A 223,453-nucleotide genomic window follows, 5' to 3' on the forward strand; every position below is an offset into this window, starting at 1 on the left:
TGGGCGCCGCCCCGCGCGAGCATCTTCGCGCCGTACTTTTCGAAGGCGATCTTCGAAGCAGCGACGTATTCCTTGTAGGCCTCGGCGTCCCGCACCTCGACATGCGCGATCCAGTATCCCTTGGGCATGGTGTCCTCCCGATAAAGCTCAGGCCGATGCCATCTCGGCCAGGATTGCCTGCGCTGCCGCCCGCCGGTCGGCAGCCTGCACGATGGGCCTCGCCACCACGAGATGGCTTGCACCGGCGCTGAGCGCCGCCGCAGGTGTCATAACGCGCTTCTGGTCGCCGTGATCCGCGCCGGCTGACCGAATGCCGGGCGTGACGACGGCAAGCTCCGGACCGACGATCCCGCGCACGGCTGCAGCCTCGTCCGCTGAACAGACCACGCCGCCCATGCCGGCCTCCAGCGCCTGCGCGGCGCGGCGCGAAACCAGCGTGCGAGGATCATACTCGTAGCCCGCTTCCACAAGATCAGCCTGGTCCATCGACGTCAGCACCGTCACGGCGAGCAGGGTCAGGCCGGAACCTCGCGCCGCCCCGACGGCCGCGCGCATCGCTTTCGGATAGGCGTGCAGCGTCAGCATCGACACGCCCATTTTCGCGATGTTCTCGACGCCTTTCGCGACCGTGTTGTCGATGTCGAGCAGCTTCATGTCGAGGAACACATTCGTGCCGCCCGCGGCGAGTTCGCGCGCGAAATCGAGGCCACCCGCAAAGGCGAGCTGGTAGCCAATCTTGTAGAAGGACACGACGCCTTCGAGATCGCGCACCACCTTCTGCGCCTCCGCCAGCGTAGGCACGTCCAACCCGACGATCAATCTGTCCTTCACATCGCTCTCCATCACGGCTCGACACGCGTCGACAGCATGGCCGCGCGCTCGATCAATGTACGGCACACCGTCTCCATCTGGTGGCGCAGCCTCTCCTCGCGGAACTGACCGTCCTCGTCGAAGGCTTCCGACGCGCGCGCGACCGAACATTGCGGCGTGATCACCTCGACCTGGCAGGCCATCAGCACGGCGCGCAGGTGATAGAGCCCGCGCATGCCGGCGAAACTGCCGTCCGACGACGAACACAGCGCCGCTATCCTGCCGTCGAACGGCTTGAAGGGACGGCCCTGGTCGCGGCGTACGCGGCTGACCCAGTCGATGGCGTTCTTCAAAAGCGGCGGGATCGACGCGTTGTATTCAGGGCTGGCGATCAGGAAGCCGTCATGCGAGGCAATCTGGCGGGCGAGCTTCACCGCATTTTCCGGAACGCCTTTTTCCTTCTCCAGATCCTGATCCACGAGCGGCAGCGGATAGTCGCCAAGCGAGATGCGGGTGACGTCGGCGCCCTGCAACGCCAGTTCCTTCATCGCCGCGTCGGCGGTGTGGATGCTGTACGCTCCGGTGCGGAGCGACCCGGCGAAGACGAGGATTTTGGGAGTGAGGGCCACGGCTTGTTTCCTGCCCGCAGCTATAGCGGAAGTCAGGCTGGGATCAACACCGGAAAACGAGCGGCTCAGTTTCGCGGCGCGCGGCGGTAGATCCAGAGTTGCGTCGGCGGGATGTTGCGCAGCACGAAATGGAAATGCTCGACGGTGTAGTCGCCGAGCCCGGGCGGTATGGGAGATTTCGGCCCGTAGGTCAGCTGGACCACCGGGCGGCCATACGGGATGCGCTTCAGCAGATTGTCCAGATAAGCGATGCGGCGACCGACGGGGAAGTTGAGCAGGGGAACGCCAGAGACGACGCTGTCGAAGGTCAGCACGCTTGACTCGCCGAGTGTCTTGTCGAGATCGAAGCCGTCTCCCTCGATGACGTTCACGCCGGGATAGTTGCGCCTGAGGTGGACAACGAAATCGTGCGAGTATTCCACCGTGTAGAGGTTTTCCGGCTTCACGCCGTGGCGCAGGATTGCCGTCGTGATGACGCCCGTGCCCGGGCCGACTTCAAGCACCGGCAGGCCCGACCCGGTATCGATGATGGACGCCATGCGCCGCGCGGTGACCGAACTCGTGGGGATGATGGAACCGACCGCCTTCGGCTTGTCGATCCAGCCCTTGAAGAACTTCAGCTCGTCGTCGAATTTGCGAGCGATCTTTCGCAGTCCCGAAGCGGCCATCAAGGTCTCCATCAGTCGGTTGAGGCAGACATAGCAGTCCCCTGCGTCAGCGCAAGCAGGGACGTCGCGTTCGCGGCAGAAATTGTCGCTATAGGATCAAAGGCCTGCGTCAGCGCTCGCCGAAAGACTCGAAAAAGTCCTTCATGCGCGAGAAGAAGCCGCTCGATTGCGGCGAGTTCTCGGTCGAGGACAGCTTCTCGAACTCTTCCAGCAATTCGCGCTGGCGCTTGGACAGGCTCTGCGGCGTCTCGACGGCGGTCTGGATATAGAGGTCGCCGACCTGTGGCTGGCGCAGCACCGGCATACCTTTGCCCTTGAGCCGGAACTGGCGGCCGTTCTGGGTGCCCTCGGGCACCTTTACGCGGGTCTGCGTCCCGTCGAGCGTCGCGACCTCGAACGCGCCGCCAAGGGCGGCGGTGGTCATCGAGATAGGCACCTTGCAATAGAGGTCGGCGCCGTCGCGCTGGAAGAACTCGTGCGGCTTGACCGACAGGAAGATGTAGAGGTCGCCGGAGGGCCCGCCGCGCAAGCCCGCTTCGCCTTCGTTGGCGAGGCGGATGCGTGTGCCGTCCTCGATGCCAGCGGGAATGTTCACCGACAGCGAGCGCTCCTCGACCACGCGGCCCTGGCCCGAGCATTTCGGGCAAGGATCCTTGATCGTCTGCCCACGACCCTGGCAGGACGGGCAGGTGCGCTCGATAGAGAAGAAGCCCTGCGTCGCGCGGACCTTGCCGTGGCCGCCACAGGTGGTGCAGGTGACAGGCTGGGTTCCGGGCTTTGCGCCACTGCCCGAGCATTCGTCACAGGAGACGGACGCCGGAACATGGATCTGCGCCGTCTTGCCGAGAAAGGCTTCCTCGAGGCTGATTTCCATATTGTAGCGCAGGTCGGCCCCGCGCTCGCGACCGCCCGAGGAACGGCGACGGCCGCCGCCCATCATGTCGCCGAAGATGTCCTCGAAGATGTCGGCGAAGCCGCCCGCGCCGAAGCCATTGCCGCCGCCATTCATGCCGGCGCCGTTCTCGAACGCGGCGTGGCCGAAGCGGTCGTAGGCGGCGCGCTTCTGCGGATCCTTCAGGCACTCATAGGCTTCGTTGATTTCCTTGAAGCGGACTTCGCAAGACTGGTCGCCGGGATTGCGATCCGGGTGGAACTGCATGGCGAGCTTGCGGAACGCGGTCTTGAGGACCTTGTCGTCGGCGCTTCTTTCGACGCCGAGCGTCTCGTAGAAATCAGCTTTCATGTCGTCCCGCTATCCGGAAGTATCGGGGCCTGCTGTTCATGCCGAACCCCTCTCGGTCCTTGTGCATCGTTCGGCGTCATCCTGCAAATGACTGGCCTCGATTTAGGAAGCCTTACCCGGCGATGCCAGAGCAGCTACGCAACACAAGGAGTTTTTCGCTTCACCTTGCAAGAAGGCCCGGCGTCGCCACCGGGCCTTGCTGAATTTTTTTGGAAGGACGATCAGGCCGACTTCTTCTTGTCGTCGTTCTCGTCGATCTCCTCGAAGTCGGCGTCGACCACGTCGCCTTCCTTCGCCGCGTCGGCCTTGGCGTCGGCTTCGGCTGCTTCCTTCTGCGAAGCCTCGTACATGGCCTGGCCAAGCTTCATCGAAACTTCCGCGAGCGTCTGCGTGGCCGCGTTGATCGCATCCACGTCCTCGCCCTCGGTCGCCGTCTTCAGCGCGGCGATGGCGTCGGCGATCGCCGTACGGTCGGCTTCGGCGACCTTGTCGCCATAGTCCTTGAGCGACTTCTCGCTCGAGTGGACGAGGCTCTCGGCCTGGTTGCGAGCTTCGACCAGCGCGCGACGCTTCTTGTCGTTCTCCGCGTTGGCCTCGGCGTCCTTCACCATCTTCTCGATGTCGGCATCGCTCAGACCACCGGAAGCCTGGATCCGGATCTGGTGCTCCTTGCCGGTGCCCTTGTCCTTGGCCGAGACGTTGACGATGCCGTTGGCGTCGATATCGAACGTGACCTCGATCTGCGGTACGCCGCGCGGCGCCGGCGGAATGCCGACCAGGTCGAACTGGCCGAGCGCCTTGTTGTCGGCGGCCATCTCGCGCTCACCCTGGAAGACCCGGATGGTCACAGCCGACTGCGAATCCTCGGCAGTCGAGAAGGTCTGGCTCTTCTTGGTCGGGATGGTCGTGTTACGCTCGATGAGGCGCGTGAACACGCCGCCCAGCGTCTCGATGCCGAGCGACAGCGGGGTCACGTCGAGCAGCAGCACGTCCTTGACGTCACCCTGCAGCACGCCGGCCTGGATGGCGGCGCCGAGCGCGACGACTTCGTCCGGGTTGACGCCCTTGTGCGGGTCCTTGCCGAAGAACTGCTTCACGATCTCCTGGATCTTCGGCATGCGGGTCATGCCGCCGACCAGGACAACCTCGTCGATCTCGCCAGCCTTGAGCCCGGCATCCTTGAGCGCGGCCTTGACCGGCTCGACCGTGCGCTGGACGAGGTCGTCAACCAGCTGCTCGAACTTGGCGCGCGTGAGCTTCAGCGTCAGGTGCTTCGGACCGGTCTGGTCCGCCGTGATGAAGGGCAGGTTGATTTCGGTCTGCGCCGAAGACGACAGCTCGATCTTGGCCTTTTCCGCAGCTTCCTTGAGACGCTGCAGGGCAAGCTTGTCGTTCTTCAGGTCGATGCCCTGTTCCTTCTTGAATTCGGCCGCCAGATACTCGACGAGGCGCATGTCGAAATCCTCGCCGCCCAGGAAGGTGTCGCCGTTGGTCGACTTCACCTCGAACACGCCGTCCCCGATCTCGAGGACCGAAATGTCGAAGGTGCCGCCGCCAAGGTCATAGACGGCGATGGTCTTGCCGTCGCGCTTGTCGAGGCCATAGGCGAGCGCGGCTGCCGTCGGCTCGTTGATGATACGCAGCACCTCAAGTCCGGCGATCTTGCCGGCGTCCTTTGTGGCCTGACGCTGGGCGTCGTTGAAATAGGCGGGAACGGTGATGACGGCCTGCTCGACCTTTTCGCCGAGATAGGCTTCCGCCGTCTCCTTCATCTTCTGCAGGATCATGGCCGAGATCTGGCTGGGCGACTGCTTCTTGCCGCCGGCCTCGACCCAGGCGTCGCCATTGTCGCCCTTGACGATCTTGTAAGGGACGAGGTCCTTGTCCTTGGCGGTGACAGGATCGTCGAAGCGGCGGCCGATGAGGCGCTTGACCGCGAAGATGGTGCTTTCAGGATTGGTGACCGCCTGGCGCTTTGCCGGCTGGCCGACCAGACGTTCTCCGTCGCCAGTAAAGGCGACGATGGAAGGGGTGGTGCGCGCGCCTTCCGCGTTCTCGATTACCTTGGCGTCCTTGCCATCCATGACGGCGACGCAGGAATTGGTCGTTCCGAGGTCGATACCGATTACTTTAGCCATTTTTCTAATCTCTCCTTCAAGCAGGCCGTCGGGACCCTATCAGGCGTTCCGGGGACGGCCCCCGTACACTGGAAATTCCGCGCCGGACCGACCGGTTTTCGGCCGGTTCGCGCGGTTGCGGCGTATATAAGAAGAGGCGTTTTGCAGCGCAAGTCAGGTTCACGCCAAATGGCGTGAATGATTGCGATCCAGCTTCAGCGGCGAAGGATCAGGCTTGCGGACCGCGTTGCTCGTCCTGCCGGCCCTCAAGGTCCGGTTGCGACAGCTGCGACCGCTCGAACAGCAGCAGGATAACGATCGCGATCAGGAAGGGAATGATCAGGTAGAACGCCCTGAACACCAGCAGCGCCGCCAGCACGTCGGCAGGCTCCATATCCGGCAGCGCCATGATGAAGACCAGTTCCAGCACGCCGACGCCGCCCGGCGCATGCGAGAGAAGCGCGACTGAAAACGAGATCAGAAAAATGCCGAGGATGATGAAATAGCCGGGATTTCCGGCTTCCGGCAGCGCGAAATAGACGATGCCGGCCGCCGCCAGCAGTTCCACCGGCCCTATGACGAGTTGCCGCGCCACGATCGGCAGGCGCGGATACTGCAAGGTCAGCGAACCGATCTTCAGCGGCCTGAGGCCAAGCCAACTGCCGACGACATAGAAGGCGATCAGCGCCAGCAGAAGGTACCCGGTGCCGATAGACAGCCCCTCGGGCACGACATCGCCGAGGCGCTCGGTGATCTCCGGCTCGATCACCAGCACCAGGCCGGTCAGCAAGACGACGCCGAGCGCGAAAGTAAAGGAACAGAAGGCGACGAGGATGCCGATTTCCTGCGGGGTCAGCCCGCGCGACGAGTAGGCGCGGTAGCGCACCACAGCGCCGGAGAACACCGATGCGCCGATCGTGTGCGACAGCGCATAGGTGGTGAAGGAGCAGAGCGTGATGAAAAGCCACGACACGTGGCGTCCGAGATGGAGCAAGGCGATGCGGTCGTAGCCGGCGAGCGCCGCGTAGGCGACGAGCGTGCACAGCGCTGAGAGGAACCAGTCCCCTGGGGGGATAGCACCGAAACTGTCGGCAAGGTCGGCTATCGAAAGCCCGCGTAGTTCCTTGTAGAGGAGCCAGCCCGAAAAGACGATGGCGAACAGGCCGACCACCGGCCAGATATATTTCTTAAGCTTCATTCGTTTCCTGGCGTCATACCGACGTCGCGGTTTCGATCATCCTGCCTCCGGGACTGGCGCCGCCCTCGACCAGCTACATAGGGCGCGAATCTCCGCATATATGCTGGCTATATAAAAATGTACCGGAATTCGACGTCGAGGTGACGATTCGACGTAGATGTGAAGACACCTCGCCGGGGGAGCGCGAAACAGGCCGGGGTCTTCAGCCGAGCCGAGTCATGACCGACACATGCATGCGTGTCCTCGTCCTGAAGCCAATCCTCTCGTAGAGCGCGATCGCAGCCGTGTTGGACGCATATGTGTGTAAAAAGGGCTGCTCGCCCGAGGCGGAGACCTGTGCGGCCGCGAAACGCGTCATGAGCTTTCCGAGGCCAAGTCCGCGAAAATCCGGATGCGTGCAGACGCCGCTGACCTCAGTCATGCCTGCGACCTTCAGCCGTTCACCCGACATGGCAACCAGCCGGCCCTGATCTCTGATGCCCCAGAAGTCGCCGAGCGCCAGCGCACGCATGGTGAAGGGGCCCGGCTTGGTCAGCATGGCCAACTCCAGCATGTCGGCCGCATCGGCATCGCCGAGCCTGCGAATCCGATCGTCCTCGACGGCTGCAACGGGTCCGTCGGCAACCATCTGCACGCCTTCCGTGACGACCGAAACGACAAAGCCTTGCGGCGGGACAATCTCGTCCGCCTGCAGGAATACCTGCGTGTCGCCGGGCGCCGCCAGGGCAGCCAACGCCTGCATGCTCTCCGGGCCGTCGTCGCGGCCACAGGCGAAGGGATGGATGTCCGGGGCGTAGCGCAGGGCCAGCGCGTTGCCTTCGGCGAAGGCGGCGTGACGAGCTGCCAGAGCACTCCAGATGGGACGGTCGAGAGGATGTCTCATGGACGTTTACCTGGTTTTTTCACGCGCCTGTGGAGGGGCTTTTCGGAAAGCCCGTCCTCGATGGCAGCGAGTTGATCGAGCAGCGGACCGTTCAGGCCCTCACAGAGATCGGCGACCGCGGCGCGGATGAGCGGCCAGACATGCGCCTTGCCTTCGGCGACGAAGCTCTTCCCCACAGGTGTAAGGGAGACGATCCGCCGCCGCTGGTCGCCGCTGGAGGTTCGGGTTTCCAGAAGTCCGAGGCGCACCAGCTGGTTGACCGCACGCGTGGCGCCGGGCTGGGTGATGCCGACAGCTTCGGCGAGTTCGCCGATGCCCAGGGGGCCGAGATGATCGATCGCCGCGAGGAAAGGGTACTGGCTTGACTGTACGTCTGCGCCCGCTCCTTCGGTGATCTTCTGGGCGTCTGCCTGAAGTCGTTCGCCGATACGCTTCAGCCGCGTGCCGAGCGTCAGATAGCCGAAGCCGCGAACGATATCCTCAACCACCCACACGCCTCCATTACATAATTAGTTATATAATTAGATATGAGAGTGCGCAAGCAGCGTTGCCGTTAGTCCTCCGGATCAGTGGATTCCTTAATGCGGCGCGAAGAGCCGTGGCCGAGGCAGCCACTACACCTTTTCCCAGCCGCCTGAATCGCCGGCGCGGAAGATCGCGTCGATCACCTTCTGGTTCTTGACCGAGTTTTCCAGCGTGAAAACAGGATCCTTGCCGCCCCGGGCGGCGCGCGCGAAGGCCTCGACCTGCAGGCGGTATTGTGCGGCTCCGGGGAAGCGGAACAGCGTCTCTTCCGTGTGTTCCCGATTATGAAGCGAGACGCGGTGATGATCGTAAAGCCCGGCGTTGAAGGGACCGTGCACCTCAATGAAACCCTTGTCGCCGTGGAACACCATGAGCTGGCGAGCTGCAAGTTGCGTCGACAGGTAGAAGGACAGTTCGAAGTCGCCGAAATTGGCGCGGATCGTGGAATAGATGTCCGTCTTGAACTTCTTGTCGCGCTCGATCGTGGCCTGAACGCGCTTCGGCTCCTTGCCTGTCACGAAACGCGTCGAGACGGTTGGATAGACGCCGATATCGGGGAGTGCGCCGCCGCCCAGCTCAAGGATGTTGCGCATGTTGCCGGGGTCGGTGTTGAAGTAGGTGAAGGCGCCCTGCACATATTTCAGGGTGCCGATCGCGCCGGACTGAACGAGGTCACGTACCTTCAGCCATTGCGGGTGGTACGTCACCATGAACGCTTCGCAGACCAGCACCTTATGCCTGTCACGCAGCTTGATCAGCTTGCCGATGTCCTTGGCGTCGAGCGCCAGCGGCTTCTCCACCAGCACATGCTTGCCTGCCTTGATCGCCTTCTCCGTCCACTCGACATGCTGCGACGTCGGCAGCGGAATGTAGACACCGTCGATCGCCTCGGAAGCGAGCATCTCCTCATAGGACCCAAAGGCATGATGCGCGCCGAAGCGCTGGGCTAGAGCATAGGCCTTTTTCTTGTCCCGGCTGGCAATGGCCGCGAGCACGCCGTTGTCGGCGTCGACGATCGCGGGGATCAACTGCTCGCGCGCGATCTTTGCCGTCGAAAGAATACCCCAGCGAAACATGTTCATCCCCTATTTGTCAGACATATGAGCTGGGGAACCTAACGGCATGCCCGGCAAAAGAAAAGCCGGCGCGGCCCTCCATCCTCTCCGTTTGGCAATTCGGCCTGCCAGGGTGTAGGGGATCGCGCGAACGCACGACGTGGAACGGACAGCATGGCAAACGACGACGAGGACTATGTGTATGACGAGGCTACCGGCGAATGGCGGCCCGCTTCGGAAATGGCTGCCGTGGCCGCCGCCGCGGTTGAGGTCCGCGACGCCGCCGGCAACGTGCTCGCCGACGGGGATTCCGTCGTTCTGGTGAAGGACCTGAAGGTCAAGGGCGCGGGCCAGACGCTGAAGCAGGGTACTGTGATCAGATCGATCCGCCTGACCGACAACCCCGAAGAGATCGACTGCCGGCACGACGCCATCAAGGGCCTCGTGCTGCGCACAGAGTTCGTGCGCAAGCGCTGAACACCTGAGGGCCATCAGCCCCTCAACACGAAATCACCAAGGGGCGATCAGCCCCGCAGCACGCCCCCGGTCTGATTCCTGACGTTCTCGACGATGCGGCCGGCCAGCGCCTCGAAATCCTGGTCGGTCAGCGTCTTCTCGACCGGCTGGATAGACACTTCGATGGCGATCGACTTCTTGCCCTCGCCGAGCGACGGTCCCTCGAAAATGTCGAAGACCGAGACGCCGGTGACGAGCTTCCTGTCGGCGGCGAGCGCCGCTTTCGTCAGCGCGCCGGCCTCGACCGTCTTGTCAACGACGAAGGCGAAGTCGCGGGTCACGCGCTGGAAGGCGGAGAGGTCGAGCTTCGGCTTGGTGCGCGTCGGCTTGGCCTTGGGCTCGGGCACGGCATCGACGAATATCTCGAAGCCGGCGAGTGGTCCCGACACGTCGAGCGCTTCCAGCGTCTTCGGGTGGAACTCGCCGAAATGGCCGAGCACGACTTTCGGACCGAGCTTGATGACGCCGGAGCGGCCGGGATGATACCAGCCCGGTGCGCCTGTCTCGACCTGCAGCCGGTCCACCGGCGCGCCGACGGCCTCAAGTGCCGCGATCGCATCGGCCTTCGCGTCGAACACGCCGACGGTTCCGGCATTGCCGGCCCAGTCGCGGCCCGAACCTTCGAGCTTCGCCGTGCCGCGACGGACGCCGGCAGCAACGCGGCGCTGCTTGTCCGGCGCGTCGCCCTCATAGGTGCCCGAAACCTCGAACAGCGCCACGTCGCTGATTCCACGGTCGGCATTGCGCTGCGCCGCCGCGATCAGGCCGGGCAGCAGTGACGGCCGCATGTCGGACATGTCCGCCGCGATCGGGTTTGCGAGCTTGAGTTCGCGCTGTCCGCCGCCGAACAGCTCGGCGTGCTTCGCCGGGATGAACGACCATGTGACAGCCTCCATCATGCCCCGCGCGGCAAGCGCCCGCTTGGCCGCGCGGGTGCGGATTTGGAGCGTCGTCAGAATTTTTCCGTTGACCGCGTCATGTGCGCCCAGCGGCTGCGGCGCGATCCTGTCGACGCCATGGATGCGCATCACTTCCTCGACGAGGTCCGCCTTGCCGTCGACATCCGGCCGCCATGACGGCACCGCGACATCGACCGGGTCGCCGTCGCCCTTCGGCTCGAAGCCGAGGCGATTCAGGATCGCGAGACTCTCGGTCTTCGGCACCTCGATGCCGGTCAGGCGCTTCACCTCCGCATGCGGGAAGGAGACGATCTTCGGCGTGTGGCAGGTATAGCCGACAACCTGCGTTTCGCCCGCATGGCCGCCGCAAAGCTCCAGCACCATCTTCGTTGCGAGCTCGACGCCGGGGATCATGAATTCAGGATCGACGCCGCGCTCAAAGCGATAGCGCGCATCGGTGATGATGCCGAGTTCGCGGCCGGTGCGCGCGACGTTCAGCGGCTCCCACAGCGCCGACTCGATCAGCACGTCGGTGGTGTTTTCGTCACAGCCGGAATGCTCGCCGCCCATGATGCCGGCGATGGATTCCACGCCGTTGTCGTCGGCGATGACGCACATTTCCGGCGTCAGCTCATATTCGCGCCCGTCGAGCGCCAGCACCTTCTCGCCATCCTTGGCGCGGCGCACGACGAGGTTGCCCCTCACCTTGGACGCATCGAAGACGTGCAGCGGTCGGCCACGATCGAAGGTGACGTAGTTGGTGATGTCGACCAGCGCGTTGATGGGGCGCAGGCCGATCGCGATCAGGCGCTGCTGCATCCACTTTGGCGAGGGGCCGTTCTTGACGCCCTTGACCAGCCTGAGCGCGAAGCCGGGGCAGAGCTCGGGCGCCTCGATCGACACCTTGACCGGACAGGCGCCCTGGCCGGAGACCGGCGCGACCGCTCCGTCCTTCAGCTTGCCCAGTCCTGCCGCGGCGAGGTCGCGCGCGATGCCGTAGATGCTGGTCGCGTCGGGCCGGTTCGGTGTCAGGTTGATGTCGATCACGGGATCGTCGAGCTTCGCCCATGTCGCGAAGCTCGTCCCGACCGGCGCGTCCTCCGGCAGGTCAATGATGCCATTGTGCTCGTCGGAAAGCTCAAGCTCGCGTTCCGAGCACATCATGCCGTGACTCTCGACACCGCGTATCTTGCCGACTGACAGAGTCACATCGATGCCGGGAACATAGGTGCCGGGCGCCGCAAAGGCGCCGACGAGGCCCGCCCGCGCATTGGGAGCGCCGCACACGACCTGCACCGGCTTGCCGTCGCCCGTATCGACCGACAGCACGCGCAGCCGGTCAGCGTCGGGATGCTGCACAGCCGTCAGCACTTTCGCGATGACGAACGGCTTCAGTCCGGCCTTGTCATCGACATGCTCGACCTCAAGCCCGATCGACGTCAGCCGCTCGACGATCTGATCAAGCGTCGCGTCGGTTTCGAGGTGATCCTTGAGCCAGGAAAGGGTGAGTTTCATTGTCTCTTTCCTTCGCAGATCAGCTTGAAAGCCCGCCGAACAGCGTCGGCATGTCGAGCGGGCGGAAGCCGTAGTGCTGCAGCCAGCGTACGTCGGCGTCGAAGAAGGCGCGCAGGTCGGGCATGCCGTATTTCAGCATGGCGATGCGATCGATGCCCATGCCCCAGGCAAAGCCCTGATACTCGTCGGGATCGAGCCCGCCGTGGCGAAGCACGTTCGGATGGACCATGCCGCAGCCGAGGATCTCCATCCAGTCGTCGCCTTCGCCGAAACGCACCTCGCCCGGCCGCGAGCGGTCGCACTGGATGTCGACCTCGAGGCTTGGCTCGGTGAAGGGGAAGAAGCTCGGCCGAAAGCGCATCTTGACCTGGGGCACCTCAAAGAACGCCTTGCAGAATTCCTCCAGCACCCACTTCATGTTGGCGACATTGGCCGACTTGTCGATCACCAGCCCCTCGACCTGATGGAACATCGGCGAGTGGGTGGCGTCGGAATCCTGCCGGTAGGTCTTGCCGGGGATGACGATGCGGATCGGCGGCTTCTGTGTCTCCATGGTCCGGATCTGGACGGGCGAGGTGTGCGTGCGCAGCACCTTGCGTTCGCCCTTGGCGTCCGGCTGGAAGAAGAAGGTGTCGTGCATCTCGCGGGCCGGATGCCCTTCGGGGAAGTTCAGCGCGGTGAAGTTGTAGTAGTCCGTCTCGATATCCGGACCTTCGGCGATGGCGAAGCCGAGATCGCCGAAGATCGCCGCGATCTCGTCGATGACCTGGCTGATCGGGTGGATGCGGCCGCGCTCGGCAGGGGACTGGCGCACGGGCAGCGTCACGTCGACCTTCTCAGCCGCGAGCCGCGCGGTGATCGCCGCGTCCTTCAGCTCGGTCTTGCGCCCGGCGAGCGCCTCGGTGACACGGTTCTTGAGGCCGTTGATGGCCGGACCTCTGGTCTGCCGCTCCTCTGGCGACATAGAGCCCAGAGTCTTCAGAAGTTCCGACACCGAGCCCTTCTTCCCAAGCGCCGAGACGCGCACGGCCTCGATCGCCTGCTCGTCTCCGGCGGACGCGATGTCGGCCATCAGGGAATTTTCCAGTGTTTCCATATCGCTCATGTGTGGACCCTGAGATAGGCAAAGAAAAACCCGCGCCAGCCCTGCCGGCGCGGGTTTCCCAAATCAGAAAATCGAAAGCTTGGGAAGCGCGGCGGCCTTAGGCTACTGCGGCTTCAAAAGCGTTCGGGGTGGTGTTCTTCAGATATTCCAGCGCGCCCTTGGCCTTGCCGACGAGAGCGGCGAAAGCCTGCGGCTCGTGGATGGCGAGGTCGGAGAGCACCTTGCGGTCGATCTCGATGCCGGCCTTGTTCAGACCGTCGATGAAGCGGCCGTAGGTCAGGCCGTGCTCGCGAACGGCGGCGTTGATGCGCTGGACCCAGAGGGCGCGGAAGTTGCGCTTGCGGGCCTTGCGGTCGCGATAGGCATACTGCAGCGACTTGTCGACTGCCGCCTTTGCGGTGCGGATGGTGTTCTTGCGACGGCCGTAGAAGCCCTTGGCGGCTTTCAGGACCTTCTTGTGCTTGGCGTGGGCGGTAACGCCTCTCTTTACGCGTGCCATGTCATGATCTCCTTAAATTTGTCCAGCCGGCTCAGATGCCGCCGCCGTTAGGCAGGAAGTTCTTGACGACCTTCACGCCGTCGGGCTTGGCGAGGACCATGGTCCCGCGCGCATCGCGAATGAACTTGTTGGAACGCTTGATCATGCCGTGGCGCTTGCCGGCGGCAGCCGACAGCACTTTGCCCGTGCCTGTGATCTTGAACCGCTTCTTGGCGGCCGATTTGGTCTTCATCTTGGGCATTTTGCTACTCCTTGACGGGGCTGTTCGCCCCTGTTGTTCTTTCCGGGCGACCAAAGCCCGGAAGCATGAAAACCGCCACGGCATGCCCTGCCGGACGGTTATGGACGCGGCTCTATACTCGCAGATGCGCCGAAGCGCAACTCCTCGCTCGCCTTCAATCTGATCTTCAATACAGCCAGAAGAGGACCGGGATGACCCCGGTCTCCTGACCGATCTCGATCGCCTCGAAGAAGGGTATGGCCAGAAGGAACACAAGCCCGTCGAGGAAAGTGGTCTTGAATGTGCGTGACGTGAACGTCACGGAGGCCTCGTCGCGGAAGATAAACGGATTGGGGAAGAAACGCGGCACCCGCCTTGTGTAGTCGACATACGCCTGCCCGAGATTGGCTTTCAGGTAGCGTTCTTCCCGCAGCGCCACGACATGGAAGGCTATCGCGCACAGCACCATCAATGCGACCGTGACCACAAAGCTGCCCGTCTGAGCGCCGACGCCTGCCGCAGCTATTGTGGAAAAGAAATAGAGCGGGTTACGCATGATCGAATAGGGGCCGGACGACACCACCTCGGCCGATTTGCGGCCGCCGATATAGAGTATCGACCACAGCCGCCCGCCTATTCCGAGCAGGATCAGCGCCAGTCCATGCGACTCGATCGCTTCATGATTGAACTCGCTCTGCAGCGACCCGCTGAAGACCAGCAGGAGGCAGACGACACCAATGATCAGCGCAAGAACAAGACGACGGCTGGCTTGATAGGCAGCCATCGCTTTTTCATCTTCAGTACCCAAGGCCGCCTCGCGATCATTGACCCGTCCGGCAGCAGCCTTGGAAGCGGACCGTGGCTATTTCGGGGCCAGAACCATCATCATCTGGCGGCCTTCGAGCTTCGGCTCTGCCTCGACCTTGGCGATGGTGGCGGTTTCCTCCCGGACCTTGTTCAGGAGTTCCATGCCGAGTTCCATATGCGCCATCTCGCGGCCGCGGAACCGCAGCGTGAGCTTGACCTTGTCGCCCTCGTCGAAGAATCGGCGCACAGCCTTCATCTTCGTCTCGTAGTCATGGGTGTCGATGTTGGGGCGCATCTTGATCTCTTTGATCTCGATGACCTTCTGGTGCTTGCGCGCCTCGGCCGCCTTCTTCTGGTTGGCGTATTTGAGCTTGCCGAGATCGAGGATCTTGGTGACCGGCGGGCTGGCATTGGGGGAAATCTCGACAAGATCGAGCCCCGCTTCCTCGGCGGCGAGCAGTGCATCGTTGATGGAGACTTCGCCGCGGTTGGTGCCGTCGGCATCTATGAGCTGGACCCGGGGAACCCGGATGTCGCGGTTCGAGCGCGGGCCGTCCTTGGTCGGGGCCGCTGCCTTGAAAGGTCTGCGAATGGTAGTCTTCTCCTCGAATAGTTGACGTGTCAGTCCGTGCGGGCCACGCCTATGTCGTGCCCCGGCTGTTCAAGTCAATAGCATGTCGCGGAGAATAAATCACCTGTATCGCCGGGTTTGTCGGCCTTTTCCCGTGCCGTCGTGACGTCTGATCACTTTGCGGCGGTGCGCGCCTGTGGCAAGAGCCCTCGTCGGAAATCGGATAGCAGCATGGCAGCCTCGGAATTCACAGGGTCTCCCGCGTTCATGGACGTATCGGGAACGCCAATCGCCTTTCGCCGCGTTGAGGGCGTGGCGCCGGGTATCGTCTGGCTTGGCGGCTATCGCTCCGACATGCTGGGCACCAAGGCCGAAACTCTCTCGGACTGGGCGGCCGCGAAGGGCCATGCCTTCCTGCGCTTCGACTATTCGGGCCACGGCGAGTCGGGTGGCGTTTTCGCCGAAGGCACGATCTCGAAATGGATTGGCGAGAGCCTTGCCGCGTTCCGGGCGCTGACAGAGGGGCAGCAGATTCTCGTTGGATCCTCCATGGGCGGCTGGATCGCGCTTCGCCTGATCCAGGAGCTGCGCAAGGCGGGCGAGGGCGGACGGGTGGCGGGACTCGTGCTTCTTGCGCCCGCGCCGGACTTCACCTCCGAGCTCATCGAGCCGGAACTGACGAAGAAGCAGCAACGGGACCTCGTGCAAAAAGGCTACTTTGAGGAGAAGTCGCAATATTCGCCCGAGCCGAACATCTATACGCGCGCGCTCATCGAGGACGGCCGCAGCAATCGGGTCATGACCGGCCCGATAGACACCCATTGCCCGGTCCACGTGCTGCAGGGCATGGCCGATCCCGACGTGCCGCATACGCACGCGCTGAAGCTGGTGAGCATGCTGCCCGCGGACGATGTGACGTTGTCCCTGATACCGGACGGCGACCATAGGCTCTCGCGGCCACAGGACCTGGCGCTTCTTGTGCGTGCCGTGGAAGGGATGGTCGCGCAGGCATCTCCCGCGCCGGATCGCAGCCTGGCCTAGTCGCTGTGGCCTGATTTGCCGGCCTCGGTGCGATCGAGTTCGGCGAGCAGATTTGTGAATCGCTCCGGCATCGCGTTATCGACGCGGAAGGCGGGAATGTTCCGCACAAAGCGTGTGGTTGCCGCCGATCCGAACTGTTTCCGGATCTCCTGCCGCAGCGAATTCACGTCATCGTTTTCGTTACCTGACATCGTTCTGTACCTTTCGGCACGGGAAACCCGTCTCCATTCGAATGGTTCCCACCACAGTCCAGTCGGGGCGAACAAGGTAAAATTTGATTTAAAGTCTTCTGGACTCGACAGCGTTTGGCCCGTGTTTGGACAGACGCGCCCTTCGGCCTTGATTTTTGCGCTCCGAACATCGATATGCGGCGCAACTTCCGAAATTGATGGATCCCGTTATGAGCGATCACGCAAAAGACGAACGCGCGCCCGACGAGAACCAGTCCGAGGCGACGATAGAAAGGGCTGAAGGCTCGGTCGACGGCGACTACGAGGCTGTCGTCCGGCTGTTGAAGGAAAACGAGGACCTCAAGGACCGCGCGTTGCGTGCTGCGGCCGAGATGGAGAACCTGCGCCGCCGCACCACCCGCGACGTGCACGATGCCCGTTCCTACGCCATCGCCAACTTCGCCCGCGACATGCTGTCGGTCTCCGACAATCTGCGCCGGGCGCTCGATGCCATCCCGGCTGACGTGGCGGCGGCCGGCGACGCCGGATTCAAGGCGCTGATCGAGGGCGTCGAGATCACCGAGCGGGCGATGCTGGCCGCGCTGGAGCGCCACGGCGTCAAGAAGCTGCAGCCCGAAGGCGAAAAATTCGACCCGAATTTCCACCAGGCGATGTTCGAGGTTCCCAACCCCGACATCCCTGCCAACACGGTTGTGCAGGTGGTTCAGCCCGGCTACTCGATCGGCGACCGCGTCCTGCGTCCCGCCATGGTGGGCGTCGCCAAGGGCGGTCCGAAGCAGGCGAGCGAAGCACCCGCCGAACCCGGCCCCGTCGACGGCCAGGCCGAAACCGACGCCTGATCCCAGCTTTTCGGGCTGGCGAAAACGGGAATCGCGGCTAGGCTGGCGGCCGGGGGCCATCATGACCGGAAGCGCGCAATCCAACCGTCGGTGGTCTGTCGGATGAATGCAATCTCGCTGCTCGACTATGCCGGCGTGGCGGTTTTCGCGGCCACCGGCGCGCTGGCCGCCTCGCGCAAGCAGCTCGACATCATCGGGTTCCTGTTCCTCGCCGGGGTCACCGGCATCGGTGGCGGCACGGTCCGGGACGTCATTCTCGACGTGCCCGTCTTCTGGGTCGTGGATCATACCTATGTGCTGGTCTGCGCGGCGGTGGGCATCCTCGTCTTCTTCACCGCGCACAGGCTGGAATCGCGCTACCGGTGGCTTCTGTGGCTCGATGCGGTCGGCATGTCGGCGTACGCGGCGCTGGGAGCCTACAAGGGCCTGGCCGCCACCGGTTCGCCGGTCGTCGCCATCGTCATGGGCATGCTGACGGCGACATTGGGCGGCATCCTGCGCGACCTGCTGGCCGGCGAACCTTCGGTGCTGCTGCGGCCGGAAATCTACGTGACCGCCGCTCTGGCTGCGGCTGCGGTCTTTACCGCTGCCGATCTCACCGGCCTGCATGAAGCGGTGTCCTCGGTCCTGGCGTTCTCGATAGCCTTCGCCATCCGGGGTGGGGCGCTGCGCTTCGGCTGGTCGTTCCCGACCTACAAGGGTCGTCCGGGCAGGCGTCCGGAAGACATTCCCTGACGGGGACCGGGCGCTTTGCAGATCAGGCTGCGGCCCGGGCTGCTTCGCAGGTGTAATAGTTGATGTAGCGCGCGTCGATCGCCTTGACCGGCAGGACGATCAGCACATCGACAGTATCGAACTGATGATCGACGACACAGCCGTCGCCGATCCTCGCACCGATGCGCAGGTAGCCCTTGATCAGAGGCGGCAGTGCATAGAGCGCCGATCGCAGGTCCAGCGCATCCTGCGCGACCAGATCCATCCGGTGGTAGCGCTCCGGTACGGCGCGCGCGTCCCATTCCGGTTCCGCGCGGCAATTGTAGCCGAGAAAGGATAAGGACTGGGCGTGGATTGCGGGGTCGGCGCCCTGGAAGGAGGCGCATCCGGTCATCACGTCGATGCGATGATGGCTGACATAGGACCAGATACCCTGCCAGAGCACCTCGATCGTCCGCTTGGCGCGATATTCAGGAAGCACGCAGGAGCGACCGAGCTCAACGAAGCGCAGTTCCGAATGACGCGCCATGAGCTTGGTCAGGTCGAACTCGTCCTGCGAATAGAAGCCGCCCGCGTCCGCGGCGACTTCCTGCCGAAGCAGGCGGTAGGTACCAACAATGCGGCGATGATCCGGGCCGGGCAGGGAGCTATCGAAGACGAGCAGGTGGTCACACACGTCGTCGAAGCGATCGGCGTCGCGACCTTCGATGCCGTCGAACCCGTCCTGCCGGGCTCCGAGTTCGTCGTAGAACACGCGGTACCTGACCTCCTGCGCGGCAGCGATCTCAGCGGGGTTGCGGGCGAGGCGGACCTCGAGAGATCCGAGACGCCCGAGCGGGACGTCCAGCCTGGGTTTGCTCGCAAAGTCGAGGGCGGGCATTGGCAGCACGGCGGGACGAGCGGCAGGATCCGGCAAAGTTGCCTGCACGGGTGATTCTCCTTCGAGCCATTCCTCTCGGCGGGATACGCACGAACTGCAACAGGCTTGTGACAGTAGCGTGATCGAAGGAGGCCGGCAATGCTTTGCCGGGTTGGCAGATGCTGAGCCGGCTGAGGATGGCGAGGACTTCGCGTCTGCGATCTACGCCGCCGCGCGTTCTTCCACGGTGCGCACCAGCGCTTCCGGATCGAGCGGCTTGGTGACGAAGCCGCTGGCGCCATGGGCAAGCACGGCGTGGCGCGTCTTTTCCTGGCTGTCTGCGGACAGAACCATGATCGGCACCGGCGGCAGCCCGACCTCTTCCTCGTAGCGGCGGATCGCAGCAATGGCGTCGAGGCCGTCCATGACCGGCATATGGAGGTCCATGAGCACCAGGTCGTAGCGGCGCTTGCGCCCGCTGCCGGTTACGGCTTCCACCGCCGCCTTTCCGTTGCCCACGATATCGACCCGGTGTCCCGCCTTGAGAAGCGTCGCCCGCGCCAGCATCGCGTTGATGTCGTTGTCCTCGGCCACGAGGATGGCGAGCCCCGGCAGGCGATTGTTGGCGCGCGGCACGCCGACGACCAGCGGCTGCCCAATGACAGGCCTGATCACGGGCTGCGGGACGTTCAGGGCGGCCAGAAGCACCTTCAACAGAGTTTCGCCGCGCACCGGGCGTGCCAGGAAGGTCGAGTAGCCGTTGGCGCGGAATTCGCCCAATAGCCCACGGTCGGTCGGGGCAATCATCGTGACCGCATCGGCGGTCGCGAAGCCGGCCTGGCGCAACCGGCCAAGCACGCGGCCGTCGCCCTTCTCGATCGCCGCATCGACCAGCAGCGACGTGCAGCCTTCGGCGTGCGCCGCCGCCTGCGCGACGGTCGAGGCAATCTCTACCGCCCCGCCATGGGCACGGACGGTCATGGCAATGGCCTCGGCCTCGACGGCGTTCATGGAGAGAATGACGACCTTGCGCCCGGTGAGAACCGGACCGTGCATCTGCGGGCCGTCCGTCGCTTCCGTGGCCGGGATTTCAAAGAAGAAATCCGATCCCTTTCCCGGCTGGCTGGTCAGCGATATCGTTCCGCCCATCGAACCGACGAGACGCTTCGATATGGCCAGCCCGAGGCCGGCACCGCCATGCGTTCTGGTCGAGGAGCCGTCGGCCTGCTCGAATTCCTCGAAGATGCGTTCGGTATCTTCCGGCCGGAGCCCCGGTCCGGTGTCCGCGACGGAAAAGCGGAGCCTGGTCGCACCCTCGTCGCCGGTTTTCGTAATCGTCAGCAGCACGCCGCCGGCGTCGGTGAACTTGATCGCATTGCCGAGCAGGTTGAGCAGGACCTGCCGAATGCGGCCCGGGTCGGATGTGATCATCTGCGGAACGTCAGGCGCGACATGGCATCCAAGCCCGATGTCCTTGGCGAAGGCCTTGGCGGCGAGCAGTTCGATGACGTTGTCGGCGATCTCGCGCGGCGACATCGGCTGCGGCTCGGCATCGAATCGGCCGGCCTCGATCTTGGTGAAGTCGAGCAGGTCCTCGATAAGGGCCAGCAGGGCTGAGGCCGAGGTCGAGACCGCGCCGACATAGGTCTGCTGTTCGGGCGACAGTTCTGTATCGGCCAGCAGCTTGGCCATGCCCATGATGCCGTTCATCGGCGTACGGATTTCGTGGCTGACGGTTGCCAGGAAGCGCGATTTCGCCTGGCTCGCATACTCGGCGCGCTCGCGCGCGTTGATCAGCGCCGTCTCGGCGCGTTTGCGCGAGGTGATGTCGCGCGCGATGGCCCGGTGGGAGACGTGATTGCCGGTCTCGTCGCGCACGGAAAGCTCGATCCAGGAGAACCAGCGGGTGCCGTTGTGCGAGCGGACCGCGACGTCCGTCGAACTAAGGCATTCGCCATTGGCGAAGGCTGCGTCGGGCACGATGCCGACATCGACGCCGAGCTGGGTAAGCGTCTGGCCGACGAGGTCACGCTGGTCGATGCCAACGAGTTCGGCAAAGACCTTGTTGGCATAGACGATGCCGCCCTCGCGGTCGCGGTGCACGACAAGGTCCCCCAGCGCGTCGATCAGGCCCCGGAAGCGTTCCTCGCTTTCCTGCAGCTCCCACATGCGGTCGGCGAGCGTCTCGACCTCGGCGCGGCTGCGCGCGGCGTTTTCGGCGAGCACAGCCCTCGCCCTGCGTTCCGCGCGGACGGCCCGCGCCACGACGAAAAGGCAGGCGAGCCCGACGACGGCGAGCGCAACCACAAAGAAATTGGGCGCGCCGATCAGGCGCGCGACACCGGCCATCAGGACAATGGCGACGACGGTGGCGAAGGAGATCGGTCGCGGCGTCCGCTCGGGCAGGTCGGGGGCCAGCGGCGGCGCGTTGACATGCGTGCGTGCTGACAGGCTCGCGGATGCACCCGCAACCTGACCTTTCACGCTCGCTTTCTCAACCTGTCCTGCACCTGCGACCATGCCGCCGTCTATGGCAGATACAGATTAGAGAAGCTTTCGGTCGATAGTTTGCATTTTAGCGATCTATGCCGGATTCGCTGCCGGTCCGCTGCCGCCGCCAGCCGAGGAACTCCTCCAGCAGCACGATGATCGCGCCGATCGTGATGAAAACGTCGGCGAGATTGAAGACCGCGAACGACCAGACCGGCGTGTGGAAATAGATGTAGTCGATGACGTGACCATAAACGACCCGGTCGATCAAGTTGCCGATGGCGCCGCCGATAATCAGCGCAAAGCCGAGCCTCGCGAACCATTGTTCCGGGGTGGAGCGGCTGGCGAGATAGAGCACGAAGACGATTACAGCGAGCGACACCACGACCAGCAGCGTGTCGTTGAAGGACGAGAACATCGAGAAGGCGACGCCGGTATTGTAGGTGCGGTAGAGCGCCAGGAAAGGCAGCACCTCGACCATCTCCTGAAGCACCAGGCGCGTCTCGACCAGATACTTGATCCACTGGTCGAGCGCGACGAGGCCAGCGACAAGGGCTACGTAGAAGGGGAGTGTTCTCAAGATCGCGCCTCGTGGTCGAGCGTCAGGGCATGGCGGCGCACCTCGAACAGCATCACGCCGGTCGCAACCGCAAGGTTGAGCGAATCCGCGCGTCCCGCCTGCGGGATGCGCAACAGCCTGTCGCAGGCCGTCGCAAGCTCGTCGGTCAGGCCCTGCTGTTCATTGCCCATCAGGAGCACGACCGGCTTGCCGCGAAAATCGACGGAACGATAGTCGACAGCGCCCTTCAGATGGGTTCCGGCCACGATCCCATGAAAACCTTTCCGCCAAGCCAGGAACGCATCCTGAGAAGCCTTCGCGACGGGCACGGCGAAGATGGACCCCATGGTCGCGCGCACGGTTTCGAGCGAGAACGGATCGGTGGTGTCGCCGACCAGGATGAGGCCCTTCGCGCCAACGGCGTCGGCCGTGCGGATGACCGTGCCGAGATTTCCGGGGTCGCGTACGCGGTCGAGCGCCACCCAGACGTCGCCGGCTGCGGGGCGGATGTCTTTCAACTGCGCAAGACGTTGCGCAAAGATGCCGACGACCGCCTGAGGATTATCACGGCGGGTGATGGCGGTGAGAACCTTCTCCGTTACTTCGAGGACGGTGCCGCCCGCTGCGACGGTGCGGGCTGCGACCTTCTCGACGGCCGCATTGCCACGCGCGTTCTTGGCGAATACGAGCGTCTTGATCGACCAGCCGAGATCGAGCGCGTCGATGACGAGTTTCAGTCCCTCGGCCATGAAGGCTTGCTGTTCGTCGCGGAACTTCTTCAGCGACAGCGCCTTGATGTCCTTGACGATGGGGTTGGCGAGGCTCGTGACCTCCTTCACCTGTCCCGGCGCGCCGCCCGCGCGTTGCCCACTCATATGGCGAGCCACCGCGAAAAAAGCGACGTCGAAAGCGCGCGGCCGGCGGCCTTTTCGCGGATGATGAGCTCGCCCGATTCCACCGTTCCGCCCATGCCAGCTAAACTGTCGCGCATCAGCGCGTGTATAGCGAAGAAAGACGAGCGGATCGAATAGGCGGTGAGCACGACGGCGAGCGGTTTCGGCGTCAGGATTTGCCGGCAAAGGTCCGTCAGCTTCGGCAGGTCCTCGAACAATTGCCAGACCTCACCCTTCGGCCCCCTGCCATAGGCGGGCGGGTCGAAGAGGATGATGTCGTAGTGGCTGCCGCGCCGGGCCTCGCGCTCGGCGAACTTCATGGCATCCTCGCAGATCCAGCGGATCGGCTTTTGGCCGAGACCGGCCATCTCCTGGTTCTCGCGCGCCCAGCCGATCGCCTTCTTCGAGGCGTCGACATGGGTCACTTCCGCCCCGACGCGCGCGGCGACCAGCGACGCCAGACCGGTATAGCCGAAAAGGTTCAGCACCTTCACGGGACGCTTGGCGCGTTCGATCAGGCCAGCCATGTGGTCCCAGTGCGACGCCTGCTCCGGAAACACGCCGACATGGCGAAAGGACGTGAAGCGGCCGAGATAGTGGATGCCGTCATGCTTCATCGGCCATGTCTCGCCGAGCGGCGTTTTCGGGAAGCGCCAGCGGCCCATGCCCTCCTCGTCGGTGTCGCCCGTGAAGATCGCGTCAACGCGGTTCCAGTCGTTTTCGGGCAGCGCTCGCCGCCAGATCGCCTGCCCCTCGGGGCGAACGATGCGATAAGGGCCATACTGTTCCAGCTTCTCGCCGTCGCCGCTGTCGAGCAGGGCATAGTCGGCGTTCGGCGCGACTTCGAGGATGAGCGGCAGTTTTTCCGCCGGCAAGGTACCGGGACGGCGGGGAAGATGTTCCGCCACGGTCTGCGACGGTTCACTCGGAGCCTTCGCCAGCTTCTCCGCAGGGCGCTGCCCGGCATGAGCGCGCGGCGGCGAGGCGCTTGGGCGCGGTCGGTCGTCGCGGCGCTTGTCGCGCGAGTGTTTCAACCTGTCAGGCTCCGGATCGGACTGCCGCGCTTCTGCCATAGCGGGCCGGCATGAGCAAGTTCGGTTGCCCGCCCCGGCGCGCTCGGCTACCTTGGAGCGATGGGTTTGGTGGCAAGATTTTCTCCAGCGCTGTTCGCATGGCTGGTGTTGGCCGGATTGCAGTTTGCGATCTCGCCAGCTGGCGCGGGCGTGGTGGTGCTTGGCGAGAAGGAACAGGCCGAGCAGCAGAAGGCCGTCGAGGAAGAGGCGCAGGCCGCCGAACTGGAACGCGTCGAAAGGCTCGCCGCCTTCGAAACCATGAAGGCGGAACTGGCAAAGCTTCCCTCGGTTGCGAGCGTGACCGCTTCCTCGGGAAAGCGCCATGCCTTTGTGGTCGGCAATGATGACTACGAGGCGATCTCGAAGCTCTTCAAGGCAGTCGGCGATGCGACCTCTGTAAGTGCCGCGCTGAAGCAGCTCGGCTTCCAGGTGACCACGCAGAAGAACCTGGGGCGCGATGACTTTGATGACGCGCTAGAGGCGTTCTACGAAACGCTGCAGGAAGGCGACGTCGCGGTGTTCTATTATTCCGGGCACGGCATCGCGGTGGACGGCGCCAACTACCTGCTGCCGGTCGACATGCCCGAGGTCGACCCGGACGACGAGCGCAAGATCAGGCGCGAGGGCATCGACGCCAACGAGGTGGTGCAGACGCTCGCCGCTCGCGGCGTCCAGTTGGCGCTGGTCGTGCTCGACGCTTGCCGCGACGATCCGTTCGCGCGCGATGGCACGAGGAGCGCGGCGAGCCTCCGGGGGCTTGCTCCCATCACACCGAACAAGGGTGTCTTCGTCATCTATTCCGCCGGTATAGGCGAAAAGGCCCTCGACCGCCTCAGCGATGCGGACCCCGATCCCAATTCGATCTTCACGCGCAAGTTCATGCCGATCCTGGAGACACCCGGCCTGCCGCTGGTGGACATCGCCAAGCGAACGCAGGTCGAAGTGCGTGAACTGGCCCAGCAGGCGCGGCACAAGCAGGCCCCAGCCTATTACGATCAGGTGATCGGCCAGTACTATTTTCAGCCGCCCCGGCCGAAACTTTACGGAATAACGATCGGCATCGACAAATATGCAGGCATTTCGCTACGCGGTGCGGTGAACGACGCCGAGCGCATCGCGCGCTCGCTTGAGTCGCTCGGCGCGGAAAAGGTCGTGCGCATGTTTGACCATGACGCGCGCCTGCCCTTCATCGAATATGTCTGGCGCGACATGGTCGAGGATGCCAGCCCCGGCGACACCATCGTCTTTTCCTACGCCGGGTCGAGCGCGCAGGTTCCAACCACTTCGAAGGAAGACGAGCCAGACGGGCTCGACGAGGTGCTGCTGCTGGCGGAAGTGGACATGCGGCAGGCGAAAGAGGGCTTGATCGATGAGGAGCGATCCGGTTCGCTCATCTACGACAACAAGCTGACCGAGTGGATGAAGATGGCGTCCGACAAGAACGTCAATGTCGTCCTCCTGGTCGATGGCTGCCATGGCGGCGGACTGCTGGACCGGGAGTTCGCGAACGTTTCCTTTGTCGGCGCAAGCGCTGAAGACGAACTGGTCATGGAATACAAGGTCGACGGCCGCAGCCACGGCCTGGCCAGCGTCGCCTTTGCGCAGGGCGTCGAGGGCGCTGCGGACTACAATGGTGACGGGTTCGTGGCGCAACGCGAACTGTTCCACTACGTCTCCGACAGCGTCTTTCGAAACGCCAAACGGAAGCAGACGCCGGAATTCCTGCCGGCGGTAAAGGGCTTGCCGACAGTGCAGGCCGTGTCGGCAAGCTCATCATCGAATTCCGCCACCGACCTGCCGCTCTTCAAGCTTCCGGCCGATCTTGCAGGCAAGGTGGAAGCGAGCCTGGCGGCGCCGTTCCCGAATGAACCGAGCCGATAGGGCTCTACCTGGATTTGTCGAATACGGCGACGGCAGCGGCGAGATCCTCGAGCGCTGCGCCGACCGACTTGAACAGGGTGATTTCGTTTTCGCTGCCGCGCCCGCTTTTCTCCCCCCGGGCGAGCTCATGAAGGTCGGCGATGATCGCGTCGGGCTTCAGCACGCCGGAGGCGATAGGCTGCACGATGTCGCCGGCTTCCTTCGTGGCGCCTGCGCGTGTGTCGACATAGACACGGGCGCGTGTGATCGCGTCATCATCGCTCTCGCGCATGGTGGGCGTAAACGCGCCAACGAGATCGACATGCGCCCCCGGCTTCAGCAAGGCGCCCTTCACCAAAGGCGTCGTTGTGATCGTCGCGCAGGAGACAATGTCGGCCCAGCCGAGTGCGGCATCGAGGTCGTCGGCAACCGTCGCCCGACGTCCCTCAGCAGCAAGTTCCGCCACGATCTTCTCGGCGTTGGCCCTGGTCCGATTCCAGATGCGGATTTCCTCGATCGCTCGGACAGCGGAATGGGCGCGCGCGAGAAACGGAGACAGCGCGCCTGCGCCGACGACAAGCAGCTTCGACGCATCCTTGCGGGCGAGATAGTCGGCGGCCAATGCCGAGGCGGCGGCGGTGCGCCATTGAGTGAGACGCTGGCCGTCTATCAGCGCCTTCGGTTCGCCGGTGACGCCGTCGAGAAGCAGGTATATGCCCATCACGGCCGGCTTGCCGATCGCATTGTTGTCAGGCGAGACCGTGACGACCTTGACCCCGATATAGCCGTCGCCCGACGCGGCCGTGGAAAAATCCGTCCATGCCGGCATCAGCAGCAGCGTCGATGCGGCACCTTGCGGACGCTCCACGGAATGGTGATGACGTACTGGCTGTACGGCGCCCGCCCTGAAGGCTTCTCGAAGAGTTTCGACGAGGCTTTCGAAGGTCAGCGCGCGATCGACGTCGTCTGCCGAAATGTTTAGCATCGATCCCGCCGTCGCTACGGGCGTGGCAGCAGCGGCGCGGTGGCCGGCGGCGTGCGGCTGATGGCAGCCTGCTTCAAGGCTTCGGCCTCCTGCCCCCGCTGGCGCGCCAGCTTGCGATAGTGGCCCTGCCGGACCCATGTTGCGAGGCTGCCGAGGATGAGGCCAATCGCGGTTGCGGCGAACAGCAGTGCGAAGAGCGGCATCTGCCATGTCAGGGCGGGATTCCCAGGATTGAAGGGATCGAGCGTGAACGGCACAGCGGCACGGTTGGCTACCGCCAGCGCCACCAGCACAATGGCGATGGGCACGAGGATCACGATCAGAACAAAGCGGTTGAGCATCCTGCGATTAATCCCGGCGGATTTCACTTCCCGCCATTCAGCCTTTCGCGCAATTCCTTGCCGGTCTTGAAGAAAGGCACCCACTTTTCCTCGACCTCGACCGACTCGCCGGTGCGCGGGTTGCGGCCCGTCCGGGCAGGCCGGTTCTTGACCGAGAACGCGCCAAACCCGCGCAGCTCGACCCGGTTCCCTTCCGCCAGCGCGTCCGTGATCTCGTCGAAGATCGAGCTGACGATGTTCTCGACGTCCCGCAGGAAAAGATGCGGGTTGCGTGAAGCGATAATCTGCACAAGTTCGGATTTGATCATGAGCGCGTCCCCGCCACTATCCGTTGCAATACAGTATGCGGATGATTTTATTGTTCTTTTCAGTCACTTAAAATGGCACGGTCAGGTTGCCAGACTGACAGCAGACCGTCAAGGAACAAGCGTTCGCCGCCGAGTTCCTTCAGCAGTGCGACCCCTGTCTCCGGCAACCCCACCAGCCGGCCGAGCATCGCGGACGCCGCTTCCGACGTCATGAACCAGCTCGAATTCTTCGCCTTCCATTCGATGACTTCGAGGTCGCCGTCAACGCCTTTGGTCTCCAACCAGCCGACTGCCTGGTCCTCTCCGCCCAGTTCGTCGACGAGCTTGTTCTGCAGCGCCTGGCGTCCGGTGAAGACCGATCCGTCGGCCACCGCGATGACCTCGGCGCGCGTCATCGGCCGGCGCTCGTCGACCAGCCCGACAAACCAGTCATAGCTGTCCATGATCATCGAGCGGATCATGGCGCGTTCCTCGTCGGTCGTCGGATTGAAGGGCGACGGCTCGGCCTTGAGCGGCGACGACTTCACCTCTTCCAGCTTGACGCCGATCTTGTCCATCAGGCCGGTCACGTCGGGGAACTGCACAAGCACGCCGATCGAGCCGACGATGGAGGACTGGCGCGCGACGATATGGTCGGCGGCGCTGGCGATCATGTAGCCGGCCGATGCGGCCAGCGTCCCCACCTGAGCGACCACCGGCTTGTCGGCGGCGAGCTTGCGCACCGCCTCGAAGATAGCCTCGCCGCCGGCTGTCGTGCCGCCGGGTGAATCGATCGACAGGATGACGCCCCTGACCGACGGTGACTTGCGCACCTCATCCAGGCGCTCCAGCAACTCGTCGTCCTCGGTGATGGTGCCCTCGATACGGATCTTGGCGATATGCGCGGTGCCGGTGCCGGCGAGGTCGCCGCGCGCCAGCCAGACGGAAGCGGCGAGCAGCGCGATTGCGGCCACCGCCAGCGTCGCCACGCGCCAGAACGTCAGCTTGCGCCGCAATCGGCGTCGGTCGATCAGGTCGTCGGCGCGCGTCGCCATGGATGAGCTCTCCTGAACCGGATGGAATTGTCGCGTTTTAGAACAAGGCTGGTTTCGTCGCTACCCGGTTTCTCCCTCGACAGGCGCGACAAGGCGCGCAAACAGGGTTTCGAGGCCAGATTGGTTCTGGTCAAACTTCCCAAAATAACCATATTGGGGTGCAAATCGCGTTTGTGTAAGATTTCGTGATGAGGGTTCCTATATCTGCGGAACCATCGGCACGGCCGAGCGGTCGGCATGGCGGGTTCAACGATTTCTTTGGGGTTATCCGGCGATATCGCCGGAGGATATTGCATTCTCTGAACCGAAAGGCGGCGCGTTGGCGCAGGCAGGCGAAGCGACGTATGGCGACGTAGGGTTCGAGCTCCCCGACTGGGGTGCGGGTTCGCGCGCCGAGGCGTTTCGCCGCGCCCAGAGGCATTCGCGTCTCGTCCGGTTGCTGAAAGTGATGCTGCCGGGCCTGGCCGCGCTGATGACCGGCGGGCTGATCGCCTATTCCGTGCTGACCATTCCCGACCAGGCGACCATCGCGACGGCCGGCCCGGGCCCCGCCGAGGGCAAGCTGGTCATGGACGCGCCGCGGCTGGAAGGGTTTACCGGTGATGGGCGCTCCTATTCTGTCGATGCCGCCCGCGCCACCCAGGACTATGACCAGCAGGACATCGTCGACCTCGAGGGCATCGATGCGAAGATGCCGATCGAGAACGGCAATTGGGCCCGTGTCGAGACCTCGAACGGTACCTATGACAGGCTCGCGAACACGCTGGACGTGCCGACGGACATCGTCGTCACCACGACGGATGGCCTGGTCGCAAGGCTGAAATCGGCCTTCCTGGACATCAACAACGGAACCTTGAAAACCACCAGCCCGATCGATATCCAGTCCTACGGATCGAGGATAACGGCCGACTCCATGCAGGTTCTGGACAATGGCAAGCGTGCCATCTTCGAGAACCGGGTCAAGGTCCATATCGATCTGGGCCGGCTCAAGGAAGCTCAGGCTGCAAGAGGAGAAGCGAATGCGTCGAATTAAATATATGGCGGCGCTGTCCTTCGCCGCTCTTGCCCTGGCCTGTGCCCAGGCGTCCGCGCAAAGCGCCGTCGAAAGCCGGCTCACCGGCCTGCGTCTCAACGGCAACGAGCCCATCGAAATCGAAAGCGACAAGCTCGAGGTTCGGGAGACCGAGAACAAGGCGATCTTCACCGGTAATGTCGCCGTCACGCAGGGGCCGACGGTTCTCAAATCCGGAACCATGACCGTGTTCTATGCCAAGGACGGGGGCTCCGCAGCCACCGGTTCCTCCAACATCGACCGCCTCGAAGTCGACGGCAAGGTCTATGTGAAGTCCGACAAGCAGGTCGCGACCGGCGACAGCGGCGTCTTCGACATGAAGTCCGAGGTGCTGACGCTCTCGGGCAAGGAAGTCGTGCTCTCGGAAGGCAGCAACGTGCTGCGGGGCTGCAAGCTCACAGTGCAGATGAAGACCGGCCGGGCCCAGGTCGACGGCTGCTCGAAGGGCGGCCGCGTGCAGATGAAGCTCGATCCGTCGTCCAGGCAGTAATGGCCGGAAAGTCCTCGCTGATGTCGCGCCTGTTCGGAGGGCGCCAGGTGGCCGCGCCTGCCGTCAAGCGCAGCGAGTCCATGGTTTTCAAGGGCACGCTGATCGCCAAGGGCCTGACGAAGAGCTACAAGAGCCGCCGCGTGGTCAACGGCGTTTCGCTCGGCGTCAGGGCCGGCGAGGCAGTTGGCCTGCTTGGTCCCAACGGCGCGGGCAAGACAACCTGTTTCTACATGGTCACCGGCCTGGTGCCCGTCGACCAGGGCACGATCGAGATCGACGGTTTTGACGTGACCTCGATGCCGATGTATCGCCGCGCGCGGCTTGGCATCGGCTACCTGCCGCAGGAATCGTCGATCTTTCGCGGCCTGACGGTCGAGCAGAACATCCGCGCCATCGTCGAGGTCGTCGAGAAAAGCCGAAAGCAGCGCGAGCACGACATCGATGCGCTTCTGGACGAGTTTCACATAGCGCATCTGCGCAAATCGCCATCGCTGGCGCTCTCCGGCGGCGAGCGGCGGCGTCTCGAAATCGCGCGCGCGCTTGCCAGCCGGCCAAGCTACATGCTGCTCGACGAGCCGTTCGCCGGCATCGACCCGATCGCGGTGTCCGACATCCAGCAACTGGTCCGGCATCTCACGGCGCGCGGCATCGGCGTGCTGGTCACCGATCACAATGTGCGTGAAACGCTTGGCCTCATCGACCGCGCCTATATCCTCCATGGCGGTGAGGTCCTGACCCACGGCCAGGCCGACGAAATCGTTGCGAATCCTGACGTTCGGCGGCTTTATCTGGGCGAAAGCTTCACGCTTTAGCACGCCTCCCGCACGCCGTTCGCGTCGCTCTAAACCCTCCGGTAAGCCCGGCATGCTATCCCTTGGCGCTTGACAAGCAAAAGCCGGGCCACTTTCTATGGGTTGTTCGCGGCGGGGTCAGAGGGCGGCGGACGCGTAGCGGGGGGTTGAGTTTCGTCGATGGGATTGAGCGCCAAACTTCAGCTGAGGCAGTCGCAGTCGCTGGTGATGACGCCGCAGCTGATGCAGTCGATCAGGCTGCTGCAGCTAACCCATATGGAACTCGAGCGCTTCGTCGACGAGGAAATCGAACGGAACCCGCTGCTTGACCGCGCGGAGCCGCGTGACGATGCTGCCTCGGACCAGCTTCAGAAGCAGGAAGGCCTTGCCGAGGCGGCCTCAGAGGGCGACTGGTTCGAGACCGAGCATGGCTGGTCGGCCGAAGCGATGTCGGCGAAGCTGGACAGTTCGCTTGAAAACATTTTTCCCGATGACCCCGGCCGGGCCGAGCGGCTGGGTCCGGGCCTGTCTGCGCAGTGGAAGTCGGCGGCTGGACCGAACGGCGGCTCGTTCGAAGGCTTTGATATGGACGACATGGCGGCCGCACCGGTCAGCCTGCGCGACCATGTCGCCGAACAGATCGCCTTTGCCTTCTCCGATCCGGCTGCGCGCCTGATCGCGCATGAACTCGCCGAGCACCTCGACGATGACGGCTATCTCCGCGCCGACCTTGCCGAAATCGGCGAAAGGCTTGGGTCCAGCGTGAGCGAGGTCTCCAATGTGCTGTGCGTCTGCCAATCTTTCGAACCCATCGGCCTGTTTGCCCGAGACCTCGCCGAGTGCCTCGCGATGCAACTGGCGCAGCGGGACAGGCTCGACCCGGCTATGCGTGCGTTGCTCGACAACCTCGAACTCCTTGCCCGCCGCGACTTTGTGTCGCTGAGACGCATCTGCGGTGTCGAGGAAGACGACTTGCTCGACATGCTTGCCGAAATCCGGGCGCTCGATCCACGACCGGGTACGCGTTTCGTGGGCGGAAACACCGATGCGATCGTGGCGGATGTCGAGGTTCGTCCCGCCGGCGACGGCAGCTGGGCTGTCGAACTCAATCCCGAGACCCTGCCGAGGGTTCTGGTCGACAACATATACTTCTCGCAGGTGGTCGGCCGCGCCAAGGACCAGACCGAGAAGGACTTTCTCTCAGAATGCCTTCAAAACGCCAACTGGCTGACGCGAAGCCTCGACCAGCGTGCCAAGACCATCCTGAAAGTCGCATCGGAGATCGTCCGGCAGCAGGACGCATTCCTTGCCCACGGCGTCAGGCATTTGCGGCCGCTCAACCTGCGCACCGTCGCCGACGCTATCGGCATGCATGAATCCACGGTCAGCCGGGTGACCGCCAACAAGTACATGCTGACACCGCGCGGCGTGTTCGAGCTGCGCTATTTCTTCACGGTGTCGATAGCGGCTTCAGGCGGCGGCGAAGCGCATTCGTCGGAAGCGGTGCGCGACCGCATCCGTGAGATGATCGAAGGTGAAAAACCGGCAGATGTCCTGTCGGACGATGCGATTGTGGATATGTTGAAGAAGAACGGCGTCGAAATCGCCCGGCGTACCGTCGCGAAGTACCGGGAAAGCATGAATATTCCCTCGTCCGTCCAGCGCCGTCGCGAAAAGCGCGCAAGGGTTTCAGCGGGCCGCTGAACGGACATCTGACGCAGCGGCGCGCGCCGGTTGATTGACATTCATTATTGAAGTGACTAGAAGCCCGCCCGCATGGAACGGCCGTTGGTCTGGGCCGTTGAGTTACCGTCTGGAGACGGCTTGTGATCAACCACAAAGTTCGGACTGGAAAACGGCCCTGAGGCCGCCGCGGAGCTTGTGCCCAAATGTGACGGGTATAAACTCCGGGCATCCAGAGTCTGAACAGGGAAGGTCTATGACAAGATGAGCCTGCGGATATCGGGAAAACATATGGAGATCGGCGAGGCGTTCCGCTCCCGCATCAAGGGTCGGATCGACGAGATGGTCGAGAAGTATTTCGACGGCGGTTTTTCGGGACACGTGACAGTCGAGAAATCCGGCCCGCGCTTCTCTGCCGACTGCGTCATCTTCCTTGATACCGGAATGGGACTTCAGGCGACTGGCCAGGCCTACGACCCGCAGGCTGCGTTCGAGATCGCCTCGGATCGTATCGAGACCCGTTTGCGCCGTTACAAGCGCAAGCTGCGCTCCTACGACGCCGCACCCTCTAGCCGGGAGGAGGATATCTCCTACCGGATCATGGCGCCTGCGGCCGAAGAGGTTGAGGAGATCCCGGAAGACTTCGCTCCGGCAATCGTTGCTGAATCGACCGTCTCGCTGAAGACGATGTCGGTCGCCAACGCGATCGTCGAACTCGACGTGAAGGACAGCCCGGTTTTCGTGTTCCGCAATGCCGGTAACGATCAAGTCAACATCGTGTATCGCCGCGCCGACGGCAATATCGGCTGGATCGACCCGTCCAAAGCCATGACGGCCTAGACAGAGGCATCGCCCGGTCCGCGCAATTTGCGTCGGTGCCGTGGCGAAGCACAAGGATTTGTTGGAATGGATCTTAGCGATCTCATCGAAGTGCCGGCTGTCATGCCGGCGGTGAAGGCAAACTCAAAGAAGCAGCTTTTGCAGCTTCTGTCGGAGCGCGCTGCCTCCATCACCGGAATTCCCGAGCGCGAAATTTTCGACACGGTGTTCCAGCGCGAGCGGCTTGGCTCGACCGGCGTCGGCAATGGCATTGCCATTCCACACGGCAAGCTGTCCGGCGTGAAGAACATCACAGGTGTGTTCGCGAGGCTGGAAACGCCGGTCGACTTCGAAGCCCTGGACGACGAACCGGTCGACCTCGTCTTCCTTCTTCTGGCGCCCGAGGGCGCAGGCGCCGACCATCTCAAGGCGCTGTCGCGTATCGCGCGCGTCCTGCGCGACGGCGACACTGTATCGAAGGTGCGGGGCACCCGCGACGCTTCCGCGATCCATGCCTTGTTGTCGGAGACGCCTGGCTACAAGGCAGCCTGAGAGCGACAAGGCAGTCTGAGAGCGACAAGGCAGTCTGGGGGGCGACTGTCGATTGCTTGAAAAAGGCGGCTCTGAGCCGCCTTTTCTGTTGCGATTAGTGGATGCTGACCGGCGTCAGGTCGTTCTCAAACGCACCGGCGATAGCGCGATCCTTGGCGTCGGAGATTAGGATCGGCTGCCCATTCGCGGCAAAAAGCGCCCAAAGCCTGGTGTTCGGGGCGATTTCCGGCAGGCCGGGAAACTTGCCGTTCAACTCTTCGCCACCCATTTCGCGCAGGTAAGCCACGGTTCCCTCACCCAGATGGGCCAGATCGTTTTCGCTGAACGTGGGAATCTCATTTCTGCTGGTCATGTCAGCCTCCTTCACGCGGGGCGTCCCTGATGGACCAACCCGCAATAGAGCCAAAGGTTCCGGTTCATCACCGGTAGTGTCGCGGCGGATCCTTCTTTAATCCTTAACCGCGATATCGATTTTTCGGACGAGCTTCTCGGGTTCGGGCCGGTCGAGATCGATCGAGAGCAGGCCGTTCCTGAGTTCCGCGCCAGTCACCCGCATGCCGTCGGCAAGCACGAAACAGCGCTGAAATTGCCGGGCGGCGATGCCGCGATGCAGGTATTCCCGCTCCGTCTCGTCGGTCTGGCGACCGCGAACAACGAGCTGGTTTTCCTCGGTGGTGACCTCGAGATCGCACTCCGCAAAGCCTGCCACCGCAAGCGTGATGCGCAGTTTTTCGGCCGCGCCGTCAGCACCCCGCAGACGCTCAATATTGTAGGGAGGATAGGAGTCGCCGGTCTTCGCCAGACGCTCCAGCGTCTTTTCCATGGCGTCGAACCCAAGCAACAGCGGGCTCGAAAACGGCGTCATTCTACTCATGTAACAGTGTCCTCTACGAGCGACATAATGGAGAAAAACCCGGATGGCATTTTTCTCGCTGGTGCTGATATGGTCCGCGCCGCCACCGAGTTCAAGAGTGGCCATTTGCATCGTCCGGGGACAAGAAATACATGCCTGAAATCAGAAAAATAATCATCGACACGGATCCCGGTCAGGACGACGCGGTCGCCATCATGACCGCACTGGCCAGCCCGGAACTCGACGTTCTGGGTTTGACCGTCGTTGCAGGCAACGTGCCCCTGGCGCTGACGGAGAAGAACGCACGCAAGATCTGCGAGTTGTCCGGCCGGCCTGACATGAAGGTCTTCGCCGGCGCGATCCGGCCCATGGTACGCGATCTCGTGACTGCGGAGAACGTCCATGGCAAGACGGGCCTCAACGGCCCTGTCCTTCCCGACCCCACGATGCCGCTTCAGGACCAGTATGCTGTCGACTTCATCGTCGAGACGCTGATGCGGGAGAAGAGCGGTTCGGTCACGATCTGCGCTCTCGGACCGCTGACCAACATCGGCCTTGCGCTGGTGCGCGAGCCGAGGATCGCGCCCCGCATCCGCGAAATCGTCCTGATGGGCGGCGGACTGTTCGAGGGCGGAAATTTGACACCTGCGGCCGAGTTCAACATCTATGTCGATCCTCATGCCGCCGACGTGGTGTTGCGGTCCGGCGTCCCCATCGTCATCGTCCCGCTGGACTGCACACACAAGGTGCTGACCACCGCGAAGCGCATAGCGGCGTTCCGTGACCTCGGCACGGCTCCCGGCATCGCGGTGGCGGAGATGCTCGAATTCTTCGAGCGTTTCGACGAGGCAAAGTACGGCACCGACGGCGGCCCGCTGCACGACCCCTGCGTCATCGCCTACCTGCTCGAGCCCGCGCTTTTCTCGGGCCGGCACATCAACGTTGAAGTCGAAACCGTTTCCGAACTGACGCTCGGGATGACCGTTGCCGACTGGTGGGGCGTCACAAACAGGCCGAAGAACGCGAACTATCTGCTCGAGGTCGACGACCAGGGCGTCTTCGACCTCCTCGTCGAACGGATCGGTCGACTTTAGTCCCGAACGTCGGCTGGCTCAGGCGCGTGATCGTTCCGTCGTGCCAGCCGACAAACGGACGCGCACCGCCAATAAATCAATGCTATAGGCGTTTTCAGAGGCCGCCGGAGGAAGGGCGGAAGAGGAAACGCGCCGATGACGAGAACCGATATAGCGCAGCGTGTGTACAACCACACCTGGAAGCTGGATCCGATCGTGCGCAGCCTGCTCGACACGGATTTCTACAAGCTGCTGATGCTGCAGATGATCTGGGGCATGTACCCGAAGGTCAACGCCACATTCTCGCTGATCAACCGCAAGACATCGGTGCGGCTTGCCGACGAGATCGACGAGCATGAGCTCCGCGACCAGCTCGATCACGCGCGCACGCTGCGCTTTTCCAAGAAGGAGATGATCTGGCTGGCCGGCAACAATTTTTATGGCCGCAAGCAGATATTCGAGCCGGAATTCCTCGCCTGGCTGGAGAATTTCCAGCTCCCGGAATACGAACTGAGAAAGCGCGACGGCCAGTACGAACTCGAGTTTCCCGGACCATGGATGTACACGACACTATGGGAGATACCGGCGCTCGCCATCATCAACGAACTGCGCTCGCGCGCTGCGATAAAGAGCTTCGGCCCGTTCGGGCTCGACGTGCTCTACGCCCGCGCGAAGGCGAAGATGTGGGACAAGACGGAACGCCTGCGTGCGATTCCGGGCATCCGGATATCGGATTTCGGCACGCGCCGCCGCCACTCCTTCCTGTGGCAGCGCTGGTGCGTCGAGGCGCTCAAGGAAGGCATCGGCGAGGCCTTCACCGGCACCTCCAACGTCCTGCTTGGCATGGACACAGACCTGGAGGCGCTGGGTACCAACGCGCATGAATTGCCTATGGTGCTGGCAGCACTTGCCAGCACCGAGAAGGAACTGCGCGCCGCCCCCTACAAGGTGTTGCAAGACTGGCAGCGCTATTATGGCGGCAACCTGCTCATTGTGCTGCCGGACGCATTCGGCACCGCCGCCTTCCTGCGCGACGCGCCGGATTGGGTGGCGGGCTGGACCGGCTTCCGTCCCGACAGCGCGCCGCCGATCGAGGGCGGCGAGCGCATCCTGGCGTGGTGGCGCGAGAAGGGCGTCGATCCACGCAAGAAGCTGCTGATCTTCTCGGACGGTTTGGACGTCGACACGATCATCGACACCTACAATCACTTCAAGGGCAAGGTGCGCATGTCCTTCGGCTGGGGCACCAACCTCACCAACGATTTCGAGGACTGCGCACCGGAACAGACCGACGGCCTAAAGGCCATCTCGCTGGTCTGCAAGGTGACCGAGGCCAATGGAAAGCCTGCCGTCAAGCTCTCGGACAATCCCGCCAAGGCGACCGGCGACCGCAAGGCGATCGAGCGCTATCTGCGGGTGTTCGGCGAGGAAGACCGCGTCGAACAGCTTGTGAAGGTGTGAGGCCACGCATTCGGTCAGATGGTTGATCGTCCAGGCACCGCAGCACCCCCCTCTGGGCGCTGGCCTTGGCCGGCAGGCCTGCTTCTATCCCTCATCCCCACTTCCGCCCTCGCTCATGCCTCGGATCGCGGCCATGTCCTTCTGCTGCCGACCGGCCACTACATCATCGGCGGCGCTCTCGCCGTGGCGGCGAGCTTCCTCGTCCTGCTATTGGTTCGACCCGAAACACTGGAGCGGCTGGCCGCTGGGAGATTGACCATCGGTCCTGCGCCCGACGCGCTTCGCCTGCCGCTCAGCCTGCTGTCCTTTCTGGTCCTTGCGATCCTCGTCCTTGCAGGGGTGTTCGGCAGCCGCGATCCGCTGTCCAACCCGCTGTCACTAACGATCTGGACGCTGCTCTGGGTGGGGCTGACGCTGCTGCAGGGTTTGCTCGGCAATCTCTGGTCCTGGATCAACCCGTGGTACGGCCCGCATCGCATTGCCTCGGCCTTACTGGGAAAGTCAGTCGATGCGCCACCACTTCGGCTGCCGGCATGGGCGGGCCTCTGGCCGGCGGTGGTGCTGTTTCTCGGCTTCGCCTGGTTCGAGCTGATCGATCCCGCACCCGAAGATCCGTTGCGGCTGGCTTGGGCGGTTGGAGGCTACTGGCTGTTCAACTTTGCGATGATGCTCCTCTTCGGGTTCGAGGCGTGGGCCGGGCGGTGCGAGTTCCTGTCCGTCTTCTTCGGGATGGTCGCGCGCTTCGGCGTTGTTGGGAGAGAGGACGATGAAAAAGTTTCGCTTCGGCTGCCGAGCGCCCGTTTGCTGCAAACCCCTGCGCTGGCGCTGAGCAGTACGGTCTTCCTGCTTTTCACGCTGGCGTCGGTTTCGTTCGACGGCCTGTCGAGAACCTTCTTCTGGTTTGCGCTGAACGGGTTGAACCCGCTGGAATTTCCGGGCCGAACCGCGCTGATCGCGATCAACGGCGTGGGCCTCGCCATCGCCTGCGTGCTGCTCGCCCTTGTGTTCTTTGCCTGCGTTTTTCTGGGCGAGAAGCTCGCCGGCACCCGGAGGCATTTCGCTGTTACTGCCGGAACCTTCGTCTGGTCGATCGTGCCGATCGCGCTCGCCTATCACTTCTCGCACTATCTGACTGTCCTGCTGGTCAACAGCCAGTATGCGCTGGTCGCCTTCTCCGATCCTTTTTCGCTTGGCTGGGACCTGTTCGGCACCGCCCATATGCCGGTGAGGGCCGCGGTGGCCGCTGGCTCGGACTCCGCCTGGGTGATCTGGAACGCGCAGGCCGCAGCCATCGTCGGCGGACACGTGCTGGCGGTCCTGGTGGCGCATATGCTGGCGTACCGCCTCCACGGAACGGCGCGCGCCGCTACCCTCAGTCAGTTACCGCTTACCATCCTGATGATCGCCTACACCGTGCTCGGGCTCTGGTTGCTGTCGACGCCGACGGCTGCATGAGTGATCGTTCGGCACGCGCGATCCCTGCGATGCAGCATCTCTGTTGCCAGCATTTCGGATTGGTGATTTAGTTTTTGCACACACGATTTCTCGCCGCCGCCATGGGCAGGCGGACGGCGGTTTCCGGCACCGACAAACAACAAGACAGGGGAACCCGCATGACCGATTCCAGCTCGATATTCGGCAGGAAGATTTCTCGCCGCAACACACTGAAGGGCCTTGGTGTCGCGGCCGCCGGCATCGCCGCGGGCCCGGGCTTCGTGCGATACGCGCAGGCACAGAGTTCCGCGCCGATCAAGATCGGCTTCCAGGCGCACAAGACCGGCATCGGGGCTGCCTACGGTCGCTGGTATGAAAAGACGACCAACGCCGCCATCAAGGCGATTAACGATGCTGGCGGTATCAACGGCCGTCCTGTCGAGGTGATCATCGAGGACGACGGCACCGACCCCGGCCGGGGCGCGGAAATCGTCGCCAAGTTCGCCACCCAGTATGGCTGCGACGTCGCCTACGGCACCCTGTTCTCGCACGTCGTCATCGGCTCGGCTCCGGCCGCCGGCGAACACAAGCTGCCCTACTTCGTCGTCTCCGAAGGCCACCACGTCGCTTCGACGACGCTGAACCGCTGGGTCTTCCAGCCGGGCATCACCGACGTGAAGAGCCAGATCCAGTCGATGGCGCCGTGGATCGCGGCCAACGCAGGCAAGAAGGTCACGCAGATATTCCCCGATTTCGCCTTCGGCTACGATCACCGCGACTTCCTGCCGCCGGCGCTGAAGGCGCAGGGCGCGGACGTGGTCGCGCAGATCGCCATCCCGCCGACGGAAAGCAGCTTCACCAAATACTTCCCGCAGATTCCCTCCGACACCGACGTGATCTACCACGTCATGGTCGGCCCGGCCGTGCTGACTTTCGTCAAGGAACTGGGTGAGTTCTACGGCTCCAGCAAGCCGCAGCTCTTCGGCTTTATCGACAGCCTGGAGGCGGTGGACATTAACAGCCCCGGCCTTGAGTTCCTCGATGGCACCCATTTCTGGGAAGGCTCGCCGCGCTACGCCCAGCCCGACGACACCGATGCCCAGAAGGTCTATCGCGCCGCCGTCGGCATCGACGACAACGGAGCGTCGGTGGACGATCCCAAGGACGTCTCGACGGCCGCCCACATGTTCGGCTGCTGGGAGACGCTTTACGTCATCAAGAAGGCCATGGAGGATGCCGGCTACCAGGGACCGGCTGATAAGGCAAAGCTCGTCGAGGCTACGGAGGCGCTGACGGAGTTCGCCGAGGGACCCGAGCATCCGCAAGGTCCAAAAGTGTTCAACGGCAAAATCCACCAGGTTTTTGGCATCCAGAACATCTCCAAGGTCGAGGACGGCAAGCTCAAGGTCGTGCACAAGACCTCGATCGAGGACGGTCTCTACGAGCCCGAGGGCGACTACACGACCCAGCCACTATAAGGATTGCTTGATGACAGGTACTGAAGACGTATATACGTTTTCAGTACCTCGCTGGGAGTGCGCCATGGCCAAGGAAGCCGTCTTCACGATGAAGCTCGAGCGGGAGCTTAGGGATGCGTTCATGGCTGCGGCCAAGGATGCCGACCGTCCTGCGTCGCAGATCGTACGCGAGTTCATGCGGGACTATGTCGAGCAGGATCGTGAGTATCTCGCCTGGCTTCAGCGCAAGGTGGACAATGCGCGTGCCGACATAGCCGCCGGTCGCGTCCATAGCCACGAAGAGGTAGAAGCAGAGATGGATAAACTCTTCGCAGATCTGGAACAGAAACGTCGTGGGGCAGATGCGGCTTGAAATTGGTATGGACAACCCGTGCCAAAAATGACCTTCGTGAAATCCTCTCCTATGTCTGGGTTGACAATCCTGCCGCGTCGCGAAAGCTCCGCAGCCGTATCGAGACCTCGGTCAAGCATCTGGGCGCTCATCCTTTTTCCGGTCGGCCAGGTGCAATTGTTGGCACGCGCGAAGCCGTGCCTCACCCAAGCTACCGATTGGTCTATCAGGTGACGGACGACTCCGTGTTCATCCTCCGGATCGTCCACACCTCCCGCCAGTGGCCACCCGTCGAGGACGAAAGCTGAATGGCGTTCGGCCCGCATCTCCTTCTTGCGACGCTTGAGGGGCTTGTCACTTCCGCGGTGCTGGCCCTCATGGCGCTTGGACTGTCGCTGGTCTTCGGCGTCATGCGCGTGGTCAACGTCGCGCATGGCGAGTTCTACATGCTGGGCGCGGTGCTCGCCTGGTCCGTCGCCTCGGCCTTTGGCGGACATCCAGCGATAGGCTTCCTCGCCGCGCTGGTCATTTCGCCGCTGATCGTCGGCGCGGTGGCGCTGGTTGCCGACCGCCTCGTCCTCAAGCGCCTTGACTACAATCCGGAAGCCACCATCGTCGCGACGATCGGGCTGCTGTACATCATCCAGCAGGCCGCGCTGACCTTCTACGGAGCGGATGCGCGACCGGTACAGGCGCCTTTCAACTATCGCATTTCGTTGCCGTGGTTCGGTTATTCCGGCTACAAGCTGGCGGTGATCGCCGCTTCGGTGGCGCTGCTGCTCGTCACATGGTTCGTGCTGTCGCGCACCAGGATCGGCCTGATGATGCGGGCGACGCAGTATGACAGCGAGACAGCACAGGCCTTCGGCATTCCGGTCGAACGTGTCTATGCCGGCGTCTTCGCTGTGGGCGCGATGCTGGCTGCGATCGCTGCGGTGCTGATCGTGCCGACCAGCCAAGCGCATTATCTCATGGGCCGCGACCCGCTGCTGCTCTCGTTCATCGTCGTCATCATAGGCGGGCTGGGCAGCCTGCGCGGAACAGTGGTGGCAGCACTCCTGATCGGCGTGTCGGACGGCATCATCTCGGTCTTCTTCTCGCCGACCCTAGCCAAGATCATCGCCACCCTTGTGGTCGCCATGGTGCTCGTCTTCCGGCCGCAAGGCCTCTTCGGGACGACGCCGCGATGAACGGGGGCACCGGCAAGGCGATCGCGCTGCATGTCGCCGTCATCGCGGCTCTGTTTGCGCTGAATTTCGTCCTGCCTGCCTACCATCACGGCGTTCTGGCGCGGGTGATGGTGCTTGCCGTCTTCGCCATGGGCTACAATCTGCTGTTCGGCTATGCCGGCCTGCTCAGTCTTGGCCATGCAATGTTTTTCGCTGCGGGGCTCTACGGAGCCGGCCTGCCGATGGTGCATTTCGGTTGGGGTGTTCCGGCGGCCTTCGCGGCCGGGCTCGTGGCGGGCATACTTCTGTCGCTCGTCATCGGCCTGCTTGCGCTACGCACCAAGGGCGTGGCGTTCATGATCGTCACCATGATGTTCGCGCAGGTCGGTTATCTGCTTGTCTATTATTTCGGGTCGTGGACACGCGGCGACGAAGGCCTCGTCATCCAGCAGCAGGCGCGCGCACTTCATTTCGGCGCCACCCGCCTCGATCTAACCGAGCCTGTCACGCGCTACATGACGGCGCTCGCGCTGTTTTCCATCGTGCTCGTCGCCACGCTCATCGTCGTTCGCTCGTCCTTCGGGCGCGTGCTTATCGCGATCCGCGAAAACGAGGAACGCACGCGGATGCTCGGCTATGACACCTTTGCCAACAAGCTCGCCGCCATGGTCGCCTCCGGCGCGATCTGCGCGGCGGCGGGTGCCGCCTATGTCATCCTGTTCGGCTATGTCGGTTCGACCTTCGCCTCCATCCAGTATTCCATCCTGCCGCTGCTCTGGGTGTTGCTCGGCGGCGCGGCCACCACGCTCGGTCCGCTGGTCGGCACGGTGCTGATGTTCTATCTGATCGACGGTTCGGGTGACCTCCTGAAGACCTATGCGCCGGGCTGGAACATCAGCCATCTGGGCATCGTCGGCGTCGCGCTGATCCTGCTCGTGCTGTTCTTTCCGAAAGGCATACTCGGCACGATCCGTGACCGCTGGGCGAGGTGGCTGCCATGACGCCGCTTCTGACCGTCAAGGGGCTGAGCCGGCACTTCGGTGGGCTGAAGGCCGTCGACAATGTCGACTTCGCGGTGATGCAGGGCGAGATCCGCGCCATCATCGGCCCCAACGGCGCGGGCAAGACCACTTTTGTCAGCCTCATCTGCGGCAGGATCGAGCCGACGTCGGGCATGATCGTGTTCGACGGCAACGACGTCACCAACCTGCCGCCGCACGAACGCGTCCGGCGCGGCATCGCCTATACGTTCCAGATCACCAGCGTCTTCGCCAACCTGACCGCCTATGACAATGTCGCGCTGCCGGTACAGCGCACGCTGGCCGATGGACGCGGGCATGGCGCGGTGCATGCGGATGTCATGTCCGCGCTGGAACGCGTCGGGCTGGCCGGGCGCGAGGACGCTATCGCCGGCACACTTTCCTACGGCCACCAGCGCCTGCTGGAACTCGCGATGGGGCTGGCGCTGAAGCCTCGCCTGTTGATCCTCGACGAGCCGACGCAGGGCCTGTCAGACGGCGAGATCGAGAATTTCATCGGGCTTGTCCGCGAGATCGCACGCGACGCGACAGTGCTGCTGATCGAGCACAACATGCCCGTTGTGATGGAACTTGCCGACCGTATCACGGTGTTGAACGCAGGAAGCATCCTGGCTGAGGGCACGCCGGACCAGATCCGCGCCAATGCCGAAGTGCAGCATGCCTATCTCGGCACGCCGGAAGAGGAGGATGCGGATGGCTGACGCGCTGACCATTTCCGGCCTCGACTGCCTCTATGGCGAGACGCAGGTTCTCTTCGGGCTCGGGCTGACGCTCAGGCAGGGGGAGGTGCACTGCCTGCTCGGCCGAAATGGCGCCGGGAAGACGACGACGCTCAAGGCCATCATGGGACTGGCGCCGGCACGATCCGGATCGATCCGCCTCGGCGATATCGAACTGACCGGCCTGCCTCCGCATGAAGTGCCGAGGGCCGGCGTCGCCTATGTGCCGCAGGGTCGTCGGCTTTTCGCCGAGATGACGGTTGCCGAGAACATCGAGATCGGCCTGATGACACGCCACATGGGCATGGATGTGCGCGAAGCGGTGCTCGATCTTTTCCCGGTGCTGCGCGAACGCCTGAGGCAACGCTCCGGCACGCTGTCCGGCGGCGAGCAGCAGCAGCTTGCCATGGCGCGCGCGCTCTGCATCGAGCCGCGCGTCCTGCTGCTGGACGAACCGACGGAAGGGCTGATGCCGTCGATGATCGCGAAGATCCGCCAGTCAGTCGCCGCACTTCGCGAGCGCGGCGTGTCCACGATTCTCGTCGAGCAACGCGTCGATGCCGTTCTGTCGGTCGCCGATCGCGTGTCCTTCATCGAGAACGGGCGCGTTCGCGAGACGGTCGAGGTCGACCGTCTGCGCGACGATCCGGAGATCGTGAAGCGATATGTCGGCGTCAGTTAGTGCATGACCCTGAACTGCGTTAACGAAACATGGGTCCCGTTTCAAAAGAAAATCGTGCACCAATTGAGCCGTCGCCCATCGACCTTGCGCACTAGGCTCGGACGCTTTCGTCCTAGCGCTGCGGCACGGTGAAGAGCATCCAGCCGTCGCGTCGCGCCACTTCCTTGCCACCTGTCTCGAAGGCGAAGAGCCTCGAGTCGGTTCCGGGCGGACAAGCGACCAGATCGAATCCACCTCCCAGGAACTGGTTGGTGAACGCGCTTTCTCCGGCACGTCGGCATAGATCTTCGGGGGTCCGGAAGCCGGGTCCGAACAAGGGAATGTCGGCAGGCGGAACGGGTCCGGCGCTCGGCGGCGGAGGCGGCGGTGGCGGCGCGGGAGACTGCCCTATCACAATCGGCCGCGGGTGAAGGTAGTTCGCCGAGACCCAGGCAGGTATGTTGTTGAAAACCGTCTGGCACCATCTGATCGGGTCGGTGCACCCGTGAACCTGAAGCCACGTGTCCTTCGGTATGTTGCCGATGATCGCATGTTGCGTGCCCGGACCGGAGCGCATGTTGAGGTTGGTCGTCGTCTGGGCAGACTGTGGAACCTGGGCGCCGGCAGAAACCGTCAGCCCAAGAAACAGGGCAAGTGCAACCGAACAAAACCTCACGAACACGACTTCTTCCTTATCGACGGTCAGCAACATCTGATGTTTCGAGTCTAGACCGAGGGCTGATGGCAGGCAAGGCAGGAAGATCATACGTGCGTTTTGCTACAGCTCCATGAATTTCGTTCCGTCGTATACCTCCAAGACACAGGAGGTATATTCGACACCAATGACCGGGTGCTTCGGATCGGCGTTTTTCAAAAAATTCAGGAGCGCATCTACTAAGCAGATGCCCACTTGTCTTCAGGCACTTTTATTCGAGACAAGGCCGAAAGCTGTGCTCCGATTCCAACTACCGTTCCGACCAGCCAGACAATCCACGGTAGCCAGTGGTTGCCAATCATCCGCCAGGCCTCGCCGGTTCCAAGGGCCGCAGGCTCGACCTGGTTGACCAGAACGAATGCGCCTGCGAGCGCGATCGAGGTACCGGCCGAAGCGGTGGCGACAATCATCAGGTAGACTGGATAGTTGATCGCAAGGGCGAATGCGATGAAGCCGAAGGCAACCACCATTCCGAAGAGGAAGATGAGCCAGTCGGCGCTGACGCCGAATGTTCCAAGCAGAGCTGCTCCGAGGACAAATCCGGCTGCACCGGCGCTAAGCAGAACGCCGACATACCAGTAGAAGTATGACAGCAGCGCGAAACCGAAACCGAACACGAAGCCCGTAGCAATTCCAAGTGTCGTGGCAAGGAAGCCGTCGCCAAACAGCGCTGTTATGAGGGCAGCTCCGAGAATGAAGCCCACCATGAACCCCCATATGGGAAGAAGGATGACAAAGAGGCGAAGTCCCGCCAAAGCCACCAGCGCGCCGAACACCAGCGCAGCGGATCCTATGAGGAAGGTCATGTTGGCATCCTTGTTGGGAATATTCCTTGGCAACATTGCATGGATCACGGCCTTGGCCTAGCCGTCGATTAGCGTGACGCCTGCCGCCTTCATCTCCGAGGTCATCGTCGCGATCGACCCGCCGAGGTCGATACCGCGGCAGGCGTCGAGCCTGATCTTCGTGACGAAGCCCCGACCGACCGAATCCAGCGCTGAATAGGCGACGCAGAAGTCCGTCGCGAGGCCGGCGATGGTCACGGTCCGGATGCCGCGCTCGCGCAGATAGCCGGCAAGGCCGGTCTGGGTCTTGTGGTCGTTCTCGAAGAACGCCGAATAGCTGTCGATGGCGGGGCGGAAGCCTTTGCGGATGATCAGCTCGGCCTTGTCGTGCACGAAGTCCGGATGGAACGCCGCGCCGTGCGTTCCCTGCACGCAATGGTCCGGCCACAGCGTCTGCGGACCGTAGGGCATCTGCATCGTCTCGAAGGGATTGCGGCCGGGGTGGCTCGACGCGAAACTCGAATGATGCGCCGGGTGCCAGTCCTGCGTCAGGATCACATGTTCGAAGTCGTGAACGAGCTTGTTGATGATGGGCACGATCTCATGGCCGCCCTCGACCGCCAACGCTCCCCCGGGACAGAAATCGTTCTGCAGATCGACGACGATCAATGCCTCGGAACCCATCAACTTCTCCTTGCCCACAGCAAAACCGGTTGCCGAAATTCGACTGTCGCCGCGCCGCCGTCAACGGTTTTCTCCAGCATCGCTTTGACATTGAACGGCTCGCTGATATCATTTGCATACGAATGAATTTCTCGGGCCGCAAGCAGGCCATGAGAAGCCGCGAGGCATTGCGTGATCCGTTACGCGAAACCCAGGGATGTCGATGAGGCGCTGGCGCTGCTTGGCGAGGCGTCGTGGAAAATCCTAGCCGGCGGCACGGATTTCTATCCCGCGCTCGGCAACCGGCCGCTGACCGACAATGTGCTCGACATCAACGCGCTCGACGACCTGCGCGGTATCGCCGAAACGGAAACGCATCTCGTCATCGGTGCTCGCACGACCTGGGCCGATGTCACCAAGCACAGGCTGCCGCCCTCCTTCGACATGCTGAAGCAGTCGGCTCGCGAGGTCGGCTCGCCGCAGATCCAGAATGTCGCGACGATCGCGGGGAATCTCTGCAACGCTTCGCCCGCCGCCGACGGCGTGCCGCCGCTCTTGGTGCTCGATGCAGAGGTGGAGCTGCGTTCGCTTTCCGGCAGCCGCGTGCTTCCGCTCTCCGGCTTCATCCTCGGCAACAGGCGGATCGCGTCTCGGCCGGACGAGATGGTGACCGCCATTCTTGTTCCCAAGGCATCGCTGGGCGGCACATCCTCGTTTCAAAAACTCGGCGCGCGGCGCTATCTCGTCATCTCGATTGCCATGGCCGCAGCGCGCGTGGTCACCGACGCGCACGGAAGGATCGAGACCGCCGTGATCGCGGTCGGGGCATGTTCGGCGGTCGCGCAGCGCTTGGCCGGACTGGAAACGGTACTGGTCGGATTGCGGAGCGCAACCGAGATCGAGAGCGCGGTCATGGCTGCACCGCTCGATGAGCTTTCGCCGATCGACGACGTGCGCGGCACCGCCGACTATCGCCGCGCGGCCGCGCGCGAAATTGCGGTGCGCGCGATCCTTGGCGCACTCGGTTTGGGCGAGGCGGAGGCGGCCGCATGAACGTGCACGGCCACGCCATCACCTTCGAGGTCAACGGCGCGCCGGCAACCGTCTCGGTGCATCCGGTGACGCGGCTTTCGTCGGTCCTGCGCGACGAACTCCGGCTGACGGGAACGAAGGTCGGCTGTGACGCCGGCGACTGCGGCGCATGCACCGTCCTGCTCGACGGCGAACCGGCCTGCGCGTGCCTTGTGCCCATGGCCTCGATCGAGGGCCGTTCCGTGCAAACGGTGGAGGGGCTTGCCAATGGCCGGCTGTCGGCGCTGCAGGCGTCCTTCCTTAGACATGGCGCGGCGCAATGCGGCATCTGCACACCGGGTCTCCTGGTGACGGCGACTGCGTTGCTGGCAAAAAACCCGCGTCCGTCCGAGACCGAGGTGAAGGATGCCCTGGGCGGTGTTCTCTGCCGCTGCACGGGCTATCGCAAGATCATCACGGCGGTCGCCGAAGCGTGGAAGCATGATGGTGACCTTGCTCCTAAATTGCCTGAACCTGGCAAGGCCGTTGGCGCCTCACCTGTCCGGCTGGATGGCATACCGAAGGTGACAGGCGAGGAAAAATTTGGCGCGGACAGTTTCCCCGTTGATGCGTTGTCTGTCCTCGTCCTGCGGTCGCCGCATCATCATGCGCATTTCAGTTTCGGCGATCTCGATGGGTGGCGGCGCGGTAATCCTGGTGTGGTCGCGATATTCACCGCCGCCGACATCCCGGGCCGCAACCGCTTCGGGGCAATTCCGTCCTTTGCCGACCAGCCAGCGCTTGCAGAGGGCATGGTGCGTTTCCGGGGTGAGGCGGTGGCGCTGGTAGCGGCTGAGCGAACAGCCGTTCCCGCCCTCGACTTGGCGTCGTTTCCGATTTCGTGGACTGAAGAGCCGCCTGCGCTGTCGCCACGCGAAGCTCAAAGGCCGGATGCCGTGCTGCTGCATGCTGGTCGGCCCGGAAACCTTCTCGCCAGCGGCATCGTGGAACATGGCGACCCGGACTCGGCGCTGCGCGACGCGGCGCATGTCGTTTCAGGTGCATTCGAGACCTCCTGCGTCGAACATGCCTATATCGAGCCCGAAGCCGGCTTTGCGCGCATGGATGGTTACACGCTGGTGATCTCCGCCTGCACACAGGCGCCGCACATGGACCGCGAGGACACTTCGCTCGTGCTCGGGCTGCCGCTCGAGAAGGTGCGCATCACACCGACGGCGACCGGAGGGGGCTTCGGCTCGAAGATCGACGTGTCGTTGCAGCCGCTGATCGGTCTGGTGGCGCTCAAGACGGGCCGGCCGGCTGCGCTTGCCTACACGCGCACTGAATCGATGACATCGACCACGAAGCGCCACCCGGCTTCAATGCAGGCCACCATCGGCGCGGACGCTGACGGGCGCATCGTCGGCATGGTCTTCGATGGCGAATTCAACACCGGCCCCTACGCCAGTTTTGGGCCGACAGTCGCCAACCGCGTTCCCGTTCACGCCTCGGGCCCCTATCGCACGCCAAACTATCGCGCCGAAGGCCGCGCCATTCACACCAACGGTCCAAACGGCGGAGCCTTCCGGGGCTTCGGCGTGCCGCAGGCGACGATCATGCAGGAGACACTGTACGACGAGCTTGCTGAAAAGCTCGGCATGGACCGGCTGGCGTTCCGCCTCAAGAACGCATTGCGTGATGGCGATGCCACCGTGACCGGCCAGTGGCTGGAGAGCGGCGTGGGGATCGTCGCGTGCCTGGAAGCCTTGCGACCGCACTGGTCGCGCGCGTTGGCCGACGCCGAGGCGTTCAACGCAACCCACACCAATCGCAAGCGTGGCGTCGGCATCGCGTCCTGCTGGTATGGCTGCGGCAACACCTCCATCGCCAATCCCTCGACCATCAAGGCCGGTGTCACTGGCGACGGCCGTGTCGTGCTGCATCAGGGCGCGGTGGACATCGGCCAGGGCGCGAACACGGTCATCGCACAGATATTCGCCGACACGCTCGGCGTGTCGCTCGCCGACATCACTCTGGTCGGAGCGGACACGGCGGTGACGCCCGACGCCGGCAAGACCTCCGCCTCGCGCCAGACCTACATCTCCGGCAAGGCGGCCGAGAAGGCGGCGCGCTCGCTGCGCGAACAGATATTGCGTTTCGCCAATGTCTCGCCCGGCGCGAGCCTGTCGTTCGAGGCAGGCGCGGTGGCGGTTCGCGAAGGCGACGCGGCACGACGCATCGAACTGGAAGGTATCGAAGCTGATCGCGAGGGCTACGTGTTTTCGGCGCGAGAAAGCTACGATCCGCCGACAGAGGCGCTGGACGAAAAGGGGCAGGGCAAACCCTACGCGGTCTATGGCTACGGCGCGCAGATTGCCGAGCTGGAGGTCGACATGAAGCTCGGCACGGTGAAACTCATCAAGATCACCGCCGCGCACGATGTCGGCCGCGCCATCAACCCGCTGCTGGTCGAAGGCCAGATCGAAGGCGGCATCGCGCAGGGCATCGGCCTTGCGTTGATGGAGGAATACATCGCGGGCCGCAACGAGAACCTGCACGACTACCTGATCCCGACCATCGGCGACGTGCCGGAGATCGAATCCATCATCATCGAGGTGCCGGACCCGGAGGGACCATTCGGCGCCAAGGGCCTCGGCGAACACGTGCTGATCCCCACCGCGCCGGCGATCCTCAACGCCATCCGCCATGCCACGGGCGTGCTGGTGAAAAAGGTGCCGGCAACGCCGACGCGCGTGCTCGAGGCGATCAGGGCGCGGGAGGCGGCTCCATGAGCGAACTGGCCGAGCGCTTCGAGACCCATGCGGCTGGCGAGAAGCAGGTCGCCGAAAAGATTCGCTGCGATGCCTGTCCGGTCATGTGCTACATCGCCGACGGTCGTTCGGGTGCCTGCGACCGCTACGGAAATTCCGGCGGCAGGATCGTGCGGCTGGACCCGCTGACCATCCTGGAACAGGGCGGCGCGGCGGTCGCTTTCGACGCAGGTCGCGCTGCCGACGGCGGGCTCGTCAACACCGGCCGGCGCTTCGTCACCGCCATCGGGGCGGGAACCACCTATCCCGACTACAAGCCAGCGCCCTTCATCGTCAGCCAGGAGGTGGAGGGCGTCGACCTCGTCACCGTCGTTACAGAGGGCATTTTCTCCTACTGCGGCGTCAAGGTGAAGATAGATACCGACCGCCAAATCGGCGCCGAGGCCGCGACGGTGCGGGCGAAGGGCGAGGCGATCGGCCATGTGACGACGGGCGAATACGGTTCGCAGATGCTGTCGCTTGGCGGCGTCCACCACCTGACCGGAGGTTCGAAGTCAGAGGGCCGCGTTACCTGCGACGCGCTGCTCAATCTCTGCAACAAGAAACCGGTCGAGCTGACTATCGACGGCGGCGCGAGCATCGTCGTGCAGGCGGGCAAGCCGCCGGTCATCGACGGCAAGCTCGAGAACCGCATGCGCGTCGGCTGCGGCTCGGCCACCATCGGCATGTTCGCCGCACAGTGGCGCGGGCTGGTGGACGAGGTGGTGGTGGTCGATGACCACATCACCGGAGTCGTGTCCGAGCATCAGGCCGGCAAGGTGCTCGGCTGGGAAGACACGGGGATAAAGATCGTCGGGCGTCGCTCGACGCCGGGCCGCTACTTCAAGGTCTCGGAACCCGGCCTCGGCTGGGGTGGCACGACGATTTCCGATCCTCGCTCCATCCTCGGCGAATGGAACGCCAAGAAAGGCGCGCGGCCGGGCCTGTCGCTGCTGATGGTCTCGACCACCGGCGAGCAGTTCGCCTACTACGAACTGGACGACGAACTGAAGCCGGTCGAAAAACCGTTTCCCGAACGCCTGAGGAAATCCGTCGACCTGATCGAGGAGAATTGCGAGCCGGCGCTTTGCACCGTGCTGTTCGTCGGCGGTGCGGGCGGCTCGTTGCGCGCCGGCGTGGTCGAGAACCCGGTGCGCCTGACGCGCTCCGTGCAGGAACTGCAAACCTATGTGACGGTCGGCGGCGCGCCTGTCTATGTCTGGCCGGGCGGCGGCATCACGCTGATGGTCGATGTGACGCGCGTGCCCGACAACGCCTTCGGCTACGTGCCGACGCCGGCGCTGGTCGCGCCAATCGAGTTCACGTTGCGCCGCGACGACTACGTCGCGCTTGGCGGTCACGTCGATCACATTCGGAGCGTGGAGGACGTGCTCGCCCATGGCGGCGAATACCTCAACCCGCGCCACGAGATCGACGCCTCTTCAGACAACCCATGGCCGCCGCTGGCGCAGCTTCATCTTCGGGATGGAAAGGCATGATCGGCCCGCAGGTCCATATGCTGCCGGACGGACGCCGGCTGCATCTCAACCATGGTCCGATTGACCTGATCGTCGAGGCGTTCGGCGCGGCTGGTGAGGTTAAGGCTGCGTACCAACAGGCGACCTCGCGGTTTCAGACGATCCTTCCGGAACTGGCCGAGGAATTGCCGGCGTTGCGCCGTGCGGCGTCTTCGCGCCCGCGCCGTTTTGCCGGGGTAACCGCGCTTCGCATGGAAGCGGCTGTGTCGCCTCTGGCAGCGGAGAACTTCATCACGCCGATGGCTGCCGTGGCCGGTTCGGTAGCCGACGAAATTCTGGCCACAATGCTGGAAGGCCGGGCGCTTGACCGGGCCTATGTGAACAATGGCGGCGACAGCGCGCTTTTCCTTGCGCCCGGCCAGTCGATGCGGCTGGCGATCGCCGGAGCGGGCCACGGCTTTGCCGACCGCATTGTCATTCGGGGGGAGGATGCCGTGCGCGGCGTTGCAACCAGCGGCTGGCGCGGGCGCTCATTCTCGCTCGGCATCGCCGATGCGGTTACGGTGCTGGCCCGCACGGGCGCGGAGGCGGACGCCGCCGCGACGATCATCGCCAACGCCGTGGATCTGCCGGGACACCGCGCGATCCGTCGCGAGAGGGCGAACGTGCTCGCGCCCGACAGCGACCTTGGCGAGCGATTGGTGACGGTCGAGGTAGGCGGGTTGTCTGCAGGTGAGGTCGCCGCAGCGCTTGATGCGGGGCTGACGGTGGCAGGGCGGTTGCGGACGAGTGGTTTGATCGAGGACGCCGTACTTTTCCTCAAGTCCGAGAGCCGGCTTTGCGGCGCTGCGTTTGGAGATGGGGAAGAGCTGCGACGCGTAAGGCGGAAACCTCTCCACAAGCTTGAAAATATCCGGGAAGAGACACATGCCTGAATTCACGATCCGCAAGATCGCAATCCTCAACGAGGAGAGCCTGCATGACGGCGGCCCTGCGCCGGACCAACCCCGCCGGCGGGCGGCTGCCTGGGCGATCGTGCGCAATCCCTTTGCCGGCGGCTATTCGGCCGAGCTTCAGACCGCGATGGACGATCTGAAGCCGCTGGGCCAGCTCCTGACCGAAAGGCTGATCGCGGCATTGGGCGGCAACACCTCGCTCATCGACGGCTACGGCAAGGGCGCTATCGTCGGCACGGCGGGCGAGTTGGAGCACGGTGCGCTCTGGCATGTGCCGGGTGGATACGCCATGCGCGAGCGGCTTGACGCATCGAAGGCGATCGTGCCGTCGGCGATGAAGCTCGGTGCGTTCGGCGCGAGCCTCGACGTACCGCTTGGCCACGCCAACGCGGCCTATGTGCGCAGCCATTTCGACGCCATAACCGTTTCCGACCCGCAGGGACCTCGCCCGGACGAAATCCTGTTTGCGCTTGCCATGTCGATCGGCGGACGCGTGCACTCGCGCATGGGCGGGCTGGAAGCGTGGCAGGTGAAGGGGGAGGACGGGCTGCGATGACGAGGCCAGATCGATGACGGGGATGGATCAGTGACCGGCGAACGCAATCTGAGACTTGTCGAGGACGATACGCCCGAGGGCTACCGCCTGCAAGAACAGGTCGGCTTCGTGCTACGCAAGGCCCACCAACGTCATGTCGCCATCTTCGCGGACAGGATCGGCGACCTGACGCCGCCGCAATTCGCCGCGCTGGCGAAACTCGCCGATGTCGGCGAGACGTCGCAGAACCAGCTCGGCAGCCTGATCGCCATGGACGCGGCGACCGTCAAGGGCGTCATCGACCGTCTCAAGTCGCGTGGGCTGGTGGCCCTCACGCGGCACGACGTGGACAAGCGGCGGTTGATGGTCAGCCTGACGGAGGATGGTCGCAGGACGGTGGAGCGTCTGGTGCCACTCGCTGAAGACATCACCACCGAGACCCTGCGCCCGCTTTCCCCTAAGGAAGCGGCTACTTTGCTACGGCTCCTGTCGCGCATCGCCTGACGGTGCGTAGGGTCGGCGCGCCGAAATAGTCGGAATCTTGCCTCAAAAAACTCCCATCCGGCGGTCAGTTGTTGAGCCGGGGGGCTTCATGACGCCAATGAGGCCCGAAAAGAATGATCGAAACCAAACCCCATAATGCGTTCTGGCGCTCGCTTCACACACAGGGTCACGATTCGGCGCTGCTGTCGCCGGCGCTCGGCTGGAACCTGACCGGCATGGCCTCTTTCTGGCACAGGTCGGGACCCGTCGCCGTCAACTATACGGTCGAGGTCGACGAGGCTTTTGTCACCCGCCGCGGCAGCGTCCGCGGCTTCGTGGGGAGACGGCGGTTCTATCACTCGATAGAGCGCAAGCCCGATGGCTGGAAGCTCGACGGAAAGCCGCAAGGCCTCACCGGGTTGGCTGACCTCGACCTCGGTTTTACGCCCGCCACCAATGTGCTCCAACTCCAGCGCCTGCAGCTGGAAGTCGGCGAACGCGCCGAATTCTCGGTGGCGTGGTTCGACATCGGCAAGCAGGCGCTGGTCGAATTGCCGCAGGTCTACGAGCGTATCGATACAGACCGCTACGCGTATCAGTCGCCGACCACCGGCTACGCGGACGAACTCATGATCGACCCTGTCACCGGCTTCGTGCGCGACTATCCGTCGCTCTGGTCGATGGAGGCGGTCGATGAGCTACCGGGGGAGTTGCTCGACGAGGGTGATCTCGAGGACGCGCTGAGCATCTTCTCGACATCCTCGGCCGCATAGTAGCCCATCGCCAGGTCGTGGCGGACCAGCGCGGGATCCCGGTCGTGCGGGTTCCCGTAGCCGCCACCGCCCGGCGTGCGGACACGAACCCGATCGCCGGCCTTCAGCGGGATATCCTGTTCCTTGGAGAGATGTTTCGGCACATGCGGCTCGCCGTCGCGAAAGACGGTCACCTCGTTGACCGCGCCGTCAGCGCCGCCGAGCACGCCCTGCGGGCCGAAACGGCCGTGATCCATGACGAAGGACGCGCGCGCCTCGCCGCGCAGCAGTTCCACTTCGTAGGCCAGCCCGAAGCCGCCGCGATGTTTGCCTGCACCGCCCGACCCTTCGCGCAAGGCATAGTGCCGGTAGAGCACCGGAAAGGCCTGTTCCATGATCTCGACCGGCGGCGACTTCGAGATGCCGATGGTTGAGCAGCCGTTGGTCAGGCCGTCCTCACGCGCGTTGCCGCCATAACCGCCGCCGGAAATCTGGTACATGACGAAATCGCGCCCGCGCGCCGGGTCGTGTCCGCCGAGCGCGAAATTGCCGCTGGAGCCGGCCGGCGCAGCCGTCACCTTGTCCGGCAGCGCTTGCACCATCGCCGCAAACACAGCTTCGGCGATGCGCTGCGAGACCTCCGCCGCGCACCCTGACACGGGGCGAGGATAGCGCGCATCGAGGAACGTGCCTTCGGGCCTGACCACGGTCAGCGGCTCGAACGCGCCCGCGCTGATCGGCACATCGGGAAAGATATGGCGCATGGCGAGATAGACCGACGACAGCGTGGTCGCGAGAACGCTGTTCATCGGCCCGGCACATGGTTTCGATGAGCCGGCAAAGTCGAAAGTGAGACCGTCGCCCTTCTTCTCGACCGCGAGCGCGATCGTCAGCGGTTCGTCCACAACCCCGTCCGAATCGACGAAGGCCGTTGAGTGATAGACACCGTCCGGAATGACGGCGATGCCAGCGCGCATCTGTTCGGCGGCGCGCTTGCGCAACTCGGCGATAGCCTCGGTCACTGTTTCGTCGCCGTATCGGTCGAGGATCGCGAACAGCCGCTCCTGCCCGACCAGCAGTGCCGCGGCCTGGGCGCGGATATCGCCGATGCGCTGGTCCGCCACACGGATATTCGACGTGATGATGGCGTAGATTTCCGGGTCCAGCTTTCCCTTCTTGAACAGCTTCACCGGCGGCAGGCGCAGGCCTTCTTGTTCGACCGCCGTCGCCGATGCTGAAAAGCCACCCGGCACCGCGCCGCCGATGTCGGGCCAGTGCCCAGTGTTCGAGAGCCAGCAAAATATCCTGCCGGCCCTGTAGACTGGCATGGCGAAACGCACGTCCATCAGATGCGTGCCGCCGAGATAAGGGTCGTTGACGATGTAGATGTCGCCCTCTTCCGGCGGCAGGCAGCGGCCATCGGCGATCATCTCGATGATTGTCTTCGTGGAATATTGCATGACGCCGACGAATACCGGCAGGCCCTGGCTTCCCTGCGCGATCAGCGAGCCGTCGATGGCCGAATAGATGCCATCGGAGCGGTCGTTGGCCTCGGCGATGACAGGCGAAAAGGCAGCGCGCGAAAAGGTGAGGTCCATCTCGTCGCAGGTCTGCTGCAGCGCCGCCTGGATGACGGAGAGGGTGATGGCGTCGAGAGTCATCTTTCTTCTCCCCGCTTGCGGGGAGAAGGTGTCACGAAGTGACGGATGAGGGGCAGAAGTAAACCTGGCCGAACGAAATGTCGCCCCTCATCTGCCTGCCGGCATCTTCTTCCCGTGAACGGGGAGAAGAAAGACTGCGCCGATGTCCCTCTCATCTCCCCACCCCGATCAGAATATTCCCATCCGTATCGCTCCTCGCCACGTCACCCGGTTCCAGCACCGTCGTCGCGTCCATCTGCTCGATGATCGCAGGTCCATGCACAATCGCGTCGAGCGGCAGCTTCTCGCGGCGATAAACCGGCGTGTCGATCCAGTCGCCGTCGAACCAGACTGGCCGTACTTCTCGGCGCGCTTCATCGAGTGTCGACGTGCGCCCGGCAGGATCGATCAGCCGGCTAAGGTCGACCGCAGGACGCACGCCGACAACGGATGTGTTAAGGTTGACGAGATTGGCACGGATCTCCGGAAGCTCCACCCGAAAACGGGCGAAATAGGCCTTTTCGAACAATTCCTGCAATTGCGCGCGCGACACTTCTGCCGAGGGCAGCGGCACATTGAGGATATGCGTCTGGCCGACGAACTGCATGTCTGCGGAGTGGATGGTGCGGATCGTTTCCGGCTCGGCCGCCTCCTTGGCGATCAGCGTTTGCCCCTCCTCGCGATGCCGCTCCAGCACTTGGCGCACGCGCGCTTCGTCGAGCAGTGGCACGGGCTGGTTGATCGTGTTGACGAAGTCGTGCCGCAGATCTGCGACCACGCACCCCAGCGCATTGGTGATGCCCGGCCGCGCCGGCACCAGAACGGTGGGCAGGCCGAGTTCGCGCGCCAGTGCCGAGGCGTGCAGCGGTCCCGCGCCACCGAAGGCGAACAGTGCGAAATCGCGCGGGTCGTAGCCCCGGCTCACCGACACCATGCGGATCGCGCCGGCCATCTTCAAATTGCCTAGCCTCAGCACCGCTCCCGCCGCCGCGATCGCGTCGAGCCCCGCCGCGCGGCCGATCTTCGCCTCGAAGATGTCCCGCACCTTTTTGACCGTCACCGGCGCATCGACGGCCAGCAGGCGTTTCGGGTCCAGCCGGCCGAGCAGCAGGTTCGCGTCGGTGATGGTCGGCTCCGTGCCGCCGCGACCGTAGCAGATCGGGCCGGGCGTCGCGCCAGCGCTTTCGGGTCCGACCTGGATCAGCCCGGAGGCATCGACACGCGCAATCGAACCGCCGCCCGCGCCCACCGTATGGACTGCCACCATCGGCACATGGATCGGCATGGCGTATTCGATCTCGGTCTCGTTGGAGACCGCAGGCTCGGCGTTCAGGATCAACGCGACGTCGGTCGACGTGCCGCCCATGTCGTAGGTGACCAGATTTTTGTAGCCGGCGCGCCTGCCTGTGTAGGCAGCGGCGATGACACCTGACGCCGGCCCGGACATCACCGTCTTGGCGGCTTCGCGGGCGACGAAGCGCGCCGAGATCATGCCGCCATTGCCGTTCATGATCAGGAAGTCGCGGGCATAGCCCATTTTCGCGAGTTCGGTGCGCAACCGCTCGACATAGCGCTCAAGGATCGGCTGCACCGATGCGTTGACCGAAGCGGTGACGCCGCGCTCGAATTCGCGCGCCTCCGACAGCAGTGAATGGCCGGTGGTGATGTAGCCGTTCGGCCAGAGCGAGGCGGCGATCTCGGCGGCACGCCGTTCGTGTGAAGGGTTGGCATAGGAATGCAGGAAGTGGATCACCAGCGCCTCGCAGCCGGCGTCGAGCAGGTGACGGACGACAGCCCTGACCTCATCTTCGTCGAGCGGCGTGCGGACAGCGCCACCAGCCTCGACCCGCTCGGTGACCTCCAGCCGCAGGTTGCGCGGGATGACCGGCACGAATGTTCCGGTCATGCCATAGGGCTGCGGCCGGGTGCGGCGCCCGAGTTCGATGATGTCGCGGAAGCCGCGTGTGGTAATCATGCCCGTGCGGGCGAGCCGACGCTCCAGCACCGCGTTGGTGGTCGTGGTCGTGCCGTGCACGATCAGGTCGATGTCTGCGGCATCGATATTCGCCGCAGCAAGCGCGCTGACGACGCCGAACGACTGGTTGTCGACGGTGGTCGGCACCTTGGCGATGCGAACGCCGCCGGAGGCGCGACCGTCGATCAGGATGAGGTCGGTGAAAGTACCGCCGACATCGATGCCGGCGACGACGCTTCCCGCCTGGCCTGCCTGATTATTCTCAGTCATGCACGAAATCCGAAATGTCGAATCTCGAAAACGCCGGCATGTTGGAAGCCTGTTCCGCGCTGCAATCTTGACCAGATATTCGTTTGTATACTAATAAATTTCCCAAACAAGGCATCACCATTCCAGCCTGTCGCCCGACACTCCGGATGCCTCCCGTTCGGAGCGTAGTGGGCGTCATGCCGTTGAAAGGGTCGAGAATGCAGCAGACCGCAACCGCCGTGAAGGACGACGCCGAACGCGTCGCTTTTCCGATTCCGGCAAATGTCTTCGCCGAAAAAGTCGTGTCGGTAAAGCACTACACCGACCGGCTGTTTTCCTTCCGTGTGACGCGCCCCCAGGCCTTCCGCTTCCGCTCCGGCGAGTTCGTCATGATCGGGCTGCCCAATGCCGAGAAGCCTGTGTTCCGCGCCTATTCGATCGCCAGCCCCGCCTGGGACGAGGAGATCGAGTTCTTCTCGATCAAGGTACCGGAGGGGCCGCTGACCTCGCATCTGCAGAAGGTGCAGCCCGGCGATACCGTACTGCTGCGCCAGAAGACGACCGGCACGCTGGTCGTCGATGCACTGACCCCGGCCAAGCGCCTGTTCATGATCTCGACCGGCACCGGCATCGCGCCATTTGCCAGCCTCGTGCGCGATCCCGACACCTACGAGAAGTTCGACCAGATCATCCTCACCCATACCTGCCGCGACCATGCCGAGCTTGCCTATGGCGTCGAGCTGTTCGAAGCGCTTGCCGCAGACCCACTGATCGGCGAACTGGTGCAGGACCGTGTGACGCTCTATTCGACCACGACGCGCGAGATCACGCCCCAGATGGGCCGCATCACGCGGCTGATCGAGACTGGTCGTTTCTACGAGGATCTTGGCATCGCGCCGCTCTCGCCCGACACCGACCGCGTCATGATCTGCGGCTCGATGCATATGCTGAAGGACGTCAAGGAACTGGTCGAAAGTCTCGGCTTCAAGGAAGGCTCGCTCGCCCATCCGGCCGATTTCGTCGTCGAACGCGCCTTCGTCGGCTGATTTTTCGCCCGCCGGGTTCCGTGGCGGGCGATTTCCACTTGTCGTACAGCCCTGCACCTGCAAAAAGATGCGCGGATCATACCGTACCCGCTGGTACGGTAGACTCTGGCGGTAGAATTCATTTGTCGGACTTTTCCGACCTGTCCTCCGCCGAACGTGACCATGCCTGCCGCACCTGAAAACCGGCCGGCCCTCAGGAGGGAATGTCCTTGAAACTGCTGCGTTATGGAAAGCCGGGCAAGGAACGTCCGGGCGTGCTCGATGCGGATGGAAAGATCCGCGACCTGTCGGAGCATGTGGCAGATGTCGCAGGCGCCGCGCTCGCGCCCGCCGCGCTGAAGAAGCTGTCGAAGATCGATCCCAAGACCCTGCCGCTGGTTCGCGGCAATCCGCGCCTGGGACCCTGCGTCGCCGGCACCGGCAAATTCATCTGCATCGGCCTGAACTATGCAGACCACGCAGCCGAGTCCAACCTGCCCGTTCCTTCTGAGCCGGTCATCTTCATGAAGGCCTCCTCGGCGATCGTCGGCCCCGATGACGACGTGCTCATCCCGCGCGGCTCGAAGAAGACCGACTGGGAAGTCGAGCTCGGCGTCGTGATCGGCAAGAAGACGAAATACGTGTCCGAGGCCGAGGCGCTCGACTATGTCGCCGGCTACTGCGTTTCCCACGATGTGTCGGAGCGTGCGTTCCAGACCGAACGTCAGGGCCAGTGGACCAAGGGCAAGAGCTGCGACACCTTCGGACCGATCGGCCCATGGCTGGTCACCAAGGACGAGGTTGCCGATCCGCAGAACCTCAAGATGTGGCTCAAGGTTAACGGCAAGACGAGGCAGGACGGCTCGACCAAGACGATGGTCTATGGCGTCGCTCACCTCGTGTCCTACCTGTCGCAGTTCATGTCCCTGCTGCCCGGCGATATTATCTCGACCGGCACGCCTCCCGGCGTCGGCATGGGCATGAAGCCGCCGAAGTTCCTGAAGGCCGGCGACGTGGTCGAGCTCGGCATCGAGGGTCTCGGCACGCAGAAGCAGACCTTCGTCCAGGACAAGTAATCCGCCACGAAATAGCAACGCCGCCGATCCATCCAGGGTCGGCGGCGTTTTGATTCAAGGTGAGGCGGTGTCCGGGTCGAGCGTGAAAAGCTCCTGCGCGCGGCCAACGCCGCGAAGCGCGTAGCGCCCGACGGAGACGAGCCGGTCGCGTTCGAGTGGCGGCAGCGCGTCGCGGAAATCCAGCGAGAACAGTACGTCGCGGTCGGCTGATCGGCACATCGAGGCGATGCGGCTGGTTTCGTTGACAGCCTGTCCGACGACGGTGAAGTCGAGCCGGTCCTTGCTGCCGATATTGCCGTAGAAGACATCGCCGGTGTGCAGTCCGAGATAGATGGATGATACCGGCTGCCCCGAGGCGACGCGGCGCAGGTTGAGCTCGGCATGCCGCCGGCGCATGTCGGTCTCGGCACGCAGCGCGGCAGCGCAGGCTTCGGCGGGACCGTCGGCGGTGAAGATCGCCAGCACGCCGTCCGCCATAAGCTTCAGAACGTCGCCACCCGCGCCATGCACAGCGGTGATGACGATCTCGGCGTAGTCGTTCAGGAACGGTATGAGCTGGTCGCTGTCGATGCTTTCCGACAGCTTGGTGTATCCTTGCATGTCGGAGAACCATATGGCGGCGTTGATCCGCTCGGCCTCTCCGCGCGTGACGCGTCCCTCCAGCACGCGGCGGCCGGGATCCCGGCCGAGATAGGCTTCCGCGAGAGACTGGGCGACGCGGGCTAGCGACGTGGATTTGATTGCCAGTCCAAGCACAGGCACCAGCCGGCGCAGCGTGGCGATATCGTCATCCGTGAAACCACCCGGCCGTGTCGTCGTCCAGCGCGACATGAAACAGTCCATCTCGCCGATCGCCGCTTCCTTGTCGAAACGCTGGATCATGGCAAGCCAGTCCGTCTGGCCCTCGTCGCGAAGCTCCGCCATCACGGGGAAGGTCTGTTCTCCCTGTTCGTCGAGGCGCTGACGCAACTCGTCTTCCCCGGTCTGCAGCAGATGGTAGAACGGGCTGTTCTTCCAGCTTTCCGCGGCGTAGCCGCCAAGGCTCATGGGCGCATAGGGAGATACCGGCGTTTCAACGGGTTTGTCGCTGCTCCAGGAGAAGACCCGCCCCTCATAAACGGGATGCAGCGTATCAATGATGGCCAGCCCGCGCGCGATTTCGAGGCCGGCATCGACGCAGCGCTCGCAGAATCCATTCAGAAGGGTGATCTCGTCATCGCCCGCCAGCCCTCGTCTTACAGTCCAGTCCGCGATTGCGGATATGCCGGCTTCGTCCATGCTGTTCCCCGCTCGTCGGAATCCCTCACGCCAAGATGTGAGGCAGGGCCACGGCTTTTCAAGCGGCCGCCTGTCGCTCCGGCGCGGGGCGTCACCCTATCTTGCAGCCTTTGGCTGGTCGTCGAGGGATTTCTGGAGTTCGGCCGCCGCATCCTGCGGCGTCTCGGTGCCGTTGACGACAGCGGTCGCCTTCAGCCTCGTTTCGTCCGCGAGGCTGGGTGTGCCGCGCGACAGGACCGCATCCGTCGAGCGAAAAGTCGATTTGCAGCGGCTTCGCCAGGACGCGAACGTCGCGGCCAGCGGATCGTCGATCGCCTTCGGCGTCTGGATCAGGCCGACGAAGCCCGGCAGGGCATCGGCATAGATCGACGCGAATTCCGGCGACGCCACCCAGGCTAGGAAGGTTCTGGCCGCCTCGGCATGTGCGCTTTTCGGGTTGAGGCCGATCCCGATGTCGGGATGGTCGGAGATATAGCAGCCATCGCCGGCATTTCTGACCGGCGGCGGGAACGCGCCGAGCCTGAACCGGGCCTGCGCGTTGAAGCCAGAAATCTCCCACGAGCCCGCAGGGTAAATCGCGGCGCGGCCGGATGCGAATAGCTTCTGGCTGTCTGCATAAGACCGCTTCTCGAAGTCCGTGCCGAGATAGTCCTTCCACCGGGCAAGCGTCGCCAGTGGCTCCATCCACTGCGCGTCGGTCAGCTTCTGCTTGCCGGCGACGAGTGCCGTGCGGCCATCCTCGCCACGCCAATAGGCCGGGCCGATGTTCTGGTAGCCGAGTATGCCGGCTTCCCATCCATCCTTCGTGCCCATGGCCAGCGGCGTGTAGGTTCCGTCGGCCCTGATCTTGTCGAGCGCGGCGAAGAACTCCGCTTCGGTGGTGGGTGCCGCGATGCCCAGTTGCTCGAAGGCATCCGCATTGTAGAGGAAACCGTGGATGACCGAGGCGATCGGCACGCAGAACGTGGTCTTGCCGTCGTTCGTCGACCATGCCGATCGGGCGAAGGCGGAAAAAGCGTCTAATCCCGGCAGGTCGTTCAACGGGGCCAGATAGCCCTTGTTGTAAAGGTCCAGCGAGGCGTCGAACGGCCGGCATGCCATCAGGTCGCCAGCCTTGCCCGCCCCGAGCCGAGCGGCCAGTTCGGCGTCGTAGGTCTCTCCCCCGGTCGGCGAGAAAACGACCTTGATGCCTGGCGTGCGGGCCTCGAAGGCGGGGATGATCCTGTCCTGCCAGACCGACAGGTCATCGTCGCGCCAGCTTTCGATGACGATCGTCTTCTCTTCGGCGGCAGCTGCGACCGTGCCGAGCAGAAGGATGACCAATGCTGCGCGCGTCATCTGCAAATCGGGCAGTCCTCTCAATTTCACGTTCAGCTGCGACCCCATATCGGCGAATCGCGACCGCGCCAAATAAAGCTTGGCAAATTGGCTTCTTGTTGGCATCACCTGCGCGGGAATACGGAGGTCGGTCCTTGAATTTTCTGCTTGGCGTCGATGGTGGCGGAACCGGCTGCAGGGCAGCGATTGCCACCGCTTCCGGCGAGATCGTCGGCCGTGGCAAGAGCGGTCCCGCCAACATCCGCACTGACCTGACCGGCGCGCGCGACAACATCGTGGCGGCGGCACGGGAAGCCGCAACGGCGGCCGGTCTCGATCCCGATGTGATCGGCGGGGTTCGCGCCATTCTCGGCCTTGCCGGCGCGAATGTCGGCGACTATGGGAGCCAGCTTGAAGCCATCCTTCCCTTCGCCAACAGCCGCGTCGTAACCGATGCATTGATCGCGCTGGAAGGGGCCGTCGGTGATGGCGGCGACGGGGCCATCGCCATTGTCGGCACGGGCACCGCCTATCTCGTGCGCCGTGACGGTGTGGAGCGCGCCCTTGGTGGCTGGGGCTTCCAGGTCGGGGATCAGGGCGCTGGCAGCCGCATCGGGCGGGAGGCGCTGGAAGAGGCGCTGCTGGCCTATGACGGGGTACGGCCTGCCTCGCCCCTCACTGGTTGGATCCTCGCTTCCTTCAGGAACGATCCCAATGCCGTCGTCGAATTCTCGCTCGGCGCGAAGCCGGGCGACTACGGAAATTTCGCGCCGAAGGTTCTCGAACACGCGGCCAAAGGCGACGTGGTCGCTGGGGAGATTCTCGCCCGCGCAGTCGCCGCGGTCGAAGCGTCGCTCGCCGCACTCGGGCTCGACGGGAACACGCCGCTAAGCCTCCTTGGCGGACTCTCGCAATTCTACGCCGAAAACCTTTCACAGCCTTTCCGGGCACTTGTCAGGCCGCCGCGCACCGACGCGCTGGGGGGCGCGGTATCGATGGCGGTGCGCACGTTCGGCACTACGGAGTAACAAAATGCCTGAGACGCCCACGCATATGCGCAACGAGATCCTCGAGATTCCGGCTGCGGCGGCGCGCCTGATCGAGGCATCCGACGGCGCGCTCGCTTTGGCTGGCAGGCAGCTCCGGGACCTGTCACCAAAGGTCATCGCCACGGTGGCGCGCGGTTCGTCTGATCACGCTGCGTCCTTTCTGAAATACGCCACTGAGCTGACCACAGGTGTGCCGGTCGCCTCGCTCGGGCCCTCGATCGCTTCGATCTATCGCGCGAAACTGAAGCTCGAGGGCGCCGCCTGCCTGACGATCTCGCAGTCGGGCAAGAGCCCTGACATCGTCGCCATGGCGGAGGCGGCAAAATCAGGCGGCGCGCTCACCATCGCTCTCACCAACACGGCCGGCTCGCCGCTCGCCAACGCTTCCGACCACGCTATCGACATCCTGGCCGGCGTCGAAAAAAGTGTCGCGGCGACCAAGAGCTTCGTGAATTCGGCCGTCGCCGGCCTGCTGCTGCTGGCGCACTGGACGGGCGATACAACGTTGCTCGCCGCGCTGCGCGGCCTGCCCGAACATTTGCGCAAGGCGATCGATTGCGATTGGATGGGCATTGCGGACGCCCTGACCGGAGAGACCTCGCTCTTCATCCTGGGGCGCGGCCCCTCTGCCGCGATTGCCAACGAGGCGGCACTGAAGTTCAAGGAAACCTGCGGCATGCATGCGGAGGCCTATAGCGCGGCCGAGGTGATGCATGGCCCGATGGCGCTGGTCGGACCCGGCTTCCCGGTCGTGGCGCTCGCCGCGCGCGACGCTTCCGAACCGGCGACGGCTGAAGCCGCTGACCTCCTGGCCGGCAAGGGCGCATCGGTCTTTGTGACGTCCGCACAGGCGAGGAAGGCAAGCGTGCTGCCGTTTGCCCCGACCGGCCATCCGATCACCGACCCTCTGCCGCTGGTCGTGTCTTTCTATGCCTTCGTCGAGGCTTTCGCGCGAAAGCTAGGCCTCGATCCCGACCAGCCAAGAAACCTGCGCAAGGTGACGGAGACCGTATGAACGACCTTCTCGCCCTCGCCGCCAACCGCATCTTCGATGGCGAAGGCTGGCACGACGATGCCGCCCTTCTCGTCCGTGGCGATACGGTAGAAGGCATCGTGTCGCGCGACCGCCTCCCGCCGGGCGTCGAACTTTGCGACACCGCTGCGGAAATCCTCGCGCCCGGATTCGTCGATCTCCAGGTCAACGGCGGCGGCGGTGTTCTGCTGAACGATCATCCGACCGTCGAGGGGATCGAAACGATCTGCCGAGCGCATGCGCGTTTCGGCACGACCGCGCTGCTGCCGACGCTGATCACCGACCTGCCGGACGTCACGGCCGCGACCATAGCCGCCGGCATCGAAGCCGGCAAACAAAATGTTCCTGGTTTTGCCGGCCTGCATCTCGAAGGCCCGCATCTGGCGCTCACCAGGAAGGGCGCGCACGACCCACAACTGATCCGCGCGATGACCGAGGCCGATCTCGCCGCGCTGGTCGACGCCAGGCGGGAACTGCCGACGCTGCTCTGCACCGTCGCGCCTGAATCGGTTACGCCACAGCAGGTCGCCGCACTGGCCGCCGCCGGCATTTCCGTCAGCCTTGGCCACACCGACACGAGCTATGCCACGGCCATCGCCTATGTCGATGCCGGCGCGACCCTTGCGACGCATATCTTCAATGCCATGAGCCAGCTCACCAACCGCGAGCCGGGTCTGGTCGGCGCCGCGCTCGATGACGGCCGGCTCTTCGCGGGACTCATCGCCGACGGCTACCACGTCGATCCGGCGAGCATCGGCGTCGCGGTGCGCGCCAAGCGCGGGCCGGGACGGATCGCTCTGGTGACCGACGCAATGTCCACCATCGGCACGACCATGACCGAGTTCACCCTCAATGGCCGGACGATCTATCGGAAGGACGGACGCCTGACGCTCGCCGACGGTACGCTGGCCGGCGCCGACCTCGACATGATCTCGGCGGTGCGCTTCATGCATGAGCGCATCGGCGTCGAGCTAGGCGAGGCCCTGCGCATGGCCTCGCTCTATCCCGCGCAGGCGATGGGCCGCGCCGATCGGCTCGGCACTTTCGCCAGGGGTGCGGCGGCCGATGTCGTGGCCCTCTCGCACAAGCTGAACGTCGCAGGCGTCTGGATCGGCGGCCGCAAGATTTCTCCGGTGTCCTGACAAGAGAGCCCCGCCGGCTTGCGCCGGCGGGGCTCGTCTTCTATGCGGCGATCCTACTGGATCTGCAGCTTCTGCTGCTGCTGTCTCTGCGGGTCGATCAGTTGCAGATCGCGGTTGATCTGCAGCCTGCGGCAGTTCGGCGGCGAGCCGATGAAGCCGGGCGGACAGGTCTCCTGCCGGATCTTCACGCAACGCCCGTTACGCATCACGGTGCCGCGCGGGCATTCCACCTCGATGACGACGCAGCGGCCATTGCGCAGCTCAGTCCCTCTTGGGCACTCGACCTGCCGGCGGCGGCATTCGCCATCGACGAGCCGCGTTCCGCGCGGGCAGACGCAGCGTCCGTCCTCGGTGCGGATCTGACCCGGCAGCAGCTTGCACTGCGGCGGCGGATCCTTGCGGCACTGACCCCTTACGAGGCTGGTGCCGCGCGGGCAGACGCACTTGCCGTCCTTCGTCCGGATCTGGCCCGGCAGCAGCTCGCACTGCGGCGGCGGGTTCTTCCGGCATGCGCCACGTACCAGGCTGGTGCCGCGCGGACAGACGCAGTCGCCGGCCTGGGTCCGGATCTGACCCGGCAGCAATTCGCACTGCTGCGGCAGGTTCTTCCGGCATTCCCCACGGATCAGGCTGGTGCCACGCGGGCAGACGCATTCACCGGCCTGGGTCCGGATCTGGCCCGGCTTCAGGATGCACCGGTCCACCGGGGGCGGTGGGGGCGGAGGCGGTTCGCCGCCGACCGTCCGGCACTGGCCGTTGCGGAAGCGCGTACCCTCCGGACACACGCAACGCCCGTCCGCGTTCATCACGAAGCCCTTGGAGCACTGCTCCGCCACCGGCCTGCCGATGGTGAAGGTGTGGCAGGCAGAAGGGCCCGTACCCGGTCGGCCGGTGGTTTCGGGTCCTTCCAGCACGCCGTCCGGATCTTCGGCCACAGGCACGTCAGGTGGGATGACACCGACGCAGTTGCGGGCAGGAACCGGCTCGCGGATATTGGCGAGCGGCCCTTCAGGGATGACCACGGTCACCTGATGAACGCGCTGTTCGCCCGCACCAAGCGTGATGTTGGCGATGCACGACATGGGCAGCGTGGTCGGCTCCGGCTCGCAGCCGAAGGGCGGCGAGATTTCACTGATCACAACGCCTTCCAGCCGGCCGATGCCGTCGACGCCGATCGCGTCGCCAATGCGCATCGGGCCGTTGAAATCAGCCGTACCCGCATTGGTGATGGTGATCTCGAAGGTGCAGGGCTGGCCCGCCCGGCATTCCTTGTCGCCGGTCTTCTCGACGCGGATATCAGGCCTTTTCGGCTCGCGGCCCGGAATGCGCATTTCGGCACAAGCCCGGTTGTTCTCGAGGTTTGCTTCGCCCTCGATGCCGTTCACCTCGGCGCAGTTGCGGATCAGGTCGCCCTGATAGTCCGGTCCCACGACCGCCCGCACCCCGATCGGGATGAACGCGCCGGGCGCGAGATTGACACCCGGGTGATCGCACTGGAACCGCCCACCTGATATCGGCGCACAGGTCCAGGGCGGCGTCGGCCCGAAGGTCGACGATGCCGGTACGCCCGTCGGATACTCGTCGATGACGGTCAGCGGGCCGACATAGGGTTCGGTGCCATTGTTGAAGACCCGGATGTTGAAGGTGCAAACGCCATCGGCGCTGCATACTCGCGAACGCGGATCCTTGGTGATGCGCAGGTCGGTCCGCTTCTCTACCGGCGGTTCGCAGCGGGGGTCGCCGCGACGGCAGATCTGGATGGTGGCGCAGGCCCTGTCGTTACCCGTAGAGCCGAAGACTTCCGGCTGGTCGCTCGCCGTATAGTCATACTCCGCGCAGTTGCGGATGTTGCGACCGTTCCAGCCGGGTCCCGGTGCGAAGCCGAGCTTCAACTCGACCCATTCGCCCGGGTCCAGCGTGGTGGCCGGGTGCGAACACATCATCGGGCTTGCCATGGGCACGCAGGCCCATGGTGCGTTGGGACCAGAGACGACGGCGGCACTTCCGGGTGCCGTTACCTCCTCCAGCACGATCGGCCCGTTATAGGGCGCGTCGCCGACATTGGTGACGCGGATGGTGAAGTCGCAGCCGCCCTCCAGCGTACAGCGAGCGACGTCCGCGCGCTTCTCGACCTGGATGTCCGGTTCCTTGTTGTCAGGCGGGCACCTCAGGTCTTCCGGGATCTCGATGTCGATCACCTGCGAGCAGCAGAGGCCGACACCTTCTTCCGGCCCGGCATAGGTCTCGATGCCGGTGACGATGAGATGCACGGTGTCGCCAGGCAGCGCGCCTGTTATCGTCCAGTTCAGCACCCCGCCACCGATTGGCGCGAGCTGCATCGCCGGGGCCACCGTGACGCCGGGGGTCGTGGTGCGTAGCTGCACCCACTTGCCGCCGAGCTCGGAGCCGACGGGCATGTGGTAGATGAACGCACCGCCGCCGGGCACGCAATCGACCGTGCCGGTCTCCGTCTTGAAGCAGGCTTCGCCGGGAGGGGGAGGTGGTGGCGCACGGTCGCAACGGGAAACGTCGATCGTGATCTTCGTCGGCTCGCCAGTCTTGAAGTCGAGGTCATCAGGCAAGGCCGGATCGTGCGAAGGGATTTCCACGGATGAGCCGCCGACCAGTGTTATGTTGACGAAGCCCTGGTTGGAGACCTGCGCCGGAGCGGGGAACGCCGCATGATCGATCTTCGCCGTGATGACGATGTCGATGTAGCGACGATCGGGTTCGCCGGATCCGTCGAGATCGCTGGTCGACAGGCGGAAGTCCTCGAGCTTCACCGTGTCGCTGGGATTGGTCGTGGTGGAGACGATGGGCGCGGGGAGCGCGCCGCCGCCCGGGCCGGTGCCGTCGCCGGTCACCTGCGCGTCGACGATCTCAAGACCCGCCGGCAGCGTGTCTCGGAAGTCCATCCTGACATTAGGCATCTCGGCGATGAATGCAGGATCGAGGAACTTCGCCGGATCTCCCTGCGCGCCGAAACGCAAGGTGTATTGCACATAGTCGCAGTTCAGTTGGCGGCCGACTTTGGTGAAGAAGGGTTCGGCCTCGCCGCGACCGGGATGTGTCGGACGGCGTTCCAGCGTCAGGCCTTCGCCGGTCTGTGCCGAAGCCGGGGCGGATTGCATGGCGGCGAGCGCGAGCCCGGCCGCCATCAGCCAGCGCGCGGTGCGCGCGGCATATGACAGGGGTTGCATGATCGTCTCCATGAGCGTTGTTTTGCTGCCGGTGGCGAGCGAGGAAGAAGTGTGTGTCATCTCTCCCTCCCTCACGGTTCGCAGCTTACGGGCGGCGTAGCGAGCGGTACGACCACCTTGCAGCAGGGGTAGTAGCCACCCGCGTCGGCGTCGGACTGCCTGTAGAAGCAGAGGCCGACATCGACCCGGTCGCCGGGGAAGAAACCGCTCATGCCGATCGTGAAGGGCGCGCCCGGAGCCTTGGTCTGCTGTAGCGGGGACACGCTTACGCCCGGCGTACGGGAATCGGCCTTGACGCTGTCGCCGCCGATACCCGCCACGTCACGCACATAGACATCTGCCTCCAGTCCCGCCGGGGTGCAGAAATAATTCACTGCCTCGACATCGAGACAGGGCGGCAGATTGCCGGGCGGGGGGAATTCCGGTGGCCAGAATGGCGGCAGGAAACCGCCCGGATAGGGGATGCGCTCATAGTAGCCGGCGCGGCCCTCGCAGGGACGCCAGATCTCCACGTCGCCGACATGGCCCTCGACCTCGGCGTCTTCGAAGAAGCCGTCGAAATCGACGAACCACGAGCCGAAAGGCGGTTCGTTCTGCGGCCTGACCAGCATCGTGGAATTGATCTGCACGCCGTGGACCGCAAGCGGCCCGCCGGCGGCCAGCTGTTCTTCGAGCGCCGGGTTGTCGCGCAGCTTATCGCCGGTCGCGACCAGCGTCGCTGCGCAGGCGTTGGTGTTGAAATACCCCTGCGCGTCGTAGCCATATTGCAGGTCGATGCCACCGGTCGACTGGCGGTGCCCCGCCGGGAAACCGATCGCGTATTCCTGCGGCACGGGCACCCAGATCGATTCCGTCGCCGGGTCGTCGGGGCTCTCGCGCCAATAGCGCAACACCTCGCCGTCGCCGCTGTCGGCGAATTGCGAATAGTCGTAGCGGTTCTCGATATCGCCGCGCTGGGCGAGATACATGAAGCCCTGGTTGTCGAAAGCGATGTCGGTGACGGGCAGGTCCTCTTCAGCATCGACCGTCAACTCCCAGCGCGGATCGCCTGCAAAGGAGCCGTTGCGCGCGATGCCGACCGACCAGATCTCGGCCTCTTCGCCGACAGCGTAGTAAAGACGGCCGCCGTGGACCTGAACGGCCCAGACGCTGCGTTCGTCCTGCGTGAAGCCCCAGCTGTCAGGATCTTCGCTGTCAAAGGCAGCGCCTTGGATGTCCATGACCGCGCCATCGTCCGCGACGGCCTCGAGCCCCCGCGCGGGCCGGCCTGTCACGCCGTGGTCGAATGTGTCGATCAGCGCGCCATCCGCCGAAATGCGGTGGATCAGGCCGCTGTCGAGATCGGAAGCGAAGAACTGACGGGACGCCCTGTCGAAGGCGACGTCGGCGATACCCGGCCCCGAATTGTCCTCGATGGTGGCGAACAGCGAGACTTCGCCGGTCAGCCCGTCGATCTTCCAGATCGCGCCGGGCGAGCCGCCATTGTCCTCGGCGAACTGGCCGTCCATGAAGGTCGCGCCGGCCTTGCCGCGGCGTTCGCGCTCCGGCCTGCCATCGTCGTCCGCGTCGGGGGTGACGATGCGTATGCCGTGCAGAGAGGTCGCGCCGGCATAGAGGTTGGGCACGCCGGACGGTGTCCCGTCGCGCACGCCGTCGTCATAGGTCAGCGCGAAGACCTGACCGATCTGCCCGGCCAGCACCTCGAACGGCAGCGGCGTGTTGACGAGCTGTCCTGAGGGCGGACCGCCAAGCGCCGACACGTCGAAGATGCGCAGCGTGGCGCGTTCGGTGTCGATGAACGTTTCGTCGACCGGGTCCACGCCGGGCGGCAGCCCCTCGTCGAAACCGGGGATGATCGTTCCGGAAAAGCCGGTTACGGCCATCGATCCCGGATTGATGATCTGCGTTTGCTGCGCGGATGCCGGCCCTGAAAGCCCTGCCGCGAGCGCCAAAGCGACAAGCGCCGCACCGGCAGCAAGCCGGCCGCTTCGTCCACCGATTCTTGGATTGCAGGCAAGCAAACGCAGAACACCATGGCTGCGCAGCATGGGGCCTCTCCTCCGGTTCGAGTGGAGAGAAACAGCCGAACGGGACACACGGCGGGGAGCCGAATGCGTCGTTCCGGCAGGTTCTCCCCCAATAGTCTTTTCGCGGTCCCTTGTTTCGAGAATATGTCGGGCCTTACCCTGGGTCAATCGGTTCACGGCATCCGTGGCGCCCGGACCTGAGTGGTCCGTTCGGCGGATGCCGGATGATCTCCCAGACCCCGACAATCGATGTCCGGTCATGGATCGTTTCCTTTCCTTCGGGCCGCTGGATTGCGGCGCCGTGTCGTCAGTCGCGATGGAAAGGGAAAAGGTTCATTCTGCGGAATCCGAACGTCAGAAGAGAGGCTCACACCAATGCTGTCTCCTGCATTTCGGGACTACAACTTCGTGCGCGTTCATGTTTTTCTGCGCATGACCCGGCGCTGATCGAAGCTAAGGAAGCTGGAAAAGCCAACGGTGCTTGGCCCTTACAAGAAAGCGTCCGCTATTTGATGAAAGAGCACGTCAAGGTTTTTGAACGACAAGATGGCTCGGCGCGCGTTGTTATCTCGGTGCACACGGTATCGCCACGACTGTTCAGCTTCACAGAAGAAATCTGGAAAGTTGATGACGACCACCCGCTGGGGCCAGATGCCTACTGGTCCTCGACCTACGAATCCGGACTATACGACACAGCAGAAGCCGCTGAGGTTGAAGCCAGTTCGATGTTCCCCTGGATCGCAAGCCAAATCTCGAACTGACCGCCTCTTGGCGAGCGACGGGCTTGCCACAATTCCTGTCGACGCCATGTCGGGCTTGGCCTACCTCAGTCGTCATTATCCCGAGGAGAATTGGAATGCTTTACGCCGTACTCTGCTATGCCGCCGAAGACGCCGTCACCTCCTGGAGCAAGGAGCAGGACGAGGCCGTGATGGGCAGGCTGGCGGTCATCCAGCAGAAATATGCCGAAGCAGGCCGGCTTGGTCCCGTGGCGCGTCTGCTGCCGACGACGGCGGCGACCACCGTGCGCAAGGTGCGCGGAGAATCCGTTGTTCTTGATGGACCCTTCGCGGAAACGAAGGAACAGTTGCTCGGCTTCTACACGGTCGAATGCAGCGATCTTGAGGAAGCGGTCGGCTTCGCGCGCGAAATTTCCGATGCCAATCCTGCCGGCGGCAGCTACGAGATCAGGCCGGTCGGCGTGCTCAATCCTATCCCGGCGACCATCAAACACCCGACATGACCGACATCTCCTGGATAGATCCCCTTCTCGCCGCAGCGCGACCACAGGCGGTGGCGGCGCTGCTGCGCTATTTCCGCGATCTCGACATGGCGGAGGAGGCCTTCCAGGACGCGTGCCTGCGCGCGCTGACCAACTGGCCGAAGAACGGCCCGCCGCGCGACCCGACCGCTTGGCTGATCTTCGTCGGCCGCAACGCCGCCATCGATGCGGTGCGAAAGCGCTCGAAGCAGCAGCCGTTGCCAGATGAGGAGCATTTGTCCGACCTCAGCGATGCGGAAGCCGCAATCGCCGAACGCCTCGACGGCGCCGACTATCGCGACGACATCCTGCGGCTGCTGTTCATCTGCTGCCATCCCGACCTGCCGGCGACCCAGCAGATCGCGCTGGCGCTGCGCATCGTGTCCGGGCTCTCGGTCAGGCAGATCGCGCGAGCCTTTCTTGTCGGCGAAAGCGCGATGGAGCAGCGCATCACCCGCGCCAAGGCGAAGGTTGCCGCCGCCGCCGTCCCGTTCGAGGCGCCTGGTCCCGTCGAGCGCGCCGAGCGGCTGGGTTCCGTCGCAGCGATGGTCTATCTCGTCTTCAACGAGGGCTATTCGGCAAGCGGCGGCGATGCCTCGATGCGCGTTCCGCTGTGCGACGAGGCGATCAGGCTGGCGCGGCTTCTGCTCCGCCTCTTCCCGGCCGAGCCTGAGATCATGGGCCTGACCGCGCTTCTGCTGTTGCAGCACGCCCGCTCGCAGGCGCGTTTCGAAGCGGACGGCTCGGTCATCCTCCTTGAGGATCAGGATCGCTCGAAGTGGAGCGCCAAGATGATCGCCGAGGGGCTGGCGCTTGTCGACAAGGCGATACGCCATCGGCAGCCGGGCGCGTATCAGGTGCAGGCCGCCATCGCTGCCCTGCATGCACGTGCGACGCGCGCCGAGGACACCGACTGGAAGCAGATCGCGTTTCTCTATGGCGCGCTGGAAGCCATGCAGCCCTCGCCCGTCATCACGCTGAACCGTGCCGTTGCCGTCTCCAAGGCCGACGGGCCGGAAGCCGCGCTGGTGATGATCGAGCCTCTCGGCGACAAGCTGTCAGGCTATTTCCACTATTTCGGCGTCAGGGGCGCGCTGCTGCTGCAGCTCGGTCGCAACGACGAGGCGCGCGATGCCTTCTGCAAGGCGATCTCGCTCGCCAATTCACCTGCCGAGGCGGCTCACATCCGCCTTCACCTCGACCGCCTGTCAGAGGCGACGCCCGGCAGAAAATCCGCCTCCTGACAGAATCTGCCATTTTTTCCGCTTCGATGTCGGAGTCCGCTTCGCTACCTCGTCCTTGAGGCATGGACCACAGGTTCGAGGAGAGAGAGATGAACATCCACGCCGCTATCAACAGCAGCTTCCCCACCGAGCGCGAGCTCGTCATCGAGCGCATTTTCGATGCGCCACGCGAAAAGGTCTATCGCGCCTGGACGGAGCCCAAGCTGGTCAAGCAGTGGTTCGTGCCGCGGCCCTGGACTATTTCGGGAGCGGCGCTCGACGTCCGGCCCGGCGGCCAGAGCCAGATCGTCATGCGCGATCCCGACGGCAACGATCATCCGAACGAGGGCATCTACCTGGAGGTTGTTCCGAACCAGAAGCTGGTTTTCACGGATGCCTTCACCGACGCCTGGGTTCCCTCCCAGAAGCCCTTTATGCTGGCGATCGTCACCTTCGAGTATGTCGGCAAGGATGGCGGCACCCGATACACCGCGCGTGTCCGCCACTGGTCTTCAGAGGATCGCGAGGCGCACGAAAAGATGGGCTTTCACGAGGGCTGGGGCCAGTGCGCCGACCAGCTTGCCGAACTTCTGAAGACGATCTGAGGAGGATCGACCAATGGTGGAAACCACGAGGATACCCGGCGTCATCGCCTACTTCACCGTCAGCGACAGCAAGGCCGCGACGGCCTTCTACGAAAAGGCGTTTGGCGCGAAGCTGGTCGACCGTCGCGAAGGCGACGACGGCCGCTCCATGCACGTCCATGTCGAGATCAATGGTGGGGCGATGTTCTTCAACGACCCGTTTCCCGAACATGGCGTGATTGCAGAGCCGGCAAAGAACGTAACGCTGCACATCGTGGTGGATGATGCCGACGCCTTGTGGAAGCGCGCGGTAGCCGCCGGCGGAGAGGTCACGATGCCGCTGGAAGTCGCCTTCTGGGGCGACAAATACGGCCAGCTCAAGGATCCGTTCGGCGTCACCTGGGGCATTGTCGGCCCGGCGTGACTCCCGGCTGGAGGTATGGCGCATGCCACGATATCTCGTCGCGATCCATCGCCCCGACGACTATGACGGGGCTGTCGAGGGCCATGCGATGGCACGCGACATTGACGCGCTCAACGAAGAAATGATCGCGGCCGGCGTCAGGCTTTTCGTCTGCGGTCTCCAACCGCCGCAAAAGGCGGTGTCGCTTCGCCGGCAGCCGTATGGCGAAGTGCTCATTTCGAACGGACCGTATCTGCCGGGAGGCGAGCATGTAGGCGGCTTCTGGATTCTGGAAACCGCGACCATTGATGAGGCCACGGAATGGGGCCGCAAGGCCGCGATTGCTTGCCGCGCGTCGGTCGATGTCCGTCCGCTGCATTAAAAGGCAGCGCTTGCCTTATTCGCCCAGCGCCAGAACCGGTCCGGGCTGGGCAAGGCTTTGCCGGCTGGCGGCGGGCGCACCGCCGATGAGGGCGACAAGCGAGCGTGCCAGCTCGCGCCCCGCGAGCCGGACGTTTTCGTTGACGACGTAGATCTCCGGCCGGAACAGGTGCAGCAGGCGGGCAGACTGCTTCGAAACGATATCGACGTCCCGCCCGACCTTCAGCCCGGCATCCTCGATCCCGGCCACGAGCGCGAAGGTCGCTCCGCCTGCGCCGCTGACGATGCCGTCGGGCGGGTTCGGCCTCTGCATCAGTTGCAGTGACCGGGCGCGGATCTGGTCGATCGAGTGATCGACCGTCACCGTGTTGAACGGTACTTCCGCGAAACCGATCTCGGCCATCGTGTCGAGGAATCCGTTCCGCATGTGGTGGTAGTAGGAGAGCGAAGAGGGCGGCGCGAGGAGAGCCAGCCGTTTGCGGCCGAGTTCTGCCAGTTTCCTGACAGCGTCGCGGGCGAAGGCGTAGTTGTCGAAATCGTGGAACGCGTGCTCGACACCGATCTCCGTGCGGCCGTGCGTCACGAAGGGGAAGCCGTGCTCGAGCAGGTAGCGCACCCGCTTGTCGTCGGGCTCGGTGCGCGAAATGATGACGCCGTCGGCAGACCCCGTCTCGACCACGTAGCGCACCGGCTCGAGCGGGTCGTTGTTGCGTGAATACGGCGTGACGATGAGGTGGTACGGCGTCTGCGCAAGCTGCTCGGAGATGCCGTAGATCATGTCCGATACGAAGCCGCCGATCTGCTCCTCGGTGTTGAGGACAAGGCTGATGACGTTCGTCTTTCCAGTCCTCAGACGCACGCCGGCGCGGTTTGGCCGGTAGCCCACCTGTCGCGCCACGAGTTGCACGCGCCGGCGCGTTTCCTCGCCGATTTCCGGCGCGTCCTTCAGTGCGCGCGAAACCGTCGTGACGCCAAGCCCGGTCATGAACGCGATGGTCTTCAGCGTCGGCCGGCCTGCGCCGCCCGGATGGGCGCCGCCTCTTTCCTCGTCCTCCATGTCGTGATGCTCGTCCATGACCCCCGCCTACAGATTGCGCGTTGGCGACGCAACGGCAAGCGCTCCATTCTGGAAGCAAACTGGGTGAATTTCAATCTGAAACGTTACAGATTGGTCAGGCCTGCTGACAGGAATATGCCTGGTTGCCCGCTAGGCCGCGTGAAGGCCATTTCTTCATTTTTGCAGCGCGGGATGTTTGGAATCAGTCGGTTAGCCCCCCAAAGAACCCCGAATTGCGGCGCCGCATCAAAGAAACGAAGGATCTGCCGCGTTGGGGCAGGCTTACGGAATAAATTCCGAAAGCGAAAAAATTGCAGGTCTCACCCAAAAGAGGCATTGCGCGATCAGCCTCGCTTTCATATCCTGCCAATCTGTAACGTTTCAGATCTCGGGAGGAACTTCATGCGTTATAAGCTTTTGACCGCCGCATTCGCCGCTGCCGTCGCATTACCCTGCGCGGCTCCGGCCGGCGCCACCGACCTCGAGGTTGCCCATTGGTGGACGTCGGGCGGTGAGGCTGCTGCGGTCGCCGAGTTCGCCAAGGCCTTCGACGCCACCGGAAACAAGTGGGTCGACGCAGCGATCGCCGGTGGCGGTAACACCGCGCGTCCGATCATGGTCAGTCGCATCACCGGAGGCGATCCGATGGCCGCGTTCCAGTTCAACACCGGTCGTCAGGCCGAGGAACTGATCGAGGCAGGGTTGCTGCGCGACCTGACCGATGTCGCGACGAAGGAGAACTGGTCGCAGGTCATCCGCCCGGCCAGCCTGCTCGAAGGCTGCACGGTCGACGGCAAGGTCTATTGCGTGGTGGTCAACATCCACTCGTGGCAGTGGCTCTGGCTCTCGCACAAGGCGTTCGAGGATGCCGGCGTTCCGGTCCCGAAAACCTGGGACGAGTTCGTCGCCGCCGCTCCGGCGCTCGAGGCGGCCGGCAAGATCCCGCTCGCCATCGGCGGCCAGCCCTGGCAGACCACCGGCGCTTTCAACGTGCTGATCCCGGCCATCGCCGGCAAGGACGTCTTCCTGAAAGTCTATCAGGAGCATGATGCCGAGGCTGCGGCTGGTCCCGAAATCGCCAAGGTGTTCAAGGCCGCCGACAACGCGCGCAAGATGTCGGCGAAATCGAACGTGCAGGACTGGAATCAGGCGACCAACCTCGTCATCACCGGCCAGGCCGGCGGCCAGATCATGGGCGACTGGGCGCAGGGCGAGTTCCAGGTTGCCGGCCAGGTGGCCGGCAAGGACTACACCTGCCTGCCAGGCCTCGGCGTCAACGAACTGATCTCCACTGGCGGCGATTCCTTCTACTTCCCCAAGCTCGACGATCCCGAGAAGACCGCGGCCCAGGAGGTCCTCGCCTCGACCATGCTCAGCCCCGAGACCCAGGTTGCCTTCAATCTGAAGAAGGGCTCCGTGCCGGTGCGCGGCGACGTCGATGTGACGGCTGCCAACGACTGCATGAAGAAGGGCTTGGAAATTCTCGCCTCGGGAAATATCATCCCAGATACCAACCAGCTCAACACAGAGGACACCAACAACCAGCTCAACGACCTGTTCGTTGAGTTCTTCAAGACGCCGACGCTGACACCGGAAGAAGCACAGAAGCGCTTCGCCGCGATCATCGCCGCAGCGGACTGACTTTCTGGCAAAGCGCCCCCAGACGCCTGGCATATCCCCAACGGCCGGCGTCTGGGTTTTTTTCCCGCGCAACTGGTAGTCGTCCATGTCTCGTCCGAACCAGCTCTTCCGCAATCTGAGTGCGAAGATCGCGTCGATCCCCATGATCCTGACGGCGGTCGTCATCTTCGTTGGCGGCACCGCATGGACGATCGTGCATTCATTCACCAACTCCCGGCTGCTCCCGCGCCTCAACTTCGTGGGGCTGGCCCAGTATGAACGGCTGTGGACGACGCCGCGCTGGCTGATCTCGATCGAGAACCTGCTGATCTACGGCAGCCTGTCGCTGATCTTCTCGCTGCTGGTGGGCTTCATCCTCGCAGCCCTGCTCGACCAGAAGATCCGCTTCGAGGATACGTTCCGCACCATCTTCCTCTATCCCTTCGCGCTCTCCTTCGTCGTCACCGGCCTCGTCTGGCAGTGGCTGCTCAATCCGGATTTCGGCGTCCAGCATGTCGTCCGCTCGATGGGCTGGGAGTCGTTCACCTTCAACCCGCTCTATGACAAGGACCTGGTCATCTACGGTATCCTCTTCGCCGGTCTCTGGCAGGGCACTGGCCTTGTCATGTGCCTGATGCTGGCCGGTCTGCGCGGCATCGACGAGGACATCTGGAAAGCAGCGCGCGTCGACGGCATTCCCATGTGGAAGACGTATCTGTTCATCGTGATCCCGATGATGCGGCCTGTGTTCGTCACGACGCTCGTCATCATCGCCAGCGGCGTCGTGCGCGTCTACGACCTCGTCGTCGCACAGACCAGCGGCGGCCCGGCGCTCGCCTCTGAGGTGCCGGCGAAATACGTCTATGACTACATGTTTGCAGCACAAAATCTTGGCCAGGGCTTCGCCGCCTCGACCATGATGCTGCTCACAGTGGCGATCATCATCGTGCCATGGGCCTATCTCGAATTCGGGCGGAGGCGCTGACGCCGATGTCCAACCCCGCCACCCTTGCCATCACCGTCGCAGGCACCAGCGCGATCGCCGACGAACTTTCGGGGCCGCGCGGGCCGAAGCCGCGGGTTACCTTCTCGCGACGCAACATCTTCATCTACGGCGTCCTCATCGTCGCGGCGATCTACTACCTCATCCCGCTTTACGTGATGATCGTCACATCGCTGAAGGGAATGCCCGAGATCCGTCTCGGCAATATCTTCTCGCCGCCGGTCGAGATCACCTTCGAGCCGTGGGTGAAAGCATGGGCGACAGCGTGCACGGGTCTGAATTGCGATGGGCTCTCCAGAGGTTTCTGGAATTCCGTGCGCATCACCGTCCCTTCGGTGATCGTTTCGATCGCCATTGCATCGATCAACGGCTACGCCCTTGCCAACTGGCGGTTCAAGGGCGCCGAGATATTCTTCACGATCCTCATCGTCGGCGCGTTCATCCCCTACCAGGTGATGATCTATCCGATCGTCATCGTGCTGCGCGAGATGGGTCTGTACGGCTCGCTCACCGGGCTGATCATCGTGCACTCCATCTTCGGCATGCCCATCCTGACGCTCCTCTTCCGCAACTATTTCACTGCGCTTCCCGAAGAACTCTTCAAGGCCGCACGCGTCGATGGCGCGGGCTTCTGGGGCATCTATTTCCGCATCATGCTGCCGATGAGCCTGCCGATCTTCGTCGTCGCCATCATCCTGCAGGTGACCGGCATCTGGAACGACTTCCTGTTCGGCGTCGTCTACACCAAGCCCGACACCTATCCGATGACCGTCCAGCTCAACAACATCGTCAACTCCGTGCAGGGCGTGAAGGAATACAACGTCAACATGGCGGCGACCCTCATCACCGGACTCGTGCCGCTGGTCATCTACTTCGTCTCCGGAAAACTGTTCGTGCGCGGCATCGCCGCCGGCGCGGTCAAGGGTTAGGGCAACGACATATGCCGAGCGTCGCGATCAAGAACCTGTCGCTGAATTTCGGGGCCGTACCGGTGCTGAGGGATCTCGATCTCGACATCGAGGAAGGCGAGTTCCTCGTCCTGCTCGGCCCGTCCGGCTGCGGCAAGTCCACGCTGCTCAACTGCATCGCCGGCCTGCTCGACGTCTCCGAAGGCCAGATCTTCATCAAGGGCAAGAACGTCACCTGGGAAGAACCAAAGGACCGCGGCATCGGCATGGTCTTCCAGTCCTATGCGCTCTATCCGCAGATGAGCGTCAGGGGGAACCTGACCTTCGGCCTGAGGAATGCAGGCGTGCCGAAGGACGAGATCGAGCGGCGCATCGCGCGCACCTCGGAAATCCTGCAGATCGAGCCGCTGCTCGACCGCAAGCCTTCGCAGCTTTCCGGCGGCCAGCGCCAGCGCGTCGCCATCGGCCGGGCGCTGGTGCGCGACGTGGATGTCTTCCTCTTCGACGAGCCGCTGTCCAACCTCGACGCCAAGCTGCGCGCCGAGCTTCGCGTCGAGATCAAGCGGCTGCACCAGAAACTCGCCAACACCATGATCTACGTCACCCACGACCAGATCGAGGCAATGACGCTCGCCGACCGCATCGCCGTCATGCGCGGCGGCCTGATCCAGCAGCTCGACCGGCCGCAGGAGATCTACAAGCGCCCGGTCAACCGCTATGTCGCCGGCTTCATCGGCTCGCCCGGCATGAATTTTCTCGACGGCGAGATCGTCACCCGCGACGGCGAACCTCGCTTCATCGCCAATGGCGTAGACATCCCACTCGCGCGCTACGCCTTCCAGAACCCTCGCCAAGGGCCCGCCGTATTCGGCATTCGGCCGGAACATGTGATGGCCAATTCCGGCGAGGACTGGCCCTTTTCCGACAGCGTGCCCGTCGAGATCGTCGATCCCATGGGCTCGGATACGCTCGTCTGGAGCAAACTTGGTAGCCAGACGCTCACGATTCGTGTTTCTTCCGAACGCTCCCCGAATGTCGGCGACACGATAGCGGTCGGATTCGACCCGATGAACGCGTCCTTGTTCGACGCCACGTCGGGAGACCGGCTTTAGGAACGAATTGCCGGGCGTCCCAAGGCCCGGATGTCAGAAAGGAAATATCCGTGAACTGGTCCATGCAACTCTACAGTGCCCGCAACTTCCAGCCCTGGGACAAGGTGCTGAAGAGTCTCGGCGACGCCGGCTACAAGGAAGTCGAGGGTTATGGCGGCGTCTATGACGATCTCGCCGGCCTGAAGACGGAACTCGACAAAAACGGGCTTTCCATGCCGACCGGTCATTTTTCCATCGACATGCTGGAGACTGATTTCGACGGTGTGCGCAAGATCGCAGACGCGCTCGGCATCCGCACCATGATCTGCCCCTACCTCAACGCCGAGGCGCGGCCCGAGGCGACCGCTGCCGGCTGGCGCGGCTTCGGCGAGCGGCTGGCGAAAGTCGGCGCCCGCGCCAAGAAGGACGGCTACGGCTTCGCCTGGCACAACCACGATTTCGAATTCAAGGCGCTCGACGACGGCTCGGTTCCGCAGGAGCACATCCTTGCTGCCGCGCCCGAAGTTGGCTGGGAGATGGACGTCGCCTGGGTGGTGCGCGGCGGCGCAGACCCGCTGCCCTGGATCGACCGTCACGGCAGCCGCATCGTCTCCGTCCACGTCAAGGACATCGCGAAGGCGGGCGAGGGGCTGGACGAGGATGGCTGGTCGGATGTCGGCCACGGCACGATCGACTGGGCATCGCTGCTCAAGACGCTGCGCGCGAAGACGTCCGCAAAGCACTACGTCATGGAGCAGGACAACCCGAACGACTTCGAGCGCTTCGCCCGCCGCTCGATCGCATCCGTCAAATCCTACTGATCGCCATACCAGGAGCAATCTCAATGGCACGCAAGCTTGGTGTCGGCATCGTCGGATGCGGCAACATCTCCACCACCTATTTCAACTTCGCGCCGCTTTTCAAAGGCATCGAGGTCAGGGCCTGCGCCGATATCAACCCGGCCGCCGCAAAGGCGAGGGCGAAGGAATACGGCGTTCGCGCCGAAAGCGTCGACGAGCTGTTTGCCGACGATGAGGTCGATATCGTCGTCAACCTGACCATCCCGGCAGTTCACTACGACGTATCGCGTCAGGCCCTCGACGCCGGCAAGCACGTATATTCGGAAAAGCCCTTCGTGCTGTCGGTCGCGGAAGGTCTCGACCTGAAAAAGCGGGCGGCGAAAAAGGGCGTCCGGATCGGCTCCGCGCCGGACACCTTCCTCGGCGGCTCGCATCAGTTCGTCCGCCATCTCATCGACGAGGGCGCGCTCGGCACGATCACCGGTGGCACCTGCCACGTCATGAGCCGGGGCATGGAGCACTGGCATCCCAATCCGGACTTCTTCTTCCAGCCGGGCGCGGGTCCGATCCTCGATCTCGGCCCGTACTACATCACCAACCTGATCCAGCTCATCGGACCGGTGAAAAGCGTGGCGGCGCTGACCTCGATCCCGCGCAAGCAGCGCGTCATCGCCAACGGTCCGCGCAACGGCGAGAAGATCCCGGTCGATACGCCGACCACAATCCACGCGCTCCTGCAGTTCGAAAGCGGGGCGATCGTCGCGCTCGGCACAAGCTGGGATGTCTGGGGCCACGGCCACTCTCCGATGGAGCTCTACGGCGAGGCCGGCACTGTCTACGTTCCCGACCCCAACTTCTTCGGTGGCGACGTGCGCTACACGCAAGGGGCGAAGGACATGAAGAAGCAGCCGGCGTGGAAGCACCCCTTCGGCGTGCCGAACCAGCAGCACTCCGTCGGCATGATGGCCAACTACCGCACCGCCGGCCTGTCGGACATGGCGCTCGCCATCCAGTCGGGCGTTCCGCATCGCTGCTCGCTCGAACTTGCGCTGCACACGGTCGAGGTCATGACCGCGATCCTGAAGTCCGGCGAAACCGGCAAGTTCGTCGAAATGCGTACGACCTGCGAACGCCCCGCCGCGCTCGGCCCGAAGGAAGCACGAGCGCTGCTGGCGAAGGTGTGAGTGATTGGCGGTAAGGGGCGCTTCGACGTCCCCTACCGCACCCAGCCCGTCACATAGATGACAATGATCAGATAAGTCAGCCCGTGCAGGAGCTGGTCGAAGCCGATCGCGTTCCAGAAGCGGGCGCCGACGCGCCAGTCGAGACGCTTGACCGTCTGCTCCTTGCCCCAGTCGATGTGGTAGTGCGCGATGAATTCGACCACCAGAACGGTCAGGATCACCGATGGCGGCGGCATCACCGCCAGCAGCGCCACCAGCGTGCCGCACACATGGATGCCTGAGTGGACCAGCCCGCCGCGTGCGCCGTAAATGCCTTTCTGGCCGATCTGCCAAGGCGTCTGCAGCACGAAATCGCACACGAAGTGCTTCAGCAGCAGCAAGGCAAAAAGAGTTATCGCGGCAGTCGTCATTCCGGTCTCGGTCGCTCCTCTGGCCAATAGTAGCCAGCCCTCTCAAGTCATTACAGCACGGAGGGCGTTAATCAGCCAATACTAAGACATGTGCATTGAGGCATTGCGTGGGATCAAACGAGGCACCATTTTCCGGCCGAGATGAGTTCCAGTGAAAATTTTGCCGCAAGGCTGGCGTTTCGCAGTTCCACCGCCGACCAGCCCCCGCTCGGCCAGCAGCTGGCGACGCTGCGTCACCTGAAGCGCTTCTTCGCGCAGGTCTGGCGTACAAGCCCGCAACTCACGGTCGCAAGCATCGCGCTCAGGTTGCTTTCGGCGATCCAGCCACTGCTTCTGCTTTATGTCGGCAAGCTCATCATCGACGAGGTCGTGCTGCAGGCGGGCCAGCCCACGCCCGGACCCGCCTTCTCGGATTGGATCGCCAGCGGCCGCCTCACGCTCGTCGGCGAGCTTCTGCTGCTGGAATTCGCGCTCGTCGTCACGGGCGACCTGCTGTCGCGTGCGGTTTCGCTGGTCGACGGCATCCTCTCCGAGCTGCACTCCAACACCGTGAGCATGGAGCTGATGCGCCATGCCGCGGGGCTAGACCTCCGGCACTTCGAATCCAGCGAATACCAGGACCGGCTGGAGCGCGCCCGCCGACAGGCCGCCGGCCGCAATGCGCTGCTGGCCCAGATTTTCGGGCAGGGGCAGTCGATCGTCACCATCGTTACGCTCGCGGCCGGCCTCTTCTTCTATGCGCCGTGGCTGATCCTGTTGCTGTTCGTCTCGCTCATCCCGGCTGTCCTCAGCGAGGTAAAGTTCAACACCCGCTCTTACCTGCTGAACAGGATGCGCTCGCCCGAGCGGCGTGAACTCGAATATCTGCGCTATATCGGCGCCAGCGCCGAGACGGCGAAAGAGATCAAGCTTTTCGGCTTGGGCTCCTTTCTCGTCGGTCGCTTCAGGCGGCTTGCCGACGCAATCATGCGCGACAACCGGCGGCTGGCGACCCAGCGCGCCATCTGGGGCGGCGTATTCGCGGCGCTGTCGAGCATCGCCTATTACGGCGCATATGCCTACATCGTCTGGCGCACGATCGGCGGCCAGTTCACGCTCGGCGACCTGGCTTTTCTCTCGGGCTCCTTCCTGCGTCTGAACGCCCTGTTCAGCCAGCTTCTCATCGGCGTCACGCAGATCGCGGGCCAGTCGCTTTATCTCGACGACCTGTTCTCGTTCTTCGACATCAGGCCAACCATCGCGCTGTCGCCGAACCCGAAGCCGTTCCCTTTGCCAATCCGAGAGGGTATCGTCTTCGAAAATGTCGGCTTCCGCTATCCCGATACCGAGCGCTGGGCGGTGCGCGGCCTGAGCTTCGAGATGAAGGCCGGCGAGGCGGTAGCACTGGTCGGCGAGAACGGCGCCGGCAAGACCACCATCGTCAAGCTGCTCACCCGCCTCTACGATCCCGACGAGGGACGAATCCAGATCGACGGCGTCGACCTGCGCGACTTCGACATCGAAGATTTGCGCACCCATATCGGCGTCATCTTCCAGGACTTCATCCGCTATTCCTTCACGGCCGCCGAGAACATCGGCGTCGGCCGCATCGAGGCGGGGCCGGACCGGCCGCGCATCGAGGCATCCGCCGAGCAGAGCCTCGCCGCGCCAGTGATCGAAAAACTACCGCTCGCCTACGACCAGCCGCTAGGAAAACTCTTCGCCAATGGCCGCGATCTCTCCGGTGGCGAATGGCAGAAGGTGGCGATCGCCCGCGCCTACATGCGGGACGCGGAACTCATCATCTTGGACGAGCCGACCGCCGCGCTAGACGCCAAGGCGGAAGCGGAAGTGTTCGAGCGCTTCAAGCGTCTGGCACGCGGCAAGACCGCCGTGCTGATCTCGCACCGCTTCTCGACGGTGCGCATGGCCGATCGTATCCTGGTGCTGTCCGGCGGCGCGATCATCGAGGCCGGCTCGCATGAAGAACTGATCGCGCGGCGCGGCGTCTATGCGGAGCTGTTCGAATTGCAGGCGGCGGGCTATCGCTGAACCCAGCGCAGGAGGAGGCGCGGTATGGAGAAGTTCAACGGCGGCTGCCTGTGCGGAAATGTCCGGATCGAGGCATCCGGGCGGCCATACCGGGTCGGCATCTGCCACTGCATGGACTGCCGCAAGCATCACGGCGCGCTTTTCCACGCCTCCGCGATCTTCCCGCAGGACGCTGTCACGATCGAAGGCCAGACAGGCAACTATGCCGGGCGGCACTTCTGCACCCGCTGCGGCTCGTCGGTATTCTCGCGCAGTGCCGACGAGATCGAGATAAACCTCGGCTCGCTTGACGCTCCAAACCAGTTGCAGCCGACCTATGAACTATGGACTGTCCGTCGCGAGTCCTGGCTGCCGCCGTTTCCCTTGAAGCGCCGCTACGAGCGCGACCGCGACGAGACGAGCCGCTTCGAGGAGTAGGCAGCCGTCATCGCGACAGGCTCACGTCGATGTCGCCCGTGTGTTCCTCAGCGCTTCGAGCAGCAGCCTCTGCATCATCTCAAGCAGCGCATCGGTCGCGTTGCGCACGCGCTTCATCGCTTGCTCGGCGTCGGCCTGCACATAAGGGGTGGCGGAAGCCGCATCGGCCAGCGCGCGCCGTGCCTGCCGCAACTCGCGCAGCGCCGCGAAGGTGACGGGACGGTTCACGCGCAGCAGCCGGCGGAACTCGGCGCGCACCTCCTCCGGATAGGTTCGCACAAGCGCTTCGGCCATGGCCCCTGGACCGCCCACACCCAGCCTGTGCTGTTTCACCACGTAGCCCGCCAGGAAGAAATTCGCGAGCACGGAGAGGGCAAGCGCCGCGACAAGGACGATCTGCAACCAGGAGCGGCGCGTCATAGCTGTTCCTCCCCATCGCCCGAATCGAGTTCGTCGAACACGCCGCCTCCGTCACCGCCGAGCGTCAGTGCCAGCAGCGCGTCGTCAAGCCCCTCCGGCGTGTCGTTCGCCGCCATATAGCCGCCAAGGGCAGCCAACAGCAGCAGCGCGGCGAAACCCGACGCGGCGGCGGGCATCGGCCACACACGCGCGAAGCCGCCGAACGCGCCCGGCTTCCGCTCCACGTTGATCGTCGCAAGCACTTTGCGCGTCAGGGTGATGTCGTCGGTCGGAGACCCGACGGCTTCAAGCACCAGCCGGTCCAGCGCGTCGTCCGCATCGACCGTGTCGGCGGCGTCTCGGCGCATGGCCTCCTGCCGGTAAGGCGCCGGCCAGAGCGACACATCCGCGCCGAAGCGCCGCTGCAATTGCTCGAATTCCTGTTCGTTCATGACACACTCCCTGGCCGATTCTGACTCTTGTTTTCCGCCGACGCCATATGGTCGCGCAGCGCGCGGCGGCCGCGCACAAGCAACTGTTCCGCCGAGCCGACGCTTGTCCCCATCACCTCGGCGATCTCCGACACGTCCATGTCGGCGACCGAGCGCAGCAGCAGGGCCATGCGCTGCCGCTCGGGCAGCGCGGCCAAGCCATCGCGCACGATCGCGAGTTCCTGTCTCGCCCCGATGCGCTGTTCCGCCGCCGGCTCCTCGACGGCGATCTCCTCGGCCGTAGCGTCCAGCCCAAGGAAGGCGCGGAAGCTGCGTCGCCTGCGCATGTCGATGCAGCGGTTGGCCGCGATGCGATAAAGCCAGGTCGACGCGCGGCCCTTCGCCGGATCGAACCGCGCCGCATGTTTCCAGACAGCGACGAAGACGTCCTGCACCACATCCTCGGCATCGCTCATGCTTCCGAGCAGCCGGGCCGCGAAGAGGCGCAGGCCACGGCCGTGGCGGTCGATGACCTTCGCCAGCGCCGCTTGGTCGCCGGAGGCCACGCGCACGAGAAGGCGGTCATCGTCGTGACCGACCGTACCCGCTGCCGACGCCCCCGCCCCGCTCAAGCTGGTCCTACCTCCGCCAGAAGCGGCGCACGCCGACGACGCTGTTGCCTTCCGGTCCGGTTATAGCGCCGGCGGAGCGGACGCGATACGGACCGCGCGCCGAATAGCGCTCGCCTGACCAGGTCTTGCCTTCCGGGCCCGTTGCGGAAAAGCTGCGCTTGCAACGGTCCACGACGCCGTCGAAGCAGGTGGAGCTGGATGAATACGTACCGCCATTCGGCCCGCTGCGGCTTGTCTCGCCAGCGTACACGCGGCCATCGCGCGTCACCTCGCGGGTCAGTTCGCCGCCACGGGCGGTAGGGCGCTTCCACTGCTCGGCGGCGGCGGGTGCGAGCGCCAGCAGCATCATGTTCACCGCCGCAATCGAGGAACGAAGGATATGGGTCACCGAAGTCTCCATGACTTGAGGAAAGTGCGAATTCAAGAGGGGTCAATGCGCAACGGTCAGCCCGCCTTGCCGACCCTTCCGAACAGTGTTCGCAGGGCGTCGATCTCGTCCGCAGTGACGACGCCGTCGCCGTTGCGGTCGGCCAGATCGAATATGACCGTCCGCGACTGGAATTCGTCGGCGGACACTTTTCTGTCGCCGTCCTTGTCCATGCGTTGCCATTGCATGGAAAGGCGGGTCTCCATCATCGTCGCGCGATCGATGATGGCCTGTCGCGCACGGTCGACCTCCGCCTCGTCGACGAGCCCATCCCCATTCCGGTCGAGCCGGGCGAAGAGTCTCTTGCGCGCCTGTTCGGACTCTTCCCTGGTGATCTTGCCATCCTTGTCGGCATCAAGGCGGGCCAAGAACTTCTGTGATTTAGCGGGCTCCCGTTCAGTCGGTTGAGCGATGGCGGTGCTACCCGTCACTGCGAGAACCAGCGTGGCAAGCGCCACGGACGCGGTTTTCATGATCGTGCTCCTTTCAAACACCGGCCGTCGCGGCCGTATGCAGGTCAATACGAGCAGGCCTCGAAACTCCTACGCGGCGGGCCGGGAATTTTGCCCGAGCGACGCCGCCTGATTTTTTCGCCGGGCCGCGTAGGAGCCCGGAAAGCCCGTCGTAGAAGCCGACAAAGGGACAAAGTCGAAAGGAGAGCTTCATGAGACCTGCAAGCTTGCTGCTTGCCGTCGTCGGGTTGTGCGTAACGGCGGCAGGCGGCGCGCACGCCTCGGATGTCGAGGGCGTACGCGCCAAATTCCGCGAGATCGACACGAACGGCGATCATTCGATCCAGTTCAGTGAGATCGAGGCCGCGCGGGCGAAGATTTTCGACAGGATGGACGCCAATGGCAGCGGCGTTCTGGATCAGGCCGAGATCGACACAGTCAGGAAGGTCGCCGCCGCGCAAGGCAAGAAATCGGGCAATCCCGGCTTCCTCGCAGCCTTCGATGCGAGCAGGCGCATGACGCTGATGGACACGAATGGCGACGGCGCGATCTCGCGCGTCGAGTTCGCCGGCTTCATCCCTCCGGAAATGCGCAGCGCCGACAGCGACGGTGACAACGCGCTTTCCATCAAGGAAATGCGTTCGCTCAAGCGCGCGCGGGATGCCGCGCAAGCTCAATAAGACACGAGGAAAAGAACATGAAAATTCGCTTCATCCTCATGGCGGCTGCCATGGCTTTCGCAACGACCGCACCGGCGTTGGCGGTGCCGCTTCCGCGGCCAACCGTCAGCCCGGACTTGTCCGCAACCGCCGAACCCGTCGCCCATCGCCACGGCTTCTATCGCGTCAGGGGCGTGTACTATTACAACGGCCATCGCGGCGTCGTCGTCGCCCGGCCCGGCTATCGATACTACAGAGGCTACTGGTTCCCTGCCGCGGCGTTCGCGGTGGGAGCGGCGGCCGGCGCGGCGGTTGTGACAACCCCCGCCCCCTCTCGCCGGCTGGCCGCCGCGCATGTCGCATGGTGCTACGAGACCTACCGGTCCTATCGCTCATACGACAACACCTATCAGCCCTACGAGGGACCGCGCCGCCAGTGCTGGTCGCCCTATAGCTAAGCGGTCAGGAGACGAGCTTCAGGCCGACGATGCCGGCTACGATGAGACAGATGCAGGCGAGCCGGGCGACTGTTGCCGGCTCGCCGAGCAGATAGACCCCGAGGATTGCCGTTCCGACCGCGCCGATGCCTGTCCACACGGCATAGGCCGTGCCGACCGGCAGCGTCTTCAGCGCGACACCCAGGAGCCCGATGCTGGCCAGAAAAGCGGCCGCCGTCCAGATCGTCGGAACGAGCTTGGTGAAACCTTCGGTGTATTTCAGGCCGATGGCCCAGCCGATCTCGAACAGACCTGCGATGAAAAGATAGACCCAGCTCATGGAAGAAGACTCCTCTGTGCGGAAGGGTCGTCCCTTCGTTGATGGGCAAAACGCCCGAGGCCGTCCTCGAGCGCTTCTCTACGCGATCCGCGCACTCAGGTGAAGGACCACCCGGTCAAGCCTGCCATGCCCCCGGCGCATCGATCGTCACGCCATACTCCGCGCCGGAGTCCAGCAGCGTGTGCCAGAGGCTTTCCGCGAAGGTCGCGAAGACTAGCAGGTGGAACACCGCCGCGCCGTCGCGATCCGTGCTGCGCCAGAGATTGACGGAGGTGTGGTCGATCGAGGTCGCCGCCGCGGCCCATTGCGGGAAAACCGCCGGGTGCAGATCAAGAGAACAGACCTTTGCCAGCATGTCGCGCGAGCGTTGGCCGGAAATACGCAGCAGCGACCGGCCGTCGGATTGCTCGGACAAGGAAGCCATCCCGGCAAAGGTGAGCCGCGCCCGTTCAAGACCATCGCCGCGCGGCGACAGCACGAGGAACTGGTCAGGGCCTGACCAGACCAGAAGCGCACCCTGCGCCACGACAGCATGCGGCTTGGCTGGCGCCGATGCTCCATACGCTTCCTTGCAGGCCTGGTCGGTCGCGCTCCATTGGCCGCGCCGCGCCATCACCTGCACCAGTTCAAAGCCCGTCTGCTCGGCCATCGTCAGGCCGGCATCGTGCTCTTTCACGCCGTGACGGCCAGCCGCATAGATGCGCGACAGCGGCGTCGTCTCAGCCCAGGACAGTTCAACCGACAGTTCAACCACGCTGGCGTCCTCCCTCCGGATCGTAGAAGACTGGGTTGCAAATCTCGACTTCGTAGTCCTCGCGGCGCACCGGATCGTGCGCCATGGCGATCTCGCCGTGCCGCTCGCGGCCGTGCTTTACGAGGCCGAGCCCGATCCACTGGTCCATGAAAGGCGAGAAGCAGACGGAGGTGACATAGCCGTCGTCCGTCTCTGGCCCGGGCGTCGCGCCCTTCGGAATGATGTGCGCGCCGGAACGAAGGCGGCGCGCCTTGTCGACAGGCTTGATGCCCACCACGACCTGTCGGTCGTCGGCGACGAGCGCCTCGCGGCCTGCCATGGTCCGACCGATGAAGTCCTTCTTGGTCGACATCATCTTGCCGAGCCCAAGATCGGCTGCGGTCGTCGTTCCATTGAGTTCGGGGCCGGCGACATGGCCCTTCTCGATACGCATCACGCCGAGCGCCTCGGTACCGTAAGGCGTCACGCCGTACTTTTCGCCTGCACTCATCAGGTTGCGCACCAGCGCATCGCCGAACCGCGCCGGCACCGAAATCTCGAACGCCATCTCACCGGAGAAGGAGATGCGGAACAGCCGCGCCTTCACGCCGCCGCGCAACATCACCTCACGTGTGCCCATGAAGGGGAAGCCTTCGTTCGACAGGTCTTCGGAGGGGGCGACGATGTCCCGCAGCAGGTCGCGCGTCTTCGGCCCGGCGATGGAGAACTGCGCCCACTGGTCCGACACGGAGGTAAGCTGCACGTCGAGTTCCGGGAACAGCACCTGCCGGCAGAACTCCAGGTGTTGCATCACCTGTCCCGCTTTCGCGGTGGTGGTCGTGAGGAAGTAGTGGTCCTCGGCCAGCCGCGACGTCGTGCCGTCGTCATAGACGATGCCGTCCTCACGCAGCATGATGCCGTAGCGCGCCTTGCCGACCGCGAGGTTGGAGAAGGTGTTGATGTAGACGCGATCGAGGAAGGTTCCGGCGTCCGGCCCGTGCACGTCGATCTTGCCGAGCGTTGAGACATCGCAGAAGCCGACGCCCGAGCGCACGGCCTTCACTTCGCGCGTGACCGAAACCAGCCAGTCCTTCTCGCGCTTGATCGGATACCATTGAGCGCGTTTCCAGAGACCGGTGTCGACAAACACCGCGCCGCGCTCGGCGGCCCAATGATGCGATGGCGTCAGCCGGGTCGAGTGGAAGTTTTCGTCGCGATGGTGGCCGGCCAACGCACCGATGGCGATCGGCACATAGGGCGGGCGATAGATGGTGGTGCCCGTCTCCGGGATCGAACGGCCGGTCAGCTCCGCCATGATGGCGAGGCCCTGCACATTCGAGTTCTTGCCCTGATCGGTTGCCATGCCGAGCGTGGTGTAGCGCTTCAGGTGTTCGACCGACTGGAAGCCCTCGCGCGCGGCGAGCGCGATGTCGGAGGCCGTCACGTCGTTCTGGAAATCGACGAAGGCCTTGTGCTTGCTGTTGACGGTCCAGAGCGGCTTCAGCGAATAGGCTGCATCCTCGTCGGACACGGGCGTGTTGCCGGCGCTCTTGCTGAAGCCAAGATCACCGGCCGCCGCAGCGCCCGACGAATGTCCCTCCATCAGGCATGCCGCGAGCGAGAATTCGCCGTTGGCGGATCCCGCCGCGACCATGCCGGGAGGCGCGCCATCCGGCACGAAGGCGGCGATGTCGTCGCGCCATTTAGGCCGGCCGCGATGCTGCGAGGTCAGCCCGACGGCTGGATTCCAGCCGCCCGAGACGGCAAGCGCGTCGGCTTCCAGAGTGGCTTTCGCCCCGCCGGCCAGTGCCGCAACGATTTTTGCGACGCCTGTTTTGCCGCCTTCGACATGGTCGACCATGCCGTTGAGGACCGCGAAGCCATGCTTGGCGGCAAGCGCGCGCTGTTCGGCCGACACCTCCGCACGCGCATCGACGATGCCTGCGATGGTCACGCCAGCCGCCAGTGCGGCCTCGACCGTCTTCCAGCCGTCGTCATTGTTGGTGAAGAGCGCCAGCCGCTTCGCCGGCGTCGCCGCGTAGCGGTTGATGTAGGTGCGCACCGCCGAAGAAAGCATCACGCCGGGCGTGTCGTTGCCGCCGAAAACGATCGGCCGCTCCAGCGCGCCTGCTGCGACGATCGTGCGCTTCGCCACGATGCGCCAGAGGCGTTGGCGCGGCTGGTGCTCAGGCGGCACCGGCAGGTGGTCGCTCACCCGTTCCAGCGCCGCATGCACGCCCTGGTCGAAGGCTCCGGTCAACGTCGTGCGCGTCATGATGCGCACTTCGGGCATGGACTCGAGCTCGGCGACTGCCTTGGCGACCCACTCGTTTGCCGGCAAACCGTCGATCGTGCCGCCGTCGGAAAGCAGCCGCCCGCCTAGCACGGAATCCTCTTCGCAAAGGATTACCCGCGCACCGGCGCGACCTGCCGCGAGCGCGGCCGCAAGGCCCGTCGGCCCGCTGCCGGCGATCAACACGTCGCAATGAGCCCACGCCTTCTCGTAGTGGTCGGGGTCGCTCTTGTCGGCAGCGCGTCCGAGGCCTGCCGCGCGGCGGATCAGCGGCTCGTAGAGCTTTTCCCACAGCGCCGAAGGCCACATGAAGGTCTTGTAGTAGAAGCCCGCGACGAAGATCGGCGACGCCAGCTGGTTGATCGAAAGGAAGTCGAAGTTGAGCGACGGCCAGCGGTTCTGGCTGGTCGAAACCAACCCGTCATAAAGCTCGATCGTGGTTGCGCGCGTGTTCGGCTCGCGGCGTGCGCCTGTGCGCAGTTCCACCAGCGCGTTCGGCTCCTCTGAACCAGCGGTCAGGATGCCACGCGGGCGATGATACTTGAACGAGCGCGCGACCAGTTTCACCCCGTTGGCGACAAGCGCCGAGGCCAGCGTGTCGCCTGCGAAACCGTCCATCGACTTGCCGTCGAAGCTGAACAATAGCCTCTTGTCGCGATCGATGAGGCCGCCTGTCGCGAGGCGATGCGTCTGCCCGGCCGCGCTCATGACGCCACCTTTTGGGCACCCGCGCCGGCGACCGGCTCGACGGAGAAGATCTCGTGCGTCACCGTGTTGCGCCGGACCTTGAGCCAGGAGCGACAGCCGCCGCCGTGATACCAAAGCTCCTCCATCTCCCCGGCGACGTTGTCGCGCAGGTAGACGTAGTCATAGAACGCATCCTGGCCGGCGTCCGGCGCGGGTCGCTTCGGCTTGGCGTCGCCCAGATAGGAGAACTCGCCGTTCTCGCGCGGGCCACAGAAGGGGCAGGTTATACGCATCGTTCTTTTACCGCCCTCAGTGCAGGTTCGGTTGGGCGCCCTGGCCCTTTTCGTCGATCATCGCGCCGCGCTGGAAGCGGTCGAGCCGGAAGCGCGCGCCCTCCCGGTGCAGTTCGTCGCGCGCGATCAGGTGCGCGAAGACGAAGCCCGAGCCGGGCGTCGCCTTGAAGCCGCCATAGCACCAGCCAGCATTCAGATAGAGGCCGTCGACAGGCGTCTTGTCGATGATCGGCGAGCCATCCATCGACATGTCCATGATGCCGCCCCACTGGCGCAGCAGGCGCACGCGGCCGATGACCGGCATCAGCGCCATGCCGCCCTCGCAGACATCCTCAACGACCGGCAGGTTGCCGCGCTGGGCGTAGGAGTTGTAGCCATCGATGTCGCCGCCGAAGACCAGCCCGCCCTTGTCGGACTGGCTGACGTAGAAATGACCCGCGCCGAAGGTGATGACGCCGGGGATCAGCGGCTTGATGCCTTCGGACACGAAGGCCTGCAGCACGTGGCTTTCGATGGGCAGGCGCAGGCCGGCCATCGCCGCGACGCGCGAGGAATTGCCGGCCACCGCAATGCCCACCTTGCCCGCGCCGATCGTGCCGCGTGATGTCTCGACGCCCGTCACCTTGCCATTCGCGTCGCGCGTGAAGCCGGTGACCTCGCAGTTCTGGATGATGTCAACGCCGAGCTTGTCGGCCGCATGCGCATACCCCCACACCACGGCGTCGTGTCGTGCCGTGCCACCGCGCGGCTGCAACAGCCCGCCCTGGATCGGGAAGCGCGAATTGTCGAAGTTGAGGAACGGCGCGAGCTTCCTGACGCCCGCCTGGTCGAGCAGTTCGGAGTCGATGCCGTTGATGCGCATGGCGTTGCCGCGCCGCGCATAGGCGTCGCGCTGTGCGTCCGAATGGTAGAGGTTCAGCACGCCGCGCTGGCTGACCATCGCGTTGTAGTTGAGGTCACGCTCCATCGTCTCCCACAGCTTCATCGACATCTCGTAGAAGCCGATATTGCCGGGCAGCATGTAGTTGGAGCGGATGATGGTCGTGTTGCGGCCGGCATTGCCCGAGCCGATCCAGCCCTTCTCCAGCACGGCGACATTGCGGATGCCATGCTCGTGGGCGAGGTGGTAGGCGGTGGCGAGCCCATGGCCGCCGCCACCGACGATCACGACGTCATACTGTTTCTGCGGTTCCGGGTCGCGCCACGTGCGCGGCCAGTTCTTGTGGCCGGAGAGGGCCGCGCGGGCGAGCGAGAAGATCGAGTATTTCATAGTTATGCTTCGAACTCGCCCTTTTGCCGTTGTTTTTGCCCGTCAGATGTCGAGCGTGTGGTCCCGTTCCCACTGGGTGAAGTGGGAAGCATAGGAATTCCATTCCTGCTGCTTCAGCTTTAGATAGGCCGCCGAGAATTCGTCGCCAAGCGCCGCCTTCAGCGATTTGTCCTTGTCGAATTCGCGCAGCGCGTCGAGCAGGTTCAGCGGCAGCTTCGGCGCGCCCTTCACCGTGTGGCCGTCCTTGTACATGTCGATGTCGTAGCGCTTGCCCGGATCGGCCTTGGAGCGGATGCCGTCGAGGCCGGCCGCGATGATCACCGCCTGCATCAAATAGGGGTTCGCCGCGCCGTCCGGCAGGCGCAGTTCGAAGCGACCGGGGCCGGGCACGCGCACCATGTGCGTGCGGTTGTTGCCGGTCCACGTCACCGAGTTCGGTGCCCAGGTCGCGCCGGAGATGGTGCGCGGCGCGTTGATACGCTTGTAGGAATTCACCGTCGGGTTGGTGATGGCAGCAAGCGCGGAGGCATGTTTCATGATGCCACCGAGGAAGTTCTTGCCCTTGGCCGACAGGCCGAGTTCCATCTTGGGGTCGGCGAAGACGTTGACCTTGCCGGCCTTGTCCCACACCGAGATATGCGCATGGCAGCCATTGCCGGTCAGGCCGGGGAAGGGCTTCGGCATGAAGGTCGCGCGCAGGCCGTGCTTCTCGGCGATCGACTTGACCATGAACTTGAAGAACGAGTGCTTGTCGGCGGTCGGGATGACGTCGTCGAAGGCCCAGTTCATCTCGAACTGCCCGTTGGCGTCCTCGTGGTCGTTCTGGTACGGGCCCCAGCCCAGCGCCAGCATGTGGTCGCAGATTTCGGCGATCACGTCATAGCGGCGCATCACCGCCTGCTGGTCGTAGCATGACTTCGATGCGGTGTCGGCCGGATCGGAAATCTGGGTGCCGTCGGGGGTGATCAGGAAGAACTCGGCCTCGACGCCGGTCTTGACGCGCATGCCCTCGGCGGCGGCTTCCGCCACGAGGCGGCGCAGCGTGTCGCGCGGCGCCTGGCTGACGGGCTGGTCTTCCATCACGCAATTGGCCGCTACCCATGCCACTTCCGGCTTCCAGGGGAGCTGGATGACCGACTCCGGATCCGGCACCGCCAGCATGTCGGGATGCGCCGGGGTCAGGTCGAGCCATGTCGCAAAGCCGGCAAAGCCTGCACCATCCTTCTGCATGTCTGATATCGCCTGCGCCGGCACCAGCTTGGCGCGCTGTCCGCCAAACAGGTCGGTGTAGGAGATCAGGAAATATTTGACGCCGTTCTTCTTGGCGAAGGCTGCGAGATCAGTTGCCAATGGAGTTCCCCATTACGTGTTTTGAAAAGCCGTTCCCGTGGCTATTGTTATGCAGAAAAGCGGCTCCGTTAGAAGCCGCCTTTTCCAGGTATCCAGCTCGTGCCGGCCAGCGGCACCTGCGCCATCGCCGCCGCTTCGACGGTCAGCGCGCAAAGGTCCTCGGGTTCAAGGTTGTGCACGTCGTTCTTGCCGCAGGCGCGGGCGATGGTCTGCGTCTCCAGCGTCATCACCTTGAGATAATTCGCCAGACGGCGCCCAGCCGCAACCGGATCGACGCGCTTCATCAACTCGGGATCCTGCGTAGTGATGCCGGCCGGGTCCTTGCCCTCGTGCCAGTCGTCATAGGCGCCGGCCGTGGTGCCGAGTTCGTTGTATTCGGCCTCCCAGCGCGGGTCGTTGTCGCCCAGCGCCACGAGTGCCGCCGTTCCGATCGACACGGCGTCGGCACCGAGCGCCAAGGCCTTGGCGACGTCTGCACCGTTGCGGATGCCGCCCGAGACGATGAGCTGCACCTTACGGTGCATGCCGAGGTCTTGCAGCGCCTGCACCGCAGGGCGGATACAGGCGAGCGTCGGCTGGCCGACATGCTCGATGAACACTTCCTGCGTCGCCGCCGTGCCGCCCTGCATGCCGTCGAGCACCACCACGTCCGCGCCGGCCTTCACAGCCAGCGCCGTGTCGTAATAAGGGCGCGCGCCGCCAACCTTGATGTAGATCGGCTTTTCCCAGTTGGTGATCTCGCGGATTTCGAGGATCTTGATCTCCAGATCGTCCGGGCCGGTCCAGTCGGGGTGACGGCAGGCTGAGCGCTGGTCGATGCCTTTCGGCAGATTGCGCATGTTGGCGACGCGGTCGGAAATCTTCTGGCCGAGCAGCATGCCGCCGCCGCCGGGCTTGGCGCCCTGACCGACGACGATCTCGATGGCGTCGGCGCGGCGCAGGTCGCGGGGGTTCATGCCGTAGCGCGACGGCAGATACTGGTAGACGAGCTGCTTGGAATGGCCGCGCTCTTCCTCGGTCATGCCGCCGTCGCCGGTGGTGGTCGAGGTGCCGGCTGCGGTCGCGCCGCGTCCCAGCGCTTCCTTGGCCGGACCCGACAGCGAGCCGAAGCTCATGCCGGCGATGGTGATCGGGATCTTCAGCTCGATCGGCTTCTTGGCGAAGCGCGTGCCGAGCACGACCGACGTGTCGCAACGTTCGCGATAGCCTTCCAGCGGGTAGCGCGAGATTGATGCGCCGAGGAACAGCAGGTCGTCGAAATGCGGCAGCTTGCGCTTCGCGCCCGCGCCGCGGATGTCATAGATGCCGGTCGCAGCGGCGCGGCGGATTTCCGACAGCGTGTAATCGTCGAAGGTCGCGGACTTGCGCGGCGTGGTCGGCGGGTTCTTGTATGTCATGCTTGCCCCTCGTCCGCTTTAGTACGCGTCGGCGTTGTCGATGTTGAAATTGTAGAGCGTGCGAGCCGAGCCGTAGCGCGTGAATTCTTCCGGCTTCACGCCCTTCACGCCCGCCGAGTCGAGAAGCTTCTGCAGCCGCTCGATATGCTTCGGGTGCATCTTCTTCTTCACGCAGTCCGCGCCCAGGCTCTTCACCTTGCCGCGCACGTAGAGCTTTGCCTCATAGATGGAGTCGCCCAGCGCATCGCCGGCGTCGCCAAGCACGACGAGATTGCCCGACTGCGCCATGAAGGCCGACATGTGGCCGATATTGCCATGCACGACGATGTCGACGCCCTTCATCGAGATGCCGCAGCGCGACGACGCGTTGCCCTCGATCACCAGCAGCCCGCCGCGCGCGGTCGCGCCGGCATACTGGCTGGCGTCGCCCTTTACCACGATCGAGCCCGACATCATGTTCTCGCCGACGCCGGGGCCGGCCGAACCGTGCACCGTGATCGCGCCGCCATCGTTCATGCCGCCGCAGTAATAGCCGACCGAGCCGCGCACATCGACGGCAACCGGCTTGTCGACGCCGACGGCGACCGCATGACTGCCCTTCGGGTTGACCACCTCCCAGGAGGTTTCGTTCGAGCCGGGCTGGATGTCGTGAAGCGCCTGATTGAGTTCGCGCAGCGAAGACTTGGACAAATCGACGGTTGGCATCAGTGCTCCCAGAAATAGACTTTTGCGGGCTCGGGCTCCCAGACCTTGGCATTCTCGATGCCCGGCAGGTTGGCGAGCGCGCGATATTCCGAACCGAAGGCGACATACTGGTCGGTCTCGGCCATGACGGCAGGTTTGCAGGCGATCGGGTCGCGAACGACGCCGAAGCCGTTCTTGGTGCCGACGACGAAGGTGAAGAAGCCGTCGAGGTCGGTCAGCGTCTTCTCCAGCGCCTGGCCGAGATTGTCGCCATGCGCCATCTTGTTGGAAATGAAGGCAGCCGCGACCTCGGTGTCGTTCTCGGTCTCGAAGCTCATGCCGTCGTGCTTCAGTTCGCGACGCATGTTGTTGTGGTTCGACAGCGAGCCGTTGTGGACGAGGCACTCGTCCGGGCCGGTCGAGAAGGGGTGCGCGCCCATCGTGGTGACGGCGCTTTCGGTCGCCATGCGGGTGTGGCCGATGCCGTGCGTGCCCGACATCTTGGTCAGGTCGAAACGCTTCACGACATCAGCCGGCAGGCCGACTTCCTTGAAAATCTCGATGACTTCGCCAACGCCCATGATGCGCACGGCCGGCCGCAACTCGAGGATCGCTTCGCGTGCTTCCGCCACCTTGTCGGTCGGCACCTCGATCACGGCATGGGTCGACTTGACGACGACGTCAGGCTTGCCGCCGATCTTCTCGGCCAGCGCCTTGCCCAGACCGGCGAAATCCGTCTCCGGATCGGCCGACTGGATGGTGATCTTGCTCTTCTTGCTTTCGCCCGAGCCGTAGATGGCAATGCCGGCGCTGTCAGGCCCGCGATCCGTCATGGTGATGAGCATTTCGGACAGCATCGCGCCGAGCTTCGGCTCCAGCGATTTGTCTTTCAGGAAAAGGCCGACAATTCCGCACATGGACTTGCCCTTTCTAGGTGGGGGATATCTTCTTCGATTTTTCTAGCGAATAGGCCAAACGATTTCAACTGGTATGAAAAAAATATTCCTGCTGTTTAATCGACGGATATCCCGCGTTCAAGCGCCCGACGCCCCTGCGCCAACGGTCGCGCGGCGAAATGCCTCCTGCCTGATCCTGGCAAGGCGATAGGCATCGGTGATGGAAAGCGCCCAGACGAACAGTCCGCCGGCATGCCGTCCGATGAACGACTGATCCGGGGTCGTTGTGGTGTAGGTAACGACCATCAGAAGTATGGCGAACAGCACGAAGCAGAGGCCGCGCTGGACCTGTCCGATTGCCACATGGCCCGCACCGGGCAGCAGGATCGCCAGCAATAGCACGAGACGCGGGTTGAGCGGTTGCTGCGCAATAGTGATCGACGGCTCGTTCATGCGATGGTCCCAGATTGTGCCGGTTCGAGAGCTTCATCGAGCAGGCGCAGTTCCGCCAGCGCGTTACGCACGATGTCGGGCGATACCTGCGCCACCGGAAAGCGCATCTGCCGGTAGAGGATATGCGCGCCGCGATCGCCCTCTGCGATCTGCCGCACCAGCCCTGTACCGCGCGGCGTGATGACGGCCTCCTTCAGCGCAGGATCTGCAAAGAGTGTGTGGAACAGGCTGCTGGTGCGCCGTAGCGCCGCCTCGGTCACGTCCTTTCCGCGCATCAGCAGCGGAAAGTCTGCCTTGAACGATGGAGTGACGGTGTCCGGCAGGCCAAGCACGCGCGAGTAGAATTCGGTGCCGACTGGCCTCGCCAGCACACCGATCGAAGGGCGCGACGCCTGCCCGTCGGTCAGCATGGTCAGCTTGAGCCAGAGTTGTGGAACGCGACGAGGGACGAGACTGTCCGGCACGATCTCCAGGCTGACGCGGTTGCCGTTGTTCGTGCCTACCAGCCTCGGATAGCCGTCGCCGCCGACCTTTATGCTTGGATTGTCAAACAGCGCGCTTGCTTGGTCGAGCAGAACGGCGCGCCGTTTGAGGTCTTCGCGCATTTCCTTGCGGGCGAGCGCCGCGATCGTCGCGACGCCCGCGATGCAGAACAGCAGGAGAGCCATGCCTCCGGCGGAGAGCGGCAAACCGGCCAGTCCGAACGCCGTCTGCATGGGAGTCCCTCGCGTCCCGCCTCAATAGCCCTGCGGCCGTGGCCAGGGCATGGTGAACTGGTCGCCACGCTTGACGAAACGATAGCGCCAGAAATGGAACCACAGAGACGCGATGATGTAGAAGCAGAGCATCGCGATGAGCTGCGTTCCGTAGCCCAGGAACACGGCGAAGTAGGTTGCCGCGCACAGAACGAGCAGAATGAGCGCCGGCAGCGGATGCCACGGATGCACATAGCCACGCTTGATCGTGCCCAGCGGCCACTTCTTGCGGAACATCACCATGTTGAAGGTCATGAAGGTGTAGCCGAGAAGGCCGGACAGGATCGAGAAGGTGATCACCTGATCGAGCGGTGCGCCGAGCGCGAAGATCAGGGCGATCGGCACCAGGAACACGATCGAGCGGTATGGCGTCCTGAAGCGCGGATGCACCGCCCCGAACCACTCCGGCAGATAGTGGTCGCGTCCCATCGAGAACCATGCGCGGGACGCATCGTTGATGCAGCCGTTGGCCGAGGCTGTCGTGGCGAACACCGTGCCGATGAACAGCAGCACCATCAGCCCCGAATTGCCGGTCACACGCGCGGCGTCAAACAGCGGCGTGCCGGCGCTGCCGAGATATTCCCACGGGATCAGGCCCGAGCAGACATACCAGGTCAACGTCGCCGCGATCACCAGCGTCATGATGCCGGCCATCGTGCCGAAAGGCAGCGAGCGCGCCGGCGAGCGGACCTCTTCGGCCGCCTGACAGGTGCCCTCGATGCCGAGATAGTACCAGAGGCCGAAATGCAGTGCCGCGACGATGCCGAGCCAGCCATAGGGCAGCGGCTCGTTGGTGACCGCCGAGAAGTCGAGCGGAACCGCCGAGGCGCCGAACTGCACCGAAAGGAACAGGACGATGATCGCGACGAAGGCAAAGGCCGTGATCACGAGGTTGAACGACAGCGATGCCAGCACGCCGCGATAGTTCAGCCAGGCGAGCGCCAGGATGGTCAGGATGATGAACGGCTTCTGGTTCAGCCCCGAATGGCCGAGCATGCCGGCCACCGTGTCGAGCAGGAAGCCGATGGTGATGGCGTTCGCTGCCTCCAGCATCGTGTAGGCCATGACGAGGAAGAGGCCGACATTGAAGGCCATCAATGGCCCGACGATGTGCTTGGCCTGCGCATATTGGCCGCCGGCGGCAGCCACCGTCGACGTCACTTCGGAATCGATCATCGCAACGCAGGTGTAGAGGAGCCCCGCCACCCAGCAGGCGACGAGGCCGGCGATCATCCCGCCTTTTCCGACGGAGAAGTTCCATCCCATATATTCGCCGACAAGCACGATGCCGACGCCAAGCGCCCATACGTGAGCCGGGCCGAGTACGCGCAGGAGGCCGAGCCTCTCCGGCGCTTCAGTTGCAGAAACATTGCTCATGACGGGGCCCTCAAAGCTCGTGACGTTCTTGCGTCAGCTCGAGCTCACCCTCTCGAGATGACGTGAGAAGTTCGTTGTCGTAGGTCGTGTCGATCTTGATCATGTCCATGATCATGATCGCGGCGATCACGGCTGACAGCGCCCAGGCCGCGTATTCCAGATAGTTCCAGATATCCATAACCCGCTCCTACCGGTTGCCATCTTTGCCGAAGCGCTCGTCGATCACCTCGCGGTACTCCTTGTCGGAGAGCCTGACGACGAGGATGAAGTAGCCGACGACGGCGACCACCATCACGATCAGCGCAGTCCAGCTGAACGTGTAGTCGAAGCGGGCGGTGATGATTTCGTTGGCGGAGGCCGCGTCGGGAAAACCGAGTGCCGCCCATTGCTGCTGCTCGGCCGCGTTCTGGCCAAGCGCCTCCCAGGTCGGGTTTTCGATCGGAGCGGGGGTCTTCGCCGCGCCGGCGAGCCCCATGTAAAGCGGCAGATAGAGTGCGCCCACCGTCAGGACGAGCAGAACGAAGACGTCGATAACCTGCCCCGCGAGACTTTGTTTCGGAGGTTTGTATGCCATGTCCGGATCCTCCTAGAGGCGCTTGCGGCGACGCATCTCGTCGAGATGCATGATGTCGAGGCCGTAGATGAAAGATTTGTCGTCGCCGTAGTGGCGCAGCATGGCCACGATGGCCGCGGTATTGAACGCCAGGACCAGTAGCGCGGCGATGCCGAGCACGATCCTGATTCCGCCTTCGCTGATCAGCGGCCAGATGGTGAACAGCGTGAACAGGATGGTGACCCAAAGCCCTATCACGAAGGCCAGTGCACCCCTGCGGTCACGTCCATGCATTTGGTCGATGCGCGTCTCGAGCGAACGCGCATCGGACCCTTCCCCGAGTCTCGCTTCCATAGTCCCTCCCAAGGCAATTTGATTGTTATGAAAACAACTTGCCTGCGAGGAATGTCCGCCTGTTCTAGGCCTGCGTCAAGCTGTCGCGCGTGCTGCATTGCATCAATTCGATGCAATTGCACAGGATTCGAGCATGCCGTGCTTTTTCAACAGTCAGAACGAATTTCGCTTGGGCCGCGTGGCCTGGTATCCTGCCACCGTGCGACGAGGAGGCTGCCAAGCAAAATATTTGCCTGTCAGGAAAACATTTTGCACGCCAGTATTGCACTGGCCGGGAAAATCGAGTCAGTATTTCGCCAAGCGACGAGAGCCATGGGAACGGTTCCGCCGCACCAATGAAAGTGAACCACTGGGGAGAGCCACATGACCCGTTCCTGGAGATTTTCGACGCTGATCGACCGCCACAAGGCGCTCGGCTCCAACCTCGAGGACTGGAGCGGCATGGGCACCGCCTGGAGCTATTCCGGCGACCCGAACGCGGAATACGAAGCGATCCGCACCAAGGCCGGGCTGATGGACGTGTCGGGCCTCAAGAAGGTCCACATCACGGGCGCGCACGCGCAGCACCTGATCGACATCACCACCACGCGCGACCCGGAAAAGATTTATCCCGGCAAGTCGGCCTATGCCTGCATGCTGAACGAGGCTGGCAAGTTCACCGACGACTGCATCATCTACCGTATCAGCCCGAACTCCTGGATGGTCGTGCACGGCTCCGGCACCGGCCATGAGGAACTCACCCGCGCGGCACAGGGCAAGGACGTGTCGCTGCGCTTCGACGACAATTTGCACGACCTCTCGCTGCAGGGGCCGCTCGCCGTCGACTATCTCGCCAAGCACGTGCCCGGCATCCGCGACCTGCCCTACTTCCATCACATGCAGACGCAGCTCTTCGGCTTCCCGGTGATGATCTCGCGCACCGGCTACACCGGCGAGCGCGGCTACGAAATCTTCTGCCGCGGGCAGGACGCCGTCGCCATCTGGGACCGCATCCTGGAGGAAGGCAAGTCGATGGGCATCATCCCCTGCCGCTTCACCACGCTCGACATGCTGCGCGTCGAGAGCTACCTGCTCTTCTATCCCTACGACAATTCGCAGAAGTACCCGTTCGAGGATGAAGGCCCCGGCGATACACTGTGGGAACTCGGTCTCGACTTCACCGTCAGCCCCGGGAAGACCGGCTTCCGTGGCGCCGAGGAGCACTACCGCCTCAAGGGCAAGGAGCGCTTCAAGATTTTCGGCGTCCTGCTTGAGGGAACCGAGCCGGCGGACGAGGGCGCGCCTGTCCATGCGGGCGGCACCCAGGTCGGCGTTGTCACCTGCGCCATGTATTCGCCGCTGGTCAAGAAATCGATGGGCATCGCCCGGCTCAGCGTCGACACGGCGGTGCAGGGCACGCCCCTTGAAATCCACAACCGCAGCGGCATCATAAAGGCCACCGCCCAGCCGCTTCCCTTCGACGATCCGAAGAAGGCCAAGCGCACCGCGAAAGGCTGACGCCGAACCGAAACGGGAGGACGCTTACGATAATAGGGAAAGGCCGGAAGTGCCGATTGAACCGACAATCAAGAGCAGGCCCGTCTACGGCACGCTCTCGCCCCAGAAGGGCACCGAACATCTGCTGATCGCCGACGCCGAAGGGGCGCAGGCGATCCTCGACCTCGCGAAGTCCGCGCCGGAGGGTTTCTTCTCCGCCGCAGAGATCGTCTACATCCCGCGTGCCGAGGGCGAGACATACGTCGCCGCCCTGAAGGCGTTGAAGCCCGCACGTTTCTATGACGGCCCGTCCATCGCCGCCGCGCTGCCGCGCCTGCGCCAGACCTTCGCCACCGCCCATATGGGCCTGCGAGTCTACCTCGCCGGCACCGAAGGCCTGATCGGCCAGGCGATGCTCGCCGCCACCGAAGCCGGAATCGACTACTCCTCCATCCAGACGGAGCATCGCGGCTCGCTGGCGCGCCGTGTCCAGTGCGTCCACTGCAAGGGCGTCACCGAGGACGTCACCACGCAGCCCGTCACCTGCGCCCATTGCGGCCTGACGCTTTTCGTGCGCGACCACTATTCGCGTCGCCTCGCCGCCTTCCAGGGCGTCTGCATCAACGCGGAGGACCGCAGCGAGCAGGTGCCTGTCGAGGAGGTATTCCGATGAGCGCCGGCACGACCAAGCTCGACGTTACCGTGGCCGACGTCGTCCCCGTCAACGATCTCGTCACGCGCTTCCACTTCCGCCCCACCGCCGGTGGCCTGCTGCCGACCTTCTCCGGCGGCGCGCATGTCGTGGTCGAGATGCGCGAGGAGGGCAAGCCGCCGCGCCTGAACCCCTATTCGCTGATGTCCTCGCCGCTCGACACCTCGGAATACACCATCTCGGTGCGCCGCGACGACCAGGGACGCGGCGGCTCGCTCTTCATGCACCGCAACGTCAGGCCGGGCGACCGCATGGTGGTCTCCTATCCGGTCAACCTCTTCTCGCTCGACCTGCGCGCGAAAAAGCACCTGATGATCGCGGGCGGCATCGGCATCACGCCCTTCGTCGCGCAGACCGCGCAACTCGCGGCCGAGGGGGGCAATTTCGAGCTGCATTATGCCTGCCGCACCGCCTCGCTCTTCACCTATGGCGACCTCCTGCAGGAGCGTTACGGCAAGCGCATCCACCTCTATCATGACGATCGCGGCGAGAAGATCGCGCTCGACCGCCTGCTGACGTCGCAGCCGCTCGGCACGCACCTCTATGTCTGCGGCCCGGCACCGATGATCGACTGGGTGCGCGGCCGCGCCGCCGAGCTCGGCTGGCCGTCCGAGAACGTGCACTACGAGCACTTCTCCGCGCCGCAGCCGGGCAAGCCCTTCGACGTCACGCTCGCTGTCTCCGGCAAGACTATCCATGTCGGTGAACAGCAGAGCCTGCTGGAGGCCATCGAGGCCGCCGGCGTCGACCCGCCCTATCTCTGCCGCGGCGGCGTCTGCGGCCAGTGCGAGACCAACGTCATCTCCTATGACGGAAAATTCCTGCACAACGACCACTGGCTTTCGGAGGAAGAGCACGCCTCGGGCAAGAAGATCATGCCCTGCGTCTCGCGCTTCGAGGGCCGTTCCCTCGTCCTTGAACGGTAAGGAGACTCTTACAGATGGGCATCCAGTTCAGGAAGGAAACCTTCCGCGACGACTTCTCGTTCAGGAACTCGCCGGAGCATGTCAGGCGCTTCCCGTTCCCGTTCCACGAGGACTCCTACATGTACGCGGTCAACATCGAGCCGCATAAGTCGGGACCGAAGGGCAGCGTGCTGGAGTTCCCGTTCGACGTCGACGAGCACTACGTCTCCGAGATGGAGGACCGCGCGCTGGTGCTGGCGGAGGACCCGCTGCGCTGCCAGTCGCTGCCGCACATGACGCTCGCCGGCTGGGACCTGCTCGAGCTGCTCATGGTCTCCATGGCCGAGAGCTATCCCGAGCATTTCACCCTGACCCGCGACGGCGACAACTGGCACTGGATCAACCGGCCGCTCGGCATCGACGACAAATTCGTCTTCGGCGACACCTCGACGCTGCCCTACGGCCCGATGGAATACATCACGCGCCAGAGCCAGGGCGACTACTGCATCCTCGACCAGCGCGACGGCAACCTCTGGATGGACGCCGGCATCGTCACCACGCAGGCCGACTGGTCGCTCGATTTCGACATCGGCATGAACTTCTTCGAGTGGCACGCGCCCGTGCCGCTGGCGCATGAGAAGGGCATCTTCACCCGCGCGCTGAAATTCCTGCTCAACGTGCAGCAGGGCCAGCCGGCGCGCCGCCTCAACTGGACGATGACCATCAACCCGCGCCTCGACACCAGCCCGGAGAATTATCACAAATGGGGTCCGGACCGCACCACCGTCACGCCGGAAAACGTAGGCGACAAGGTGCATCTGCGCGTCGAGCTGCAGACCTTCTGGCGGCTGCCGCGCTCCAACGCGCTGGTCTTCCCGATCCGTTGTTACCTCATCAAGATGGACGAGCTCGCCACGTCGCCGAAATGGGCCAAGCGCCTGCATCGCGTCATCCGCGACCTCCCCGAGGAACTCGCCACCTACAAGGGCCTCACCCGCTATCGCCCGACGCTGGTGGAATGGCTGTCGAAATATGACGACGGCGGCGTTACCTCGCCGGGCTTCGGGCCGGACTGAGATCGGCCCGGAATCGGCGACTGATCCTAGTCCCCGAAGTCCACCACCTGGTTGTTCAGCGGCAGCTGGTCGCGATGGTCGCCGGCCAGCCTGCTTGCGTCGATCCTGACCGGGCTTCCCTTCTCGAACGTGTCCTCGGTCACCTCGGCGACGCCTGGGCTCGAAAACCGCGTCAACACGAACGGCAGTCCGTTTGCGTCGAGCGGCGAGGGTCCGTCCATCAGGTGGAAGTGCAGGTGCGGCCCGGTCGTGTTGCCGGTGTTGCCGAGCAGGCCGATCACCTCGCCCGCCTTCACCTTGTCGCCGAGCTTCACCTTCAGCGATCCGCGCTGCATGTGCGCGTAGAAGGCGTATGCGCCGCCGCCGATATCGATCGCCAGCATGTTGCCGCCGATGTTCTCGGTGGTGATGCCCTTGATCGTTCCGGGCGTCTGCTCGTCGGCCTCGTCATAGACGTTCACCACGACGCCGTCGGCGACGGAATGGACCTCCGCGCCATAATAGGGATAGCTTGCGAGCTTTGACACGTCGCCGTCGAACACCCGGTCGCCCGTGTCCATCTGGATCCAGTCGATGGCGAAGCGTTCCGGCACGCGCAGCAGCCCGTTCACGGCCATCACGCCGCCGCGATGCGAGGTCAGGCTGTCGCAGCATCCGTTCACCGCCAGCCAGCCCTTGCCCCTCAGCGGCGGCTCGATCACGCGCGCGCCTGCCCCGATCCCGGTTGCAGCGCCGGTGAAGGTCACGGTTTCCGGCACCGGCTCGCCGGCCGGGAACGCGGCCGGCTTGCCGTCAGCGCCCGCGATCTTGCGGCTCACCGTCACGCGCGCCAGCACCTCCTTGGGCAAGGCCGCGTCGGCCGCGAAGTTCACGTCCATGAACACCACGGCCGATCCGCCCGGCGGAAGCTGTTGCGCGCCGCCGGAATAGGTCTGTATCATCGCGGCGAGCGCGTCGCCTTCCAGCGACCACAGGCTGGAGCCGGAGGCGTCGACGGCCTCCACCTTGTCGAGCGTCATGAACAGCCGGCTGGCGTTCACCACCAGCAATTCGTAGGCCAGGTGCACGCGCCCGTCGGCGCCCGCCACCGGGTTCGGCGCCGAGATCGGCTGCACCGAGGTGGAGCTCAGCACCTCGTCCGCCTTCAGCGACTGCGCCAGCGCAGCCCCCGCGCATGACGCTTCGAGCGCAACCGCCGCGACCAGCCCCGCCAGCATCGACCGCAACCGCATCTGCCCCTCCCGCCCACGCCCGGACACCGCGCCCGGACGCCAATCCCGGACGCCCGAAATTCCGCCCGTCGGCCGGTGTCTGTCAAGGGCGCAAGGCGGCTGTCGAAACGCGCCTGCAGCCCCTCAGCCGCCCCGCCCCGGCCAAGCCTTCTGGATGGCGGCGAAGAAAAACGCCGTCGTCAGGCCGAACACGATCAGCCCGTTCACCGCCTCGATCGTGCCGAGCAGCATCCATTGCCGTTCCAGATAGACGTCCGCATGGCCGTAGCTGGTCATCGCGCCGAAGGAATAGAGCACGGCCGTGTTGTAATCCGGCAGCGCGCCGAGCCACACATAGAGCCACGCCCAGGCAAGCCCCTCCAGCCCGTGCAGCGTCGCGGCGGCGATCGCCAGCAGTCCGACGCCTGCGATGAAGCGGAAATGCGTGTTGCGCATCGACGCCACCTCCGGCACCAGCGCCCGCGTGATCAGCATGAACGCAGCGACATGGAACACCATCACCGCCACCGCCAGCGGCAGGCCATATTCCCAGTCGGCAGTCCACGACATGTTTTTCCTCCGGTCCCCGCCCGGCCGGTGCGCGTGTTGTCAGCGGAAGGCGGGTGGTGACCGATGGCAAAACGCGCGGCGGATGGCAAGGTGGGGAGCGCACCTAGGCTGGGTAAGCGCATCCACCCCACACCTTCGTCATCCTAGGGCAAGCGAAGCGCGACCCTAGGATCCATGCCGTGACCGAGCGGCAGCACGACAACCGCTCGGGGCCCCGATCCTTGCCCTCGGCCCTCACGGCATGGATCCTCGGGTCAAGCCCGAGGATGACGAAGCGGGGGTAGGCTCTGTCCGGATAATCACCTCGGCAGCACCCCTCACCACCCAGTACCACGAAACAGCTCAAACCACTCCGGATTGGCCTTCTCGATAAGCTCGATCTTCCATTGTCGAGGCCAGCGTTTCAGCGACTTCTCGCGCTGGATGGCATCACGAATGTCGAAATGCTCCTCGTACCAGACGAGCCGCTGAACACCGTAGCGCGCGGTAAACTGTGAGCCCTTGCCGTCCTTGTGCTCGGGCATGCGCCGGCCGAGCGAGTTGGTCACGCCGATATAGATGGTGCCGCGCTTCTGGCTGGCGGTCATGTAGACGTAGCCGGTCATGCATCGACGGTATGAGAGAGGCGCAGAGGCAGCAAGGTCTGCAATGTTGCGTGCTTCGCGGATGGCACGGCATGGATCCTATGGTCTTCGCGACGGCCTTCGGCCTGCTTCGCCATAGGATGACGAATGCGCGGGGTTCTAGCGCTGTGGCAGCTTCCCGTGTGGATACACCCTCCGCCCAACCCCTTGATTTCATTCGCCCTATCAAAAAAATCCGCCCCGATTTATCCACACCCCTGCCACCTCCCGCATAATCCTCCGCATCGCTCTCGCGGGAACCGGGTCCGGACCGGGGATCAGGGAGGGCGACGGCGCCGGATCGGTCGCGCCGGAGCTGATGTCGGGCAGGCGGGCAACCGCCAGATATCATGCTCCATCGGTAGCGCGGCTGGGTGATGAGCCCCCAGGTCCGGGCCCTTGCGGAGACCAGCGGCAGCGGCCGTGTCCTCCCCCGGGGCAAGAACGCCGGACGGGCGGCCGCAAGGTCGCATGTAAACTACAAGATGAGCGATCGAACGGCCGCCCGTCTTCCCACCTCCCGCCACCGGGAGCGCTCTTTGACAAAGGCCAGACTGCGAAAGCAGGGCGTGGCAACGGGAAAGTGTGCGCCGACTTTGGCGATTGGCGGTTCCTCGCCCCTGCGAAGCGGGGGAGAGGTGGATCGGTCCGTAGGACCGAGACGGTGATGGGGAGCGATGGTCGCCATTTGAGCCCGACCGGGACATGAAGGCGCTAACACCCCCTCTCCGTCCCCTTCGCGGACACCTCTCCCGCGCTTCGCAGGGGCGAGGAACGCCACCAATCGACTCCATCCCCGTCCCGTGGCACAAGGAAACTCCCTGATCCGGAGCCTTGCGCATGCCAGACGAGATCATCCTGCGCCGCTGGACCGGCAAGGTCGCGACGGAGCGCGCCGCGGAGTATGCGAAATACATGGCCGAGACGGGCGCCGAGGAGATCGAGACGGCCGATGGCAATCTCGGCCACCAGATCACGCTGCGCGACCTCGGCAACGGCGCCACCGAGATCACCGCCCTGTCCTGGTGGCGGGACATGGACGCCGTGCGCGCCTTTGCCGGCGACGATTGTGAGCGCGCACGCTATTTCACGGTGGACGAGATCTACCTGATCGAGAAACCCGACACGGTCGAGCACCACGTGGTCGTCGCGCACGAATATACGTTCCGCATCGGTTGATAAGGCCGGGCTTACCTAAAACGCAAACGTAGGATCCGGTGTTGACAGGAACTGTCCGAGTGCAAAAATCGGAAAATCCGGTGAACCTTTCGCCTGATACGCGCGACTGAGCCTGCAGGAGCCCCATGGTTGGCACGACCGCAGCATCCGGCCAGCAGTCCGACAGCGAACTCGTTGAGCGGGTCGCGCATGGCGATCGCGCCGCCGTAAGGCTCCTGTTCATGCGCCACCACGCCCGGGTTTACCGGTTCGTCGCGCGCCAGACGGGATCGGATATGATGGCTGACGACATCGCGAATGAGGTTTTCCTGGAATTGTGGCGGCAGGCCCCGGCCTTCGAGGGCAGCTCCGAGGTTTCCACATGGCTGCTCGGTATCGCTCGTTTCAAGGCGCTGTCAGCGCTGCGACGCAAGAAGGAAGAGACGATCGACGATGACGCGGCCGCCGCCATTCCCGATACAGCCGACACGCCGGAAGTCGCCCTGTTGAAGGACGACAAGGCGGTCGCGCTGCGCCGGATGATCAACGCGCTGCCGGAGGAACACCGCACCGTCATCGACCTTGCCTACTACCACGCGAAGTCGGTCGCCGACATCGGCGAGATACTGTCGATCCCGGTCGCGACGGTGAAGACCCGCATGTTCTATGCCCGCAGGAAACTCGGCGAAGCGCTCCAGGCCGCCGGCTTCGAAAGGGGATGGCCATGACATCGGAGGACAGGATGACCAGCCGCGACGAGCTGGAAGCGCTGCTGCCCTTCTACCTGAACGGCACGCTGGACGAGGTCGATCTCGCGGCCATCGAGGAATGGCTGGCGACCGATCCGGAAGCCGTCGCCGCGCTGGAAGCCGCCGAGCTCGAGTTTGCCGGCACGGCCGAAGCCAATGAGGCGATCCGGCCGCCGGCCGAAGCGCTGGCGCGCTTTTCCGCGGCGCTCGATGCCGAAGCAGGGCAGACGGCTGCTGTCGACGTGCCTTCCATCCTGGCCCGCTTCTGGGCGGGTTTCTGGGCCATCCCCGCAAGCGTTGCCTGGGCAACGGCTGCGGCGGCGGTTGCGCTCGTGCTGGTGCAGACCATCCTTGGACCATACGAACGTTCCGGGCCGGTCGAGATCGCCGGCAGCGGGCAGAACGACATGCCGTTCGTGCTGGTCACCTTCAAGCCGGAGGCGACCCTTGCCGACGTGTCCGCCTTCCTGTCCGAACAAGGCGCGACCATAGTTTCCGGTCCGGCGCCCGGCGGCATCTACAAGATAGGCATCCCGGCCAAGACCGCCGCCGAGTACGACCGCATCGCCGGCCTTATTGCTGCCCAGCCCTTCGCGGACACTGTGCTGACCGGGAGGAAGCCGGGCAATGGCAGCTAGCACGACGCTTATCTTCAGGACGATCCTTCTGGCGGCGGGCCTCCTCGCCGCCGTGCCCGTTCTCGCGCAGACCAACGATCCGAACCTCACGGACGAGGATATCGAATGCCTGCGCCAGCAGGCGGCGGGTCACGACTGCGCGCCCGCACCGAACGAACCCGCCGCAAATGACCCAACCTCCAGCGAACCTGAGCAGGAGCCTGCACCCGACGCCGGCGGGGCGGGACAGCCGGCTGAGCCAACCGCCCCGGCACCGGAAGATAAAACGCCGGCCAACAAGACCAGTGGCGATGCTGCTCTCCCGGGCGCGGTTGCCCTGCCCGAACTGATCGTCGATCTGTTTCCGAATCCGACGCCCGGCGTGGAGCCAGAACCGCCGGCTGTGACCGCCGACACGGCGTCGCCCGCCGCCTCACCACCGCTAACCGACGCGCCCGGCGCTTCGCCCCCTATTGCCGCGCCCGTTGCGGTGCAGGGCGCATTCGTTCCCGACGAGGTGCTGGTCACCGTAGAAGGTGGCGCGGCCGTTGCCGCCGACATAGCGTCCGCCTTCGGGCTGGAAATTCGTTCGCAGCGCACGTCGACGCTGCTGGGCTCGACCGTCGTGCGCTACGGTATTCCGGACGGACGCCCGGTCGGCGTGGTCCTCGCCCAGCTAGCCAGCGACGGCCGCGCGACGCGCCGGGTGCCCAACAGCGTCTTCACGCTTCAACAGGCCTCCAGCGTCGTCGGCTATGCCTTCCAGCGCATCGCCCTTTCGCCCGACAGCGCCAGCGGCGAAAATGTCCGCGTCGGCGTCATAGACACGGCGATCGACGAGACGCATCCAGCCATCCGCGAGGCAATAGCAGGCGAATTCGATGCGATGCCCGGCACCGAAGTCACCACGCGCGACCATGCCACCTCGGTCGCCGGACTGATCGCCGGCACGGGCGGGTTCCGCGGCATGGCGCCGGGCGCGAAAATCTACCATGCGCGCGCCTTCGAAGGCGGTCGATCGACCATGGACTTCATCCTCTCCGCGCTCGACTGGGCGGCTGAGCAGGAGGTCCGCATCATCAACATGAGCTTCGTCGGGCCGAAAAACGAGCTGCTGCAGGAAGCCTGCGATGCGGCGCGGTCCCGCGACATCGTGCTGGTGGCAGCCGCCGGGAACAATGGGCCGAAGGCGCCCTTCGGCTACCCCGCAGCCTATCCGGGCGTCATCGCGGTCACCGCGACCGACGACAAGGACGCGCTCATGCCGCAAGCCAATCGCGGCGGCTACATCTTCGTCTCCGCGCCGGGCGTGAACGTTCTGGCGCCTGCCGGCGGCGGCACCGACCTCGTCACCGGCACATCGTTCGCTGCAGCCGTCGTTTCCGGCGCCATCGCTAACCTCATCCGCGCCGCGCCGGATCGTTCGGCCGACTGGATCGAGGCCGCGCTCTCTACGACTGCCAAGGATCTCGGGAACGCGGGCCGCGATTCCGATTTCGGCTATGGCCTGATCGATGCTTCAGCCGCGAATTCGATGGGCAACGAATAGCCGGCTAATTTTTGGCTGTCGCTATCGAGGCTCGGACGACCAGATCGACGGGCCAGACCTCTCCCCGCGGCTCTGTCTCCTGCCGGGAAATCCTCGCCGCCAACCGTTCCGCCACGCGCTCTCCGGCCGCGCGGATCGAGGATCGCGTCGTGGTCAGCGGTACGGAGAAATTCTCCGGCTTCAGCCACGGGAACACGTCGTCATGGGCGATCAGCGATACGTCGCCGGGAATACTCAGCCCAAGATCGCGGATCGCGCGAACGACACCGAGCGCCATGATCAGCGAGGAACACAGGATAGCCGTCGGCGGCTCGCTTCCGCGCAGCAGGCTGTTTGCGGCCCGAAAGCCGTTCTCCTCCGTCATCGCCAGCGACCGGATGCGCTCCGGCGGCAGGGAAAGGCCACTAGCCAGCAGCGCCTTGCGCGCACCCCGCTCGCGAAAGATCGCGAAGGTTTGGCTGGTATCGCCATTGATCAGCGCGATCCTCTTGTGGCCGAGTTGCAGCAGCAACCGCGCGGCGTCATGAAAAGCTGCCTCATTGTCGATGTCGATATGGGCGTAGTCGAAATCCAGCCCCTCGCTTCGTCCATGCACGATGAAGGGCAGGCCGAGCTGGTTCAGCAGCACGATGCGTCGATCCGCCGGGCGCGGCGACGAAACGTAGACTGCATCGACCTGCTTGTTGGCCACCACGCGGCGATAGGTCGTTTCTTCGTCGTCCGCCGTCGTGGGCGAGAGAACCAGGTCGAGTTCGTGGCCGCGCGCGTAGTCGCCGAGACCGGACAGAAATTCGACGAAATGCGGATCGATGTCGACAGAAGCCCCGGTGGGCATCACATAGCCGATCATGCCGGCCTTGCCGGTCGCGAGCCGCCTTGCGCTCGGGTTGGGTCGGTAGCCGTGGCGCTTGGCTGCGTCGGCCACCCTGCGACGCGTCTCCTCGCTCACTTCGGGATAACCGTTCAGCGCACGGCTAACCGTGGTCTGGGACAGCGCAAGCATATGGGACAGCTGTTTGAGGTTCACGGCAGGTCGATCGTCCAAAGCGCTTTCAAGTCAAATCGGAAAATCCCTCTCGGAGGGACCTTTAGACCCTACCAAGGATCTTTTCCTAGCGAAACAAAAACACGTCGAAATGTACTCAGAATCCTTACTGCGCTGCAGCAATAGTGCATGCCCGACACCTTTCTCATACCAAAAGGCGCTTGACACATTTCCGGTTCGGTGTCGTTATATCGGCAGCCAAAGCGCTTTGGCTTGCCACTTTGGTCGGTTGCGACCGACCTGATCCTGAGGCAAGCTAGAAGCAGGTCGCGGACGGAATGGAGGTTCCGTCGCCGGTATCTGTTCACAGGGAGGAATGCCTATGAAGAAGACCCTTTTACTGGGCGCGGCACTCGCAGCGCTTGCCTTCACGATCCCCGCATCATCCGCTGAACTCAAGTTCGCTCCGGGCGAGGATGCAAAGTTCAACTGGCAGAATTTCGAAGACCTCAAGAAGGTCGACCTCAAGGGCGAGACTCTGACCATTTTTGGTCCGTGGCGCGGTGAGGACGAGGCGTTGGTCCGTTCGGTCCTCGACTATTTCACCGAGGCAACCGGCGCGACGATCAACTATTCGTCGTCCGAGAACTACGAACAGCAAATTGTCATCGACACGCAGGCCGGCAGCCCGCCCAACATCGCGATCCTGCCGCAGCCCGGTCTCCTGCAGGACCTCGCCTCGAAGGGGCTGCTCGTTCCGCTGGGCGACGATGTCGCAACCTTCGTCAAGGACAATTATGGCGCCGGCCAGTCCTGGGTCGATCTTGGCACCTACAAGGACAAGGACGGCACGGAAAAGTTCTTCGCCTTTCCCTACAAGGCCGACCTGAAGTCGCTTGTCTGGTACGTGCCCGAGAATTTCGAGGAAGCCGGCTATGAAGTGCCGAAGACCTGGGAGGAGTTGCAGGCGCTGACCGACCAGATCGTCGCCGACGGCGGCACTCCATGGTGTATCGGGCTCGGTTCGGGCGGCGCCACCGGCTGGCCGGCGACCGACTGGGTCGAGGACATCATGCTGCGCACCGCGCTGCCCGAGACCTACGACAAGTGGACCACCAACGAGATTCCCTTCAACGATCCGGCCGTCGTTAACGCGCTGACCATCTTCGCCAACATCGCCACCAACGACAAATATGTCGACGGCGGCAAGGCGGCGGTCGCCGCGACGGACTTCCGTGACAGCCCGAAGGGCCTCTTCGGCCTGCCGCCGAAGTGCTACCTGCACCGCCAGGCGTCATTCATCTCGTCCTTCTTCCCGGAAGGCACGGTGCTGGGCGAAGATGCCGACTTCTTCTACCTGCCGCCCTTCGCCTCCAAGCCGGAACTCGGCACGCCGGTGCTCGGCGCTGGCACGCTCGTCGCCATCACCAAGGACTCCAAGGCCGCGCGCGAATTCATCAAGTTCCTCGAAATGCCGCTCGCCCACGAGATCTGGATGGCGCAGTCCGGCCTGCTGTCGCCGCTCAAGACGGTGAATCAGGACGCCTATGCCAACGCTGCGTTGAAGAAGCAGGGCGAGATCCTCGTCAACGCATCGACCTTCCGCTTCGACGGCTCCGACCTGATGCCGGGCAAGATCGGCGCGGGTGCCTTCTGGACCGGCATGATCGATCTCGTCGGCGGCAAATCCCCCGAGGCGGTCGCGACCGACATCCAGAAAAGCTGGGACGCCATCAAGTAAAGACTGCATGCGGGTTGCCTTTCCGGCATCCAGCGCCTCATCCGATTTCGACCCGGGCCTTCCGGCCCGGGTCAAGACTGCAAGACGCCTGCCCGAACGGCGCGTGCGCCGTGGCCAGGCGCGGCAACAGGGGAGGATAAAGTGGCTTCTCAGATACTTTCGGCCATCATCACGATCATCATCGGCGTCGGCGGGGCCATCGCCTATTTCTGGGGCGCGAACAAACTTCTCGACCTGATCTTTCCGTCGCGCGGCGTGACCGGAATGGCCGCCGTGAACAATCTGCGTCGGCAGGGCCTGATCCGCCCCTGGCTTTTCATCGGCCCCGCGCTGCTGATCCTGGTCGTCTACCTGATCTATCCCGTCGTCCAGACGCTCTACCTCTCCTTCCATGACCGCGCGGGCGAAAACTTCGTCGGCCTTGCCAACTATTCGTGGGCCTTCGGCGACCGCGAGTTCCGCAACTCCATCTTCAACAACATCCTCTGGCTGGCCGTCGTGCCCGCCGCCTGCACCTTCCTCGGCCTCGTCATTGCCGTGCTCACCGACAAGATCTGGTGGGGAACGATCGCCAAGAGCCTGATCTTCCTGCCGCTCGCCATCTCCTTCGTCGGCGCCAGCGTGATCTGGAAATTCATCTACGAGTATCGCGGCGACGGGCAGGTTCAGATCGGCCTGCTCAACGCCATCGTGCAGTGGTTGGGCGGGTCGCCGCAGGTCTGGATATCGCTGCCCTTCTGGAACAACTTCTTCCTGATGGTCATCCTGATCTGGATCCAGACCGGCTTTGCCATGGTGATCCTGTCGGCCGCGCTGCGTGGCATTCCGGAAGAGACGATCGAGGCCGCCGTGATCGACGGAGCCAATCCGTTCCAGATATTCTGGCGGATCATGATCCCGCAGATATGGGGCACGATCGCCGTCGTGTGGACGACCATCACCATCCTGGTGCTCAAGGTCTTTGACATCGTGCTGACCATGACCAACGGCCAGTGGAACAGCCAGGTGCTCGCCAATCTCATGTTCGACTGGATGTTCCGCGGCGGCGGCGATTTCGGGCGTGGCGCAACCATCGCCATCATCATCATGATCGCCGTGCTGCCGATCATGATCTGGAACATCCGGCAGGCCAACAAAGAGGGAGGGCGCTGAGATGGCCAACGCACGCGGTAAATCCTTCCTCGGCAAGTTCGGCGTCCATCTCGCCGTTCTCGTCTTCGTCATCATCTGGACGATCCCGACGCTCGGGATCCTCGTCTCGTCGCTGCGCGACAAGGACCAGATCATCGCGTCCGGCTGGTGGAACGCATTCGCCAGTTCAACACAGACGGAGGCCGGACGCCTGCCTGCGCCGGAAAGCCAGGTCGAGAAGGACGGCAAGTTCGTCATCGAGGGCAACATCTTCGGTGACGCACCGGCACGCGAGGTCAGCGCCTTCGGCCTGCGCTCCGCAGCACCGACGCAATATACCGTCGGCGAGACGGCCGATCTCGGCGATGGCGTGACGCTGCAGATCAACGCGGACGGCAGCTTCGTCATGACGTCGCCCGTGGCTTTCGAAGGCACGCGCGGCCAACGCATCTATTATGCCTCGTCCGCGCCGCCCCGCTTCACGACTGAGAATTACGAGACGGTGCTGTTTTCCGAAGGCATCGGTCGATCCTTCATAAACTCGCTGACGGTGACCGTCCCGGCCACCATCATTCCGATCATGATCGCGGCCTTCGCCGCCTATGCGCTCGCGTGGATGCGCTTTCCCGGCCGCGCGCTCATCATCGCCACCATCATCGGCCTTCTCGTCGTGCCGCTGCAGATGACGCTGATCCCGCTCCTCCAGCTCTACAACGGCGTCGCGCTCTTCTTCGGCGTGCCGTCCAAGACCTATCTCGGCATCTGGCTGGCGCATACCGGCTTCGGCCTGCCCTTCGCCATCTATCTGCTGCGAAGCTACATGGCTGGCCTGCCCAAGGAACTGATGGAATCGGCGCGCATCGACGGCGCCAGCGACTTCGAGATCTTCCTCAAGATCGTGCTGCCGCTGTCCTTCCCTGTGCTGGCGTCCTTCGCCATCTTCCAGTTCCTCTGGGTCTGGAACGACCTGCTCGTCGCCATGGTCTTCCTCAAGACCGATGCGAGCGAACTGGTCCTCACGGCCAAGCTCAACGCGCTGCTCGGCTCGCGCGGCGGCGACTGGGAAATCCTCACCACGTCGGCCTTCGTCACTATCCTCGTGCCGCTCGCCGTGTTCTTCTCGCTACAGCGCTATTTCGTCCGCGGCCTGCTCGCGGGCTCCGTGAAAGGAGGCTGACCTCTTGTCGGCAATACGTGAAATGAAGGTTCAGCCGGAACTTGCTCCCGACCGCGACTGGTGGCGCGGCGCGGTGATCTACCAGATCTATCCGCGCAGCTATCAGGACTCGAACGGGGATGGTGTCGGCGATCTGAAGGGCATCATTCAGCGACTGCCCTACATCGCCTCGCTCGGCGTCGATGCGATCTGGATTTCGCCCTTCTTCAAGTCGCCGATGAAGGATTTTGGCTATGACGTCTCCGACTATCGCGACGTCGATCCGATGTTCGGAACGCTCGCCGATTTCGATGCGCTGATTGCCGAGGCGCACAGGCTCGGCCTGCGCGTGATGATCGACGAGGTGATCTCGCATACGGCAGACATCCACCCGTGGTTCGCGGAAAGCCGGTCGAGCAAGGACAATCCGAAGGCGGACTGGTATGTCTGGGCGGACGCGAAGCCGGACGGCACGCCGCCCAACAACTGGCTGGCGATCTTCGGTGGCTCGGCATGGCAGTGGGACACGCGCCGCCAGCAATATTATCTGCATAATTTCCTGGCCGAGCAGCCGGACCTGAACTTCCACAACCCGCAAGTGCAGGATGCCCTGCTCGACGTCACGCGCTTCTGGCTGGAGCGCGGCGTCGACGGTTTCCGTCTCGACACGATCAACTTCTACTTCCACTCGCAGGGGCTGGAGAACAATCCGGCGCTGCCGCCGGAAGAGCGCAACGACCAGACCGCGCCGTCGGTCAACCCGTACAATTATCAGGACCATATCTACGACAAGAGCCGGCCCGAGAACCTCGCCTTCCTCGAGCGATTCCGTGCGCTTCTCGACGAATATCCGGCGACTGCGGCCGTTGGCGAAGTCGGCGACTCGCAGCGGGGCCTCGAAGTCGTCGCCGCCTACACGGCGGGCGATCACCGGGTGCAGATGTGCTACGCCTTCGACTTCCTCGCGCCCGAGAAGATCGGCGCATCGAAGGCGCGGTCCGTGCTGGAGGCCTTCGGCCGGGTGGCCAGCGACGGCTGGTCATGCTGGGCCTTCTCGAACCATGACGTGGTGCGCCACGCCACGCGCTGGGCGGCAAGCGAGCCCAATCCGCTCGCCTATCTCAAGGTCGTCTCCGCGCTTCTCATGTCTCTGCGCGGTTCCGTCTGTCTCTATCAGGGCGAGGAGCTCGGCCTGACCGAGGCGACGATTTCCTACGAAGACTTGCAGGACCCCTACGGCATTCGTTTCTGGCCTGAATTCAAAGGACGCGACGGCTGTCGCACGCCGATGGTTTGGGACGGCGGCAAGGCCAATGGCGGTTTCTCCGATGTAAGACCCTGGCTGCCGGTGGCGACAGAGCACCTCCCTCTGGCTGTCAACCGGCAGCAGGGCAACCCGGAATCCCTGCTCGAACATTACAGGCGCTTCCTTGCCTTCCGCCGGAACTACCCGGCGCTGGTGAAGGGCGACATCGAGTTTCTGGCCGTCGAAGGCGACGCGCTTGCCTTCGCGCGGAGCGAGGGCAACGAGCGCATCGTCTGCGCCTTCAACCTCGGATCGGACCCTGCGACCATCGACCTCGGCGCGGGCAAGGGCGGGCAGCCGATCGGCGGTCACGGCTTCTCTGCCAGCGCCGACGGCGGCAGGATAGAATTCCAGGGTTATGGAGCATGGTTCGGCCGGCTGGACTAGTTCGGCCGGCCGGAATACAAGGACAAGGAAACGTCAGGAGCAGACCATGGCAGATCTCACGCTGAGGCAGATCAAGAAGTCCTACGGCGCCATCCACATCCTTCACGGCATCGACCTGGACATCAAGTCGGGCGAGTTCATCGTTTTCGTAGGTCCGTCCGGCTGCGGAAAGTCGACTCTCCTGCGCACCATCGCCGGCCTTGAGGAGATCACGTCGGGCGAACTCAAGATCGCCGGCGACGTCGTCAACGACGTGCCTCCGTCGAAGCGCGGCATCGCCATGGTGTTTCAGTCCTATGCGCTCTATCCGCACATGACCGTCTACGACAACATGGCCTTCGGCATGAAGATCGCGGGCGAAAGCAAGTCCGAGATCGACCGCCGCGTTAAGCAGGCGGCGGACATCCTGCAGCTCACCAAATATCTCGACCGCCTGCCCAAGGCGATGTCGGGCGGCCAGCGCCAGCGTGTCGCCATCGGCCGCGCCATCGTGCGCAACCCGAAGGTCTTCCTGTTCGACGAGCCGCTTTCCAACCTCGACGCCGCCCTGCGCGTCGCCACCCGCATCGAGATCGCCAAGCTCAAGGAATCGATGCCTAACACGACGATGATCTACGTCACGCACGACCAGGTCGAGGCGATGACGCTGGCCGACCGCATCGTCGTGCTGAAGGATGGACGCGTGGAACAGGTCGGCACGCCGATGGAGCTTTATCACCATCCGGGCAATCTGTTCGTCGCGCAGTTCATCGGCTCGCCTGCCATGAATATCGTGCCGGCGACGGTCGAGAAGGCCGGCTCCACGACATCGATCGCGATCACGGGCGGCCTCAAGGCCGAGGTTCCTGTCGCGACACCTGCCGATGCCGCAGGCGCATCGATCAGCTTCGGCGTCCGGCCGGAGGATCTGCGCGTTGCCACCGGCGGGAGCGTGCTGTTCGAGGGCAAGGTCGACTACATCGAGCAGCTCGGCGAGGTTCAGCTCGTCTATCTCGACATCGGCCGCGCGGACGCGCCGCTGGTCGTCAAGCTGCCGGGCAACACGCCGCTGAAGCGCGGCGAGGTGCTGAAGGTGGATGCCGATCCCGCCACGCTGCACATCTTCAACGCCGAAGGCCGTTCCTTTGCGCGCGTCGCGACGCCGGCAATCGCTGCATAGGAAAAGCTTCGCCTAGGCCGCGCCCGCCTGCTGCCTTAAGGCGACTGACTCGCCAACGTCGCCGACAAGAAAAACTTCGACCGGCTCGCCGCGCCCCCGCAGCCGGTGCAGGCCGGCGGAGGTTACCTCGAAACGCTCGTCGAGGCGAGAAGCCGTTTCGGCCGAGATGGCGATCGCCGTCTCTTCCTGCGGGGCGAGTTCCTTGCCCATCCCCTCCAGCCTCTGGCTGACATTCACCGTGTCGCCGATGATCGTATAGTTCACCCGGTCGGACGCGCCGATGTTGCCTACGACGACCGGCCCGGTATGGATGCCTATCCGAACACGCAGAGCCGGGCGGCCTTCCGCCGCCGCGGCCTTGTTGTCGGCCGCGATATCGTGGCGTATCTGGATGGCGGCGCGTACCGCTGCCGCCGCATGGCCTTTCAGCCGGTCCGGCGCGCCGAAGAACGCCATCATCCCGTCACCCAGGAACTTGTCCACCGTGCCGCCATGGGCATCGATGGCGCGGCACAGCAAAGCGAAATGGCGGTTGAGCAGGTCGGAAGCGACCGTGACGTCCAGCTCTTCCGAGAGCGTCGTGAAGCCCACGATGTCCGTGAACATCACGGTGACAATGGCCTCATGCGGCTCCGCAACGCCGATCTCGCCCGAGCGCACCAGCTTGGCGACGAGCGAGCGCGGGATATAGGTCGAGAAGGCCCGCAGCCCGACCAGCATGGCGTTGAAGGCCAGCGCCTGTTCGTCCAGTTCCTTAACCCGGCTGCGCGGCAGTGGCTCGACATCGTCCAGATCGAAATTGGCAACTCGGGTGGCCTGTCCGGCGATCTGTCCGATCGGGCGCGATAGACGCCTTCCCAATAGGATCGCGACGATGACAGCGGCTGCCATCGCGCCAAGCCCGAGCATGGCGGATCCGACCACGCGCTCGACTTCGCGTCCGATCTCGCTGCCCTGAAAGTAGGCTCCGATCGTCCAGGGTTCGGCTCCGTAGCCCGATATCTGGCGGGTAATGGCTACGTAGCCGTCGCCATTCCACCAGTTTCTGTCTTCTCCATCGACATTGATCTCGGAAAGCTCCACGTCCCGCGTTCGTCCATTGCCAAACTGGTCGCCGGCTTGGCGGCTCGGATAGGCTGCCAGAACCGGATCGCCATAGGCGGAAAGCGGCATCAAGGGCCGGATCCCGTCCGAGCCGACCGGCCGGTCGGCCAGCCGCTGGTCGGCGATGATGCGGTCCTCGCCATCCAGGATAAAGGCGTGCGTGCCGAACCGCGAGGAGAGGTCACGCGTGATCTCGGACAGCTTGTGCAGTTCGACCGCCGCGATGACCCAGCCCTGCGCCACACCGTCGCGCACGAGCGGCATCGACACATTGGCAAACAGGCCGTGTTCATTGGTGACGAACGAGCCCCAGACCAACCCTTCGGATTTGCTGCGCTCCGCGAGCGCTGCTCGCATTTGCGGCGTCTTCTCGGCCTCAGCCAGAAGCGGCTCGATACGGCCATCGGCTTGGCGCGCGACACCGCGGCACACAACGTCTGGCGTACAGATCAGCATCGCGGTGGCCGGTCGCGCCCCCGCCAGCGCGCCCGAGAGGGCCGCTGTCATCCTGTTGTCGTCTATCTCGAACTCGCTATCCGCATAGAGCCGGGACACGCCGTTGACCGCGCCTTCGGCCTGCCCCATCTCCGCGCGCAGCGAATCCTCCATTGCGTCGACGAGCAAGGTCGACTGCGCGCCCAACAGGTCGAGCGTATTGCGGACATTCGCCCAAACCGTCAGCGCCAGCACGCCGCCGATCGATAGGAGCACCAGGGCGCCGAAGCTCAGCGCCATGATCGCCGCGACGGGAATGCGCCGCCGTTGTTTTTCGGCGGACCGGACGAAACGCACGGGTTCGGTCGATGACTCCATGCCGGCAAATGTCCCTACGAATCGGCCAAATGCAAGGCCGTGGGTACTTCAGCCGGCTTCGGCGGTTCGCTCAGCCCGCGCAGCCTGAAGCCGGGAAACGACGAACGCCATCACGAAGACGACAGACAGGAGCAGCACGATGGTTGGAGCCGGCGCGCTGTCGATGAAGAAGGACAGATAGACGCCGAGGAACGAGCCCGCCATCGCAATTAACAATGACAGCATGAGCATGGCACTGAACCGCCGCGTCAGCAGGAAGGCGATCGCGCCCGGGGCGATCAGCATGGCGATCGACAGGATGATGCCGACTGCCTGCAGCGCACCGACGATGGTGAGCGAAATCAGCGCCAACAGTCCGTAGTGCAGCAGGTTGACGCGAAGCCCGATGGCGCGCGCCTGCGCCGGGTCGAACGCGTGCAGCAGGAAGTCCTTCCACTTGATGGCGATGATGCCGGCCGTCAGCGCGGCGATCGCCGCCGCCTGCGCGATGTCGCCCAACGACACGCCGAGCATGTCGCCGAACAGGATGTGGTCGAAATGCACGTCGGACTGGATCTTCACGTAGAGGACGAGTCCCAGCCCGAACATGCCGGAAAAGACGATGCCCATCACGGTGTCCTGCTTGATGCGGCTGTTGTCCTTCAGGAAGCCGGTGGCGACGGCGCAGAACATGCCGGCCACGAATGCGCCGATGGCATAGGGGAAGCCCACGATGTAGGCGATCACCACGCCCGGGAAGACGCCGTGGCTGATCGCGTCGCCCATCAGCGACCAGCCCTTCAGCACCATGAAGCAGGACAGCAGCGCCATCGGCACGGCGACCAGTGTCGAGATCACCAGCGCATTGACCATGAAGTCGAACTGGAAGGGCTCTAGCAGCATGTCAATCATGCTCCGCCCTCCAGCGCCTGTGCCTCCAGCGCCTGTGCCGCCCGCCGCCGTGCCGCCAGCATGCCGTGCTTGGGTGCGAAGAAGAACGCAATCAGGAAGATCACGGTCTGCAACACGACGATGATGCCGCCCGTAGCCCCGTCGAGGAAGTAGCTCGCATAGGCGCCGACGAAGCTGGTGACCGAGCCGATCAGCACCGCAATCACGAGTAGGCGCGGAAACCGGTCGGTCAGCAGGTAGGCCGTCGCGCCCGGCGTCACCACAAGGCAGATGACGAGGAACGCACCGACCGTCTGCAGCGCTGCGACCGTCGATGCCGACAGCAACATGAAGAACATGATCTTGAGAGCGGTCGGCTTGAGGCCGATCGATCGCGCGTGGCTTTCGTCGAAGAAGACGACCATCAGGTCCTTCCACTTCACCAGCAGGATCGCCAGCGACACGAAGCCGATGATGGCGAGTTGCAGCGTGTCGCCGGGCGTGATCGCCAGGATGTTGCCTAGTACGATGGTCTGGATGTTGACCGAGGTCGGCGAGATCGAGATCATGAACAGGCCAAGCCCGAAGAAGGCCGAGAAGATCAAGCCGATGATTGCATCTTCCTTCAGCTTGGTGCGCTGGTTGAGGAACAGCATGGCAGCGGCCGCAAGACCGCCCGAGAAGAAGGCGCCGATGGCGAACGGCAGGCCAAGCATGTAGGCGCCCGCCACGCCGGGCACGATCGAATGCGAGAGCGCGTCGCCGATCAGCGACCAGCCTTTCAGCATCAGATAGCAGGACAGGAAGGCGCAGACCCCGCCGACCAGCGCCGATACCCACATGGCGTTGACCATGTAGCCGTAGGAAAAGGGCTCCAGCCAGAAGCTCACTTGCGCTCCCCGCTGGACTTCTGCTCCATCTTGCCCTTCTCGCCATAGAAGACCAGCGGCCGCTCGTCGTCGGTGAAGACGGAAACACGCCGGCGGTCGTCGTCATCATGCAGATGCTCGCCGCCCAGCACGAAATGGCGCAGGACACCGCCGAAGGTCTTTTCCAGGTTCGCCTGCGTGAAGGTTTCCGCCGTTGGCCCGTACGCCAGCACCGTTCCCTTGATGAAGATGGTGCGGTCGCAGAATTCCGGCACCGAGCCGAGATTGTGCGTCGACACCAGCATCACCCGGCCCTCGTCGCGAAGCTCGCGCAGCAGGCCGATGATCTGGTCCTCGGTCTTCACGTCGACGCCGGTGAAGGGTTCGTCCAGCAGGATGACGCGGCCGTCCTGTGCAAGCGCGCGGGCGAGGAAGACGCGCTTCTTCTGGCCACCTGAAAGCTCGCCGATCTGGCGCTTGCGGAACTCCGTCATGTTGACGCGGGCCAGCGCTTCATCGACGGCCGCGCGATCGGCAGCTTTTGGCCTGCGCATCATGCCCATATGGCCGTAGCGGCCCATCATCACGACGTCTTCGACCAACACAGGAAAATTCCAGTCGACCTCCTCTGCCTGCGGCACATAGGCGACGAGGTTCTTGCGCAAGGCGTCGGCGACCGGCAGGCCGAGCACGCGAATGTCGCCTCTGGCGAGACGCACAAAGCCCATGATCGCCTTGAATAGCGTCGACTTGCCCGATCCATTGACGCCGACAAGTGCTGCGATGGTGCCGGTGGGAATCTGGAAGCTGGCGTCACGTAGGGCCGTGAAGCCGTTGCGGTAGGTGACTGTCGCCTCCCTCACGGAGATACCGGCTCCAGAGTCGGAAACTGCGCTGCCCTGCCTGGCGGGTTGGACATTCATCGGCGTGAATTCACTTTCAGGAGGAGGGCGCCAATCCCTTGGCGATCGTGTCGGAGGTAATCCGCAGCATGTCGATATAGGTCGGCACAGGGCCGTCGGCCTCCGTAAGCGAATCGACATACAGCACACCGCCATATTTCGCGCCGGTCTCCTGCGCGACCTGTTCGGCCGGTGCCGGCGAAATCGTGCTCTCGGAGAAGACGACGGGGATGTCATGTTCGCGCACGGCATCGATGACCTTGCGGACCTGCTGGGGCGTGCCCTGCTGGTCGGCGTTGATCGGCCAGAGATAGAGTTCCTTCAGGCCAAAATCGTGCGCGAGATAGGAAAACGCGCCCTCGCTCGTCACCAGCCAGCGCTTGTCTTCAGGGACCTTGTCGAGTTCCGCCTTGATCGGCGCGATCGTCGCCGTGATCTTTACCTTGTAGGCTTCCGCGTTGGCCTTGTAGGTCTCGGCGTTGGCCGGGTCGTGCTCCACGAAGGCATCGCGAATATTGTCGACATAGATCAGCGCCGCCGTTGGCGACATCCATGCATGCGGGTTCGGCTTGCCGGTGTAGGGACCCTCGGCGATGCCCATCGGCTCGATGCCTTCGGAGACGATGACGCCCGGGACATCCTTCAGGTTGCGGAAGAAGCGCTCGAACCAGAGTTCGAGGTTCATGCCGTTCCAGAGCACGAGTTGGGCCCCCTGTGCTCGCCTGATATCACCCGGAGTCGGCTGGTAGTTGTGGATCTCCGCGCCCGGCTTTGTGATGGATTCGACCACCGCCGCATCGCCCGCGACATTCTGCGCGATGTCGGCGATCACGGTGAAGGTGGTCACCGCCTTGAACTTCTCCTGCGCGGCGACCTGCCCTGCAGCGGTCATGGCGGCAGCAAACACAAGCGCGGCTATCAGTCGTGTCATGGCATTCTCATCGCTTTTTCAGGTTGGTCTCCTTCAAATAGCGGCTGGGCAACGATCTGTCAATGCAGTTGCAACTCGTTTGCAACTAGACTGCGAGCCGATCCGCCTGTCGCGGCCTTTGGTTTTGCAACTGACTGTCAACTGGCCTATAGGGGAAACATGGTCAAACGAACGCCGAAACGGATCGACTACGAGAAGGAACTGCGCCGGCAGGGTGTGCGGATCACGCGCCAGCGCAGCGTCATCCTCGCCATCCTGTCGGAGACGGAAGATCACCCGGACGCGCTCGAAATCTTTCGGCGAGCCTCCGCGGAAGACCCCTCCATCTCGCTCTCGACCGTCTATCGCACGATGAAGCTGCTCGGCGACATGGGAGCGATCCACCGCCACGCCTTCGAGGGCGGGCCTTCGCGGTTCGAACACGCCGGCGGCGATCATCATGACCACCTGATCGACATAGAAACCGGCGACGTGATCGAGTTCAAGTCGGACCGGATCGAGCAGCTGCAGGACGAGATCGCGAAATCGCTGGGCTACGACATCGTGCACCACCGGCTCGAACTCTATGGCCGCAAGCGCCGCGCGGGCTAAGGGTTTTCACGAGATCACCGCATAGGTTGACGAAGCTTCATACGCGGGTCAAACATCCCGGCGAAATTACATCGAATTGCCGGCCCGTACCGGCGCTCAATCAAGGGATGGAAACAATGGCGGACGCCGAAATCGGACTGATCGGCCTTGGCGTTATGGGCTCGAACCTTGCCCTCAACATCGCCGAGAAGGGCAACAGGATCGCGGTGTTCAACCGCACGGTGGCCAAAACGCATCAGTTCAAGGCAGAAGCCGGCCCGCTTAGCGACATGATCGTTCCCTGCGAGACGATCGAAGACCTCGCCGCCGCGATCCGTCCGCCGCGTCCGGTCATCATCATGGTTCAGGCAGGCGCCGCCGTCGACGAGCAGATCGCGCATCTGCGCGGCGTTCTGTCGGCCAACGACATCATAATCGATGCCGGCAACGCCAATTTCCGCGACACGATGCGCCGCTTCAAGGAATTGGACGGCTCCGGCCTCACCTTCATCGGCATGGGCGTGTCGGGTGGAGAGGAGGGCGCGCGCCACGGCCCGTCGATCATGGTGGGCGGCACCGAGGCCTCATGGAAGCGCGTCGAAAAGGTACTGACCTCGATTGCCGCGAAATACGACGGAGAAGCCTGCGCGGCATGGCTGGGCACCGATGGAGCCGGCCATTTCGTCAAGACGATCCACAACGGCATCGAATATGCCGACATGCAGATGATCGCCGAGATTTACGGCATCCTTCGCGACGGGCTGGGAATGGGTGCGAAGGAGATCGGATCGGTCTTCGCTAAGTGGAACGAGGGCCGGCTCGATTCCTACCTGATCGAGATCACCGCCAAGGTGCTCGCGGCCGACGATCCGAAGACCGGCAAGCCTATGGTCGACATGATCCTCGACCGCGCCGGCCAGAAGGGCACCGGCAAATGGTCGGTCATCGAGGCGCAGCAGCTCGGCATCCCGGCAACCGCCATCGAGGCGGCCGTCGCCGCGCGCGTGCTCTCGTCGCTGAAGGATGAGCGCGTCGCCGCTGAGAAGGTTTATGGCGCCGGCGGCGTAAGCAAATTCACGGGCAAAAAGGACGAAGTGCTCGCCGATCTCGAATCCGCGCTCTTCGCCGGCAAGATCGCCGCCTATGCGCAGGGCTTCGCCGTCATGGCCGCGGCCTCGAAGGAATTCGGCTGGAACCTGCCGATGCCGACCATCGCAAAAATCTGGCGCGCCGGCTGCATCATCCGCTCCCAGTTCCTCGGCACGCTCGCAACGGCCTTCTCCGGCGGCCCCGTCACCAACCTGCTGATTGCTCCCGCCTTCGTCGCGATGATGAAGGAAGCGCATTCGGGCCTTCGCCGCATCGTGGCGCGCTCGGCCGAGGCCGGCCTGCCGACACCGGCGCTGTCCTCGGCGCTCGGCTATTTCGACAGCTACCGGCTCGGGCGCGGAACGTCGAACGTCATCCAGGCGCAGCGAGACTTCTTCGGCGCCCATGGTTTCGAGCGCATCGACGAGGCGGGCGCGCATCACGGCCCATGGGGCAGCGGCGCGGCCTGACGCACGCACGGCACAAATAAGGAGGCTCCTATGAGCTGGCATCCGGCCGACAATCGCTACGACGCGATGATTTACAATCGTTGCGGGAATTCGGGACTGAAGCTGCCGGCGATCTCGCTCGGCCTCTGGCACAATTTCGGCGACGACACGCCGCATCAGGTGAAGCGCGAGATCTGCCACAAGGCATTCGACCTCGGCATCACGCATTTCGATCTCGCCAACAATTACGGCCCGCCGCCCGGCTCCGCCGAGTTGGCGTTCGGCGACATCTTGCGCAAGGACTTCGACGGCTTCCGCGACGAACTGGTGATCTCCACCAAGGCCGGCTACGGCATGTGGCCCGGTCCTTATGGCGAATGGGGCAGCCGCAAATATCTGCTCTCCAGCCTCGACCAGAGCCTGAAGCGCATGGGTCTCGACTATGTCGACATCTTCTATTCGCACCGCTACGACCCGGACACGCCGCTTGAGGAGACGATGGGCGCGCTGGATTCAGCGGTACGCGCCGGCAAGGCGCTCTATGTCGGCATCTCTTCCTACAATTCGCAGCGCACGCGCGAGGCCGCGTCTATCCTGCGTTCGCTCGGCACGCCCTTCATCATCCACCAGCCAAGCTATTCGATGATCAACCGCTGGATCGAGGAAGATGGCCTTCTCGACACGTTGGATGGGCTCGGCGTCGGCTCGATCGTCTTTTCGCCGCTGGCGCAGGGCATGCTGACCGCGAAATATCTCGGCGGCGTGCCCGTGGGCAGCCGCGCGACGCAGGGCAAGTCGCTGCGCGAGAGCTTCCTGTCGGACGGGACGCTGGCCAACATCAAGGCATTGAACGCGATCGCTGAAAAGCGCGGCCAGACGCTGGCGCAGATGGCGCTCGCGTGGGTGCTGCGGGGCGGTCGCGTCACTACGGCGCTGATCGGCGCCAGCAAGCCGGGCCAGGTCGAGGACTGCGTCGGTGCGTTGAAGAACCTCGACTTCAGCGCCGCTGAGCTTGCCGAGATCGACCGCTACGCCAAGGACGCCAACATCAATCTCTGGGCGAAATCTGCCGAGCGCGAAGGCCCCGCTCGAAAGTAAAGAAAGCAATGATCCGCAACCCCATCCTGCCCGGTTTCAATCCAGACCCGTCCATCTGCAGGGTGGGGCACGACTACTATATCGCGACGTCCACCTTCGAATGGTATCCCGGCGTCCAGATCCACCATTCGACCGATCTCGTGAACTGGCGGCTGGTCCAGCGTCCGCTCGACCGGGCAAGCCAGCTCGACATGCGCGGCAACCCGGATTCCGGCGGGGTGTGGGCGCCTTGCCTGTCCTACGCCGACGGCCTGTTCTGGCTGGTCTATACTGACGTGAAACGCCTCGACGGCAACTTCAAGGACACGCACAACTACATCGTCACCGCGCCTGCCATCGAAGGTCCGTGGTCGGATCCGGTCTATGTCAACTCGTCCGGCTTCGATCCGTCCCTCTTCCATGACGATGACGGGAAAAAATGGTTCCTCAACATGCTCTGGAGCCACGTCTCGCATGGCGTCGGCGGCCAGCCGAAGACGCCTTCCTTCGCGGGCATCCTGCTGCAGGAATACGACCCGGTTGCCGGAACGCTCGTCGGACCGGTGAAGAACATCTTCAAGGGCACGTCACTCGGGCTGGTCGAGGGCCCGCATGTTTTCAAGCGCAACGGCTGGTACTATTTGACGACGGCCGAGGGCGGTACCGGCTACAGCCATGCTGTCACCATGGCGCGCGCGCGCCGCATCGACGGGCCGTACGAACTGCACCCCGACGCGCACATAATCACGTCGAAGGACGCGGCCGATGCGCCGCTGCCTCGTGCCGGCCACGGCCAGATCGTCGAAACGCCGGACGGAGAATTCTATCACACGCATCTTTGCTCGCGACCGCTTCCCGGACTGCGGCGCTCGCCGCTCGGGCGCGAGACCGCCATCCAGAAATGCGTCTGGGGCGAGGATGGCTGGCTGCGCATGGCGCATGGAAGCGTCGTCCCGCTGGTCGACGTGGAAGCGCCCGCAGAGGCAGTGCCGCCCGCGAACGACCCCGAGATGCGATACGATTTCGATACTGCCAGCCTGCCGCTCGACTTCCAGTGGCTGCGCACGCCCTTCCCCGAGCGCATCTTCTCGCTGACGGAACGGCCGGGCCATCTGCGCCTCATCGGCAGGGAGTCGCTAGGCAGTTTCTTCGAGCAGGCCGTTGTCGCACGACGCCAGCAGGATTTTTCGTTCCGCGCGGAAACCGAACTCGACTTTTCGCCTGAGACGTTCCAGCAGGCCGCTGGCCTGACGCTCTATTACAACCGGCACAAGCTCCATTTCCTCGCCGTCACCCATGACGAAAAACTTGGCCGCGTTCTCACGATCATGAGCTGTCTCGGCGATTGGCCCGACGCCCGGCTTACCTTTCCCCTGCCGGAGCCGATCCCGCTCGGCGAAGGACCCATCGGGCTGGCGGCCGATGTCGATCACGCCGAGCTTCGTTTCAGCTACCGGCAAGGCCAGGACTGGAAGCCGGTCGGCCCAACGCTGGACGCCAGCATCGTCTCGGACGAAGCCGGTCGCGGCGAACATGGCTCCTTCACCGGCGCGTTCGTCGGTATGGTCGCCTTCGACACAAGCGGCGCGGCGAAACCGGCCGACTTCGACTATTTCCTCTATCGCCCTGCCTGAAAAAAACGACGGCCGGAACGATGTCAGGCCGTCGTGATCTTCGCTGACTGATTTTATCGTTTACTGCGCCGTCTTTTCGGCGATCCAGTCCTTGTAGTTGGAGATGCGCGTGTAGACGCCATAGGCGTTGGCGTGGCCGCAGGCCGCTGACGCATCCATCGGACCTTCACCCCAGCTGACGACGCCGACCTGGACGACGCCGTCGGGGCCTTCCACGAACAACGGCCCGCCGCTGTCGCCGTTGCAGGCATCCCGCACACCGCTTGTGGTGCCGGCGCAGATCATGTTGTCGGTCAGCTTGTCTGCCATCGTCTCGACCATCGACTTGGTCGCGGTCGTGATGCCCGTTTCGGAATAGTGCATGCGCGGGGCGAAGTTGCGCAGGATCATCTCGAGATCGCGCGCATAGATCGCGCGGATGCCCGCGTTGCAGGCCGCGTTCGGCTGCAGTTCGAGTTCGGCCTCCATCAGGTTGACCGGGAAGCTGCCATTGTCCATGCGGCCCCAGCCGGTGACACGCACCTTGCCCGCATCCTCGCCGCGAGCCTCGATCAGCTTCACGGTCGGCGCGGTGGCGGGCTCCGCGAGCTTGATCAGCGCGATGTCGTTATCGAGCGTCATCTCGCTGTAGCCGTCATGTCGCACGACTTCCGCGACGGCGTAGCGCTTGCCCTCGGTGAGGGCCGTCGCCTCGGTCAGGATCGTCACCGAGTCCGCGGGAATCGTCATGCCGCCATCGGTCACGCAATGCGCGGCGGTCAGCACCCATTGCGGCGCGATCAGGCTGCCGCCGCAGAACTGCGCGTTTGCCTGCGAGATCGGGCTGTCATCCAGCATCTGGCTGGACAGCAGCGCCACCTGGAACGGCCATTCGCCGGGATCGGCCTCGTTGCCGCCGAAGACGCGGTCGCCCGAGTCTCCTTTCACTTTCGCCTGTTCGGCCCGGGCAGCCGTCACGCGGCTCATTGGCGACAGTTCGGGCCGCGCCTCCTGCGCCGACACCGTTCCGGGCGCGGCACTGTACAGCAGGGCTATCGCCGCGAGCGGCGCCAGATTCTTCATGCCGATCAAAATGACCTCCTGAGACTTTCGTTCGCGCGAAGGCCGAAATCCAAACCCCTTTGCCCGGCCCCACGCCTGTTCATCATAGCCCCTCACGGGCCAAGAGACAGCGATTTGTCATTTCCAATCTTGGATTAATTTGGGCACCATGCGGCATTGTCGAGGCAGGACGGCGGGGTTTCGGCGGCGGAGACGAATCGCTCTTCCTTCATCACGATCTCGACAAAGTTTACGTTAAGTGATGCGGCCCTTGCTGACTTTTGGGAGAGTCTCACAGTGACCAAACTTGCTAAGAACATCGCCATGCTTGCGCTGGCGTCGACCGCCATGTGGGCGGTTCCCGCCATGGCCCAGATGGGCCAAGCCAGCCCCGGCAATGGCGAGCAGCCGCGCGCGGCGCCGGGCGTCGAAATCGAGCTTGGCGCGGCCAAGCCGATGTCGCCACCGAAGATCGAGGACGGCGAGGCCTCGCGCGCCGCGCCGCTGGACGAGAACAAGGCGGTCGAATCGTTCGGCGTCCTGACCCGTTCGGCCGACGGCAATGTGACGCGCGCCGCGCCGAGCGACGAGCTGAAGAACCTCGTGATCGAGGAGATCAAGCGCGAGGCCGAAAAGGGCACGCGCAATCTCGACAAGTCAGGCGATCCGGCGTTCGAGAACGAGGGCGAGGCCGGGCGGCAGATCTTCGGGCCGGACGACCGCGTCCAGATCCAGAACACCAAGGTCTATCCGTTCCGGGTGTTCGGCTATATCCAGGCGCAATCGAAGAGCGGCACGGGTAGCTGCTCCGGCACGCTGATCGGTCCGCGCACGGTTCTGACGGCGGCGCACTGCGTCTACAGCGTCGATGACCAGGAGTGGCTGACCGACGTCGTTTTTGCTCCCGGGCTGAACGGCTTCGAGGACGCACCCTATGGCGCCTTCCCGGCGGAGTCGATGTCGATCCTCGAAGGCTTCGTCACCAACTATCAGGGTTTCTACGGCTCGGTCGTGCCGTGGGATCTCGGCATCATCACGCTAAAGGATCCTGTCGGCGACAATCTCGGCTGGCTGGGCTACGCCAATTATGACGAGCTCGGCGATTTCACCGCCAACATCGTCGGCTATCCCGGCGACAAGACGCCGCCGGCGCTGATGTGGCGCGCGACCTGCGACGTGGTGGCGGAAAATGTCGGCATCGAGAACTTCGCCTATGACTGCGACACCTATCCGGGCTCCAGCGGCAGCGCGGTCTATGCCTATGACGAAGGGCTGAAGCAACGCGTCGTCGTCGGGGTCAACGTCGCCGAAAGCCAGCAGTTCAATACTGCCGTGCGCCTCAACCCGGCGTACGTTGCCTGGGTCAATGGCCTCTGGAAGTAATCCGGGCCCGGACGCGCCTCGCCTCAGCGCGGGGCGCGTTTTGCCAGTATGCGCTGCAACGTGCGGCGATGCATATTCAGCCGCCGCGCCGTCTCCGAGACGTTTCTTTCGCACATTTCGTAGACCCGCTGGATATGCTCCCAGCGAACACGATCGGCCGACATCGGATTTTCCGGCGGCGCGGCGCGCTCACCCGTGGTGCGCGTCAGCGCGGCATAGATGTCGTCGGCGTCGGCCGGCTTCGACAGATAATCGACCGCGCCGAGCTTCACCGCCGTCACCGCTGTCGCGATGTTGCCATAGCCGGTCAGGATCACTGTGCGGGCATCGTCGCGCCCCTCGCGAATCGCGGCCACCACGTCAAGCCCGTTACCGTCGCCGAGCCGCATGTCCACCACCGCATAGGCCGGCGGGTTTGCCCGGGCCTTGGCGACAGCCTCCTCGACGCTTTCGGCGGTGTCGACCACGAAGCCCCGACCTTCCATGGCGCGCGCCAGGCGGGTGACGAAGGGCTTGTCGTCGTCCACCAGCAGAAGCGACGCGTCGCCTTCGATCTGGCCCGCGTCGGTGGATTCGGCGTTCATAATTTTATCCCGTCTTTCTTCTTTCGCTCTCAAATAAGTCCAGCGGGCCGGCTTGTCCAATTTTCGCCGCGATTTGGTCCGGCTTTCCGGCCTCAGGCCGTGTCGAACATGCGTTCCGGCTCCTGCGCCGAGGCGAGGAAAGCCGCGCGGTGCCATGAAATCTCGACGATGGCTCCCTCGCCCGGCTTGCTCGAATTGCTGAACACCAGCGCGGCGCCCGAGCGCTCCAGCAGGGTCTTGGCGATGAACAACCCGAGGCCGAGACCTCCGCCGCGCTCCACGCCTTGCCGCGTCGACATATACGGTTCGCCAATGCGGCCGACGATGTCGGGTGGGAAGCCGGGACCATCGTCCACAATGGCGAAGGCGACCTCGTTGTCGTTCCAGCGCCAGCGGATGACGACCCGCTCCTTGGCGAAGTCCACCGCGTTCTCGACGAGGTTGCCGAGGCCGTAGATCACGCCGGGGTTGCGCCGACCGACCGGCTCCGGCCCCTGCCTCTCGCCCGGATCGAGCTTGATCGATATGCCGAAATCGCGATGCGGCGCCGTGATCTCTTCGACGAGCGAGGTCAGCGGCAACCGCGCCAGATGCGCCTCGCTCTCGGTCGACAGGCTGGTCAACTGCTTGAGGATTTCGCGGCAGCGTTCGGTCTGAGAGCGAAGCAGCTTCACGTCCTCCGCGTGCGCCTGGTCGGCACCGAGCGAGCGTTCCATCTCGCGCGCCACCAGCGCGATCGTCGCAAGTGGCGTGCCGAGTTCGTGCGCCGCCGCCGCCGCCAGCCCGTCGAGCGCCGACAGATGCTGCTCGCGTTGCAGCACGAGTTCGGTCGCCGACAGGGCATTGGCGAGCAGTCGCGCTTCCTCGGCGACGCGGAACGCGTAGATCGCGGTGAAGGTGATGGAGGACACCAGCGCCACCCATACGCCGGCCGTGAAGACGAACGGCATCGCCAGTTCCGCGCCGTCGTACCAAGGCAGCGGCAAATGAAAGAAGGCGAGCAGTGTCGACATCGCCATCACCACGCCGCCCAGCATCGCCGTCATGCCGAGAGGCAGCGAGGTTGCCGAAATGACGACCGGGACGGTCAAAAGCAGCGCGAAGGGATTGGTCAGGCCACCTGTCATGTAGAGCAGGCCGGAAAGCTGCAGCGCGTCGAAGGTCAGGATGGCGAAGGCCGCGATCGGCGGCAGCCGGTGCGATTCCGGATAGTCCAGCGCCAGGTACATGTTGAGCGCGGCCGAACTGAAGATCAGCGCGAAGCATGACATCACCGGGAACGGGAACCCCAGTCCCCAGGCGACGAAGATCACGGTGATGCTCTGGCCGACCACCGCCAGCCAGCGCAGACGTATCAGCGTGTTGAGGCGAAGCCGCTGGCTGATGCCGGGATCGGATGCAATAAGCGCTGTCATCGTTCCACTATAGCGGTTTGATCTGGAATTGCTTCATGTCCCGCGTGGCTTGGCGCGGGCGGTGGCCTGCGCGGTTCGTGGATCTTCCGGCCAGACATGCTTCGGATAGCGCCCGCGCATGTCGGCCCGGACATCGGCCCATGAGCCGCGCCAGAAACCGGGCAGGTCGCGTGTCGTCTGGATCGGTCGATGCGCAGGCGAGAGCAACTCAAGCGTAAGTAATACCTTACCATTTGCGATGGCCGGATGCGTATCCAGGCCAAAGAGCTCCTGCACACGAATTGACAGCACCGGCCATTCGCCATCGTAGGAAATCGGCACATGGCTGCCGGACGGCGCATCGAAATGTGTCGGCGCGAGCGCTTCGATCCTGCGTTGCAGATCGTGCGGGACCAGCGACATCAGGCCGGCGCGCAGGATAGCGGGGTCGATGCGGGCGAGAGATGCCTCGCCACTCAGGAACGGCAGCAGCCAGTCGTCCAGCGTCGCTGTCAGCGCTGCGTCGGACATATCAGGCCACGGTTCGCCCAATCCACGATGCAGCCACGACAGGCGCTTGCGCAGCGTCTCGGCGTCCTTGTTCCACGGAAGCAATGCTAGCCCATGCTGGCGGATTGCATCCAGAATCGCCCGATCGGCATCGGAACCTGAAGGAGCGGGCAGCATGCGCTCGGAAAGCACTATCGCGCCCAGCCGCGCGATTTCACGTACACGCACGGCCCGGCGCGCCGGATCAAACGCAGTTTCGGTTCGGGCCTCGATGCTGTCGCCGAGGATTTCCCCCACATCCTCTTCCGAGACAGCCGCAGCCGATGCGATCCGCGCCGCCTGTGCCTTGCCCTGCAGGTCGGCCACCACGAGGAACGCTTCGCCCGCCAGCGGGTCGGCCGCATCGAGCTGTGCACCGCTGCCGTTGGCGAAAAGGAAGCGCCCCCGCTCGCCTCGCGCCTTCGCCACGCGATCCGGCCATGCATGAAGAAGCAGCGCGCCGACGCCGGGGGCATGGTCGCCACGCCGAGATTGCCCTGCGCTTGCCTGTCGCGCCAGCCTCTCGGCCAATCCCTTGGCCGAGCTGGCGCGTGGACCGCGTTCGCTGCGGAAGCGCGTCAGCCGTCGCTCCAAATCGACGCTGTCTCCGCCTAGCCCGCGTTCCGTAATCAGCACCGCAAGCTCGGCTGCCGTTTGCGCCTGGCCCTGCCTCGCTGCTTCCGCCACCATATGCGCTAGTCGCGCTGGTAGCGCGAGGCCGCGCATCGCCTTGCCCGCGTCGGTGAGCTGTCCGTTTTCATCGATCGCGCCAAGCCGCGAAAGCAGCGCCTTCGCTTCATTGAGTGCGGACGCCGGGGGCGGATCGAGGAAACGCAATGTCGTCGGATCAGCCACGCCGAACGCCGCACAATCGAGCACGAGGCCGGAAAGATCCGCCTGAAGAATTTCAGGCGGCGTGAAGGCGGGAAGCGCTGCAGTCTGCTCGGCGCGCCAGAGCCTGAGCGCGATACCGGGTTCCGTGCGCCCGGCGCGGCCGGCGCGCTGGTCGGCAGATGCTCGCGAAACGCGAACTGTTTCCAGCCGCGTCAGACCGGTCGATGGTTCATAGCGCGGCAGGCGCGACAGGCCGGAATCGATGACGACCCGCACCCCATCGATGGTGATCGACGTCTCGGCGATGGAGGTGGCGAGAACCACCTTGCGACGGCCCACCGCAGCCGGCCGGATGGCGGCGTCCTGCGCCTTGCCGTCGAGCTGGCCATAAAGGGGAACGACGTCGACATGATCCGGCAAGCGCCCCACCAGCCGCTCGGCCATACGTTCGATTTCGCGTTGCCCGGGCAGGAAGGCCAGCACGCTGCCGGCTTCAGCCGCAACCGCTTCTCGAATGGCCTTGGCCATCGCGTCTTCGACGGGTACGCCGGCCGGGCGTTCGTCGTAGCGTATGTCGACCGGAAAGCTGCGACCTTGGCTCTGGATGACCGGTGCGCCCTCAAGCAGCTTGGCAACCCGCCCGCCGTCGAGCGTCGCCGACATGACTATGATCCGCAAATCTGGCCGCAGCGCGCCCTGCACGTCGAGCGCCAGCGCGAGGCCAAAGTCGCCGTCGAGCGAACGCTCATGAAATTCGTCGAACAGCACGGCTGCGACCCCAGGGAGTTCCGGATCGTCGAGGATCATGCGCGCCAGCACACCCTCGGTGACCACCTGTATGCGCGTTTTGGCCGACATGCGGCTTTCCATGCGCATGGCGTAGCCGACCGTTGCGCCCGGCTCCTCGCCGAGGAGGGATGCCATGCGTCGCGCCGCGGCACGGGCCGCCAACCGGCGCGGCTCCAGCAACACGATCTTGCCGCTGCCGGCCCAAATTGCCTCCAGCAACGCCAGCGGCACCAGCGTGGTCTTGCCGGCGCCGGGGGGCGCCACCAGCACAGCGGAATTGCCCGACGCGAGCGCCGCCGCAAGCTGCGGCAGCACTTCTGTGACTGGTAGTGTCGGCAGATCAGGCATGGCGCGCCTTAGCAGGCCGCGCCATGACGCTCAACGCGGATTCAGCCGACGTCCACCCACTGCGACTGCTGGAACGACCTGCCCATGGCGGCAATCGTGCGCTCTATGAGAATGCCCTCCTCGAAGCTGACCGACACGCTGGGCTGTCCCATCATGCGCGCGATCAGTTGTCGGCATTCGATGATCTTAAGGTCGTTGAAGCCAAGATTGTGCCCGGCGGCGGGGATGAACTTGTCGTACGGCGCGTGGTGTGGCGCGCTGAGGATGGTGCGAAAGCCCTGCTCGGTCGGCCGGTCGGCGGTGACGTAGAGCTGCACCTCGTTCATCCGCTCCTGGTCGTAGAGAATGGAGCCCTTGGCGCCGAAAATCTGGATGGCGATGCGGCCCTTGCGGCCCCATGCGGTGCGGCTCACCGCGATATAGCCGGACGCACCGTTCTCCAGCCTGAGCAGGATCGTCGCGATGTCATAGACCTCGACCTCGCGGTCGCCCTCCGGCGTCTTGCGCGTTGGATAGGGTTTGGCCATGTCGCACATCACGCGTGTGACGCGGCCAAACAGCGTCAGCATCAGCGACAGCGGGTGGACGCCGAAATCGTCCAGCGCGCCCCAGCCGTTGATCGCCTCATGACGCTGTTGGAACGGCGCTTCCGGATCGGCAAGGAAATCCTCGTCCATCTCGATGCGCACGTGATTGACCGCACCGATCGTGTCCTCGTCCAACAGCTTGCGGATATGCCGGATCGCCGGGTTCTGGATGTAGTTGTAGCCGAGAACGGCCGTCTTGCCGGAGGCGCGGGCAGCGGCCAGCATCTCCTCTGCCTCGGCGAGCTTTGGGGCCATCGGCTTTTCGCACCAGACATGTTTGCCTGCGGCCAGTGCGGCGTTCGCCATCTCCAGATGGAACTTGTTGGGCGTGGTGATCGAGACGACATCCACCTCCGGGTCGGCGACGACATGCCGCCAGTCTCCCGACGCCTTCTCGAAGCCAAATTCGGCAGCCTTGCGGTGCGCCAGCTCCTGACTGGCCTCGCCCAGATGCAGCAGCCGAACCGGCGGCATGTCGCCGAAGACTGGGCGGACGGAGTTCCAGGCCAGCGCATGCGCCTTGCCCATGAAGCCGGTGCCGATCAGGCCGACATTGATCTGTTTCAAGGGAGTCTCCGCGAGAAGAAGTGAGTAGGGAATAGTGAGTAGCGATTAGGGACGGGAAAGTGGAGTACCGGATGGTCGAGAAGCAGGGAAGCCAGTTCGCGATTCCCTACTCCCTACTCCCTATTGACTATTCCCTACTCGCTAAACCGTCCCGCCAAGCTCGTCCGACAACTCAGCCAGTTCCCTGCCGCCGGCCATCAGGTTCTGCAGTTCTTCCGCCGTGATCTCGCCGCGCCTTGCGGTGCCAAGCGTTTTGCCGCGGTTCAGAACGGTGAAGCGGTTGCCGACCGCCATGGCGTGGCGGACATTGTGGGTGATGAAGACGACGCCCAGCCCCCTCTTGCGCACCATGTCGATGTATTTCAGCACCATCGAGGTCTGGCGCACGCCGAGCGCCGAGGTCGGCTCGTCGAGGATCAGCACCTTGGCGCCGAAATAGACGGCGCGGCTGATCGCGACGCACTGGCGCTCGCCGCCGGAAAGCGTGCCGACGGCCTGTCCGGGATCGCGCACGTCGATGCCGATGCGCTTCATCTCCTCGCGGGTGACGCGGTCGCAGAAATCGAAATCGACATGGCGGAAGGGCCAGATGCCCTTCACGGGCTCACGGCCCATGAAAAAGTTGCGCGTCACGCTCATCAGCGGGATCATCGCCAGATCCTGATAGACGGTGGCGATGCCGGCGTCGAGCGCGTCGCGCGGGCCGGAGAATGTCACCGGCTTTCCGTCGATCAGCATCTGGCCGCTGGTCGGCCTGAACACGCCGGCCATGGTCTTGATGAAGGTCGACTTGCCCGCGCCATTGTCGCCGAGCAGGCAGTGAACTTCGCCGGCGTTCACCGTCACGGAAACGCCGGATAGCGCGATGACCGAGCCGAAATGCTTCTCGATATCGCGCATTTCAACGAGGGGGATGTGGGACGAGGCAGCCATCAGCGTTCTCCCGTCACGCGCTTGCGGATGATGTTGTTGAAGAACACCGCCATCAGCAGCATTGCGCCGAGGAAGACGAGATACCAGTCCTGGTCGATGGTGGTGTAGGTGAGGCCGATCAGCACCATGCCGAAGATGATCGCGCCGATCGCCGCACCGATCGCGGAGCCGTAGCCGCCGGTCAGCAGGCAGCCGCCGATGACGGCCGCGATGATGGCCTCGAATTCCTTCTGGAAGCCGCGCCGCGCATCCGTCGAACCGGAGTCGAGCACGGTCAGGATGGCGACCAGTGCAGCGCAGCAGGCGGTGATCATGAACAGCGATGTCTTCACCCGCCGCACCGGCACGCCCGAATTGCGCGCCGCGTTCGCGTCGCCGCCGGCGGCGAAGATCCAGTTGCCGTAGCGCGTGCGCGTCAGCACCCATGCGGCAAGCACGGCAATGAGCGCAAACCAGACGATTTCGACCGGGATGCCGGTCACCTTGGGCTGGCCGTTCGGGAATTTCGCGATCAGGTCGTTGGCGGCGAGCCAGGAGAACAGGCCCTCGAACACGTCGCCGGCGAATATCTCGTAGAAGAAGGAATCGAGCGGCGTCTGTGTTGCGGCCTCCCGAACGCCGCGAAGCTGCGTCGAGCCGCCCGTCGCCCACTTCAATCCCACCAGCGACAACCCGCGCAGGATGAACAGGAACGCCAGCGTGACGATGAAGGAGGGCAGCCCGGTGTGGATGACGATCTGGCCGTTCATCAGGCCCATCGCCGCCGCAAAGGCGAGCGTCAGCAGGATCGCCACGGGCAGCGGCAGACCGATGGTGACGACGCAGGCGGCGAAGATCAGGCCGGTGAAGGCGACCATGGAGCCGACCGAAAGGTCGAACTCGCCGCCGACCATCAGCAACGACGCGCCTATGGCCAGGATGCCGAGCTGGGCGGCCGGCGCGAGGAAATTCATGATGCCCGAGAACTCGAACATCGTCGCGTTCGCCACAACGATGAAGAAGACGGTGACGATCATCAGTCCCATCACCGCGCCGAGTTCGGGCCTGCGCATCAGGCGCAAGACAAGGGGGGCTTCTTTCAGCCGCTCGTCCTTGGCGGACGCAAGGTTGGCCGCTTCCTGCTGGGACATGGCTTCCTCCCGTTCCGATGCCCTTTGGGGCCGATTTTCTTTGTTTTGGGACTAAGGGAAGGCCACGCAGGTGGCCTTCCCAGGTTCGGCGCAAACCGCTTAGCGGATGCCCTTTGTCGACAGGTCGATGACCTGCGCGGCCTTTTCCTTGGTGATCAGGTTCGGGCCGGAGGGAACGTTGCCGCCCGGCATCAGGCCGTACTTGGCGTTGAGCGCCAGGAACGTCACCGGCAGGTAGCCCTGCAGGTACTGCTGCTGGTCAATCGCGAAGGTTGCCTTGCCGTCGACGATGGCCTGCAGGAAGCCGGCCGACATGTCGAACGTGCCGATCTTTACCTTGCCTTCTGCCCCGGATTCGGCAATCGCCACCAGCGCTGGCTCGCCCGCCGTTGATGCGCCAAGGCTGAGGATGGTGTCGATGGCGGCGTCAGAGGAGAGCGCCGCCTTCACCTTGGCAGTCACCTCGGCCGGATCCATGCTGGCCGGAAGCACGGTCGAGTCGCCAAAACCTTCGGCGAAGCCCTTGCAGCGCAGGTCGAGGGCGACGTTGCCGACTTCCTGGTTGATGCAGATGGCTTTCTTGCCGCCGAGTTCCTTGAGCTTCTCGCCGGCGGCCTTACCTGCGTCGAATTCGTCCTGTCCAACATGCAGCAGCGCGCCAAGGCCTTTGGATACATCCGAGCCGGAATTCATGGAGATGACCGGAATGCCGGCCGCAACTGCTTTCTGGATGGACGGGCCGAGCGCATCGGCGTCTGGAATGGAGACGATCAATCCTGCGGGATTCTGGTTGACGGCAGCATCGATTAGCTGCGCCATCGCGACCATGTCGAAGGTCTCTGGTGCGCGGTAGTCGACATTGACGCCCATGTCGGTCGCCGCCTGCGCGACGCCGTTCTTGACGACCGACCAGAACGGATCGGAAGCCTGGCCGTGGCTGACGACGATGATCTGCGTGTCCTGTGCATTGGCGGCAAACAGCGACGCGGCAAGCGCCGTCGCGGCAAGAAGCGATTTTACAACGGATTTCATGAAATTACCTCCCGATTGGTAGAACCCAAGAGGCGATCCGCAGCTCCTCCGCCATCGGACCGCGTTCACAGAAAACGGAACAAACATGCCATTTGTTTTTTCTGCTGGAACATTTATTCCATTGCTGGCATGATCCGTCAAGCGATGTTTTTGCCGTTGCGGTTCACGTCCCGCCATGGTCAAGGGCATGGCCGGGAGGTGAAGCATGATGACCGACGCTGAGACGGCGAATGCGCCAAAAGATTTCGAGGCTCTTCGCGCCCTGATCGTGGAACGGCGTCCGTCGTTGCCCAAGCGTCTCGCCCAGGTCGCAATATACGCACTGGACAACCCGGACGAGATCGCCTTTGGAACGGCTGCGAGCGTCGCCCAGTCGGCCGAGGTACAGCCCTCCACGCTCGTGCGCTTCGCCCAGAATTTCGGCTTCCAGGGCTTTTCCGATCTGCAGGATGTGTTTCGGGCACGGCTGCGCGAACGCGTCCCGAGCTACGACGAACGCATCGCACGTATGCGTCAGAGGGGCATTTCGGCGAGCCGTTCCAGCCTTGTTCTCGATGGCTTTCTCGAGGCGACGGAGCAGTCCGTCGCGGCGTTCCGGACGGGCGCCGACCGCGCCGCTCTTGACCGGGCCGTCGATTTGCTCGCCCGCGCCGAGACGATCTACCTGATCGGCCTGCGCCGATCCTTCCCCATCACCTCCTACATGAGCTACGCCATGGGGAAGCTCGGCGTGCGCAACATCCTCATCGACGCGGTGGCCGGCATGGGGGCGGAGCAGGCCGGCTTCGTATCGGCGCGGGACGCGGCGCTTGCGATCAGCTTCACGCCCTATGCCAGCGAGACCGTGACGCTGACGGGAAACGCGCGGGCGCGGGGCGCGAAGATCGTGGCGATAACGGACTCGGTCTTCTCGCCCATCGCTGCGCCCGCCGACGTCCTGATCGAAGTCGGGGAAGCCGATTTCGAAGGCTTCCGTTCGATGGCGACGACTATGGCAGTCGCCATGACGCTATCGGTTGCGGTCGCTGCGAGGCGCGGCGAGAAGTAACCTCACTCCACAGGCGGCGACGGCATCGGCGCGTCGCCCGCGCCGCGCACCTGCTGGTCGAAGTCGATGATCGAGCCGGTCATCATGCCGCTCTCGTCGCTCGCCAGATAGGCGATCGCGCGCGACACCTCGTCGACCTCCAGCAACCGGCCGAAGGGCTTCGTCCTTTCCGACTGCGCCAGCCAGCCGTCCTGCGCGCCATGATAGGTCTTCATGATGCGGTCTTCGCCCGGCGTGTTCATGTGGCCGATGGTCAGGCCGTTGACGCGGATACGATAGTTCATCACGGCCGCAGCGACGTTGCGTGTCAGTGCGATCAGCCCGCCCTTGGACGAACAATAGGCCGTGATGAAGCTCTGGCCACCATGCCCCGACATCGAGATGATGTTGACGATGGAGCCCTGGATCTTCTCGCGCTTCATCACCTTCAGCGCGTCCTGCATCAGGAAGAAAGGCGCGCGGACATTGACGGCGAACATGGTGTCGAACAGTTCCGGGCTGGTGTCCCAGATGGTGCCGCGGTCGGTGATCCCTGCCGAGTTCACGAGGATGTCGACCCGGCCGAAGGCCTTGTCGGCCTCCGCCGTAATCCTGCGCGTGTCGTCCATCGAAGCCAGGTCGGCCTGTACGAAGATCGTCTTCACGCCCCTGGCTTCGAGGTCGGCCTTAACCTTCGCGCCGCGCGCTGCGTTGCGCCCGGTGATGACGAGGCCCGAGATCCCGCGATCCGCAAACAGATGCGCCGTGCCTTCGCCCAGCCCCTGCGTCGAGCCGGTGACGATGGCGACCTTGCCCTTGAGGGACGAGTGCTTGAACGAGTCGGTCATATGACTATCCCTCAGCCGATCTTCACGGGCTTGCCCGTCTCGCGAGACTTTGTCGCCGCATCGGCCATCAGTTGCGCTTTCAGGCCGTCCTCGCCATCAGGCTTCGGCTTCTTTCCCTTCACGATCGCGTCAATGAACGCCTCGATCTCAGCCTTGTAGGCTCCGGCATAGCGTTCGAGGAAGAAGTTCTGCACGGGATCGGCGCTGATGCCCTTCGCCCCGGCGAACTGCACGGTGGTCTCGTGTATGTTTCCGGCAGACAGCAGGCCTTTGGAGCCGTGAACCTCGACGCGCTGGTCGTAGCCGTAAGTGGCCCGGCGCGAGTTCGAAATCTGGCAGATCTTGCCGCTGGCCGTCTTCAGCACGACCGCAGCCGTATCGACGTCGCCGGCCTTGCCGATCGCCTTGTCGACCAGAGCCGACCCCACCGCGAACACCTCGACGGCATCTTCGCCAAGCAGGAAGCGCGCCATGTCGAAGTCGTGGATCATCATGTCCCGGAAGAGGCCGCCGGAGCGTTCGATATAGGAGACCGGCGGCGGGCCGGGATCGCGCGAGAGGATGGTGACGAGTTCGACCTCGCCCGCGACGCCGTCCGCGAGGCGTTTCTGCAGCGCCGCGAAATTCGGGTCGAAACGGCGGTTGAAGCCGATCATCAGCGGCACGCCCGCCTTCTCAACCCGCTCCAGCGTCTTCATGATCCGCGCCGAGCTGAGGTCGACCGGCTTCTCGCAGAACACGGCCTTGCCGGCTTTCGCCGCGCGGTCGATGAAATCCGCATGCGTGTCGGTCGGCGTGCCGATCAGGATCGCGTCGATGCTCTTGTCGGCGATGATTTCATCCGGCGTTTTGACCGGAGCGCCAGTCGCAGCCGACAGCACCTTGGCGCCCTCGGGCAACGGGTCGGCGATCGCCGCAAGCCGCGCGCGCGGCGAGCCGGCGATGTTGCGGCCATGAATCTGTCCTATGCGGCCCGCGCCCAGCAGCCCGATCGAAATCATGCTCTTCCTCCCGATATGTCGGATTTTCCGAAATAGAATAAATATTCCACGTTGACTGTCAAATGGAATTTGTGTTTCATTCCCGACAATCTCGTAACACAACAAGCAGACATCAGGCAGGGAGTAAATCGTGGTAAGGGCAGGTGAACCCGGTCAGCTCGACGTCATCGCCATCGGGCGCGCGTCGGTCGACCTTTATGGCCAGCAGATCGGCTCGCGGCTGGAGGACATCGCCTCCTTCACCAAGGCCGTCGGAGGCTGCCCTACCAACATCTCGGTCGGCACGGCGCGGCTCGGCCTGCGCTCGGCGCTTTTGACCCGCGTCGGCGACGAGCAGATGGGCTGCTTCATCCGCGAGCAGCTCGCGCGCGAGGGCGTGAATGTCGAGGGCGTCACCACGGACAAGGAACGCCTGACCGCGCTGGTCCTGCTGTCGGTGGAGGACGAAGGCGTGTCGCCAATGATCTTCGTGCGCACAGATTGCGCCGACATGGCGCTCTCGGAGGCCGACGTGGACGAGGCCTTCATCGCCTCCTCCCGCTCCATCATCGTTACCGGCACGCATTTCTCCCGCCCCAACACCGAAGCCGCGCAGCTCAAGGCGATCCGCATCGCGAAGGCCCACGGCCGCAAGGTCGCGTTCGACATCGACTACCGTCCCAACCTCTGGGGACTGGCCGGCCATGCCGAGGGTTTCGAGCGCTACGTGAAATCGGATGTCGTGTCGGCCAAGATGCGGCAGATCCTGCCGGACTGCGACCTCATCGTCGGCACCGAGGAGGAGATCATGATCGCGTCCGGCGCGGACGACGTGCTGGGTTCGCTGAAGGCGATCCGCGCGGTTTCGAACGCCGCCATCGTTCTGAAGCGCGGCGCCAAGGGCTGCATCGTCTATGACGGGCCGATCTCCGACGATCTGGAGGACGGTATCGTCGGCAAGGGTTTTCCAATTGAAATCTACAACGTGCTCGGCGCGGGCGACGCCTTCATGTCCGGCCTGCTGCGCGGTTGGCTCGGCGGCGAAAGCTTCGAGACAGCCGCCACCTGGGCCAATGCCTGCGGCGCCTTCGCCGTCTCGCGCCTGCTCTGCGCGCCGGAATATCCGACCTTCGAGGAGATGCAGTTCTTTCTCAAGAACGGCAGCAAGCATCTTGCCCTGCGCAAGGACGAGGCGATCAACCACATCCACTGGGCGACGACGCGACGCGGCGACATCCCCTCGCTCATGGCCTTTGCCTGCGACCACCGCATGCAGCTGGAGGAAATTGCCCGCAAGGTGAATGCGGACGGGAGCCGGATCGGCGACTTCAAGGTGCTGGCCGTGAAGGCCGCGGCCCGGGTGGCGAAGGGCCGCGAGGGCTACGGCATGCTGCTTGACGAGAAGCATGGCCGCAGCGCCATGTTCGAATTCGCCAAGCACGGCTTCTCATGGCTTGGACGGCCGGTCGAACTGCCGGGCTCGCGGCCGCTGCGCTTCGAGTTCAGCCAGGATATCGGCTCGCAGCTGATCGACTGGCCGGTCGATCACTGCATCAAGTGCCTGTGCTTCTACCATCCCGACGATCCCGAGCATCTGAAGGCGGAGCAGCAGGAGAAGCTGCGCGCGCTGTTCGACGCTTCGCGACGGGTCGGGCGTGAGCTTCTGGTCGAGATCATCGCCGGCAAGCATGGCCGGCTGGAGGACGACACGATTCCGCGCGCGCTGGAAGAAATCTTCGCGCTGGGCATCAAGCCGGACTGGTGGAAGCTGGAGCCGCAGGCGTCCAGCGCGGCCTGGGCCAACATCGAGGCGGTGATCGAAAAGAACGACCCATGGTGCCGTGGCGTGGTGCTTCTCGGCCTCGACGCGCCGCAGGCCGAGCTCGAAGCCGCCTTCCGGGCGACGGCCAACGCGCCTGTCGTCAAGGGCTTCGCGGTCGGCCGCACGCTGTTTGCCGACGCCGCCGAGAAATGGCTATCCGGCAAGATTGACGACGAGGCAGCGATATCAGACATGGCGCATCGTTTCGAAAGCCTGACCGATGCCTGGCTTGCCGCGCGCGGCCGCAAGGCTGCATAAGGAAGCGGGAGGACTATCATGACCAAGACCATTCGCCTGACCATGGCGCAGGCGCTGACCCGCTTCATGACGCGGCAGATGACCGTAATCGATGGCAAGAAGCTGCCTATCTTCGGCGGCGTCTGGGCGATCTTCGGCCACGGCAACGTGGCCGGCGTCGGCGAGGCGCTCTATCAGGTGCGCGACGAATTGCCGACCTACCGCGCCCACAACGAGCAATCGATGGCGCATGCGGCCATCGCCTTCGGCAAGGCCAATTTCCGCCGCCGCTTCATGGCTGCGACCTCCTCCATCGGCCCCGGCGCGACCAATATGGTCACGGCCGCAGCACTCGCGCATGTCAACCGCCTGCCACTGCTGCTGCTGCCCGGTGATGTCTTCGCCAACCGCGCTCCGGATCCGGTGCTGCAGCAGGTCGAAAGTTTTGGCGACGGCACGGTCAGCGCCAATGACGTGTTCCGTCCCGTCTCGCGCTATTTCGACCGCATCACGCGGCCCGAGCAGATAATCCCGGCGCTGCAGCGCGCCATGGCCGTCCTGACCGACCCCGCCGACTGCGGCCCGGTCACCCTGTCGCTCTGTCAGGACGTCCAGGCGGAAGCCTTCGACTATCCCGAAAGCTTCTTTGCCGAGCGCGTGTGGATTCCCCGCCGCCCACAGCCCGACGCACGCGAGCTCGACGCAGCAGTCGCGGCACTGAAGGCAGCCAAGAAGCCCGTCATCATCGCTGGCGGCGGCGTCCTCTACTCCGAAGCCACCGAGACGCTGAAGGCCTTCGCCGAAAAGCACGGCATCCCGGTCATGGAGACGCAGGCCGGCAAGTCCAGCCTGCCGCATGTCCACCCGCTGAACATGGGCTCGGTCGGCGTCACCGGCTCGTCGGCATCCAACCTGCTCGCAGAACAGGCTGATGTGGTGCTCGCCGTCGGGTCACGCCTGCAGGACTTCACGACGGGATCGTGGGCGCTTTTCAAGGCCGACGGCGCGAAGATCATTGGCCTGAACGCCCAGCCCTTCGACGCGGGCAAGCACAGCGGCCTGCCGCTGGTCGCCGACGCGAAGGCTGGGCTGGAAGCATTGGAAAGCCGGCTAACCAGCTGGAAATCGCCGGCCTCGTGGGTCAAGACAGCGAAGGACGCCAAGGCCGCGTGGCTGAAAGCCGCGAAGGCCGTCACCGACCCCACCAACGCATTGCCGTCGGACGCACAGGCGATCGGCGCCGTGCATCGCTCGCGCAGTTCCAATGCGACGCTGGTCTGCGCGTCCGGCGGCCTGCCGGGCGAACTGCACAAGCTGTGGCCGGCCGGCGCGCCCGGCAGCTACCACCTCGATTACGGCTATTCGACCATGGGCTACGAGATCGCCGGCGGGCTCGGCGTCAAGATCGCGCGGCCCGAGCAGGACGTCATCGTCATGCTCGGCGACGGCTCCTACATGATGGCCAACTCCGAGATCGCGACGTCGGTCATGCTCGGCAAGAAGCTGACCATCGTGGTCCTCGACAACCGGGGCTTCGGCTGCATCAACCGGCTGCAGATGGCGACTGGTGGCGCGAACTTCAACAACCTCTTCCACGACACGCTGCACGAGCGCCCCTCCGAGATCGACTTCGCCGCGCATGCCGCGTCCATGGGCGCGATCGGGCGCAAGGTCGAGTCGATTGCCGAGCTCGAGCGCGCCTTGAAGGACGCCGAGAAGGACGATCGCACCAGCGTCATCGTCATGGACACCGATCCGCTCGTTTCCACTGAGGCCGGCGGCCACTGGTGGGATGTCGCCGTGCCGGAAGTCTCGACGCGCCCGAGCGTCAACAAGGCGCGCAAGGACTATGAGAAAAAGCGAAAGATGCAGCATCTCGTGAACTGAGACTGCGTGGCCACCCAAACGGAGTACTTCCTTGAAAGCCAAGCTTGGCATGTCCCCCATTGCATGGTGGAACGACGATCTGGTCGAACTGTCCGATGACGTCTCGCTGGAGGAGTGCCTGCGCCAGTCGCGCTCGGCAGGCTTCACCGGCATGGAGATGGGCCGACGGTTTCCCAACGATCCGAAGATTATGCTGCCGATCCTGAAAGCCGCCGACGTGACGCTCTGCGGCGGCTGGTTCTCAGGCACGCTGGCGGCCGATAGCGATCTCGCCGCCAACAAGGATCGTATCCTGCCGATGATCGAGCTGTTCAAGGCGGTCGACGCACCCTGCATCGTCTATGGCGAGGTCGGCCGCTCGATCCAGGGCGACCGTACCAAGCCACTCGCGGGCAAGACCGTGCTCAGCGATGACGAGATGAAGGCCTACGCGAAGCAGCTCACCGAATTCGGCGAGTGGTGCGCCGACCAGGGCATGCCGCTTTCCTATCACCACCACATGGCGGCGGTCGTGCAGTTCGAGCACGAGCTCGACGCCTTCATGAACCATTCCGGCGAGGGCATTCCGCTGCTGCTCGACGCGGGCCACCTTGCGTTTGCCGGCGGCGACGTGCTGGCCGCGATCGACCGGCATCACAAGCGCATCAGCCATGTCCATGTGAAGGACGTGCGCATGGACGTTATCAAAGCGCTCGACTGGAAGACGCAGTCCTTCCTTGATGCGGTGGCGCTAGGTGCCTTCACCGTTCCCGGTGACGGTTCGCTCGATTTTGGCGCGATCGTGAAGAAATTCGCCGACTATGGCTATGAAGGCTGGTTCGTGGTCGAGGCCGAGCAGGATCCGAAAAAGAACCCGCCGTTGAAGATGGCACAGGTTGGCCACAAGGAATTGATGCGCGTCATGACGGCGGCGGGTTATACGGTCGAGACGAAAGGCTTCCCGGCCAGCTGAACCGACCAACCGAGGAAATACTCTTGAAAGATCACGAGCACCCGTTTTTCCGGCCGCTCTGGCGCCGCATCGCCATCATCGCGGTCTGCGCCGGCTGGTCGGTCTTTGAATTCTGGAATGGCTCGTCCATGTGGGGTTGGATTGCTGCTGCCTTCACGGCCTATGCCGTCTGGCAGTTCCTCTATCTCTACAAGGAGCCTGTCGAGCAGCCTCAGGCGACGGACGCCCCTGCGGCCATCGACGCCACGGCCGATAGCCCGCCCGCAAACAAGGAATAGACGATGTCGAAGCTGCAGGTGAAGAGCAAAGCCGGTACCGGTCGCGTTGCGCATGTGACGCCTGAAAACGCCGGCTGGACCTATGTCGGCTTCGACCTGCATCGGCTGCAGCCCGGCGATAGTGTTGCGGAAAACACCGGCAGCCGTGAGGTCTGCCTTGTCATCATCACCGGCAAGGCGAAGGTAACGGCCGGCGGCCACGACTTCGGCCTGATCGGCGAACGCATGAATCCCTTCGAGGGCAAGCCGTGGTCGGTCTATATGCCGGAGGGTTCGGACTGGTCGGTCACCGCCGATACCGATCTCGAACTGGCGGTCTGCTCCGCGCCCGGCCTCGGCGGGGGCCTGCCAGTCCGGCTGATTGGGCCTGACGATCTCGGGCAGGAGGTGCGCGGCAAGGGCACCAACACGCGCTACGTCACCAACATCCTGCCGGAGGGCAAACCTGCTGACTCACTGTTGGTTGTTGAGGTCATCACGCCGGGCGGCCACACGTCGAGCTATCCGCCCCACAAGCACGACCGCGATGCGCTGCCGGCCGAATCCTATCTCGAGGAGACCTACTATCACCGGCTGAATCCGCCGCAGGGTTTTGCCTTCCAGCGCGTCTACACGGACGCAGACGCGGCGGGTAAACGCGAGCTGGACGAGGTTATGGCGGTCGAGGACGGCGACGTGACGCTGGTGCCGAAAGGATACCACCCCTGCGCCGCCTGCCACGGCTACGACCTCTACTACCTGAACGTCATGGCCGGCCCGAAGCGGACATGGAAGTTCCACAACGCGCCCGAGCATGAGTGGCTGATGAAGGCCTGAGGCGAGGGCAGGCGTCCGGGCCACCTCTTCCCCCACATTCGTGGGGTTAAGGATAGGCCAATCGCGGAGGTTGGCGCTTCAGCACCCCACTCCGGCGCTGCGCGCCGACCCTCCCCCTCCAAGGGGAGGGTAAGAGCCGCACTTCTTCGTTGCCACGCCCTGCTTTCGCAGTCTGGCTGTTTCAAAGAGCGCTCCCTGCCACGGAGGGAAAAGTCGGGAAGCGGGGCACGGGGCCGAGCCTCTCAATTATTAGTACGTGGCGCGACTTCCGCGCCCCGCCGGTGTTTTCACCGCGACGATGGTGGGACGGTCGGGGCTAAAAGCTCGCCGCCGGCCAGACACATCGCCGGGCCCGGGTCTTGGGGATCGACTCCCCAAACCGCGCTACCGATGGAGCAAGATCGGAAAGAAGCGGCTTCCCGCTCTTTCGCGATCATACCCCGGCGCGGCCGACCCGGACACCGCCGCCCTCCCTGATACCCGGTGCGCACCAGGTTCCCGTGAGGGCGATGGGGTGGAGTATGCGGGAGGCGAAAGGTGCGTGAATCCAGTTGCGAAGGAAAAATCGAAAAGCGAGTGATTTCAGTCGCCTGTGTTTCCAGTTGCGAAAATGTATCCACGCTCGGTGGAAGGTTCGCCTTGCCGATGATGCGCAAGGAGGCGCCGCGGCTCATCCCCTCCGTCATTCCGGGGCCGCGCAGCGGAACCCGGAACCCAGAGCGCGGACGCTTGTGAGAACACGCTTCTGTGACTGTGCACATTGGAGACAGCATGACGCTCTGGATCACGGGTCCGCTGCGCGTCCCGGGATGACGGCATCGTGGGACGGCACCCCCCTATCCACCTGATATCTCCACCACTGGAGTGAGGATCAGACGGCCGCGATGGCGGTGGAAGCTTTCGACGGTTTGCGAAAGCAAAGCCTGTGTAACTTATTTCCCGAAGCGCGGTGAGCCGTGGTGCTGGGCGATGCGCCAGTTGCCTGCTTTGCGGACGAGAACCCATGTCATGCGATAGGGGCTTGGCGTGTCGCCGTCGACGAAATCGACGTGGCCGCCAGTGACGACGACATCGGGCGCGACCTTGCGCACTTCTGGCATCGGGTAGGATTTGACGCGCATGCCGGCAGGGCGGCCGCCAAAATAGGTGCGGATGTTTTGGCGTCCGAGATGGAGTTGGTCGTTGCCGCCGAACAGCATGGCGTTCTCGTCATAGACGTTCATATGGCGGTCGAGGTCATGCGCGTTGAAAGCGGCCATCCATTCGGCAAGCAGCGCCTCGACGGTCGGTGTGGCAGTCATTTCGTTCCTCCCTGAAGTTTTTACGCGCGGGCAACTACCCCAAACGCGCCCTAGCTCGCGCGGTCCAGGCGCCGAACAGGCGGTCGGCGATGATGCCGATGAAGGCGATGGCGAGGCCCGCGACGATGCCGCGTCCCGCATCCGCCTTCGACAGAGCGATGAATACCTCCTGGCCGAGATCGCGCGTTCCGACCATGGCGCAGATGATGATCATGGCTAGCGCCATCAGGATCGTCTGGTTGATGCCAAGCATGATCTCGGGCAGCGCCATCGGCAACTGCACGCGCCAGAACGTCTGGCGCTTCGTGCAGCCAGACACCACAGCGGCCTCGATCAGCGATGGCTGCACCTGCCGGAGTCCGTGATTGGTGTAGCGGATCGCGGGCACGACGGCAAAGGCGACGGTGGCGATCATGGCGGTCACGTCGCCGACGCGGAAGAGCATTACCACGGGGATGATGAAGCAGAAGGACGGCAGCACCTGCAGCGTGTCGATGACCGGGGTGACGATCTTCTCGAAACGGTCGCTGCGCGACGCGGCCAAGCCGATCGGTATGCCGATCAGGCAGGCGATGACGACGGAAATGCCAGTGAGATAGACGGTCGCCATCGTCTTTTCCCAGAGCCCCGTCACGGCGCAGAAGGCTGTGAGAGCTGCGACCAGCGCCGCCAGGCGGAGCCCGCCGAGCTGCAGGCCCGCCAGCCCGATCAGCAGGACCGCGCCGAGCCATGGGAAGCCCTCGAAGAAGGCGCGAACAGGGTTCAGGACATACAGGATGAGGAAGACGCGGAACGCCTCGATGACGTCGAAGAAGTTGACGGTCACCCAGTTGATCGCGGCGCGCCATGTCGGCGCGGTTGTGAAGGTGATCGCCTTCGGCACGTCGGCGAAGAAAGGAATCACGAGGCTGAGCAGCGTGGTGGCCACCAGAAGGACGATGGCGAGCGTCAGATTGGGATAGCGTACCCAGAACGCCTGCCCACCGGTGAGTTCGCCGTGATACTCCGACTGGCGGCGGGCTGCGGCCTGACTCAGCCGGTCAAGCACGATGGCGAGCGCAACGATGGCCAGCCCGGCCTCCATCGCCTCGCCGACCTTGAGGGCTCTCAGCGCCAGCAGCACGTCGTAGCCGAGACCGCCGGCACCGATCATCGAGGCGATGATGACCATGTTGAGCGCCAGCATGATGACCTGGTTGACGCCGACCATCAGCGTCGGTCGCGACGATGGCAGCAGGATGCGCCAGAGCTTCTGCCTGACAGTGCAGCCGACCATGTCGCCGAATTCGGAAATCTCTGGCGGCACGCGCGACAGGCCGAGCATGGTGGCGCGCACCATCGGCGGCGTCGCGAAGATGGCGGTGGCGATCATCGCTGAGACCGGGCTGTTGCCGAAGAGCAGCAGCATCGGAATGAGGTAGGCGAAGGTCGGGATGGTCTGCATGAGGTCGAGCGTCGGCAGCACGACATATTTCTCGACGCCCGGCCGCCGCCACGCCCATATGCCGACGAGCAGGCCGGTGAGAATGCAGAAAGGTACCGCGATGGCGATCAGGCCGAGCGTCAGCATGGCGCTCGTCCATTTGCCGAACAGCGCGATGTAGAGGAAGAGGCCGCCGCACAGGAGACCGAGCCGCGTGCCGCCGAAGGCGCGCCCGGCGAGGAAGGCGGCCGCGCAGACACCGACCCAGGACAGGCGCGGCAGCATGAAGGCTTCCGGACCGGTGCCGATCTTGAAGCCCTTGGCGAGGAGGTTGAGGGCGAAGTTGAGGGGTATGCCGAGCACCGCAGCGATCGAGCGCGTCAGCCAGCTCAGATTGACCTTCAGCCAGGTCATGGTCGCGCCGATCCAGTCGGCGAACGGGATCACTAGGTGGGCGGGATATTCCACCGCCCACAGAAGACGGTCCTGCATGAGGAAAAGACCGAGAACGGCCGCCAGCGCCACGGCCCAAATGAGCAGCCAGCTATAGGCCGGGCGGGGTGCGGCGACGACGCCTTCAGTGGTCGCCGTCACGCACCTGTTCCCTGGCTGTCGACTCGGCGATCGATTCCGGCGAGCAGGTTGATGACCGCTTCAGGAGTCACTTCGCCGACTGGCTTTTCGCCGCCGTCGAGGACCGTGAACGGCTTCTTCGCAGCGACGAGGTCGGCGGAGAAACTGGCGACGCGGGCATCAGCGGAGATGGTGCCGGCATGCTGTGCCTTGCCGAGCGGGCGCATGATGCTGCGGGCGGAAATGACCTTGGCGCGCTGCACGTCGCGGGTGAATTCTGCGACATAGTCGGTGGCGGGGTTCAGCACCAGCTGCTCCGGCGTACCGACCTGGATGACCTCGCCGTCCTTCATGATGGCGATGCGATCGGCAAGACGGATCGCCTCGTCGAAATCATGCGTGATGAAGACGATCGTCTTCTTCAGAACGGCCTGCAGGCGCATCAGCTCGTCCTGCATCTCGCGCCGGATCAGCGGATCGAGCGCCGAGAAGGGTTCGTCGAGGAACCAGACTTCCGGCTTGGTCGACAGGCTGCGCGCGATGCCGACGCGCTGCTGCTGGCCGCCGGAGAGTTCGCGCGGATAGAAGTGCTCGCGCCCGCGCAGGCCGACGAGCTCGATGACCTCGCGCGCCCGCGCCTCGCGCTCGCGCCGGTCTACGCCCTGTACGGAGAGCGGAAACGCGATGTTCTCGAGAACGTTGAGATGGGGCAGGAGGGCAAAATTCTGGAACACCATGCCCATGCGATGGCGGCGAAGCTCGATGAGTTCGCGGTCGGAGATGGACAGGAGGTCCTTGTCCTCGAACTCGACGCGGCCATAGGTCGGCTCGACGAGACGCGACATGCAGCGCACCAGCGTCGACTTGCCGGAGCCGGAGAGGCCCATGATGATGAAGATCTCGCCGCGGCGGATTTCAAGATCGACGGCGCGCGCAGCACCCACCAGCCCCGCTTCCACGATCTCGGCGGTCGTCGCCTTGCCGCTGCGCCTCTGGATGAATTCGGACGCGCCGTTGCCGTAGAGCTTCCAGACATTGCGGCAGGCAAGCTTGATCGGGCGAGGGTCCACGGCCTTTTCGGCCGGACCATCCTGGGAGGCGACTTTCATGCTTTGCCTTCTAGAAAACCGGAAGAAAGGTGCGGCCCCGATCGTGGTACGAACGGGACCGCTTGTCCATGCTCGGCTTGGGCTTATTCGGCCCAGGCCTTCCAGGTCGCCTCGTTCTCGGCGATCCACGCGGCTGCAACGTCTTCAGGCGTCTTGCCGTCCAGATCGACCTGTCCGCTCAGCCCGTTCAGGACGTCGGTGTCGATCTTGTAGTTCTTCGCCACCTTGTAGGCGACCGGCCACTTCTCCTTCATGCCGGACCATGCGTATTTGTAGATTTCGCCAGTCGGCTTGCCGCAGTCATAGGCGGCTGACGTGTTGCTGCCCCAGGCGGGATCCTCGTAGCATTCCTTGGTGTAGGCGGGGAATTCCACCCACTCTCCCTTGTATTTGGCGGGCGCCCAGTGCGGCGAATAGATCCAGAGCATGATCGGCGCCTGCCTCTGGTAGGCCGAGTCGAGCTCGGCGAACATCGCAGCGTCGGTGCCGGCGTGGATGACGGTAAAGGGCAGTCCGAGCGAAACCACACGCTCGTCATCGAAGCCTTCCCAGGTCACGGGACCACCGAGATAGCGGCCGTTCGGCGCGGTCTCGGGCGTCGAGAACGCCTCGGCGCATTTGGGATCCTTCAGCGCTTCCCAGTTGGGAAGGCCCGGGCACTTTTCCTTCATGTACTCGGGATACCACCACTCTTCCTTGGCCTGCGGGCCGAGCGGGCCGAGATTCTCGGTCTGGCCGGTGGCGTCGGAAGCGGCCATCGCCTCGCCGGCGGTGGTCTGCCAGAACTCCATGCCGACTGTCAGGTCGCCGTTGGTGAGGCCGGTCGTGAGACTGGAGAGATAGTCGGCGGTCGGGTACTCGACGGTGTAGCCGAGCTTTTCCAGAATGCCGCCCATGATCTTGGCGTTCAGGTTGACGCTGGTCCAGTCGAAAAGGGCGATCTTGATGGGATCGCTCGACTCAGGCGCCTGCGCCTGAGCCACAGGCGCGACAAAGCTGGCGGCGGCAAGCATGGCCACTCCCAACCCGAAAGATTTCAGTTTCATAATGTACTCCCGTTGCATTGAACTCGTGTTCCCGGCGTATCCTCGCGCGGTTGCCCCGCGTTTTTTCATGTTATGAAAATTTATATACCAACGGACTTCGCGCGCAATGGTGATTGCGCGGCGACGACAAATCTCGAGCCGGGGCTAGTGGACGCTGACTGAACGGGCACGCGCCGGAGACGAGTCGGCGTCGCTCATCCTCAACGGAGCCGGGCGGCCGAAGAGGAAGCCCTGGAACACGTCGCAGCCGGCAGCGCGTAACAGGGTGGCCTGGTTCTCGGTTTCAACGCCTTCGGCGATGGCGTCCACGCCAAGCGCCCGGGACAGGCCGACGATGGTGGAGACGACCGCGCCGGAATTCTGGTCTGTCTCCAGCCGGCTGACGAAAGAGCGGTCGATCTTCAGCTTGTGGAAGGAGAAGTCGATGAGGTAGCTGAGGTTGGAATAGCCGGTGCCGAAATCATCGACGGCGACTGTCACGCCCAGTTCGCTGAGTTGTTTGAGGATGACGGCCGCGCGGGCGCGATCCTGCATCATAGCCGTCTCGGTGAGTTCCAGCTCGAGCCGCTTCGGCTCGATGCCCGTCTCGCGGATGATATCGCTGACGAGACCGACGAAATCCTTCGTCATGAACTGCACTGCTGAGATGTTGACGGCGACGAAGCAATCCTCGGGGAGATGGCGCGCGTCGCGGCATGCCTTGCGCAGCACCCACTCGCCGATCGGCCCGATCATGCCGGTTTCCTCCGCGATCGGGATGAACTCCATCGGCGGGATCATGCCACGCTCGGGATGCTTCCAGCGGATCAATGCCTCGTAGCCGACCGTGCGGCCCTTCAGGAGGTCGATCTGCGGCTGGTAGTGCAGGTCGAAGTCACCGCGCTCGAACGCGCCGTGAAGTTCGGCCTCGATCCAGCGCCGGTAGTCGGCGACCCTGCCGATGTCTGCGTGGAAAACGGCCCAGTCACCGATGCCGGTGGCGCGAGCGTGCTGGAGGGCCAGATTGGATCGGCGGAGCAGGAGAATGGGGTCGTCGCCGTCCTTGGGCAAGGCTACGATGCCCATCGAGACGTTCACCGATTGCTGATGGGTTACGAGGTCGTAGGGCTCCATCAGCTCGGCAATCAGGCGCTCGGCGATGACCTCCATGGACATGGTGAAATAGGCATCGGGATAGAGCACGACGAATTCGCTGGCTGCGATGCGCCCGATCACCACATTGGCGGGCAGGCTGGCCTTCAGCCGCTGTGCGAAGGCTCGAACCAGTTCGTCGCCTTTGTGGTAGCCGATCGACTCGTTGATCTGCTTGAAACGGCTGATGTCGATGTCCAGCAGGAAGACTGGCTCTCCTGTCCGCACCGTCGATTGAGCCGCCTCGGCGATCCGCGCGATCATTGCAGGCCGGGAAAGCAGGCCGGTCAGCTTGTCGAACTGTGTTTCCTTCACGACATAGTCCACCGACTCGTCGATTCCGGCGAAGAAGGACATGGCTGCACCGCCGGCGGCAAGCGCGCAAAGCCCGGCGATGATGCCGCCTACGGCCTGTGCGGACAGGCCGGCAATGCCATCGCCGAAACCAGTCTGCAGCCACCACAGGCCAAGGATGAAGCTGCCGAGCGCGGAACTCGCGATCGTGACCAGCCTGAAGACCGGACTGCGGTTAGGGTTGCCGACTGCGGGCATGCTTCGTTCCCGGTTCAGCCGGCACGTCTAGCATCGATCTCCTTAAATTCGGTTTCCGGCAAAGCCTTGCATTTTACCAACCGGAAGCCCGCTTCAGGGATATTGCAGCGGATGTAACGAGGATTTGCCCGCCCTGTTGCAGAAAGGGAATGGCAAGACTGCCGGGCATAGGGTAGTGGCCTGAACAAGGATGTCCGTGTCGGGCAGGGGCAATACACGACGTGTTCGTCGCAAAGACCTATATTCCTCGGTCGATCGAGATGTTCCTCGGCAAGGTCGTGGCCCTGCTCGGAGTGCTCGTGCTCGTTTCGGCCTGCGCCACCTCGGGCGGGCCGACGCCTGCCGATGTCCTCGCACCGCAGCCGCCCGGGCCGCCGACGAAATATTCCGCATTGGTGATCGACGCCTCGACGGGCGTCATGCTCTACCAGTCCGAGGCGAATGCAAGGCGCTATCCGGCTTCGCTCACCAAGATGATGACGCTTTTCCTGCTGTTCGAAGCCGTGAACCAGGGACGGGTGTCGACGACGACGGAAATTCCGGTGTCGGCCAATGCCGCTCGCCAGCCACCCTCCAAGATGGGCATAAAGGCCGGACAGACCATCGACGTGGAAAGCGCGATCCTGGCGCTGGCGGTGAAGTCGGGGAACGATGTCGCGGTTGCCGTCGGCGAATTTCTTGGCGGGACGGAAGAGGCCTTCGCGGCGCAGATGACGGCGCGGGCTCGCGCACTCGGCATGAGCGGCACGGTCTTTCGCAACGCCTCGGGCCTGCCTGACGACGACCAGTACACCACGGCGCGCGACATGGCGCTACTCGGTATGGCGCTGCGCAGGAATTTCCCGCAGCATTTCCACTATTTCTCGAACCGCGACTTCATGTTCCGCGGTCGCCTGATCCGAGGCCACAACGACCTGATCGGCAGGGTCGAGGGCGTCGACGGCATCAAGACCGGCTACATCCGGGCTTCGGGCTACAACATCGTGACCTCCGTCACCCGCGGCTCGAAACGGCTGATCGTCGTCGTGATGGGCGCCGACAGCGCCCGCGCCCGCAACGACCATGTCGAGGAACTGATCGAACGCTATATGGGCGGATCCAACAAACCCTCGCTCAGCATGTTGAGTTCGATGTCTGCCGTCGAGTAGTCTCGTCCGGACGGGACGGAAGGGGTAGCGATCGATGTCGGAGAGATTGTCCGCGTACCAGCCTCACGCGCGAGCGTTGCTGCGCATCGTCGCAGGGCTGCTGTTCGTGCATTCGGCCCTCGTGCTGCTGTTCAACATCCCGCCATCCATCTATCCGGAGCCGCCTCCGGAGACCGCCACCACGCTGGTCATCGGTGGTGTGCTCGAACTCGTCGGCGGCATCCTCCTGATCCTGGGATGGCTGACCAGACCTGCGGCCTTTGTCATGTCCGGCATGATGGCCGTCGCGTATTTCATGTTCCACGCGCCAGAGAGCCTGTGGCCGTCGAACAACAATGGCGGGGCCGCCATCCTGTTCTGCTTCATTTTTCTTTATCTCGTGTTCGCAGGCCCGGGCGCCTGGGCGCTCGACAACCGGCGTGGCGACTGACCCGGCTCCCGGGTCACTTCATCAATTCGCATTTCCCCACCGGAACCGCACTCCCACCCGGACGTTTATCCCTTCACCGACAACGGCATGAAGGGGAGATTCCCGGCCATGGAACAGGTGATGGAACATTCGCATTCGGGTCATCAGCCGCACGATGAGGCGGCTGCACAAAAGCAGCTTCGCATGCCTTTCGGCAGGACCGTCTGCGTACGTATTGCCGACAACAAGAAGCGCGAAGTGAAGTCCGTGCGGGGTGCTTGCGAGATTTTGATCGATTGGCCGCACTCGAGGCGCGGACCGGTTTATCAGTCGACCATGGAAGTGCTGCAGTCGGCGCTGGCAGGCAGGGTTTCGGCCGAGGAAGCGCATGATGCTTTCGTGGCCTTCGCCAAGCACGCGGACGTGCTGGTCTAGCGATGAAAACCCTGACCGCCTCCGGGCGGCCCGGTCCGGCCCCGGACCCGTTTCCGGGGCCATCGCCGGAGCCAATGCCTCCCGAACCGGCTCCACCGCCGGGTCCCATCCCGGTACCGCCCGAGAGAATGCAATGAGCGCCGTCCCGAAAAGAAAGCCTGCAACGCCAGACGGCGCACCGCAGTCCCGCTCTCCCAGACGCAAGAGCAATGTTTCCGACGTGCAGGATCCCCTGATCGCCGGAGACGCGGGCAAGGATGCGAAGACCGTCGAAGCTGGCCATCTCATCGTCGATGAGGCCGGTCAGGTCCGGCGCAAGGACAACAACGAAGTCGATCTACTGCACTAGGAGATTATGGATGAGCCACGAGGACAAGACGACCCTGACCGCCGAGGAAGCACGCGATCGCGCTTGGGAACTGGCCGAGAAGATCAACATCTGCATGTTCGTGACGTGGGACGGTGAACGCCAGCGCGCCCGTCCGCTCGCCGCCAATGTCATGCGCGAAGAGCATGCGATATACTTTCTCGTCGATGTGAATGGCATGAAGGACGACCAGATCGAACGCTTCCCGATCGTGACGATGGCATTCGCGGATACCGGTTCCTACAAATTCGTCTCGATCACCGGTGAGGCCGTGGTCACCAACGACCGCGCGAAGATCGAGGAGCTCTGGACTCCGGACAACAAGGCGTTCTGGGATTCCAAGGACGACCCGAACATCCGCGTCATTACGGTTAAGCCCGATGATGCGGAAGTCTGGGACAGCCCCGGCAAGATCGTCTCCGCGGTCAAGATGCTGACGGCGGCCGTCACCGGCGCGAAGATGGAACTGGGCAACAACCGCAAGGTAACGATGTAGCGCTACCTGCGAGCTCATTTTAGTCAGCTTCGGCGAAGACGCGCGCGCGGTGGATGCGGACGAAACCGCTATCACCGACGCGCGCGACTGTTTCGGGAACCACATCCAGTTCGACATGATCGCCGTCAACGGTTGTCGCGAGGATGCGGCGTCCGTCCGGCTTGTCGATCACGCGGGTAATGGTGGCGGCGATGCCCGGCGCTTCCTCCGACCAGTCGAGGTCACGCGGCCGCAGGTAGATGTTCGCGCGGCCGTTAGCGAAACCGGCTGCCTCCAGTTCCGTGCCGCCGACACGGGCCTTGCCGTTGGAAACTGTGGCGGGAAGTCGGTTGGCGTCGCCGAGAAAGTTCATCACGAAGGCTGAGTTCGGTGTGCGGCAGACCTGCTCGGGCGTGCCTTCCTGAACGATCCTGCCCTGGTCGAGGATCACGACGCGGTCGGCGAGGTCGAGTGCCTCCTCCTGATCGTGCGTGACGAAGAGCGTGGTGATGCCGAGTTCCTCGTGAATTTCGCGAAGCCAGCGGCGCAGGTCGCGCCGCACATTGGCGTCGAGCGCGCCGAAGGGCTCGTCGAGCAGCAGCACCTTCGGGTCGACCGCAAGCGCTCGCGCGAGCGCGACACGCTGGCGCTGGCCGCCGGAAATCTGGTTGGGGAAGCGATTGCCGAGCCCTTCCAGCCGGACCAGCCGCAGCAGCTCGTCCACGCGCGCGGCGATTTCGGTAGCGGAGCGTTTTACCTTCGAGACCTTCATGCCGAAGGCTACGTTCTCGCCCACCGTCATGTGTGGGAACAGCGCGTAGTGCTGGAAGACGAAGCCGACGCCACGGTCGCGCACGGGAATGTCGGTGGCGTCCTGATCGCCGAAATGGATCGTGCCGCCATCGGCGAATTCGAGGCCGGCGACCATGCGCAGGATCGTCGTCTTGCCGGAGCCGGAAGGGCCCAGCAGCGCGACCAGTTCGCCGCTCTCGATGTCGAGCGAGACGCCATGGACGGCGCGAAAGGTGTCGAAGGTCTTCACGACATTGTCGAGGCGGATCTTCATGAGGATTTTCCTTGCGGAGCAACAGGCGAGGCGAGCGCCGGGCGGCCGCCACGTCCGGCTCCCTGCCGTTCGAGCAGCACCTTGGCGACGATGGTGACGATGGCGAGCACGGTGAGAATCGAGGCAGCCGCGAAGGCGCCGACCGTATTGTAGTCGTGGTAGAGGAGTTCGATGTGGAGCGGCAGCGTGTTGGTCTGGCCGCGTATGTTGCCGGAGACCACGGAGACAGCGCCGAACTCGCCCATGACGCGGGCATTGCAGAGCACGACGCCGTAAAGCAGCGCCCAGCGTATGTTGGGCAGCGTGACCGAGAAGAAGGTGCGCCAGCCGGAAGCCCCGAGCGACGTCGCGGCCTCCTCCAGATCACGCCCCTGCGCCTGCATCAGCGGGATGAGCTCGCGCGCGACGAAGGGCGCGGTGACGAACATCGATGCCAGCACAATGCCGGGAAGGGCGAACAGGATTTTTATACCGGCTGCGTCCAGCGCCGGGCCGAACAGCCCCTGCAGCCCGTAGACGAAGAGATAGGCGACGCCGGCGACGATGGGCGAGATCGAGAAGGGGATTTCGATGACCACGAGCAGGAAGCGGCGGCCCCAAAAGTCGAACTTGGTGATCGCCCAGGCGGCGGCGACGCCGAAGGCTGTGTTGACCGGCACGGCGATCAGCGCGGCGGCGCCCGTCAGCCAGATGGCATGGAGCGTGTCGGGATGCGTGATCGCCTCGGCGAAGAAGGCGAACCCCCTGGAGAAGGCCTGGTGGAGAATCACCACCAGTGGCGCGAGCACGAGGATCGCGCCGACGACCAGCACCGAGGCAATCAGCGTACGGCGGATCGCCGCGCCGTCGCCGACACGCGGTGGCTTCCTGCGAAGTGAGGGGCCGCCGGTCATGTGCGGCTCCTGTCCATGTAGCGCAGCGCGCGCGCCTGAAGGATGTTGGTGACGGCGAGCATGACGAAAGCGGTGATCAGCAGCACCGATGCGATCGCCGCGGCTGCCTGATAGTCATATTCCTCCAGCCGGATGAAGGTCAGCAGCGCGGTGATTTCCGTGCTGAAGGGCTGGTTTCCGGCGATGAAGATGATGGCGCCGAATTCGCCGAGGCTGCGCGCGAAGGCAAGCGAAACCCCCGCCAGCAGGGCAGGCGCCAGCAGGGGCAGGATCACCCGCATGAAGATCGACGCGTCCGAACCGCCGAGCGTCTGCGCCGCCTCCTCGAGCGCCGGGTCGAGGTCTTCAAGCACGGGCTGAACGGTGCGGACAATGAAGGGCAGGCTGGTGAAGGCCATCGCCACCATGATACCGAGCGGCGTATAGGCGACGGTGATGCCGAGCGGCGCGAGGACCGAGCCGAACCAGCCGTTCTGGGCGAAGAGCGTGGTGAGCGCGATGCCGGCAACGGCGGTGGGCAACGCGAAGGGCAGGTCGACGATCGCATCGACAAGCCTGCGGCCGGGGAAGCGGTAGCGCACCAGCACCCAGGCCAGAGCCATGCCGAACACGAGGTTGAAGGCAGTGGCGGCGAGCGCGCAGAGCACGGTGACGCGATAGCTGGCGACAGCGCGCGGCGACGAGACGATGCGCCAATAGTCCTCAGGTCCGAGGCTCGCCGCCTTGAAAACGAGCGCGCCGAGCGGCAGCACCACGATCAGCGCGACGTAGAAGAGAGTGATGCCGAGGGACAGGTTCAGCCCCGGCAGGACGCGGCGTCTCGACAAATTTACCTCGACTAAGAACGGAAATAGCCGGCGGACTTACGCCCGCCGGCCTTGAAAACCCAAAGCGCCGTTCAGGTCAACGGTCGCCGTAGATCTGGTCGAGCAGACCGCCCGACGCGAAATGCTCGGACTGCACCTCGTCCCAGCCGCCGAACACGTCCTCGACCGTCACAAGCCGGACTTCCGGAAACTGATCCTTGAAGGCGTCGGCGACGGCTTCGTCATGGACGCGGTTGCCGTTTTCGGCGGCGATCTTCTGCCCTTCAGGCGTGTACAGGAAACCCAGATAGGCCTTGGCAGCTTCCTGCGTGCCGTGCTTCTCGGCGACCTTGTCGACGATCGCGACCGGGAATTCGGCCAGCAGACTGACGGACGGCGTCACGCGTTCGAACTTGTCCTCGCCGAATTCCTTGGCGATGCCGCGCGTCTCGGCCTCGAAGGTGATCAGCACGTCGCCGACCTCGCGCTCGACGAAGGTGGTGGTCGCTGCGCGGCCGCCGGTGTCGAAGACAGGCACGTTGTTGAAGATCTTGGTGACGAATTCGGTCACCTTGGCGGGATCGTCGTTGAAGGCTTCCTTGGCGTAGGCGGTCGCGGCCAGATAGGTGTAGCGCGCGTTGCCTGAGGTCTTCGGGTTCGGGAAGATGACCTTCACGTCGTCGCGCGCCAGATCATTCCAGTCCTTGATGCCCTTCGGGTTGCCGGCGCGCACGAGGAAGGACGGCAGCGAATACCAGGGCGAGGCGTTGTTGGGGAAATCCTTCTGCCAATCCTCCGAGACGAAGCCGTTCTTCACGAGGAAGTCGATGTCGGTGATCTGGTTGAAGGTGACGACGTCGGCCTCCAGTCCCTCGACGATGGCGCGCGCCTGCTTCGACGTGCCGGCATGCGACTGGTCGACGACGATGTCGCGGCCGGTGTCCGCCTTGTACTTCGGGACAAAGGCAGTGTTGACCTGCCCGAAGAGCTCGCGCGCGACGTCATAGGATGCGTTGAGGAGCTTGTCCTGCGCGCTGGCCGGGCTGGCGATGAGGGCGGCGACGGCTGCGCCGACAAGGATGAGGCGTTTCATGGAGGCTCCGCTTAGGCTTTGGCTGATTTGGGCGAAATCTAGCCAAGGCCGCCGCGCCATCAGAGGTATCGTCCACCTAATGCGCGCCAGTTATTAGAATTCTGTTCCATGGCGAGTGATGTTTTCTCACCTTGGATTCCCACGCGGGCCAAATGCAGTGACGCGAGAGAAACAGCGTACTCTTCAGGGAAAGAAAATGAGGAAGAAATAGGCGACGAAGACGACGAGATGGACGAGGCCTGTCAGATAGGTCGTTCGGCCCGTCCCGAAGCTCAGCGTGCTGACGCCGATGGCTAACAGCAGAAGCACGGTATCGCCGGCCCCAAGGCCCAAGGTGAGTTCCTTGCCGGTCCAGAGGCTGACGGCTGTCACGGCAGGGACGGTCAGGCCTATCGTCGCGCAGGCCGAACCAAGCGCAATATTGAGGCTGCGCTGCAGCTGATTGGCCATTGAAGCGCGGATCGCGGAAACCGCTTCGGGCATCAGGACCATGGTTGCGATAAAGGCGCCGACGATCGCGTCGGTCTGAACGGCATTGACGGCATGAAGCGCGCCCTCGATTCCGGCGGCGATGTCTTCGGCCAGCAGCACGACGCCGACCAGGCCCACCAGCAGGAGAAATACGTTGATCGCGATGCTTTTCGTGCGCACGATTTCCCGCCGGCTCTCCGGCTCGATCAGATCCTCGACGAAATCCTCCCGGTGCAGCCCGGTCTGCGCATAAACGAAGCTGCCGTAGAGAAGGATGCACAAAAGGCCCACGAGGCCGAACTGGGCGGCGGCGTTGGCGGCAAGCGTGTAGTTCGGCAGGACCAGCGTGAGCACGGCCAGCGCGGTCAGCACAGCGAGGTAGGCGTTTGTGCCCTGCCGCTTGAGGTCCTGGTGCCGATGCCGCAATCCGCCAACCGTCAGGCATATGCCGACCACGCCGGCAAGGATCATCATGCAGGTGGAGAAGATCGACTCCCGCGCCACCTCGGGATTGTCACTCCCATGCAGCATGACCGCGACGATGACGGAAACCTCGATGCTGGTGACCGCGAACGTCAGCACCAGCGTCCCAAAGGGCTCGCCGATACGGTGAGCAATGATTTCGGCGTGATAAAGCGCGGCGAAGACGGTCGCGAACACGAGACCGATCGCCATGACCGTAAGTACGACGCGCAGGGGTAGGGCGGCATCGCGAGCATAAAGTATACCGAACTCAAGCAGTACCGCGAGGCCGAGTGTTGCTAACGGGAGGGCGTGGTACGCCGTGCGCCTGTCGAGTACCATGGACCGCCCTGCAGGGATGCCTGAACGCGGCAGATTTACACCAAAGGCCGCGCCACCGCGATGGCTGTTTTCAACCTTCCCGATGCTTGTCGGTCTTCTGTGTGCGCCGGCTGAGATGATGCGCAGCGAACCAGCCGGCAAGGCCGATGACGAGGCCAATGCCGAGCGCGACGAGCAGGCGCTGGTGCTTGTGAAGCTCATCACCGAGAATCTGCTCAGCGCCGAGCCCGAAGACATAGCCGATCCCGCCGAACAGGATCGTCCAGATGACGGCCGAGATGGCGTTGAGCACGATGAACGTCATAACCGGGATGGTGGAAAGGCCGGCGGCGACCCCGCCCACGAGCCGAAAGCCGTAGGCATAGCGGTTGCCGATGACATAGAGCGCGGGATGGCTGTGCAGCATGTCAAAGGCACGGTCGAAGCCGGGTCTCTGGCGCAATCGCGTGACGAAAGGCCGGTCGGCGAAGCGGCGGCCGGCCAGGAAGAAGGCCGCATCGCCGCCGAACGCGCCGAGGAACACCGCGACAAAGGCCTGCCACGGCACGAAAACGCCCTGATGCGAAAAGAAGCCAGCGAGGATCGCGGCTGTTTCGCCTTCGGCGACGCAGCCGATGAAGACCGCGATCAGCCCGTATTGCTCGATCAGGGAGTGGATGGTTTCGGACATTGCGGGCCGGTCACGACGAACCGGCGTCTATGCGCCGGCCCATCCTTCTTGCCTCCTGGATCGCCATCAACGCAAGCCGAAAGCGCATGGCGATCATTGGGCGACAGGCGTCAGTACGTCTTGGCGCCGTTCACCATGACGCGCACCATGTAGAGCGACGTGGTGCCCGCGATATAGACGTCGTTGCGCTTCGACCCGCCGAAGCAGAGGTTGGCGACAACCTCGGGCACCTTGACCTTGCCGATGAGCGTTCCGTCCGGCGCGTAGCAGTGGACGCCGTCGCCGGCGCTGGTCCAGATGTTGCCCTGCTCGTCAAGGCGGAAGCCATCGAACAGGCCGGCCGTGCAGGTGGCAAACGACTTGCCGCCGCTGACCTTCTTGCCGTTCGCGGCCACCTTGTAAACGACGATATGCGCCGGATGTCCCGGCACATGGGTCGCGCCAGTGTCGGCCACGTAGAGCTTCGATTCGTCGAGCGAGAAGGCGATGCCGTTCGGCCGCACCATGTCGGTGATGACGGCCTCGACCTTTCCGTTGCCGGGATCGACACGGTAGACGTTGCAGCGGCCGATCTCGCTTTCGGCCTGGTTGCCTTCGTAGTCGGTGTCGATGCCGTAGGAAGGGTCGGTGAACCAGATCGATCCGTCGGACTTCACGACCACGTCATTCGGCGAATTCAGCCGCTTGCCCTGCCAGCTGTCGGCGATGGTGGTGATGGAACCGTCGAACTCGGTACGGCTGACGCGCCGCCCGCCATGCTCGCAGGAGACGAGCCGACCTTGCCGGTCAACGGTGTGCCCATTGGTGTTGCCGCAAGGCTGCCGGAACACGCTGACCGCGCCATCCGTCTCGTCATAGCGCAGGATGCGATTGTTCGGGATATCAGACCAGACAAGGTAGCGTCCGGCTGCGAACCATGCCGGGCCCTCGGCCCACTGGCAGCCTGTGTAGAGCAGGCGGACACCCGCGTTGCCGTTGATCAGTTTTCCGAAGCGGGGGTCCAGAATCTCGTAGTCGCTAGCCGGCATGAAGTCCTCCCATTCTTCGACCCCCGATGGGCCGCATCAGCGATGGCGGCCTGCCTGGCTCCGCGCATCTTTCCTCAAACGGCGAGATAAGAAGGGCAATCGGCGAAGTTTGACAAGCCTGCAGGCGACGATGAGTTGCAAAATCGTCGCCTGATGGCTCGCAGCCGGCGTTTACTCGCTGGGACGCCACTCCGGCAGGGGAACCGCGACGCCGTCGGCGGGGAGGTAGGCATTTGCGCCGATGACTTCGGGGGGCGCTTTCGGGACGGTCGCGTCCGCCTGGTCGATGACGGCCGCGATCGACATGCTGGAACCGCCACCGCTCTTGAAAGTCGCAGCCATTTCCGATTCAGGCGAAGGAGCCTCGAGCACCATGCGGCATTCCTTCGGCAGGGCGGACATCTTCATGACATCGCGCGCCTTCGGAGCATCGGGGTTCTTGTTCGGACGCCACGGCTCCTCGGTGAACCACCAGGCAAGCGACTTGTCGCAGCCGTCGCCCGGCGCGGTCGCGGCTTGCTCCTTGCAGCCCGTCGAGCCCGGCTGGCAGCCGATTCGGATGTGGAAATGGTAGTCGTGTCCCCAGAAGGGGCGAACCTTGCGCAGCCACGAGCGGTCGCCCTTCACGGTGTCGCAGAGCTTCTTCTTGATGCCGGGGTGGACGAGGATACGCTCGACTTCCGGGTAGCTGGCGGCGCGGCGCAGAAGGCGCATGTGCGCTGGCGTCCATATCTTCTCGTCGACCGTCAGCCCCTTCTTCTTGATGACGGAGACCGCGCTGATCTCCTCGCGCTCCTGCGCGGTCAGCGTGCGGCGGGGCATGGGCGTCAGCCAGATGTCGGCGTCGAGACCGATCTGGTGCGAGGCGTGGCCTGTCAGCATGGGTCCGCCGCGCGGCTGCGAAAGATCGCCGATGAGAAGCCCGGGCCAGCCGTCCTTCTCGGCGGCGTCGCGCGAAAGTCTCTCGACCACCGAGACCAGGGTTGGATGACCCCAGCGACGGTTGCGCGACAGGCGCATCGCCTGCCACGTCGGGCCATCGGTGGGGATGGCGACGCCGCCGGAGAAACAGCCCTTGGAATAGAAGCCGTAGGATTTCGCCGGCAAAGCGGCCGGCAGTTTCTCGTTGCCGAACAGATTCTTGGCAAGTTCCTCGGCGCTGGCCTGCGGCGCCTCTATGCCGGACACGGCAAACGCGACGACGGTCATCGCGGCGAACTTCAGCATGGATTTGAGGATGGTCATCATGGGCTGTCCCCAGCTTCTAGACTTGACCCTGGGCCTCGATGATTACCTGACGGTAAATATCGAGCACCGACGAATCATAGCATTTTCTCGGGCGCGCTTCGATCACGAGCGTTTCATCGGGCTCCGGGCGTCGCTTCCGCCCTCGCCGGCCCAGTTTCCCTCTTTCCACATGGCGTCGAAGGCGACGTGGTAGTCGGGATAGCGGAAGCGGTATCCGGTCGCCTTGATCACACCATTCGAGACGCGCTTGTTCTCGCCATAGAAAGACCGGGCCATGGGCGAAAGTTGGGCGGCGTCGAATGGAATTTCGGGCGGGGGCTCGATGCCCATCAGGCCCGCCGCGTAGGCGACGACATCCTGCGGCGGTGCGGGCAGGTCGTCGGTGACGTTGAAGATGCCGCCGAGATCGCGGGCCGACAGATGCCAGAGCGCGCCGGCGATATCGGCCGCATGGATGCGATTGAACACCTGCCCGGGCTTGATAAGGCGCTTGGCCGTACCGCTCTCAAGGTTGACGAAGGCGTTGCGGCCGGGGCCGTAGATGCCCGAAAGGCGCAGGATCGCGACCGGAATGCCGGCCGCCTCGCCAAGGGCCAGCCATTGGCGCTCGGCCTTGACGCGCAGCACGGATCGCCGCGAGACGGGGCGGCATTCGGCGGTCTCGTCGACCCAGCCGCCATCGTAATTGCCATAGACACCGACAGTCGAGAGATAGCCGATCCACCGCAGGTTCGGCGCGAGGTCGCGGATGCGTTCGCCCACGATCGCCAGCACCGGGTCTCGCCCGTCATCCGGCGCAGTCGACACGATGATGTGGGTCGCGCGCTGCAGTTCAGCGCGCAGTTCAGGTGAAAAGGACAGTCCATCGAACAGCAGCGGCTCGATACCGACGGCGCGCAGGGCGTCGAATTTTTCCGGTGACCGCGTGGTGCCAGAAACGGGTATCGCCGCATTAGTGCGGGCGGCGGCGAAGGCCTTGCCGGAGTAGCCGGCGCCGAAGTTGAGGAAGCTTTGGGTCATGCAATCGCTGTCTGGTCCGGCATCGCGGCCTGCCATTCGGCAAGCACGGACGCGTCGGTTTCGTGGGTACGGGTGGCAAGTTCTCGCATGTCCGGTCGGGGCATCAGTCTGGACAATGCCCAGACCGCCGCGCCGCGCACCAGCGGGGATGCATCGTCCAGCAGAGCGCGGCATCGCGGGACGAGCGCCGCATCGTCGGAATTGCCTGCCGCGATGAGGACATTGCGCAGGAAGCGGTCGCGGCCGATGCGCTTGACCGGCGAGCCTGAGAACAGTGCGCGGAACGTCGTGTGATCCAGCGCGAGCAGGTCTGCAAGATGCGGTTCGCGCAGGTCTTCGCGGGCGACGAGTTTCGCTTCGGACGCCGTTCTGGCGAACTTGTTCCACGGGCAGGCGGCGAGGCAATCGTCGCAGCCATAGATGCGGTTGCCGATCGTCTCGCGGAATTCGAGCGGGATGGGGCCTTTATTCTCGATGGTCAGGTAGGAGATGCAGCGCCGCGCATCGAGCCGGTAGGGCGCGGGGAAAGCGTCGGTCGGGCAGGCGTTGAGGCAGGCGCGGCAGGAGCCGCAATGGTCGACCTCGGCAACGTCCGGTTCAATCTCGGCGGTGGTGAAGATCGAGCCGAGGAAGAGCCATGAGCCGAATTCGCGGCTGACCAGATTGGTGTGCTTGCCCTGCCAGCCGATGCCGGCTGCTTCGGCCAGCGGCTTCTCCATGACAGGTGCGGTGTCGACGAACACCTTCACGTCCTCGCCGGTGCGGGAAGCGATGCGGCCGGCCATCTCCTTCAGCCTGCCCTTGATGATGTCGTGATAGTCGCGGTTGCGGGCATAGACGGAGACCGCGCCCCGGTCGCGCCTGGCGAGCAGGTCGCGCGGGTCGTGGTCCGGACCATAATTCATCGCGAGCACGATGATCGATCGCACGTCGGGCCACAGGGTGCGTGGGTCGGCGCGGCGCTCCAGCGTTTCTTCCATCCACTCCATGGAGCCGTGAAGCCCTTCGGCGACGAACTGCCTCAGCCTTTCCGGAACAAGCGGGATCGAATCGGGCCGGGTGATGGCGACGGCATTGAAGCCGGCGCGCATGGCCTCGCGGTCGATCATCTGGCGCAGCGTCTCGCCGCGCGCGGGCCTTGTTGGCTTTTCAGCGCTAGAAATCGAGGTCCGCATAGTGGGCCACCGGGGACAGGCCCCGGACACGGTCAGAGAGCAGCGGCCGGAAAGACGGGCGCGACTTCATGCGAGTGTACCACTCGCGCGCGGCGTTGTGGCCGCTCCAGTCGATCTCGCCGAGATAGTCGAGGATGGATAGCGAGGCGGCGGCCGCAAGGTCGGCATAGGTGATGCGCGGCCCAGCGAGCCAATGGCGCGTGCCGGCCAGCCAGTTGGTGTATTTCATGTGCTGGCGCACATTGGCGCGGGCGGCGCGGATGGCGCCCGAATCGGGGGAGCCGCCGCCGAGTGCTTCCGGCATCAGCGGCTTGAGCACGCGCTCGCGCACCAGATGGCGGGTGACCTCGCTCTCGGTCTTGACCAGATACCAGTCGCACAGACGCCTGATCTCGGCGCGGTCCATCGGGTCTTCGGCGAGCAGCCGGCGGTCGCGCTTCAGCGCGCCGCGCGTCTCATCGAGATATTCGGCGATGACATTGGCCCCGATGATCGGCACGTCGCCCTCGGCCAGCAGCACCGGCAACGTGCCGGCGGCGTTGAGCGCGAGGAATTCCTTGCGCCGCGTCCACGGCTTTTCCTCGATCAGCGCCAGTTCCTCGTTGAACTCGCCGAAAGCGAGGCGGACGAAGCGGCAGGTGGCGAACATAGGATGGTGGAAGAGCGTCAGCATGATCCCGCGTATGAACTGAAAATGCGTCTGGCCTCGCGGAGGCTCGAACGCTAAAAGTTGAGTACCCCCGATTCAGGGTCGCCACGGCCCGCCCGACCTATAGGGCCGGTTCCTCGCCGTGACAAGCAAGAGCGGCCTCTTCCCGGAGATTGCGGCATATATGGAAAACCAGACACTTTTCGACGCCCTCGTGCTCGGCCTGCTTGAGGGACTAACCGAATTCATTCCGGTTTCCTCGACCGGGCACATACTGCTGGCCGGCCATTTCCTGGGCTTCGAGTCCACCGGTAAGGCCTTCGAGATCCTGATCCAGCTTGGCGCGATCCTCGCCATCCTGACCGTCTACTTCCACCGGCTGGTGAAGCTTCTGGTCGATTTTCCGAGCGACGGCCGCACCCGGCGCTTCGTTCTCGGCGTGCTGATCGCCTTCCTTCCGGCGGCTTTCCTCGGCGTGCTGGCGCATGGCTTCATCAAGACCGTGCTGTTCGAGACGCCCATGCTGATCTGCGTCATGCTCATCCTCGGTGGCTTCGTGCTGCTCTGGATCGACCGGCTGGAACTGAAGCCGAAATTCCATGACGTGATGGATTATCCGCTCTCGCTCTGCCTGAAGATCGGCCTTTTCCAGTGTCTGGCGCTCATCCCCGGCACGTCGCGCTCGGGCTCGACCATCGTCGGCGCGCTGCTGATGGGGACGGACAAGCGCTCGGCGGCGGAATTCTCTTTCTTCCTGGCCATGCCGACCATGGCCGGGGCCTTCGCCTATGATCTGTTCAAGAATCGCGACGTGCTGTCGAGCGCGGATATTCCGATCATAGCGGTTGGGTTCGTCGCCGCGTTCGTGTCGGCGCTTCTCGTCGTCAGGCACCTGCTGGACTACGTCTCGCGCCACGGCTTTGCGCTGTTCGCCTGGTGGCGGCTAATCGTCGGCACGGTCGGGCTGATCGCGCTTCTGATCTGGGGCTGACGGGTTCCGTCAGATTCCCATCAAACCTCGCCGCAGCAGGTCTAGCCCCAAAAGCGTGATGCCTATGCGGAACCATCGGCGGAAGGTTTCCTCCGGCATGCGTTCGAGCACCCCGGTGCCGTAGACGGTGCCGAGATAGCCCGACACGATCATTGCAAAGACCAGCGGTAGCCATTCGCGGAAGGCGAAGCCGGCGATGCCGTAGACGATGATCTTGAGCAGGTGCTGGGTCGTCATGGCCACCGCGCTGGTGGCGATCAGGGCCTTGCGGTCGGTCTCGAAGAAGCGGGCGAACAGCGTCGCCACCAGCGGCCCGGTTGCGCCGACCAGCATGGAAAGCACCGCCAGTCCGATGCTGGCGACGGCGAGGCCGGTGTGGGTCAGCCGCTCGATGCCCGGAATTTTCGCCCAGGTGAGAAAGATGATGAAGCCGCCGAGCAGGAGCTTCAGCAGCGCATCGGGAAGCTGCACGACCAGAAACACGCCGAGCACCGCGCCGACGATGCTGCCGGCGATGAAGGGTTTCGCCACGTCCATGCGGACGTGAGCGCGCTGATGCCAGGCACGGCCAGAGTTCGAGCCGAGCTGCACTGCGCCATGCACGGGGATAACCGCAGACACCGGAAAGAAGACGCCCATCAGCGCCAGCATTGCAAGGCCCCCGCCGATGCCGAAGGCGGCGGTCAGCGCCGAGGTAAAGGCGCTGGCGACGATGAGAAGCGCTGCGACCCAGGGCTCCAGACCGGACGGCAGGAGCGCTGCGATGGTCTCCATGACGGCAGAGGCTGAGCCTTACGCCTCGCTCTTGTGCGTGAACTGGCCGGCGGCTCGGTAGCGCCAAAGGTAGCTCGGTAGCACGGCGGCGGTCGACTTCGGCTGGATACCGATGCCAACAAGCGTGCGATGGCCTTCCTCGGCCTCGCGGGAAACGACGTTATCGCTCTTCAGCAGGGTGACCTGGTCGCGCGTCAGAAGGGGCCTCGGAAGGAGTTCGAGCACCGCCGCCTGCAATTCGGCCACAAGCCACGGCATCGGCACCAGCAGGCGCTTGCGATCGACGATCTCCAGCATCTGCTCCATGCATTCGCGGAACGTCAGCACGTTGGGACCGCCGAGTTCATAGATGCGGCCACCCTTGACGCTGCCATCGACCGAGCGTGCGATCGCCTCCGCGACGTCGCCGACGAAAACCGGCTGGAACTTGGTATTTCCGCCGCCAATCAGCGGCAGGGCTGGCGAGTAACGCGCCATGTCGGCGAAACGGTTGAAGAACTGGTCTTCCGGCCCGAACACGATCGAAGGGCGCACGATCACAGCTTCCGGGATCGCTTCGTGGACGGCTTTTTCGCCTTCCGCCTTGGTGCGGCCATAGGCGGATGCGGAGTCGAGATCGGCCCCGATGGCAGAACCGTGCGTCAGCTTCGCGCCAGCGGCCTTGGCGGCCACCGCGATGTTTCTCGCACCAACAGCCTGCACCGCGTCGAATTTCTGCGCGCCGGACTGGTGCAGGATGCCGACGAGGTTGATGACATGGGCTGCGCCCTCGACGGCGCGCTCGATCGACCATGGCACGCGGATATTGGCCTGCACCGGCTGGATCTGGCCGACATTGCCGAGCGGCTGGACATGACCGGCAAGCTCGGGGCGACGGGTCGCGACGCGGATCAGATAGCCGCGCTTGGCCAGCGCTCGCACCACATGCCGGCCGATGAACCCCGAGCCGCCGAAAACGGTGACGAGTTTCGGTGTTTCAAGGATTTCCGTCATGACTGGCTCCGGGCTTGCCGACGCTGGATTTGAAGTTGTCTCTTAGTCCGTTTTGCACAAAAGGCAAAGCATGCCGATGGCATCGCGGCGAGAGGTAGCAGGGATGCGGGACGCCTACTGCGCGCGCTCGGCATAGGCCGCGATGCGCCCGACCAGATCGGCGGGGACGTCGAGGCCGAGCGCCTTCGCCAGCATGCCGGCCCTGCCGCGCGCAACGCCCGGTATGTGGACGCGGTAGTCGGCGGCAAGGCGATTGGTCTGTTCCGCCAGCCGCACAGCGAAATCGGGCGCGATCAGCTTGGGCTCGATCGCCAGCACGAAGAGGCCTGTCCCGGGGCTCTCGCTGCCTTCCTTGAAAGAGGGCGCATCGAGCGACCAGTTGGCGCCGGTGACGCCCGCCGCCAGAACCTCCACCATGAGCGCGATATTCGCGCCGCGATGCCCACCGAAGGCAAGCAGAGCGCCCTTCATGGCGGCGGCCGGGTCGGTGGTCGGCTTGCCTGCGGCGTCAAGCGCCCAGCCAGCCGGAATCTCACGGCCCTGCTCCGCAGCCTCGCGGATCGAGACGAAGGCGGTGGCGCTGGACGATTGATCAATGACGAGCGGCACATTGTTGTCGACCGGAGCGGCGAAGGACAACGGATTGGTGCAATAGACAGGCTTGGTCGAGCCGGCCCCTGCGAGCATGGCCGGGCCGTTGGTGGCCGCGAAGGCGACCAGCCCCTCATTGGCGAGCCGGCTGGTAAAATGGCCGAGCTCGCCGCAGGTGAAGGCGTTGCGTTGCGCGAAGATCGCCACGCCGAAGATGCGCGCGGCCTTGGCGAAGTCACTGAAAACGCGGTCGAAGCCAGTGTGCGCGATGCCGCCGGCGGCATCCGAGACATAGACGGCGAGCGCCGGCCGCGTGATCGCGGGCTGGGCCGTTCCGTTGATGCGGCCATCTTCGAGGGCGGCGAGATAGTCGAGGAAATGCGACAGGCCGACCGACCTGAGCCCGCGCGCTTCCGCTGAAACCACGGAGGCTGCCAGGGACACGGCGGCTTCTTCGCCGGCGCCAGCGCCCAGCGCCGCCTGCTCGCAAAGCGCAATCGCTTCCGCCAGATCCAGCCGGACCATTTCGACCATGTGGGAGCCTTTACCCCAGCCTGTTGGGTATTCGTGCCTCAAGCTTGCGGAACGCAAACACCAGAATGCCGGTAATGCACAGGTAAACAACCGCGAGAAGAAGAAGCGGTTCATAAACAATAAAGGTCGTTTGCCGAACACGCGAGGCGACGGCGTAGATATCCACGACTGTTATGGTGGCAACCAGCGGGGTCGCCTTGAGCTGCAGGACGGTTTCGCCGGCCAGAGTGGGCAACGCGCGGTAGGTCGCCTGCGGTAGCCAGATGCGGCGGAACACCTTCCAGCGGCTCATGCCGAAGGCCCGCGCCGCCTCCAGCTGTCCGCGCGCCACGCCGGCGAAGGCCCCGCGCATGACCTCGCCTTCGTAAGCCGCGTAGGACAGCGTCAGGGACAGGACAGCGTAGGGCCATGCCTGCCGGAGATAGGGCCAGAGGAAGGATTCGCGGATCCATGGATATTGCGGGAAGAGCGAGCCTAGCCCGTAATAGAGGAACCAGAGCTGCAGCAAGAGCGGCGTGCCGCGGATGACCGTGCAGAACCAGTAGGCTGGCCAGGACAGCCAGCGCGGGCCTGTGACCTGCACCAGCCCGATGGGCACCGCGAGCATGAAGCCGAGGACGACGGTTACCGCGAGGATCCAGAGCGTGCGCCAGATGCCCTGCAGCGCCAGCCCGTAATAGTTGGGCAGCCAGTCCCAGCGCATGAAGACCGCGGCACAGACCACCAGCACCACGCCGATGGCGATCAGCACGATGCGGTGCGGCTGCAGCCAGAGCGAGGCGCGCGCGCTCGCGTCGATGAGGCTGCTGGCGGTGCGCTCGCTCATCAGTGGGTCTCCATGTACATGCCGCGCCGCGCCCATCTCTCGATGCGTGCGATGATGACATTGGAGAAGAGCGTGAGCAGCAAATAGAGCACTCCGGCCGCGAGGAAGAAGGTGAAATAGGCCTTGGTTGTGCTGGCGGCGGTACGCGTTTCCTGCGTCAGTTCGTTGAAGCCGACGATGGCGAGCAACGCCGTATCCTTGGTGGCGATCAGCCAAAGATTGGCGAGGCCGGGAATAGCGAAGGGCAGCATGGCTGGCAGCGTGATGCGCCTGAGCATCAGGCCCGGCGACATGCCATAGGCGCGCGCCGCTTCGATCTGCCCCTGCGGGATGGACAGGATCGCACCGCGGATGACTTCCGTGGAATAGGCGCCCTGCACGATGCCAAGCACGCAGATGCCGGCCACCAGCCCGTTGATGTCGATGCGCTGGTATCCGAGCACTTCCAGCAGCCGGTTGATCAGGTCCGTGCCGGCGAAATAAAGCAGCAGGATCAGCACCAGTTCGGGGATAGCGCGCACCAGCGTCGTGTAGAGACCAAGCAGGTCCTTCGTCATCGGCCCGCCATAGAGCTTGCCGAAGGCGCCGCCGATGCCGATCACGATGCCGATCGAGAAGGCGCCGACGGCGATCAGGACGGAATTCGTCAGGCCGCGCAGCAGGTTGCCGCCCCAGCCCGGCGGGCTCAGCGCCAGCAGGTCGAAGACGCTCGTCTGCGCAAGATGGATCAGTGCTTGGATAGACCCGTCCCCATTATAGTCGGCGGCGTCCCTTTTCGGGATCTGCGCGCCGATGCCCCTCTGAAGGCATGTTCAGTGCAAGCCGGCCGCACCTCTGTCGATGCGGCCGGCTTGAAGTCGTTCAGCCGCCGTAGATGTCGAAGGTGAAGTACTTCTTCGTGATCTCGGCATACTTGCCGTTGTCGCGGATCGCCTTGATCGCGGCGTTCAGGCGGTCCTTGGTCGCGGTGTCGTCCTTACGCACGCCGGCGCCGACGCCCGGTCCGAGGATTTCGAGATCTTCGGCGACGTAGCCCTTCAGGTCGCAGCAGGCCTTGCCCTGCTCGGACTGGAGGAAGGCGTCGAGGGCGATTGAGTCGGCCTGCGTGGCGTCGATGCGGCCCGCGGCGAGGTCCTGGTTTGCCTCGTCCTGGGTCTGATATTCCTTGATCTCAGCCGCGTCGGCGAAGTGCTTCTTCACGTAGTCGGCGTGAACCGTCGAGGACTGCACACCGATGATCTTGCCCTTCAGGCTTTCAGGGGTCGCGTCGAAGGTCTCGCTCTTCGGTCCGATGACCGCGGTTGGCGTGTTGTAGTACTTGTCGGTGAAGTCGATCGTCTTCTGGCGCTCGGCGGTGATCGACATCGAGTTCATTATGGCGTCGATCTTCTTCGTCGTCAGCGCCGGGATAAGCCCATCCCACGGGATCGGCACCAGCTCGCATTCATACTTCGCCTCGGCGCAGATCGCCTTGACGATCTCGACTTCCCAGCCGGTCCAGTTGCCCGATGCATCGGCCTCGTAGAAGGGCGGATAGGCTTCGGGCGAGAAGCCGACCTTGAGCGGTTCGGCGCTGGCCATCGCTGCTCCCGATGCGGCGAAGATCGCCGCTGCGGCTGCCATCTTGAGTGATTTCAACATGCTTTACTCCCAGTTGTTATGAGATCGTTCCCGGTTATGGATTCTGGTTAGTGCGTATTGCGCAGGAACTGCTTCAGCCGTTCCGATTGCGGGTCGCCGAAAAGCTGTTCAGGCGGACCTTCTTCCTCGACGAGCCCGTTGTAGAGATAGACGACGTGCGTCGCGACGTTGCGGGCGAACTTCATTTCGTGGGTGACGAGGATCATGGTGCGACCCTCCTGCGCGAGATCGCCGATCACCCGCAGCACCTCGCCCACCAGTTCGGGGTCAAGCGCTGACGTCGGCTCGTCGAACAGCATGACGCGCGGATCGATCGCGAGCGCGCGGGCGATCGCGCCGCGCTGCTGCTGTCCGCCGGACATGAAGGAGGGGTAGACGTCGCGCTTTTCGGCCAGCCCGACGCGCGCAAGCAGGCGTTCGGCAGTGGCGATCGCCTCGTCGCGCCTCACGCCGAGCACGTGGATCGGAACCTCGATGACGTTTTCCAGAAGCGTCATGTGGCTCCACAGGTTGAAGCTCTGGAACACCATGCCAAGTCGCGAGCGGATGCGCTCGATCTGCCGGCGATCGGCGGGGATGGTGTGGCCGTGGCTGTCCGCCTTCAGCTTTATCTCCTCGCCGTTGACGCGAATAATGCCGCTGGTGGGATTCTCCAGGCAGTTGATGCAGCGAAGCAGAGTAGACTTGCCTGACCCGGAGCCGCCGATGATGGCGACCACGTCGCCGTCGCGCGCCGAAAGCGAGACGCCCTTGAGCACCTCGAGCTCGCCGAACCTCTTGTGCAGGTTTTCGATGTGGATGGCTTCGGCCGCGCCATTATCTGGCTGCCGTTGCGTCAGCGAAGTGGCGGTCGCTTGTGTCACCGCCTGCGGTTTCCGCGTCTGAGGTCTTGCGGGACTTCTCTACCCATCACCCAATCACGAACTCTGTGCCCATTTGTCAGGATGGACCGGCTTTGTCGCAGTCGTCAACCGCTGAATGCGCCCGATGATGTCGCCAGCGCCTATTGATCGGGGCAGGTGTCTGGTGCAGTGTCAGCTCCTACCTCGAAAGGGTGAGCCATGAGAATCATTCACACGATTGTCGCCGCCGCGTTCCTGGCGGGTACCACTCTGGCCGGCATGGCCCCGGCCAAGGCGCACAATAATGCGGGCGCCTTCGTTGGCGGCCTCGTGGCCGGCGCTGTTCTCGGCGGCGCGGTCGCGGCTGCCTCCCAGCCTCGTCCCTATCCCTATTACGGCTATCCGCCGCGCTATTATCCGCCGCCGCCTCCACCGCCGCCCTACGCCTACCCTCCCTATTGCGGCTACTATCCGTATCCGCCCTGCTACAGGTAAGGGTCGAAGTCCTGAGCAAATGCCCCGGGTGCAATGCCGGGCAATCATGGTCACGAACAAGAGATGAGTGGCACGATATGCGCAATCTGCTGAAGTTCACCCTTGCGACGGTTGTGGTCGTGGGCGCTCTGTCCGGACGGGCCTTTGCCCAGGAGGCGGCAGAGCCTGCCGCCGCACCTCCCGCCCCGCCGACGATGCCTGCCCCCTACGATTGCACGCTTACAGAAGCGGTGATCTGCAAGGCAGGTGCGACCTGCACCCCTGCAAAGACACTCGGCGAGCTTCCGCTGCCTGCGCGCGTCCTCGTGCATTTCGAGAACGAGATCATCGCTACGGTCGGACCCAACGGGCTGCCGCACATCAGCAAGATCGCCGACCTGTCGAGCTCGGGCGACATCGTCGTCGCACAGGGCGTCGATGGCGGCACCGGCTGGATGCTGCACGCGACGAGCAATGACGATGAAGTCACCTTCGTCGCCGCCTCGGACGACTTCATCCTCAGTGCATTCGGCACTTGCAAGCCGGCCGAATAGCGGCAAGCCTGTGGAATAGCGGGCAACCGCGACTGGGCGTAGCGGGAAGGCCATGCGGCCGTTATGCCGCATGATCGATACCGGAGATACGCCATGAACATTCAGGCCAAACGCGCATATGGATCGCAGTCGATGGCCGCGCCCCTGCGGCGCGTGCTGATGCGCTCCGCGGCCAGCGCCATGCGCCGTGCCGACCGGAAGGAATGGCACTACGGCCCGGGCTTCGATCCCGCGCGAGCGGCCGATCAGCACAAGGCTTTCGCCGAACTGGTTGCGGCGTCCGGCGCGGCGGTCGAATGGCTGACTGACGAAGACGACGGGCTTGCCGATTCGGTGTTCACGCACGACCCGTCGCTGGTGACGGACCGCGGCGCGGTCATCCTCTCGATGGGGAAGGCGCTCCGCAAACCAGAACCCGCGCTGCATGAAAAAGCCTACGCGCGCATGGGCGTGCCCATATTCGGCCGCATCGAAGCGCCGGGACAGGTCGAAGGTGGCGACTGCGTCTGGGTCGACGCGCAGACGCTAGCCATCGGCCGTGGAGTCCGGACCAACGAGGCCGGCATTCGCCAGATGGCTGCGCTGCTGGAGCCGCTAGGCATCGAGGTGCTGGGCTACGACCTGCCGCTCTGGCATGGCGAGGAAGCCTGCCTGCATCTGATGTCGGTGATCAGCCCGTTGGCCGACGATCTGGCGCTGGTCTATTCGCCGCTGCTGCCGGCTGCATTCTACCAGTTGCTAAAGGCGCGCGGCATCACGCTTGTCGAGGGCGACGCCGACGAGTTCCGCGACAGCTTCGGCCTGAGCCTCAACGTGCTGCCGACCGCGCCACGCGAGGTGATCGCAGTCGCCGGCTTCCCGAACACCGCCGCGGCGATGGAAGCCGCCGGATGCAAGGTGCAGACCTTCGAGGCGGACGCGCTCTGCATCGCCTGTGAAGGCGGGCCCACCTGCCTGACGCGCCCGGTGCTGAGAGGGTAGCGCGATGACGCTGGGAGAAGCGCTGGTCCGCCTGCTCGAGGCGCACGGTGTCGATACGGTGTTCGGCATACCGGGCGTCCACACGGTCGAGCTTTATCGTGGTCTCGCCGGCTCCAAGATACGGCACGTCACGCCGCGCCACGAGCAGGGTGCCGGCTTCATGGCCGATGGTTATGCGCGCGCGTCCGGCAGGCCCGGCGTCGCGTTCGTCATCACCGGCCCGGGCCTGACCAACGCGATCACCGCCATGGGGCAGGCGCGGGCCGATTCGATACCGATGCTGGTGATCTCCGGCGTCAATGCGAAGGCGACCCTCGGCAAGGGCTTCGGCCACCTCCATGAACTGCCCGACCAGATCGGGCTTATCGGCAAGGTGGCCCTGGAATCGCATCATATAGCCATGCCTGACGAATTGCCGGCGGCGCTTGCCGACGCCTTCGCTATCTTCGCGAGCGCAAGGCCGGGGCCGGTGCATATCGAGATACCGCTGGACGCGATGACACTGCCGGCGGATGCTCTGTCGGCGCAACTCGCAAACGCCCTGCCGCCACAGCCGGAGGCCGGAGCGATTGCCGAGGCGGCTGCGCTGGCGCGTGACGCAAAACGTCCGCTCATCCTTGTCGGCGGTGGCGCCAAGGCTGCAGAAGAGCCTCTGAGGCGCCTTGCCGAAGCGCTCGACGCGCCGGTGGTCCTGACCGCGAACGCTCGCGGGCTGGTTCACGGCCATCCGCTCGGCGTTCCGGCAAGCCCCAGCTTCAAGGCTGTCCGCAAGCTGATGGACGAAGCCGACTTCGTCATTGCGGTCGGCACCGAATTTGGCCCGACCGACTACGACATGTATGGCGACAACGGTTTCGTGGTGCCGGGAAACTTGGTGCGCATCGACATCGACGCGGACCAGATCGCGCGTCATCATTCGAGGCTGTCGATCCAGGCGGATGCCAGCGCGGCCCTGGATGCTCTTGTCGCTGCCGTCGAGGTCAAGCCGAAGATGGATGGCGTCGAACGCGCTGCTGCTGCTCGGGAGGCGGCGCGCGCCGAGCTGTCGCCGCTGCTTTCGGAGCAGTTGCGCGTGGTCGAGACGATTCGCGACACGCTGCCTGGCTCGATCATCGTCGGCGATTCCACGCAGCCGATCTACGCCGCCAATCTCTATTACGACCACGACCGTCCGGCTGGCTGGTTCAACGCGGCGACGGGCTTCGGCACGCTGGGCTACGGGCCGCCCGCCGCGATCGGGGCGGCACTGGCCTTGCCCGATGTCACCGTGGTCTGCATCTCCGGCGATGGCGGCTTTCAGTTCACCCTGCCGGAGCTCGGCGCTGCGAAGGATGCCGGGGCGCCGGTCATCTTCGTGGTGTGGAACAATCGCGGCTACCGCGAGATCGAAACCTCCATGACCAGCGTCGGCGTCGAGCCGGTCGGCGTGTCGCCCGCGCCGCCGGATTTCATCAAGATCGCGGATGCCTATGGCATCGCCGCTGAACGGCTGCAGTCGGTCGAAGAACTTCCCAACGCGCTGCGCCGCGCGAAAGCGAAAAAGGCTCCTTACCTCATCGAAATCGTTGTAGACTGACCCGTATGGCAGGCGAGTTCGAAGGCAAATCCGTCGTCGTGACGGGCGGAACGGGTGCGCTCGGCGGCGCGGTGATCGCGCAACTGATCAGCGCTGGCGCGACCTGTCATGTGCCGACCGGCAGGACGTCCGCGCCGAAGGATTTTGCTTTTGCGAATGACGCGCGGGTGAAGTTCACGCCGAACGTCGATCTCGGCGATGCCGGCTCGGTCGCTGCCTTCTATGGCGCCATTCCTGATTTCTGGGCGTCGATCCATGCCGCCGGCAGCTTCGCCATGTCGCCGGTCGGCGAGGACAACGCGAAGGCGTTTGCGGACCTGATGCAGGCCAACGCCGCAACTGCTTTTTTTTGCAGCCATGCCGCCGTACGCTCGATGATCGCTTCGAAGACTGCGGGGCGCATCGTCAACGTGACCGCCCGCCCCGCGCTCGATCCACGCAAGGGCACGGGCATGTCCGCCTATGCCGCAAGCAAAGCTGCTGTTTCCGCGCTCACCGTGGCGCTCGCCGAGGAACTGAAGGGCGACGGCATTCTGGTCAACGCTGTCGCACCGTCCACGCTGGACACTCCGACCAACCGCAAGGCGATGCCCAAGGCGGATTTTGCCAAATGGGTCAGCCTCGATGCGGCGGCACGGGCGATGCTCGACCTTGCCTCGCCCCGCAACACGGCAATGAGCGGTGCGCTCGTGCCGATCTACGGCCGCGCATAAATTTCGCAGCGATCACGACGATCCGTGGATGTCGACCATCGGCTTGAGCTGATCCTGCGACGCGGCCCAGTCGGTCGGCCGCTCGATCATGCGCCGCACCTTGATCGGCTCTGGCCCGGCGTGGAGCCTTCGCAGCGTGTCGCCTACGATCGCGTCCGAATGGGTGGTGCGCATGTTGTGGCGCACATATTCGTGCCATGTCGGCGTGTGGTAAGTCTCCACCCAGAGCTGCGGATTTTCGAGGTCGCGCGACAGCGTCCATTGCCGCGCGCCGTCGCGGCGGCGGATGCGCCGGCGCTCGGCCATCGCGTCGAGGAACTCGTGCAGATCCTCCTCGCGGATCGTGTATTCGATCGCAATGACGATCGGTCCGGAGCGCGCCCGGAGGTCAAGCGCGACGCTCGGTTCGCGCCAGCGGTTGAGCGGGTCGAGGTTGAGTTCGGTATAGCCAGGCAGCCTGATGAAGAAGCCGATCGCTGCGCCGACGAGCATGAGCGCGGCCGATGCCAGCAGTGCCTCGGCTGGGCCGTGGCTTTCCGCGACCATGCCCCAGACCCAGCTTCCGAGCGCCATGCCGCCGAAGATCGCCATCTGGTAGATCGACATGGCGCGCCCGACCACCCAGCGCGGCGTCGAGAGCTGCACCGTCACGTTGAACAGCGCCAATGTCAGCACCCAGGCGACGCCGCCGATCAGCAGGCCGATGCAGGTGAGCCACGCCGTGGCGGAGAGCGCCTGGATCGTTGCGGAGACCGCGAAGGCGACGAAGCCGATGCGCGTGATCCACTCGTTTTCGATCATGCCTCGCAGTCGGCCGCCGAGAAAAGCGCCGCCGATCGCGCCGACGCCATAGGCGCCGAACAGGACGCCGTAGAGAAGCGGACCGCCGCCGACGAGGTCACGTGCGACCAGCGGGAGTAGGGCAAGCGTCGAGATGGCCGCGAAACCGAAGACGAAGCCGCGCAGCAACACCTTCTCGATGTTGGGCGACATGGCGACATAGCGAAGGCCGGCGGAGATCGCGAGGCCAAGCGATTCGCGCGGCAGGTGCGATTTCGGGGTCTCCAGCTTCCAGCGCAGCAGCACGGCGATGAGCGCCAGGTAGCTGACGGCATTTACGGCGAAGGCCGCCGCCGCGCCCGCGGCGGCGACGATGATGCCACCGATCGCCGGGCCGACGCTGCGCGTGATGTTGAAGCTCATTGCGTTGAGCGAGACGGCGGCGGGCACCTGGCTGCGCGGGACCATGTCGCCGACGGCGGCCTGAATTGACGGGTTCTGCAGAGCCGTGCCGCAGCCGATCAGGAAGGTGAAGGCGAGAAGCACCCACGGCGTGATCATGCCGGCATAGGCGAGCAGCGCCAGCACCGCCGAGACGACCAGCATGAAAGCCTGCGCGATCAGCATGATGGTGCGGCGGTTGTAGTTGTCGGCCAGCGCGCCCGAAATCAGCGAGAACAGCATGATCGGCAGCGTCGCCGCCGCCTGCACCAGCGCGACGAGATCGGCCGAACTGGCGATGGAGGTCATCATCCAGGCAGCGCCGACGCCCTGGATCAGCGAGCCGAGATTGGCGACCAGCGTCGCCAGCCAGACATTGCGGAAGACATTCGACTTGAAGGGGTCTAGCGCGCCGGGCCGGGCGGGAAGGGGAGTGTCTGGCATGCAGGCCTGTATCCGGCCCGCGGGCTTGCAGTTCGCAGGCTTTGCAGGCTGCTATGCCACAGGGAGGCTCAAGAAAAAACCCGCCGGATCGCTCTGGCGGGTCTTTTGTCTCGTGAGGGTTGGCCTTAGGGCCAGCCCTGTCAGGCTTAGCTGCCCTGCTTCTTCAGCGCGGCGCCGAGGATGTCGCCGAGCGAAGCGCCGGAGTCGGTCGAGCCGTACTGGGCGACTGCTTCCTTCTCTTCCGCGATCTCCAGCGCCTTGATCGACACGGTGAGCTTGCGCGTCTTCTTGTCGAAGGCGATGACGCGGGCGTCCACCTTCTGGCCGACGGTGAAGCGCTCGGGGCGCTGCTCGTCACGATCACGCGACAGGTCGGCCCGCTTGATGAAGGTCTCGACGCCATGGTCGACCAGACGCACGTCGAGGCCGCCATCCTTGATGCCGATGACTTCGCAGGTGACGACCGCGTTCTTGCGCAGTTCGCCGGAGGTTGCGGCTTCGCCGACGGAGTCGCGGGCCATCTGCTTGACGCCGAGCGAGATGCGCTCCTTCTCGACATCGACGTCGAGAACCTGCGCCTTCACCATGTCACCACGGTTGTACTCCTCGATGACCTGCTCGCCCGGACGGTTCCAGTCGAGGTCGGAGAGGTGCACCATGCCATCGACATCGCCTTCCAGGCCGACGAACAGACCGAACTCGGTCTTGTTCTTGACCTCGCCCTCGACGACCGAGCCGACCGGATGGTTGCGCTTGAAGGCTTCCCACGGGTTCTCGAGCGTCTGCTTGAGGCCGAGCGAAATGCGGCGCTTGGACGGATCGACCTCGAGCACGACCACGTCGACCTGCTGCGAGGTGGACAGGATCTTGCCGGGGTGCACGTTCTTCTTGGTCCACGACATTTCCGAAACGTGGATGAGGCCCTCGATGCCCGGCTCCAGCTCGACGAACGCGCCGTAGTCGGTGATGTTGGTGACCGTGCCGGTGATCTTCTTGCCGATCGGGAACTTGGTGCCGATCTCGCCCCACGGATCCGACTCGAGCTGCTTCATGCCGAGCGAGATGCGGTGCGTTTCCTGGTTGATGCGGATAATCTGCACCTTCACCGTCTGGCCGATGTTGAGGATCTCGGTCGGATGGTTGACGCGACGCCATGCCATGTCGGTGACATGCAGCAGGCCGTCGATGCCGCCGAGGTCCACGAACGCGCCGTAGTCGGTGATGTTCTTGACCACGCCCTCGACGACCTGACCCTCTTCGAGGTTCTGGACGATCTCGGAGCGCTGCTCGGCGCGGCTCTCTTCGAGAACCGTGCGGCGCGACACGACGATGTTGCCGCGACGGCGATCCATCTTGAGGATCTCGAAGGGCTGCGGGTTGTGCATGAGCGGGGTGACGTCGCGGATCGGACGGATGTCGACCTGGCTGCGCGGAAGGAAGGCAACAGCTCCGTCCAGATCGACGGTGAAGCCGCCCTTGACCTGGTTGAAGATGACGCCTTCGACGCGCTCGCCCTTGGAGAACTTCTCCTCGAGCTTGACCCAGCTCTCTTCGCGGCGGGCCTTGTCGCGCGACAGCATGGCTTCGCCAAGCGCGTTCTCGATGCGCTCGACATAGACCTCGACGGTGTCGCCGACCTTCAGGCTGCCGTCTTTGGCCTTGGCGCCGAATTCCTTGAGTGCGACGCGGCCCTCGACCTTGAGGCCGACGTCGATGATGGCCATGTCTTTTTCGATGGCCGTGATGATGCCACGGACGACCTGGCCTTCACCCGAATGTCCGTCAGAGAAGGACTCTTCGAGAAGCGCCGCGAAATCGTCGCGGGATGGATTTGCTGCAGACATATGTTCTCCTGGAAAGCTCCGTTTTTTGCGGAGCGGGCGCCGTGGTTAGCGTTGCGTTGGCCTGCCGGCGTTCCGGGTTTTAAAACCCTGATGCCGCTGTCGCGGCGATGTCGGCGCAAAGAATGCTGGCAGGCTGGTTCGGTATTGTCGGCCCGATATGGGTATTTGGTCCGCTTCCGGCAACCGGAAGCACCCGGCTCAGGTCTTGTTCCGTTTGGCGAGGACGTCCTCGATAGCCGACCGCGCCGCCTGGAACGCGGCTTCTATAGACATTTCCGACGTATCGAGCAAGTGCGCGTCGGGTGCCAGACGAAGCGGCGAGTCGGCGCGGCCGGCGTCGCGCTCGTCGCGCCTGACAATGTCGGCGAGGATATCGGCAAGATCAGCCTTGCCGCCGCGCGAATGGATATCGCGCAGCCGCCGCGCCGCGCGCACCTCGGGCGACGCCGTCACATAGAGCTTCACGTCTGCTTCGGGACACACCACGGTGCCGATGTCGCGGCCGTCGAGCACCGCGCCGCCGGGCTGCGCGGCAAAGGCTCGCTGCTTGTCGACGAGGATTTTCCGGACGGTCGGAAACACCGCGACCTTCGACGCCGCATCCGCCACTTCATGCGCGGACAGCACCTCGCGGTCGAGATTAGCGAGATCGACCTGCCGCGCCGCAGTCTCGGCCGCCGACACATTGTCGAGCGGCAGGCCGTGGATCAAAAGCGCATGGCCGACCGCGCGATAAGTCAGCCCGGTATCGAGATGCGGCAGGTGGTAATAATCCGCCAGCCGACGCGCCAGCGTGCCTTTTCCCGAAGCGGCCGGGCCGTCGATGGCGATGGTGAGGGATAGCGAATGATTCATCAAAGGTTTTGTCCCCGCCAATGCCGAACACTACCTGCCGACATTTTCTGGGCTCGCTAAAGCAGAAGCTGTCGAAGCTTGGTATTTTTCCCGATGGGTATTTCGTGCATCGAAGGTGCGGCAAGAAGATTCGTGACTTGTTCGATCTCAGGCCACTTCCAAACCAGCGTTGCCGCAACCTGATGGATTGGAGTCTTCTGATAGGCAGGTGCCAGGATGAACCCATGAAGGCCTGCTGACCTTAGAGCTGCTCGTTCGGCCGAATTTCTCAATACTCGGCCATCGCCTGACACAAACACCCAATTGTCAGGATGAAGTTTTAGGTAGTTGATCCATTCAATATCTGCCGCGTGTCGTCCAGTAGGCAAGCCTTTCAAGTCACGAATATGCGTGGCGCTGTGTCCGTAGTTGCTGATAAAGCCGTGAAGGGTGGAAGCCCAGACTGGGGCGGTGCAGTTGTCGAACAGCACATTCACGCTGCGTGCCGCGCTACCAGCGAGGCCTCAAAGTCCATGGCCCTAACTACCGACGACTCCGGCACGTCGTATGCTTGCGCCGTTATTTTGCTGCCTGCCGAGTTGCCAGTGGCAGCTAATATCGCCGTGGGTACGCTTGAAACCGAATCGATAGGTTGACCGAACGCGCGGTTGGGATCGAGCACGATATGCGCCTGACGTCCGTGCGGCCACCAAGCCGTAGGACTACCCTCCTTATCGAAGTCCACTGTCTTCAATAGTGGATCGATGATTCCCTTAAACTCGTATTGCCGCCGAAAAAGATTGAGCAATCGCTCCTTCTCTTGCCCTTTCTCATCAGTCTCGATCACGTGAAGGAAAATTTCGCGACCGTCTGTGCGAAAGCGGTTGGTGGAAAGGGGATGGTTACGACCAAGAACTTCTTCTGCCAAGCGAATGGCGCTTCGGACACGAACGGAGGAAACGCCAGCCTTTATAAACGCGTCTGCGACGCGCACCTCCATCAAATCTCGAAACCCGAGGAATAGGCGATCCTCTTTCAAATCGATTTCTGACATCCAGAGCGGGGGATATTCCCTTTCACCAATTTGGTGGCCACGCATCCAGCGAACAATTTTCTTAGGAGGCACGCGCAAAAGCCTGCCAGCCTCCGCAGGGGTGTACAGTCCGATGCCGAATAAGGTTTCGGCTGCTTTTGGTCGCCTTTCCAGCATACTCATATTGATTCAGGCTTCGCTCGTCCTGTCAATCGAAGCTCAATAATTCCCCGCGGCTATTGCGGTTTAGATGACTGCGGTCAGGGTAAAGTATGCAAATCGCTTCGATTATACACTCCGCATCAGGCCGCCATCCACTCGCAGGCTCTGGCCGGTGATGTAGCCGGCGGCGTCGGAGAGCAGGAAGGCGATGGTTGCGGCGACTTCTTCCGACCTGCCGTAGCGCGCCATCGGCACGCCGGCGCGGCGCTCTTCTGTCTGCGGGAGGCTGTCAATCCAGCCTGGCAGCACGTTGTTCATGCGGACATTGTCGGCTGCGTGACTGTCGGCAAAGAGCTTGGTGTAGGTGGCGAGTCCGCCGCGCGCGACCGCCGATGTCGGGAACATCGTGGTCGGCTCGTCCACCCACGCGGTCGAGATGTTGACGATGGCGCCGCCCTTTTGGGCGATCATGACCGGCGCGACCAACCGCGTGGCGCGCACGACATTCATGAAATAGACGTCGAAGCCGGTCTGCCACTGCTCGTCCGTGATCTCCAGCAACGGGGCGCGCGGACCGTGGCCGGCGCCGTTGACCAGCGCGTCGATGCGGCCCCATTTCGCCATCGTGAGGTCGACGAAGCGCTTGAGGTCGTCGTTGGACTGGTTGGAGCCGGTGAAGCCCAGCCCGCCAAGCTCCGCGCCGAGCGCCTCGCCCTTGCCGGATGACGACATGACCGCCACGGCGTAACCGTCTTCCGCCAGCTTGCGCGCGGCCGCGGCCCCCATGCCCGAGCCGCCGCCAACCACCATCGCGACCTTTTGTGCGCTCATCATCCTTACTCCGTTGGTGCGTGCGTCCGTCGCTACTCGATCTCCGCGCCGAGTTCCTTCATCAGCCCCATGAATTCGGGGAAACTCGTGGCAATCATGTTGGCATCATCCACCGTAACGGGCTTTTCGGCGGCGAGGCCGAGGATGAGGAAGCTCATGGCGATGCGGTGGTCGAGATGCGTCGCGACCGTGCCGCCGCCGAGCCCCTTGCCGCCCGGCCGGCCGCGCACGGCGAGCGTCGCCTCGCCTTCCGTGCAGTCGATACCGTTGGCTTCCAGACCGCGCGCGACGGCCGCGAGGCGGTCGCTTTCCTTGACCCGCAGTTCTTCCAGACCCTGCATCAGCGTCTCGCCCTCGGCGAAGGCGGCCGCGGCCGCGAGCACCGGATATTCGTCGATCATCGATGGTGCGCGCGAGGCCGGTACCGCGACGCCCTTCAATTCGGAGGACCGCACGCGCAGGTCGGCAACGTCCTCGCCGCCGGCATTGCGCGGATTGAGGATTTCGATGTTGCCTCCCATCTCCTGCAGCGTCAGCAGCAGGCCGGTGCGGGTCGGGTTCATCAGCACGTTCTCGATGACGATGTCGGAGCCCGGAACGATGAGCGCGGCGACCAGCGGGAAGCCTCCCGATGACGGGTCGCCGGGCACGGCGATGGTCTGGCCGGTGAGCTTGCCCTGCCCCTCGATAAAGATATGGCGCACGCCTTCCTCGTCGGTCTCGACGGTCAGGTTGGCGCCAAAACCCTGCAGCATCTTCTCAGTGTGGTCGCGGGTCATCACCGGCTCAATCACGGTGGTGATGCCCGGCGTGTTCAGTCCGGCCAGCAGAACGGCCGACTTCACCTGCGCCGACGCCATCGGCACGCGATAGGTGATGGGCGCGGCATGCTTCGGCCCGCGCAGCGTGATCGGCATGCGGTCGCCCGGAGCGGCTTTGAGAACCTGCACCCCCATCTGGCGCAGCGGGTCCAGCACGCGGCCCATTGGCCGCCCCGAGAGCGAGGCGTCGCCGATGAAGGTCGTCTCCATGTCGTAGACGCCAACGAGGCCCATGGTCAGGCGCGATCCCGTGCCGGCATTACCAAAGTCGAGCGGGCCTTCCGGCTGCAGCAGGCAGCCATTGCCGACACCCTGGATGATCCACTCATCGCCATTCTTCTCGATCCGGGCGCCCATCGCCTTCATCGCCTCGCCGGTGCGCATCACGTCCTCGCCTTCCAGCAGCCCGGTGATGCGCGTCTCGCCCGAGGCGAGGCCGCCGAACATGAAGGAGCGGTGCGATATCGACTTGTCGCCCGGTACGCGCGCAACCCCTTTCAGTCCCTGCGAGCGCCGGGCAAGAGCGGGGCGCGGTGGCGCAGCATGTGTCATGACGTTTCCTCGGGCATTCCGTGAAGCATTTCCCGGGAACACGTCTCTGGACATGTCCCGGTGGCGCGGGCTTGTTTTTCGGCGGCTCTCCTATCACGACGCCGTGACACGGTCATCCCCTCGTTCCATATCGGCCGGCATGCCCGAAAGGAGTGTGAGAATGCCTTCCTTTTGGCTTTGACAAGGGCCGTTTTCTATGAATATGGGGACCGGAAATCACGGACGAGGACGGCAGTGGCTAAATCCGATCTTGGCACAAAACGCATCGACCCCGAAACGGGTCGCAAATTCTATGATCTGAACAAGGACCCGATCGTCTCCCCCTACACGGGCAAGAGCTACCCGCGGTCGTTCTTCGATTCCGGCAGCGAGAAGGTGCTGGAAGAAGAAGTCGACGAGAAGGAGACCGAGGAAGAGGATGCTCCCGAGGTCATCTCGCTGGAGGACGCGGACGACGAGGCGAAGGGTGACGATCTTCCCGATCTCGACGATGACGACGACGACGTCGATCTCGGCGACGATGACGACGACACCTTCCTCGAGGACGAGGAAGAAGAGGAAGACGACGTCAGCGGCATCATCGGCGTCGGCGAGGACGAGGACGAGGCATGATCGTCCTGCCGCACCCGGCTTATTCGGGGCGCGGCGAACAGTCTCCGGCAGGCTGCCCAAATAAGCTTGCCGGGAGACTTGATCTTGATGCGGGGCGGCGCTAGAAGCCGCCACCTGATCTCTTCGCCGGAAACGGCGCCGGCGCGAGCCGGGTGTGGGGCCATAGCTCAGTTGGGAGAGCGCTTGAATGGCATTCAAGAGGTCGTCGGTTCGATTCCGATTGGCTCCACCAAAAATCACTGACCAGTTCAGCTATTTACAATCCGCCGGCTAGGGCGGGTTCGGCCCAATAGTTGCCGGGGCACGCGAGAACACATCTCAACGCTCTTGCCTGGGAATAGCCGGGATTTGCCGAGAATAGACGGTATGTCTGTCCGGGCCGGAATAGGCCAAGCCAGTTATGCTGCGGCAAGCTCGGACTTCCGAAGCGCTCTTTCAAGCGCCCTGATGCAGGCAGGATCGTGAGAAGTCCCGGCACCCTCCCAAAGAATTGCGAGCGCTTGCGAAACCGGCATGGCCCCTCGATATGGCCGGTCAGCAGTAAGGGCATCGAATACGTCAGCCGTAGAAACAATCCGGGTCTCAAGGTCGATCTCTTCGCCGGATAAGCCGTTCGGGTAGCCTTTTCCGTCGAGTCTTTCGTGGTGGGCACCGGCGACCTTCGACAAGTCAGCGAAAGAGGTAATGCGCGAGAGAATAGCCTGGGATAGTTCCGCATGCCGCCTCATGGCTGCCCATTCGCCATCGTCGAGCTTTCCCGCTTTGTCTAGGACACAGTTGCTGACGCCCAGCTTGCCGATGTCGTGTAGAAGTGCCGCGCGCTTTAGCCAGCGTCGCCTTGAGAAATCGAAGCTCATTTCCTCGGCGATCAAGTCGGTAAACACCGCAACACGCTCGCTGTGGCCGGATGTAAATGGACTCTTCGCGTCAATAACACGTGCAAACGCCTGAGCGATGTCGTCAAGATAATCATCGTCAGCCAAAGCCGCCTTCTGGCCCGGCTCCATATCGAGCACTGTCTCCTCGATATCTGATCGGGAGAGCATATCCCAGAACCGGTCTTCTTCGGCCACAGCCTGGAACGCAGCCACCGCAACCGGATCGAACCACGAACCCGATCGGTTTCCGACTTCCCTAAGCGCAGCGTGTCGTCCGCTGGCAGCATGGAATACGTCCACGACCTGCGCCAGCAAAGCAATCCGAGCGAACAGTGAGATATCCTCGCCAGCCTTGCCCACCGGCTTCCCACCTCCATCCCAATGCTCGTCGAGATCCTCGATTGCTAGCGCGACCGCAGCGGAAAAATGCATCTGCCTTGCGATTTCCGCACCCCGGTGACAACGAGTTTCGACAAGCTCGCGAGCGATTTGCCCGCCGTTCTGCAGGATTGCGATTATGCTTCTGAACCGCTGTGCGAGATGCGTGTTGACCCCTGTGTGCGACAGAACAAAACGCAGCACTTGCGGGAGGCTGCCGTCCAGCAGCTTGAAATCGTTCTTGAAAGAGAGATCGTCCGCCAGATAGAGATCGCAGATGCGAGCAGCATTGCTGCTGCAGCCGAGGTCCTTCAGGAGCAGGGAATAATACAGATCACCGAGTTGTTGCTCCGACAATCCCATCGCTCGTCCGATGTTTACGCCGATCCAGCAACACCGCACGCAATGACCGGGAGGCTGCCCCTCTGTCAGGTCAAGAGCGCGACTGAGTGCGCCGAGGACTTCAGCCAATCGAACTACATTGCCCATCACGCAAGACCCGCCACACTGAGTCCTGCCTACCGCCGAAAATGAAAGCCCGAGTTAACAAGCAGGTGTTTGCCGCCACGATAAAATGGTGAATGGCTAAGCAGTCACCGCAAGCAAGAGAAAAAGAGCCGACGAGCAAATTACGCCCGCCGGCTCTCCAGCCCCCGCTGTCTGAGATGCTCGGCTACATTGCAGGCAGGATAGCGATGTCGCGCAGCGCTCCGGGTGAGCCGGCTATGTCGGCCGTCCTGGTCGCTTTGCCAGTCATGAGATCGACCGTGTGCAGCCCACCACCGGCCACGAGCCAAGCAGTGTTCGTACCGTCGGCGGTCGTTTGTACGTCGAATGCGTAGGTGTCCGACATTACGCCAAGCGCGCCAATCGTCTTCAAGGTGCCGTCGTTCGGCTTGATCTGCTGAATGAATGTACCATCCGCTCCGATGTCGTACATCGCGGTTTTCTCGGGCTTGCCGTAGGAGTTGATGTAGGCCGTCGCCACGATATTGGGCGTAGCCTCTGCATTGGCATCGCCGGCTTCGAAGTTCAGCGCCCCGTCCGTCATAACCTCACCGGTATCGGGATGAGCGCGCAGGTTGGTGCCGTCCGAGCCCATGATCCGCAGCCGGTCGGCAGCAGGGTTGAAGTCAACACTGGCCATGACACCCTCGGGCAGCACTGTAGACAGCTTTGCGCCAGCAGTGGCTGCGCCGGATTCAAGGTCGATGGTCACGATCGCGCCGTCGGCTGCAACACCGTAGACCCTGCCGTCGCCCGGCCGGAGGTCGATGCCAAGAAGGCGATCAACACCTGTCACCTCGACAGTCTTCGAGATTTCTGGTTTTTCCGTATCGAACCAGACGAGGGTTTTGTCGCCCGTGAGGCCAACGACAGGGGCGGCTTGTGCAGACAAGGCGATCAGGCTGGCTGCGGCAGCAAGCAGAAGCATGTGGGGGGTCATGGGATTCCTCCTGTTCAGTCAGGTTTCGCAAGGCTGCAATGCTCTTGCATTGTGGTTACCCGCAAGCAGGGGCTTCTGGATGCAGCAGGCGCAAAAACTTTTGTGAGTTGCATCGATGCGGGTTCCGCGTGTGTATGGACGTAAGAAAGAGAGGCCGGCACCGCAGCCGGGGAGGACCATGCCGGCGGACGACGAGACATGCGCAACGCTGATAGGGCGGATCGCGAACGGTGACAGGGCATCGCTTGGAGAACTGTTCTCCAGCGAGGCAGGCAGGCTGCTGGCGGTAGCGCGCCGCATACTCCGACGCACGGATTTGGCCGAAGAGGCCGTGCAGGAGGCATTCGTGTCGGTCTGGAAGCGGGCGTCTAGCTATGATCGTGCGAAAGGCGGGGCACGGGTCTGGTTGACCACTATCGTACGCAACCGTGCGATCAACATGTTGCGCGACGGGGCCAGGCTCGATTTTGTTGATCATGCGGAGTTGGAAGCCTTCGGGGACCGCAGCGGGGATGCCGAGGCGGCCTATGCGGCGCTGCCGGACAAGGAAGCCTTGAAGCATTGCCTGGAGCAGCTTGAACCCGCGCGCAGACGTTCAATCCTGCTCGCCTATGTTGTCGGCTTCACGCACGGAGAGATCGCGGCCGAGCTGAAAGCTCCAGTCGGTACAGTGAAGGCCTGGATCAGGCGGGGTACGATTGCATTGCAGGAGTGCCTGTCATGAGCGTCGAGTCGGACCGCAGGGCTCGCGCCGGCAACTATGTGCTCGGTTTGATGAGCGATGAGGAACGTCGGCTGGCGGAGCTCGATTTGGAAAATGAAACGGAATTTCGGGATGCCGTGCAGATGCTCTCGGCGCAGATGCATGGCCTCGACCTAACCGCCAAGCCGGAAATAGTGCCTGACAGGCTGTGGGACAGAATTGCCGCTCTTGTTGCCAACGAACCTCAGTTACCAGCTGGCTCAGAAAAGGCTGTTGTCGTTCCGATGGCTGGCGCTCGCCGGTTGGGAACGCGCACGGTCGGTGGCTGGCGTGGTATTGCGATCGCCGCTTCGCTGGCGGCCGCCTTTGCCGTCGGCTATTTCGGGTCACTCGCAACGACGCAAACTCCACAACCAGTCGTGGTCGTGGTGCTCGATACGGCGGAGGATGTACCCGGGGCCATCTTCGAAGCCTTCGCCGACGACAGCGTGCGAATTGTGCCCTTGCAGAATTTCGTCGTGCCGGAAGGCCAGACAATGCAGGTCTGGACGCTCTACGATGAAGCCGTCGGACCTGTTTCCCTGGGTACAATCGGACGTGACGTTACCGAGGTAAGGCTACAGGGGCCACATCTGCCGCTGCCGAAGGCCGAACAGCTTTATGAGATAACTCTGGAGCCGGCTCCCGGCTCTCCGACGGGAAGCCCTACCGGTCCAATTCTCGTCAAGGGCTTTGCGAAGGCAGTTCCGGGTTAGAGGAAGCGCCGGCCACTGTGCACGACCGGCGCGCCGTTGATGCCTGAAGGTGCGATTACATCTTCGGCAAGAGAACTTTGTCGACGACGTGGATCACGCCGTTCGATTGCTCGACGTCGGCGATGGTCACATTGGCAACGTTGCCATTCTCGTCCGTTACAGTGACCTTTCCACCTTCGTCCTTCAGCGTCAGTTCGCAGCCGCCGACTGTCTTCACCTTGTGAGCACCGCCGTCGTCCTTGACCATCTTCATGACGTCGGCTGCCATAGCCTTCGCGCCGATGACATGACACGTCAGGATCGTTACCAGTTGAGCCTTGTTCTCGGGCTTCAGCAGCGTTTCCACTGTGCCGGCGGGCAGCGCTGCAAAAGCTTCATTTGTCGGAGCAAAGACTGTGAAAGGCCCCGCCCCAGATAGTGTTTCCACCAGGCCGGCCTCCTTGACAGCCGCGACAAGCGTTGTGTGGTCCTTCGAGTTTACCGCATTCTCGACGATGGTCTTGTCAGCGTACATGGCTGCTCCGCCGACCATTGGGTTCTCGGCGTAGGCTGCTCCTGCAAATCCCGTCACGACGAATGCGCCTGCGAGCAAAGTTGACCTGAAAATACGCATGATGGTGCTCCCTTGAGTTCGGTCTTTCGTTTGAAACCACCTAGTCGATACGAAGCTGAAGACGACGCGGTTCTGCCTGCGCGGAATCTTTATTTTTGCGGTTGGACGAAACTATTTATGTTCCCAAGCGTACGCGCCCGCGATGTGCGTCGGTAAGAACCTTCGGGTTAGAGTTACCTTCGGATCCGGGACGCGGTGGTCCGGAAGCTCGCGAACAGAGACGTCCCCTGTCCGAGGCCCCACCAATTCGGCTTGGAGACGAATTTTTCTGCGCGGGCAGTGCCATTGTTCTCGGTTGACGAAAGGTCAGCGCGTCGCATCCCCTGCGCCGATTTTCGCGCCGGCCTATCAAAGGTTATTGACCGCTTAGCCATCGCAGCGCCACTTCGCCTCATGTTCGGAGGTCGGTGTGAATGAAGCACAATGGCATTGCGGACCCCGACCAGCTTGTGATGCTGGCCAAGGTCCTGGAAATTTATTGCACTCAGGCAGGTATTTTAGCGAATTCGCCGGAACGGGAACAGATCGCGGCGACCATTATAGCCCTTTATGAACGCGGGATCTCCGACGAAGAGCAGTTGATTGCATCATTGCCGGCGCGCAATTCGATGGGAAATGGATCGGATGGGAAGCGCGCTCAACCAGCCGTCGGGTCAGACGTCGCCAACGTCACTTCCACAAAGACCGCGATCGACAGGAGATGATGGCTTGCGTCGTCCCTGACGTCGATTGATAGTGAGTGCCGCTCGGTTCCGGGGAGTATTTCCCGCGCCCGTTCAAGCAAGGATCGATACGCTTCGGCCCTGGCCGCTGCCAGATCGGGCAGATCGACCCCGTCCTCGTCGAGGTCCAGTGAGCCATTGTCCCGCCAGTCGAAAAAGTAATGGGCCATTTGACACGTCGAAGGGCATGAAGGATGAAAAACTTCAGACCAACGAAATGGCGATGTATTGGTTTCAATTATCGCCGCCCAAAATGACTGATTGAGATTCGGGTATGCCTACAAAGCCGTCGCTCGCGGATTTCTTGCTTCGCAGGCTGAACAGCATCTATGCGCTGGACGAAGACGACATAGCGGCCGTGGACCGGCTTCCGATACAGATTGCCGATCTTCGAGCGGACGAAGATCTCATCCGCGAGGGCGATCGGCCGACACGTAGCTGCTTCATCGTCAGCGGTATGACATGCTGGTTCAAGATAACCGGTAAGGGACAGCGGCAGATACTTTCGTTCCATGTGACGGGCGACCTTCCCGACCTCCAGAGCATCCATCTCAGCAAGATGGACAGCACGTTGAGCGCGGTGAGCCCTTCCCGTATCGCCTTCGTGCCCCATCAGGCCTTGCACGCCATATGCGAGGAGCGTCCGAAAGTTGCCAGCGCGCTCTGGCGGATGACACTGATCGACGCCGCAGTCTTCCGCGAATGGGTGGCCAATGTCGGCGGACGGCAGGCCTATGCCCGGATGGCCCACCTCCTGTGCGAGATGACTATGCGGCTTGGCGCCGTTGGACTGGCGGAAAACCACGTCTGCTACCTGCCGATAACGCAGGGCGAGCTTGCCGACGCTACCGGCATGTCGACAGTGCATGTGAACCGGACGCTTCAGACGTTGAGGCGCAACGGTCTGGTGGACTGGCGCGATTCAAAGCTGACAGTGCTGGACTGGCCCGGCCTGCAGAAGGCCGGCGATTTTGATCCTGGCTACCTGCATCTCAGGATCCCGCCTGACTTCAAGCCCTGGCCGACCTGATATCCGCGCTGGCCACGGGTATCGACTTCAGCGGACGGAATAGCCGCCGTCGATGGCGATGGCCTGCCCGGTGACGAAGGCTGCCGCATCAGACGCAAGATAGACGGCCAACTCCCCGACCTCTTCAAGACGCCCGGCGCGGGGAATGGCATGCATGCGCCGCTTGGCCTCGAGGACCGCTTCCGGATCGGCCTCCTGACTGACCACCTCCAGGGCCAACGCCGTTTCGATGAAGCCAGGGCAGATCGCGTTGACGCGAACTCCCTTGTCGGCGAGGTCGAGGGCCATGGACTTCACCATTCCGTTGGTGCCGTGCTTGGCGCCGCAGTAACCCACGCGTTCGGCAAGGCCGACGAGACCCAGCATAGACGAGACGACAATGATCGATCCCTGGCCCGCTTCGACCAGATGGCGCGCGCCGTAACGCGGGCCAAGGAATGCCGGCATGAGGTTGTTGTTGATGATACGCTGAAATTCTTCCGGGGACGTGTCGAGAAGTGGCGTCCTGCCGCCGGCTCCGGCGCTGACGACGATCGTGTCCAGGCCGCCCAGAAACCGGAGGGCCAACTCCGTCACGCGCTCCACATCGGCCGGAATGGAAGCATCGCCGGCCGCGTATCCAACAGGAGAAGATATTCCGAAGCCGGCCGCTGCCTCCTGCAAGACGGGTTCGCGCCGCGACGACAGGAAGATCGCCGCGCCTTCGGCATGCATCGCGTCCGCGATCGCCAGCCCGATCCCCGTTCCGCCGCCGTAGACCAGTGCCCGCTTTCCATCCAGCCTTCCGGTCATGTCACCTCTCCCGTTCCTCACCTCTGGAGTTAATCAGAGGAGTCGCCCCCGGACCATGCCTTCATCTTTCCGGTCATGCCACCGTGTAGCGCCGCACAATGTCCCAATCCACTTCGACGCCGAGGCCGGGCTTTTGCGGGAGGGCGATCGTGCCATCAGATGCAAGCACAAGTTCTTCCTGCGCGAGTTCGCGGCGCAGCCTTTCATGGCAGAGCTCGCGCGGCAGGTATTCGATGAAGGCGCAGTGATCGGTGACGAAGGCGAGATGCGCCGTGGCCGAGATCGAAATGCCGGTCTTCCAGCAATGCGGAACGATCTTGCGGCCGCGCGCCTTGGCCATGTCGCAGACGATCTTGGCCTCGCCGAGGCCGCCGACCCTGCCGACGTCGGGCTGCGCGACCTGAACCTTGCCGATGTCCATCAGGCTTTCGAACTCGTATCGCGTGGCCAGCCACTCGCCAAAGGCAATCGGCATCGGCGCGCGTTCCGCAAGCTTCGCCATGTCGCGCTCATTGTCCGACCACACCGGCGTCTCGAGGAAATAGCAGTTGAATTCCGCCCAGTCGCCGATCACCGAAAGGCACGTCTCGGCATCGTCCCACAGGTACTGGACGTCGACCATCAGCGTTACGTCGTCTCCGACAGCCTGCCGGACCGCGGCCAGCACCTCGGTGTGGCGGTCGTAGGATTCACGCATGCCGCCATGGGCGTAAGGGCCGTTCATCGTGATCTCGGTCTTCATGGCCTGGAAACCGAGCTTCAATGCGCCTTCTGCCGATTTGCAGAGCGCGTCGCGATACTCCTCGAAGGATTTTCCGGCCGGCTGTAGCGAGGCGTAGGGCACGATGCGGTTCCGAGTGGCGCCGCCGAGCAGCGCATGTACGGGCTTGCCGACGGCCTTGCCGCAGAGATCCCAGAGCGCCATGTCGACGGCGCTCATCGCATGGATGACCATGCCGCGCCGGCCGTTCATCGCGGTGCCGAGATACATGCGCCGCCAGATCTCGCCGATCTCGAAGGGATCGGAGCCGATCAGCATGTCTCGGATCGAGAGCCCCATCGTATGGGTACCGGGCGCCTCGATGCAGGCCTTGGCCATCCACGGGTTGGCGTCGCACTCGCCGATGCCGGAAACCCCGCCGTCGGTGTGGATCACCACGACGAGGCTGTCCTGCGCCGACGACGTGAAACTTGCGTCATAGTCGGGCGCGAGCAGCACGTGGCATTCAACGCCTGTGATGCGTAGGCGAGGCGGCGTTCCGTCGAGGACAGGTGAAACGGTTTCTATCGGCATGAGGTTCTTCCGGGACTGTGAATGAAGTTGGATTAAGGGCGAAACTAAGCCGGCTTAGGAACCAGACGGTCATGGTTGGCCGCTCAGATCATCGTCATGCCGCCGTCGACCGGCAGCACCACGCCGGTGATGAAGCCGGCCGCGTCGGACGACAGGAAGGTTGCGACGTCGGCAACTTCGTCGGGCGTGGCGCAACGGCCGATCGGGTGCAACCCGGCAAGGACCCGCATGCCTTTCCCTTCGCCGCCCTCCATGCCGCCCGCATAGCGGCGCGTCGGCGGGGTGTTGATGACGCCGGGAGCGATGGCGTTGGCGCGCAAACCCTGACCGGCGTAGTCGGCCGCGAGCAGCGCGCGAGATGGTGCAACCCGGCCTTCGCGACGTTGTAGGCAACGTCGTCCTGCCATGCGACAAGGCCGGCCACGGAGCCTACGAAGAGCACCGACGGTTTCGTCCCCTTCAACATGTCCGGGATGAGGGCCTTGGAAAGCCTGAAGGCCGCCGTCAGATGGATCGACATCATGTGGTCCCAGGTGGCGTCCGGTGTCTCGTGCGTTGGCGCGGTGCTTGTGACATCGACCCCCGCGCAATGGACGAAGATGTCGAGCCCGCCGAGTGCCTCGACAGCGGCTTTTGCGGCGGCGTCCGTTGCCGCGCGGTCAGACAGGTCTGCGACGATCACATGCGCGGTGCCGCCGTTGCCACGGATTCGACCGGCCAAGGCCTCGGCGTTCCGGGCACGCTTGGACGCGCCTATCGCGACGGTCGCGCCGGCATCGGCGAAAGCCTGGACGATGGCGGCGCCAGTCCCGCTGGAGCCGCCGGTCACATAGGCCCGCCGTCCTTCCAGCGCTCTAGTCATCTGTGCCCTCGCCCCACCCTTGCAGCACCATTGTCGTCCATCTGGAATACTTGTATACAATCATGCAAAAGCTGGATTGGCAACCGCCACGAGTCTATGGAGGTAAAATTTGGGCCGGGCTTTCGAGATGGGCGGCGTGGTGGACAGCATTCCGAGTGAAGCCGCGTCGGTGACGACCGATCTGTTGGCCGCCCAAGGTCGGGCCCAGGGCAGCTACCAACTCGGGGATGCCGTTGCGGATGCCATCGTCAACGCGGTCGCGTCTGGCTCGCTGAAGCCCGGCCAGCGGATCGTTGAGACCGACCTAGCGGCGATGCTGAAGGTGAGCAGGGTGCCGATTCGTGAGGCCATAAAGATCCTCCAGGCGCAGGGCATCCTCAATGTCACGCCGAACCGGGGTGCGCGGATCGCCGAGTTCGACGAGAAGTTCGTCGACTCCGTGTTCGAGGTGCGGCTGGCGCTTGAGAAGATCGCGACACGCGGTGCGCTTGACGCTTACCGACACGACAAGCGCCGCATCGACGCGTTGCGGGAAATAGTCTCCCGCATGGAGCGCGTCGCCCGCTGGAGCGACTGGGTCGAATTCCGGAAATGCGACGTCGATTTCCATCGCGAAATCTGTCGCGCGTCGGGCAACGACATCGTTCTCAGATTATGGGAGGCGATAGCCCGGCATATCACTATCATCTTCGGCCGCGAGCTTGCGCAGGAAGATGACTTCCAGGTGGTGATCGATCAGCACAACCACCTCATAGCCAAGCTCGAAGCATCGGATGCCGAGGTGGAGGCGGAACTCGAAAAACACATCATGCGCCTGCGCGCAAGTTAGCCAGAGCGGGCCAGATGGAGTTAGGCGTTCGCTCCCTCATAGCGTTTCACGGCTAAGCGCTTGAAGCATCACCTTGAACGCGACCATCCCCGGATCATCGATCCCGATCGTCTTCTCAGCGAAGATTCGCGCGCGCCCGATCTTGTTTGGTTTGGCGCGGAATTCTTCCAGGGCGCTGTCGACTGCCTGCCGAGCCTGAACCAGGCATATTGCAGGGTCGTCATGGCCTGCGATCGACAGCACGACAGCATGCAGCGCGTCCAGCACCGTCTTGTCGCCGAGCGAAGCCTTTCCCCTGGCTGACATGGCGAGTTGCGCCTTTTCCAGATAGCCGGACAAATTCGACCACGGTGCATTGTCGATGCCCCTGGTCTCCTTCGCAACCGCCATGAAGCTGGTCGCCATCAGCGTTCCGAAGCTGGAGCTGGAGACCTTGCTCGTTGCAGCGGCGGCCTGCATCAAGGCCTGACCGAGATCGGCCGGCAGATCGGCCTTGATGCGATCGAGCTCCCGAAAGGCCTTCAGGAGGGTGATCCCAAGGTCTCCGTCGCCGATCTTCCCATCCAGCTCGGTCAACATTCCGTGCTCGGCTTCGAGCAACGCCAGCACCCGTCCGATGCCTGTGCGCAAGGATTCGACGGTCATCCCCATGTTCAGATATTCCAGAACGCGCAGCTTGCCGGCGCCTTGAGATATCCGAGCAATTCGTCGTCGACAGGCAATATGGTCAGCGAAACGCCGGACATTTCCATCGAGGTGGCATAGCGTCCGACAAGCGGATAGGCGATCTCCGCGCCGGTCTCCTCGAGCCGGTCGGCAATGCGGTTGTACAGAATGAATAGCTCCTCGGTCGGAGTGGCGCCAAGGCTGTTGACCAGAAGGGCGACCCGTCCCCCGGAAAACGACAGATCCTTGATAAGCGGTTCGACCATGGCGTCCGCAATCTCGTCTGCGGTGCCGAGCTTTCCGCGCTTCACGCCTGGCTCGCCATGGATTCCCATGCCGATTTCCATCTCGTCTTCGCCGATGGTGAAGGTCGGTTTGCCGGCTTGCGGAACAGTGCAAGGTGAGAGCGCAACGCCCATCGTGCGGCAGCCGTCGGCGGCACGCTGGGCCACATCGGTCACGCCCTTGAGGTCGAGCCCCGCATCGGCGGCCGCTCCCGCAATCTTGAAGGTCAACACCATTCCGGCGACGCCGCGCCGCTTTTCCCGCTCTTCGAGAGGTGCGCTCGCAACGTCGTCGGCGAGCAGCACTGTGGTGCTTTCGATGTCATCCATCTCAACCAAGTCGCCTGCCATATCGAAATTCATCACGTCGCCGCCATAATTCCCATAGAGGCGCAGCACACCGGCACCACCATTCGCGGCCCGCATCGCTGTTGCCATCTCGTCCGCTGAAGGCGAGGCGAACACGTCACCGTTCGCGACGGCATCAAGGAAGCCAGGTCCGACATAGCCGGTGAATATCGGCAGATGACCCGATCCGCCCCCTGAGACGATCCCGACCTTGCCCCGTACCGGAGCATCCGGGCGCTGGATCACCCGTGTGGTCCCTTCAACGAGCTTGTAGAACTGCGGGTAGGCACGGGTGAGCCCGCGCAGAGTTTCTTCCGCATACGTGAAAGGATCGTTCAGTATCTTCTTCAAGGCTTTCCTCCATTGCGGCCCATCGTCTTCGCGATACGCGATCAGAGTAGCCATCTTGTCGCTATTGGATGTCATACTGCTATGCCGATCGCAAATTGCGAAGAGATCACCAACATTAATGACAGCGCTGCCAACGCAGATTTTGCATAGTGATCGGTTGAATCAAAGCGCAAATGACAGCGCCAGCATTATTGCTTGACGGTCGCGGTGGAGCTGACATAGCGTCGGGTCGGAGACCGAGTCATTTCTTGGAGGACGGCTGTCGAGGAGGATGGCTGCAGAGGGCCGGTTCATCCGGGAGAGGCTAGGGTTTTCGCGCAAGGGAATTGTGCCGTAGCTACGGCGCGTGTGACTTCGAAACTGTCTATCCGGCATGCATGCCGGTCATCGGGAGGATGAATAGTGATTGAAGATATCAATGAACTCGCGACGTCGCGCCGCGACGTATTCAAGGCAATGGGAGCGACGGCGCTTGCCGGCGCACTGCTCGGGATGGCCGGCCTTGATCCGGCCATTGCGCAGGAACTGAAGCCATCGGCCAAGCCGCTCAAGGCCGCGATGAGCAATGCCGGCCTGCAGGCGTCGTGGTGCGCGCAGGGCAAGCAGGCTGCTGAAGCTTGGGCCAAGCTGATGAATGTCGAGATCACCTGGTTCGACGGCGAGCTTTCCGCGACCAAGCAGCGCTCGGCGATCGACAATCTCGCCACGCAGAAGTGGGATTTCGTCGCGATCCAGACCTTCGGCATCGGTACGCTGAACGATCCGATCAAGAAGGTGATCGATGCAGGTACGCCGGTCATTGCACTCGACACGATGATGGCGCCGGAGGGCCAGCTTGCGCTCCACACCTTCATCGCTCCGGACAACGTCATGATGGGCTCGGTCGTCGCCGACCAGCTCATGAAGGCCATCGGCGGCAAGGGTAACGTCGTCATGACGCAGGGCGCGCTTGGCCATACCGGTGCGCAGGGCCGCGCCAAGGGCTTCATGAACGTCCTGGCCAACTATCCGGACGTCAAGCTCGTCGACGAGCAGCCTGCCGACTGGGACGTGACCAAGGTCGCCCGCATCTGGGAATCTCTGCTCACCAAGTATCCGGACATTGCCGGCGGCTTCTTCCACAATGACGACATGGCGCTCGCAGCGCACAACGTGATGAAGGCGAAGGGCCGCGAAGGCATCGTCATCGCCGGCGTCGATGCGATGCCTCCCGCGGTGAATGCCGTTCTGGACGGCACCATGCTCGCCACCGTGCGCAACCCCTCATGCCGCATTCACGGCTGGGGCGTCGCAGCCGGCGTCGCTGCAGCTGCTGGCGGCGAGAAGGCTGGCCCCGGCGGTATCCCCAATTTCATTCTGGCCGATGGCCCGGTCATAACCAAGGACACGGCGCCGGGACATCTCTGGCTTCAGAAGAACTTCCTCATCTGATCGCTTCGGTCGTGGCTGATATGACTTCAGAAATGGATGGGGGCCCGAAAGGGCCTCCATCATCGACGCCGGTTCTCGAAATGATCGGCGTTTCAAAGGCGTTCGGCGGCATTCACGCTCTGCGGGACGTCGACTTTTCCCTGATGGAGGGTGAAATTCACGGATTGGTTGGCGAAAACGGCGCCGGCAAATCCACCATGATGAAGCTGATTTCGGGCGTGTATCATGGCTTCGAAGGCGAAATGCGAATGGCGGGCCAGCCGGTTCATCTCCGTTCTCCGCGCGACGCACTCGACCACGGCATCGGCATGGTACACCAAGAGCTTTCAGTCATCTCCGACCTGACGGTCGCGGAGAACGTGTTCCTTGGTACTCAGCCCGTTTTTTCAGGCGGTGTCATCGACTGGGCGCGCATGAAGCGCGAAGCGAAGACGCAACTCGTCACACTCGGGCTGGACATAGATCCGGATACCCGCATGGGCAGCTTGCCGGTCGGTATCCAGCAGTTGATCGAACTTTCGCGCGTCCTGTTTTCGGGAGCGCGCATCATTATCCTCGACGAGCCGACCTCGGCATTGTCTCCTCCCGAAGTCGAGCGTCTGTTCGCCGCGTTGCGCATGCTGAGACAGCAGGGGCGGACAATCGTCTTCATTTCCCACTTCCTCGACGATGTCCTGAACGTTACCGATCGCGTCACCGTTTTCCGAAACGGGCGGAAGGTGACGACCGAACTGACCTCTAACCTGACCAAGGACAGTGTCATCTCTCACATGATCGGCCGAGGCACCGCCGAGATGCATATCGGCGAAAGCGCCGAACTTACCGGTGACGACAGCCGACCGGTCGTGCTGGAGGCCAGGGACCTTAGCGACGGCTCGATGGTGCGCGGCGTCTCGCTCAAGCTTCGCGCTGGGGAGATAACAGGTGTTTACGGTTTCATGGGCTGCGGCCAGATCGAACTGGCGCGCGCTCTGTTCGGCAAGAACGGCCTGAAGGGCGGCCAAATACTGCTCGACGGTCAACCCGTCAGCTTTCCCTCCACCGCGTCCGCCAGACGTGCTGGCATTGCATTTCTGCCGGAAAGCCGCGGTCTCATGCTCTTCCGCAACGAAAAGGTGTTCAAGAACGTCTCGATCGCCATTCTCGGACGGATCAATCGGATCCTGCTGAAGCCACAGCGCGAACGCGAGATCGCCGAAGGCCACATCAAGGACCTCCAGATCCGCCCACCGCGTGCCGACATCAATCTCGGCAATTTGTCAGGGGGAAACCAGCAGAAGGTCGCTCTGGCAAAATGGCTGACCTATCTGCCGAAGGTCCTGATTCTTTCGGAGCCGACGCGGGGCATGGATGTTGGCGCCAAGGAAGATGTCATCCGCATCGTGAAGTCCCTGCGCGAAAAGGGCGTCGCCGTCCTCGTCCTGTCCACGGAACCAGAGACGATCCTTACGCTGGCCGATCGCGTGACGGTCATGAAGCGCGGGACAGTTGCCAGGGAATTCGTCAGCGGCAGCATCGAAAAGGCGGATCTGCTCGATGCCGCCTGATCGAACCGCCCATCATTTCAAGACATACCCCGATCGGGATCGCCAACCATGACCGTCACGACCGAAGCCGCTCGACGTCCTTTCAATTTGAAGCGTTTCCTCGCTGAGCAGATGCGTAACATCGCGCCGGTGTTTACGCTCATCGTGCTGGTGATCTTCTTCGCCTCGCAGGCACCGAGTTTCCGGACCTTCGACAACTTCATGAACATCCTGTCGCAGGCGTCCATTACAGGCATAATCGCTGTCGGCCTGACCTTCGTGATCCTGACTGCGGAAATTGACTTGTCTGTCGCGGCGATCGCCAACGCTATCGGCATCATGGTGGCTTTCTTCACCCTCCAGCCGGACTACGTGAACATTGCGAATCTTCCCATGCATGGCGTCATGGCAATCATCCTGACCCTGGCGAGTTGCTTTGCGTTAGGCAGCATCACGGCATTCGGGGTCACGATCGTCGGGATACCGTCGTTCATCATGACATTGGCGATGATGCAGATCGCCAATGGCGTGTCAGCGATGCTGATACGCGGCCAGATTGCCTACAATTTCCCGGATCCGGTGACGCTGCTCGGCGCGGGCACGATTTTCGGCGTGAAGTGGTCGATCGTCATCTGCATACTCTTCCTGCTCGTCGCCCACCTTGTGCTAACCTACACCCGCTTCGGCCGCTACGTTTACATGGTTGGCGGCAACCGCGAGGCTGCTGAATATTCGGGCGTCAACGTCAAGATGATCATTGCCTCGGTGATGATCATATGCGCCATGTGCTCGGGCGTCGCGGGCATGCTCGGCGTCGCCTATTTCGGTTCTGCGCAGCAGAACCAGTTCGACACCTTCCTGCTCGACGCGATTGCCGCGGTGGTGGTCGGTGGCACCAGCCTCTTCGGCGGGCGCGGCGGTATCGGCAATACGATCATCGGTCTGCTCGTGCTCGGAGTCCTGAACAACGGTCTGGATCACATTCAGATAGACAGCTTCCTGAAAATCCTCATCCGTGGCCTCATCCTCCTCGCGGCGCTCGTCATAAACGTCTACGCGCAGAAACTGCGGGAGAGTGCGCGCGAATAAGGTCTCTGGCTGTATAGCGTGGTCGAAGTCGCCATGCATTTGCTCGCAATGCGAGGAATTGGAAATGCGGAAGGGGCCTCCCACACTTAGCGACGTCGCCCGGCTCGCCGGCGTAAGCGAGATCACTGTCTCGCGTGTAGTTCGCAATAAGGGCTCGATTTCACCGAAGACACGGGATGTGGTCGCAGCTGCGATCGAAAAGCTCGGATATCTGCCGAACCGCGCGGCCGGTGCATTGGCCTCCGCCAACTCTGCGCTGATCGCGGTTCTGCTTCCGTCGCTTTCGAACGTGGTGTTTCCGGAGGTTCTGCGCGGGATCAACGAGGGGCTTAAGGATACGCGCTATCAGCCTCTAATTGGCGTCACGGAATACAATCCAATCCTCGAAGAGCAGCTCCTATTCTCGCTGCTGGCGTGGAAACCACGTGCCGTGATCACTACGGGTTTTGAGCATACGTCGAACGCGCTGCGCATGCTTGCAACCTCCACGGTTCGCGTTGCGGAACTCATGGATATCGACTCGCAGCCGATCGACGTCGCGGTCGGCCTCTCCCATCGCAGAGCCGGCTACGCGACCGGCCGCCATCTGATCCAGCGCGGATACCAGCGCTTCGGCTATGTCGGACATAACTGGCACAAGGACGTACGAGCGAAGCTGCGTCTCGACGGACTTCAGGCGGCGCTGCAGGACGCGGGAAAGACCGTCTCGGATATGGAATTTAGCGACGGGCCCAGTTCCACCGAGACCGGCAAAGCGATGCTGGAGACGCTGCTGAAGCGGAAACGACAGTTGGACGTCGTTGTGTTCTCCAACGACGACATGGCCGTTGGCGGCTTCTTCCACTGCATGTCGTCATCCATCGCCGTCAAACGCGATCTCGCGCTCTTCGGGTTCAACGGGCTCGAGATCGGCCAGTCGCTTCCGATGCCGCTGTCTACCGTCCGCTCCAACCGCTTCATGATCGGCAAGAGAGCGGTCGAGATATTGCTCGCCAACGACGAGCGGCCGAGTTCGAAGACGGTCGTGGATACCGGCTTCGAGATCGTTGAAGGCGAAACCGCCTAGAAATTTGTAGCGCTCTAGCGTGTGGAGTAGCCGCCGTCTGCCATCAGGATCTGGCCGGTAACGAACGAAGCAGTCTTTCCGACGAGATAGAGAATGGTATCCGCGATCTCATCAGGCTCGGCCCAACGACCGAGGGGATGTGCCTTCCGGATTGCAGCCTCTTCCGCCGCCGGATCTGGAAGTCCTTCCAGATAGCGGCGCAGGAACGGTGTATCGATGGAGCCGGCGCCCACTGCATTGACGCGGACGTTGTAGCTCGCATAGTCGATCGCCATCGCGCGAACCAGTTGCAGCAACGCACCCTTGGCTGCGCAGTAGGCAGCCTGTCCGGGCAGGCCGCATACGCTTGAGATCGATCCGGTGGCAACGATCACGCCGCCGCCGCGAGCCATCATGTTGGGTAGAGCGCGACGTGCGGTTAGGAACAGCGATTTCGCGTTCACGTCGATGACTCGGTCCCACTCTTCGTCCGACGTCTCGTGGACGGGCTTTGGAACGATGTAGCCTGCATTGCTGATCAATATGTCGACCGGTCCGAACGCCGACTCTGCGCGCGCAAAAATCTTCTCGACATCGTCCTTCACCGTCACGTCGCCGGCTACTGAAACCACTTCGCCGTCCCAGCTTTCCAGCTCCTTCACATTAGGCGTTATGTCGGTGGCGCAGACCCGAGCCCCCGCCGCCAAAAGCTTTCGTACGGCGGAGCGGCCAACGCCGCCCGCGGCTCCCGAAATTACGACGGTTTTTCCCTTCAGCCCGATATCCAACTGTTCAACCTCCCTCGAACTTTGAACCACAAAATCAGCGCTTTGATCAGGCCTTCGCCCCAGGCAGCGCTACGCCTGCCAGGCCGGCATAAACTTTCGCCACTGCGGAATCGTCTTCTCCGCCAAGTCCGGTACCGGAAGCGGCGAGATACATCTGGAGCGCCGCCGCCGCGATCGGCGATGGAAAACGCAGCGCGCGCGACATGTCGTTGATGATGCCGAGATCCTTGACGAAGATCTCGACGGAACTGAGCGGGCTGTAGTCGCCGTCGATGACATGCGGCATGCGGTTTTCGAACATCCACGAATTGCCCGCCGAGCTCGTTATCACGTCGTAGACGGCTTGCAGATCCAGGCCGAGCCGCGCTGCAAGGACCATCGCCTCGCTCGCTGCCGCAATGTGGACGCCTGCTAGAAGCTGGTTCACCATCTTCATCGCCGCCGCCCTGCCGGCTGCGTCGCCCAGGCGAAACACCTTGGCGGCGATCGCTTCGAGTACGGGAGCCGCGGCGTCGAATGCCTCTGGAGTTCCCGATGCCATGATGGTCAGCTCTCCGGCCGCAGCCCGTGCGGCACCGCCGGAGATCGGAGCGTCCAGATAGAGCAGGCCAGCTGCCTCAACTTTCGCGGCGAGCGCTTCCGCGCGCGCAGGCGCCATGGTTGCGCAGGAGATGAAAAGTCCTCCCCGCGCCATCGACGAGGCTACAAAGCCCGACCCGAAAAGAAGGTCTTCCGTCTGATCCGCATTCACGACGACGGATATCACTACGCTCTGCCCTTCGACGGCGGAGGCGACGTTTGGACATGAAATGCCGCCGCAAGCCTGGAAGTCTGCAAGAGCCTTTGCGTTGAGGTCGAATCCGCGGATCGTCCAGCCGGCGTTCAAGAGCGTCTTCGCAATGCCCCTTCCCATCGAACCCAAACCGATCACGGATGCAAACATTGTGTGAAACTTCCGCTGTTCGAGTTTAAATTGTTAGCGCTGTCATTTCGTATATTGCATTAAAAGCTGGCCTACAACATATATATGGCAGCGCTGCCATTGGCGGCTCATACGCGGATTGTCCGGAGGACGCCCGCGTCTGTTTTCAAGGGATAACGACGGACTGGAGGATGGAATGACGAAGCGCATCGTGTTCACAGGCGGCTCCGGGAAGGCCGGAAAGCATGTGGTTCCTTGGCTCAAGGAAAACGGTGACTACGATATCCTCAACGTCGATCTGAAGCCGCTGGATTGCCCCGGCGTGAACACGTTGATCACCGATGTCACGGACTCCGGACAGGTGTTCAACGCGCTCTCGATGCATTTTGGTTTCGAGGGCTACGACAGGGGACAAACACCCATCGCTCCGCACGCGGTCGTGCATTTCGCCGCCGTTCCGCGTGTCCTCATCAACCCGGACAACGTTACTTTTTCGGCGAACGTGATCAGCACCTATAACGTGCTGGAGGCCGCCATGAAGCTCGGGGTGCGCAAGGTAATCATTGCGTCGAGCGAAACCACATACGGCGTGTGCTTCGCTGAAGGCGATCGCGACTTCAAGCAGTTCCCGCTGGAAGAGGACTACGAGATCAACCCGATGGACAGCTACGGCCTGTCCAAACAGCTCAACGAGCACACGGGACGCGCATTCGCGGATCGCTATGGCGCCGATATCTATGCGCTGCGGATCGGCAATGTCATCGAACCGCACGAGTACGGACCCTTCAAGGGTTATGCCGAAAACCCACCGGTGCGCAAACGCAACGCGTGGAGCTATATCGACGCCCGCGATCTCGGGCAGATCGTTCATCTCTGCCTTGAGAAGGACGGGCTCGGCTTCCAGGTCTTCAACGCGACGAATGATACGATAACCGCAAACGAACCGACCGCCGATTTCTTGAAGAAATGGGCGCCCAACACTCCGGTGACACGCGAACTCAACGGCTACGAGGCGCCTCTGTCTAACCGCAAGATCCGCGAAGTCCTGGGGTTCAAGGAACAGCATGACTGGCGCAAGTACGCCTGATTGCTTGAGCGGAATGTGAAGTAATCTCTAAACGAAAGGCGTGTCGATTATCGCGTGTCGCGCGGCCGACTCCAGCAAGAAGGCTCTAGCCTTTCGATGACCTATGACTTTCTTAATGATCCAATGCAGCAAGTATCTGAGTGATGCAGACTTGTCGCTCTTTTACCAATCTCGTGCCGAGCTGGCAGCGCATTGAGTTCATCGGCACGAAGCCGCCAGTTACGGGATCTTAGCGAAATCTCTTGGAATACCGCTTGAAGTCAGAAATTTCCGTCTACCTTCGCGGCCGGATGCCACAATGCCGAACGGCAGTGAGAGCACCTAGGCGCTTCTCCAACATTCGTTTCCAGAACGGTAGCGCAATTCGAACAAGCGATTGCGCCATCGAATGTCTCGCCCGCAAGGATTTTGGTAGGCGGCTGAACATCCCACGGGGGCTCAATTGAAAGGCCGCGTGTAGCGGCAGCGCCTTTGCCCTTGAAGACGGAAATCATCCCATTGGTTTCCAGATAAGCCGAACGAACCTGGCTCAGGTTTGTCACCTCTTTGAGCCTCAATTGTTCAAACAGTTCATCGTGGCCCAGATTTGCCTTTCTTAAGGCGTCGACATCAATGACCCCCTCGCCGACGATCTCAACGCTTACCCCTTCAATAGCGTCCTCTAACTTGGGATGACGAACCACGAGGTAGCTCAGAACTTTATCGAGCAGGATGACGATCGTTATCACGATCATGCAGTGGAGCAGGGGAACATCCGGGTAGAACATCGCGTCGCCGACGGCCGATCCGAGGGCAATGACAAGTAGAAATTCGACCAGGGAAAGCTGTGCAATGGATCGACTGCCGACCCAGCGGATCAACACAAGGGTGTAGACGTAAATGATGACCGTCCGAACCGCGATCTCCAGCATGAACAGCGGAGGTTCGTCTCCGACGAGCATACGTCCAAGGTCGAATGCAGCAATCGGTTCGTTCATGCGAAGGTGCTATCTTCTGAGCTACAACCCAAAACAATTATGCGGGAGTTTGGTTGCAGCCCGACCCTCAGCTTCGGGTCGCCTCTTTCTCGGGCACGCCGCGTTTCTCGTAGCCTTCAGCGATGTGATCGGCCTTGCGTTCCTGCTTGTCGGTGTATTTCGATTTGTCCCCGCGTGGCATGGCGGCCTCCTTAGTAACCGCCGATGATGGGTAGGATTTCGCCGGTAATGTAGCTCGAGCAGTGTGGAGAAGCGAGGAGGACGTAAGCCGGGGCGATCTCTTCAGGCTGAGCCGGCCGCTTCATTGGGGTCTTGGACCCGAACTGCGCAACGTCCTCTGCTTCCTTCTCCGACGGGTTGAGCGGTGTCCAAACCGGACCCGGCGCCACACAGTTCACGCGGATACCGCGCGACAGCAGGTTGGCCGACAGCGCCCGCGTGAAAGCGTGAATGCCGCCCTTGGTCATCGAATAGTCGACCAACTCTTTCGATCCGTCGATGCCGGTAATCGAGCCAGTGTTGATGATAGCAGAGCCCGGCTTCATGTGCGGGATAGCAGCTTGGGCCATGTGAAAGTAGCCATAAAGATTCGTCTTCACAGTAGTGTCGAAATGCTCAGGCGTTAGGTCCTCGAATTTGGCCGAGTGGATTTGAAAGGCAGCATTGTTGACGAGCACGTCCAATGAGCCCAATTCCTTGATGGTGCGCTGGACAGCCCTGAGGCAATAGGCGCGTTTCGACACGTCTCCTGCGATGGTGATGCAGCGCCGGCCCTCTGCCTCAACTGCCTTCTTCGTGGCTTCGGCGTCGGTCTTCTCTGTGAGATATGAGATCGCGACGTCAGCGCCTTCTCGGGCGAACAGAACTGCGACAGCTCGACCTATGCCAGAGTCCCCGCCCGTGATGAGCGCAACCTTTCCGTCGAGTTTCTTGGAGCCGATGTAGAAGGGAGCATCGTAAAGCGGCGCCGGCTTGATTTGATATTCGTGACCAGGCTTTGGATGGTGCTGCTTTGGGAACGGAGGTTCGGGATACTTGCGGGCACCCAGTTGGGCAGGTTTCGGCCTTTCCTCGCGGAAAGCCTTGTCCTCCGCATCTACGCCCTTTTTAATTCTACGCTGCTTGGTGGCAGCAGACTTTGTCGATCCGGTTTTCTGATCTAGTTTGGTGGGCATCGGCCTCTCCAACAAGGCGCGCCCGGCGGGGTGACCGACCGGGCGCAATCTGCTTCTCTATTCTGCGGCCTGAAGGTTGATGCGACCCTCGCCGAGCTGCGTCAGCTTCTTGTCCGTGGCCTCTTCTTCCCTGAGGTTTTCGGCGAGGACAGCTGCGCAGTCATCTCTCCCGAGCTGCTTTGCCCAGACCACGAGCGTGCCATAGCGGGTGATTTCGTAGTGCTCGACGGCCTGTGCCGAAGCGATGAGCGCTGCATCGAGAACCTGTTTGTCCTCGACGTCACCAGCGACTTCGTCCGCTTCCTTGAGGATGCCGTCGATTGCCGGGCAGTGGACCGCCTTGGCGCTGACACCATGCATCTGAAAAACTTCTTCAAGGCGCTCGATGTGGCCCTTGGTCTCCTGCAAGTGCTTCTCAAACCCTGCAACGAGTTCGGAATCGGTCGCCTTGTCGATCATCTTCGGTAAGGCTTTCTCGATCTGCTTCTCGGCGTAGTAGATGTCCTGGAGAGTATGGACGAAGAGGTCGTCCAGGGTTTTGATGTCTTTAGAGAAAAAGCCCATGGCTTCACCTTCCTTTTCTGTTGTTCTGGGAAGGCCGGGGCGATCGTCCCTCAATCGAACGAATACCGGCATGCCGGATAGTCTCCGGCTACGGTTCAACGTCCTTCTGCTCCCTATGTTCCGAAAGCCGTCAAAAAGGGAACCAGCATCTAATCGAGGTGTTGTTGCTGATCGCGCAAAAGCTGAGGAGAGACTACGATGGCCGACGACAAAGCCAAGATCAAAGAGGACCGCAAGCTGGTAGCGAGCGAAGAGACATACGAAGTTGCAGACTTCGCCCGTAAATTCGGGGTTTCGCCAAGTGAGGCCCAGACGATTATCAAGCGGTACGGACCTTCACGGAAAAAACTGGAAGCGCACATGGCAGCCAGGAGCGCTTAGCATGCAACGGATCCTGACTTGTGCGTGTGCGTCGGCCCTCACGCTTTTAGCCGCTTGCAGCAATGATGACTCCCGCTCGATAAGAGAACCCGATCCGACGCCGCAGATCGACACCGACCCTACACCGCAATCAGGCACAGGGGGTGAGTCGCAGTCCACATCACCTGACGCAACAGTAAACGGCGCGCCGGGATCGGCGCCTATGGAAAACCAGCCGACGCCATCTGATAACTGAAGGCTGCGGAAATACCCCTGAAGGATTTGCAGACGCACGCGGCTCATCAAGCCTGCGGGAACGAAAATCCGGAGAAGCTTGTCACTTATGCGCTTCACCTGATCGACGACTCCGAGCCGGAGCGGGCAGCGAAGCTGAAAAGGTCTGACCCGCCAAAGAGCGTTGTCACAACCGTGTCAACGCAATCACTTTTCCCAACCTCAAGGCAACCAGACGCTCGCGAGCCAGTTACCGTTAAAGGAGGTATCTGCGATGGAATGGTTCATGAACTGGTGGTGGGTGACCGTGCTTGGGCCGATCATCCTTGGCGTTGTGATCGCTTACGCTCTTCTCAATCGCCGTCGTCTCAGCCCGCGGGAAAGACGCGAGCAGGCGAAAGCGGTCGAGCGGCAATATCGCGAAGCAGATTAGCCAGTCGATAGGAATTGGCACGCTCCGATGCACGTCTGAGCGGGCTGATTTTTTGCTCTAATCCCTATTGCCCGTCTTCTGGAGAAACAGCAGGCGCGACGTTGGTCTGCGGCGGCTCTGTCGGAGCCTCGGCAGGAGTGGAGGGCTCCGTAGCAGGTGTGTCCGTCTGGGTTGGTTCCAAGGTTTCGGTTGGGGCCGGGGCGATCCCGCCGCCCGGCGGCGGCGTTTCCGTCACAGTGGTGGTAATCCGGTCTGTGCCGATCGGCTCAGGCGTGACTGAACCATCTGCTGCTGCGACTCGCCAGACGGTGTTTCCGGCGTCATCGGCGATAAGCAACGCACCCGTGCCGTCGATTGCCAACCCCACTGGTCGGCCGCGCGCCTTATCGCCGTCAAGGAAGCCGGTGACAACGTCCTCAGGCATTCCGGACGGCATGCCATCGACAAACGGCACATAGATGACCTTGTAGCCGTTGAAGTGATTTCTGTTCCAGCTTCCACGATTTCCGACAAAGGCGCCATTCCGATAAGCCTCCGGCATAGCCGAGTCGTTCGTAAATGCGAGGCCAAGCGCCGCGACGTGACTCGTCAGCGCATAATCGGGAGAGATCGCGTTCTCGACGAGATCAGGGCGGGGCGGATGCACCCGTTCGTCGACATGGTGCCCGTAGTAACTCCATGGCCAGCCATAGAACCCGTTCTCCTTCACCGAGGTCATGTAGTCGGGGACGAGGTTGGGACCGAGTTCATCCCGTTCGTTGACGACAGTCCAGAGCATGCCAGTCTGCGGATGGAAGTTGAGGCCGTTCGGATTGCGCAGCCCGGATGCGAAAACCTTGGCGGCACCCGTTGTGCGATCGATTTGCCAGATTGCGGCGCGGCCCTTTTCCGCCTCCATGCCTCGCTCGCCCGCGTTGGAGTTGGACCCCACGGACGCAAACAGGAATCGCCCATCCGGGCTCAGCGCCAGATCCTTTGTCCAGTGGTGGTTAATTGGGCCGCCGGGGAGCGGCGTGAGAATAGCGGGCTCTGCCTCGACGGAGGTCTGGCCGAGTTCGTAGGGATAGGCCAGCACGGCGTCCGCCGCTGCGACATAGAGGGTGCCGTCATGCCAAGCGACCCCAAAAGGGGAGGTCAGTCCGGTCAGCAGATCGCTGCGCTCGTCTACCGTGCCGTCGCGGTTGGTGTCGCGCAGAAGCGTGATGAGGTTGGTTTCCTTTTCGTCGCCTCCGCTGCCCGCGGCCATGGCCATAATCCAGCCCCGGATGATATCCTTCGGGCGCTCGAGCGGTTTTCCAGGCGGCGCCTTCGACTGCACCACCAGCACATCGCCATTTGGCAGCGTGTGAACCGTCCGAGGGTTGGCCAGATCGCGGGCATAGGCCGTCACGACCAGACCATCCGGAACGGTCGGCGTCTGGCCCTCCTGCCAGCCGACCACCTCAGCCACCTTGAGGTCGGGCAAGAGGCTGCTTGACGGGGCAGGAAGCACCGGGTCCGGCCCATATTGCTGCGAAACGTCGAAATCTTCGCTGCAGCCGGCGACAGCCAGCATAGAGCCTGCGAGGAACACGCCGGTGCAGGTTTTTATCTCAGACATGACGGACTCCTTCACGGCCGAACCATGCGGTGACCAGCATCGCGACGACGGTCAGTAAGGAGAAGGCGAGGCCCCAGGGCACGACGGCGGTCCAGCCGTCCGCCGTATGCACGAAGCTGTTGATTGTCGCGAGCAGCAGCACAACGATGCCGCACAGGGTCGCCATCCACGGGGGTCGGGCACGCGTGATCAGCCAGTTCACGAGAAGCACCAGCAGGGCAATGGCACCGAATACCAGACCAGCCAGCAGCAGCCATTCGGAAAAGTGTAGCCAGAGCAGATTGCTCGTCCGCCAATATGCGATGTCGGTCAGAACGGTGAGGCTGAAGCAGGCGACGGGAAAACAAAGCAGCGCGGAATTGAAAAAGTGGAGGAAGCCGATCGGTCTCGACAACGGATATGTGTTCGCCATGAGCCGCCGTACCTCCGCGTTTCGGTTTGAAGCACCGCGCCGGAACCGGCACGAGTGCATGTCCATTACGCGTGGCTGCGGCTTTGGTTCCCTTGGCGCTTGCGGGAAGCCGCCGTCAGGGTGCCTGCTCCGGCCTAAACATGCGCAGCAGCACGTCCGAGCGCCGGACGAAATGCTGGAAAAGCGCGCCGCCGATATGGAGCGCGATAGCAAGCAGGAGGAGGTTCTGCATAAGTTCATGCGCGTCGCCCGCTGCCTCAACGACAAAAAGCCATGCAACGAGGCCGGAGATCGGCAGCAGCAGGAGCAGGACGTAGATCGATCCATGCACCGCCTCGGCCGTGATGTGCATCAGGCGCGGTTCGTTCGGAGGGGGCGGAGGAGTGCCTCGCGTGAAGCGCAGATAAATCCGCGCAAGCGCCAGAACGAGGATGAGGCTGCCCGCCGCGATATGCATATAGGCTAGCGGCGTGGTGTCGGGATCTGCTCCGCTTTGGCCACGGACAATCGAACGCCAGGCGTCTTCGATCCCGTCATGAGCTACGAACTGGAACGCGACCAGAACGACGACGACCCAGTGCAGCGTCACCTGCGTCGGCGAATATCCCTTCACCTTGTCTGTCACTTCAGTCCCCCTTCCGTCACTAATCCCACAACGCGACCGATACGACAGCGTTCCGTTTCGCAAGGCGCGGGGAACTTTGTCCGCGCTGAGCTGTTTCTTATGACTGATCTTTCTTGGCCAGCCTCAAGATATCTGCTTTCCGTATCCAAGCCGGAGACGCGCATCACAACAAGAACGGTTTCCAAAAGGCAAGTCGAAGCTTGGTTACGTGTTCTGGCGCTGGCCTCGGTCGCGCCGGCCGCCGCCTCATGCAGTGGCGTCCAGTCGGCGCTCGATCCGGCAGGCGCGGAAGCAACCCAGATCGCCACGCTATTCTGGGTGATGACGGTGGGCGGCTTCCTGATCTGGGCGCTGGTCGTTGCTGTCACGCTCTATGCGTCGCGCTGGAAGCGCAAACCCATCACCGAGGACAATGCAGGACGCTTCATCTTCTGGGGTGGGGTGGTGTTCCCAGTCACGGTGCTGACGGCGCTTCTCGCCTACGCGCTCTGGCTGATGCCGTGGCTCCGTCCCTTCGGTGCGGAGGAGGGTGCCGGCGTGCGCGTCGAGATCGTCGGCAGCCAGTTCTGGTGGCATGTCGTCTATCGCAGGCCTGATGGGTCCACCGTCGTATCCGCCAACGAGATCAGGCTGCCTGTCGGCGAGCGCGTCGAGTTTTCGCTGGAAAGCGCCGACATGATCCACTCCTTCTGGATACCGGCGCTTGGCGGCAAGATGGATATGATCCCCGGCCGAACCAACCGGCTCTCCCTGCTCGCTACGCGGGCTGGCACCTATCGCGGCCAGTGCGCCGAATTCTGCGGCATCTCGCATGCCTACATGGCGTTCCCGGCGATCGCCATGGAGCCGGCGGATTTCGAGGCGTGGCTCGATCAGCGCAGCCGTCCGTCTGTCGATCTGGACGTGAACAGCGACGGGTTTGCGCTCTTCATGCGGGAGGGCTGCGGCACCTGCCACCGTGTCGACGGAACGGCGGCGCGGGGCACGCAGCCTGTCGGGATCGCGGCCGGACGGACGCCGTCGGGCATTCCGGGTCCCGATCTCTCCCATGTCGGCTCGCGGCTCACCATCGGAGCCGCCCTGCTTGATAACGACGAGCAGACACTGTCGCGCTTCATCGCGCATTCCGCCTCGCTCAAGCCGGGCAGCCAGATGCCGGGCTATCCCAACCTGACATCAGACGAACTGCGCGAGATCGCCGCGTGGCTGAAAGGTCTGCAATGAGCGACGTGTCGGACACCGACCGCGAAAAGGCAGCCGAAGAGGCGCAGCTTCGTGCCGTCTGGGCCAATCCGCCCGGCTGGCGTTACTGGACCTCCGTCAACAACACGCAGGTTGGCCTCTGGTATGGCTCGGCAGCCTTCGCCTTCATGCTGTTCGCCGGTCTGCTGGCGCTGCTTGTTCGAGCCCAACTTTCGGTGCCCGAGAACGACCTGATCTCCGCCGAACTCTACAACCAGGCTTATACGCTGCACGGCACGGTGATGATGTTCCTCTTCGCCGTGCCGATCTTCGAGGCGGTGGCGATTTTCCTGCTGCCCCCTATGCTTGGGGCGCGCGAACTGCCGTTTCCGCGTCTTGGCGCTTTCGGCTTCTGGAGCTTCTTCATCGGCGGCGTGTTCGTTTGCGGCTCGATCTTCTTCGGTGCGGCGCCGAACAGCGGCTGGTTCATGTATCCGCCATTGGCCACCTCAGATCAGGCGGGCATCGGCGCCGATATCTGGCTGCTCGGCCTGTCCTTTATCGAGGTGGCGTCGTTGGCCGCGGCAGTCGAGCTTATCGTAGGCATTATGAAGTGTCGCGCGCCCGGCATGCGGGTAAACCTGATGCCGCTCTTCGCCTGGTATCTGCTGATCGTCGCCGGCATGATCGTCTTCGCCTTCCCGCCTTTGATCGCCGGCGATCTGCTCTTCGAAATGCAGCGCATATTCGACTGGCCATTCTTCGACGCGGCGCGCGGAGGCGATCCACTGCTTTGGCAGCACCTTTTCTGGATTTTCGGCCATCCGGAAGTCTACATCATCTTCCTGCCGGCCATCGCGCTGCTGGCGATGATCGTCCCGACCTTCGCCGGGCGTCCTATAGTCGGCTATTCATGGATCGTGCTTGCAGCCGTCGGCACAGGATTTCTGTCTTTCGGCCTTTGGGTCCACCACATGTTCGCGACGGGCCTGCCGCAGATATCGCTCGCGTTTTTCTCCGCAGCATCCGAGGCTGTGGCGATCCCGACGGCAGTGCAGATTTTCGTATTTGTCGCAACGATGCTTGCCGGCCGGGTCATCTTCTCGATCCCGATGCTGTTTGCTATGGGCGGCATTGCCATCTTCGTCATGGGCGGACTGACCGGCGTGATGGTAGCGCTGGTGCCATTCGACTGGCAGGCACACGACACCTATTTCATCGTCGCGCATCTGCATTATGTGCTGATCGGCGGCATGCTGTTTCCGATCTTCGCCGGCCTCTACTATTACTACCCGCTGATCGACGGGAAGCACATGTCGGAAAAGGTCGGGCGTCTGGCCTTCTGGCTGATGTTCACCGGTTTCAACATCACCTTCCTGCCAATGCACATAACAGGCCTGCGGGGCATGCCGCGCCGCGTCTACACGTATCCCGCCGACATCGGCTGGGACTGGCTGAACCTGATCTCCACGATGGGCGCGGTGGTGCTCGGCATTGGCATGTTCGCGGTCGTGGTGGACGTCACGCTGCACCGGAAACGGAAGCCGAAGGGCGAGCAGAACCCGTGGAAAGCCGGCACGCTGGAATGGGTGAGCGAGCCGGAAGAGAATTGGGGCGTGCGCTCCATTCCGCGTATCGAGAGCCGCTATCCGCTTTGGGACCAGAAGGATCTGGCCCGGCAGGTGCAGGCAGGCGAGTGGTACCTGCCGCACGCCCGGGAAGGAAAGCGAGAAACGCTGGTCACGTCCGTTCTCGACGCCGAGCCGGAACAGGTGCTTCGCGTCGGCGGCACGTCTCTGGTCTCGATCTTCTGTGCCGTCACATTGGGCACGGTCTTTATCGCCCTGACCTTCAAGCTCTGGTTCATCTCGCTTGCCGGGGGCATCGCCTTCCTTGCCGGCCTCATCTACTGGCTGTGGACCGGCACCGGCGAAATCCCCGAGGCGGAAGAGAAGGACATCGGGCGTGGCATCAGCGTTCCGCTCTATGCGTCGGGTGTAAAGGCGACCGGCTGGTGGGGAATGTTTGTCGCCATGAGCGGCGATGGCACGGCATTCGCCAGCCTCGTCTTCGGTTATTTCTTCTTCTGGACGCGGCACGAAGACTTCACCGGAGGCGTTGTAGGGCCCGGCATGTTCTGGCCTTTGCTGGCACTTGCGCTGTTCGTCGGAGCATGGGGCGCGACTTTGGCCGCCCGCGAGATCAATCGGCGCCATGGCGTCAACGCTGCGCGGCTGCTACTTGGCGCAGGCGCAGTGCTTTCGATCGCAGGCAGTGCGGCGGGTCTCGTCGGCCCATGGGTATACGGCATGGACCCGACGGTTCACGTCTATCCGGCGATCGTCTGGATTCTCGTCATATGGGCGGCCGCGCACGGCGGCGTCGGCGTCATCATGCAGCTCTATTGCCTGGCGCGCAGCCTTGCCGGCAGGCTGACCGCACGGCATGACATGGAACTGCAGAACGTCGCGCTCTACTGGCACTTCATGCTGGTTACGGCGCTGATCACCTTCAGCGTCGTCGCCGTGTTTCCTGAGGCGCTCTGATGTGGCACCTCCTGCCCAGACAGATCGAGTCGATGTGGACGCTGTTCACGGCGCCGGTCGTCTGGGCCGCGCACTTCCTCATCTGCTATGTCGGCGGCGCGATCTTCTGCGAGAAGCCGCATCTTCTCGGAGGCGACTTCAACAATCTGCGCGTCGCCATTGGCGTGCTGACCGTCCTGGCGCTGTCCATGATCGTTGTCTCGGCCCTGTTGGCCTGGCGGCAGTGGGGCTTTGGCACCGGCGACCCGCCGCATGACGATCCGACGCGCCGCGACCGACTGCTGTTCCAAGGCTATGCGACGCTGCTCCTTTCGGGTCTCAGCTTCGTCGCGGTGATCTACACCGCGCTGCCGGCCCTGTTCATCACGGACTGCCTGCGGTGAGACGCGCTGCGCTCATCGCCGGTTTCGGCCTGCTTGCGCTGATCTGGTTCGGTCCGCTTCTCGGCGCATGGCGCGACTCGTTTTCCGCACACATGCTGGCGCATATGGGCGTCGTCGCGATTGCAGCGCCGCTGATCGCGATCGGCCTACCCGACAAATTGCGGCCGGGCTCCTCGATGCCGGTTGCGCTGCCTGTGGTAGCTTCGCTGATCGAATTGATAGTCGTGTGGAGCTGGCATACGCCGGCGATGCGTGCCGCTGCCGAGGCATCGCTGGCCATGACCGTTGCTGAACAGGCGAGTTTCCTGCTTGCAGGCGTGCTGCTCTGGACCACGAGCTTCGCCGCGCCGAACGAGCGTCGCCATGCCGCAACGGGAGCGCTCGCGCTGCTGATGACATCGATCCATATGACGTTGCTTGGCGCGCTTCTCGCCCTCAGCCCGCGGCCGCTGTACGTCCTCGGCGAGGTCACCTGCTTCGGAGTCGTCCTGAGCGGCGGTCAGGACCAGCAGCTTGGCGGGGTCGTCATGCTGCTGGTGGGTGCGGTCGTCTATCTGGCCGGCGGCCTCGTTCTTGTCTGGCGATTGCTGGATGTCCCGATGCAGCGTCGACTGGAATCTCGCGCCAGAGCGCAACTCTAGCTGCGGGCCACAATAGCGCGGATCAGACCTCATAAGCGCTCGCCGCTGTGCCTACTGCGCATAGAACCGGGCGCTACGGGGCACAGAACTCATCCAGTTGTTGTTGCTGATCAACTGCGGGAGGCGTCCCTATGGCTGACGACAAATCCCGACCAAAGAGGACCGGAAACTGGTTGCGAGCGACGAGACGTACGAAGCTTCAGACTTCGCGCGAAAATTCGGTATACCGCCGAGCGGACCCAAAACAGTCACCAAGCGCTACGGACCTTCTCGAAAGAAATTGGAGGCTCATATGGCGGCGAGAAAAGCCTAGCCATTCAGCGCTGCCGCGATTCTGGGGCGACCGGACTTCATGAACTTATTCCTCAGGCGCCCGGAACTTTTCGATCTG

225 protein-coding genes, 1 tRNA gene and 2 pseudogenes (1 of these 228 only partly in view) are annotated in these 223,453 nt (G+C 63.5%); 102 read left to right on the top strand and 126 right to left on the bottom strand.

Features of this window, described 5'->3' with window-relative positions; translation table 11 throughout:
- The 10 genes from ABMA32_RS01425 to ABMA32_RS01470 all read right to left on the bottom strand — a co-directional run.
- Positions 1-128, bottom strand: the start of a protein-coding gene (locus ABMA32_RS01425; RefSeq protein WP_349011948.1) for a DUF1330 domain-containing protein. It extends 166 nt beyond the left edge of the window; only the first 128 of its 294 coding nucleotides appear in the window; its start codon is at positions 126-128; its stop codon lies off the left edge, out of view.
- A gap of 19 nt (positions 129-147) precedes the next feature.
- Positions 148-843 (bottom strand): orotidine-5'-phosphate decarboxylase, encoded by a 696-nt coding sequence (gene pyrF, locus ABMA32_RS01430; RefSeq protein WP_349011949.1) that lies wholly within the window; start codon positions 841-843, stop codon positions 148-150.
- Positions 843-1,439 carry an NADPH-dependent FMN reductase gene (locus tag ABMA32_RS01435; RefSeq protein WP_349011950.1) on the bottom strand — a complete coding sequence of 199 codons (597 nt, stop codon included), beginning with the start codon at positions 1,437-1,439 and terminating at the stop codon, positions 843-845. Before ABMA32_RS01435 ends, pyrF begins: the two co-directional genes overlap by 1 nt.
- Positions 1,440-1,504: 65 nt before the next feature.
- Positions 1,505-2,107 (bottom strand): phospholipid N-methyltransferase PmtA, encoded by a 603-nt coding sequence (gene pmtA / locus ABMA32_RS01440; RefSeq protein WP_349011951.1) that lies wholly within the window; start codon positions 2,105-2,107, stop codon positions 1,505-1,507.
- Positions 2,108-2,216: 109 nt separating this feature from the next.
- Positions 2,217-3,350 (bottom strand): molecular chaperone DnaJ, encoded by a 1,134-nt coding sequence (gene dnaJ / locus ABMA32_RS01445; protein WP_349011952.1) that lies wholly within the window; start codon positions 3,348-3,350, stop codon positions 2,217-2,219.
- Between the two features lie 221 nt (positions 3,351-3,571).
- A complete protein-coding gene (gene dnaK, locus ABMA32_RS01450) occupies positions 3,572-5,488 on the bottom strand; it encodes a molecular chaperone DnaK (RefSeq protein ID WP_349011953.1) in 1,917 nt (638 codons plus the stop codon).
- A gap of 208 nt (positions 5,489-5,696) precedes the next feature.
- Positions 5,697-6,665 (bottom strand): lysylphosphatidylglycerol synthase transmembrane domain-containing protein, encoded by a 969-nt coding sequence (locus tag ABMA32_RS01455; protein WP_349011954.1) that lies wholly within the window; start codon positions 6,663-6,665, stop codon positions 5,697-5,699.
- A 202-nt stretch (positions 6,666-6,867) separates the two neighbouring features.
- Positions 6,868-7,548 (bottom strand): GNAT family N-acetyltransferase, encoded by a 681-nt coding sequence (locus ABMA32_RS01460; protein WP_349011955.1) that lies wholly within the window; start codon positions 7,546-7,548, stop codon positions 6,868-6,870.
- Positions 7,545-8,036 (bottom strand): MarR family winged helix-turn-helix transcriptional regulator, encoded by a 492-nt coding sequence (locus tag ABMA32_RS01465; RefSeq protein ID WP_349011956.1) that lies wholly within the window; start codon positions 8,034-8,036, stop codon positions 7,545-7,547. The genes ABMA32_RS01460 and ABMA32_RS01465 overlap by 4 nt, the downstream gene beginning before the upstream one ends.
- Positions 8,037-8,162: 126 nt before the next feature.
- Positions 8,163-9,149 (bottom strand): Gfo/Idh/MocA family protein, encoded by a 987-nt coding sequence (locus ABMA32_RS01470; RefSeq protein WP_349011957.1) that lies wholly within the window; start codon positions 9,147-9,149, stop codon positions 8,163-8,165.
- A gap of 153 nt (positions 9,150-9,302) precedes the next feature.
- Between ABMA32_RS01470 and ABMA32_RS01475 the strand changes: the two genes are divergently transcribed.
- The gene (locus ABMA32_RS01475; RefSeq protein WP_349011958.1) at positions 9,303-9,605 is read left to right on the top strand and encodes an alkylphosphonate utilization protein; all 303 of its coding nucleotides are present in this window, start codon (positions 9,303-9,305) and stop codon (positions 9,603-9,605) included.
- A 47-nt stretch (positions 9,606-9,652) separates the two neighbouring features.
- Here the strand turns inward: ABMA32_RS01475 and pheT are convergent, their stop codons facing one another.
- The 6 genes from pheT to infC all read right to left on the bottom strand — a co-directional run bounded on the left by pheT (position 9,653) and on the right by infC (position 15,281).
- A complete protein-coding gene (gene pheT, locus ABMA32_RS01480) occupies positions 9,653-12,058 on the bottom strand; it encodes a phenylalanine--tRNA ligase subunit beta (protein WP_349011959.1) in 2,406 nt (801 codons plus the stop codon).
- A gap of 19 nt (positions 12,059-12,077) precedes the next feature.
- Positions 12,078-13,163, bottom strand: coding sequence for a phenylalanine--tRNA ligase subunit alpha (pheS, locus tag ABMA32_RS01485; RefSeq protein WP_349011960.1), 1,086 nt, complete (start codon positions 13,161-13,163; stop codon positions 12,078-12,080).
- 97 nt (positions 13,164-13,260) lie between these two features.
- On the bottom strand, positions 13,261-13,662 hold the full coding sequence (gene rplT, locus ABMA32_RS01490; protein ID WP_292767046.1) for a 50S ribosomal protein L20: 402 nt from the start codon (positions 13,660-13,662) through the stop codon (positions 13,261-13,263).
- A 31-nt stretch (positions 13,663-13,693) separates the two neighbouring features.
- On the bottom strand, positions 13,694-13,903 hold the full coding sequence (gene rpmI / locus ABMA32_RS01495; protein WP_292767048.1) for a 50S ribosomal protein L35: 210 nt from the start codon (positions 13,901-13,903) through the stop codon (positions 13,694-13,696).
- A gap of 166 nt (positions 13,904-14,069) precedes the next feature.
- Positions 14,070-14,666, bottom strand: coding sequence for a methyltransferase family protein (locus ABMA32_RS01500; RefSeq protein WP_349011961.1), 597 nt, complete (start codon positions 14,664-14,666; stop codon positions 14,070-14,072).
- A 78-nt stretch (positions 14,667-14,744) separates the two neighbouring features.
- Complete coding sequence (infC, locus tag ABMA32_RS01505) at positions 14,745-15,281, bottom strand: translation initiation factor IF-3 (RefSeq protein WP_349013297.1); 537 nt, start codon at positions 15,279-15,281, stop codon at positions 14,745-14,747.
- Positions 15,282-15,491: 210 nt separating this feature from the next.
- On the opposite strand from infC, the gene ABMA32_RS01510 reads away from it, so the two are divergent.
- Positions 15,492-16,301 carry an alpha/beta hydrolase gene (locus tag ABMA32_RS01510; RefSeq protein ID WP_349011962.1) on the top strand — a complete coding sequence of 270 codons (810 nt, stop codon included), beginning with the start codon at positions 15,492-15,494 and terminating at the stop codon, positions 16,299-16,301.
- On the opposite strand, the gene ABMA32_RS01515 is transcribed toward ABMA32_RS01510, so the two are convergent.
- A complete protein-coding gene (locus tag ABMA32_RS01515) occupies positions 16,298-16,492 on the bottom strand; it encodes a hypothetical protein (protein WP_349011963.1) in 195 nt (64 codons plus the stop codon). The genes ABMA32_RS01510 and ABMA32_RS01515 overlap by 4 nt on opposite strands.
- A 209-nt stretch (positions 16,493-16,701) precedes the next feature.
- Between ABMA32_RS01515 and grpE the strand changes: the two genes are divergently transcribed.
- A complete protein-coding gene (grpE, locus tag ABMA32_RS01520; RefSeq protein WP_349011964.1) occupies positions 16,702-17,331 on the top strand; it encodes a nucleotide exchange factor GrpE in 630 nt (209 codons plus the stop codon).
- A 102-nt stretch (positions 17,332-17,433) separates the two neighbouring features.
- Positions 17,434-18,066: a trimeric intracellular cation channel family protein gene (locus tag ABMA32_RS01525; protein WP_349011965.1), complete on the top strand. Its 633-nt coding sequence runs from the start codon at positions 17,434-17,436 to the stop codon at positions 18,064-18,066.
- A gap of 22 nt (positions 18,067-18,088) precedes the next feature.
- Here the strand turns inward: ABMA32_RS01525 and olsB are convergent, their stop codons facing one another.
- The 5 genes from olsB to ABMA32_RS01550 form a co-directional block, all read right to left on the bottom strand.
- Positions 18,089-18,925 carry a l-ornithine N(alpha)-acyltransferase gene (olsB, locus tag ABMA32_RS01530; protein ID WP_349013298.1) on the bottom strand — a complete coding sequence of 279 codons (837 nt, stop codon included), beginning with the start codon at positions 18,923-18,925 and terminating at the stop codon, positions 18,089-18,091.
- 201 nt (positions 18,926-19,126) lie between these two features.
- On the bottom strand, positions 19,127-21,424 hold the full coding sequence (locus ABMA32_RS01535; protein WP_349011966.1) for a PAS domain-containing hybrid sensor histidine kinase/response regulator: 2,298 nt from the start codon (positions 21,422-21,424) through the stop codon (positions 19,127-19,129).
- Positions 21,425-21,479: 55 nt separating this feature from the next.
- Positions 21,480-21,974, bottom strand: coding sequence for a signal peptidase II (lspA, locus tag ABMA32_RS01540; protein ID WP_349011967.1), 495 nt, complete (start codon positions 21,972-21,974; stop codon positions 21,480-21,482).
- Positions 21,971-22,828 carry a TrmH family RNA methyltransferase gene (locus ABMA32_RS01545; RefSeq protein WP_349011968.1) on the bottom strand — a complete coding sequence of 286 codons (858 nt, stop codon included), beginning with the start codon at positions 22,826-22,828 and terminating at the stop codon, positions 21,971-21,973. Before ABMA32_RS01545 ends, lspA begins: the two co-directional genes overlap by 4 nt.
- On the bottom strand, positions 22,825-23,880 hold the full coding sequence (locus ABMA32_RS01550; protein ID WP_349011969.1) for an RsmD family RNA methyltransferase: 1,056 nt from the start codon (positions 23,878-23,880) through the stop codon (positions 22,825-22,827). Before ABMA32_RS01550 ends, ABMA32_RS01545 begins: the two co-directional genes overlap by 4 nt.
- A gap of 108 nt (positions 23,881-23,988) precedes the next feature.
- Here ABMA32_RS01550 and ABMA32_RS01555 point away from each other — a divergent pair, with 108 nt between their 5' ends.
- A complete protein-coding gene (locus ABMA32_RS01555; protein WP_349011970.1) occupies positions 23,989-25,800 on the top strand; it encodes a caspase family protein in 1,812 nt (603 codons plus the stop codon).
- A 4-nt stretch (positions 25,801-25,804) separates the two neighbouring features.
- On the opposite strand, the gene lhpI is transcribed toward ABMA32_RS01555, so the two are convergent.
- From lhpI to sppA, 4 genes are read right to left on the bottom strand one after another with little or no spacing between them, the layout of a single operon-like run.
- Positions 25,805-26,764 (bottom strand): bifunctional Delta(1)-pyrroline-2-carboxylate/Delta(1)-piperideine-2-carboxylate reductase, encoded by a 960-nt coding sequence (gene lhpI / locus ABMA32_RS01560; protein ID WP_349011971.1) that lies wholly within the window; start codon positions 26,762-26,764, stop codon positions 25,805-25,807.
- A 14-nt stretch (positions 26,765-26,778) separates the two neighbouring features.
- Entirely contained in the window at positions 26,779-27,105 is a 327-nt protein-coding gene (locus tag ABMA32_RS01565; protein ID WP_349011972.1) for a LapA family protein, read from the bottom strand.
- A 23-nt stretch (positions 27,106-27,128) separates the two neighbouring features.
- Complete coding sequence (locus tag ABMA32_RS01570) at positions 27,129-27,413, bottom strand: integration host factor subunit beta (RefSeq protein ID WP_349011973.1); 285 nt, start codon at positions 27,411-27,413, stop codon at positions 27,129-27,131.
- Between the two features lie 59 nt (positions 27,414-27,472).
- Positions 27,473-28,447 carry a signal peptide peptidase SppA gene (gene sppA, locus ABMA32_RS01575; RefSeq protein WP_349011974.1) on the bottom strand — a complete coding sequence of 325 codons (975 nt, stop codon included), beginning with the start codon at positions 28,445-28,447 and terminating at the stop codon, positions 27,473-27,475.
- Positions 28,448-28,766: 319 nt separating this feature from the next.
- On the opposite strand from sppA, the gene lptC reads away from it, so the two are divergent.
- From lptC to ptsN, 6 genes are all read left to right on the top strand, one after another.
- Positions 28,767-29,480, top strand: coding sequence for an LPS export ABC transporter periplasmic protein LptC (lptC, locus tag ABMA32_RS01580; RefSeq protein WP_349011975.1), 714 nt, complete (start codon positions 28,767-28,769; stop codon positions 29,478-29,480).
- Positions 29,467-30,009: an LptA/OstA family protein gene (locus ABMA32_RS01585; RefSeq protein ID WP_349011976.1), complete on the top strand. Its 543-nt coding sequence runs from the start codon at positions 29,467-29,469 to the stop codon at positions 30,007-30,009. Before lptC ends, ABMA32_RS01585 begins: the two co-directional genes overlap by 14 nt.
- Entirely contained in the window at positions 30,009-30,821 is an 813-nt protein-coding gene (gene lptB / locus ABMA32_RS01590; protein ID WP_349011977.1) for an LPS export ABC transporter ATP-binding protein, read from the top strand. Before ABMA32_RS01585 ends, lptB begins: the two co-directional genes overlap by 1 nt.
- Before the next feature lie 159 nt (positions 30,822-30,980).
- A complete protein-coding gene (gene rpoN, locus ABMA32_RS01595; protein WP_349011978.1) occupies positions 30,981-32,504 on the top strand; it encodes an RNA polymerase factor sigma-54 in 1,524 nt (507 codons plus the stop codon).
- Positions 32,505-32,747: 243 nt separating this feature from the next.
- Positions 32,748-33,323, top strand: a complete 576-nt coding sequence (gene hpf, locus ABMA32_RS01600) for a ribosome hibernation-promoting factor, HPF/YfiA family (protein ID WP_349011979.1) — start codon at positions 32,748-32,750, stop codon at positions 33,321-33,323.
- Positions 33,324-33,389: 66 nt separating this feature from the next.
- Positions 33,390-33,854 (top strand): PTS IIA-like nitrogen regulatory protein PtsN, encoded by a 465-nt coding sequence (gene ptsN, locus ABMA32_RS01605; RefSeq protein WP_349011980.1) that lies wholly within the window; start codon positions 33,390-33,392, stop codon positions 33,852-33,854.
- Positions 33,855-33,948: 94 nt separating this feature from the next.
- On the opposite strand, the gene ABMA32_RS01610 is transcribed toward ptsN, so the two are convergent.
- Positions 33,949-34,206 carry a BQ00720 family protein gene (locus ABMA32_RS01610; RefSeq protein ID WP_349011981.1) on the bottom strand — a complete coding sequence of 86 codons (258 nt, stop codon included), beginning with the start codon at positions 34,204-34,206 and terminating at the stop codon, positions 33,949-33,951.
- A 96-nt stretch (positions 34,207-34,302) separates the two neighbouring features.
- The gene (locus ABMA32_RS01615; RefSeq protein WP_349011982.1) at positions 34,303-34,728 is read right to left on the bottom strand and encodes an Hsp20 family protein; all 426 of its coding nucleotides are present in this window, start codon (positions 34,726-34,728) and stop codon (positions 34,303-34,305) included.
- 131 nt (positions 34,729-34,859) lie between these two features.
- Between ABMA32_RS01615 and ABMA32_RS01620 the strand changes: the two genes are divergently transcribed.
- The 10 genes from ABMA32_RS01620 (at position 34,860) to ABMA32_RS01665 (ending at position 44,094) form a co-directional block, all read left to right on the top strand.
- Entirely contained in the window at positions 34,860-35,801 is a 942-nt protein-coding gene (locus tag ABMA32_RS01620) for a nucleoside hydrolase (RefSeq protein ID WP_349011983.1), read from the top strand.
- A gap of 135 nt (positions 35,802-35,936) precedes the next feature.
- Positions 35,937-37,241 (top strand): nicotinate phosphoribosyltransferase, encoded by a 1,305-nt coding sequence (gene pncB, locus ABMA32_RS01625; protein ID WP_349011984.1) that lies wholly within the window; start codon positions 35,937-35,939, stop codon positions 37,239-37,241.
- A gap of 18 nt (positions 37,242-37,259) precedes the next feature.
- A complete protein-coding gene (locus ABMA32_RS01630) occupies positions 37,260-38,696 on the top strand; it encodes a hypothetical protein (RefSeq protein WP_349011985.1) in 1,437 nt (478 codons plus the stop codon).
- Positions 38,697-38,854: 158 nt separating this feature from the next.
- Positions 38,855-40,153, top strand: a complete 1,299-nt coding sequence (locus tag ABMA32_RS01635; RefSeq protein WP_349011986.1) for an ABC transporter substrate-binding protein — start codon at positions 38,855-38,857, stop codon at positions 40,151-40,153.
- A gap of 64 nt (positions 40,154-40,217) precedes the next feature.
- Positions 40,218-40,505, top strand: coding sequence for a CopG family ribbon-helix-helix protein (locus tag ABMA32_RS01640; RefSeq protein WP_349011987.1), 288 nt, complete (start codon positions 40,218-40,220; stop codon positions 40,503-40,505).
- A gap of 2 nt (positions 40,506-40,507) precedes the next feature.
- On the top strand, positions 40,508-40,792 hold the full coding sequence (locus tag ABMA32_RS01645) for a type II toxin-antitoxin system RelE/ParE family toxin (protein ID WP_349013299.1): 285 nt from the start codon (positions 40,508-40,510) through the stop codon (positions 40,790-40,792).
- The gene (locus tag ABMA32_RS01650) at positions 40,793-41,674 is read left to right on the top strand and encodes a branched-chain amino acid ABC transporter permease (protein ID WP_349011988.1); all 882 of its coding nucleotides are present in this window, start codon (positions 40,793-40,795) and stop codon (positions 41,672-41,674) included.
- Positions 41,671-42,654, top strand: coding sequence for a branched-chain amino acid ABC transporter permease (locus tag ABMA32_RS01655; protein ID WP_349011989.1), 984 nt, complete (start codon positions 41,671-41,673; stop codon positions 42,652-42,654). Before ABMA32_RS01650 ends, ABMA32_RS01655 begins: the two co-directional genes overlap by 4 nt.
- Positions 42,651-43,394, top strand: coding sequence for an ABC transporter ATP-binding protein (locus ABMA32_RS01660; RefSeq protein WP_349011990.1), 744 nt, complete (start codon positions 42,651-42,653; stop codon positions 43,392-43,394). The genes ABMA32_RS01655 and ABMA32_RS01660 overlap by 4 nt, the downstream gene beginning before the upstream one ends.
- Positions 43,387-44,094 (top strand): ABC transporter ATP-binding protein, encoded by a 708-nt coding sequence (locus tag ABMA32_RS01665; RefSeq protein WP_349011991.1) that lies wholly within the window; start codon positions 43,387-43,389, stop codon positions 44,092-44,094. The genes ABMA32_RS01660 and ABMA32_RS01665 overlap by 8 nt, the downstream gene beginning before the upstream one ends.
- 112 nt (positions 44,095-44,206) lie before the next feature.
- On the opposite strand, the gene ABMA32_RS01670 is transcribed toward ABMA32_RS01665, so the two are convergent.
- The 3 genes from ABMA32_RS01670 to pncA form a co-directional block, all read right to left on the bottom strand.
- Positions 44,207-44,785 (bottom strand): SH3 domain-containing protein, encoded by a 579-nt coding sequence (locus tag ABMA32_RS01670; protein ID WP_349011992.1) that lies wholly within the window; start codon positions 44,783-44,785, stop codon positions 44,207-44,209.
- A gap of 182 nt (positions 44,786-44,967) precedes the next feature.
- Entirely contained in the window at positions 44,968-45,594 is a 627-nt protein-coding gene (locus ABMA32_RS01675) for a TM7S3/TM198-like domain-containing protein (protein ID WP_349011993.1), read from the bottom strand.
- 57 nt (positions 45,595-45,651) lie between these two features.
- Entirely contained in the window at positions 45,652-46,257 is a 606-nt protein-coding gene (gene pncA, locus ABMA32_RS01680) for a bifunctional nicotinamidase/pyrazinamidase (RefSeq protein WP_349011994.1), read from the bottom strand.
- Between the two features lie 171 nt (positions 46,258-46,428).
- Here pncA and ABMA32_RS01685 point away from each other — a divergent pair, with 171 nt between their 5' ends.
- From ABMA32_RS01685 to ABMA32_RS01715, 7 genes are all read left to right on the top strand, one after another.
- The gene (locus tag ABMA32_RS01685) at positions 46,429-47,289 is read left to right on the top strand and encodes an FAD binding domain-containing protein (RefSeq protein WP_349011995.1); all 861 of its coding nucleotides are present in this window, start codon (positions 46,429-46,431) and stop codon (positions 47,287-47,289) included.
- Positions 47,286-50,039, top strand: coding sequence for a molybdopterin-dependent oxidoreductase (locus ABMA32_RS01690; protein ID WP_349011996.1), 2,754 nt, complete (start codon positions 47,286-47,288; stop codon positions 50,037-50,039). Before ABMA32_RS01685 ends, ABMA32_RS01690 begins: the two co-directional genes overlap by 4 nt.
- A complete protein-coding gene (locus ABMA32_RS01695) occupies positions 50,036-51,556 on the top strand; it encodes a 6-hydroxynicotinate reductase (protein WP_349011997.1) in 1,521 nt (506 codons plus the stop codon). Before ABMA32_RS01690 ends, ABMA32_RS01695 begins: the two co-directional genes overlap by 4 nt.
- Entirely contained in the window at positions 51,553-52,470 is a 918-nt protein-coding gene (locus ABMA32_RS01700) for a UPF0280 family protein (RefSeq protein WP_349011998.1), read from the top strand. Before ABMA32_RS01695 ends, ABMA32_RS01700 begins: the two co-directional genes overlap by 4 nt.
- Positions 52,463-53,047, top strand: coding sequence for an amino acid synthesis family protein (locus ABMA32_RS01705; protein WP_349011999.1), 585 nt, complete (start codon positions 52,463-52,465; stop codon positions 53,045-53,047). Before ABMA32_RS01700 ends, ABMA32_RS01705 begins: the two co-directional genes overlap by 8 nt.
- 30 nt (positions 53,048-53,077) lie before the next feature.
- A complete protein-coding gene (locus tag ABMA32_RS01710; RefSeq protein WP_349012000.1) occupies positions 53,078-53,530 on the top strand; it encodes a MarR family winged helix-turn-helix transcriptional regulator in 453 nt (150 codons plus the stop codon).
- A 113-nt stretch (positions 53,531-53,643) separates the two neighbouring features.
- The gene (locus ABMA32_RS01715) at positions 53,644-54,282 is read left to right on the top strand and encodes a putative glycolipid-binding domain-containing protein (protein ID WP_349012001.1); all 639 of its coding nucleotides are present in this window, start codon (positions 53,644-53,646) and stop codon (positions 54,280-54,282) included.
- Here the strand turns inward: ABMA32_RS01715 and ABMA32_RS01720 are convergent.
- Positions 54,171-55,922 carry a hydantoinase B/oxoprolinase family protein gene (locus ABMA32_RS01720; protein ID WP_349012002.1) on the bottom strand — a complete coding sequence of 584 codons (1,752 nt, stop codon included), beginning with the start codon at positions 55,920-55,922 and terminating at the stop codon, positions 54,171-54,173. The two genes, ABMA32_RS01715 and ABMA32_RS01720, sit on opposite strands and share 112 nt — an antisense overlap.
- Before the next feature lie 151 nt (positions 55,923-56,073).
- Entirely contained in the window at positions 56,074-58,146 is a 2,073-nt protein-coding gene (locus ABMA32_RS01725; RefSeq protein WP_349012003.1) for a hydantoinase/oxoprolinase family protein, read from the bottom strand.
- Positions 58,147-58,343: 197 nt separating this feature from the next.
- On the opposite strand from ABMA32_RS01725, the gene ABMA32_RS01730 reads away from it, so the two are divergent.
- Both ABMA32_RS01730 and ABMA32_RS01735 read left to right on the top strand, forming a co-directional pair.
- Entirely contained in the window at positions 58,344-59,171 is an 828-nt protein-coding gene (locus tag ABMA32_RS01730; RefSeq protein WP_349012004.1) for a ferredoxin--NADP reductase, read from the top strand.
- 209 nt (positions 59,172-59,380) lie between these two features.
- Positions 59,381-60,226, top strand: coding sequence for a fumarylacetoacetate hydrolase family protein (locus ABMA32_RS01735; protein WP_349012005.1), 846 nt, complete (start codon positions 59,381-59,383; stop codon positions 60,224-60,226).
- 54 nt (positions 60,227-60,280) lie between these two features.
- On the opposite strand, the gene ABMA32_RS01740 is transcribed toward ABMA32_RS01735, so the two are convergent.
- Together ABMA32_RS01740 and ABMA32_RS01745 are read right to left on the bottom strand one after the other, a co-directional pair.
- On the bottom strand, positions 60,281-61,504 hold the full coding sequence (locus tag ABMA32_RS01740; protein WP_349012006.1) for an adenylate/guanylate cyclase domain-containing protein: 1,224 nt from the start codon (positions 61,502-61,504) through the stop codon (positions 60,281-60,283).
- Between the two features lie 96 nt (positions 61,505-61,600).
- Entirely contained in the window at positions 61,601-62,842 is a 1,242-nt protein-coding gene (locus ABMA32_RS01745) for an ABC transporter substrate-binding protein (RefSeq protein ID WP_349012007.1), read from the bottom strand.
- A gap of 134 nt (positions 62,843-62,976) precedes the next feature.
- Between ABMA32_RS01745 and ABMA32_RS01750 the strand changes: the two genes are divergently transcribed.
- Genes ABMA32_RS01750 through nagA form a run of 3 tightly spaced genes read left to right on the top strand, consistent with a single transcriptional unit; the run spans position 62,977 to position 66,045 of the window.
- Positions 62,977-63,849 carry a glucosamine kinase nucleotide-binding domain-containing protein gene (locus ABMA32_RS01750; RefSeq protein ID WP_349012008.1) on the top strand — a complete coding sequence of 291 codons (873 nt, stop codon included), beginning with the start codon at positions 62,977-62,979 and terminating at the stop codon, positions 63,847-63,849.
- Between the two features lie 4 nt (positions 63,850-63,853).
- The gene (locus tag ABMA32_RS01755) at positions 63,854-64,885 is read left to right on the top strand and encodes an SIS domain-containing protein (RefSeq protein ID WP_349012009.1); all 1,032 of its coding nucleotides are present in this window, start codon (positions 63,854-63,856) and stop codon (positions 64,883-64,885) included.
- Positions 64,882-66,045, top strand: a complete 1,164-nt coding sequence (gene nagA, locus ABMA32_RS01760; protein ID WP_349012010.1) for an N-acetylglucosamine-6-phosphate deacetylase — start codon at positions 64,882-64,884, stop codon at positions 66,043-66,045. Before ABMA32_RS01755 ends, nagA begins: the two co-directional genes overlap by 4 nt.
- A 53-nt stretch (positions 66,046-66,098) precedes the next feature.
- Here the strand turns inward: nagA and ABMA32_RS01765 are convergent, their stop codons facing one another.
- Together ABMA32_RS01765 and ABMA32_RS01770 are read right to left on the bottom strand one after the other, a co-directional pair.
- A complete protein-coding gene (locus tag ABMA32_RS01765; RefSeq protein ID WP_349012011.1) occupies positions 66,099-69,305 on the bottom strand; it encodes a DUF7929 domain-containing protein in 3,207 nt (1,068 codons plus the stop codon).
- An 11-nt stretch (positions 69,306-69,316) separates the two neighbouring features.
- A complete protein-coding gene (locus ABMA32_RS01770) occupies positions 69,317-71,293 on the bottom strand; it encodes an SMP-30/gluconolactonase/LRE family protein (RefSeq protein WP_349012012.1) in 1,977 nt (658 codons plus the stop codon).
- Positions 71,294-71,496: 203 nt separating this feature from the next.
- On the opposite strand from ABMA32_RS01770, the gene ABMA32_RS01775 reads away from it, so the two are divergent.
- From ABMA32_RS01775 to ABMA32_RS01800, 6 genes are all read left to right on the top strand, one after another.
- Positions 71,497-72,033 (top strand): hypothetical protein, encoded by a 537-nt coding sequence (locus ABMA32_RS01775; protein ID WP_349012013.1) that lies wholly within the window; start codon positions 71,497-71,499, stop codon positions 72,031-72,033.
- A 95-nt stretch (positions 72,034-72,128) separates the two neighbouring features.
- The gene (locus ABMA32_RS01780; protein ID WP_349012014.1) at positions 72,129-72,515 is read left to right on the top strand and encodes a YciI family protein; all 387 of its coding nucleotides are present in this window, start codon (positions 72,129-72,131) and stop codon (positions 72,513-72,515) included.
- Positions 72,512-73,777 carry an RNA polymerase sigma factor gene (locus tag ABMA32_RS01785; RefSeq protein ID WP_349012015.1) on the top strand — a complete coding sequence of 422 codons (1,266 nt, stop codon included), beginning with the start codon at positions 72,512-72,514 and terminating at the stop codon, positions 73,775-73,777. Before ABMA32_RS01780 ends, ABMA32_RS01785 begins: the two co-directional genes overlap by 4 nt.
- 89 nt (positions 73,778-73,866) lie before the next feature.
- Positions 73,867-74,361: an SRPBCC family protein gene (locus ABMA32_RS01790; RefSeq protein WP_425475457.1), complete on the top strand. Its 495-nt coding sequence runs from the start codon at positions 73,867-73,869 to the stop codon at positions 74,359-74,361.
- Positions 74,362-74,374: 13 nt separating this feature from the next.
- The gene (locus ABMA32_RS01795) at positions 74,375-74,764 is read left to right on the top strand and encodes a VOC family protein (protein WP_349012016.1); all 390 of its coding nucleotides are present in this window, start codon (positions 74,375-74,377) and stop codon (positions 74,762-74,764) included.
- Positions 74,765-74,786: 22 nt separating this feature from the next.
- Positions 74,787-75,125, top strand: a complete 339-nt coding sequence (locus ABMA32_RS01800) for a YciI family protein (RefSeq protein WP_349012017.1) — start codon at positions 74,787-74,789, stop codon at positions 75,123-75,125.
- Between the two features lie 15 nt (positions 75,126-75,140).
- On the opposite strand, the gene ABMA32_RS01805 is transcribed toward ABMA32_RS01800, so the two are convergent.
- The gene (locus ABMA32_RS01805) at positions 75,141-76,199 is read right to left on the bottom strand and encodes a LacI family transcriptional regulator (protein ID WP_349012018.1); all 1,059 of its coding nucleotides are present in this window, start codon (positions 76,197-76,199) and stop codon (positions 75,141-75,143) included.
- A gap of 384 nt (positions 76,200-76,583) precedes the next feature.
- On the opposite strand from ABMA32_RS01805, the gene ABMA32_RS01810 reads away from it, so the two are divergent.
- The 6 genes from ABMA32_RS01810 (at position 76,584) to ABMA32_RS01835 (ending at position 82,787) form a co-directional block, all read left to right on the top strand.
- A complete protein-coding gene (locus ABMA32_RS01810) occupies positions 76,584-77,822 on the top strand; it encodes an ABC transporter substrate-binding protein (RefSeq protein ID WP_349012019.1) in 1,239 nt (412 codons plus the stop codon).
- An 85-nt stretch (positions 77,823-77,907) separates the two neighbouring features.
- On the top strand, positions 77,908-78,786 hold the full coding sequence (locus ABMA32_RS01815; RefSeq protein WP_349012020.1) for a carbohydrate ABC transporter permease: 879 nt from the start codon (positions 77,908-77,910) through the stop codon (positions 78,784-78,786).
- A 5-nt stretch (positions 78,787-78,791) separates the two neighbouring features.
- Positions 78,792-79,733 (top strand): carbohydrate ABC transporter permease, encoded by a 942-nt coding sequence (locus ABMA32_RS01820; RefSeq protein ID WP_349012021.1) that lies wholly within the window; start codon positions 78,792-78,794, stop codon positions 79,731-79,733.
- 11 nt (positions 79,734-79,744) lie between these two features.
- Complete coding sequence (locus tag ABMA32_RS01825; protein WP_349012022.1) at positions 79,745-80,824, top strand: ABC transporter ATP-binding protein; 1,080 nt, start codon at positions 79,745-79,747, stop codon at positions 80,822-80,824.
- A 50-nt stretch (positions 80,825-80,874) separates the two neighbouring features.
- A complete protein-coding gene (locus ABMA32_RS01830; RefSeq protein WP_349012023.1) occupies positions 80,875-81,624 on the top strand; it encodes a sugar phosphate isomerase/epimerase family protein in 750 nt (249 codons plus the stop codon).
- A gap of 23 nt (positions 81,625-81,647) precedes the next feature.
- Positions 81,648-82,787, top strand: coding sequence for a Gfo/Idh/MocA family protein (locus tag ABMA32_RS01835; RefSeq protein ID WP_349012024.1), 1,140 nt, complete (start codon positions 81,648-81,650; stop codon positions 82,785-82,787).
- A 32-nt stretch (positions 82,788-82,819) separates the two neighbouring features.
- Here ABMA32_RS01835 and ABMA32_RS01840 read toward each other — a convergent pair whose 3' ends face one another.
- Positions 82,820-83,197: a DUF3307 domain-containing protein gene (locus ABMA32_RS01840; RefSeq protein ID WP_349012025.1), complete on the bottom strand. Its 378-nt coding sequence runs from the start codon at positions 83,195-83,197 to the stop codon at positions 82,820-82,822.
- A 141-nt stretch (positions 83,198-83,338) separates the two neighbouring features.
- Between ABMA32_RS01840 and ABMA32_RS01845 the strand changes: the two genes are divergently transcribed.
- On the top strand, positions 83,339-85,228 hold the full coding sequence (locus ABMA32_RS01845) for an ABC transporter ATP-binding protein (RefSeq protein WP_349012026.1): 1,890 nt from the start codon (positions 83,339-83,341) through the stop codon (positions 85,226-85,228).
- A gap of 24 nt (positions 85,229-85,252) precedes the next feature.
- Positions 85,253-85,645, top strand: a complete 393-nt coding sequence (locus ABMA32_RS01850) for a GFA family protein (protein ID WP_349012027.1) — start codon at positions 85,253-85,255, stop codon at positions 85,643-85,645.
- A gap of 21 nt (positions 85,646-85,666) precedes the next feature.
- Here ABMA32_RS01850 and ABMA32_RS01855 read toward each other — a convergent pair whose 3' ends face one another.
- From ABMA32_RS01855 to ABMA32_RS01875, 5 genes are read right to left on the bottom strand one after another with little or no spacing between them, the layout of a single operon-like run.
- Entirely contained in the window at positions 85,667-86,065 is a 399-nt protein-coding gene (locus tag ABMA32_RS01855) for a periplasmic heavy metal sensor (RefSeq protein WP_349012028.1), read from the bottom strand.
- Complete coding sequence (locus ABMA32_RS01860; protein WP_349012029.1) at positions 86,062-86,496, bottom strand: hypothetical protein; 435 nt, start codon at positions 86,494-86,496, stop codon at positions 86,062-86,064. The genes ABMA32_RS01855 and ABMA32_RS01860 overlap by 4 nt, the downstream gene beginning before the upstream one ends.
- Positions 86,493-87,107 (bottom strand): RNA polymerase sigma factor, encoded by a 615-nt coding sequence (locus ABMA32_RS01865; protein WP_349012030.1) that lies wholly within the window; start codon positions 87,105-87,107, stop codon positions 86,493-86,495. The genes ABMA32_RS01860 and ABMA32_RS01865 overlap by 4 nt, the downstream gene beginning before the upstream one ends.
- Before the next feature lie 7 nt (positions 87,108-87,114).
- The gene (locus ABMA32_RS01870; protein ID WP_349012031.1) at positions 87,115-87,495 is read right to left on the bottom strand and encodes a hypothetical protein; all 381 of its coding nucleotides are present in this window, start codon (positions 87,493-87,495) and stop codon (positions 87,115-87,117) included.
- A gap of 56 nt (positions 87,496-87,551) precedes the next feature.
- The gene (locus tag ABMA32_RS01875) at positions 87,552-88,007 is read right to left on the bottom strand and encodes an EF-hand domain-containing protein (RefSeq protein ID WP_349012032.1); all 456 of its coding nucleotides are present in this window, start codon (positions 88,005-88,007) and stop codon (positions 87,552-87,554) included.
- 191 nt (positions 88,008-88,198) lie between these two features.
- On the opposite strand from ABMA32_RS01875, the gene ABMA32_RS01880 reads away from it, so the two are divergent.
- Together ABMA32_RS01880 and ABMA32_RS01885 are read left to right on the top strand one after the other, a co-directional pair.
- Positions 88,199-88,666, top strand: a complete 468-nt coding sequence (locus ABMA32_RS01880; RefSeq protein ID WP_349012033.1) for an EF-hand domain-containing protein — start codon at positions 88,199-88,201, stop codon at positions 88,664-88,666.
- 17 nt (positions 88,667-88,683) lie between these two features.
- The gene (locus ABMA32_RS01885) at positions 88,684-89,103 is read left to right on the top strand and encodes a BA14K family protein (protein ID WP_349012034.1); all 420 of its coding nucleotides are present in this window, start codon (positions 88,684-88,686) and stop codon (positions 89,101-89,103) included.
- A 4-nt stretch (positions 89,104-89,107) separates the two neighbouring features.
- On the opposite strand, the gene sugE is transcribed toward ABMA32_RS01885, so the two are convergent.
- The 15 genes from sugE to ABMA32_RS01960 all read right to left on the bottom strand — a co-directional run bounded on the left by sugE (position 89,108) and on the right by ABMA32_RS01960 (position 102,517).
- Complete coding sequence (gene sugE / locus ABMA32_RS01890; RefSeq protein ID WP_349012035.1) at positions 89,108-89,422, bottom strand: quaternary ammonium compound efflux SMR transporter SugE; 315 nt, start codon at positions 89,420-89,422, stop codon at positions 89,108-89,110.
- Between the two features lie 115 nt (positions 89,423-89,537).
- Entirely contained in the window at positions 89,538-90,176 is a 639-nt protein-coding gene (locus tag ABMA32_RS01895; RefSeq protein WP_349012037.1) for a sarcosine oxidase subunit gamma, read from the bottom strand.
- Complete coding sequence (locus ABMA32_RS01900) at positions 90,169-93,156, bottom strand: sarcosine oxidase subunit alpha (RefSeq protein WP_349012038.1); 2,988 nt, start codon at positions 93,154-93,156, stop codon at positions 90,169-90,171. Before ABMA32_RS01900 ends, ABMA32_RS01895 begins: the two co-directional genes overlap by 8 nt.
- Entirely contained in the window at positions 93,153-93,428 is a 276-nt protein-coding gene (locus ABMA32_RS01905; protein ID WP_349012039.1) for a sarcosine oxidase subunit delta, read from the bottom strand. Before ABMA32_RS01905 ends, ABMA32_RS01900 begins: the two co-directional genes overlap by 4 nt.
- Positions 93,429-93,444: 16 nt before the next feature.
- Positions 93,445-94,698, bottom strand: a complete 1,254-nt coding sequence (locus tag ABMA32_RS01910; RefSeq protein WP_349012040.1) for a sarcosine oxidase subunit beta family protein — start codon at positions 94,696-94,698, stop codon at positions 93,445-93,447.
- A 42-nt stretch (positions 94,699-94,740) separates the two neighbouring features.
- Positions 94,741-96,048, bottom strand: a complete 1,308-nt coding sequence (gene glnT, locus ABMA32_RS01915; RefSeq protein WP_349012041.1) for a type III glutamate--ammonia ligase — start codon at positions 96,046-96,048, stop codon at positions 94,741-94,743.
- A gap of 68 nt (positions 96,049-96,116) precedes the next feature.
- Positions 96,117-97,445 carry an FMN-binding glutamate synthase family protein gene (locus ABMA32_RS01920; RefSeq protein WP_349012042.1) on the bottom strand — a complete coding sequence of 443 codons (1,329 nt, stop codon included), beginning with the start codon at positions 97,443-97,445 and terminating at the stop codon, positions 96,117-96,119.
- Positions 97,446-97,463: 18 nt separating this feature from the next.
- A complete protein-coding gene (locus ABMA32_RS01925; RefSeq protein WP_349012043.1) occupies positions 97,464-98,150 on the bottom strand; it encodes a GltB/FmdC/FwdC-like GXGXG domain-containing protein in 687 nt (228 codons plus the stop codon).
- Positions 98,150-99,046 carry a class II glutamine amidotransferase gene (locus ABMA32_RS01930; protein ID WP_349012044.1) on the bottom strand — a complete coding sequence of 299 codons (897 nt, stop codon included), beginning with the start codon at positions 99,044-99,046 and terminating at the stop codon, positions 98,150-98,152. The genes ABMA32_RS01925 and ABMA32_RS01930 overlap by 1 nt, the downstream gene beginning before the upstream one ends.
- Before the next feature lie 117 nt (positions 99,047-99,163).
- The gene (locus tag ABMA32_RS01935) at positions 99,164-99,478 is read right to left on the bottom strand and encodes a hypothetical protein (RefSeq protein ID WP_349012045.1); all 315 of its coding nucleotides are present in this window, start codon (positions 99,476-99,478) and stop codon (positions 99,164-99,166) included.
- Positions 99,475-100,194 (bottom strand): hypothetical protein, encoded by a 720-nt coding sequence (locus ABMA32_RS01940; RefSeq protein WP_349012046.1) that lies wholly within the window; start codon positions 100,192-100,194, stop codon positions 99,475-99,477. Before ABMA32_RS01940 ends, ABMA32_RS01935 begins: the two co-directional genes overlap by 4 nt.
- Before the next feature lie 21 nt (positions 100,195-100,215).
- The gene (locus tag ABMA32_RS01945) at positions 100,216-101,610 is read right to left on the bottom strand and encodes an APC family permease (RefSeq protein WP_349012047.1); all 1,395 of its coding nucleotides are present in this window, start codon (positions 101,608-101,610) and stop codon (positions 100,216-100,218) included.
- 10 nt (positions 101,611-101,620) lie between these two features.
- Positions 101,621-101,788, bottom strand: coding sequence for a hypothetical protein (locus ABMA32_RS01950; protein ID WP_349013370.1), 168 nt, complete (start codon positions 101,786-101,788; stop codon positions 101,621-101,623).
- A 9-nt stretch (positions 101,789-101,797) separates the two neighbouring features.
- On the bottom strand, positions 101,798-102,184 hold the full coding sequence (locus ABMA32_RS01955; RefSeq protein WP_349012048.1) for a hypothetical protein: 387 nt from the start codon (positions 102,182-102,184) through the stop codon (positions 101,798-101,800).
- Between the two features lie 12 nt (positions 102,185-102,196).
- Positions 102,197-102,517, bottom strand: a complete 321-nt coding sequence (locus tag ABMA32_RS01960) for a hypothetical protein (protein WP_349012049.1) — start codon at positions 102,515-102,517, stop codon at positions 102,197-102,199.
- 363 nt (positions 102,518-102,880) lie between these two features.
- Here ABMA32_RS01960 and ABMA32_RS01965 point away from each other — a divergent pair, with 363 nt between their 5' ends.
- From ABMA32_RS01965 to ABMA32_RS01980, 4 genes are read left to right on the top strand one after another with little or no spacing between them, the layout of a single operon-like run.
- Entirely contained in the window at positions 102,881-104,014 is a 1,134-nt protein-coding gene (locus ABMA32_RS01965; protein WP_349012050.1) for an aminomethyl transferase family protein, read from the top strand.
- Positions 104,015-104,069: 55 nt separating this feature from the next.
- On the top strand, positions 104,070-104,666 hold the full coding sequence (locus ABMA32_RS01970; protein ID WP_349013301.1) for a dimethylamine monooxygenase subunit DmmA family protein: 597 nt from the start codon (positions 104,070-104,072) through the stop codon (positions 104,664-104,666).
- Positions 104,663-105,631: a PDR/VanB family oxidoreductase gene (locus ABMA32_RS01975; RefSeq protein ID WP_349012051.1), complete on the top strand. Its 969-nt coding sequence runs from the start codon at positions 104,663-104,665 to the stop codon at positions 105,629-105,631. The genes ABMA32_RS01970 and ABMA32_RS01975 overlap by 4 nt, the downstream gene beginning before the upstream one ends.
- 14 nt (positions 105,632-105,645) lie before the next feature.
- The gene (locus ABMA32_RS01980) at positions 105,646-106,686 is read left to right on the top strand and encodes a heme-dependent oxidative N-demethylase family protein (protein ID WP_349012052.1); all 1,041 of its coding nucleotides are present in this window, start codon (positions 105,646-105,648) and stop codon (positions 106,684-106,686) included.
- 26 nt (positions 106,687-106,712) lie between these two features.
- Here the strand turns inward: ABMA32_RS01980 and ABMA32_RS01985 are convergent, their stop codons facing one another.
- From ABMA32_RS01985 to ABMA32_RS01995, 3 genes are all read right to left on the bottom strand, one after another.
- Positions 106,713-107,918: a M23 family metallopeptidase gene (locus ABMA32_RS01985; protein WP_349012053.1), complete on the bottom strand. Its 1,206-nt coding sequence runs from the start codon at positions 107,916-107,918 to the stop codon at positions 106,713-106,715.
- A gap of 123 nt (positions 107,919-108,041) precedes the next feature.
- Positions 108,042-108,467, bottom strand: a complete 426-nt coding sequence (locus ABMA32_RS01990) for a hypothetical protein (RefSeq protein ID WP_349012054.1) — start codon at positions 108,465-108,467, stop codon at positions 108,042-108,044.
- Positions 108,468-108,784: 317 nt separating this feature from the next.
- On the bottom strand, positions 108,785-109,072 hold the full coding sequence (locus ABMA32_RS01995; protein ID WP_349012055.1) for a GIY-YIG nuclease family protein: 288 nt from the start codon (positions 109,070-109,072) through the stop codon (positions 108,785-108,787).
- An 858-nt stretch (positions 109,073-109,930) separates the two neighbouring features.
- Here ABMA32_RS01995 and ABMA32_RS02000 point away from each other — a divergent pair.
- From ABMA32_RS02000 to ABMA32_RS02015, 4 genes are all read left to right on the top strand, one after another.
- Complete coding sequence (locus tag ABMA32_RS02000; protein ID WP_349012056.1) at positions 109,931-110,269, top strand: antibiotic biosynthesis monooxygenase; 339 nt, start codon at positions 109,931-109,933, stop codon at positions 110,267-110,269.
- 125 nt (positions 110,270-110,394) lie between these two features.
- Positions 110,395-110,976 carry a sigma-70 family RNA polymerase sigma factor gene (locus ABMA32_RS02005; RefSeq protein WP_349012057.1) on the top strand — a complete coding sequence of 194 codons (582 nt, stop codon included), beginning with the start codon at positions 110,395-110,397 and terminating at the stop codon, positions 110,974-110,976.
- Positions 110,977-110,990: 14 nt separating this feature from the next.
- Positions 110,991-111,635 carry an anti-sigma factor gene (locus ABMA32_RS02010; RefSeq protein ID WP_349012058.1) on the top strand — a complete coding sequence of 215 codons (645 nt, stop codon included), beginning with the start codon at positions 110,991-110,993 and terminating at the stop codon, positions 111,633-111,635.
- Positions 111,625-113,163: a S8 family serine peptidase gene (locus ABMA32_RS02015; protein WP_349012059.1), complete on the top strand. Its 1,539-nt coding sequence runs from the start codon at positions 111,625-111,627 to the stop codon at positions 113,161-113,163. Before ABMA32_RS02010 ends, ABMA32_RS02015 begins: the two co-directional genes overlap by 11 nt.
- A 4-nt stretch (positions 113,164-113,167) precedes the next feature.
- Here ABMA32_RS02015 and ABMA32_RS02020 read toward each other — a convergent pair whose 3' ends face one another.
- Positions 113,168-114,190, bottom strand: a complete 1,023-nt coding sequence (locus ABMA32_RS02020; protein WP_349012060.1) for a substrate-binding domain-containing protein — start codon at positions 114,188-114,190, stop codon at positions 113,168-113,170.
- A 340-nt stretch (positions 114,191-114,530) separates the two neighbouring features.
- Here ABMA32_RS02020 and ABMA32_RS02025 point away from each other — a divergent pair, with 340 nt between their 5' ends.
- The 5 genes from ABMA32_RS02025 (at position 114,531) to ABMA32_RS02045 (ending at position 121,028) form a co-directional block, all read left to right on the top strand.
- Positions 114,531-115,889 (top strand): ABC transporter substrate-binding protein, encoded by a 1,359-nt coding sequence (locus tag ABMA32_RS02025; RefSeq protein WP_349012061.1) that lies wholly within the window; start codon positions 114,531-114,533, stop codon positions 115,887-115,889.
- A 141-nt stretch (positions 115,890-116,030) separates the two neighbouring features.
- Positions 116,031-117,041: a carbohydrate ABC transporter permease gene (locus ABMA32_RS02030; RefSeq protein ID WP_349012062.1), complete on the top strand. Its 1,011-nt coding sequence runs from the start codon at positions 116,031-116,033 to the stop codon at positions 117,039-117,041.
- A gap of 1 nt (position 117,042) precedes the next feature.
- Positions 117,043-118,197, top strand: a complete 1,155-nt coding sequence (locus ABMA32_RS02035) for a carbohydrate ABC transporter permease (protein WP_349012063.1) — start codon at positions 117,043-117,045, stop codon at positions 118,195-118,197.
- Between the two features lie 22 nt (positions 118,198-118,219).
- Positions 118,220-119,869 (top strand): beta-galactosidase BglA, encoded by a 1,650-nt coding sequence (bglA, locus tag ABMA32_RS02040; RefSeq protein ID WP_349013302.1) that lies wholly within the window; start codon positions 118,220-118,222, stop codon positions 119,867-119,869.
- A 46-nt stretch (positions 119,870-119,915) separates the two neighbouring features.
- Positions 119,916-121,028, top strand: a complete 1,113-nt coding sequence (locus tag ABMA32_RS02045) for an ABC transporter ATP-binding protein (RefSeq protein WP_349012064.1) — start codon at positions 119,916-119,918, stop codon at positions 121,026-121,028.
- Between the two features lie 12 nt (positions 121,029-121,040).
- Here ABMA32_RS02045 and ABMA32_RS02050 read toward each other — a convergent pair whose 3' ends face one another.
- From ABMA32_RS02050 to ABMA32_RS02070, 5 genes are read right to left on the bottom strand one after another with little or no spacing between them, the layout of a single operon-like run.
- Positions 121,041-122,945 carry an adenylate/guanylate cyclase domain-containing protein gene (locus tag ABMA32_RS02050; protein ID WP_349012065.1) on the bottom strand — a complete coding sequence of 635 codons (1,905 nt, stop codon included), beginning with the start codon at positions 122,943-122,945 and terminating at the stop codon, positions 121,041-121,043.
- A 48-nt stretch (positions 122,946-122,993) separates the two neighbouring features.
- Positions 122,994-123,836 carry a metal ABC transporter permease gene (locus ABMA32_RS02055; RefSeq protein WP_349012066.1) on the bottom strand — a complete coding sequence of 281 codons (843 nt, stop codon included), beginning with the start codon at positions 123,834-123,836 and terminating at the stop codon, positions 122,994-122,996.
- Complete coding sequence (locus ABMA32_RS02060; RefSeq protein WP_349013303.1) at positions 123,833-124,669, bottom strand: metal ABC transporter permease; 837 nt, start codon at positions 124,667-124,669, stop codon at positions 123,833-123,835. The genes ABMA32_RS02055 and ABMA32_RS02060 overlap by 4 nt, the downstream gene beginning before the upstream one ends.
- A 32-nt stretch (positions 124,670-124,701) precedes the next feature.
- A complete protein-coding gene (locus ABMA32_RS02065; protein ID WP_349012067.1) occupies positions 124,702-125,607 on the bottom strand; it encodes a manganese/iron ABC transporter ATP-binding protein in 906 nt (301 codons plus the stop codon).
- Positions 125,608-125,623: 16 nt separating this feature from the next.
- On the bottom strand, positions 125,624-126,478 hold the full coding sequence (locus ABMA32_RS02070) for a metal ABC transporter substrate-binding protein (protein WP_349013304.1): 855 nt from the start codon (positions 126,476-126,478) through the stop codon (positions 125,624-125,626).
- A gap of 198 nt (positions 126,479-126,676) precedes the next feature.
- On the opposite strand from ABMA32_RS02070, the gene ABMA32_RS02075 reads away from it, so the two are divergent.
- The 4 genes from ABMA32_RS02075 to ABMA32_RS02090 all read left to right on the top strand — a co-directional run bounded on the left by ABMA32_RS02075 (position 126,677) and on the right by ABMA32_RS02090 (position 131,336).
- A complete protein-coding gene (locus ABMA32_RS02075) occupies positions 126,677-127,108 on the top strand; it encodes a Fur family transcriptional regulator (protein WP_349012068.1) in 432 nt (143 codons plus the stop codon).
- A 116-nt stretch (positions 127,109-127,224) separates the two neighbouring features.
- Complete coding sequence (gndA, locus tag ABMA32_RS02080) at positions 127,225-128,646, top strand: NADP-dependent phosphogluconate dehydrogenase (protein WP_349012069.1); 1,422 nt, start codon at positions 127,225-127,227, stop codon at positions 128,644-128,646.
- 30 nt (positions 128,647-128,676) lie between these two features.
- Positions 128,677-129,723, top strand: a complete 1,047-nt coding sequence (gene mgrA / locus ABMA32_RS02085) for an L-glyceraldehyde 3-phosphate reductase (RefSeq protein WP_349012070.1) — start codon at positions 128,677-128,679, stop codon at positions 129,721-129,723.
- Between the two features lie 8 nt (positions 129,724-129,731).
- A complete protein-coding gene (locus tag ABMA32_RS02090) occupies positions 129,732-131,336 on the top strand; it encodes a glycoside hydrolase family 43 protein (protein WP_349012071.1) in 1,605 nt (534 codons plus the stop codon).
- Between the two features lie 60 nt (positions 131,337-131,396).
- Here ABMA32_RS02090 and ABMA32_RS02095 read toward each other — a convergent pair whose 3' ends face one another.
- Positions 131,397-132,398 carry a S1 family serine peptidase gene (locus tag ABMA32_RS02095; protein ID WP_349013305.1) on the bottom strand — a complete coding sequence of 334 codons (1,002 nt, stop codon included), beginning with the start codon at positions 132,396-132,398 and terminating at the stop codon, positions 131,397-131,399.
- Positions 132,399-132,674: 276 nt separating this feature from the next.
- On the opposite strand from ABMA32_RS02095, the gene ABMA32_RS02100 reads away from it, so the two are divergent.
- Positions 132,675-133,760 (top strand): trypsin-like serine peptidase, encoded by a 1,086-nt coding sequence (locus ABMA32_RS02100; protein ID WP_349012072.1) that lies wholly within the window; start codon positions 132,675-132,677, stop codon positions 133,758-133,760.
- Between the two features lie 23 nt (positions 133,761-133,783).
- Here the strand turns inward: ABMA32_RS02100 and ABMA32_RS02105 are convergent, their stop codons facing one another.
- The 7 genes from ABMA32_RS02105 to ABMA32_RS02135 all read right to left on the bottom strand — a co-directional run bounded on the left by ABMA32_RS02105 (position 133,784) and on the right by ABMA32_RS02135 (position 142,507).
- Positions 133,784-134,344 (bottom strand): ActR/PrrA/RegA family redox response regulator transcription factor, encoded by a 561-nt coding sequence (locus tag ABMA32_RS02105; RefSeq protein ID WP_349012073.1) that lies wholly within the window; start codon positions 134,342-134,344, stop codon positions 133,784-133,786.
- A 92-nt stretch (positions 134,345-134,436) separates the two neighbouring features.
- A complete protein-coding gene (locus ABMA32_RS02110; protein WP_349012074.1) occupies positions 134,437-135,759 on the bottom strand; it encodes an ActS/PrrB/RegB family redox-sensitive histidine kinase in 1,323 nt (440 codons plus the stop codon).
- Positions 135,760-135,792: 33 nt separating this feature from the next.
- A complete protein-coding gene (gene hrpB, locus ABMA32_RS02115; RefSeq protein ID WP_349012075.1) occupies positions 135,793-138,258 on the bottom strand; it encodes an ATP-dependent helicase HrpB in 2,466 nt (821 codons plus the stop codon).
- A gap of 41 nt (positions 138,259-138,299) precedes the next feature.
- Positions 138,300-139,412, bottom strand: a complete 1,113-nt coding sequence (locus ABMA32_RS02120) for a Gfo/Idh/MocA family protein (protein WP_349012076.1) — start codon at positions 139,410-139,412, stop codon at positions 138,300-138,302.
- 141 nt (positions 139,413-139,553) lie between these two features.
- The gene (locus tag ABMA32_RS02125; protein ID WP_349012077.1) at positions 139,554-140,345 is read right to left on the bottom strand and encodes an ATP-binding cassette domain-containing protein; all 792 of its coding nucleotides are present in this window, start codon (positions 140,343-140,345) and stop codon (positions 139,554-139,556) included.
- Entirely contained in the window at positions 140,345-141,475 is a 1,131-nt protein-coding gene (locus tag ABMA32_RS02130) for an ABC transporter permease (protein WP_349012078.1), read from the bottom strand. Before ABMA32_RS02130 ends, ABMA32_RS02125 begins: the two co-directional genes overlap by 1 nt.
- A gap of 99 nt (positions 141,476-141,574) precedes the next feature.
- Positions 141,575-142,507 carry a sugar ABC transporter substrate-binding protein gene (locus ABMA32_RS02135; RefSeq protein WP_349012079.1) on the bottom strand — a complete coding sequence of 311 codons (933 nt, stop codon included), beginning with the start codon at positions 142,505-142,507 and terminating at the stop codon, positions 141,575-141,577.
- 205 nt (positions 142,508-142,712) lie between these two features.
- Between ABMA32_RS02135 and ABMA32_RS02140 the strand changes: the two genes are divergently transcribed.
- Positions 142,713-143,555 carry a MurR/RpiR family transcriptional regulator gene (locus tag ABMA32_RS02140; protein WP_349012080.1) on the top strand — a complete coding sequence of 281 codons (843 nt, stop codon included), beginning with the start codon at positions 142,713-142,715 and terminating at the stop codon, positions 143,553-143,555.
- Between the two features lie 2 nt (positions 143,556-143,557).
- On the opposite strand, the gene ABMA32_RS02145 is transcribed toward ABMA32_RS02140, so the two are convergent.
- Complete coding sequence (locus ABMA32_RS02145; protein ID WP_349012081.1) at positions 143,558-144,382, bottom strand: SDR family oxidoreductase; 825 nt, start codon at positions 144,380-144,382, stop codon at positions 143,558-143,560.
- Between the two features lie 11 nt (positions 144,383-144,393).
- Positions 144,394-145,383, bottom strand: a complete 990-nt coding sequence (gene iolG, locus ABMA32_RS02150) for an inositol 2-dehydrogenase (RefSeq protein WP_349012082.1) — start codon at positions 145,381-145,383, stop codon at positions 144,394-144,396.
- Positions 145,384-145,513: 130 nt separating this feature from the next.
- On the opposite strand from iolG, the gene ABMA32_RS02155 reads away from it, so the two are divergent.
- From ABMA32_RS02155 to iolB, 5 genes are read left to right on the top strand one after another with little or no spacing between them, the layout of a single operon-like run.
- Positions 145,514-147,442, top strand: a complete 1,929-nt coding sequence (locus ABMA32_RS02155; protein ID WP_349012083.1) for a bifunctional 5-dehydro-2-deoxygluconokinase/5-dehydro-2-deoxyphosphogluconate aldolase — start codon at positions 145,514-145,516, stop codon at positions 147,440-147,442.
- An 18-nt stretch (positions 147,443-147,460) separates the two neighbouring features.
- Positions 147,461-149,308, top strand: coding sequence for a 3D-(3,5/4)-trihydroxycyclohexane-1,2-dione acylhydrolase (decyclizing) (gene iolD / locus ABMA32_RS02160; RefSeq protein ID WP_349012084.1), 1,848 nt, complete (start codon positions 147,461-147,463; stop codon positions 149,306-149,308).
- Between the two features lie 31 nt (positions 149,309-149,339).
- Entirely contained in the window at positions 149,340-150,260 is a 921-nt protein-coding gene (iolE, locus tag ABMA32_RS02165; RefSeq protein WP_349012085.1) for a myo-inosose-2 dehydratase, read from the top strand.
- Between the two features lie 23 nt (positions 150,261-150,283).
- Positions 150,284-150,538, top strand: a complete 255-nt coding sequence (locus tag ABMA32_RS02170; RefSeq protein ID WP_349012086.1) for a DUF3329 domain-containing protein — start codon at positions 150,284-150,286, stop codon at positions 150,536-150,538.
- 3 nt (positions 150,539-150,541) lie between these two features.
- Positions 150,542-151,354: a 5-deoxy-glucuronate isomerase gene (iolB, locus tag ABMA32_RS02175; RefSeq protein WP_349012087.1), complete on the top strand. Its 813-nt coding sequence runs from the start codon at positions 150,542-150,544 to the stop codon at positions 151,352-151,354.
- A 932-nt stretch (positions 151,355-152,286) separates the two neighbouring features.
- On the opposite strand, the gene ABMA32_RS02180 is transcribed toward iolB, so the two are convergent.
- The 5 genes from ABMA32_RS02180 to ABMA32_RS02200 form a co-directional block, all read right to left on the bottom strand.
- Positions 152,287-152,655, bottom strand: a complete 369-nt coding sequence (locus tag ABMA32_RS02180) for a YybH family protein (RefSeq protein WP_349012088.1) — start codon at positions 152,653-152,655, stop codon at positions 152,287-152,289.
- Between the two features lie 34 nt (positions 152,656-152,689).
- On the bottom strand, positions 152,690-154,672 hold the full coding sequence (locus tag ABMA32_RS02185; RefSeq protein WP_349012089.1) for an ABC transporter permease: 1,983 nt from the start codon (positions 154,670-154,672) through the stop codon (positions 152,690-152,692).
- Entirely contained in the window at positions 154,669-155,760 is a 1,092-nt protein-coding gene (locus ABMA32_RS02190) for a quaternary amine ABC transporter ATP-binding protein (protein WP_349012090.1), read from the bottom strand. Before ABMA32_RS02190 ends, ABMA32_RS02185 begins: the two co-directional genes overlap by 4 nt.
- An 83-nt stretch (positions 155,761-155,843) precedes the next feature.
- Positions 155,844-156,806 (bottom strand): ABC transporter substrate-binding protein, encoded by a 963-nt coding sequence (locus tag ABMA32_RS02195; RefSeq protein WP_349012091.1) that lies wholly within the window; start codon positions 156,804-156,806, stop codon positions 155,844-155,846.
- A 144-nt stretch (positions 156,807-156,950) separates the two neighbouring features.
- The gene (locus ABMA32_RS02200) at positions 156,951-158,489 is read right to left on the bottom strand and encodes a putative bifunctional diguanylate cyclase/phosphodiesterase (RefSeq protein WP_349012092.1); all 1,539 of its coding nucleotides are present in this window, start codon (positions 158,487-158,489) and stop codon (positions 156,951-156,953) included.
- A gap of 260 nt (positions 158,490-158,749) precedes the next feature.
- On the opposite strand from ABMA32_RS02200, the gene ABMA32_RS02205 reads away from it, so the two are divergent.
- From ABMA32_RS02205 to ABMA32_RS02225, 5 genes are all read left to right on the top strand, one after another.
- Entirely contained in the window at positions 158,750-159,637 is an 888-nt protein-coding gene (locus tag ABMA32_RS02205) for a D-alanyl-D-alanine carboxypeptidase family protein (protein WP_349013306.1), read from the top strand.
- A 34-nt stretch (positions 159,638-159,671) separates the two neighbouring features.
- Positions 159,672-160,067: a DoxX family protein gene (locus ABMA32_RS02210; protein WP_349012093.1), complete on the top strand. Its 396-nt coding sequence runs from the start codon at positions 159,672-159,674 to the stop codon at positions 160,065-160,067.
- Positions 160,068-160,175: 108 nt separating this feature from the next.
- Positions 160,176-160,481, top strand: coding sequence for a DUF982 domain-containing protein (locus ABMA32_RS02215; RefSeq protein WP_349012094.1), 306 nt, complete (start codon positions 160,176-160,178; stop codon positions 160,479-160,481).
- Between the two features lie 133 nt (positions 160,482-160,614).
- Positions 160,615-160,830 carry a hypothetical protein gene (locus tag ABMA32_RS02220; RefSeq protein WP_349012095.1) on the top strand — a complete coding sequence of 72 codons (216 nt, stop codon included), beginning with the start codon at positions 160,615-160,617 and terminating at the stop codon, positions 160,828-160,830.
- A gap of 10 nt (positions 160,831-160,840) precedes the next feature.
- Complete coding sequence (locus ABMA32_RS02225) at positions 160,841-161,344, top strand: pyridoxamine 5'-phosphate oxidase family protein (protein ID WP_349012096.1); 504 nt, start codon at positions 160,841-160,843, stop codon at positions 161,342-161,344.
- 19 nt (positions 161,345-161,363) lie between these two features.
- Here ABMA32_RS02225 and ABMA32_RS02230 read toward each other — a convergent pair whose 3' ends face one another.
- From ABMA32_RS02230 to ABMA32_RS02280, 11 genes are all read right to left on the bottom strand, one after another.
- On the bottom strand, positions 161,364-162,389 hold the full coding sequence (locus tag ABMA32_RS02230) for a sulfate/molybdate ABC transporter ATP-binding protein (RefSeq protein WP_349012097.1): 1,026 nt from the start codon (positions 162,387-162,389) through the stop codon (positions 161,364-161,366).
- Positions 162,386-163,282 (bottom strand): sulfate ABC transporter permease subunit CysW, encoded by an 897-nt coding sequence (cysW, locus tag ABMA32_RS02235; protein WP_349012098.1) that lies wholly within the window; start codon positions 163,280-163,282, stop codon positions 162,386-162,388. Before cysW ends, ABMA32_RS02230 begins: the two co-directional genes overlap by 4 nt.
- Positions 163,279-164,109, bottom strand: a complete 831-nt coding sequence (cysT, locus tag ABMA32_RS02240; protein WP_349012099.1) for a sulfate ABC transporter permease subunit CysT — start codon at positions 164,107-164,109, stop codon at positions 163,279-163,281. The genes cysW and cysT overlap by 4 nt, the downstream gene beginning before the upstream one ends.
- Positions 164,110-164,185: 76 nt before the next feature.
- A complete protein-coding gene (locus tag ABMA32_RS02245; protein WP_349012100.1) occupies positions 164,186-165,181 on the bottom strand; it encodes a sulfate ABC transporter substrate-binding protein in 996 nt (331 codons plus the stop codon).
- 183 nt (positions 165,182-165,364) lie between these two features.
- A complete protein-coding gene (locus ABMA32_RS02250; RefSeq protein WP_349012101.1) occupies positions 165,365-166,456 on the bottom strand; it encodes a calcium:cation antiporter in 1,092 nt (363 codons plus the stop codon).
- A gap of 70 nt (positions 166,457-166,526) precedes the next feature.
- Entirely contained in the window at positions 166,527-167,126 is a 600-nt protein-coding gene (locus ABMA32_RS02255) for a DedA family protein (protein ID WP_349012102.1), read from the bottom strand.
- Between the two features lie 110 nt (positions 167,127-167,236).
- Positions 167,237-168,154, bottom strand: a complete 918-nt coding sequence (locus ABMA32_RS02260) for an SMP-30/gluconolactonase/LRE family protein (RefSeq protein ID WP_349012103.1) — start codon at positions 168,152-168,154, stop codon at positions 167,237-167,239.
- A gap of 171 nt (positions 168,155-168,325) precedes the next feature.
- The gene (gene mepA / locus ABMA32_RS02265; protein WP_349012104.1) at positions 168,326-169,402 is read right to left on the bottom strand and encodes a penicillin-insensitive murein endopeptidase; all 1,077 of its coding nucleotides are present in this window, start codon (positions 169,400-169,402) and stop codon (positions 168,326-168,328) included.
- Between the two features lie 102 nt (positions 169,403-169,504).
- A complete protein-coding gene (locus ABMA32_RS02270) occupies positions 169,505-170,422 on the bottom strand; it encodes an SDR family oxidoreductase (protein WP_349012105.1) in 918 nt (305 codons plus the stop codon).
- Complete coding sequence (queG, locus tag ABMA32_RS02275; protein WP_349012106.1) at positions 170,419-171,597, bottom strand: tRNA epoxyqueuosine(34) reductase QueG; 1,179 nt, start codon at positions 171,595-171,597, stop codon at positions 170,419-170,421. Before queG ends, ABMA32_RS02270 begins: the two co-directional genes overlap by 4 nt.
- Entirely contained in the window at positions 171,578-172,270 is a 693-nt protein-coding gene (locus tag ABMA32_RS02280; protein WP_349012107.1) for a glutathione S-transferase family protein, read from the bottom strand. Before ABMA32_RS02280 ends, queG begins: the two co-directional genes overlap by 20 nt.
- A gap of 160 nt (positions 172,271-172,430) precedes the next feature.
- Here ABMA32_RS02280 and ABMA32_RS02285 point away from each other — a divergent pair, with 160 nt between their 5' ends.
- A complete protein-coding gene (locus ABMA32_RS02285) occupies positions 172,431-173,237 on the top strand; it encodes an undecaprenyl-diphosphate phosphatase (protein WP_349012108.1) in 807 nt (268 codons plus the stop codon).
- Between the two features lie 9 nt (positions 173,238-173,246).
- Here the strand turns inward: ABMA32_RS02285 and ABMA32_RS02290 are convergent, their stop codons facing one another.
- From ABMA32_RS02290 to ABMA32_RS02320, 7 genes are all read right to left on the bottom strand, one after another.
- Positions 173,247-174,011, bottom strand: a complete 765-nt coding sequence (locus ABMA32_RS02290) for a sulfite exporter TauE/SafE family protein (RefSeq protein WP_349012109.1) — start codon at positions 174,009-174,011, stop codon at positions 173,247-173,249.
- 18 nt (positions 174,012-174,029) lie between these two features.
- A complete protein-coding gene (locus ABMA32_RS02295) occupies positions 174,030-175,004 on the bottom strand; it encodes a complex I NDUFA9 subunit family protein (protein ID WP_349012110.1) in 975 nt (324 codons plus the stop codon).
- Between the two features lie 114 nt (positions 175,005-175,118).
- A complete protein-coding gene (locus tag ABMA32_RS02300) occupies positions 175,119-176,129 on the bottom strand; it encodes an Ldh family oxidoreductase (protein WP_349012111.1) in 1,011 nt (336 codons plus the stop codon).
- 10 nt (positions 176,130-176,139) lie between these two features.
- Positions 176,140-176,955, bottom strand: coding sequence for an ABC transporter permease (locus ABMA32_RS02305; RefSeq protein ID WP_349012112.1), 816 nt, complete (start codon positions 176,953-176,955; stop codon positions 176,140-176,142).
- A complete protein-coding gene (locus ABMA32_RS02310; protein ID WP_349013307.1) occupies positions 176,955-177,683 on the bottom strand; it encodes an ABC transporter permease in 729 nt (242 codons plus the stop codon). The genes ABMA32_RS02305 and ABMA32_RS02310 overlap by 1 nt, the downstream gene beginning before the upstream one ends.
- A 133-nt stretch (positions 177,684-177,816) precedes the next feature.
- Positions 177,817-178,596, bottom strand: a complete 780-nt coding sequence (locus ABMA32_RS02315) for a transporter substrate-binding domain-containing protein (protein WP_349012113.1) — start codon at positions 178,594-178,596, stop codon at positions 177,817-177,819.
- A gap of 47 nt (positions 178,597-178,643) precedes the next feature.
- Positions 178,644-179,459, bottom strand: coding sequence for an ABC transporter ATP-binding protein (locus ABMA32_RS02320; RefSeq protein ID WP_349012114.1), 816 nt, complete (start codon positions 179,457-179,459; stop codon positions 178,644-178,646).
- Positions 179,460-179,657: 198 nt separating this feature from the next.
- Between ABMA32_RS02320 and ABMA32_RS02325 the strand changes: the two genes are divergently transcribed.
- The 5 genes from ABMA32_RS02325 (at position 179,658) to ABMA32_RS02345 (ending at position 183,736) form a co-directional block, all read left to right on the top strand.
- Positions 179,658-179,933, top strand: a complete 276-nt coding sequence (locus ABMA32_RS02325; protein ID WP_349012115.1) for a hypothetical protein — start codon at positions 179,658-179,660, stop codon at positions 179,931-179,933.
- A 77-nt stretch (positions 179,934-180,010) separates the two neighbouring features.
- Positions 180,011-180,466: a hypothetical protein gene (locus ABMA32_RS02330; RefSeq protein ID WP_349012116.1), complete on the top strand. Its 456-nt coding sequence runs from the start codon at positions 180,011-180,013 to the stop codon at positions 180,464-180,466.
- A gap of 132 nt (positions 180,467-180,598) precedes the next feature.
- Positions 180,599-181,447 (top strand): dimethylarginine dimethylaminohydrolase family protein, encoded by an 849-nt coding sequence (locus ABMA32_RS02335; RefSeq protein WP_349013308.1) that lies wholly within the window; start codon positions 180,599-180,601, stop codon positions 181,445-181,447.
- A 4-nt stretch (positions 181,448-181,451) separates the two neighbouring features.
- Entirely contained in the window at positions 181,452-183,023 is a 1,572-nt protein-coding gene (locus tag ABMA32_RS02340; RefSeq protein WP_349012117.1) for a 5-guanidino-2-oxopentanoate decarboxylase, read from the top strand.
- A gap of 5 nt (positions 183,024-183,028) precedes the next feature.
- Positions 183,029-183,736 carry an SDR family NAD(P)-dependent oxidoreductase gene (locus tag ABMA32_RS02345; protein WP_349012118.1) on the top strand — a complete coding sequence of 236 codons (708 nt, stop codon included), beginning with the start codon at positions 183,029-183,031 and terminating at the stop codon, positions 183,734-183,736.
- A gap of 12 nt (positions 183,737-183,748) precedes the next feature.
- Here ABMA32_RS02345 and ABMA32_RS02350 read toward each other — a convergent pair whose 3' ends face one another.
- The 7 genes from ABMA32_RS02350 to aroA all read right to left on the bottom strand — a co-directional run bounded on the left by ABMA32_RS02350 (position 183,749) and on the right by aroA (position 191,478).
- The gene (locus ABMA32_RS02350) at positions 183,749-185,401 is read right to left on the bottom strand and encodes an MFS transporter (RefSeq protein ID WP_349012119.1); all 1,653 of its coding nucleotides are present in this window, start codon (positions 185,399-185,401) and stop codon (positions 183,749-183,751) included.
- A gap of 146 nt (positions 185,402-185,547) precedes the next feature.
- Positions 185,548-187,245: a 30S ribosomal protein S1 gene (gene rpsA, locus ABMA32_RS02355; protein ID WP_349012120.1), complete on the bottom strand. Its 1,698-nt coding sequence runs from the start codon at positions 187,243-187,245 to the stop codon at positions 185,548-185,550.
- Positions 187,246-187,443: 198 nt separating this feature from the next.
- Entirely contained in the window at positions 187,444-188,100 is a 657-nt protein-coding gene (cmk, locus tag ABMA32_RS02360) for a (d)CMP kinase (RefSeq protein WP_349012121.1), read from the bottom strand.
- 56 nt (positions 188,101-188,156) lie between these two features.
- Entirely contained in the window at positions 188,157-188,576 is a 420-nt protein-coding gene (locus ABMA32_RS02365) for a PIN-like domain-containing protein (protein WP_349012122.1), read from the bottom strand.
- On the bottom strand, positions 188,573-189,295 hold the full coding sequence (locus ABMA32_RS02370) for a hypothetical protein (protein ID WP_349012123.1): 723 nt from the start codon (positions 189,293-189,295) through the stop codon (positions 188,573-188,575). Before ABMA32_RS02370 ends, ABMA32_RS02365 begins: the two co-directional genes overlap by 4 nt.
- Positions 189,296-189,400: 105 nt before the next feature.
- Positions 189,401-190,105, bottom strand: coding sequence for an SDR family oxidoreductase (locus ABMA32_RS02375; RefSeq protein ID WP_349013309.1), 705 nt, complete (start codon positions 190,103-190,105; stop codon positions 189,401-189,403).
- Between the two features lie 32 nt (positions 190,106-190,137).
- Positions 190,138-191,478 (bottom strand): 3-phosphoshikimate 1-carboxyvinyltransferase, encoded by a 1,341-nt coding sequence (aroA, locus tag ABMA32_RS02380; protein WP_349012124.1) that lies wholly within the window; start codon positions 191,476-191,478, stop codon positions 190,138-190,140.
- Positions 191,479-191,712: 234 nt separating this feature from the next.
- Between aroA and ABMA32_RS02385 the strand changes: the two genes are divergently transcribed.
- Both ABMA32_RS02385 and ABMA32_RS02390 read left to right on the top strand, forming a co-directional pair.
- Entirely contained in the window at positions 191,713-192,090 is a 378-nt protein-coding gene (locus ABMA32_RS02385) for a TIGR02300 family protein (RefSeq protein ID WP_349012125.1), read from the top strand.
- 156 nt (positions 192,091-192,246) lie between these two features.
- Positions 192,247-192,322 (top strand) — tRNA-Ala (locus ABMA32_RS02390).
- 166 nt (positions 192,323-192,488) lie between these two features.
- Here ABMA32_RS02390 and ABMA32_RS02395 read toward each other — a convergent pair.
- Both ABMA32_RS02395 and ABMA32_RS02400 read right to left on the bottom strand, forming a co-directional pair.
- On the bottom strand, positions 192,489-193,835 hold the full coding sequence (locus ABMA32_RS02395) for an HD-GYP domain-containing protein (RefSeq protein ID WP_349013310.1): 1,347 nt from the start codon (positions 193,833-193,835) through the stop codon (positions 192,489-192,491).
- Positions 193,836-194,019: 184 nt separating this feature from the next.
- On the bottom strand, positions 194,020-194,793 hold the full coding sequence (locus ABMA32_RS02400) for a DUF4394 domain-containing protein (protein WP_349012126.1): 774 nt from the start codon (positions 194,791-194,793) through the stop codon (positions 194,020-194,022).
- Between the two features lie 178 nt (positions 194,794-194,971).
- Here ABMA32_RS02400 and ABMA32_RS02405 point away from each other — a divergent pair, with 178 nt between their 5' ends.
- Positions 194,972-195,517, top strand: coding sequence for a sigma-70 family RNA polymerase sigma factor (locus ABMA32_RS02405; RefSeq protein ID WP_349012127.1), 546 nt, complete (start codon positions 194,972-194,974; stop codon positions 195,515-195,517).
- Positions 195,514-196,251: an anti-sigma factor gene (locus ABMA32_RS02410; protein WP_349012128.1), complete on the top strand. Its 738-nt coding sequence runs from the start codon at positions 195,514-195,516 to the stop codon at positions 196,249-196,251. Before ABMA32_RS02405 ends, ABMA32_RS02410 begins: the two co-directional genes overlap by 4 nt.
- A gap of 55 nt (positions 196,252-196,306) precedes the next feature.
- Here the strand turns inward: ABMA32_RS02410 and ABMA32_RS02415 are convergent, their stop codons facing one another.
- Positions 196,307-196,864, bottom strand: coding sequence for a fasciclin domain-containing protein (locus ABMA32_RS02415; RefSeq protein WP_349012129.1), 558 nt, complete (start codon positions 196,862-196,864; stop codon positions 196,307-196,309).
- A 413-nt stretch (positions 196,865-197,277) separates the two neighbouring features.
- On the opposite strand from ABMA32_RS02415, the gene ABMA32_RS02420 reads away from it, so the two are divergent.
- A complete protein-coding gene (locus ABMA32_RS02420) occupies positions 197,278-197,568 on the top strand; it encodes a hypothetical protein (RefSeq protein ID WP_349012130.1) in 291 nt (96 codons plus the stop codon).
- Here ABMA32_RS02420 and ABMA32_RS24270 read toward each other — a convergent pair.
- Positions 197,502-197,756 carry a DUF6894 family protein gene (locus tag ABMA32_RS24270; RefSeq protein ID WP_425475458.1) on the bottom strand — a complete coding sequence of 85 codons (255 nt, stop codon included), beginning with the start codon at positions 197,754-197,756 and terminating at the stop codon, positions 197,502-197,504. The genes ABMA32_RS02420 and ABMA32_RS24270 overlap by 67 nt on opposite strands.
- A gap of 104 nt (positions 197,757-197,860) precedes the next feature.
- Between ABMA32_RS24270 and ABMA32_RS02425 the strand changes: the two genes are divergently transcribed.
- The gene (locus tag ABMA32_RS02425; protein WP_349012131.1) at positions 197,861-198,616 is read left to right on the top strand and encodes a Crp/Fnr family transcriptional regulator; all 756 of its coding nucleotides are present in this window, start codon (positions 197,861-197,863) and stop codon (positions 198,614-198,616) included.
- A gap of 27 nt (positions 198,617-198,643) precedes the next feature.
- Here ABMA32_RS02425 and ABMA32_RS02430 read toward each other — a convergent pair whose 3' ends face one another.
- The 3 genes and pseudogenes from ABMA32_RS02430 to ABMA32_RS24275 all read right to left on the bottom strand — a co-directional run bounded on the left by ABMA32_RS02430 (position 198,644) and on the right by ABMA32_RS24275 (position 201,564).
- The gene (locus tag ABMA32_RS02430; protein WP_349012132.1) at positions 198,644-199,408 is read right to left on the bottom strand and encodes an SDR family NAD(P)-dependent oxidoreductase; all 765 of its coding nucleotides are present in this window, start codon (positions 199,406-199,408) and stop codon (positions 198,644-198,646) included.
- 73 nt (positions 199,409-199,481) lie between these two features.
- A complete protein-coding gene (locus ABMA32_RS02435) occupies positions 199,482-200,702 on the bottom strand; it encodes a mandelate racemase/muconate lactonizing enzyme family protein (protein WP_349012133.1) in 1,221 nt (406 codons plus the stop codon).
- A gap of 83 nt (positions 200,703-200,785) precedes the next feature.
- Positions 200,786-201,564 (bottom strand): annotated as a pseudogene (locus tag ABMA32_RS24275) (SDR family NAD(P)-dependent oxidoreductase).
- A 109-nt stretch (positions 201,565-201,673) separates the two neighbouring features.
- On the opposite strand from ABMA32_RS24275, the gene ABMA32_RS02445 reads away from it, so the two are divergent.
- Positions 201,674-202,393 (top strand): GntR family transcriptional regulator, encoded by a 720-nt coding sequence (locus ABMA32_RS02445; protein WP_349012135.1) that lies wholly within the window; start codon positions 201,674-201,676, stop codon positions 202,391-202,393.
- A gap of 36 nt (positions 202,394-202,429) precedes the next feature.
- Here ABMA32_RS02445 and ABMA32_RS02450 read toward each other — a convergent pair whose 3' ends face one another.
- Positions 202,430-203,038 (bottom strand): dihydroxyacetone kinase subunit L, encoded by a 609-nt coding sequence (locus ABMA32_RS02450; protein WP_349012136.1) that lies wholly within the window; start codon positions 203,036-203,038, stop codon positions 202,430-202,432.
- An 8-nt stretch (positions 203,039-203,046) separates the two neighbouring features.
- Positions 203,047-204,042, bottom strand: coding sequence for a dihydroxyacetone kinase subunit DhaK (locus tag ABMA32_RS02455; protein WP_349012137.1), 996 nt, complete (start codon positions 204,040-204,042; stop codon positions 203,047-203,049).
- A 405-nt stretch (positions 204,043-204,447) separates the two neighbouring features.
- On the opposite strand from ABMA32_RS02455, the gene ABMA32_RS02460 reads away from it, so the two are divergent.
- The 4 genes from ABMA32_RS02460 to ABMA32_RS02475 all read left to right on the top strand — a co-directional run bounded on the left by ABMA32_RS02460 (position 204,448) and on the right by ABMA32_RS02475 (position 209,154).
- Complete coding sequence (locus ABMA32_RS02460) at positions 204,448-205,473, top strand: sugar ABC transporter substrate-binding protein (protein ID WP_425475490.1); 1,026 nt, start codon at positions 204,448-204,450, stop codon at positions 205,471-205,473.
- Between the two features lie 80 nt (positions 205,474-205,553).
- Positions 205,554-207,020 (top strand): sugar ABC transporter ATP-binding protein, encoded by a 1,467-nt coding sequence (locus tag ABMA32_RS02465; RefSeq protein ID WP_349012138.1) that lies wholly within the window; start codon positions 205,554-205,556, stop codon positions 207,018-207,020.
- Between the two features lie 48 nt (positions 207,021-207,068).
- Positions 207,069-208,088 (top strand): ABC transporter permease, encoded by a 1,020-nt coding sequence (locus ABMA32_RS02470; RefSeq protein ID WP_349012139.1) that lies wholly within the window; start codon positions 207,069-207,071, stop codon positions 208,086-208,088.
- A gap of 64 nt (positions 208,089-208,152) precedes the next feature.
- Positions 208,153-209,154 carry a LacI family DNA-binding transcriptional regulator gene (locus tag ABMA32_RS02475; RefSeq protein ID WP_349012140.1) on the top strand — a complete coding sequence of 334 codons (1,002 nt, stop codon included), beginning with the start codon at positions 208,153-208,155 and terminating at the stop codon, positions 209,152-209,154.
- Between the two features lie 14 nt (positions 209,155-209,168).
- Here the strand turns inward: ABMA32_RS02475 and ABMA32_RS02480 are convergent, their stop codons facing one another.
- The gene (locus ABMA32_RS02480; protein WP_349012141.1) at positions 209,169-209,921 is read right to left on the bottom strand and encodes an SDR family NAD(P)-dependent oxidoreductase; all 753 of its coding nucleotides are present in this window, start codon (positions 209,919-209,921) and stop codon (positions 209,169-209,171) included.
- Positions 209,922-209,967: 46 nt separating this feature from the next.
- Positions 209,968-210,864, bottom strand: coding sequence for an L-threonate dehydrogenase (gene ltnD / locus ABMA32_RS02485; protein WP_349012142.1), 897 nt, complete (start codon positions 210,862-210,864; stop codon positions 209,968-209,970).
- A gap of 175 nt (positions 210,865-211,039) precedes the next feature.
- Between ltnD and ABMA32_RS02490 the strand changes: the two genes are divergently transcribed.
- On the top strand, positions 211,040-211,930 hold the full coding sequence (locus ABMA32_RS02490; RefSeq protein ID WP_349012143.1) for an NAD-dependent epimerase/dehydratase family protein: 891 nt from the start codon (positions 211,040-211,042) through the stop codon (positions 211,928-211,930).
- Positions 211,931-212,190: 260 nt separating this feature from the next.
- On the opposite strand, the gene ABMA32_RS02495 is transcribed toward ABMA32_RS02490, so the two are convergent.
- The 4 genes and pseudogenes from ABMA32_RS02495 to ABMA32_RS02510 all read right to left on the bottom strand — a co-directional run bounded on the left by ABMA32_RS02495 (position 212,191) and on the right by ABMA32_RS02510 (position 214,646).
- The gene (locus ABMA32_RS02495) at positions 212,191-212,907 is read right to left on the bottom strand and encodes a DUF421 domain-containing protein (protein ID WP_349012144.1); all 717 of its coding nucleotides are present in this window, start codon (positions 212,905-212,907) and stop codon (positions 212,191-212,193) included.
- A 73-nt stretch (positions 212,908-212,980) separates the two neighbouring features.
- A pseudogene (locus ABMA32_RS02500) lies at positions 212,981-213,088 on the bottom strand (plasmid stabilization protein); the annotation flags it as partial.
- Between the two features lie 10 nt (positions 213,089-213,098).
- On the bottom strand, positions 213,099-214,082 hold the full coding sequence (locus ABMA32_RS02505) for an SDR family oxidoreductase (protein WP_349012145.1): 984 nt from the start codon (positions 214,080-214,082) through the stop codon (positions 213,099-213,101).
- 57 nt (positions 214,083-214,139) lie between these two features.
- The gene (locus ABMA32_RS02510) at positions 214,140-214,646 is read right to left on the bottom strand and encodes a YciE/YciF ferroxidase family protein (protein ID WP_349012146.1); all 507 of its coding nucleotides are present in this window, start codon (positions 214,644-214,646) and stop codon (positions 214,140-214,142) included.
- 198 nt (positions 214,647-214,844) lie between these two features.
- Here ABMA32_RS02510 and ABMA32_RS02515 point away from each other — a divergent pair, with 198 nt between their 5' ends.
- Positions 214,845-215,027, top strand: a complete 183-nt coding sequence (locus tag ABMA32_RS02515) for a DUF3606 domain-containing protein (protein ID WP_349012147.1) — start codon at positions 214,845-214,847, stop codon at positions 215,025-215,027.
- A 487-nt stretch (positions 215,028-215,514) separates the two neighbouring features.
- Positions 215,515-215,673: a hypothetical protein gene (locus ABMA32_RS02520; protein WP_349012148.1), complete on the top strand. Its 159-nt coding sequence runs from the start codon at positions 215,515-215,517 to the stop codon at positions 215,671-215,673.
- Between the two features lie 64 nt (positions 215,674-215,737).
- Here ABMA32_RS02520 and ABMA32_RS02525 read toward each other — a convergent pair whose 3' ends face one another.
- The 3 genes from ABMA32_RS02525 to ABMA32_RS02535 form a co-directional block, all read right to left on the bottom strand.
- Positions 215,738-217,273 (bottom strand): PQQ-dependent sugar dehydrogenase, encoded by a 1,536-nt coding sequence (locus ABMA32_RS02525; protein ID WP_349012149.1) that lies wholly within the window; start codon positions 217,271-217,273, stop codon positions 215,738-215,740.
- Entirely contained in the window at positions 217,266-217,685 is a 420-nt protein-coding gene (locus tag ABMA32_RS02530; RefSeq protein ID WP_349012150.1) for a DUF2231 domain-containing protein, read from the bottom strand. Before ABMA32_RS02530 ends, ABMA32_RS02525 begins: the two co-directional genes overlap by 8 nt.
- A 115-nt stretch (positions 217,686-217,800) precedes the next feature.
- Positions 217,801-218,310 (bottom strand): cytochrome b, encoded by a 510-nt coding sequence (locus ABMA32_RS02535; RefSeq protein WP_349012151.1) that lies wholly within the window; start codon positions 218,308-218,310, stop codon positions 217,801-217,803.
- A gap of 99 nt (positions 218,311-218,409) precedes the next feature.
- Between ABMA32_RS02535 and coxB the strand changes: the two genes are divergently transcribed.
- From coxB to ABMA32_RS02555, 4 genes are read left to right on the top strand one after another with little or no spacing between them, the layout of a single operon-like run.
- On the top strand, positions 218,410-219,534 hold the full coding sequence (coxB, locus tag ABMA32_RS02540; RefSeq protein WP_349012152.1) for a cytochrome c oxidase subunit II: 1,125 nt from the start codon (positions 218,410-218,412) through the stop codon (positions 219,532-219,534).
- Positions 219,531-222,038, top strand: coding sequence for a cytochrome c oxidase subunit I (gene ctaD, locus ABMA32_RS02545; protein ID WP_349012153.1), 2,508 nt, complete (start codon positions 219,531-219,533; stop codon positions 222,036-222,038). The genes coxB and ctaD overlap by 4 nt, the downstream gene beginning before the upstream one ends.
- Entirely contained in the window at positions 222,038-222,421 is a 384-nt protein-coding gene (locus tag ABMA32_RS02550; protein WP_349012154.1) for a hypothetical protein, read from the top strand. The genes ctaD and ABMA32_RS02550 overlap by 1 nt, the downstream gene beginning before the upstream one ends.
- Positions 222,418-223,062: a cytochrome c oxidase assembly protein gene (locus ABMA32_RS02555; protein WP_349012155.1), complete on the top strand. Its 645-nt coding sequence runs from the start codon at positions 222,418-222,420 to the stop codon at positions 223,060-223,062. Before ABMA32_RS02550 ends, ABMA32_RS02555 begins: the two co-directional genes overlap by 4 nt.
- The last annotated feature ends 391 nt before the right edge of the window (positions 223,063-223,453 follow it).

The sequence above is a fragment of the Mesorhizobium quangtriensis genome, assembly GCF_040081925.1.
GTDB classification, from domain to species: Bacteria; Pseudomonadota; Alphaproteobacteria; order Rhizobiales; family Rhizobiaceae; genus Mesorhizobium_K; species Mesorhizobium_K quangtriensis.

What these genes read in the sequence shown, in the direction of transcription:
- ABMA32_RS24270 (WP_425475458.1), bottom strand. Translation starts at nt 197,756, where the DNA reads ATGGCCCATTACTTTTTCGACTGGCGGGACAATGGCTCACTGGACCTC.
- ABMA32_RS01630 (WP_349011985.1), top strand. Translation starts at nt 37,260, where the DNA reads ATGGTTGATCGTCCAGGCACCGCAGCACCCCCCTCTGGGCGCTGGCCT.
- ABMA32_RS02255 (WP_349012102.1), bottom strand. Translation starts at nt 167,126, where the DNA reads ATGTCCGAAACCATCCACTCCCTGATCGAGCAATACGGGCTGATCGCG.
- ABMA32_RS01795 (WP_349012016.1), top strand. Translation starts at nt 74,375, where the DNA reads ATGGTGGAAACCACGAGGATACCCGGCGTCATCGCCTACTTCACCGTC.
- pncA (WP_349011994.1), bottom strand. Translation starts at nt 46,257, where the DNA reads ATGGGTTCCGAGGCATTGATCGTCGTCGATCTGCAGAACGATTTCTGT.
- ABMA32_RS01835 (WP_349012024.1), top strand. Translation starts at nt 81,648, where the DNA reads ATGGCACGCAAGCTTGGTGTCGGCATCGTCGGATGCGGCAACATCTCC.
- iolD (WP_349012084.1), top strand. Translation starts at nt 147,461, where the DNA reads ATGACCAAGACCATTCGCCTGACCATGGCGCAGGCGCTGACCCGCTTC.
- coxB (WP_349012152.1), top strand. Translation starts at nt 218,410, where the DNA reads ATGACTGATCTTTCTTGGCCAGCCTCAAGATATCTGCTTTCCGTATCC.
- sppA (WP_349011974.1), bottom strand. Translation starts at nt 28,447, where the DNA reads ATGGCGACGCGCGCCGACGACCTGATCGACCGACGCCGATTGCGGCGC.
- rpmI (WP_292767048.1), bottom strand. Translation starts at nt 13,903, where the DNA reads ATGCCCAAGATGAAGACCAAATCGGCCGCCAAGAAGCGGTTCAAGATC.
- ABMA32_RS02345 (WP_349012118.1), top strand. Translation starts at nt 183,029, where the DNA reads ATGGCAGGCGAGTTCGAAGGCAAATCCGTCGTCGTGACGGGCGGAACG.
- ABMA32_RS02295 (WP_349012110.1), bottom strand. Translation starts at nt 175,004, where the DNA reads ATGACGGAAATCCTTGAAACACCGAAACTCGTCACCGTTTTCGGCGGC.
- ABMA32_RS01695 (WP_349011997.1), top strand. Translation starts at nt 50,036, where the DNA reads ATGAGCGAACTGGCCGAGCGCTTCGAGACCCATGCGGCTGGCGAGAAG.
- ABMA32_RS02260 (WP_349012103.1), bottom strand. Translation starts at nt 168,154, where the DNA reads ATGCCGGCTAGCGACTACGAGATTCTGGACCCCCGCTTCGGAAAACTG.
- iolG (WP_349012082.1), bottom strand. Translation starts at nt 145,383, where the DNA reads ATGATTTCGATCGGGCTGCTGGGCGCGGGCCGCATAGGACAGATTCAT.
- ABMA32_RS01820 (WP_349012021.1), top strand. Translation starts at nt 78,792, where the DNA reads ATGTCCAACCCCGCCACCCTTGCCATCACCGTCGCAGGCACCAGCGCG.
- ABMA32_RS01950 (WP_349013370.1), bottom strand. Translation starts at nt 101,788, where the DNA reads ATGGATATCTGGAACTATCTGGAATACGCGGCCTGGGCGCTGTCAGCC.
- ABMA32_RS02490 (WP_349012143.1), top strand. Translation starts at nt 211,040, where the DNA reads ATGACGAAGCGCATCGTGTTCACAGGCGGCTCCGGGAAGGCCGGAAAG.
- ABMA32_RS02450 (WP_349012136.1), bottom strand. Translation starts at nt 203,038, where the DNA reads ATGACCGTCGAATCCTTGCGCACAGGCATCGGACGGGTGCTGGCGTTG.
- ABMA32_RS01860 (WP_349012029.1), bottom strand. Translation starts at nt 86,496, where the DNA reads ATGAACGAACAGGAATTCGAGCAATTGCAGCGGCGCTTCGGCGCGGAT.
- ABMA32_RS01670 (WP_349011992.1), bottom strand. Translation starts at nt 44,785, where the DNA reads ATGTTGCTGACCGTCGATAAGGAAGAAGTCGTGTTCGTGAGGTTTTGT.
- pyrF (WP_349011949.1), bottom strand. Translation starts at nt 843, where the DNA reads ATGGAGAGCGATGTGAAGGACAGATTGATCGTCGGGTTGGACGTGCCT.
- queG (WP_349012106.1), bottom strand. Translation starts at nt 171,597, where the DNA reads ATGCGGACCTCGATTTCTAGCGCTGAAAAGCCAACAAGGCCCGCGCGC.
- ABMA32_RS02005 (WP_349012057.1), top strand. Translation starts at nt 110,395, where the DNA reads ATGGTTGGCACGACCGCAGCATCCGGCCAGCAGTCCGACAGCGAACTC.
- dnaJ (WP_349011952.1), bottom strand. Translation starts at nt 3,350, where the DNA reads ATGAAAGCTGATTTCTACGAGACGCTCGGCGTCGAAAGAAGCGCCGAC.
- ABMA32_RS02130 (WP_349012078.1), bottom strand. Translation starts at nt 141,475, where the DNA reads ATGTCCCAGCAGGAAGCGGCCAACCTTGCGTCCGCCAAGGACGAGCGG.
- mepA (WP_349012104.1), bottom strand. Translation starts at nt 169,402, where the DNA reads ATGATGACCATCCTCAAATCCATGCTGAAGTTCGCCGCGATGACCGTC.
- ABMA32_RS01705 (WP_349011999.1), top strand. Translation starts at nt 52,463, where the DNA reads ATGCCTGAATTCACGATCCGCAAGATCGCAATCCTCAACGAGGAGAGC.
- ABMA32_RS02035 (WP_349012063.1), top strand. Translation starts at nt 117,043, where the DNA reads ATGGCCAACGCACGCGGTAAATCCTTCCTCGGCAAGTTCGGCGTCCAT.
- ABMA32_RS02495 (WP_349012144.1), bottom strand. Translation starts at nt 212,907, where the DNA reads ATGAACGAACCGATTGCTGCATTCGACCTTGGACGTATGCTCGTCGGA.
- ABMA32_RS02520 (WP_349012148.1), top strand. Translation starts at nt 215,515, where the DNA reads ATGGAATGGTTCATGAACTGGTGGTGGGTGACCGTGCTTGGGCCGATC.
- ABMA32_RS02475 (WP_349012140.1), top strand. Translation starts at nt 208,153, where the DNA reads ATGCGGAAGGGGCCTCCCACACTTAGCGACGTCGCCCGGCTCGCCGGC.
- ABMA32_RS01655 (WP_349011989.1), top strand. Translation starts at nt 41,671, where the DNA reads ATGAACGGGGGCACCGGCAAGGCGATCGCGCTGCATGTCGCCGTCATC.
- ABMA32_RS01610 (WP_349011981.1), bottom strand. Translation starts at nt 34,206, where the DNA reads ATGACCAGCAGAAATGAGATTCCCACGTTCAGCGAAAACGATCTGGCC.
- ABMA32_RS02135 (WP_349012079.1), bottom strand. Translation starts at nt 142,507, where the DNA reads ATGAAATCCGTTGTAAAATCGCTTCTTGCCGCGACGGCGCTTGCCGCG.
- ABMA32_RS01570 (WP_349011973.1), bottom strand. Translation starts at nt 27,413, where the DNA reads ATGATCAAATCCGAACTTGTGCAGATTATCGCTTCACGCAACCCGCAT.
- ABMA32_RS02010 (WP_349012058.1), top strand. Translation starts at nt 110,991, where the DNA reads ATGACCAGCCGCGACGAGCTGGAAGCGCTGCTGCCCTTCTACCTGAAC.
- ABMA32_RS02250 (WP_349012101.1), bottom strand. Translation starts at nt 166,456, where the DNA reads ATGGTACTCGACAGGCGCACGGCGTACCACGCCCTCCCGTTAGCAACA.
- ABMA32_RS02335 (WP_349013308.1), top strand. Translation starts at nt 180,599, where the DNA reads ATGGCCGCGCCCCTGCGGCGCGTGCTGATGCGCTCCGCGGCCAGCGCC.
- ABMA32_RS01825 (WP_349012022.1), top strand. Translation starts at nt 79,745, where the DNA reads ATGCCGAGCGTCGCGATCAAGAACCTGTCGCTGAATTTCGGGGCCGTA.
- ABMA32_RS02205 (WP_349013306.1), top strand. Translation starts at nt 158,750, where the DNA reads ATGTTCCTCGGCAAGGTCGTGGCCCTGCTCGGAGTGCTCGTGCTCGTT.
- ABMA32_RS02200 (WP_349012092.1), bottom strand. Translation starts at nt 158,489, where the DNA reads ATGCCCGCAGTCGGCAACCCTAACCGCAGTCCGGTCTTCAGGCTGGTC.
- ABMA32_RS01975 (WP_349012051.1), top strand. Translation starts at nt 104,663, where the DNA reads ATGAGCGCCGGCACGACCAAGCTCGACGTTACCGTGGCCGACGTCGTC.
- ABMA32_RS01885 (WP_349012034.1), top strand. Translation starts at nt 88,684, where the DNA reads ATGAAAATTCGCTTCATCCTCATGGCGGCTGCCATGGCTTTCGCAACG.
- lptB (WP_349011977.1), top strand. Translation starts at nt 30,009, where the DNA reads ATGGCCGGAAAGTCCTCGCTGATGTCGCGCCTGTTCGGAGGGCGCCAG.
- ABMA32_RS01920 (WP_349012042.1), bottom strand. Translation starts at nt 97,445, where the DNA reads ATGACATACAAGAACCCGCCGACCACGCCGCGCAAGTCCGCGACCTTC.
- ABMA32_RS01910 (WP_349012040.1), bottom strand. Translation starts at nt 94,698, where the DNA reads ATGAAATACTCGATCTTCTCGCTCGCCCGCGCGGCCCTCTCCGGCCAC.
- ABMA32_RS01475 (WP_349011958.1), top strand. Translation starts at nt 9,303, where the DNA reads ATGGCAAACGACGACGAGGACTATGTGTATGACGAGGCTACCGGCGAA.
- ABMA32_RS02060 (WP_349013303.1), bottom strand. Translation starts at nt 124,669, where the DNA reads ATGGTCAACGCCATGTGGGTATCGGCGCTGGTCGGCGGGGTCTGCGCC.
- ABMA32_RS01765 (WP_349012011.1), bottom strand. Translation starts at nt 69,305, where the DNA reads ATGACACACACTTCTTCCTCGCTCGCCACCGGCAGCAAAACAACGCTC.
- ABMA32_RS02315 (WP_349012113.1), bottom strand. Translation starts at nt 178,596, where the DNA reads ATGTTGAAATCACTCAAGATGGCAGCCGCAGCGGCGATCTTCGCCGCA.
- ABMA32_RS01905 (WP_349012039.1), bottom strand. Translation starts at nt 93,428, where the DNA reads ATGCGTATAACCTGCCCCTTCTGTGGCCCGCGCGAGAACGGCGAGTTC.
- ABMA32_RS02055 (WP_349012066.1), bottom strand. Translation starts at nt 123,836, where the DNA reads ATGATTGACATGCTGCTAGAGCCCTTCCAGTTCGACTTCATGGTCAAT.
- ABMA32_RS01700 (WP_349011998.1), top strand. Translation starts at nt 51,553, where the DNA reads ATGATCGGCCCGCAGGTCCATATGCTGCCGGACGGACGCCGGCTGCAT.
- ABMA32_RS02015 (WP_349012059.1), top strand. Translation starts at nt 111,625, where the DNA reads ATGGCAGCTAGCACGACGCTTATCTTCAGGACGATCCTTCTGGCGGCG.
- olsB (WP_349013298.1), bottom strand. Translation starts at nt 18,925, where the DNA reads ATGCCCGCCCTCGACTTTGCGAGCAAACCCAGGCTGGACGTCCCGCTC.
- ABMA32_RS02195 (WP_349012091.1), bottom strand. Translation starts at nt 156,806, where the DNA reads ATGAAACTGAAATCTTTCGGGTTGGGAGTGGCCATGCTTGCCGCCGCC.
- ABMA32_RS02215 (WP_349012094.1), top strand. Translation starts at nt 160,176, where the DNA reads ATGGAACAGGTGATGGAACATTCGCATTCGGGTCATCAGCCGCACGAT.
- ABMA32_RS01780 (WP_349012014.1), top strand. Translation starts at nt 72,129, where the DNA reads ATGCTTTACGCCGTACTCTGCTATGCCGCCGAAGACGCCGTCACCTCC.
- ABMA32_RS01770 (WP_349012012.1), bottom strand. Translation starts at nt 71,293, where the DNA reads ATGCTGCGCAGCCATGGTGTTCTGCGTTTGCTTGCCTGCAATCCAAGA.
- bglA (WP_349013302.1), top strand. Translation starts at nt 118,220, where the DNA reads ATGAAGGTTCAGCCGGAACTTGCTCCCGACCGCGACTGGTGGCGCGGC.
- ABMA32_RS01785 (WP_349012015.1), top strand. Translation starts at nt 72,512, where the DNA reads ATGACCGACATCTCCTGGATAGATCCCCTTCTCGCCGCAGCGCGACCA.
- ABMA32_RS02045 (WP_349012064.1), top strand. Translation starts at nt 119,916, where the DNA reads ATGGCAGATCTCACGCTGAGGCAGATCAAGAAGTCCTACGGCGCCATC.
- ABMA32_RS01790 (WP_425475457.1), top strand. Translation starts at nt 73,867, where the DNA reads ATGAACATCCACGCCGCTATCAACAGCAGCTTCCCCACCGAGCGCGAG.
- iolB (WP_349012087.1), top strand. Translation starts at nt 150,542, where the DNA reads ATGTCGAAGCTGCAGGTGAAGAGCAAAGCCGGTACCGGTCGCGTTGCG.
- ABMA32_RS02230 (WP_349012097.1), bottom strand. Translation starts at nt 162,389, where the DNA reads ATGAAGATCCGCCTCGACAATGTCGTGAAGACCTTCGACACCTTTCGC.
- ABMA32_RS02395 (WP_349013310.1), bottom strand. Translation starts at nt 193,835, where the DNA reads ATGGGCAATGTAGTTCGATTGGCTGAAGTCCTCGGCGCACTCAGTCGC.
- ABMA32_RS02190 (WP_349012090.1), bottom strand. Translation starts at nt 155,760, where the DNA reads ATGAAAGTCGCCTCCCAGGATGGTCCGGCCGAAAAGGCCGTGGACCCT.
- ABMA32_RS02330 (WP_349012116.1), top strand. Translation starts at nt 180,011, where the DNA reads ATGCGCAATCTGCTGAAGTTCACCCTTGCGACGGTTGTGGTCGTGGGC.
- ABMA32_RS02325 (WP_349012115.1), top strand. Translation starts at nt 179,658, where the DNA reads ATGAGAATCATTCACACGATTGTCGCCGCCGCGTTCCTGGCGGGTACC.
- ABMA32_RS02025 (WP_349012061.1), top strand. Translation starts at nt 114,531, where the DNA reads ATGAAGAAGACCCTTTTACTGGGCGCGGCACTCGCAGCGCTTGCCTTC.
- ABMA32_RS01650 (WP_349011988.1), top strand. Translation starts at nt 40,793, where the DNA reads ATGGCGTTCGGCCCGCATCTCCTTCTTGCGACGCTTGAGGGGCTTGTC.
- ABMA32_RS01525 (WP_349011965.1), top strand. Translation starts at nt 17,434, where the DNA reads ATGAATGCAATCTCGCTGCTCGACTATGCCGGCGTGGCGGTTTTCGCG.
- ABMA32_RS01515 (WP_349011963.1), bottom strand. Translation starts at nt 16,492, where the DNA reads ATGTCAGGTAACGAAAACGATGACGTGAATTCGCTGCGGCAGGAGATC.
- ABMA32_RS01620 (WP_349011983.1), top strand. Translation starts at nt 34,860, where the DNA reads ATGCCTGAAATCAGAAAAATAATCATCGACACGGATCCCGGTCAGGAC.
- ABMA32_RS02290 (WP_349012109.1), bottom strand. Translation starts at nt 174,011, where the DNA reads ATGGAGACCATCGCAGCGCTCCTGCCGTCCGGTCTGGAGCCCTGGGTC.
- ltnD (WP_349012142.1), bottom strand. Translation starts at nt 210,864, where the DNA reads ATGTTTGCATCCGTGATCGGTTTGGGTTCGATGGGAAGGGGCATTGCG.
- ABMA32_RS02095 (WP_349013305.1), bottom strand. Translation starts at nt 132,398, where the DNA reads ATGAAGAATCTGGCGCCGCTCGCGGCGATAGCCCTGCTGTACAGTGCC.
- ABMA32_RS02305 (WP_349012112.1), bottom strand. Translation starts at nt 176,955, where the DNA reads ATGAGCGAGCGCACCGCCAGCAGCCTCATCGACGCGAGCGCGCGCGCC.
- ABMA32_RS01855 (WP_349012028.1), bottom strand. Translation starts at nt 86,065, where the DNA reads ATGACGCGCCGCTCCTGGTTGCAGATCGTCCTTGTCGCGGCGCTTGCC.
- ABMA32_RS02105 (WP_349012073.1), bottom strand. Translation starts at nt 134,344, where the DNA reads ATGAACGCCGAATCCACCGACGCGGGCCAGATCGAAGGCGACGCGTCG.
- ABMA32_RS01800 (WP_349012017.1), top strand. Translation starts at nt 74,787, where the DNA reads ATGCCACGATATCTCGTCGCGATCCATCGCCCCGACGACTATGACGGG.
- ABMA32_RS02510 (WP_349012146.1), bottom strand. Translation starts at nt 214,646, where the DNA reads ATGGGCTTTTTCTCTAAAGACATCAAAACCCTGGACGACCTCTTCGTC.
- ABMA32_RS02270 (WP_349012105.1), bottom strand. Translation starts at nt 170,422, where the DNA reads ATGACCCAAAGCTTCCTCAACTTCGGCGCCGGCTACTCCGGCAAGGCC.
- ABMA32_RS01985 (WP_349012053.1), bottom strand. Translation starts at nt 107,918, where the DNA reads ATGCGGTTGCGGTCGATGCTGGCGGGGCTGGTCGCGGCGGTTGCGCTC.
- ABMA32_RS02000 (WP_349012056.1), top strand. Translation starts at nt 109,931, where the DNA reads ATGCCAGACGAGATCATCCTGCGCCGCTGGACCGGCAAGGTCGCGACG.
- ABMA32_RS02420 (WP_349012130.1), top strand. Translation starts at nt 197,278, where the DNA reads ATGAAGCACAATGGCATTGCGGACCCCGACCAGCTTGTGATGCTGGCC.
- ABMA32_RS02070 (WP_349013304.1), bottom strand. Translation starts at nt 126,478, where the DNA reads ATGACCGCTGCAGGGCAGGTCGCCGCGCAGGAGAAGTTCAAGGCGGTG.
- ABMA32_RS01930 (WP_349012044.1), bottom strand. Translation starts at nt 99,046, where the DNA reads ATGTGCGGAATTGTCGGCCTTTTCCTGAAAGACAAATCGCTGGAGCCG.
- ABMA32_RS02300 (WP_349012111.1), bottom strand. Translation starts at nt 176,129, where the DNA reads ATGGTCGAAATGGTCCGGCTGGATCTGGCGGAAGCGATTGCGCTTTGC.
- ABMA32_RS02050 (WP_349012065.1), bottom strand. Translation starts at nt 122,945, where the DNA reads ATGGAGTCATCGACCGAACCCGTGCGTTTCGTCCGGTCCGCCGAAAAA.
- ABMA32_RS02220 (WP_349012095.1), top strand. Translation starts at nt 160,615, where the DNA reads ATGAGCGCCGTCCCGAAAAGAAAGCCTGCAACGCCAGACGGCGCACCG.
- ABMA32_RS02180 (WP_349012088.1), bottom strand. Translation starts at nt 152,655, where the DNA reads ATGACTGCCACACCGACCGTCGAGGCGCTGCTTGCCGAATGGATGGCC.
- ABMA32_RS02465 (WP_349012138.1), top strand. Translation starts at nt 205,554, where the DNA reads ATGATCGGCGTTTCAAAGGCGTTCGGCGGCATTCACGCTCTGCGGGAC.
- dnaK (WP_349011953.1), bottom strand. Translation starts at nt 5,488, where the DNA reads ATGGCTAAAGTAATCGGTATCGACCTCGGAACGACCAATTCCTGCGTC.
- ABMA32_RS01615 (WP_349011982.1), bottom strand. Translation starts at nt 34,728, where the DNA reads ATGAGTAGAATGACGCCGTTTTCGAGCCCGCTGTTGCTTGGGTTCGAC.
- hrpB (WP_349012075.1), bottom strand. Translation starts at nt 138,258, where the DNA reads ATGCCTGATCTGCCGACACTACCAGTCACAGAAGTGCTGCCGCAGCTT.
- ABMA32_RS02410 (WP_349012128.1), top strand. Translation starts at nt 195,514, where the DNA reads ATGAGCGTCGAGTCGGACCGCAGGGCTCGCGCCGGCAACTATGTGCTC.
- ABMA32_RS01980 (WP_349012052.1), top strand. Translation starts at nt 105,646, where the DNA reads ATGGGCATCCAGTTCAGGAAGGAAACCTTCCGCGACGACTTCTCGTTC.
- ABMA32_RS01925 (WP_349012043.1), bottom strand. Translation starts at nt 98,150, where the DNA reads ATGCCAACCGTCGATTTGTCCAAGTCTTCGCTGCGCGAACTCAATCAG.
- ABMA32_RS01690 (WP_349011996.1), top strand. Translation starts at nt 47,286, where the DNA reads ATGAACGTGCACGGCCACGCCATCACCTTCGAGGTCAACGGCGCGCCG.
- ABMA32_RS02225 (WP_349012096.1), top strand. Translation starts at nt 160,841, where the DNA reads ATGAGCCACGAGGACAAGACGACCCTGACCGCCGAGGAAGCACGCGAT.
- ABMA32_RS02340 (WP_349012117.1), top strand. Translation starts at nt 181,452, where the DNA reads ATGACGCTGGGAGAAGCGCTGGTCCGCCTGCTCGAGGCGCACGGTGTC.
- ABMA32_RS02065 (WP_349012067.1), bottom strand. Translation starts at nt 125,607, where the DNA reads ATGAATGTCCAACCCGCCAGGCAGGGCAGCGCAGTTTCCGACTCTGGA.
- ABMA32_RS01995 (WP_349012055.1), bottom strand. Translation starts at nt 109,072, where the DNA reads ATGACCGGCTACGTCTACATGACCGCCAGCCAGAAGCGCGGCACCATC.
- ABMA32_RS01990 (WP_349012054.1), bottom strand. Translation starts at nt 108,467, where the DNA reads ATGTCGTGGACTGCCGACTGGGAATATGGCCTGCCGCTGGCGGTGGCG.
- pmtA (WP_349011951.1), bottom strand. Translation starts at nt 2,107, where the DNA reads ATGGCCGCTTCGGGACTGCGAAAGATCGCTCGCAAATTCGACGACGAG.
- ABMA32_RS01565 (WP_349011972.1), bottom strand. Translation starts at nt 27,105, where the DNA reads ATGCTCAACCGCTTTGTTCTGATCGTGATCCTCGTGCCCATCGCCATT.
- rplT (WP_292767046.1), bottom strand. Translation starts at nt 13,662, where the DNA reads ATGGCACGCGTAAAGAGAGGCGTTACCGCCCACGCCAAGCACAAGAAG.
- ABMA32_RS02110 (WP_349012074.1), bottom strand. Translation starts at nt 135,759, where the DNA reads ATGACAGCGCTTATTGCATCCGATCCCGGCATCAGCCAGCGGCTTCGC.
- ABMA32_RS02350 (WP_349012119.1), bottom strand. Translation starts at nt 185,401, where the DNA reads ATGCCAGACACTCCCCTTCCCGCCCGGCCCGGCGCGCTAGACCCCTTC.
- ABMA32_RS01510 (WP_349011962.1), top strand. Translation starts at nt 15,492, where the DNA reads ATGGCAGCCTCGGAATTCACAGGGTCTCCCGCGTTCATGGACGTATCG.
- cysW (WP_349012098.1), bottom strand. Translation starts at nt 163,282, where the DNA reads ATGACCGGCGGCCCCTCACTTCGCAGGAAGCCACCGCGTGTCGGCGAC.
- ABMA32_RS01675 (WP_349011993.1), bottom strand. Translation starts at nt 45,594, where the DNA reads ATGACCTTCCTCATAGGATCCGCTGCGCTGGTGTTCGGCGCGCTGGTG.
- ABMA32_RS01660 (WP_349011990.1), top strand. Translation starts at nt 42,651, where the DNA reads ATGACGCCGCTTCTGACCGTCAAGGGGCTGAGCCGGCACTTCGGTGGG.
- ABMA32_RS01585 (WP_349011976.1), top strand. Translation starts at nt 29,467, where the DNA reads ATGCGTCGAATTAAATATATGGCGGCGCTGTCCTTCGCCGCTCTTGCC.
- ABMA32_RS01720 (WP_349012002.1), bottom strand. Translation starts at nt 55,922, where the DNA reads ATGACTCTCGACGCCATCACCCTCTCCGTCATCCAGGCGGCGCTGCAG.
- ABMA32_RS02210 (WP_349012093.1), top strand. Translation starts at nt 159,672, where the DNA reads ATGTCGGAGAGATTGTCCGCGTACCAGCCTCACGCGCGAGCGTTGCTG.
- grpE (WP_349011964.1), top strand. Translation starts at nt 16,702, where the DNA reads ATGAGCGATCACGCAAAAGACGAACGCGCGCCCGACGAGAACCAGTCC.
- ABMA32_RS01880 (WP_349012033.1), top strand. Translation starts at nt 88,199, where the DNA reads ATGAGACCTGCAAGCTTGCTGCTTGCCGTCGTCGGGTTGTGCGTAACG.
- ABMA32_RS01725 (WP_349012003.1), bottom strand. Translation starts at nt 58,146, where the DNA reads ATGACTGAGAATAATCAGGCAGGCCAGGCGGGAAGCGTCGTCGCCGGC.
- ABMA32_RS01845 (WP_349012026.1), top strand. Translation starts at nt 83,339, where the DNA reads ATGAGTTCCAGTGAAAATTTTGCCGCAAGGCTGGCGTTTCGCAGTTCC.
- ABMA32_RS01935 (WP_349012045.1), bottom strand. Translation starts at nt 99,478, where the DNA reads ATGAACGAGCCGTCGATCACTATTGCGCAGCAACCGCTCAACCCGCGT.
- ABMA32_RS02515 (WP_349012147.1), top strand. Translation starts at nt 214,845, where the DNA reads ATGGCCGACGACAAAGCCAAGATCAAAGAGGACCGCAAGCTGGTAGCG.
- pncB (WP_349011984.1), top strand. Translation starts at nt 35,937, where the DNA reads ATGACGAGAACCGATATAGCGCAGCGTGTGTACAACCACACCTGGAAG.
- ABMA32_RS02285 (WP_349012108.1), top strand. Translation starts at nt 172,431, where the DNA reads ATGGAAAACCAGACACTTTTCGACGCCCTCGTGCTCGGCCTGCTTGAG.
- ABMA32_RS02090 (WP_349012071.1), top strand. Translation starts at nt 129,732, where the DNA reads ATGATCCGCAACCCCATCCTGCCCGGTTTCAATCCAGACCCGTCCATC.
- ABMA32_RS01815 (WP_349012020.1), top strand. Translation starts at nt 77,908, where the DNA reads ATGTCTCGTCCGAACCAGCTCTTCCGCAATCTGAGTGCGAAGATCGCG.
- pheT (WP_349011959.1), bottom strand. Translation starts at nt 12,058, where the DNA reads ATGAAACTCACCCTTTCCTGGCTCAAGGATCACCTCGAAACCGACGCG.
- ABMA32_RS01715 (WP_349012001.1), top strand. Translation starts at nt 53,644, where the DNA reads ATGATCGAAACCAAACCCCATAATGCGTTCTGGCGCTCGCTTCACACA.
- ABMA32_RS01850 (WP_349012027.1), top strand. Translation starts at nt 85,253, where the DNA reads ATGGAGAAGTTCAACGGCGGCTGCCTGTGCGGAAATGTCCGGATCGAG.
- ABMA32_RS01460 (WP_349011955.1), bottom strand. Translation starts at nt 7,548, where the DNA reads ATGAGACATCCTCTCGACCGTCCCATCTGGAGTGCTCTGGCAGCTCGT.
- ABMA32_RS02415 (WP_349012129.1), bottom strand. Translation starts at nt 196,864, where the DNA reads ATGCGTATTTTCAGGTCAACTTTGCTCGCAGGCGCATTCGTCGTGACG.
- ABMA32_RS01740 (WP_349012006.1), bottom strand. Translation starts at nt 61,504, where the DNA reads ATGGACGAAGCCGGCATATCCGCAATCGCGGACTGGACTGTAAGACGA.
- ABMA32_RS01960 (WP_349012049.1), bottom strand. Translation starts at nt 102,517, where the DNA reads ATGGAAGCGAGACTCGGGGAAGGGTCCGATGCGCGTTCGCTCGAGACG.
- ABMA32_RS01500 (WP_349011961.1), bottom strand. Translation starts at nt 14,666, where the DNA reads ATGGCTGCCTATCAAGCCAGCCGTCGTCTTGTTCTTGCGCTGATCATT.
- ABMA32_RS01635 (WP_349011986.1), top strand. Translation starts at nt 38,855, where the DNA reads ATGACCGATTCCAGCTCGATATTCGGCAGGAAGATTTCTCGCCGCAAC.
- ABMA32_RS02550 (WP_349012154.1), top strand. Translation starts at nt 222,038, where the DNA reads ATGTGGCACCTCCTGCCCAGACAGATCGAGTCGATGTGGACGCTGTTC.
- ABMA32_RS01945 (WP_349012047.1), bottom strand. Translation starts at nt 101,610, where the DNA reads ATGAGCAATGTTTCTGCAACTGAAGCGCCGGAGAGGCTCGGCCTCCTG.
- ABMA32_RS01840 (WP_349012025.1), bottom strand. Translation starts at nt 83,197, where the DNA reads ATGACGACTGCCGCGATAACTCTTTTTGCCTTGCTGCTGCTGAAGCAC.
- aroA (WP_349012124.1), bottom strand. Translation starts at nt 191,478, where the DNA reads ATGACACATGCTGCGCCACCGCGCCCCGCTCTTGCCCGGCGCTCGCAG.
- ABMA32_RS01940 (WP_349012046.1), bottom strand. Translation starts at nt 100,194, where the DNA reads ATGCAGACGGCGTTCGGACTGGCCGGTTTGCCGCTCTCCGCCGGAGGC.
- ABMA32_RS01470 (WP_349011957.1), bottom strand. Translation starts at nt 9,149, where the DNA reads ATGTTTCGCTGGGGTATTCTTTCGACGGCAAAGATCGCGCGCGAGCAG.
- ABMA32_RS01955 (WP_349012048.1), bottom strand. Translation starts at nt 102,184, where the DNA reads ATGGCATACAAACCTCCGAAACAAAGTCTCGCGGGGCAGGTTATCGAC.
- ABMA32_RS01545 (WP_349011968.1), bottom strand. Translation starts at nt 22,828, where the DNA reads ATGAGTGGGCAACGCGCGGGCGGCGCGCCGGGACAGGTGAAGGAGGTC.
- rpsA (WP_349012120.1), bottom strand. Translation starts at nt 187,245, where the DNA reads ATGTCTGCAGCAAATCCATCCCGCGACGATTTCGCGGCGCTTCTCGAA.
- ABMA32_RS02505 (WP_349012145.1), bottom strand. Translation starts at nt 214,082, where the DNA reads ATGCCCACCAAACTAGATCAGAAAACCGGATCGACAAAGTCTGCTGCC.
- ABMA32_RS02375 (WP_349013309.1), bottom strand. Translation starts at nt 190,105, where the DNA reads ATGAGCGCACAAAAGGTCGCGATGGTGGTTGGCGGCGGCTCGGGCATG.
- mgrA (WP_349012070.1), top strand. Translation starts at nt 128,677, where the DNA reads ATGAGCTGGCATCCGGCCGACAATCGCTACGACGCGATGATTTACAAT.
- ABMA32_RS02525 (WP_349012149.1), bottom strand. Translation starts at nt 217,273, where the DNA reads ATGTCTGAGATAAAAACCTGCACCGGCGTGTTCCTCGCAGGCTCTATG.
- gndA (WP_349012069.1), top strand. Translation starts at nt 127,225, where the DNA reads ATGGCGGACGCCGAAATCGGACTGATCGGCCTTGGCGTTATGGGCTCG.
- ABMA32_RS02245 (WP_349012100.1), bottom strand. Translation starts at nt 165,181, where the DNA reads ATGAAACGCCTCATCCTTGTCGGCGCAGCCGTCGCCGCCCTCATCGCC.
- ptsN (WP_349011980.1), top strand. Translation starts at nt 33,390, where the DNA reads ATGGATCTTAGCGATCTCATCGAAGTGCCGGCTGTCATGCCGGCGGTG.
- ABMA32_RS01900 (WP_349012038.1), bottom strand. Translation starts at nt 93,156, where the DNA reads ATGAGCGCGGCCGGGCAGACGCATCGCCTCGCGACAGGCGGCCTCATC.
- ABMA32_RS02140 (WP_349012080.1), top strand. Translation starts at nt 142,713, where the DNA reads ATGATGACCGACGCTGAGACGGCGAATGCGCCAAAAGATTTCGAGGCT.
- ABMA32_RS02470 (WP_349012139.1), top strand. Translation starts at nt 207,069, where the DNA reads ATGACCGTCACGACCGAAGCCGCTCGACGTCCTTTCAATTTGAAGCGT.
- pheS (WP_349011960.1), bottom strand. Translation starts at nt 13,163, where the DNA reads ATGAGCGATATGGAAACACTGGAAAATTCCCTGATGGCCGACATCGCG.
- ABMA32_RS02125 (WP_349012077.1), bottom strand. Translation starts at nt 140,345, where the DNA reads ATGGCTGCCTCGTCCCACATCCCCCTCGTTGAAATGCGCGATATCGAG.
- lhpI (WP_349011971.1), bottom strand. Translation starts at nt 26,764, where the DNA reads ATGCTAAACATTTCGGCAGACGACGTCGATCGCGCGCTGACCTTCGAA.
- ABMA32_RS01805 (WP_349012018.1), bottom strand. Translation starts at nt 76,199, where the DNA reads ATGGACGAGCATCACGACATGGAGGACGAGGAAAGAGGCGGCGCCCAT.
- ABMA32_RS02430 (WP_349012132.1), bottom strand. Translation starts at nt 199,408, where the DNA reads ATGACCGGAAGGCTGGATGGAAAGCGGGCACTGGTCTACGGCGGCGGA.
- ABMA32_RS01775 (WP_349012013.1), top strand. Translation starts at nt 71,497, where the DNA reads ATGATCTCCCAGACCCCGACAATCGATGTCCGGTCATGGATCGTTTCC.
- sugE (WP_349012035.1), bottom strand. Translation starts at nt 89,422, where the DNA reads ATGAGCTGGGTCTATCTTTTCATCGCAGGTCTGTTCGAGATCGGCTGG.
- ABMA32_RS02280 (WP_349012107.1), bottom strand. Translation starts at nt 172,270, where the DNA reads ATGCTGACGCTCTTCCACCATCCTATGTTCGCCACCTGCCGCTTCGTC.
- ABMA32_RS02145 (WP_349012081.1), bottom strand. Translation starts at nt 144,382, where the DNA reads ATGACCGACTCGTTCAAGCACTCGTCCCTCAAGGGCAAGGTCGCCATC.
- ABMA32_RS02370 (WP_349012123.1), bottom strand. Translation starts at nt 189,295, where the DNA reads ATGAGTATGCTGGAAAGGCGACCAAAAGCAGCCGAAACCTTATTCGGC.
- ABMA32_RS01455 (WP_349011954.1), bottom strand. Translation starts at nt 6,665, where the DNA reads ATGAAGCTTAAGAAATATATCTGGCCGGTGGTCGGCCTGTTCGCCATC.
- ABMA32_RS02530 (WP_349012150.1), bottom strand. Translation starts at nt 217,685, where the DNA reads ATGGCGAACACATATCCGTTGTCGAGACCGATCGGCTTCCTCCACTTT.
- ABMA32_RS01665 (WP_349011991.1), top strand. Translation starts at nt 43,387, where the DNA reads ATGGCTGACGCGCTGACCATTTCCGGCCTCGACTGCCTCTATGGCGAG.
- ABMA32_RS02405 (WP_349012127.1), top strand. Translation starts at nt 194,972, where the DNA reads ATGCCGGCGGACGACGAGACATGCGCAACGCTGATAGGGCGGATCGCG.
- nagA (WP_349012010.1), top strand. Translation starts at nt 64,882, where the DNA reads ATGAACGACCTTCTCGCCCTCGCCGCCAACCGCATCTTCGATGGCGAA.
- ABMA32_RS01535 (WP_349011966.1), bottom strand. Translation starts at nt 21,424, where the DNA reads ATGGTCGCAGGTGCAGGACAGGTTGAGAAAGCGAGCGTGAAAGGTCAG.
- ABMA32_RS02075 (WP_349012068.1), top strand. Translation starts at nt 126,677, where the DNA reads ATGGTCAAACGAACGCCGAAACGGATCGACTACGAGAAGGAACTGCGC.
- ctaD (WP_349012153.1), top strand. Translation starts at nt 219,531, where the DNA reads ATGAGCGACGTGTCGGACACCGACCGCGAAAAGGCAGCCGAAGAGGCG.
- rpoN (WP_349011978.1), top strand. Translation starts at nt 30,981, where the DNA reads ATGGGATTGAGCGCCAAACTTCAGCTGAGGCAGTCGCAGTCGCTGGTG.
- cmk (WP_349012121.1), bottom strand. Translation starts at nt 188,100, where the DNA reads ATGAATCATTCGCTATCCCTCACCATCGCCATCGACGGCCCGGCCGCT.
- ABMA32_RS01755 (WP_349012009.1), top strand. Translation starts at nt 63,854, where the DNA reads ATGCCTGAGACGCCCACGCATATGCGCAACGAGATCCTCGAGATTCCG.
- ABMA32_RS01730 (WP_349012004.1), top strand. Translation starts at nt 58,344, where the DNA reads ATGCAGCAGACCGCAACCGCCGTGAAGGACGACGCCGAACGCGTCGCT.
- ABMA32_RS02425 (WP_349012131.1), top strand. Translation starts at nt 197,861, where the DNA reads ATGCCTACAAAGCCGTCGCTCGCGGATTTCTTGCTTCGCAGGCTGAAC.
- ABMA32_RS01965 (WP_349012050.1), top strand. Translation starts at nt 102,881, where the DNA reads ATGACCCGTTCCTGGAGATTTTCGACGCTGATCGACCGCCACAAGGCG.
- ABMA32_RS02400 (WP_349012126.1), bottom strand. Translation starts at nt 194,793, where the DNA reads ATGACCCCCCACATGCTTCTGCTTGCTGCCGCAGCCAGCCTGATCGCC.
- ABMA32_RS01875 (WP_349012032.1), bottom strand. Translation starts at nt 88,007, where the DNA reads ATGAAAACCGCGTCCGTGGCGCTTGCCACGCTGGTTCTCGCAGTGACG.
- ABMA32_RS01640 (WP_349011987.1), top strand. Translation starts at nt 40,218, where the DNA reads ATGGCCAAGGAAGCCGTCTTCACGATGAAGCTCGAGCGGGAGCTTAGG.
- ABMA32_RS01745 (WP_349012007.1), bottom strand. Translation starts at nt 62,842, where the DNA reads ATGACGCGCGCAGCATTGGTCATCCTTCTGCTCGGCACGGTCGCAGCT.
- ABMA32_RS02435 (WP_349012133.1), bottom strand. Translation starts at nt 200,702, where the DNA reads ATGCCGATAGAAACCGTTTCACCTGTCCTCGACGGAACGCCGCCTCGC.
- ABMA32_RS01810 (WP_349012019.1), top strand. Translation starts at nt 76,584, where the DNA reads ATGCGTTATAAGCTTTTGACCGCCGCATTCGCCGCTGCCGTCGCATTA.
- hpf (WP_349011979.1), top strand. Translation starts at nt 32,748, where the DNA reads ATGAGCCTGCGGATATCGGGAAAACATATGGAGATCGGCGAGGCGTTC.